The organism is Roseomonas mucosa ATCC BAA-692 (assembly GCF_000622225.1).
In the GTDB taxonomy this organism is placed as follows: domain Bacteria; phylum Pseudomonadota; class Alphaproteobacteria; order Acetobacterales; family Acetobacteraceae; genus Roseomonas; species Roseomonas mucosa.
The window spans coordinates 1-224,553 of record NZ_JHWD01000003.1; the positions used below are offsets into that span (position 1 = coordinate 1).

Sequence of the window (224,553 nt, forward strand, 5' to 3'; positions counted from 1 at the left end):
GCGCCGCCCCGCCAAGGTCCGGGCCTTCTTCCAGGCCCCTTCCGTCCGCTACGCCGCATAGACAACATGATACCTTTTTGAGGGCCGGATTAGTAAATCCGGGGTGCGGCGGCGGTGATGACAAGGCCGACGAAGCATCGGATCGCTTCCCAGTGATAGTGGCCACCCGTGCCGATACGCCGACCAATGCGACGGCTATGGCTTGGGTCAACCTGGACGAGCGCCTCCGCTTCCGATCCCAGCAAATCAGCGGAACCGGGGAACCAGAACACCGGGTCAGTTCATGAGCAACGTGGAAAGCTGGCGAGCATAGCCATCCACTCTTTCCCGCAATCGTGCGCCCTCCACAGTGTCCTGGTTGCTTTCCGCCGCGAGGGACCAGGCGCCCAGTTGAAAGGCCAGGTAGCAGGGGCGCAGGAACTCCATCAGGCGCGGCTCCACGCGGCACCCAGCTCGCTGCTGCACTTTTTGGCGGAGTTCTTCCTGTTCGTGGAAGGACAGGCCCAACTCGCATCCGGCTCCGACGATGTCCCAGGCGATGTCCTGACACCCGATGAGATCATGCGCGGTGGCGTGGTCCACCGCGTCTGTCTTGAGCAACCTCCCTTCCGGCGTCAGAAGCCACTCCCAGGCGTGCAGCCGGTTGTCCGTGTACACGCGGCGGCAACTTACCTCCAGAACGTCCGTCAGCGGCTCCCAGACAGCCAGGCGTTTCGCGAACTGCTCGCCGAGAGTCTGCGCGGTATTGTGCCGCGCCATGCTGAGGAGCTCCGCGGCCGAAGCCCCCGCCTCCGGCCGCGCCGGCATGGATCGGGCGCGAAAGCCCAGATAGCGCCCGAGCCAGGCCAGCAACGCCGCTTTTCCGGGACTGCCTGCCGTGAGGGGACATGCGTCCTCGATCCAGCGCTCCACCAGGAAGCCGTGCAGAAGACCCGCAACCGGCGGCGTAAAGCCAGCTTCGTGCAGAGCTCTGGCCTGGGCGAGCCGCTCCTCGCCATGCTGCCCTAGTCCGGCGAATTTCAACAGCCAGGTGCTGTCGGCCGTGCGAAACAGGAACTTGCGGCGTTCCTGCCATGGATGCACGGCGGGCCAGGTGGCAGTGTCGGCTTGGTCCAGCGCGCGCCAGGCCCCACCCGAGATGTCCTGCATAGGAGCCACGGCCGGGCCTAGAAGGTCCGCCGCCCAGCCCTCCAGCCGTTGCGCGGTCCTGGCTGGGTCGAGCAGGAGCGCGTCGAAACTGGCCGGACGACGCGTGACCTCCGCCCAGATTGCCCGGCTCCGTGGGCTGGCATAGGTTCCCGGCTTCCCCGCATGGCCCGGGAAAAATGTGATCCGGTCCCGCGACACGCCTTGTACCTCAAGGAAGGATGTCACTGCGCCGAAGCTGCTGCCCGACAGCCCAGGCCCTTCGTCCACCACCGCAAAATTCGTGACGGGTTCGGCCACGAGCGCGTCGGCCAGATTTCTCGCCACCGAAACTTCACGGTGGAAAGGATGTCCCACCGGCCGAAGCGTCCAGAGCCTGGAGGTTCCGAGTGCCGCGGCCACCATGGCTCCCAGTACGGTCCCGATGCTGCGGATCCCGATCACCTGCGTGGATGCATCGCGGGGCATCGCCGCCGCGGCCTGCAGATAGGCCTCGGGATAAAGGGCGTAGTAGGCGAAGCCCTCCATCCGGCGCACCTGGATCTCGTCGGGCAGGCCAGCCTGCGCCAGGATCGTGAGTGCCGCACACGCCTCTGGCCCGGTCTCCGTGAAGCCGCCGTTCCACGATCGCTCGACGGCACCAGCCAGCCGCAGCAGCAGTGCCATCGACGCCGCGCTGGAAGGGTCCTCCATATCCAGCCGCCCATTCCGTTTGAAGGCCGCATCGGCAAGCCCCTGTGCCAGTTCCCCGGCCAGGATCAACGCGCCCACAAGGGCACTGTGGCGACCAAGGCCCGGCGGGAGAGCACGGAGCCGCTCGAGAAGCGCCGAGAGGTGCTCCAGTTCCACCTGCGGCTCGACACGGCGCACAGCGTCGCCATAGACCAGCATTCGTCGTCACGCGCCGTGCCGGGAGGGCGGCCTCAGCTGGCGGCTATGCTGTTGAACGGAACGGAATGTGCGGCGGAATGCCCGGTATTCTCGCTGAACCAGGCAATGGTCGATTTCAGCCCCTCCTCCAGCGGCACCTTCGGCGTCCAGCCAAGCAGTTCGCGGGCACGTCCGATATCGGGGCGGCGGCGGCGGGGATCGTCCACCGGCAATGGCTGATGCACCACAGGGGAGCGCGTGCCCGTCAGGGCTACAACCCGCGCCACGAGATCCGAAACCGTCAGCTCCACCGGGTTGCCCAGGTTCACCGCCCCCGGCGGCGGTGCGTCACAGGCCATCAGGCGCAGGAGACCTTCCACCAGATCGGCCACGTAGCAGAAGGAGCGTGTCTGCGTGCCGTCGCCGTAGAGCGTGATTTCCTCGCCCGTCAGAGCCTGGCAGATGACATTGGACACCACGCGCCCGTCATCGGCACGCATACGCGGCCCATAGGTGTTGAAGATCCGTGCCACGCGGACCTCCGCCCGGCGGTGACGGGCGAAATCGAAAGCCAGTGTCTCCGCTGCGCGCTTGCCTTCGTCGTAGCAGGCGCGTGGCCCCGTCGGATTGACGTTGCCCCAGTAGTCCTCTCGTTGCGGATGGACCTCCGGATCGCCATAGATCTCGCTGGTCGAGGCCTGCAGGAACCGTGCCCCGGACGCTTCCGCGAGACGCAGCAAGTTGCGCGTGCCCAGGACATTGGTGAGCATCGTGTGCTCGGGGTCCGCCTGGTAGTGCGGTGGCGAGGCAGCACAGGCCAAATTGAAGACGCGCGTGAACTGGGCACGGCCATGCGTGATGCCGGATGGCAACGGCTCGGAGATATCCGCCTCCACGAAGTCGAAACGGGGGTCACGCTCCAGATGCCGGATATTCTCTCGCCGTCCTGTTCCCAGATTGTCGAGGCAAACAATCCGCGCTCCATCCGCTAAGAGCAGGTCGCAGAGATGCGAACCGAGAAAGCCAGCACCGCCAGCGACGAGGACAAGATCGGACCGGCTTTTCCGCATGATGTGCCCTCTCAGGAGTGGTGAATGGACAAAGCAGGTAACGCGGCAGCACGCCGGGCAATTGCAGTGCGCAGGTGCATTTCTAGCTCCCCCGCACGATGCGCAGCCGTATGTGCGCCGAGGACGCGCCGTCGCAGCGCCATCGCCATATCGCTGCGCCGTGCCTCGGACATCTGCTGCAATGCTTCCAGAACGGCGCCCGGCCCGTCAGCGAGGATGATCTCCTGCCCTGGCACGAACAGGTCGCCGAGGCCGTCCCAGATGTCGGAAATGATCGGGACCCCGCAAGCCCCGGCCTCGAAAAGGCGGACGCTGGGGCTGTGACCGGCCTGCACCATGTCGGCCCGGGTGACGTTCAGGGTGAAGCGGCTCCGGGCATAGAAGGCAGGGTGGTCGGCGGGAGGGACGTGGTCGATCCGCTCAACATTGGCCGGCCAGTCAATGGACGAGGGGTATTGTGGCCCGGCCACGACGAAATGCAGGTCGGGCGCTTGCCGGGCGGGTTCCAGCAACAGGCACTCCAGCACCGGCTGGCGGTCCAGGCTGTAGGTGCCCAGGTAGCTGAGATCCCAGCGCGGCGGCAGGTCCTGCGGCGCATAAGCCGCAGGATCGGCGGAGCAGGCGAGTTGCCTCGCGGCGGGCGAGCCGTAGCGATGCTCCAGCAGGCCCAGGGTAGGACCGCCCGTGAAGCTCAGATACAGGTCGAATCCCGGGATCAGCGCCGGCGAGAGATATTCCTCGTCACCACGCTCCAGCTTCGCCAGCGTCACCGGCGTATCGATGTCGTAGAAAGCCGTGACGCCCCGCGCCACGGACTGCACCATGCGGCCGACCGCCACGCCCTCGGGCACGTAGGAGCCTAGGATGACCGCATCTGCCGTGGCCATCATGTCCTGCCAGCCGCGCAGTTCATCGAGATCCCGATACAGCGCCAGCCGGCAGAACTCCGGCTCCGCGAGGTCACGGTGCGGCGCGTACCAGGGTACGTCCCGTTCCAGGAACAGGACCTCGTGGCCACGCCCAGCGAAAGCCCGCAACAGCGCGCGGTAGGTCGTGGCATGGCCGTTGCCCCAGGACGAGGAAAGGCTCAGACCCAGCACGACGACGCGCATGGGGCTCACGCCAGCACGCCGCGGCATGACGCGACGCCACGTTCCCTCTGGTGCTCCTGCGCTTGCCGCAGCAACCGGTCCACCTCCGCTCCACGGCGCGTGTAGGTGTGCCCTTCCAGGATACGGGCCCGTGCCGCCTCTCCGATCGCACGCGCCCGCTCCGGCGTCAGCGTCTGGAGATGTTGCGCCACCTCGGCACCGTCGCGCGCCACCAGGACCTCATCTCCCTCCTTGAGGAAGAGGTCGAGGCCGGTCCAGGCATCGGTGATCAGGCAGGCCCCTGCCCCCGTGGCCTCGAAGACCCGTGTGGCAGGCGAGTAGCCGGTGGATGCCATGCTGTCGCGCGCTATGTTCAGCACGGCCAGCGGCGAGGTGTTGAAGGCGTTGTGGTCGCGTGTATAAACATGGCCGATATGGCGGACATTGCCCGGCATCAGCTTGCTGTCCCAGCCATTGCCGCCGATCAGGAATCGCCGTTCCGGCAGGCGCGCCGCCGCATCAAGAAAGAACCGCTCCACCCGCGCCTCGCGATCAGGCAAGCGGTTGCCGAGAAACGAGAGATCTGCCGCAAAGCGTGGATCGACCGGCACAGGGTGATGGGTTTCCGGGTCCAGCGCATTGTAGACTGGAATGCAGCGGCGTGCGCCGAGGCTTTCGTAAGCCTCGACCACCGGCGGGCCGCCGCCATAGGTCAGCACGAAGTCGAGGGACGGCAGCACCCGGCGCAGCGCATGTCCGGGTTCGTCACGGATCTCGGCCAACGTCGCCGGCGCATCCACGTCCCAGAAGATGCGGATCGCCTCGGGCCGGGCGGCGGCCATGACACCCTCCAGCAACGCATCGTCGAAGACACCGACACCGCTGGCCTTGACGACCACATCCGCGCGAGCCGCTTCCGCCACCACTGCACGCATGGCCTCGACGGTGGCGGGATAGACGCGCACGGCTGCCCAGTCCGGCGGTTCGATGTCACGATGCTTCTGCCGGTCGAAGGCATCGGGCTCGTAGAAGATGATCTCATAGCCCCGTGTGGCGAGATCGCGTAGCAGGCCCCGATAATAGGTGGCGGCACCATTCCAGTAGGAGGAGAGCAGGCTCGATCCGTAGAAGGCGATCCTCATGCGGCGCTGTTCTCCCCAGTACGGTGGTTCAGGTTCAGGAGCTTTCCTCCCCCCGCCGCACCTCCTGGCCAGAGCACGAGCGTGCTGCAGGAAGCCGGCGCGATCTCGAAACGCATGTGCTGATCCAGCGGCAGACCCAGGAAAGCCGCCAACACGGCCTTGATGACGTCGGCATGGCTGACAAGGGCGATCCGTGCTCCGGGATGGTTATCGCGCAGCCGAACCAACTCCGCGACCGCGCGGGCCTGTACCTGCATCATGCTCTCACCGCCGGGAATGCGCGCGGTGGCACGGGCCTCGTTCCATTCGGTCCAGCGCGGATCGGCTTCGAGGTCTCCGAAGCTCCGGCCGGTCCAGGCGCCGCAGTCGATCTCCATCAGCGCCTCGCTGATCTCCATGCCAATCCCAAGGCGCCGCGCGATGGCTTCTCCTGTCTGCCGGGCGCGCTCAAGCGGGCTGGCATAAAGCATGTCGGCCCCTTCTTGCGCCATCCAGCGGGCCAATGCCTCGGCCTGCGATCGTCCAGCCTCACCCAGCACCACGCCCGGCATGCGGCCGCAGAGCGTGTCGCCAACACGGTCATGTGCGGCATGGCGGATCAGGAAAACCGTGGTGGCACGCGTCATGCCCCGTTGAGACCTGCGATGAAACGCAGCGTCCGCTCGCGCGCCTCGCCATCATGGAACTGCTGTGGCGGTGACTTCATGAAATAGCTGGAAGGCCCCACCAACGCACCGCCCAGACCGCGGTCGAGCGCGAGCTTCGCGCAGCGTACGGCATCAATGACGATACCAGCCGAATTCGGCGAGTCCCAAACTTCCAGCTTCAGCTCGACGTTCAGCGGCATGCCGCCGAAGCCGGTGCCCTCCAATCGGATATGCGCCCATTTCCGGTCCGTCAGCCAGGGCACATGATCGCTTGGCCCGATATGCACATTCTCAGCCGCTAGCGGTACGTCGAGCTCGCTGGTGACGGCGCGCGTTTTCGAGAGCTTCTTGGATTCGAGCCGCTCGCGCTCCAGCATGTTCAGGAAGTCGGCGTTGCCTCCGAAATTGAGCTGGTAGGTACGGTCCAGCTGCACGCCTCTTTCACGGAACAGGTTGGCCAGCACGCGGTGCAGAATCGTGGCACCCACCTGGCTCTTGATGTCATCGCCGATGATGGGCAGGCCACGTGCCTGGAATCGCTTCTGCCATTCCGGGTCCGAGGCGATGAAGACGGGGATACAGTTCACGAAGGCGCAGCCCGCCTCCAGGGCACGTTCCGCATACCACTCCGTGGCACGCTGGGAACCGACGGGCAGGTAGGACACCACCACATCCGTCCCGGTCTCCCGCAGGATCCCCGCGACATCCTCGACCGGTTCCGCGCTCTCCTCGATCTCTCCGACCAGATAGCGGCCAATTCCATCCAGCGTCTCGCCACGCCTCACCTTGACGCCGGTGGGTTCAACCTCGGCGAAGCGGCTCGTGTTGTTGGGCGGCGCGAGGATCGCCTCGGCCACGTCACGCCCCACCTTGGCCGCATTGACGTCAAAAGCCGCCGAAACCACGACATCGCTCACATGATATCCACCGAGTTCGACATTCATCAGGCCCGGAACAGGCGTGTTCGCGGAGGCGTCGCGATAGAAGCTCAGTCCTTGGACGAAAGAGGAGGCGCAGTTCCCAACGCCGACGATGGCGACGCGCAATGTCCGTTTCGTCACGCGGGTAAGACCACGTCAGACGTCTTCCGGTTCATGGGCTTCTCCTGACCGTCCTGCATATCTCGGCCTAGCTGGCGGCAGGAACATAGCTATCGAGTCTATGATGGATCAATCCACGACCTTACCGGAGATTGCCCGGAAGGCAGAAGCGCAACGAAATGTGAAGCTGGTCCGCCCTATGACTGAAAGAACGACGTGCCAGACTGTGGCGACAGTTACTCCACGCCCCACCCAATGGTAGTGGTGCGGGGCAACGCATGATCGGAGATGGCGCTTTGGCAGAAACGGTCCTGATCACCGGCGGTGCAGGCTTTATCGGACGCTACGTCTCGCGGGAACTCCTCGGCAGGGGCTATCATGTCCGCGTCCTGGACAGCTTCATCGAGCAGGTGCATGGCGACCGCGGTGCAGACGGCCTGGATTCGGATGCGGAGATTCTCGTCGGCGACGTGCGTGATCCCGATGCCGTGCGGAATGCCATCAAGGGCGTGGACCGGATCGTGCACCTCGCGGCCGAGGTAGGCGTCGGGCAGAGCATGTACGCGGTGGATCGCTATGTGTCCGTGAACGATCAGGGCACCGCCGTGCTGTTCCAGCAGCTGATCGAGAATCCGGTGCGCCGCGTCGTCGTTGCATCCTCTATGAGCATCTATGGCGAAGGCCTGTACCGCGATGCGGAAGGTGGGCTCGTAGAGGATGCCGTGCGGCAGTCCAGAACCGGGGTGGACGCGCCATGGGACCCGCTCGACGCGCGGGGTCGTCCGCTGGTGCCAGTTCCCACGCCGGAATGGAAGCGTCCGAGCCTCGCCTCGGTCTATGCCATCACCAAGTTCGTGCAGGAGCGCCTTACCCTCACCCTTTCCCCGGCCTATGGGATGGAGGGCGTGGCACTGCGCCTCTGGAATGTCTATGGCGCCGGCCAGGCCCTTTCCAACCCCTATACGGGCGTGCTGGCAATTTTCGCCTCGCGGTTGCAGAACAGGCAGCCCCCGGTGATCTTCGAGGATGGGCAGCAGCGGCGCGACTTCGTGCATGTGGAGGATGTGGCGCGCGCCTTCGTGCTCGCGCTGGAACATCCGCGTGCCCCTGGCGAGGTTTTCAACATCGCCAGCGGCACGGACCGCACGGTGCAGGAGGTTGCGGCTGACTTGGCCGAAGCCATGGGCCGCCGGGAGGTGGCTCCGGAGATCACCGGCAAAACCCGCGCTGGCGATATCCGCCACAACATTCCCGACATCGCCCGGGCGCGGGAAGTGCTGGGCTACGAGGCACAGCACAAGGACTTCACGGCCGATCTGGCGGAACTGGCCGAATGGGTCGCGCGGCAGCAAGCGCAGGATCGCGTCAGCCAGGCACGCAACGAACTGGAGATGCGGGGACTGGTCGCGTGACTGGCCCGGACACTTCCCTGGCCGCGCCCGGCCTCGCCCTGCGTGAGCCTGTGCTGGTGACCGGCGGGGCAGGCTTCATCGGCTCCAACCTCGCTGACAGGCTCGCAACCGAGGGGCATGACATACTGATCTACGATGCCCTCTCGCGTCCCGGAGTGGAACGCAACCTGGAGTGGCTTAAGCGGCGCCACCCGTCGCGCATCTCCGTCGCCATCGCCGACGTGCGGGACGCGGGCAGCCTCTCCGCCGCCGCCGGACAGGCGAGCTCGGTCTTCCACTTCGCCGCGCAGGTCGCCGTCACCACAAGCCTGCAGGACCCATACAGCGACTTCGCCATCAATCTCCAGGGCACCTTCTCTCTGCTGGAGGCACTGCGTCAGCGCCGTGGTGTTCCCCTGCTCTTCGCGAGCACCAACAAGGTCTATGGCGACCTCGGCGATGTCGCTCTGGATCTCAGGGATGACGCCTACACGCCGAGCCTTGCCGCTCTCCGCGAGACCGGGATCGGAGAGGATCGCCCGCTGGACTTCCACACGCCCTATGGCTGCTCCAAGGGTGCGGCAGACCAGTACGTGTTGGACTATGCGCGCTCCTTCGGCGTGCCCGCGGCAGTGCTGCGGATGAGCTGCATCTATGGACAGCGGCAGATGGGGACGGAGGACCAGGGCTGGGTCGCGCATTTCCTGATCCGTGCTCTGCGCGATCAACCGATCAGTATCTATGGCGACGGCTGCCAGGTGCGCGACGTGATGGACGTGTCGGATGCAGTGGCAGCCTACCTTGCCGCCTGGCAGCGGATCGGCGCGGTGAGCGGCCGCGCCTTCAATCTCGGGGGCGGTCCGGCGAATGCGATCAGCCTGCGCCAGCTGCTTGGCCACATCGCCACCCTGACCGGCCGTCCGGTTCAGGTCGCCTATGCGGACTGGCGTGCCGGAGACCAGCGCTACTATGTCTCGGACATGCGCCGCGCGGCGCGCGAGCTTGGCCTGAATGCTCCCCGTCCGTGGCGCGAGGGCATCGCGGCGTTGGCGGAGTGGCTGCAGCGGGCGCAAGACGAGCGTCTGACCGACGTCGCGGAACCCGCCCTCTCATGAGTCACCGCCTTCCATCGCTTTTCCCGATCGCTCCCCTCCGGACCAGCGCGTGAAATCTGCCGGCAAGAGGCATCTGCTGATGACGGCCGATGCGGTGGGCGGCGTCTGGACCTATGCCCTGGATCTCGCCGAGGGCCTCGCCGCGCGGGGCTGGCGGACGACCCTTGCCGTTCTCGGTCCCGCGCCGGGCATGTCACAGAGGCTTCAGGCACGCCAGGTTCCCGGTCTCGACCTCCACCTCACCAGCCTGCCGCTCGACTGGCTCGCTGAAAATCCCGGGGAACTGAAGCGTACCGCGGCTGCTGTGGCGCGCCTGTGTCGCGAAACCGGCGCGGAGGTGGCGCAACTGAACACGCCTAGCCTCGCGGCACTGGCGGCGTTCCCGGTGCCCGTGGTCTCTGTCTGCCACTCCTGCCTCGCCACTTGGTGGGCCACGATGCGCGATAGTCCCCTGCCGCCGGACTTCCTGTGGCGCACGACGTTGCTCCGCCAGGGCTATGCTGCCTCCTCGGCTCTGGTGGCACCGACACGGGCTTTCGCGGCCGCCACAGCCACCGTGCATGATCTGGCGGAACAGCCGACCGCCGTCTGGAACGGCCGGCGGCCCCTCGCCTGGACAGGCTCCACATCGCAGGTCGACTCGGTGCTTACGCTCGGCCGCCTCTGGGACGAGGGCAAGAACGTGGCGGTTCTGGACCGCGCAGCAGGGCGCCTTCGCTGGCCTGTGCAGGCGGCCGGCGCCACCGAGGGGCCGAATGGCGCCCATATCGCCCTGCGGCATATCCATTCGCTGGGCCGGCTGGATGAGACGGAAGTCACGGTGCTGCTGGCTCAGCGGCCGGTCCTCGCTTCCCTGGCCCGCTACGAACCCTTCGGCCTTGCAGTGCTGGAGGCCGCGCAGGCGGGCTGCGCCCTCGTCCTGTCCGACATTCCCACCTTTCGGGAGCTCTGGGATGGAGCCGCTGTCTTCGTGCCGCCCGATGACGAGGCCGCCGTAGCGCTGGCACTGGACCGGATGATGGCTGACCGGGCGGAGCGCGACCGCCTTGGCGATGCCGCCCGGGAACGCGCGCGTCGCTACAGCACGGCCGCGATGTCGAATGCCATGCTGGCCCTTTATGACTCCCTACCGCAACCGATCGGTCCCGTGACGATGGAAGCCACCGTTCCGTGAAATTCGTCTATTTCACCCACTCCCTCGCCTCCTGCTGGAACCATGGCAACGCGCATTTCCTGCGTGGCGTGCTGCGCGACCTGCTTCACCGCGGCCACGGGGTCGTGGCGCTGGAGCCCGCGGGCGCCTGGAGCCGTGAGAACCTTCTGCGCGACCATGGCGAAGCCGGTCTGGACGCCTTCCGCAGCCTCTATCCAGAGTTGCAGCCACGCATCTTCGCGACTCTCGACGAGACCGAATCCGCCTTGCAGGAAGCTGACGTGGTGATCGTGCACGAGTGGAACGATCCGTCCCTCGTCGCCGCGCTCGGGCGGATGCGGCGGCAGGGTGCGCGCTTCACACTGCTTTTCCACGATACGCACCACCGCGCCGTCAGCGATCCGGAAGCGATCCGGCAGTTCGATCTCGACGGCTACGACGCCGTGCTGGCCTTCGGCGCGACGCTGGCCGAAGTCTACCGGCGTTGGGGATGGGGCGACCGAGTCTTTGTGTGGCACGAGGCCGCCGACACGCGGCTCTTCCACCCGCCAGCGCCGGAGCAGGCCCGAGAAGGCCTTGTCTGGATCGGCAACTGGGGGGATGGAGAGCGCGGTGCCGAGCTGGAGGAGTTCCTGCTCCGTCCCGCCCGTGAGGCACACCTGGGGCTGGATATCCACGGCGTGCGTTATCCAGCCGAGGCCCGAGCCATGTTGGAACACCATGGTGCCCGCTTCCGGGGCTGGCTGCCCAATGCCCGCGCGCCCGAGGTCTTCGCCCGGCACCTGGCCACGGTGCATGTCCCGCGCCGCTTCTATGTGGAGATGCTGCCGGGCATTCCCACCATTCGGGTCTTCGAGGCGCTGGCCTGCGGCATCCCGCTGGTCTCCGCCCCCTGGCAGGATTCCGAGGGCCTGTTCCGTCCTGGACAGGACTTCCTGGTGGCGCGCGACGGGACGGAGATGACGCGCCATCTCGCCGCGTTGTGCGACGATCCCGCCCTGCGCGCTACCCTCGCCGCCAGCGGACTGGAGACCATCCAGGCACGACACAGCTGCGCCCACCGTGTGGACGAGCTCCTGGCCACGCTCGCCTCGCTCGGCACCGCCGCGGCACGCCCCCCCGCCATCGAGGAGACCGCATCATGAGCAGCACCAGCCGGCTTGCGCACGACGAGATCCGCCGGCGTGCCGAGGCGCTCGGCGAGTGGTTCCACAACATCGACCTGGATGGAGTGAAGACCGCGCCCAACCATTTCCTCCATGACTATCCTGCCAGCAAGTGGCGCCGCTTCGCCCATGTCGTGCCTGCCGATCTGCGCGGCCGGAGCGTTCTCGACATCGGCTGCAACGGAGGCTTCTACTCGATCGAGATGAAGCGACGCGGCGCCGACCGCGTGCTGGGCATCGATTCCGATGACCGCTACCTGGCCCAGGCCCGCTTCGCGGCGGAGGTGCTGGGACAGGAGATCGAGTTTCGCAACCTTTCTGTCTATGACGTGGCGCGGCTGGGCGAGCGCTTCGACGTCGTGATCTTCATGGGCGTGCTCTACCACCTGCGCCACCCGCTGTTGGCGCTGGACCTGATCCACGAGCACGTGGCGCACGATCTTCTGCTGTTTCAGTCGATGCAGCGCGGCGCCACCGAGGCCATGCCGCTGCAGCCGGACTACGACTTCGCCGAAATCGATGTCTTCGACGATGCTCGCTATCCGAAGCTCCATTTCGTGGAGCAGCGCTATTCCCACGATCCGACCAACTGGTGGGTGCCCAATGCAGCCTGTGCCGAGGCGATGCTGCGCTCTGCCGGCTTCGCCATCATCGGGCACCCGGAGCAGGAGGTCTATCTCTGCCGCCGCGCCGAGGCTCCCGAAGGGGCCGGCGCCATCTACCCCGCGAAGGAGCCGCAGGCGTGATCGAAGCCGCGATGATCTGGAACGAGCCCAACAACAAGTCCCACTGGGATCCAGAGCTCGACCCGGAATGGCGCCTCTTCGCCGAAACCGCGAGCGCCGCCGGCCGGGCGATCCATGTCGAGAACCCGAACCTCACCCGCGTGCTCGGCGGCATCTCACCGATCGATCCCGGCTTTGTGAACAGGATGCGCGATTACGGCGTGCTGGACCATGTGGACGCCGTGGCGGTGCACGGCTTCCCGCTCGACTGGAACCTCTGGCAGATCCATGAATGGCCAGCGAGGATCAACGAGATCCGCGCCGTCACCGACAAGCCGATCTGGGTGAGCGAGGTCGGCATCTCCACCTTCGGGGCCGAGGAGGTGCAGGTCTGGGGCCTGAATCGCACCGCGGAGCTGCTGATCGGCCAGGCACCCCGCATCCATTGGTACAGCCTCTATGACCTACCGCGCGAGTGGGGAGCCACCACGCGCCATCGCGAGGCCGAGGGGTCCTCCTACTACCGGCATTTCTACATGGGCCTGCTGCGCGAGGACGGCTCCCCCAAGCCCGCGGCGGAACACTTCGCGAAGCACGCGCCGGCGATGGGCCTGTGCCAGTGGTTCCACTATCACGACCACCGGCTGGACGATGCCGTGGCCTGGATGAAGCGGCTCGGCGTCACCTATCTCCGCACCGGCCTCTCCTGGGCCGACAGCTTCCGCCCCAATGCGCTCGACTGGTTCGATCGCCAGATGGAAGCGCTGCGCGACTTCAACATCACCGTTACCTTCTGCTTCACGCCGGAGCACCGCGGCATCGCCCCGCATCACACCAGCCCGCCACAGGTGCCGCAGGAATTCGCCGAGTTCTGCGCCAGCATGGTCCGGCGCTACGCTCCGGGCACGGCTGCGGGCACCGGCGTCGCGGCTCCGGCACCCGGCCTTGTCACCTCGGCGCTCTGAGAGGAGAGGAGCTTGGCTGACACGCTGGCGCCGACCATGCGGGCGGCGGTTCTCGTCGCTCCCGGCCAGATCCGGCTGGAGGATGTTCCCCTGCCGCAGCCCGGCCCCGGGCAGGTGCGCCTGCGCCTGGAGGGTTGCGGCGTCTGCGCTTCCAACCTCACGCCCTGGGCGGGGCCCGACTGGATGCGCTTCCCCACTCCTCCAGGCGACCTGGGGCACGAAGCCTGGGGGTGGGTGGATGCGCTGGGCGAGGGCGTCGCCGGCCTAACGGTCGGGGACCGTGTCGCCGCCCTCACCTATCGCGGCTATGCCGAGTACGATCTGGCCGCGTCTGAGGCGGTCGTTCCGCTGCCGGCCTCCCTGGCCGGGAAGCCTTTCCCGGGCGAGCCGCTGGGCTGTGCCATGAACATCTTCCGCCGCAGCGCCATCGAAGCCGGGCAGACGGTGGCGATCGTCGGCATCGGCTTTCTCGGAGCCATCCTCACCCGCTTGGCCACTGAGGCGGGAGCGCGGGTCATCGCTATCTCCCGCCGCACCACCTCGCTCGACCTGGCGCGTGAGATGGGCGCCGCAGAGACCATCCCGATGGAGGACCACCATGCCATCATCGAGCGCGTGAAGACGCTGACGGATGGCCGGTTCTGCGAACGCGTGATCGAGGCGGTCGGCAAGCAGTGGCCGCTCGACCTCGCCGCCGAGCTGGCGCGCGAGCGTGGCCGCCTGATCGTCGCCGGCTATCACCAGGACGGGCCGAGGCAGGTCAACATGTGGCTATGGAACTGGCGCGGCATCGACGTGATCAACGCGCACGAGCGCGACCCGGCCATCTACGTGCAAGGCATCCGTGAGGCCGTGGACGCAGTCGCGGCAGGCCGCATCGATCCGGCCCGCCTGCTGACCCATCGCTACCCGCTGGAACGGTTGGACGAGGCGCTGAACGCCACCCGCGACCGCCCGGACGGCTTCATCAAGGCCGTGGTGGTTCCCCGGTGATGCACCGCCCCCGCCTGGGCTTCCTCGGCACCGGCTGGATCGGCCGCCACCGCATGGAAGCCATCCTCCAGGACAGCCACGCCGAGGCAGTGGCCATCTCCGATCCCTCCCCCAGCATGGCGGCGGAAGCTCAGCGCCTCGCTCCCGGAGCCGCATTGGTGCCGGATCTCGACGCCATGCTGGCGCTGAAGCCGGACGGCGTGGTGATCGCCACGCCGAGCGCCCTGCATGCGGAGCAGTCCATCCGCGCCCTGCGCGCCGGCGCGGCGGTCTTCTGCCAGAAACCCCTGGGCCGCGACGCCGCTGAGGCGCGTGCCGTGGTGGAGGCCGCCCGCGCGGCGGACCGGCTGCTGGGCGTGGACCTGTCCTACCGCTTCACCGAGGGCATGCGGCAGATCCGGACCTTGCTGCAGGCCGGTGCCCTGGGGCGGATCTATGCGGTGGATCTCGTCTTCCACAATGCCTATGGGCCGGACAAGCCATGGTTCTATGACCCGGCGCAGTCGGGCGGCGGCTGCGTCATGGATCTGGGGGTCCATCTGGTGGATCTCGCCCTTTGGGCCCTGGACTTCCCCGAGGTCGAGACGGTCTCTGGCCGGCTCTTCGCGGGCGGCGAGCCATTGCGCTCCGCGCCCGGCCGCCGACCGGACCGGGTAGAGGACTATGCCCTCGCCACCTTGACGCTTGACGGCGGCACGGCGGTCCAGCTCGCCTGCTCCTGGCGCCTCCAGGCTGGTTGCGACGCGGTGATCTCCGCCAGCTTCTATGGCACCGAGGGCGGTGCCGCGCTGCGCAACCTGGGCGGCTCCTTCTACGATTTCACGGCGGAGCGCTTCCGTGGCACCACGCGCGACGTGCTCTCTGTGCCACCCGATTTCTGGGGCGGGCGCGCGGCCATGGACTGGGCTCGTCGCCTGTCGGAAGGCGAGTGTTTCGATCCCGCCGCCGAGCACCTCGTCACGGTCTCAGCCACTCTGGACCGCATCTATGGCGCGGCATGATGCTCCCTCGTCGCACAGGTGCGATTTCCCGGAACCCTGAGACACGCTGAACGGCGTCATCGGTAGCCTGGATCTGCTGAAGACAGGTATCCCCAGGTGCAGGTCAGGGGGGCCAACCGCTATGTCAACGCGGCCCTGGAGGCTGGATCAGGGGAACGGCCTTGGCCTGTCCATGATCCACGGCTTTGTGCGGCAGAGCGGCAGGCTGGCGCGCAGCACGGGACGCCACTGCGCGGGAGCAGCCGGGCCACATCCCGGGGTTTCCGCTGCTCGGCCTTGCCCAACGCTACTGGCAGCCCAGGCTTGCCTTCAGTGTTATTGATAATGATAATCATAATCGTTTAACGGTGGTCGGCCTGAGGAGAGCAGGCGCGCCATTGGTTGCCGCTTTCCAGCCGTCTGCCTGGGCCACGGCATTCCGGGCCATCGCCGAAAAGGAGAAACACATGCTCAACCCCGTCTGCCTGCGCTCAGGAACGGCCACGATGTCCCGGCGCAGGACGTTGGGATTGCTGACGAGCGGGCTTGCCGTGGCCGCCATGCGCCCAGCATGGGCTGCGCCGAAGATGAAACAAGTCGAGGTGGCACCGGCCCTCTATGAGTTGGCCTTCAGCCCCTCTCGGAACGCGTTGTTCGTGCTTTCGGCGGGCGGCTTCGCCGAGGGCGCGCCAGCCAGCCGGCTCCTTCGCCTCGATCCGCAAAGCCTCGCCATCAGGTCAGAACTGACGCTGCCGCTGCGTGGCTTCGGCGTGGCTCTCGATGACATGGCCGGCCGGCTCTATGTCGGCCACGGCCTGGACGCCGCGGTCAGCGTGGTGGATATCGGCGAGAATCACGTTCTCGGGACGCTGCGGCTCGCCACCAAGGTGAAGGGCGAGGATGGCAAGGAGGAGTATCCCTACAAGCTGCGGGAGCTGCTCCTCGATCCCTCCGGGGAGCGGCTGTACCTGCCCGGGCTCGGCATGAAGGACAGCCAGGTCTATGTCGTTAGCACGAAGAACCTGACGGCGGAGAAGCCGATCACCGGCATCGGTCCTGGCGCGACCGGCATCGCCCTGGACCCGGCAAAGGACCGCCTTTTTGTCTCGACCCTGGCGGGCCAGCTCTGCACCATCGACCGGAAGACGCAGGAGCTGCACCACTCGGTGGAGGCCGGCGGTGCGGAGCAGCCGCTGAACCTCGCCTATGACTCCGCCAGCGGCGCCGTGCTGGCGGTGGACCAGGGCATGGAGAACCTGACCCGCTACAAGGAGAAGATGATCCCAGGCTTCGTGTCGAAGAATCCCGGCAACCGCGTCGTGGCGCTGGAGCCGGAGAGTGGAAAGCTGCTCTGGGAAACGCCGGTGGGACAGGGACCGGTGGCGCTGCGCCTCGATGCCGCGCGCAAGCGGCTCTTCGTCACCAACCGGGGCTCCGGCTCGGTGAGCGTGCTCGACACGGATCGCCACAGCGTCGCCGAGACCGTGCCGTTACCGCCGCATCCCAACAGCCTGGCGTTGGACGAGAAGACCGGCACGGCCTTCGTCTCGGTCAAGCTCCCCTTCGAAAAGATCAAGGAGAAAGAGAGCGTGGCGCGGATCACCCTCTGATCCGGAGCTCTGTTCCAACCGGACAGAGGCAGCGCCATACCGTGCTCGGTGACGGTTTCCTGCAGCAGCCCGATCACCTCCTGCTGGGTCACCGGGTCGAGACGCGAGGTCGCCTCGTCGGCAAAGAGCCGAACGGGATCGAGCAACAACGCCCGCAAGCGGAAGAACTCAACCCAAAGTACCAGTGAGAGACCCAGATACAGCGTTACCAGCCCGCCAGGCGCGACGGCGGCGAAGATCATGCGGGCAGCAATGCGGGCGCCGCCTGCACCGTGTCCGAGAGCGCCAGCAGCCCTCTTTCCAGGATGCCGCCGCGCAGGGCGGCGAGCAGGCCTAGAGCATGATCTGACCTGATTGAGTCGGGGAGGGATTCCCGGACAGCTCAAAATCTGATTCACCCTGTTAGCCGGGAGGAGGCCGGTGGGGATGAGCAGAGCGCTGTCTTCCGACCTCAGGTCGCGCGTCATTGCCGCCGTGGAGGCAGGGTCGTCCCGCCGCGCCGCAGCAGCCCGGTTCGGTGTCTCAGTGTCCAGCGCGATCCGCTGGGTGCAGGATTGGCGGGAGAGCGGCCGGGATAAGGCGCAACGTCAGGGTGGCGACCGGCGGTCGCAACGGGCCGAAGCCTACAAGGACATCGTCCTCGCCGCGGTAGACGCCAAGGTCGACATCACACTGGTCGAGTTGGCCGAGATGCTCCGGCGGGATCACGGTTTGGCGGTGGCTCCAAGCACCGTCTGGCGCTTGCTCGACCGCCACGACATGACGGTCAAAAAAAGACCGCCCACGCTGCCGAGCAACTGAGGCCAGATGTGGCCGCCAAGCGCGAGGTCTGGTTCGAGGCACAGCCTGATCTGGATCCGGAGCGGCTGGTCTTCATCGATGAGACCAGCGCCTCCACCAAGATGGCACGGCTCTATGGGCGCTCGAAACGCGGAACCCGCTGCCGGGCGCCAGTGCCGCACGGGCATTGGAAGACAACCACCTTCGCCGGTGCGCTGCGCTTGTCTGGCCTGACCGCGCCGATGGTGCTGGACGGCGCGATGACGGGCAAGTGGTTCACCGCCTATGCACAGCAGGTTCTGGCACCCACCCTACGCCCGGGTGACATCGTCATCCTCGACAACCTGCCCGCCCACAAGGGCGCTGCCGTCCGGGAAGCCATCCAAGCCAAAGGCGCGACACTGCGGTTCCTGCCGCCCTACTCGCCAGACTTCAACCCGATCGAGAACGCCTTCTCCAAGCTCAAGGCGCTCCTGCGGAAGGCCGCCAGCCGCACCATTGACGCACTCTGGAACGCAATCCGCGATGCGCTTCCGCAGTTCTCACCACAGGAATGTGCCAGCTACTTCACCGCCGCTGGATATGAACCAGACTGATCAGATTATGCTCTAGGCTAGCGGACCGGGGCGTTCCGCTGCGTCGGGCGGGGCACGGGGCCGCCCAGGAGCCGGGGCTTTTCCGCCAGCCAGGCTTCGCGGCGCAGGCGGCGGCCCTCCTCCTCGCGCTCGGCCGAATCGCTGCCCGGCAGCGGCCTGGAGCGGCCCATGGTACGGGCATCCTCGGAGAAGAGGTTGCCGAAGCTGCGGTCGAACAGGCTGTCCATCATCGCGGCCGCAGCAGGCGTGCTGAACGCCAGGAGCATCGGCAGGATCAGGAGGACAGGCATCCGGATCGGGGCCTTCATGAAACGGGTCTCGGGCATCCGGCGGGGCACGGAAACCTGTCTCGCATGGAAACGCGCCGGAGGAAGTGAACCTCTAACACCGGGACCGCGGAGCCGCGACCGGGCCAGCGTACAGCTCTGCGTTGTCTTGCGGCCATGGCCTGCCGGAAGACGCGCCGCGTGGCAAGGACCCGCCCGCTCCCGCCAAGCCCTAACCTAGCGGATTCCCTGTTGCAGCAGGGGTGTTGCCTCGGGGCCGCCCGCCTGGGGGCCGGTTCCCGGCGGGCGCTGGAGATGCGCACCCCCCCGGATGTTGTCGGCGGGCGCCCCCTGCTGGCTGAGATCCGGCGCACGATCGGCCTCCAGCATGCCGGCCCGGGTCATCGCATCCGAACGGTTCTGCGGCGCCGCGGTCGGGGGCTGGCGGTTGAGGAGGTCCTTCTGCTGCTCCCGCCGGAATTCCTGGTCCAACTGCTGCTGGGCCTGCCGGGAGGCATCCTGTGCCCAGGCCGCACCGGTCATGGCGGGGCTGGCCAGGCTGGCGGCGAGAACCGCCATGACGACGCGTTTCATGGCCTGATGGTCTTCCTGTTCCGTTTCCTTCGCAACGCATCAGGATGCCCTTTGTTCCCATGACAGTCCGGGAGGCCGTCCTGCATCCGCCGCAGGGCCGCCCGGCGGCGCAAAGGGCGGTGGCGCGGCACGTGGGGGCCGTGTGGCCACTTTGGCTGGCCTGACGGTGCAGGCCGTTTGCCGAGCCTGTGTCCGCCCCGTGTCAGCGGCGCGCGCCGCGGGGTTGCCAAGCCGGTGGTTCGGACGAGCCCACCTGTTCCACGATGCGGCCATAGGCTTCGGGACGGCGATGGGCGGCGAAGTTGAAGATGGTGGTGCGGCCGAGATTGCACATGTCCAGGTCGCAATCCGCCACGATCAGCTCGTCGTCCCAGGAGGTGGCCTGGGCCATGATCTCGCCCTGCGGGTTGCAGATGATGGAATGGCCGAAGAGCTCGTGCCCGTCCTCCACCCCGCCCTTGGCCACGCCGACGCCGAAGCAGGCATTCTGGTAGCAGCCGGACTGGATCGAGAGATGGCTGTGCAGCACGCGCAGGTGGTGCGCCTCGAAGCCGCGCCGGTCCTGGTTGATGCTGGGGGTGTTGTAGCCGAGCATGACCAGCTCGACCTGCTGCAGCCCGAGCACGCGCCAGGCCTCGGGCCAGCGGCGGTCGTTGCAGATCAGCATGCCGATATTCACATCCTGGCCGCCGACTGGGGCGCGGACCACGGGGAAGCCGAGGTCGCCGACCTCGAAGTACCGCTTCTCCAGGTGCTGCACCTGCCGGACCGGGTCGTAGTCCTTGTGCCCGGGCAGGTGGATCTTGCGGTACTTCAGGACGATCTCGCCTGAGGGATGGACGAAGACGGCAGTGTTGAAGCGGCGCCCGTCCGGCGTCTTCTCGGCATAGCCGAGATGGAAGGCGATGCCGTACTTCCGCGCGGCCTCGAAAAGCGGCGCGGTCTCGTTGGAGGGCAGCGCCGTCTCGTACCAGTGGTCGGCATTGGCGATGTCCTCCTCGTACCAGCGCGGAAAGAAGGTGGTCAGCGCCAGTTCGGGGAAGACGACCACCTGGGCGCCGTGCCGGTGCGCGCGCTCCATGAGCCGGACCATGCGGCCAACCGCGATGTCGCGGCCCTCCGCCTTCTGGATGGGGCCGAGCTGGGCGCCGGCCACCGTGATGAGTCGCTGTGACATGGCGCAGGGAGGTACACCCGGCCCCGCCCCGCGCCAATGCTCAGGATGCGGGCGCCGGATCGTCCAGCATCAGCTTCATGCCGCTATGGGTGGCAGAAAGGCCCAGTTGCTCATAGAAGCGGCGGGCCTCGGCACGGCTGGCATGGGTGGTGAGCTGCACCAGGTTGCAGCCCGCCGCCCGGGCCCGACCGATGGCATGTCGCATCAGCGCCGTGCCCAGGCCGCGCCCGCGATGGGCGGAGGCGATGCGCACGCTTTCCACCTGCGCCCGCATCCGTCCGGTATGCGACAGGTGCGGCAGCAGCATGAACTGCAGGCAGCCGACCGGCTCGCCCGCTTCATCCTCCGCCAGGATCACCGACCAGCCGGGCAGGGCGGCAATGGCGGCGAAGGCCCGCTCATAAGCGGCGGGGAGCGCGGCATCGGCACTGGCCGCCGGCACCTCGCGTTGCACGCCGAAGCCGTCATCGGCCATCAGGCTCACGATGGCGGGCAGGTCGGCGGCGGTGGCGTCGCGGAAGCGGAGCATGGCGCGCGTCACCCTATATAGGTGTCACGGTTCTGGCGCGGCACGAATCCGCCGGTGCCGGGCTTCGCCAGCACCTCCTGGCCGTCCCAGATGCAGGCGCCGCGCAGATAGGTGGCGGCGACGCGCGCCTTGACCTCGCGGCCGTCATAGGGCGACCAGCGGGCATCCTCGCGGTCGCGGATCTCGGTGGCGTCGAAGGTGAAGTCGCCCCGCTCCAGAACGCAGAGATCGGCATCCGCGCCGACACGGATGGCGCCCTTCTTCGGGAAGAGGCCGTGGAAGCGGGCCGGGCGCTCGGCGCAGTAGAGCGCCATGAGCTGCGGGGAAAGGCCGCGCCCCACCAGCAGCGTGTACATCACCGGCGCGAAGGACTGCATGCCGGTGAGGCCGGCGCCGACGGCGAAGATGTCGCCCTTGTAGACCTTCTTCTCGCGCGGCCAGGGGGCATGGTCGGTGGAGACGTAGGCGATGCGCCCGGCCAGCAGCTCCTCCCAGATGCGCTCCACCTCCTCCGCCGTGCGGAAGGGCGGGTTGCACTTGCCGAAGCCTTCCAGCCGGACGAGGTCCTCCTCGGTCATGCAGAGATACTGCAGGCAGGCCTCGCCCGTGGCCTTGCCACCGGCGCGCCGGAAATCCTCCGCCATGCGGAAGCCACGGGCGATCGAGGAATGCGCCATGTGGACATGCGCACCCGTTTCCAGCCCGATCTCGAAGATCTCGCCGTCCGCCATGCTCTCGGCCAGAGGCGGGCGGGTGCGGCAGTGCATGATCGGGTCGGTGCGCCCTTCCGCCTTCGCCTGGGCGGTCAGGAACTCGACCATTTCCTGGTCCTCGTTGTGGACGGAGACCATCAGCCCGGTCTTCGCGATCTCCCGGAAAGCCTCGACCATGGTGATGTGGTCGATGCGGGGAAAGCGGTTCTCGTCGTATTCGTAGGTCGAGAGCTTGAAGGAACAGGCGCCCGCCTCGGCCAGGGCGGGGATCGCCGCCAACCCGCCATGCTTGCGGATGGTGGCGTAGAGGGCGACATCCACATGCGCCAGCCGCTCCACCCACTCCACCTTCTCGCGGAAGATGCCCGCATCCGTCACCGCGCGCGGCACGTCATAGGGCATGTCCACGCAGGTGGTGACGCCGCCGGCCGCCGCCGACATGGTCGCGCCCTCGATGCCGGGAAAGCCGACGGCGCTGCCGGTGTGCATATGCCCGTCCACCAGCCCCGGCAGCACGAGATCGCCGCGATGATCGGCCACCGCATGGGCGGCGGGCGGCTCGCCTTCGCCGATTCCCGCGATGCGGCCGGCGCTGACGGCCACCCAGCCATCGGCGAGGATTCGGTCGGGAAGCACCAGCTCTCCCCGGATCAGGGAGTCGTAGGTCCGGCTCATCGGGTCTGCCTCTTGGCTGATCGCGTCATCGTGTCTGCGGATGGACATGACGCTAGACCCGTTGCTGCGGAAGCGCGAGAGCGAGGCGCAGCGGGAAGCGCCGGGCCTGTCCCGCTGCCGCGCCGCGCAGGCGAAAGGCCGGGTCGGGCAGTGCCGCGCATGGCCAATGGATCGCCGGATTCCCTTTCGCACAAAGGCAGGAAGCGAAACCGCGCGCGACCGCCGGGGCATGTCGGAGCGTGGCGCGGACCACCTCCGGGATGCGTGCCCTGGGCCCTGTCGCGGGCGTTGCGTCCCAGGCGCGCCAGGGGCGTGACCTGCACCGGCATGGCGCCGGACGTATCCGCGCCTTGCATCAGGTGATATGCGGCGAAGCGCGCTGGACAGGGTTGCCGCGCGTTTTCGTTGACAAGCATCGGGTGCATCCCGATAGCGTGCGTCACGCGCCATGATTCGCGCGATTCGTCTGAAGCGACGCACGGCTGGGTGTCGGATGCGGCTTCGGCGAAGAGCTTCAGCAGGTGGTGTCGCGGAACGAGGAACGGTTCGAAACCAGGAACCGGAATGGAAGCCGGTGAGGCATCGCGCAACCGGGCAGTTCTCCCCGGTAGGCAGGTTCGGGATGCGACGTCCGGATGCGACCCCAGGTTCCGGGACGATCCGCCGGACAGGGCCGGTGACCTTCGGACCGGCGTTTCAACACATTCCCTTCGCGCGATTTGCAGCCGGAGACGGCATGGCACGTTGCCGTTTCAGGCCAACAGACGACAACCTTCAAAATCCAGCAGGAGACCAGTCATGAGTGAAGATACCGGCGAGAAGGCCCCGCGGGCCCAGGCCATGGCGGTGAGCACCACACGCCGCAGCGCCAGCGCGCGCCGTGGCACGGCCACCACCCGGAAGGCTCCGGCCGCGGCGAAGAAGCCCGCCGCGAAGAAGGCGGCAACCACGCGCACGGCCGGGGCAACGAAGCCGGCTGCGAAGAAGGCGTCGACGAGCCGCGCGGCGACCACGCGCACGGCCGCGGCGAAGAAGCCGGCCGCGAAGAAGGCGACGACGAGCCGCACGGCGACCACGCGCACGGCCGCGGCGAAGAAGCCCGCCGCGCGGAAGACGGCGACTGCCGCCCGCAAGGCGCCGGCCCGCACCGCGACCAAGGCCGCTGCGCCGAAGCGCGCCGCCACCGCCCGCAAGGCAACGACGCGCAGCGCCGCCAAGCCCGCCACGCGCCGCGTCGCCACGGCCCGCAAGCCGGCCACCCGCACGACGGCGGCGAAGCCCGCCACGGCGCGCAGCACGTCCCGCAAGCCCGCCGCCAAGCCGGCCGCCGCCGAGACCAACACGCGCTCCGAGGCCGCGAAGAAGGCCGCCGCGACGCGTGCGCGCCGCAAGGCAGAGGCCGCCGCGGTGGTGACGACGCCGGAGCCGGTGATGGACCTGCCGCCTGTCGTCGCCAATGACGGCGAGCCGCAGGAGGATTAAGGCAAAGCGCCTGACGGGCGGGAGCGGCCTTTCCGGGCGGCCCCGCTCCCGAGGCCGATGAAGCCAGGGGCGCCGCGGCGATGCGGCGCCCCTTCTTCGTCAGGACATGCTGTCGAAGGCGCGCAGGAACATGTCGCGCCCGCCGGAACTGCCGGATTTCAGCGCAAGGTGCAGGCCGGCGGGCTCGGCATAGGTCCAGGGGACGCCAGGCGCGATCTCGCCGCCGATGCGCAGGCTGCGCACACCCAGGCGCCGCACCACGGCGCCCGAGCTTTCCCCGCCCGCCACGACGATCCGGCCGGCGCCGCGTTCCACCAGCCCCGCCGCGATCGCGGCCAATGCCTCCTCCACCATCGCGCCCGCCGCCTCGCGCCCCAGGCGCCGCTGCAGCAACGCCACGCGGCCGGGCATGGCGGAGGCGGCGATCACCACAGGACGGTCCTCCCGCAGCTTGCCATCCACCCAGGCGAGCGCGCCTGCCACCATCGCCGGGCCGTCCTGCGCCAGCGGGTCGAGTTCCAGCACCGGCACGTGGTCGCGCGCGAAGCCGATCTGCCCCAGCGTCGCGCGGGAGCAGGAACCCGCCAGCACCGCGCAATGCCCCCGCATGGGCGGCAAGGCATCGGCATCGCCGCGCGGCGGCAGCAGCCCGGCGCGGCGGAAATTCTCCGGCAGGCCCATGGCGACGCCGGAGCCGCCAACGAGCAGCGGATGCGCCGCCGCGGCCTCGCCGATCGCCACCAGATGCGCGTCGGTCAGCGCGTCGAGGATGGCGTAGCGCCGGCCGGATTCCGCGAGGCGCGTCATGGCCTGGCGGATCGCCCCCGCACCCTGTTCCACCGTGCTGAAGCCCACCAGCCCGACACCGCCATCCGTCTGGCGCGACAGCACGCGCACCAAGTCGGGATCGCGCATCGGGGTGAGGGGATGGTCCTGCATCCCGCTCTCGCTGAGCAGCCGGCTGCCGACGAAGAGATGACCCTGGTACACGGTGCGGCCATTCGCCGGAAAGGCTGGGCAGGCAAGGGCGAAGCCCCCCTGGAGGCGCCGCAGCAGCGCATCCGCCACCGGGCCGATATTGCCCGCATCGGTGCTATCGAAGGTGGAGCAGACCTTGAACAGGATCTGGCGCGCGCCCGCCGCCAGCAGGGCCTCCAGCGCCGCCAGGGACTGCGCCACCGCCTCCGGAGCGGGGATGGCGCGGGATTTCAGTGCCACCACCACGGCATCGGCGTCATGGCCGGCCCCGGCGAGCGGCGCCTCCGGCACACCGATCACCTGGACGGTGCGCATGCCATGGCGCACCAGCATGGAGGCGAGGCCGGTCGCTCCGGTGAAGTCATCCGCAATGCAGCCCAGAAGAACAGGCTTCGGAAGGGGCATGGTGCAGTCTCCTCGGTGCGGGGGGGCGTTGGATCAGCCTGCGGCGGGAACCGCCAGCAGGTCGCGATGCCCGATCACCGCCCGCAGGCGATGCTGCCGCCACTGGCGGCTGCGGGCCTCGGTCCAGGCCTCCATGCGGCGCGGCTGCCGCAGATGGGCGCTCGCCGCATCGGCATGGCCGAGCATCAGCTCCAGCAGCAGCTCGCGATGGCGCCGGGGGCCGAGTTCCCAGGGCGATCCCGCCTGCTCCACGGCAAAGCCGCGCGCGGCGAAGGCGCGTGCCGCCGCCGCCGTGGCCCGGGCGCCCAGCGCCGGCCCGTCGAAGCCCTTGTCGCGCCGCTGGTCGCGCCGGAAGCCCTGCGCCACCACGCCATCATAGGGATTCGGCGGCAGGAAGCGGTCACGCCCGTCCACGGTCATGGCGGCGTAGAAGGGGCATTCGACCACATCAGCCAGATCCTCCAGCCAGTCCTCGGAAACGAGGTCCAGCAGCGCGGAGCAGACCACCGCATCGGCACCGCGCTTCGGCAGCCAGTCCGGCGCATCGGCGAGATCGGCGATCAGTCCCTCCACCCGCCAGGCGCCGCCGGGCGCGTGCACCAGCAGGGTCCGCTTGTTCGGGGCACTCACTGTCAGGCCGATGCCCTCCGCGCGGCGGGCGATGGTGTCGAAGGCCTCCTCCACCAGCGCGGCATCGCCATCCACCAGCGTCCAGGCCTGCGCGCCGCCGACCCGCGGGGCCAGCCAGCGGAACAGGCTGCCGGTGCCGGCGCCGAGATCGACCAGATGCGGCCGCTTCGGCAACAGGGAGACGAGGCGTTCCGCCAGCGCGGGGTCGCGCGCCCAGGCGTCGGCAGGCTCGCGCAGCGCCAGCCAGGTGGCGTCGAAGCTCTCGCTCACGCCGCGCCCTCCACCAGCCCGGCGAAGGCATTGGCGCGGTCTTCCCAGCGCGGCAGCCGCTGCCCGGCGGCCCAGGAGGCGTCGGCCATCTTCCGCCGCAGCGAACGGTCGAAGATCACGCGCCGCATCGCCTTGGAGAGGCTGGCGAAATCGCCCGGCGGCGAAGCGACGCCGGCGCCGGGCGGCATCAGCTCCGCCAGCGCACCGCCCTTGGTGATCGCCAGCGGCAGCCCGCGTGCCATCGCCTCGGCCACCGCCATGCCATAGCCCTCCCAGTGCGAGGCAAGCGCGAAGACGTCGCTGCGGGCATAGAGCGCCTCCAGCGCCGCGCCGGTTACCGGCCCGGCGAAGGTGACGCGTTCCTCCAGCTCCAGCTCCTTCGCCAGCGCGCGCAGCGCGGCGGCGCAGGCGGGGTCGGCATCCGGCCCGGCGATGGTCAGGTGCCAGTCGAGGTCCATGAGCCGCGCCACGGCGCGCAGCAGCACGTCATGCCCCTTGCGTGGCACGAGCACGCCGACGGCGAGGAGCTGGCAGGTCTCGCCGCCCGATCCGGCGGCACGCGGCGCCGGATCGGTGCCCGGCTCCACCACCGCGACGCGCCCGGGTTCCACGCCGAATTCGCGCGGCAGGCTTTCGGCGGTCAGCGGCGAGGTGGCGACGAGGCGCGAGAGGCGCGGATAGAGGATCTCCTCGCGCCGTCGAAGCTCCGCGCGGGTGGTGTCGTCATGGCCCGTCTCGATGCAGGTGGGATGGTGGATCAGCCCGATGGCGCCGCGCGCCGCCAGATCCTCCGCCAGCGGCGCGAAGGCGGGAAGGCCGAGGCTGTCCAGCACGATCCGCTCTTCCGCCGCGCAGGCGGCGAGTGCCTCGCGCGCGGAGGCTTCCGCCGCCGTGTCGGGCATCGGGTGCCGGCCGGCGAGCTCCACCACGCGCACCGCATGGCCACGCTCGCGCAGCCCGGCGGTGATGCGGCGGTCATAGCCGTAGCCGCCGCTCACCGCGTCGAAAGGGGCGGGGACGAGGAAGGCGATGTTCATGCCACCGCGCCTTCATAGGCGGCCCAGGCCAGCGGGCTCTCGCGCAGCAGGATCTTCAGCGACTGTACGGCGCGTCCGCCATCGCCGAGCTTCCCGTCCCGCAGGGCGGCCGAGAGCAGCCCGTGGATATGCGCGCAAAGGAATTCCGTGGTGGTGTTCTGCCCGGCCAGCTCCGGCACCTCGTCGAGGTTGCGGTAATCCAGCCCGTCCAGGATGCGGCGCAGCTCGACCCGCGCGGCGGCGATGTCCACCAGCAGGTTCGCGCCATCCAGCCGCGCGGCGCGGAACTCCGCCTCCACGACGAAGGTGGCGCCATGGACGCGCTGGGCGGGGCCGAATTCCTCGCCGCGAAAGGAATGGGCGATCATGATATGGTCGGCGACGGTCAGGCTGTACACGCGGAAGGAGCCTCCAGGCAAAGGGGCGGCGGTGTGGCCGGGGTTGCGGGCAGAATGAAGGCGGGGCGCCCCGGACGGAAGAGCGGGGCGGTGAAGGCCAGCGAAGCGGGCGAAGGCTTCCGGCGTGCGGCGCGCGACCGGTCCCGCGCCACGGCGCCGGAAGCCTCAGTAGACGACAACCGGGCAGAGCGGCGCATCCTGGCCCGGCGGCGGTTCGAGCAGCCCCGGCAGCGCCTGCGGCAGATCGGCGAAGGGCAGCACCGGACCGCAGAGCGCATCCAGCCTGGGATCGTCCAGCAGCGACAGGGCCAGCGCCAGGCGTTCCGCATGCGTGCGGCGACCGCGCATGGCGGGCGAGACCTGCCCGACCTGGGTGGAAAGGAGGCGCAGGCGGCGTGCGTGGAAGGCCTCGCCGAGCGGCAGGCCGATCTCCGCATCGCCGAACCAGGACGCCTCCAGGATGCGCGCCTCCATCGCCGCGCAGCGGAGCGCGAGGCGGAGCCCCTCAGCGCTGGCGCTGGCATGGATGACCAGTTCCCGTTCCGCCGGCGCCTCCTCCGGTCCGGCGAAGCGCAGGCCGAGCCGTTCCGCCACGGCCCGCCGCGCGGGATCGCGGTCCAGGATCTGGAGGTCGATGCCGGGAATGCGCGACAGCAGGAAGGCGGCGAGCAGGCCGACCACGCCCGCTCCGATGACCAGGGCGCGCTCGCCCGCGACCGGCGCGGCGTCCCAGAGGATATTGAGCGCCGTCTCCATGTTCGCGGCCAGCACGGCGCGGCGATCGGGGATGCGGTCGGGCACGGGAATGCACATCGTGGCTGGCGCCACGAAGCGGTCCTGGTGCGGATGCAGGCAGAAGACACGGCGCCCGAGCAGAGGTTCCGGCCCGGCCTCCACCACGCCCACCGCCGCATAGCCGTACTTCACCGGGAAGGGGAAGGCGCCGCCCATCAGGGGCGCGGCCATGACGCCCCACTGGCTTTCCGGAACGCGGCCGGCAAGCACGAGGCGTTCCGTGCCGCGCGACACGCCGCTGGCGAGGCTGCGCACCAGCGCTTCCCCGTCACCAGGTGGGGGCAGGGTCTCGCGGCGAAGCTCCGCCCGACCGGGCGCGACGCTCCAGAGCGCGGTGGCCTCCGTCACGCCGTGGCTTCCCGCGCTTCCGGCGCCGCGTCCCGGCAGATGCCTGGCCTGGCCCGGTCCAGGGGGATGTCGAAGAGCACGTCGTCGCCCAGCGGATGCACGGTCCAGGCGAAGCGCAGCCCCTCGGCGATGCGCGCGACCTCCGGCAGCACGAAGGCCGGGCGGCCGGAGCCCAGGATGACCGGCGCCACGGTCAGATGCAGCCGGTCCAGCAGCCCCGCGGCCAGGAAGCGGGAAACGGTGATGCCGCCGCCCTCCACGAAGACGCGGCGCAGCCCGCGCGCGAAAAGCGCGTGCAGCAGGGCGGGCAGGAAGTTGTCGCGCGGCAGGCGCAGGATCTCGGCGCTGCCGTGATGCGTGCCGTTGCCGCCCGGCGCGTCCCCGGCGCAGGCCAGCAGGGTGCGTGGTGGCCCGGCGAAGACGCGATGGCCGCTGCCCAGCCGGCGTTCCGTGTCGATCACCACGCGCACCGGGTCGGGGCCGTCCACCTCCCGCGTCGTGAGCCGCGGATCGTCGGCCGCGACCGTGCCGGCACCGACCACCACGGCATCGAAGAGCGCGCGCAGCCGGTGCGTGTGCAGGATGTCGCCCCGGCCGCCGATCCAGTGGCTGGCGCCGCAGGCGGTGGCGATGCGCCCGTCCAGCGTCTGGGCGAGGCGGCCGAGCACGAGGCAGCGGCCGGCCCCGTTTCCGGCGGGACGCAGCAGCGGCATGAAGAGGTGCGCGAGCGGATGGTCCGGCGGTGGCGACCCGCCGCGGGCCGCGCGCATCAGCATCGTCCAGGCGTCGTCATCTCCCATGCCCCTGGCTATGCCGCAGGCCGGAACGGCGCGCCATCCCGGGCACGGCATTCCCCGGGCGGCTCGCGCGATTGTTCGGCGCGGCCACCGCGCATCGGCGGTGCCGGGGAAAGGGGGTCAGGCGCGGGTGCCGATGCTCAGGAAGGGCACCGGGCGCAGCGGCGCGCGGCGGCCGCCGGTGGTGTAGGTGACCGGCTGCGCATGGGGCAGGGCGGCGCCCGCGATGGTCTCGATCACCTTGGCCTGCAAGGCGATGGCGCGTTCCAGCAGGCGGCGGTTCTCGTCTGACAGGTCCTTCAGGCGCAGGGACAGCTGTTCGGTTTCCTCGCGCTGGGTCTCGTCGGCGATCCGCGCCCCCGTCCGGTGCACGGCGACATGCGCGGCGGAGAAGGCCTCGGAGGCCCGGATCTTGGCATCCGCGAGCTTCGCGGCGCGCAGCAGATCGAGCCGCGCCAGGGCCTCGTTCTCCTCGGCCAGGGCCTCGGCGAGGCGTTGGCCGGCGGTGATCAGCGATTGCATCATCATGCGGGGGATTCTCCACCCTCCAAGGTTGAGGAAAGGTTCGCGGCGTCCGTCCCGGTTCCACCGCCCGCGCCGGCACTCGCGCTGGCATTCGCGCTCTGGGCGCGCAGCATCTCCTGCAGCACCGAGGCGGCGAGGCCGATGCCGCCCTGGCGGCTCCAGGCCTCGGCATAGGCATCCACCAGCATCGGCCGCCACTGCCCTTCCGCCGCGCCGCCGCCGAAGCTGCCGCCGCTGACGGTGGCGAAGGCGGGCTGCAGCAGCGCGCCCAGGGCCTGCGCCTCGAACTTCCGCGCGGCCTCGCGCATCGCCTCCGCGCGCGGAGGCTGGCCGGACAGCGTGGCGGGCAGGGTGGGGCCCATCAGCGCACCTCCAGCTCGGCCTGCAAGGCGCCCGCCGCCTTGATGGATTGCAGGATGGTGATCATGTCGCGCGGCCCGACGCCCAGGGAGTTCAGCCCGTTCACCAGCTCCTGCAGCGTGACGGAGCGCGGCAGGATGCCGAGGCGGCGGCCGTTCTGGTCGTCCACCTCGATGCCCGTGCGCGGCACCACCGCCGTCTGGCCGTTGGACAGCGGCGCGGGCTGGCTCACCTGCGGCGTCTCGGTGATGCGGATGGTCAGGTTGCCCTGGGCGATGGCGACGGTGGAGATCCGCACATCGGCGCCCATGACGATGGTGCCGGAGGCCTCCTCGATCACCACCTTGGCCGACTGGTCGGGGACGACGCGGAGCTGCTCGATCTCCCCCAGCAGGCCGGCCACGTCCATGCCGCGCGTCATCATCACCACGGTGCGCGGGTCGGTGGCGGTGGCAAGGCCGGGGAAGCGCGCGTTGATCGCCCCCGCGATGCGGCGCGCCGTGGTCATGTCCGGGTTCCTCAGGCCGAGGCGGACGCGGTCATGCCCGGCCAGCTCGAAGGGGATCTCGCGCTCCACCACCGCGCCGCTGGCGATGCGCCCGGCGGTGGGCACGCCCCGCTGCACCGAGGCGGCCTGCCCCCGGGCTCCGATTGCCCCGGTGGCGAGCGCGCCCTGGGACACGGCATAGACCTCCCCATCCGCGCCCAGCAGCGGCGTGACGAGCAGCGTGCCGCCGGTGAGGTTGGAGGCATCGCCCAGGGCGGAGACCGCGACGTCGATGCGCGAGCCGGGGCGGGCGAAGGCGGGCAGGTTCGCCGTGACCATCACCGCGGCGACGTTCTTGGTGTCGAGCTGCTTCTCGTTGTCGCGGGTGTTGACGCCCAGGCGCTCCAACATGCCGACCAGGGACTGGCGGGTGAAGACGGCGGAGCGGAGCTTGTCGCCCGTGCCGGGCAGGCCGACCACCAGCCCGTAGCCGACGAGCTGGTTGTCCCGCACCCCCTCCACATCGGCGATGTCCTTGATCCGTACCTGGGCCTGGACCGGGGGAGCCAGAAAGGCCAGGGCCAGGGTCAGGACCAGCGCCATCAAGGGCCGGACCAGGAGAGGGAAGGCGCGGGCCGGCCGCGCCTGGGTGAATCCGCATCCGGCCATGTTTGCCGTTCGGAAACCGGTTCGGGGGAGGATAGGGCGCATCACGCCACGGCACAGCGCAACCGCCGTGCCAGGAACGGGGTGGCGGCAGCGCGGCAGAAGCTGCCGCCACCCCGGCCAAAACCGCAGCCCGGCGGCAAAAGGAGCCCGGATGATCCAGCGCGTCACCGAGACACGATCCACCCCCGCTGCCCTCGGCCCGCGCCGTGCCACCGGGCGGGGCGGCGGCTTCCGGCTGGCGGAGGGTGGCGAGGCCCAGGCCGCGGCGGCGGAGGGCGCCCTGCCGGTCCTCGCCGCCGGATTGCTGGCGATCCAGGAGGGCGGGGAACAGGACGGGGAGCGCGACCGGCGGGCGGCCCGGCGGGGCACGGCGATGCTGGAGGAGCTGGCCGGCTTCCAGGCCGACCTGCTGCGGGGCCGGGCGGATCCCGACCGCCTGCGGCGGCTGGCCGGGCTGTCGGAAGGCGAAATGCCGCCGGATCCCCACCTGGCGGAGGCCCTGGCCGCCATTTCCCTGCGCGCGAAGGTAGAGCTGGCCCGCCTGGAGGTTCGCGGGCGTGGTGCCTGAGCCACCCTGTCTCTGAAACATCTCAACTGCCCTCTTGGCTTGGCAGCCATGCGCCTTGTATGAGGCTCACGGTTTCGTGGACCGGGAATGCCGCCGGGGCTCACGAAGACTGAGGGATGTACGTGATGCTGGTGACCCTACCGCCGGATTATCGTCCGACCGAATCCGAGTCTTTCATGAACCCTCAGCAGCTGCAGTATTTCCGGCAGAAGCTGCTGCGCTGGCGCCAGGATCTGTTGCGGGAGGCCGGGGAGACGCTGAGCTCCATGGGCCAGGGGGGCATCATCGAGGCCGACCTGGCCGACCGGGCCAGTGTCGAGACCGACCGGGCCCTGGAACTGCGGACCCGGGATCGTGCCCGCAAGCTGATCAGCAAGATCGACATGGCGCTGGAGCGGATCGAGAACGGCACCTATGGCTATTGCGAGGAGACCGGCGAGCCGATCGGCCTGAAGCGCCTGGAGGCCCGCCCGATCGCCACCCTGTCCATCGAGGCGCAGGAGCGCCACGAGCGCATGGAGCGCGTCCACCGGGACGACTGACCGGCGCGGCAGGGCATCCGGGCGTCGTTTCCACGGCCGGAGTGCTGCCGGAGGGGCCGAGGATGCTTGCAATTCCGGCTCCGGCAGCGCAAATGTGCCACCGCGATAGCGGGGGTCCGGCATCCCCCGGGTTCATCCCCGGGTCCACCCTCCCGGGGGCACCCCGGGACGGACCAGAACCCTTGAGTGAGAACCAGTCTGGCGGGCGAGGCGGCGAGGAGCCGCCCCGGTCCCGCCGCAATGCTTACCCGCGCGGCAGGCGCCGCGAGCTTTTGGAGGCCCACCGTGGCGCGTACCCCGCTCGACAAGATCCGGAACATCGGGATCACGGCGCATATCGACGCCGGCAAGACCACCACGACCGAGCGCATCCTCTACTACACCGGCAAGTCCCACAGGATCGGTGAGGTGCACGACGGCAACACCACGACCGACTACATGGAGCAGGAGCGGGAGCGTGGCATCACGATCACCTCCGCCGCCGTGACGGCCGTGTGGCACGACTACCGCATCAACGTCATCGACACCCCGGGCCATATCGACTTCAACATCGAGGTGAACCGCTCGCTGCGCGTGCTCGACGGCGCGGTGTTCATCATCGAGGGCGTGGCCGGCGTGCAGCCGCAGTCCGAGACCAACTGGCGCCTGGCCGACCGCTACAGCGTCCCGCGCATCATCTTCATCAACAAGCTGGACCGCACGGGCGCCGATTTCTACCGCGCCGCGGACACGCTGACCGAGAAGCTGGGCATCAACTGGGTCGCCCTGCAGCTGCCGATCGGCATCGAGGAGAACCTCAAGGGCGTCGTCGACCTGGTCGAGATGAAGGCCCTGATCTGGGAAGGCGACGAGCTGGGCGCCAAGTACCACGAGGCCCCGATCCCCGACGACCTGAAGGAGAAGGCGGACGAGTACCGCCAGAAGCTGCTCGACACCGTGCTCGGCATGGATGACGCGGCGATGGAGCAGTACTTCGAGACGGGCGACGTGGACGTCGCGACCCTGAAGGCCTGCATCAAGAAGGGCACGATCTCCGGCGAGTTCCGCCCGGTCTTCTGCGGCTCCGCCTTCAAGAACAAGGGCGTGCAGCCGCTGCTGGACGGCGTGGTGGACTACCTGCCGAGCCCGGTGGACATCGAGGGCATCAAGGTCGCCCCCGAGGAGGGACAGGACGAGGACGCCGAGCGCCGCGTGATCCCGGCCGAGGAGAACGCGCCCTTCGCCGGCCTGGCCTTCAAGATCATCAACGACAAGTACGGCAACCTGACCTTCGTCCGCGTCTATCGCGGCGTGCTGCGCTCCGGTGACCAGGTCCTGAACACGACCAAGGGCAACAAGGAGCGCGTCGGCCGCATGTTCCAGATGCATGCCGACAAGCGCGAGGAGATCAAGGAGGTCTTCGCCGGCGACATCGCGGCCTTCGTGGGGCTGAAGGACACCGGCACCGGCGACACCCTGGCCTCCGCCGAGGACCCGGTGGTGCTGGAGCGCATGGCCTTCCCGGTGCCGGTGATCGACATCTCCGTCGAGCCGAAGACCAAGGAGGGCATCGAGAAGATGACCCTTGGCCTGCAGAAGCTCGCCGGCGAGGATCCCTCGCTGCGCCTGAAGACCGACCAGGAGACCGGCCAGACCATCCTGTCCGGGATGGGCGAGCTGCACCTGGAGATCATCATCGACCGCCTCCGCCGCGAATACGGCGTGGACGCCAATATCGGCGCCCCGCAGGTGGCCTATCGCGAGACGATCACCAAGGCGCATACCGAGACCTACACCCACAAGAAGCAGTCGGGTGGCTCGGGCCAGTTCGCCGAGGTGAAGATCCAGTTCGAGCCGCTGGAGCGGAACACGGGCATCGAGTTCGTGAACGCCGTGGTCGGCGGCACGGTGCCGAAGGAGTACATCCCGGCGGTCGACAAGGGCATCAAGGTCCAGGCCGACACCGGCGTGCTCGCCGGCTTCCCGACGGTGGACTTCAAGTTCACCCTGCTGGACGGCAAGTACCACGATGTCGACTCCTCCGCCCTGGCGTTCGAGATCGCCGGCAAGGCCTGCTTCCGCGAAGGCATGAAGAAGGCCGGCCCGGTGATCCTGGAGCCGATCATGGACGTGGAGGTCACCACCCCGCAGGACCATGTCGGTGACGTGGTGGGCGACCTGAACCGCCGCCGTGGCGTGATCCAGTCGCAGGACATGGCCGGCACCTCGGTCATCGTCCGGGCGCATGTCCCGCTGAAGGAGATGTTCGGCTACATCTCCAACCTGCGTGGCATGACCAAGGGGCGCGCCTCCTTCTCGATGCAGTTCCACCACTACGATCCGGTGCCGCGCAACGTGGCCGACGAGATCATGAAGGCCAGCGCCTGATTTCGCAGGCGTGAAGGACCGGCCCCTGCCTTGGCGGGGGCCGGACCGGACCGTGACGAAGAACCCCCGCCAGCGATGGCGGGGGTTTTTTCTTGCGCGGTGCCCTGCTTCGGCAAGAGGTTGCCTGGCGATGAGCCCCTGGCCTGGGGGAGGAGTTTCACCATTCCCTCCACCGGGTCGCCTCAGGACTTTGGCATTTTAGTGCTTTAGGATTTTAAGCCTTTGCTTGCCCGGAGGGATGCCGGGTGCGATCCCGCGAGACAGAGCGCATGGATAGGCGATGCTGTGGAATGCGCGGTGCTGTGTTGATTTTATTCCTATAGCGCGGCGTGGATGGTGAAGCAAGGGGCGTTTGCGGTGGCGGTGTCCGTTCCCGTTCCCGGTCGGGGGGAGAGGATCGCCGCGGCCTGTGGCACGGCATTGCGGGTTCGGCCTTCGGCATTGGCCTCTGCCGGTGGTGCCAACCCATCGGATACGGGGCGCGCAGCGTCCTGGCGGCCATGGAGTGCGGCGCCGGACCCCGGGCAGGCCCAGGGGCCGGTGGGCCGGTGTGTTCCGCCCCTCACATGAGGCCCGGCGTCAGCGCCGCGTGACGCTGAAGCTGATCGGCACCGCGGCGCTGAAGGTGTCGTCGCTGAACTCCTCCGGCACCGGCGGCAGGGAGGCGCGCTGCAAGGTTTCCACGGCGGCCTCGTCGAGGAGCTCGCTGCCGCTGCTGCGGGACACCCGGGCCGAGATCAGCGTCCCGTCCCGGCGCATGGCGAAGGTCACGACCACGACGCCCTGGATGCCGCGCATCTCGGCCTCGCGCGGGTAGCGCTTGGCGCGGTTGATCGCGGCCGAGAGCCGTCCGGTCCAGTTCGGCGGCGGCCCGGCGGCGGCCATGCGCGGGCGCGACGGGGCGGCCGGCGCGGCGGTGGCGGCCGGGGGGGTGTATTCGCGGGCCGGGGGCGCCTCGGTGACGGTGGGGCGCGGCGGAGCCGGCTTCGGCGGGGCGGGGCGGGGCGGCGTCGGGCGGGGGGGCGCCGGACGCGGCGGCGGCGGCGGTGCCGGCGGCGGCGGTTCGGGCAGGGGCTCCAGCGCCGGCTCCGGATCGGGTGGCGGGGCCTCGGCGACCTCCGCCGGCTCCGGCTTCACCGGCTCGGTCACGGGCGGCGGCTCGGCCGTCTGCACCGGCGGGGGCTCGGCGGCCTGCATGGGCGGGGGCGGTTCGGCCTCGGTTGGCGGGGGCGGCTCCACGGCCTTGACGGTCTCGGCGGGCGGCGGGGCCGCGGCGGGCTCCGAGGCCTCGGCCGGGTTGTCCGGCGTTTCCTCGGGGGCCATCACCGCCAGCTCGACCGGCATCTCCACCTCGGCGGCCGAAGGAGGGGGCTCGGGGGTCAGGAACAGCGGCACGGCCACCGCCGCATGCAGCACCAGGGAAGTCCCCCAGCCCAGGACCTGCGCGCGCGTTGCCATGGGATCAGCGCGCCTGGACGGGGGGCGTGCCCGGCTCCGCCTCGGCGATCAGCGAGACGCGGGAGATGCCGGCGGCGGTGATGCGGCCCATGACGCGCAGAACCACGCCATAGGGGGTGTCGCGGTCGCCGCGCACATAGACGGGGGTGTCGGGGTCATCCCCCTGGGCTTCCTTGATGCGGGTGCCGACCTCGGCCTCGGGCACCTCGTCCTGCTTGATGAAGGTGCGGCCCTCGCGGTTCACGGTCAGCACCACGGGCGGCTTGGGCGCGGCGACGCGGGCGGCGGAGGTCTTGGGCAGGTTCACGGGAACGCCCACCACCATCATCGGGGCGGCGACCATGAAGATGATCAGCAGCACCAGCATCACGTCCACCAGGGGCGTGACGTTCATCTCGGCGAGCGGGCGCGCGTCGTCCTCGTCGCCGCCGAGATCGGGTCCGGCAAAGGCCATGGTGGAATGCCCTACTCCGCCGCGGCGCGCAGGCGGGTGTTGGCGCGGCGCGACAGGTTGGCGGCCAGGTCCCCGGCGGCGGCCGCGCCTTCCTGGCGGATGCGGGCGATGGCGACGTTGAAGCGGTTATAGGCCATGACTGCCGGGATGGCGGCGAAGAGGCCGATCGCCGTGGCGAAGAGCGCCTCGGCGATGCCCGGCGCCACCACGGCGAGCGAGGTGTCGTTGCTGGCGGCGATGCCCTGGAAGCTGTTCATGATGCCCCAGACCGTGCCGAACAGGCCGACGAAGGGGGCGACGGAGCCGGTGGTGGCCAGGATCGGCAGGCCCGGCTCGGCGCGGCGCAGCGCCTTGGTCAGCATCCCGCGCATGGAGCGTTCCATGCGGTCGCGGAACTCGGCGCGGCTCTCGTCCTCCTCGCGGCCCTCGCGCCATTCGCGCAGGCCGGCCTGGAGGGTCTCGCCCGCCAGCCCGTCCTGCTGGACCGGGGTGCCGGTCGGCAGGCCGTCATGCACGATGCGGGCGAAGCTGCGGACCTGGCGGCGCAGCCGGCCCAGGGTGATGGTCTTCTCGACCATGATCGCCCAGCAGGCGACCGAGGCCAGGATCAGCAGCAGCATCACCACCTTCACCACGATATCGGCCTGCAGGAACAGGCCCAGCATGGTCAGGTCGTGGGGCGGCGGCACCGGCACGGCGGGGAGGGCGGCGGCGGGAAGGGCGGCATCCGGATTCATGGGTCAGACCCTCCGTCTCGGGGTTTCGGTGAAGGGGGCGGGCTGCGTCACTTGTCGAAGCCCACGCCCGGCACGCGCGACGAGGTCGCGATCCGCGGCAGGCAGGCGCTGCGCCCTTCCGGCTCCGGCCCGCAGGCGAGGAGGTCGTTGAGCAGCACGCCGGTGATGCCGTCGCAGGGCAGGCCGGACAGGTCGAAGATCCGGGCCAGCGTCTTGCTGGCGGGCAGAGGGCCGACATCCAGCGCCAGGCGGCGGGCGATCACGCCGTCCTTGCCGAAGAGGATCAGGTCCAGCCGCAGCGGGTCCAGGGCGGTGTCGCCGGGGTTGCGCATCAGCAGCCAGGCGCGGCAGCCGGGCGGCTGCAGGTCGGGCTTCGGCTCCAGCCGGTTCAGCTCCAGGGTGATGGGCTTCGCGGCATCCTGCTGCGCCGCGGCCGGCAGGGCCAGGGCGGTCGCGGCGGTCAGGGAGAGGGCGGCGGTGAGAAGGCGGGACGCAGCCGCCCTCACGCCGCTTCCGCGCCGCGGCGCAGCAGGAAAGGCGGAGGGGCTTTCCGCGTTGGCGCGGCCGGACCGGAGGAGGCTGTTCCGGGTTCGGGGCTGCGGCATGCGGATCTCCGGTGAAAGGCGACGCACAAGGGCGCGGCGCCGCTGCCCCGGCCCAGGGAAGTCCCGGCTGGGGAAGAAAGATGGCGCCGCAGCAATGTCGGGCTGTCTTTCGCTCCTGGCGCGGCGTTTAGCAAGTGAGAATTGCTTGCAAATGCCGCGCCGCAGTCATGTGCCCCACCGGGGGCGTCATCCCGGGGACCCGGCTCCCGGACCCGGCCCGCGCCGCCGGGCTTCCCTCAGCCCAGCGGCTGCGCGACGAAGCCTTCCCAGCCGCGCGCGCGCAGCTCGCAGGCGGGGCAGGTTCCGCAGCCATAGCCCCAGCGGTGGCGATGCGTGCGGTCGCCCAGGTAGCAGGTGTGGGAGTCCTCCACGATCATCTCCACCAGCGCCTGCCCGCCGAGGTCGTGGGCGAGGCGCCAGGTGGCGGGCTTGTCGCGCCACATCAGCGGCGTGTGGAGGACGAAGCGGCGCTCCATGCCGAGGTTGATGGCGACCTGCAGGGCCTTGAGCGTGTCGTCGCGGCAGTCGGGATAGCCGGAATAGTCGGTCTCGCACATGCCGCCGACGAGGTGGCGCAGCCCGCGGCGATAGGCGAGGGCGGCGGCGAAGGTGACGAAGAGCAGGTTGCGGCCGGGGACGAAGGTGTTGGGCAGCCCGTCCTCGCGCATCCGGATCGCGATCTCCGCCGTCATGGCGGTGTCGGAGACCTGGGACAGTGCCTCCAGCGGCAGGGTGTGGTCGGGGCCGAGCTTCGCCGCCCAGTGCGGGAAGCGTTCCGCGAGGCGGCGGCGGAAGGTGTCGCGGCATTCCAGCTCCACCCGGTGGCGCTGGCCATAGTCGAAGCCCAGCGTCTCCACATGGGCGAAGCGGTCCAGCGCCCAGGCGAGGCAGGTGGCGCTGTCCTGGCCGCCGCTGAACAGGACCAGGGCGCCGTCGCCGGAAAGGTTGTCGGTCATGGGGTGATGTCCTCCAGGCGGGAGACGGCCCAGGCGGCGGCCTCCGCCACCACGGGGTCGGGATCGCCGGCGAGGCGGCGTGCCTCGGGCAGCAGCGCGGGGTCGGCCGAATTGCCGATGGCGTAGAGCACGTTGCGGACGAAGCGGTCGCGGCCGATGCGCTTGATGGGGGAGCCCGAGAAGAGGGCGCGGAAGGTGGCGTCGTCCAGTGCGGCCAGTTCCGCCAGGCGCGGGGCGGCGAGGTCCTCGCGGCCGATCAGGGCCGGCTCGGTGGCGGTATGGGCGAACTTGTTCCAGGGGCAGGCGGCAAGGCAGTCGTCGCAGCCATAGATGCGGTTGCCGAGGCGCGGGCGCAGCGCCTCGGGGACCGGCCCCTTGTGCTCGATGGTGAGGTAGGAGACGCAGCGGCGGGCGTCGAGCCGGTAGGGGCCGAGGAAGGCGCCGGTCGGGCAGGCGTCCAGGCAGCGGCGGCACTGGCCGCAATGATCCGTCTCCGGCCTGTCCGGGGCGAGGTCGAGCGTGGTGTAGACTTCGCCCAGGAAGAGCCAGGAGCCGTGCGCGCGGGACACGAGGTTGCTGTGCTTGCCCTGCCAGCCGATCCCGGCCTGCTGGGCCAGCGGCTTCTCGGCCACCGGGGCGGTGTCCACGAAGACCTTGAGCGCCATGGCGGATTCACCGCCGGCGAAGCGGTCCACCATCCAGCGGGCCAGGGCCTTCAGGCGCTTCTTCACCACGTCGTGGTAGTCGCGGTGGCGGGCATAGACGCTGACCGTGCCGCGGTCGGGGCGGGACAGGCTGGCGAGCGGGTCGTCCTCCGGCCCGTAGTTCATGCCGAGGCTGACCACCGAGACGGCCTCGGGCCAGAGCGCCCGGGGATGGCTGCGCTGTTCCGCCCGCTCGGCCATCCAGCCCATCTCGCCATGCATCCCGGCCTCCAGGAAGGCGGCGAGGCGCTCGCGCACCTCCGGCCCGAGATGTGCCCGGGCGAAGCCCACCGCGTCGAAGCCCAGCCGCAGGGCTTCGTTCCGGATGGCATCGCGGGCGGCGTCGGGGGCCGGCGGGGCAGCGGCGGGCCGGGATGGGGCGAGGGTGACGGGCATGGTTCCGGCCCTATCTGTCGCCCCCGGCACCGCGCTGCAAGGATGGACGCGGCCCGGCGGGGGAGTCATGCCGGGCGGTGGTGGCTGAAAGGGAGTCCGGACTGATGGAACAGGAATTCGCGGGGCGGCGCGTGGTGGTGATGGGCGGCAGCCGGGGCATCGGGCGTTCCACGGCGCTGCTTTTCGCGGCGCGCGGGGCGGCGGTGTCGATCTGCGCGCGCGGCGCCGGGACGCTGGAGGAGACGCGGCGGGAGATCGCGGCGCTCGGCGGCCCGGCCCATGCCGGGGTGGCGGACCTGTCGCGGGAGGCGGACATCGTCCGCTACATCCCCGAGGCGGCGGCGGCGCTGGGGGGGATCGACGTGCTGGTGAACAACGCCTCGGGCTTCGGCATGTCGGATGACGAGGCGGGCTGGGCGGCTTCGCTGAATGTCGATGTGATGGCGGTGGTGCGGGCGAGCCACGCGGCGCTGCCCTTCCTGGAGGCCTCGCCGCGGGAGAGGGGCGGCGGCAGCATCGTCAACATCGCCTCGATCTCGGCGATGCGGGCCTCGGCGCGCTCGGCGCCCTATGGGGCGGTGAAGGCGGCGGTGATCCACTACACCGGCAGCCAGGGGAAGGTGCTGGCGCGCCGGGGCATCCGCGCGAACTGCGTGGCGCCGGGCTCCATCGAATTCCCCGGCGGGATGTGGGAGCAGCGGCGGCTGGCGGGGGAGAGGCTCTATGCCGACACCCTGGCCACGATCCCCTTCGGCCGGCTGGGCCGCCCGGAGGAGGTGGCCGAGGTGGTCGCCTTCCTGGCCTCGTCGCGGGCGAGCTGGGTGACGGGGCAGTGCATCGTGGTGGATGGCGGCCAGCTCGTCGGCCCGTGAGGACGGGGGCCGAGGCCATGGCCGGGACGGGTGCGAAGCCGCCATGACCCGCTCGCGCGCCCTGCTGCTGCTCTGGCTGGCCGCCGCCATGCTCGGCGCGGGCGCGCTGGCCCTGCTGGTGCCCGGCGGCCCGGGGGAGGAGGCGCCCGCCCGGCGCGGCGATGCCGGCCAGCCGCTGGAGGCGCTGCTGGCCGGGGCCGAGCCGGCGGCGGGGGCGCGCCTTTTCCGCCGCTGCGCCGCCTGCCACACCATCGGCGCGGGCGGTGCGGACCTGAACGGGCCGAACCTGCACGGGGTGATGGGGGCGCCCGTGGCGGGCAACCGGCCGCGCTACGGCTACACCCAGGCGCTGCGGCAGGCGGGCGGGGTGTGGACCCCGGCGCGGATGGATGCGTGGCTGCGCGACCCGCAGGGCTTCGCGCCCGGGAACCGGATGGCGTTTCCCGGCCTGAAGGACGCCCGGGAGCGGGCGGAGCTGATCGCCTATCTCGGCGGGCGATAGGGGAAAGACCCCGCCGTCCCGGTCTCCGTCACCCCTCGGCGCGCACGCCTACCGTGGCGGCGGCGGCCACGATGCCCGCCCAGCTGGTCTCGTCGATCGGGATGCCCTCGGCGAGGCGCTGCGCCATGGTCCGGCGCTCCGGCTCCCCGGCGACCAGCACCTCCTCGCCCGGCTGCGGCGGGGAGGCCTTCACATGCGCGATGCAGGCCGCGACCTCGCGCTGGAACGCCGCCACGTCGCCCAGGCGGGCGGGGTCGAAGACGAAGCTGAGCATGTTGTTGACGATGCCGCGCCGGGGGGTGTCGTCGCCGGTGTTGGGGCCGCCGCCGCTGAGGCCGCCGGCCAGAACCTCGCACATCAGCGACAGGCCGAAGCCCTTGTGCCCGCCGAAGGGCAGCAGGGAGCCATGGGCGCCCTTGCCGTCGGCATTGCCGGCGCCGCTGTCCTGCGTGCCGTAGAGGGCATTGGGATCGTCCGTCGGCCGGCCCTCGGCATCCAGCAGCACGGGGGCGGGCAGCGTCTTGCCGGCATTGCGGGCGACGCGGACCTTGCCCATGGCGATGGCGCTGGTGGCGAAGTCCAGCACCAGGGGTGGCTGGCCCTCGCCACAGGGCACGGCGATGCAGAAGGGGTTGGTCTGCAGCCGCCCGTCGCTGCCGTTGTGGGGGGCGACGAAATAGCTGGGGCCGAGCCGCACATTGGCGAAGTGGATCGAGACGAGCCCGGCGGCGGCGGCCATCTCGCCGAAGGCGCCGATGCGGGCGAGGTGGTGGGAGTCGCGGATCGCCGCCACGGCGATGCCGGTGGTGCGCACGCGGCCGATGGCCCAGCGCATCACCTCCCGCCCGATCACCTGGCCGAAGGCGTCGCGCGCATCCACCACGGCGAAGGGGCCGTCGTCGCGCAGGAAGCGGGGCGGGGTGTTGGGAACGAGGAACCCATCCCTGCGGTCCTGGAGGTAGTCCGGGATCAGCCCGACGCCATGGCTGTCATGGCCCTTGAGATTGGCCTCGACCAGATCGGCGGCGACGGTCGCGGCTTCCTCGGGCGTGCTGCCGGCAGCCTGGAAGATGCTGGCGGTGAGGGTTTGCAGGCGATCGCGGGCGATCAGCATGGCGGTTTCTCGCTCCCTTTGGCGGATTCTTGGGCTCTGGTTCCTGCCCAAAAGCCTGGACGCGGCGGCGCGCAGGCACAAGCCGCGCGGGCCGCATGGCGGCCACCGGAGGGGCGGGAAAAGGGCATGCGGTGCGCGGCCACAGGCGGAACAAATCGGTTCCGCGCGGAATCCATTACCCGTTTGGGCATTCCATGTGCGGGCCGAAGGGACTATCTGCCCCCGGTCCAGACGTCTTTTCTTCAAGTCACGGTGATTGTTTCATGACCCCTGCCGAGATCGCCCAGGTCCAGGCCCATCTGCGCAAGCAGTTCAACAACCAGCAGATCGTGGTGGCCGCGCCGAAGCGGCGCGGCGGCAGCGTGGAGCTGCGGATCGGCGACGAGTTCATCGGCACCATCCACCGCGATGCCGAGGATGGCGAGGTTTCCTATGCCATCCAGATGGTGGTGCTGGCCGAGGACCTGAACCAGATCGACTGATACGGCTGGCGGCCGGCCCTATGGCCGGCCCTGGCGCTGGCCCCCGGCCGTGGAGCCGCCCCGTTCAGCCCCGGCCGCGATAGCCCGGCACGTCCTGCGGCGGAATCCAGACGCCTTCCGGCGGGGCGCCGGTCTGCCAGAAGACGTCGATCGGGATGCCGCCGCGCGGATACCAGTAGCCGCCGATGCGCAGCCAGTGCGGCTTCAGCTCCCGCACCAGCCGGTCGCCGATCTCCACCGTGCAGGCCTCGTGGAAGGCGCCATGGTTGCGGAAGGAGGTCAGGTAGAGCTTGAGCGACTTGCTCTCCACCAGCCATCCGTCGGGCACGTAGTCGATCACCAGATGCGCGAAATCCGGCTGTCCCGTGATGGGGCAGAGCGAGGTGAATTCCGGCGCGGTGAAGCGGACGCAGTAGCGCTTGCCCGGATGCGGGTTCGGCACGCGCTCCAGCCGCGCCTCCTCCGGCGAGGCGGGCTGCCGCGCGTGCTGGCCGAGCATGGTCAGCCCCGCCAGCGGATCGGTCCGCGGCAGGTCGGCCGCGCTCTCGTGGCCGGGGGTGGGGCGGCCGGTGGTGCCGGAAGAGGTGTCGTTGTCGCTCATGGGTCTGCACTCGCTGCGGGGCCGGGTTCGCGCGGGGAATCGCCGCCCACGGGGTCGCCTACGGGATCGGCCATGGGATCGGCCATGGGGTCGGCCGGGGCGCGGCCGGCGGAAGGGGCGTTGGGCTGGCCCGTGGGGGCGGCGGCCGATGCGGCGGCGCCCTCGGCCCAGCCGGCCTCGATGCGCGCGGCCTCGTCCTCGAACCGCCCTTCCAGGATGGCGCCGCGTAGGCGTGCCATCAGGGTCTGGTAGTAGCGGATGTTGTGCCAGGTCAGCAGCATCGGGCCGAGCATCTCCTCGGCCTTGAAGAGGTGGTTCAGATAGGCGCGCGTGTGCCGCGTGCAGGCCGGGCAGTCGCATTCCGGGTCGAGGGGGCGCGTGTCCTCGGCGAATTTCGCGTTCCGCAGGTTCATCACGCCGCGCGAGGTATAGGCCCGTGCGGTGCGGCCGGAGCGCGTCGGGATCACGCAGTCGAACATGTCGATGCCGCGCCGGACGGCGCCGATGATGTCGGAGGGCGTGCCGACGCCCATCAGGTAGCGCGGCTTGTCCCGGGGCAGCAGCGGCGTGGTGACGTCGAGGGTGGAGAACATCATCTCCTGTCCCTCGCCGACCGCGAGGCCGCCGACCGCATAGCCCTCGAAGCCGATCCCGGTCAGCGCCCGCACGCTTTCGGCGCGCAGGCCGGCATAGACGCTGCCCTGCACGATGCCGAAGAGGCCGTAGCCGGGGCGGGGCACGAAGGCCTCGCGGCAGCGGGCGGCCCAGAGCATGGACTGGCGCATGGACCGCGCAGCCTCCTCCTCCGTGGCGGGGAAGGGGGTGCACTCGTCCAGGCACATGGTGACGTCGGCATCCAGCAGGTTCTGGATCTCGATGGAACGCTCGGGCGTGAGGCGGTGCTTGGAGCCGTCGATATGCGAATGGAAGGTGACGCCATCGGCATCCATCTTCCGCAGCTTGCTCAGCGACATGACCTGGAAGCCGCCGGAATCCGTCAGGATCGGGCCTGACCAGTCCACCATGCGGTGCAGCCCGCCCAGGCGGCCGACGCGCTCCGCGCCGGGGCGCAGCATCAGGTGATAGGTGTTGCCCAGGATCATGCGGGCGCCGGTGGCGCGCACCGCGTCGGCGGTCATCGCCTTCACCGTGCCGGCGGTGCCCACGGGCATGAAGACCGGCGTCGGCACCTCGCCATGCGCGGTGTGCAGCGTGCCGGCACGGGCGCCGCCATCCATGGTCTGGAGCGTGAAGGAAAGGGTCAAGGAGCGGAATCCTCCCGCCGCAGCAGCGAGGCGTCGCCATAGGAATAGAAGCGATAGCCGGATGCGATGGCGTGGTCATAGGCCGCGCGCACGCGCGCCGTGCCCGCATAGGCGCAGGCCAGCATGAACAGCGTGCTCTTCGGCAGGTGGAAGTTGGTGAGCAGCACCGGCGCCGAGCGGAAGCGGTGGCCGGGCAGCAGGAAGAGTTCGGTGAGGCCGCGGAAGGGGGCGATCGTGCCATCCTCCCGCGCGGCGCTTTCCAGCAGGCGCAGCGCGGTGGTGCCGACCGCGACGACGCGGCGGGCGGCGTTGATGCGCGCGGCGGTTTCCGGTGCGATCTCGCCCCATTCGGCATGCAGCTTGTGCGCGCGCGGGTCGTCGCCGCGCACGGGCAGGAAGGTGCCGGCGCCGACATGCAGCGTCACCGTCGCCCGCCCGATGCCGCGCGCCTCCAGCGCCGCCAGCAGACGCGGGGTGAAGTGCAGCGAGGCGGTGGGCGCGGCGACGGCGCCGGGGCGGTCGGCGAAGACGGTCTGGTAGTCCGCGCGATCCGCCGCCACCGGGCCGCCGGGGCGCTGGATATAGGGCGGCAGCGGCACTTCCCCGGCCCGTTCCAGCGCGGCGAGCAGCGCGGCCTCGTCGGGGCCGAAATCCACCAGCACGGCGCCGCCCTCCTGCCGCTCCACCACGCGGGGGGCGAGTTCCGGGGCGCCGTCGATGGCCAGCACGTCGCCGGGCCGCAGGCGGCGGGCGTTGCGGGCCAGGGCGTGCCAGGTGCCGCCGCCCTCGGAGCGGTTCAGCAGCAGCTCGATCGCGGCCTCGCCTCGCCGGGCATGGAGGCGGGCGGGGATGACGCGGGTGTCGTTGACCACCAGCAGGTCGCCCGGCTCCAGCAAGCCGGGCAGGTCGGAGACCTGGCGGTCGGCGAGGCCATCGGGGCGGACATCCAGCAGCCGCGCGCTGTCGCGTGGCTGGGCAGGGGACTGGGCGATGGAGGCTTCGGGAAGGGTGAAGTCGAAATCGACCGTCCGGAGGGGCGGAAGGGAATGGGACACGCTACGGACTCGCTGGCAGGCGGCGGCCCCTAGACCGGGCGGCCACGCCTGTCCAGTCTCGCCGCCCCGGCGGAGGGGGCGGCTCAGGTTTCCTTGGCGATGATGCCGTTCAGGGTGCGGCAGGCGGCGACCACGGCGACCAGCAGCACGCCGTTGCGGATCAGCCCTTCCGGCGTGAGGTAGTGGCCGCCGAGAGAGAGCGAGTGGGGAAGCTGCGTCACCACGCTTTGCAGCATCGGGTCGAGGTGCAGGTTGGCGGTGAGGTTCACCAGCACCCACCAGGCGATTCCGGCGATCAGGAACAGGGGCGCCAGGATCTCGGCCACCTGCTCGATGAAGGTCAGGGCAAAGGTCGCCACGCCGCAGACCAGGATACGCAGCGTCCGGCCCAGGATGGCCTCCAGCCGGGCCGTCAGCGGGCGGTCCGCACGGTCATCCAGAACGCTCCGGCGCGACACACCCGACATCGCCATCCCTCTCGAAAATCTCGCATCGTCCCATGCCCGGCGGTGGGCGCGGGGGCCAGGCCGGGTGAAACCACGTCAACGGCCGGAACGCCAGACTAGACCCGGGGATGGCAGGAAGGCCACCGGGGACCGATCACACTCGCGACGGTTGCAGGAGCCGGGCAGGGAACATGACCGCGGGGACATGCCGGCGGATGGGGCGGGGATGCCGGGAAAGCGGTGGAACGGGGCGGCAGCCTCCCGCTGCTCCGATCGGCCTCAGCGCCTGGGATGCCGGGAAGAACGGACCCGGACAGGAACGGGCGCAGGCTGACCGCCCACCTGCATGGCGGCAGCGGCAACCGCGGCGGCGATGGCAGCTGCGACAAGGGAAATCGCGATCATCATCCTTCCTTTCCCGCCACGGCCGGAAACCGCGCGGCACGATGTTCGGGAACATGGGCGGGCGCAGCAAGTCCTTTGTTGCCCAACCCGTGTTCCACAGCCTCGGCGAGCGTGTTCCGGGCGGCCTTGGCCGGGGGGAAAGCGAACCTCCCGGCCTCCACCGCCTGGAACCCGAGCCCCATGCACCTTCCGCAGGAACCCGGAGCGGGAGCGTGGGGATCGAGGCGCTTCCGCGCCAGGCCTGTCCCATAGATTTTGCGGGCGCGAACCCCGGACAAGGTGCCTTTGGGGAGATCCACCATTGCGGTGGGCGCAACCCATCGTGAGCAGGCCGGGCCCGCGCCTCCGGCGCGGAACCGCCGTCCCGCCCTCCGTCTTGCCAGCGGTGCCCGCATCCTGTGCATTGCGCGTGCTCAACGCACCGGCGGCCCAGCGGTTCGGCAAGTTCACGCGGATGGGGCGGAATCGGCGGAAATTTTCGCCATGGCGCGGCTTGCTGCACCCGGTACCGCTCGTCCAAGCTCCGCCGCCATGAGCCTGAGCAACATCCAGCCCGACACCGGCCGCTTCCTGGCGGACCTGAACGACCTGCGGAAGATCGGCGCCTTCCGGAGCGGCGTGCACCGCCCGACCTTCAGCGAGCAGGACATGGAATCCCGCCGCTGGCTGATGGCGCGGATGGAGGAGGTGGGGCTGGTTCCCGAGATCGACGGCATCGGCAACGTGCTGGGCCGGCATCCCGGGCCGGGGCCGAAGCTGCTGGCCGGGTCGCATATCGAGAGCCAGAACGAGGCGGGCTGGCTGGACGGGGCGCTGGGCGTGGTCTCGGCGCTGAACCTCGCCCGCGCCGGGCTGCCGGTGGACGTGATCGCCTTCGCCGACGAGGAGGGCCACTACGGCTCCTTCATCGGTTCGCGCTCCTTCACCGGGCTGCTGGAGGAAAGCGAGATCGACCGCCTCGCCAACCGCTACCACGGCAAGCCGCTGCGGCAGGCCTTGCAGGAGGCGGGCCTCGCCGGCAGGCCCCGGCTGCGGATGGAGGAAGGCCGCTACAAGGGCTTCCTGGAGATGCATATCGAGCAGGGCACCACGCTGGAAAGCGCCGGTCAGCAGATCGGCGTGGTCACCGGCATCGTGGCCATCTGGCAGTACCGCATCGTCTTCGAGGGCATGCAGGATCATGCCGGCGGCACCACCATGGCGGAGCGCCGGGATGCCGGGCTGGCGGCGGTGCGCCTGCTCGCCTGGCTGGACGGGGAATTCCCCCGCCATTGCGGCGAGCGCACGGTCTGGACCTGCGGCCGCATCGCGCTGGACCCGGGCGCGGCCTCGATCATCCCCGGCAGGGCGGAGGTGCTGTTCCAGTTCCGCGACATCTCGGTGGAGGTGCTGGAGCGGCTGGACGGGGTGCTGCGCCGGGGTGTGCAGGAAAGCAACCGGCGCGAGCGCTGCACGGCGCGTCTGGAGGTGGTGAGCCAGTCGAAGCCCGCCCCCTGCGATCCGCGGTGGCAGGAGATCCTGTCCGAAGCGGCCGAGGCGCTGACCCCGGGCGGCTGGCGGCGCATGCCCTCCGGCGCCGGGCACGACGCCCAGTACATGGCGCCGCACGTGCCGACGGCGATGCTCTTCGTGCCCTCGATCGGCGGCATCAGCCACCATTGGAGCGAGGATACGAAGCCGGAGGACCTCGCCATGGGCCTGCGCGTCATGGCCGAGGGAGCGCGGCGCTTCCTGGCCGGATGAACGAAGGGCGGCGGGGGCCGCTCTTCCTCCGGCGCTTCCCGCAGGGCCTGGTGGCCGGGCCACCGCCCTCCCTCCGGCGTCCCGCCATGCCCCGGAGGCCGCCCGGAAGGCATCCTGGCCGGCCCGCCGCGTGACAGGGGGAGCGGCATCCGGGGCACAGCCCGGCGCCATGCCCATGCGGCCCGGCCGCTTGTGCCGAGAGGCGGCTTACGCCACCCCCCCTTGGACGTGTAGTCTTGTCCCGAGAGTTTCACCCGGGGAGACAGCGTCCGGATGTCCGCACAGGTTGCCAATCTCCGTCCCGGTGGGGCCGCAGACCTTTTCCGGCTGAGAGCCGCCAATTTCAGCCTGCTGGTCCTGCGCCTGCTGGACGCGCGGGTGGAGGCGGTGGTGCCCGCCATCGCCGACCAGTTCCGCCGTGCCCCGGGCTTTCTCCGCAACGCGCCGATCGCCATCGGGCTGGACGACCTGGAGGACGGCGCCCAGGTGGATTTCGGGACGCTGATCCGGGAGCTGCGCGCCGCGGCGATCCAGCCCATCGGCACCACCGGCGGCTCGCCCGCCCTGCGCTCGGCCGCGCTTTCGGCCGGGCTGCCGCCGCTGCGCAGCGTGGGCGAGGCGAAGGAGGAGATCCCGGCCTTCACCCAGGCCCCGCCCGCGCCCGAGCCGGCGGCCCCGGTGGAGGCGCCTCCCGCCCGGCGCACCATGATCGTGGACGGTTCCGTGCGGGCCGGGCAGCGGGTCTGGGCCCAGGGCTGCGACCTGGTGATCAACGGCACGGTCAATCCCGGCGGCGAGGTGATCGCCGACGGCAACGTCCATGTCTGGGGGGCGCTGAAGGGCCGCGCCGTGGCCGGCGGGGCGGAGGATACCGAGGCGCGGGTCTTCGCCTTGCAATTCGACCCCGAACTGGTGTCCATCGCGGGCTACTACGCGGTGCGCGACGGGCTGGGCGAGGCGCCGATCGGCAAGGCGGTGCAGGCGCGGCTGGTGGGCGAGGGCATGCGCTTCGACAGGCTGGGCTGAGGGATACGCGCCGGTTCCGGGGCATGGCGGGTCGGGATGGGGCTGACTCGCCGGGGCCGGTGATGCTGTAAGACGGGTTTCGACAAGGGGGACTGGGCGCGATGGCGCAGGTGATCGTGGTGACTTCGGGCAAGGGCGGCGTGGGCAAGACCACGTCCTCCGCCGCCATTGCGACCGGACTGGCACAGACGGGCAAGAAGGTGGCGGTGATCGACTTCGATGTCGGCCTGCGGAACCTGGACCTGATCATGGGTGTCGAGCGGCGCGTCGTCTTCGACCTGGTGAACGTCATCTCCGGCGAGGCGCGGCTGAGCCAGGCGCTGATCCGCGACAAGCGGGTGGACACGCTGAGCATCCTTCCCGCCTCCCAGACGCGCGACAAGGAGGCGTTGACCAAGGAGGGCGTGGGCAAGGTCATCGACGACCTCGGCAAGGACTTCGACTACATCCTCTGCGACAGCCCGGCGGGCATCGAGAAGGGCGCGCTGCTGGCGCTCTACTTCGCCGACCAGGCGATCGTGGTGACGAACCCCGAGGTCTCGTCGGTCCGCGACAGCGACCGCATCCTGGGTGTGCTGCAGAGCAAGTCCCGCCGCGCCGAGGAGAACAAGGACCCGGTGCGGGAGCACCTGCTCGTCACCCGCTACGACCCCGCCCGGGTGGAGAAGGGCGAGATGCTGAAGCTCGACGACATCCAGGAGATCCTGCGGATTCCCCTGCTGGGCGTGATCCCGGAGAGCGAGAGCGTGCTCAAGGCCTCCAACACCGGCAACCCGGTGATCCTGGATGCCGAGAGCAATGCCGGCCAGGCCTACAAGGACGCGGTGGCGCGCTTCCTGGGCGAGGAGCGGCCGATGCGCTTCCTGGGCGTGGAGAAGAAGGGCCTGCTGTCGCGCCTGTTCGGCGGGAGGGCCGCATGAGTTGGCTCGCCTTCTTCCGCAACCGCAAGCCGGAGCCCCAGACCGCGGCCGCCGCCAAGGACCGGCTGCAGATCATCCTGAGCCATGAGCGGATCAGCCGGAACGGCGAGGATTTCCTGCCCAAGCTGCAGCAGGAGATCGTGGAGCTGGTGGCCCGGCATGTCGCGATCAATCCGGAGAAGGTGAAGGTCGATCTGGAGCGGGGTTCCGATCTCTCGGCCCTGGCCATCACCGTGGAACTGCCGGGCCCCGAGGCGGTGGCGCCGAAACCCGCCGGCAAGCCGCCCGCGGAACCGGCCGGCAAGCCCGGGGCGAAGGCCGAGGAGGACAAGGGAAAGGCGGACAAGGGGGGCGAGAAGGCATCCGCCAAGGTGCCGGAGAAGGCCCGCGAAAAGCACGTCGGCTGAACCCGTTTCCCACCCGCCGGGATGGCGCGAAGGTTGACCTTCGCGGCCCCGCGCCTTATAGGCCCCGGCCAAATTCGGAAGTGTTTGAGATGAAGATCCGCAACAGCCTCAAGAGCGCCAAGACCCGTGACAAGAACTGCGTGCTGGTGCGCCGCCGTGGCCGCCTGTACGTGCTCAACAAGAAGAACCCCCGGATGAAGGCCCGCCAGGGCTGAGATCCGGGGCGCGGGGAACCCCGGCACGGGCCGGGGGCTTCCCGGACCCTGGCCGGGACAGGACCTGACCGGCTCCGCTCCCCTCCAGACGAAAAAGCCCGCCATGGGGTTCCATGGCGGGCTTTTTCGTGCCGGATCGCCGCCGGGCCTCAGCCCGGGCGGATCGTCGCGATGCGGCGGTCGAGCTGTTCCAGCACCTTGGTGCAGAGCTGCAACTCGTCCTCCGGCAGGCCGGCGAGGAGCTCCTGCTCCATCTCCTGGATACGCGGCCGGACCTGCGCCACGATCGCCTGCCCAGCCGGGGTCAGGCGGAGGCAGCGGGCGCGGCGGTCGTTCTGGTCGGCGTTGCGTTCCACGAAGCCATCCCGTTCCAGCGCATCCAGCAGCCGGACGAGGCTGGGGCGCTCGATCCCCAGCGAGGTGGCCAGGTCCTTCTGGTGCACGCCGTCGCCGAGGTTGGCGAGATGCACAAGAGGCCGCCAGACCGCATCCGTCAGCCCCTCCTGCTGCAGCCGCGTGTCGATCAGGGCCCGCCAGCGCCGCGCCAGCAGCAGCAGGCGGTAGCTGAAATCCCGGTTGGTGGCTGGGGCGTTCGCCGGATCCATGGTGCGAAGGGCTTAGCACGGGAAATCGTTCCGGTCAGGCGCGCCATTCCCCGTCCCTTCGCCGCGCGGCGGAAAACCGGCCCGGAAAGTGGCCCCGGCGGCGGGGCCACGTCCGGCAAGCGGCGCCCCGCCGGCCGCTCCCTCAGGGCTTGGTGATGCTGTTGACCGTGCGGTCCATCGAACGGCCCATCGATTCGGCCGGGCCGCTCGGCGGGTCCAGCGTGTCGCGGATCTTCTGGCCGGTGGTCCGTTCGGCACAGGCGGCGAGGCTCACCGCGGCCAGAAGGATCAGGGCGGCGGGCTTCGTGATCGACAAGGGCGTTCTCCTGCGGGGTTTCGCCGGGGCTTAACCGGGCGAATCCGGGCCGGGTTGCAGATAGGCGTGACGGGCTCGCGCAGGTGGCGGGAATGTCACAACGCTTGCGTCGCGCCGCCGGGGCGCCATCCTCAGGCCATGCGCACCGTCCTCGCCCTGCTGTTGCCGACGCTCCTGCTTCCCTCCGCCAGTTTCCAGGCCCAGGCCCAGGCCCAGGCCGCCCGGCGCCCCGATGCCGCCGCCTCGCAGGCCGAGGCCCAGCGCCTGCTGGATGCGCTGGCCCGCGCCCCGGATGCCGGGGCGGCGGCCGTCATCGAGGCGCAGGTCCGTCGCCTCTGGGCGGCCAGGGCCAGCCCGGCCGCGGCGCTGCTGGTCCAGCGCGGGGCGCGGAACATGGAGGCCCGGGCCTATGCGGAGGCCGTGGAGGACCTGGATGCCGCCATCACCCTCCAGGCGGACGACCCGCGGAGCTGGATCCTGCGCGGCCAGGCCCAGGCGGCGCTGGGGGACCGGCGCGCCGGGGCGCTGGACCTGCGGGAGGCGCTGCGCCTGGAGCCGAGGCAGTTCGATGCGCTGCTGGCCCTGTCCACGCTGCAGCAGGACAGCGGCGACCTGGTGGGTGCCTTGCACAGCCTGGAGGCAGCGATGAAGATCAACCCGCGCATGGCGGGTGGCGAGGCCCGGCTGCGCGACCTGCGGCGGCGGGCGCTGGGCGACAGCACCTGAGGCGCGGGCCGCGATCCCCGGCAAGAAGGGGCGGCGGGGAAGAGGCTGCCGGAGGGCGTGCCGGGAGGCATGGCCCCGAGGGGCGCGGCCCGCGAGGGCGGGAAGGATCGTCCGGGAAAGCGGCGAGGCGAGCAAGGGGAGTGACCTCATGGACGACCGCGTGCGCATGCGCGAGGTCCGCGTGCTGTCCGACGACACCTATGTCCTGCGGCGGAACACCTTCGATTTCCGCCGGCGCGACGGGCGCTGGCAGACCCTGGTGCGGGAAACCTATGACCGTGGCGACGGGGCGGCGATCCTGCTCTGGGAGCCGCGGAAGCGCACGGTGCTGCTGGTGCGGCAGTTCCGCTTTCCCGCCTATGCGGCGGGCCACAAGGACGATCTGGTCGAGGTCCCCGCCGGGATGCTGGACGCGCGGAGCCCCGAGGAGGCGATCCGGCGCGAGGCGGAGGAGGAGGCCGGCATCCGCGTCACCGCGCCGCGTCGGCTTTTCGAGGCCTTCATGAGCCCGGGCAGCGTGACCGAGCGGATCACCTTCTTCATGGCCGAGTACAGCGCCGCCGACCGCATCGGCGCCGGCGGCGGGCTGGAGGAGGAGGGCGAGGACATCAGCCTGCTGGAAGTTCCGCTGGAGGAGGCCATGGCCATGATCCGGCGCGGCGAGATCGTGGACGCCAAGACGATCATGCTGCTGCAATACGCCCGGCTGCATGAGCTGGGCGCAGCCTGAAGGGGGGCACGCGCGTACCGGCGCAACACCCGGATGGCGGGCCGGGGCCGTGCCGTGGGACAGGAAGACATGAGCGACACCCTTCTCCCCCTTCCCGACGTGGCGGACCGGCTCTGGGATTCGCTGCTCCGACGTGAGCCGCGCCAGGACGCGGTCTATGCGGTGGCAACCCAGGGCGTGTGGTGCCGCTTCGGCTGCCCATCCCGCCTGCCGCTGCGCCGCAACACGCGCTTCTTCGCCGATGGCGCGGAGGCGGAGGCGGCGGGCTTTCGCCCCTGCCGGCGCTGCGACCCGCGCGGCGAGCGGGGCCGTCTCCATGCCGAGGCGGTGCGCGCCGCCTGCGAGATGATCGAGGGCTCGGAGGGCATCCCCTCCCTGGCCGCGCTGGCGGAACGGGCGGGCTATGCCCGGCACCACTTCCTGCGCCTGTTCCGCGAGGTGACGGGGGTGACGCCGCGCTCCTATGCCGAGGGCGTGCGGGCCCGGCGCCTGCAACGCGCGCTGGGCGGGGGGGCGCGGGTGGTGGATGCGGTGGCGGAGGCGGGCTTCGGCAGCGAGAGCCGCGTCTACGAGGCGCCGGGCGCCGTGCTGGGCATGACGCCGGGGGCGGCGCGGCGCGGCGGGGCGGGGGAGGCGATCCGGACTGCCTTCGCCGGGAGCGCGCTGGGGCTGCTGCTGGTGGGCGCCACGGAGAAGGGGGTCTGCTTCCTTGGCTTCGGCGAGGACCGGGACGGGCTGGAGGGCGACCTGCGCCACCGCTTCCCCCGCGCCGAGATCCGCCCGGCGCCGGAGGAGCTCGCGGGCATCCTGCGCGAGGTGGTCGGCTTCATCGCGGAGCCGAAGGCGGCCCTGGCCCTGCCGCTGGACCTGCGAGGCACGGCCTTCCAGCGGCGGGTCTGGGAGGCGCTGCAAGGCATCCCGCTGGGCGAGACGCGCAGCTATGGCGCGCTGGCCCGGGCCATGGGGGAGCCGAAGGCTGTCCGGGCCGTGGCGCGGGCCTGCGCCCGCAACCCCGTCTCGCTGGCGGTGCCCTGCCACCGCGTGCTGGGGCAGGACGGCGGCCTCACCGGCTACCGCTGGGGCGTGGAGCGCAAGCGGGCGCTGCTGGCCGGCGAGGCCGCGGGGCGTGTTGCGGGCCCGTCGCGCCCGGCGGAGGAGGGACCGACCGGCGCGGAGGGGCATGGCGCCGCCCCGGCCCTGGCGGGCTGAACGGCGCCGGGTCCACTTTTCCCCGGAGCCTGCTTCTGCCCTGAAGCGACTTCCGCCCTCAGCCTATTTCTTCCCCTGGGCGGGGGCGGCCGGCCTGGCGGGCTGGGCCTGGGCCGGCGGCGCCGCCTGGGTGCCCGGCGGGGGATTGCCGCGGAAGCTCAGCGTCTCCGTGCCCACCTGGTCGGTGCCCACCAGCGTCCACTGGCCGGCCAGCGTGCCGTTGGGCATGATCTTGTAGACCGCCAGCCCGGGCTGGCCGCCCGCCGTGAAGCCCACCGCGAAATTATCCTTGGTGGACATGGCATAGCCCTCGTAGCGGCCGATGCTGGTTTCCCAGAGCACCTGCCAGGAGACCTCCCCGACGCGGTGCATGGCGAGGGTGCCGTTATAGGACGAGCCATCGGGTCCGTTGCCGATGACGTTGTAGAAGCCGTCCTTCTGCGCATGCGCCGCCGTGGGGACGAGCAGGGAAAGGCCCAGCGGAAGGAGGGCGGTGACGAGCCCCGTCAGGAGCCGGCGGCGGAACATCCGGGAATCAGCCTTTCTTGTCTTGCGCCTTGTCGCCGACGGTGGCGACGCGGAGGGCATTGGTGGTGCCGGCCTGTCCGAAGGGGACGCCCGCGGTGACGACGATCTCTTCGCCACGGTTGGCGAAGCCCTCGGTGGCGGCGGCGCGCGTGGCGCGGCCGACCATCTCGGTCATCGAATGCGGCGTGGCGGAGCTGAGCGCATGGGCGCCCCAGACCACGGCGAGGCGGCGGGCGGTGCTCTCCTCCGGCGTGAGGGCCAGGATCGGCGAGGAGGGACGCTCGCGGGCCACGCGCAGCGTGGTGGAGCCGGTGGAGGTGAAGGTGGCGATCGCCTGGGCGCCGATGGTGGCGGCCACCTGCCGGGCGGCGGTGGCGATGGCGCCGGCGGTGGTGGCCAGCGGCTCGGGCCGGGCGGCGTCGGTCAGGCGGCGCCAGCCCTCGTCGCTTTCCACGCGCGACAGGATGCGGTCCATCATGTTGACCGCCTCGAAGGGGTACTGGCCCGCCGCGCTCTCGGCCGAGAGCATCACCGCGTCGGCGCCGTCGAAGACCGCGGTGGCGACGTCCGAGGCCTCGGCCCGGGTGGGGGCGGGGGCGGAGATCATGCTTTCCAGCATCTGCGTCGCCACCACCACCGGCAGGCCCCGGTTGCGCGCGGCGCGCACGATGCGCTTCTGGATCAGCGGTACGTCCTCGGCGGGGCATTCCACGCCCAGGTCGCCGCGCGCCACCATGACGCAGTCGGTCAGCGCCAGGATCGCGTCGAGGTTCTCGACGGCCTGCGGCTTCTCCATCTTCACCATGATCCAGGCGCGGCCATCGGCGATGGCCTTGGCCTCGGCCACGTCCTCGGGCCGCTGCACGAAGCTCAGGCCGATGTACTCGACGCCCAGCGGCAGCACGAAGTCGAGGTCGGCGCGGTCCTTCTCGGTCAGCGCCGGGATCGGCAGCACCACGTCGGGCACGTTCACGCCCTTGCGGTCGGAGAGCGGGCCGCCCACCACCACCTCGGTCTCCAGGTGGTCCTCCCGCTTGCGGATCACGCGCAGGCGCAGCTTGCCATCGTCGAGCAGCAGGGTGGTGCCGATGCCGGCGGCCGCGATGATCTCGGGGTGGGGCAGCTGCACGCGGCGCGAGTCGCCGGGTACCGGCGACAGGTCGAGGCGGAAGCTCTGCCCGGTCTGCAACTGCACCCGGCCGCCGCCGAACTTGCCCACCCGAAGCTTCGGCCCCTGCACGTCGGCCAGGATGCCGATCGGGCGGCCGACCTTCTTCTCCAGCGCCCGGATCGTGGCGATGTTGGCGGCGTGGCCCTCGTGCGAGCCATGGCTGAAGTTCAGCCGGAACACGTCGGCGCCCGCGCGGAACAGGCGCTCGATCATTTCCGGCGTCGAGCTCGCCGGGCCCAGCGTGGCCACGACCTTCGTGCGGCGCCGGCGGCGCAACGGAATCCTCTGCGGCATGAAGCCTCCTGAAAGGGTCCGGCCGGAAGGGACAGGGGCGGCGAAGAGGCCGCCGGCTTCCGGCAAGGCCTCTTCCCACAGGCGTCCCTGGGTGCCAAGCCGGGGTGGATGTGGAGCGGGTTGCGCCCGGCGCGGGGCGGGACCGGAGCAGGGCGGCATGGGTGAAAGGCGAGGCATGGGAGGACAGGCAGGCGGGGCGGCCCGCTGGCGGGCCATGGCGGCGGCGGACCTCGCGGCGGCCGAGCGGATCGCGGCGCGCGTGCATCCGGACTACCCGGAGGACGCGGCGGTCTTCGCCGAGCGCCTGTCGCTTTTTCCCGAAGGCTGCCTGGTGCTGGTATCCCCCTCCGGCGAGCTTGGCGGCTATGTGATCGCGCATCCCTGGCGACTCGGGCAGCCACCGGCCCTGAACAGCCTGCTCGGCGCGCTGCCGGCGGCGGCCGATACGCTCTACATCCATGACATCGCCCTGCTGCCGGAGCGGCGCGGCGGCGGGGCCGCCGGGCGGGCGCTGGAGCGGCTGGAGGCGGTGGCGCGGGGGCGCGGGCTGCCGGGGCTGTCGCTCGTGGCGGTCGGCGGGTCGCCCGCCTTCTGGCTCCGCCAGGGCTTCCGGGAGCGGGCGGACGAGGCGCTGCGCGGGAAGCTGCGGAGCTATGGCGGGGCGGCGGGGTACATGGTGAAGGATCTCGCCACCGCCTGACACCGGCCCGGAGGCCCGGGTCCATACCGGCCGGCTCCACCGCGCGGCGGGGGCGATTCAGGCTGCGCAACGGGCCTGTCCGGTTCCGGGTGGATTTTTCCCCTTGCGGAAAGATGGAGGATTGTCCATCTTTCCACCCGATCCGGGCCCCTCTGGCGTCCTGGCGGATCGGCCGGCCTGCTCTTCGGACAGGGCCGGGCGAGTTCCGCCACCGCGATGTCGGATCATCTTTCGCGCAACCGGGCCCGGCGCGCATCCAGAACATCCGCACGCGGATTCTGCCGTCCGGCCCTTTGAGAGGAGGAGCCACCCGGCATGGAGGCCTCGCCGCTTTTCTGGATCCTGTTCAACGCGGGCGTTCTCGGCCTGCTGCTGCTCGACCTCGGCGTCTTCGCCAGGAAGGACGCCAGCGGCGCCCCCGCGCCCGTTCCCGTGCGCACCGCGCTGATCAAGTCCGCCGCCTATGTCGGCCTGGCGGTGCTGTTCTTCCTCTGGATGCGGATGAGCTACGGCCTCACGCCCGAGGAACGCGCGACCAACAGTTTGGAATTCCTTACCGGCTACCTGATCGAGTGGTCGCTCTCGGTCGACAACATCTTCGTCTTCGTCCTGCTCTTCGCCCGCTTCGGCGTGCCGGCGGCCTACCAGCACCGCGTGCTGTTCTGGGGCATCCTGGGGGCGCTGGTGATGCGCGGCGTGATGATCCTGGTCGGCACGGCGCTGCTGCGCGAGTTCGACTGGCTGATGGTGGTCTTCGGCCTGTTCCTGGTCTGGTCCGGCTGGAAGATGCTGCGCTCGGCCGAGGCGGAGCACGATCCGGCCGACAGCAGCGTGCTGCGCTGGATGCGCGCGCGCCTGCCGGTGACGGAGGGCTTCCGCGGCAATGCCTTCACCGTGCGCGAGGCGGGCCGGCGGATGGTCACGCCGCTGCTGCTTGTGCTGGTGCTGATCGAGCTGACGGACCTGTTCTTCGCGCTGGACAGCATCCCGGCGATCTTTGCCGTCTCGACCGACCCGTTCATCGTCTACACGGCGAACGTCTTCGCCATCCTGGGCCTGCGGGCGATGTACTTCGCCCTGGCGGGGATCATCCACCGCTTCCACTACCTGAAGCACGGGCTCTCGGTCGTGCTGATGATCGTGGGCGCGAAGATGCTGGCCAACTGGTATGCGGGCGGCAAGGCGGTGCCGGTGGAATACGCGCTGCTGCTGACCGGCACGATCATCGCCGGCTCCATCGCCCTGTCGCTGTGGAAGACCCGCAACGACCCGCCCCAGGACGTGGCGCACCAGGGGAGCGCGCCGGAGAAGGCCGAGGCGCTGACCGGCAAGGCCGGCTGACCCTGGAACGGGCTGGCCGTCCATGGCCGGCCCGCCTTGCCCCGCGCCGGGGCGGGGCGGTGTCCGTCTCAGGCGACGAGGACGATGCGCAGGTCATTGACGTTGGTCAGCGTGGGGCCGGTCACCACCAGGTCGCCCAGGGCGGCAAAGAAGCCGGTGGCGTCGTGCAGCGCCTGGGCCTCGCGCGCATCGAGGCCGAGCGAGCGGGCGCGGGCGAGCGTGTCGGGCGTGGCCAGGGCGCCCGCGGCCTCCTCCACCCCGTCGATGCCGTCGGTGTCGCCCATCAGCGCCCAGGTGCCGGGACGGCCCGCGGCGGCGAGGGCGAAGCCCAGCAGCGCCTCGGTGTTGCGGCCGCCGCGCCCGGGGCTGGGGTGGCGGATCGTCACCGTGGTCTCGCCGCCCGACAGGATGACGCAGGGCTTCGGCGCCGGGATGCCGTGGTCGGAAACCGAGCGCGCGATGCCGGCCAGCACCGTGCCCAGCTCGCGCGCCTCGCCTTCCAGCGCATCGCCCAGGATGATCGGATGCAGCCCCTCGGCGGCGGCGGCCCCGGCCACCGCCTGCAGCGCCATCATCGGCGTGGCGATCAGGCGGAACTCGCTGCGGGCCAGGCGCGGGTCGCCCGGCTTGGGCACCGCGTCGGCCGCCGCGGCGAGGTGGCGGGCCACGGCGGCGGGCTGGGCGATGTTGAAGCGCTTCAGGATCGCATAGGCCTCGGCATAGCCCGCGCCCTCCGGCATGGTGGGGCCGGAGGCGATGGTGCCGGGATCGTCGCCCGGTACGTCGGAGATGGCCAGCGTCACCACCCGCGCCGGATGGCAGGCCGCCGCCAGCCGCCCGCCCTTGATGGCGGAGAGGTGCTTCCGCACGATGTTCATGTCGCCGATCGTGGCGCCGGAGGCGAGCAGGGCGCGGTTGACCGCCTGCTTGTCGGCCAGCGTCAGCCCGGGGGCGGGCAGGGAGAGCAGGGCCGAGCCGCCGCCCGAGGCCAGGAAGATCACCAGGTCCTCCGCCGCGAGCCCGTCGGTCAGCGCCAGCATCCGCCGCGCCGCCGCCTCGCCCGCCGCGTCGGGGACGGGGTGGCTGGCCTCGACGATCTCGACATGGCGGGTGGGCACGGCATGACCGTAGCGGGTGACGATGAGGCCCGACAGCGCGACGTCGGGCCAGGCTTCCTCCAGCGCCTGGGCCATCAGCGCCGAGGCCTTGCCGGCGCCCAGCACCAGCACGCGGCCCGAGCGCGGCTTCTCCGGCAGGTGCCGCGCCAGCACCGCCCGCGGGTCCGCCGCCCGCAGCCCGGCCTCGAAGAGCTTCCGGACGGTCCGCCGCGCCCATTGATCGCTGGCTTCGGCGGGCACCGGTTGCGGCCGGTCCTGCGAGGCTTCGGATTCACGCATGCGGGCGGCCCTTCCGGAGGATCAGGTGTTGGCGCTGTGGATAGCGTCGCGGGCCGCCCCGGTCACCTCCTTCGTGGTCGCCTTGCCGTCCGGCTCGAAGGTGAGGGGAGCGCTGGCGGTCACCCCGCTCCACCGCCCGCATCAGCCACGCCGCGGTCTTCTTTCCGCGAAAAACCCACTGGCCGGTGTCACATCCGCGCGGCCCTGCTCGCCGGACGGGGCGCCCTGGGTGCCAGGAAGGCTGCCTGGAAAGGCCGGCCGGCGGAACCGCCCGGGGAGGCTGGCGAAGCGGGGCGGGCGATGCCACTTGTGCCCCCGGACGCATTCCGGAGGACCGCATGCCCGCACCGCAGCCCGAGGCCGCCATCGACACCGGCGCCGCCGCGAACCTCACGCCGGAGCAGCGCGAGGCGCTGGAGGCCGCCGCCTTCCGCAAGCTGGTGGCGCATCTGCGCGCACGGAGCGATGTGCAGAACATCGACCTGATGAATCTCGGCGGCTTCTGCCGCAACTGCATGTCCCGCTGGTATCGCGAGGCCGCCGCCGACCGGGGCATCGGGATGGCCGATCCCGATGCGCGGGAGGCGATCTATGGCATGCCCTATGACGAATGGCGGGCGCGGCACCAGCGCGAGGCGACGGCGGAGCAGAAGGCCGCCTTCGCCGCCGCGAATCCCGGCCACTGAGGCCGGGGGAGCGACGCGACGCGCATGTCCGCCGTTCTTGCGAGCCTTTGGCTGCCCTTCCGGCAACTGGGCGATCCCGGCTTCCGGGGGCCGCTGTGGAAGGGGCTGCTCGGTGCCGTCCTGAGCTTCGGCCTGCTGGTCTGGCTCGCCGACCGGGGGCTGTCCGCCCTGGCCGGCATGGCGGGCGGCGAGGGCTGGATCGCCACGCTGTCCGGGGTGCTGGGCGGGCTGCTGGTGCTCTTCTCGGCCATCTGGCTCTTCGTGCCGATCGTGCTGGCCATCGCCGGGTTCTTCACGGACCAGGTGGCGGAGGCGGTGGAGCGCCGCTTCTATCCCTGGCTGCCGCCGCCCTCCGGCGGTGCCTCCCTGGCGGCGCAGGCGCGCTACAACCTGCGCCTGACGTTGCAGGTGCTGCTGCTGAACCTCGTCCTGCTGCCGCTGGCCTTCGCCCTGCCGGTGGTGGGCGCGGCGCTGCTCTGGGTCGTGGCCGCCATCGCGCTGGGCAACGGGCTGTTCGAGGGTGTGGCGCAACGGCGCATGACCGTGCCCGCCGCGCGGCTGCTGCGCCGCCGCCGCCGGGTGCAGGTCTTCCTTCTGGGCGCCGTCCTCGCCGCCCTGGCCGTGGTGCCGGTGGCGAACCTGCTGGTGCCGATCCTCGGCACGGCCGCCATGACCCACCTGCTCCATCGCGGCCAGGATTCGCTGACGCCGCCGGAACGCGCGGTGCCGGCCCGCGCGGCCTGACGGGCACCGCCCGTATCAGCCCGCCAGCGGTTCCTCGCCGCTGCGCAGGATGGCCTCGACGATGCTCTGGACCTCGTAGGCTTCTTCCAGCGTGGCGAGGTGGTGCGCCTCGCCACGGGTCATGCGCGCCACGCCGTCGAGCTGGCGTTGCAGCGTCAGCGGGCGGGCGCGTTCATGCGGCATGGCGGAAGGGTCGCCCTGCCAGGTGCCGGCCGTGTCGCGGCGCTCCGCCAGGGCCCAGTTCCGCAGGCGCACGGCGCCCGAAGCGCCGGTGGCGATGAAGCTGTTGGCCTCGTCCTCCGCGACCCGCCCGACCGAGCCCGTCAGGCTGAGCGGCAGGCCCCCGGCGGTGAGCCGGGCCTCGATGGCGCGCTCGCTGCGCCCGGCCTCGGGAAAGAGCGCCCGGGCCTGGAGCAGCACCAGCGGCCCGAAGAGGCGCCGCGCCAGGAACAGGAAATGCGACACGACCTCCCGCGTGAAGCCGCCCTGGGCGGGGCCGTCGAGCCAGCCGGCGGCGGCATGCTGCCAGCCGCGCGGCCAGCGGGCGAAGTCGGCGGCGATGGCCAGGCTCTCCACCTGCCCGATGGCGCCCCCGGCCAGCCATTCGCCCAGCCGCTCCACCGTGGGCGAGGAGGCGAAGGGGAAGTTGACGGCGGCGCGGGCGCCCCCAGCCCCCGGCAGGGCATGGGCCTCCCGCAGGAAGCGTCCGGCATCGGCCACATCCACCGCCAGCGGCTTCTCGCAGAACAGCGCCTTGCCGGCCTTCAGCGCGGCGCGGGCATGGGGCAGGTGGGTGGCCGGGGGCGAGGCCACGTAGACGCAGTCCGCCGCCTCGATCACCGCGGCCGCGGAGCGCAGGAAGGGCGTGCCGGGAAGCTCGGCCCCGAGGCGCGCGACCGCCTCCGGCGCCGGGTCCCAGAGGCCCGCGACCTGGACCCTGTCCTGCCCGGCGGCGGCGCGCAGCAGGCGCTCCCCCATGATCCCGGCCCCGATGATGCCCAGCCGCACCGTTCCGGTGCCCGGCTGGAATGTCCCGGCTTCGCTCATCCTCGCCTCATGCCGCATGTCCGGGGCGGAACCTACAGCGGCGGGTGGTGCTGCCAATGGGGCCAGGGACAGATTCGGGCGCCGTTCCAGGGGCGGGGCCATGCGGCGGGGCCATGCGGCGGGGCCATGCGGCGGGCGGCGGGCTGCCAGACAGCCGGGCCGCGGGCGGCGTGTTGGCGGGGACGGCCCCGGCCGCTATACCCGGCGCCTTTCACGGGGGAGAACATATGTCGGACGTGACCGATCAGGACCAGGAGCAGGACACCGATGTCGGCGGCATCGCCGCGGACCGTCTGCGCTCCATCATCGAGCGGGTGGAGCGGCTGGAGGAGGAGCGCAAGGCGCTGGCCGACGACATCAAGGACATCTTCGGCGAGGCGAAGTCCGCGGGCTTCGACGTCAAGGTGATCCGGCAGATCATCCGCCAGCGCAAGCAGGAGCCCGCCGAGGTGGAGGAGCAGGAGACCCTGCTCGACCTCTACCGCCGCGCGCTCGGCATGTAAGGCGCCGCGCGTGGCGCCGGAGGAGGAAGGGCGCGGGAGGCTGATCCCGATCGATGCCCGGCTGGCGCTGCGCGAGGAGGAGATCACGGAAAGCTTCGTCCGCGCTTCCGGCCCGGGCGGGCAGAACGTGAACAAGGTCTCCACCGCCGTCCGCCTCAGCTTCGACCTGCGCAACTCGCCCTCGCTGCCCCCGGCGGTGAAGGCGCGGGCCGCCCGGCTCGCCGGGCACAGGCTGACCTCGGAAGGGGTGGTGGTGATCGCCGCCCAGCGCTTCCGCTCGCTGGAGCGGAACCGCGAGGATGCGCTGGAACGCCTGCTGGAACTGCTGCGCGAGGCGGCGGTGCCGCCGGTGCCGCGCATCGCGACCCGCGTGCCGAAGGGGGAGAAGCGGCGCCGGGTGGAGGGCAAGGTCCGGCGCGGCGAGGTCAAGCGGCTGCGAGGGAAGCCGGCGGGGGACTAGGGCGGGTCAGTACCGGTCCATCGCCTGCTGCGTCAGCAGGCTGGCGGGCCTCGCGCGGCGCCGGCAGGGGATGCGGGACAGTTCGGCGCAGACCTGTTCCACCAGATGCGGCACCGGCATCTCCGTGCGCAGCCGCAGCACCGGGCAGGACAGTTCGGCCAGCCAGCCCTCGTGCAGGGTGCGGGAGCGGATTTCCGGCCCCGCCGTGTCATAGCTCTCGGCCCAGGCCAGGAAGGCGGCGCTGGCCTCGGCCATGTCGCCGCCCGGCCGGATGCGGGCGCCATGGCGGGCTTCCTCCCGCGCCAGCAGGCGTCGCATCCGCTCCGCCGGGTCGAGGCTCAGGAAGACCACCAGGTCGAAGCGCGGCACGAGGCTTCCGCCCCAGGAGACCATGGAGCCGCTCAGCACCCAGCCGGCGGCATCCTCCAGCGCCTGTTGCAGCAGGGCGAGACGCTCCGGCACCGGCCGCTTGGTGGTGAAGGGCGGGTCGGTGCGCCGCCAGTAGTAGAGATCGGCATCCTCGTGCGGACAGCCAAGGCGCGTCGCCAGGGCCGCGCCCAGCGTCGTCGTGCCGCTGCCGGACGCGCCCAGGATGTGGATCCGGTGGCTCAATACAGGACCTCCATCAATACAGGGGCTCCATCAATACAGGGCCTCCACCAGCGGGGCGTGCTGTTGCAGCACGATGCGGCGGCGGACCTTCAGGGTCGGTGTCATCAGCCCGTTCTCGACGGTGAAGGGCTCGACCAGCCGCCAGCGACGGATGCGCTCGATGCTGGACAGCCGCGCGTTCACCCGGTCCACCGCCGGGCCGACCCGCTCCTCGGCGCCTTCCGCCGGCACCAGCAGCGCCACCACGCCCTGGCGGCCCTCGCCGGCGATCACGGCCTGGGCGATCTCCGGCTCCGCCATCAGCAGCCCCTCGATCTTGGCGGGGCTCACCATGTCACCGCCCAGGGTTTTGATGAAGTCCTTCTTGCGATCGCGGATGACGATATGTCCCGCCGAGTCGATCTCGCCGGTATCGCCGGTGTGCAGCCAGCCGCCTTCCAGCGCCGCGGCGGTGGCCTCCGGGGCGTTCCAGTAGCCGTCCATCACCAGCTCGCCCCGCAGCAGCAGCTCGCCATCCTCCGCGATCATCGTCTCGACGCCGGGCAGGGGGGCGCCGACGCTGTCGCGGCGATTGTCCCAGGGCAGGTTGACGCTGACCACCGGCCCGGCCTCGGTCTGGCCATAGCCCTGCAGCACGGTCACGCCGAGGGCCAGGAAGAAGCCCGAAAGCTCCGGGTCCAGCCGGGCGCCGCCGGACACCATCGCCACCAGCCGCCGGCCGAAGCGGGCGCGCAGCTTCGCGCGCACCAGCCGGTCCAGCGCCGCGTCCTCGATCCGCTCCAGCAGGGACAGGGGCGGCCCGTCCATCCGGCGCAGGCCGAGGGCGATGGCCTGGCGGAACAGGCGCTGCTTCCAGCCGGCCTCCTTCTCGACCTGGGTCAGGATGCGGTGGCGCAGCACCTGGAAGAGGCGCGGCACGGCGGTCACCAGGGCGGGCTCGATCTCGGTGAACTCGGCGGCCAGCCGATCGGCGCCACGGCTGTAGACCACCTCCATGCCGAGCGAGGGCAGCAGGAAGTTGCCGACCGTGTGCTCGTAGGCATGGGAGAGGGGCAGGAAGGAGAGGTAGCACTCGCCCTCCAGCTTCAGCCGCCTGACCACCGTGGCGAGTCCGGCCTGGTTCGCCAGCATGGCCCGGTGCGGCAGCATCACGCCGCGCGGCAGGCCGCCGGTGCCGGAGGTATAGACGAGGCAGGCCAGCCGCCCGGGCGGGATCTGCGCCACCTCCGCCACCAGCAGGGCGAGGTCGCCCGGATCGGCGGTCAGCGCCTGCCAGGACAGGGTCCCCGGCGCTTCCTCCATGCAGACGAGCAGGTCCAGCCCCGGGTCGTTGCCGCCCCCCTCGTTCCCCCCACCCTCATTCCGTCCCTGGGCCTGCCGTGCCGCCTCGGCGATCCGGCTGGCCAGCCCGGCGGTGGAGGCGATGGCCACCCGGGCGCCGCTGTTGCGCAGGATATGGGCGTGGTCGGCCACGGTGTTGGTGGTGTAGGTCGGCACCGTGACCGCGCCGATGGCCATGATGGCGGTGTCGGCGATGGGGAATTCCGGCCGGTTCTCGCTGACCAGCAGCACGCGATCGCCCGGCATCACCCCGCGGGCGCGCAGCCCGGCGGCGGCGGCGGCCACCGCATGGGCGAATCCGGCCCAACTCATCCGCTGCCAGTCCCCGCCCGACCCGTCCCGGACCCAGTGGCGCAGCATCGGCCGGTCGCGCCAGCGCGCGGCCAGGCCCAGCAGCATGGCGGGGAGGCTGTCCCAGCGTTCGGTCATTCTGTCGCTTCCCCCTATCGTCATCGCCCGGCTGTCTTGGTGGGAGGCGGGGTGGTCATATATCCAGGCCGTTCCACTCCTCCCGCGAGGCGCACGCATTTCCATGTTTCGACCGACCTGCCTAGCCGACTCCTCCATCCCTGGCCGCGCCACCCTCGACATCTCCGGCCGGGCCGGGGGCGGCGGGGGCGAGGCCCTGCCGGAATGGAACCTGTCGGACCTCTATGCGGGGATCGACGACCCGAAGCTCGACGCCGATCTCGGCCGTGCGGAGGCGGAGGCGAAGGCGCTGGAGGCGGAGGCCGCCGGAAAGCTCGCCGGCCTGTCCGGCGATGCCCTGGCGGCGGCGATCCGGCGCTACGAGGCGGTGGAGGAGATCCTGGGGCGGGTCCTGTCCTTCGCCCAGCTGCTTTTCGCGGGCGATGCCACGAAGCCGGAACACGGCCGCTTCTACCAGACCATGCAGGAGCGGGCGACCGACATCAGCAGCCACCTGCTGTTCCTGACGCTGGAGCTGAACCGGCTGGAGGATTCCGTGCTGGAGGCCAAGCTGGCGGAATCCGCCGGACTGGCCGGATGGCGCCCCTGGCTGCGCGACCTGCGGGTGTTCCGTCCGCACCAGCTTTCCGACGAGCTGGAGAAGCTGCTGCACGAGAAGGAGGTCACCGGCCGCTCCGCCTGGAACCGCCTGTTCGATGAGACCATCGCCGCCATGAAGGTGCGGGTGGGGCAGGAGGACCTCACCGTCTCCTCCGCGCTGAACAAGCTTTCCGACCGGGACCGCGCGGTGCGCGAGGCGGCGGCCAAGGGCGTCTCCGCGGCCTTCGGCGAGCGTGTCCCGCTGTTTTCGCTGATCACCAACACGCTCGCCAAGGACAAGGAGATCATCGACAACTGGCGCCACTACCCGCGCCCCGGATCGTCCCGCAACCGCGCCAACATGGTCGAGGACGAGGTGGTGGACGCGCTGGTCTCCGCCGTGCGCGCGAGCTATCCGCGCCTGTCGCACCGCTACTACGCGATGAAGGCGAAGTGGCTTGGTCTGGAGAAGCTGCAGCACTGGGACCGCAACGCGCCCCTGCCGCAGGAGGAGGACCGCACGATCCCCTGGTCCGAGGCCAAGGAGCGGGTCTTCGCCGCCTACAACGCCTTCTCCCCGGAACTGGCCGCGATCGGCAGGCGCTTCTTCGACAGCCCCTGGATCGACGTGCCACCCCGGCCGGGCAAGGCCTCCGGCGCCTTCGCGCATCCGACCGTGCCCTCGGTGCATCCGTACCTGCTGCTGAACTACCACGGCAAGTCGCGCGACGTGATGACGCTGGCGCATGAGCTGGGCCATGGCGTGCACCAGATCCTGGCCTCGAAGCAGGGCTACCTGCGCTCCGGCACGCCGCTGACCCTCGCCGAGACGGCCAGCGTCTTCGGCGAGATGCTGACCTTCCGCGCCGTGCTGGATGCCGAGACCGACCCCACCCGCCGCCGCATGCTGCTGGCCGGCAAGGTGGAGGACATGCTGAACACGGTGGTGCGGCAGATCGCGTTCTATACCTTCGAATCCCGCCTGCACGAGGCGCGCCGCAAGGGCGAGCTGTCTTCCGAGCAGATCGGCGAGATCTGGATGGGCGTGCAGGGCGAGAGCCTGGGCCCGGCCTTCGAGTTCACGCCGGACTACAACGTGTACTGGGCCTATGTGCCGCATTTCGTGCACACGCCCTTCTACGTCTATGCCTATGCCTTCGGGGACTGCCTGGTGAACGCGCTCTACAGCGTCTACCAGTCGGGCGAGGTGCCGGGCTTCCAGGAGAAGTACCTCGACCTGCTGCGCGCCGGCGGCACGCTGCGGCACAAGGAGCTGCTGGCGCCCTTCGGCCTCGACGCCTCCGATCCCGGCTTCTGGAACAAGGGGCTCGACGTGATCGACGGCTTCATCACCGAGCTGGAGCAGCCGGCCCCCGAGGGGGCGGCGTGAGGAGCGCATGAGCGACACAAGACGCGGCAACAGCCTGTTCGGCGAGATCCGCCGCATGGCGCGCACCTCCGGCGCGGTGGGCGGCATCGCCGCCCGCGTGGCGGGGGAGCGCTATCTCGGGCTGAAGACCGACAAGTCCGCCCATGCGGAGGACCTGCGGGCGGTGCTGGGCGGGCTGAAGGGCCCGATGATGAAGGTGGCGCAGCTTCTCTCCACCATCCCCGACGCGCTGCCCGAGGAATATGCGCGGGAGCTGTCGCAGCTCCAGTCCAACGCCCCGGCGATGGGCTGGCCCTTCGTGCGGCGGCGCATGTCCACCGAGCTGGGGCCGGCCTGGCAGTCGCGCTTCACCGCCTTCGGCCAGACGGCGGCGGCGGCGGCCTCGCTGGGGCAGGTGCATCGCGCCACCCTGCCGGACGGGCGGGAGGTCGCCTGCAAGCTGCAATACCCGGACATGCCGAGCGTGGTGGAGGCCGACCTGCGACAGCTCCGCCTCGCCATGGGCATCTATGCGCGCATGGACAGCTCGATCCAGAGCGACGATGTCTATGCCGAGCTGAGCGAGCGGCTGCGCGAGGAGCTCGACTACGAGCGGGAGGCCGCGCATATGCGGCTCTACCGCCTGATGCTGGCGGGCGAGCCGGAGATCCGCGTGCCCGAGCCGGTGCCGGAGCTGACCACCAAGCGCCTGCTGACCATGACCTGGCTCGAGGGCCGCGCCATCCAGTCGCGCATCGACGAGGACCCGCCGCAGGAGGAGCGCGATGCCTATGCGCGGGTGCTGTTCCGCGCCTGGTACGTGCCCTTCTACCATTACGGCGTGATCCATGGGGACCCGCATCTGGGCAACTACCAGATCCGGTCAGACCTGCACGGGATCAACCTGCTCGACTTCGGCACCATCCGCGTCTTCCCGCCGCACTTCGTCACCGCCGTGGTCCGGCTCTATGAGGCGGTGCGCGACGGCGACGACGAGAAGGCGATCCATGCCTTCGAGGCCTGGGGCTTCCGCAACCTGCCGCGCGAGACCTGGCAGGTGCTGATGAAGTGGGCGCGCTTCCTGCACGAGCCGCTGATCGACGACCGCGTGCGGCCGATTTCCGAGACCCAGGACCCGCAGTTCGGGCGCAAGGTCGCGGAGGAGGTGCATGCCGGGCTGAAGAAGACCGGCGGCGTGCGGCCGCCGCGCGAGTTCGTGCTGATGGACCGCTCCACGGTGGGCCTGGGCAGCGTCTTCCTGCGGCTGAAGGCGAAGCAGAACTGGCACCGGCTCTTCGAGGAGCTGATCGCCGGCTATGACGAGGATGCGCTGGCGGCGCGGCAGGCCGAGGCGCTGCGGCAGGCCGGGGTTCCGGCGGCGGGCTGACCGACAGGCCCCGGTTCCGGCGTCCCGCCGCCCCTTCCGGTGGCGGGACCGCCTGCCCGTAGAAGAATCCTTCGCGGGGCGGGGCGGAAACCTGTCCGAATTCGCGATGCGTGCCCTTGCGGCCCTTCCGGCGCCCGGTGATCGTGACCGGGCAGAAACGGAAACCGGAGGGAAGCCTGCATGCGCCTGGCCGTGCCAAAGGAAAGGCGTGCCACGGAGGCACGAGTGGCGGCGACGCCCGAGACGGTCCGCAAGCTGATCGGGCTTGGCCTGTCCGTGGCGGTGGAGAAGGGGGCCGGGCTGGCGGCGGGCATTCCCGATGCCGCCTATGCCGAGGCGGGGGCGGAGATCGCGCCGGATGCCGCCGCCGTCCTGGCCGGGGCGGGGATCGTGCTCAAGGTCCGCGCGCCGCTGGCGGCGGGCGAGGGGGAGGTGGACGAGATCGCCCTGATCCCCGAGGGCGCCGTGCTGATCGGCACGCTGGAGGCGGCCTCCGCGCCGGAGCGCAACAGGGCCTATGCGGCGCGCCGCATCACCGCCTGCGCCATGGAACTGGCCCCGCGCATCACCCGGGCGCAGAGCATGGACGTGCTCTCCTCCCAGGCGAACCTCGCGGGCTACCGCGCGGTGATCGAGGCGGCGGGGGCCTTCGACCGCGGCTTCCCGATGCTGATGACGGCGGCGGGCACCATCCCGGCGGCGAATGTGCTGGTGCTGGGCGCGGGCGTCGCGGGGCTGCAGGCCATCGCCACGGCGCGGCGGCTGGGCGGGCGCGTCTCGGCCTCCGACGTGCGGCCGGCGGCCAAGGAGGAGATCAAGTCCCTCGGCGCCAGCTTCGTCGGCGTGGAGGACGAGGAGAGCGCCGCCGCCCAGACCGCCGGTGGCTATGCCAAGGCGATGAGCCCGGAATACCTCCGCAAGCAGGCCGAGGTCGTGGCCGCCGCCGCCGCCAGGGCGGATATCGTGATCTGCACCGCGCTGGTGCAGGGCCGCAAGGCGCCGGTGCTGCTGACCGAGGCCATGGTCGCCGCGATGAAGCCGGGCGCGGTGGTGGTGGACATCGCCGCCGATGCCGGGGGCAACTGCGCCGCGACCGTGCCGGGCGAGGCCGTGACCACGGAGAACGGGGTGAAGGTGCTGGGCTGGCGCAACTGGCCCGCCCGCATCCCGGCGGCGGCGAGCAGCCTCTATGCCCGCAACCTGCTGACCTTCCTGACCACCTTCTGGGACAAGGAGGCCGGGATGCCGAAACTGCCGGAGGAGGACGAGATCGTGCGCGGGGTGCTGCTGACCCGGGGCGGCGCGGTTGTCCATCCGCAATTCCAGAACAGCTGAGGGGGGAACAGCGATGAACCCGAACGAGAACGCCCAGGGGGCTGTCCAGGGCCTGGCGGGCCGCGCCGATGCCCTGGCGGCCCAGGCGCTGGACCTCGCGCGCCAGGCCCGGCTGCTGGCGGAACAGCACGCCCCGGTGGCGATGGAGCAGGTCGCCCATGGCGCCGCCGTGGTGGAGCCCTTCCTGCTGCTGCTGACGATCTTCCTGCTGGCCTGCTTCGTCGGCTACCACGTCGTGTGGAACGTGACGCCGGCGCTGCATTCGCCGCTGATGGGCGTCACCAACGCCATCTCCTCGGTGATCGTGGTGGGCGCCATCCTGGCTACCGGCCTGGGCGATTCCATCGCCGCCAAGGTCTTCGGCTTCCTGGCCGTGACGCTGGCCTCGGTGAACATCTTCGGCGGCTTCCTGGTCACGCGCCGGATGCTCGCGATGTTCAAGCGGAAGGGGTGAGGGCATGTCGCATACCCTCTCGACGCTGGCCTATCTCGTCGCCGCGGTCCTGTTCATCCTGGCGCTGCGCGGGCTGAGCCATCCGGAAACCAGCCGGCGCGGCAACCTCTTCGGCATGGTCGGCATGGGCATCGCCGTGGTCGCGACGCTGGCCCAGCCGGGCATGTCGGGCGGTGGCATCGCCATCGTGCTGGCCGGGCTGGTGATCGGCGGCGGCATCGGCGCCTATCTCGCCAACCGCATCCAGATGACGGCGCTGCCGCAGCTCGTCGCGGCCTTCCACTCGCTGGTCGGCCTCGCCGCCGTCTGCGTCGCGGCCGCCGCCTTCTACGCGCCGCAGAGTTTCGGCATCGGCGTGCCGGGCGACATCCATGCCCAGTCGCTGGTGGAGATGTCGCTGGGCCTGGCTATCGGCGCCATCACCTTCTCCGGCTCGGTGATCGCTTTCGCCAAGCTCCAGGGGTTGATGTCGGGCGCGCCGATCCTGTTCCGGGGGCAGCACTGGCTGAACCTCGCGCTCGGCATCCTGCTGCTGGTCCTGGTGATCGGCTTCGTCGCCACGGGCAGCGCGGTGCTGTTCTGGCTGATCGCGCTGCTCTCCTTCGGGCTGGGCTTCCTGCTGATCATCCCGATCGGGGGCGCGGACATGCCGGTCGTGGTGTCGATGCTGAACAGCTATTCCGGCTGGGCGGCGGCGGGCATCGGCTTCACCGTCGGCAACCTGCTGCTGATCGTCACCGGCGCGCTGGTCGGCGCCTCGGGCGCGATCCTGTCCTACATCATGTGCAAGGGCATGAACCGCTCGATCGTCAACGTGCTGCTGGGCGGCTTCGGCTCGGATGCCGGCGCGGCCACGGGCGGCGGTGGCGCGGCGCAGCCGGCGCGGCCGGTGAAGTCCGGCTCGCCGGAGGATGCGGCCTACATCATGAAGAACGCCGGCAAGATCATCATCGTGCCCGGCTACGGCATGGCGGTGGCGCAGGCGCAGCAGGTGGTCCGCGAGATGGCCGACCTGCTGAAGAAGGAGGGCGCCACGGTGGAATACGCCATCCACCCGGTGGCGGGACGGATGCCGGGGCACATGAACGTGCTGCTGGCCGAGGCCAACGTGCCCTATGACGACGTGAAGGAGCTGGAGGAGATCAACCCCGAATTCGCCGAGGCCGACGTGGCCTATGTGATCGGGGCCAACGACGTCACCAACCCGGCGGCGAAGACCGACAAGTCCTCGGCGATCTACGGCATGCCGATCCTGGATGTGGAGCGGGCGAAGACCGTGTTCTTCGTCAAGCGCGGCATGTCCAGCGGCTATGCCGGGGTGGAGAACGAGCTGTTCTTCCGCGACAACACGATGATGCTGTTCGGGGATGCCAAGAAGGTCACCCAGCAGATCGTCCAGGCCCTGCAGAAATAGCGCGGGCCTCCGCGCCCGGGGATGGCCAGGCCGTCCCCGGGGCTCGCGGTGGGTTCATCATCCGCCCACCCTGCGGCCGGGAATGTCCGGAAAGGGCATCCCCAAACTGAAAAACCGCGGCTTGCGGGGAGGAACCCGCACCGCGGTGTTTCAAACGGCTCTCTCCGACCCTTCCCGGAGGAAGGGAGGAGGGCTCAGAAGCCCTCGCGCTCCAGGCGCTTGCGCTCGACCTTGCGGGCGCGGCGGACGGCCTCGGCGGCCTCGCGGGCGCGGCGCTCGGACGGCTTCTCGTAGTGCCGGCGGAGCTTCATCTCACGGAACACGCCCTCGCGCTGAAGCTTCTTCTTCAGGGCCTTCAGGGCCTGGTCAACATTGTTATCCCGAACGACGACCTGCACGCGGCTCGGTCCTCCTGTTCCAAAAAGGGTGGTAGATGACGTGCCGAACCACAGGCGCTGACGCCCGATCCTCGGGAGCGGCGCCGATAGCACGTCCGCCGCCTGCAAGGAAGCCCTTCCAGGCGGCACCGGGCTTCCCAGATGGGATTCCCGTTTCTCTATATCCAGGGACCAGTCGATGGCCATCCTCAAGATCGCGCGAATGGGCCATCCGGTGCTGCTGCGCCGAGCCGAGCCCGTCGCCGACCCGCGCGACCCGGAGATCCGCCGCCTCGTGGAGGACATGGTGGAGACCATGCTCGATGCCGGCGGGGTCGGCCTCGCCGCGCCGCAGGTGCATGTGCCGCTGCGCCTTTTCGTCGTGCGGGAATGGGAGGGCGGGCGCGCCCTGGTGAACCCGGAGCTGGAGGCGCTGGGCGAGGAGGTCGAGAGCGGCTGGGAGGGCTGCCTCTCCATCCCCGGCCTGCGCGGCTGCGTGCCGCGCGCGAAGCGGGTGCGCTGGCGGGCGCAGGACCTCGATGGGCGGGAGATCGGCGGCGAGGCCGAGGGCATGAGCGCCCGTGTCCTGCAACACGAATACGACCACCTGGAGGGCACGCTCTATACCATGCGGATGCCCGACCTGACGCTGCTGGGCTTCGACCAGGAACTCGCCCGTGCCGCCGCGGAGCGCCGCAAGGCGGAAGAGGCAGAGGCCGCCTCGTGATCGCCTGCCTGCCGCCGCCGCCCCGGATCGCCCCGCCCGAGCGCAGCCCGGAGCGGGATACCCTGCTGCGGGCCAGCCTGCCGCATGTGCCGCGCCTCGGCTGGAGCATGGCCGCCCTGCGCGCCGGTGCCGCGACGGCCGGCCAGCCGCCGGAGATCGTGGAATCGCTGTTTCCCTCCGGCGTGCCGGGGGCGATGGAAGCCTGGTGCGACCTCGCGGACCGCGAGATGGCGGAGGCCGCCGACCTGTCCGGGCTGCGCACGCCGCAGCGGGTCCGCACCCTGATCGCCACCCGGCTGCGGCTCGCCCGGCCCGACAAGGAGGCGGTGCGGCTGGCCCTGGCGCGGCAGGCGCTGCCCTGGAACGCCCGTCTCGCCGCCCGGACCCTGGCGCGCACCGTCAGCGCGATCTGGGAGGCCGCGGGGGACCGTTCCGACGACCTGTCCTGGTACACGCGGCGCGCGACCCTGGCGGGGCTCTACGGTAGCGTCCTGGCCTATTGGATGGGCGACCCCTCGGAGGACGATGCCGCGACCCTGGCCTTCCTGGACCGGCAACTGGCGCGCCTCGCCCGCATGCAGAAGCCCGGGAAGGTTGCCTGACGCTTCTGCCATGGCATTTCGGCAACGAACCGCAACCCATTGCTCTCCCTCGGTCCAGCTTCCCGAAAAACTCTCCTGTGCAGGGCGGCTGGCGGCCATTATAGGGCGTGTGGGGGCAGGGGGTGCCCTCGTCATTCTTGATCGGAGAACCCGGCTGCGATGAAGCCGTCCCGCTTTCTGCTCGCCGGCCTGGCAGCGGCCTTCGCCGGCGCCGCCACGCCTGCCCTTGCCCAGTCCTGCATCCAGCCGTCCGAAAAGACGGCCTTCGATGTGCGCGCGCTCCAGAGCCAACTGATGGTTGTGGCGCTGACCTGCAAGCACGAGGACGTCTATAACGAGTTCGTGAAGCGCTATAACCCGCAGCTTCACGGCGCCTACAAGACCATCGACGCCAGCTACCGCCGCGCCGGCGGCCAGAAGGCTCTGGACAGCTACATCACCTCCCTGGCGAACGTGCAGTCGCAGGAAGGCATCCGGATGGGCTCGCGCTTCTGCCAGAACAGCGCGGACCTCATCAAGACCGCGCTGGAAGCGCCGAACGACGTGACGGCCCTGTCGCGGCTGGCGGTCGCCAACAACCTGTCGAACCCGCATGGCCGGCCGGAATGCGCCACCACCACCGCGGCGGTGACCCGCCCGGCGGTGTCGTCGGGCAAGCCGCAGGTCCGCAAGGTCTCGGCAACCACCAAGAAGCACTGACGAGCCTCTTGTCGCCGGGGGCTGCCGAGGGGTCGGCGGCCAGCGGGGCGGGGATCATGAAGAGGGCGCCTCCGGGCGCCCTTTTTCGTGCCTGATGTCCGGGGACGCGCGCAAAGAAGAAGGGCCGGTCCTCGCGGACCGGCCCCCTTCCCGAAGCGATGCCTGGAGCGTCTGCGCGATCAGCGCAGGACGATCTCCACGCGGCGGTTCTGCGGCTCGCGCACGCCGTCGGCGGTCGGCACCAGCGGACGGCTCTCGCCGAAGGCCTCGACCGTGATCTCCGAGCGCTGCACGCCCTGGCGCACCAGCTCGGCGGCCACGGCGTCGGCGCGGCGGCGCGACAGGCCCATGTTGTACTGCGGCGTACCGGAGCGGTCGGCGTGGCCGGCCACCTCGATGCGGGTCGAGCCCGTGCTACGCGCGTTCTGCGCCGCCTCGGTGATGATCTGCCGGGCGCGGTCCGTCAGATTGTAACGGTCCCAGTCGAAGAACACGAGGTAGGTGCGGGCCACGGCCTGCGGAGCCTGCGGCACGACCGGCGGAGCGGCCACGGGCGCCGGCGGGGTCCACAGCGCGTAGCGCAGGCCCAGCATGGCGGAGTGGTTGTTCGCGCCGTCGATCTCGAACTTGCCGCGGGTCGGGACTTGGCCCGAGGCGGTGCGCACGACGCCGTCATACTTGGTCTGCAGCGTGCCGAGGTAGCGGTACTCGGCCGTCAGCGACAGGCCAGGCACGGCCGGGATCGGGAAGGCCAGACCGGCGATGCCCTGGTAGCCGAAGGCACCTGCGGTATCGTCGACGGTGATCGTATCACCCGGACGGCCGACGCTGTTCACCCGCGTGCCGCCGACATTGTCCAGATCCGTCCAGATCCAGCCCACGCCACCGCCGACATAGGGCACGACCGGGATCGGCATGTTCGGGAACCAGGCCGGCAGCTGGAAGTCGTAGTAGCCGTTCACCATCACGCCGTACTGGCGCATACGGCCGGTGCCGCTGAAGAAGTTGCCGCTGGTGCTGCCCACGCCACGGCTGGACCAGCCGCCGACCTTGCTGGTGGGATTGTCGCGGAAGTTGCCCTCGACCTCGGCGCGCAGACCGTTGCCGAAGCCCCAGCCGACGGCGACCTGGCCGCCCCAGCCTTCGCTGAACTTGAACGAGCCCTGGCGGTTGCCCACCGTGGCGTCGAAGAAGCCGTTGGCGCCGCCATCGGAGGTGGCGTTGCGCTTGTCGGCGTGGTTCCAGCCGGCGCCGCCGGACAGGTACAGGCCGGTGACAGGCTGCGCGACCGGGGTGGCCAGCCAGCTCGGCGGCGTCCACCAGGCGGACTGCGCCATCGCGACACCAGGGGCCATGAAGAGGGTCGTCGCGAGCAACGCGTGACGGAGTTTCATTGAGATAGTGTCCTTCATCGGGGGGACGAACGACTCTCAAAATGCACGCCGCAGCCGCGAAGCATATTCACCAGCATGAGAGGCAGGGATGCCGGAAGGGCGTCCTGTGGCATTGTGGCCGAACTGCCACAGAACGGACGCGGAAACCGGCACGAAGCAGGGTTCACGGGAATCAAGTGGATTGCCGCGGATGCATTCTGCGCCATCTTCCGTCCACGAATCCAGGGGCAATCCACGACTCCGGCGGAAATCGGCGAAACGCGAATCGCCCGCACCGGAAAGAGACTTCCGGTCAACTGGCCTTTGGCGTCAGTGCCGTGCCGGTCCGGTCCAGGGCGATCTCGGCACCGAACCAGCTCACGCCCTCGGCGACCAGGTCCATGCTCCAGCCCTGGGCATCCTGCAGTGGCAGCTCGAAGACGATCTGCACCGTCTCGCCGGGCATGATCTCCTGCGCGCTGAGCCGGACGCGGCGGAAGTCGCGCTCCAGCGTGCCGTCCGCCAGGCGCCGCATCACGCCGAGGTTGACGCCGCCCGCACCGGTCCCGCCCGGACGCCAGCGATAGCCGCCGAGATTGCGGATCGCCACGGTGAGCGACAGCTTCTGCTTGGTCGCCGTGCCCGACAGGACCGCGATCTCGGCGATCGGCGCCTTGCGCTTGGCCAGGGGCGGGATCTCGCGGCTGTCCGGCGCCTCGCCCGTGCGGCTGAGGACGATGCAGCAGTCGTGACGGAGCCAGGAATCCAGCTCCGCGACGCCCTGCGCCAGCATGGCCGGGGAGGGGGCCGCGCCCGGCGCGTCACGGTGCGACACGCGCTCCAACTCGGCCGTATAGGCCGTGGCGCCCATCACGGCGGGCTGGCGCGTCGCCAGCCCGAACTCGCAGCGCGCGAAGCCCGCCGCCGCCGCCGCGGCCTGGATTCCGGCGGGGTCCGTCTCCGGCTCGGCGATGCCGGTGGCCCGCATCCGCGCCTGCGCGGCCGGGGAACGGGACTGGCCGGGCGCCGCGGTCATGATCACGGCGCGGCCGCCCTCGGCCAGCACGCGCTGCATCTCCGGCAGCAGCGCGGCGAGATCCCCGAGCCGGTGCAGGCTGTGGAAGGCGATGATCCGGTCCACCGAGGCATCGGGGAGGGGGATGCGGCCCTTCTCCAGCACGCCCGTCTTCAGCCGCGACGCGAGCTGGGGCAGATGGACCGAGGCGAAGGCCTTCGCCTTGCCGATCGCGGTGGCGGAAGGATCGACCGCCTGCACCTCCAGCCCTTGCTGCGCCAGCAGCCGCGACAGCCAGCCATGGCCGCAGCCGAGATCCAGCACGCGGTGGCCGGGCTCGGCCTGGAGGAGGTGGAAGGCCACCGTCAGCTGCGGCAGCACCTCCCGCACCGTCGCCGGGTCGGAGAAGGGCATGTGGAACCGTGGATCGCTGACCGGGATGCCTTCATGCTGGCTGTCCAGCCGCGCCAGCCGCTCCGCCTCGGCGGTCGCGTCCAGAAGACGGTGCGTGTCGATCAGGCCATCCTTGCCAAGGAAGGCTTCCGCGTTCTCGGGCTGCCAAGCCACCATTCCCGGGGTACTCCAGACAATTTCCCGCGATGGTGGTTTGTTCCGAAGGAATTCGCAACCACTGGTTTGCGGCTTGCCGATCACTCCCGGCCTCCCCAATTCCGGCCCCTCGGCAGCCGAGGAAGCATGGCATGATCGAAGTCTGGAGCTGGCCCACACCCAATGGCCACAAGGTCCATATCGCGCTCGAGGAGCTGGGCCTGCCCTATCGCGTGGTGCCGGTGAACATAGGGGCGGGCGAGCAGTTCCGCCCGGAGTTCCTGGCCATCACGCCGAACCATCGCATCCCCGCCATCGTCGATCCGGATGGGCCGGGCGGAAAGCCGCTGCAGCTCTTCGAAAGCGGCGCCATCCTGATCTACCTGGCCGAGAAGGCCGGGCGCCTGATCCCCACCGATCCGGTGGAGCGGCTCAAGGCGCTGCAATGGCTGATGTTCCAGATGGGCGGCGTCGGGCCGATGTTCGGCCAGTACAACCACTTCGCCGCCTATGCCCCTGAACGCATCCCCTATGCCGTCGAACGCTACGGCAACGAGGTCCGGCGGCTGCATGGGGTGCTGGAGAAGCGCCTGGCGGAATCCGAATGGCTGGCCGGGTCCGGGTACTCCATTGCCGACATCGCCACCTTCCCATGGATCCGGAACCCGGACCGGCGTGGCATCGACCTGTCAGACTATCCCTCGGTTCTCCGCTGGCACGACGCCATCGCCGCCCGCCCGGCCGTCCAGCGCGGCGTCGCCGTGCTGGCGGACCGCTCGCGGCAGGGGGCGATCACCGATGCGGAGCGCGAGAACATGTTCGGCAAGACCCAGTTCGCCCCGCGCTGATTCCCGCGCTGCCCGCACGGCCGTGGCCGGTAAGTGCCCTCCGGGCCACGGCTGTGCGGGAATGCTGCCCTGCACAATCATTTCGCTCGCGAGGGTCACGCATGTGCGATATGTGAAGAGCGTCGCTACGGCGCCTCGCCCGGCGGCGTGGAGATGGCCCGAAAGCCCATGGCAAGAGTCGTGCGGAGTTCACGCGGAGGTTGCGTAACCGGCGCGGCGGGGGCATTGGTGCTTCAGCCACGAAGGTCGCTCACGGGACAGGGGGAGTGATATAAAATCGCCACGCTTTGTCCTTTTTCCGGTCTTCGTACCCGGCCAGAAGAGGCCGGTCGCGTCACGCCGCCCGGTTCTCCCGGTGCCGGCCAGGACGCCGTGCCAAAGGCGGAGGATCATCCGGCGTGAGCGCCCGCATCCTGGTGGTGGATGACATCGCGACGAACATCCATCTGCTGGAAGCCCGCCTTCGGGCCGAATACTACGAGGTCGCCTCCGCCAGCTCCGGCCCGGCGGCCATCCGCCTCGCCGAGGAATGGGCGCCCGACGTCATCCTGCTGGACGTGATGATGCCGGGGATGGACGGCTACGAGGTCTGCCGCCGCCTGAAGGCACAGAAGCAGACCGGGCACATCCCGGTGGTCATGATCACCGCCCTGACGGACCAGAGCGAGCGCATCCGCGGCCTGGAGGCCGGCGCCGACGATTTCCTTTCCAAGCCGGTGGACCATGCCACGCTCTTTGCGCGGCTGCGCGCCCTGCTGCGTACCAAGCAGGTGCTGGACGCCTTCCACATCCGCTCCGAGAGCACCGGCGACCTCGGCATGAGCGGCGGGCTGCGCGCGCTGAGCAGCATGATCGGCACGCGCGCCCTCATCGTCACCGAGGACCGCGAGGAATCGCGCTTCCTGGAGGAGGCGCTGGCCGAGGACGGCGTGGTCTGCTTCGTGGCCACCGACCGCGGTGCGGCCTGGAACGCGCTGATGTCGGGCGAGTTCGAGCTGGCCGTGCTGAGCCTTTCCTTCGATGCCGGCGATGGGCTGCGGTTCGCCTCCCGGCTCCGGGCGCAATCCGGCACGCGCGACCTGCCGGTGCTGCTGGTCGCCGATCCGGCGCAGCGGCAGCTCGTGCTCCGGGGTTTCGACCTCGGCGCCAACGACCACGTGCTGCGCCCGGTGGACCGCAACGAGCTGCGGGCCCGGGCGCGCAACCAGATCCGCCGCAAGCTCTACCAGGACCGGCTGCGCGAGGATCTCCAGCGCACGCTGGAGGCGGCGGTCACGGACAGCCTGACCGGCCTGCGGAACAGGCTCTATGCCTCCCGCCACCTGGAGGCGATGCTACGTTCCGGTGGTGCTTCGGTGCTGCTGCTGGACGTGGACCACTTCAAGCGCGTGAACGACACCTTCGGCCATGCCGGCGGCGACGTGGTGCTGCGCGAGGTCGCCCAGCGGCTGCGGAGCAACCTCCGCTCCTCCGACATCGTGGCCCGCTATGGCGGCGAGGAGTTCCTGGTCATCATGGCCAGCCGCTCCCCGGCCGACGTGGCGAATGTGGCGGAACGCCTGCGCCTGGCGGTGGGCGAGGAGCCGGTCTGGCTGCCTTCCGGCCCGGTCCGGGTGACCATCAGCATCGGCGGCGCCAGCGGCGGAGACAGCATCCTGCTGGACGATCTCCTGGCCTCGGCCGACGAGGCGCTCTACCGCGCCAAGGCCGCCGGCCGGAACCGGCTGGAAATCGCGCGCAGCGGAACCGGCGCGGCAGCCTGAGCCGCCTGCCCGGACATCCGGGCATCCCTTCCGGACGCGAAAAGCCCGGCCGGGGACCGGTCGGGCTCTCTGTCATGGCGAATGGATCGGCAACGGCCTTCCAGCCCCGGCCATGGGGGAGCAGGAAGGGTGGCGTCCCGGCATGGTGCCGGGACGCGGCGCGATTACTTGATCTTGGCTTCGCGGAAGACGACGTGCTTGCGCGCCACCGGGTCGTACTTCTTCAGCTCCAGCTTGCCCTGGGCATTCCGGGTGTTCTTCTTCGTCACGTAGAAGTAGCCGGTCTCGGCGGTGCTGAGGAGCTTGATCTGGATCGTGTTGGACTTGGCCATGGTCTGATTCCGTAAACAGGCCTGCGCACTGAGCCCCGGCCGTTGAACGGCGCAACCTAGTCACCGCGCCCGCTGCGTCAAGCTTTCTCTCGCGGAAACAACCCTCACCGGCCGGATGGCACCCATGCCGGAGGCCCACCTGGGCGAGCCGCCGGCATGGTTGCCATCCGGCCGCCCCGTCACTTCGCCGTGGCGGTGCGATAGGCCTCGGGATTCGACAGCAGCGTAACCGCGGCCTGGAGGTCGCCGTCGCGGCCTTCGGCGGGGGGGCAGGCGCTGCGGAGGGCGGCGATCTCGCTCGGCAGCACCGGCACCCGTGCCTGGCGCTGGCGCCGCAGTACCGCGCCCATGGGGGCGTCGCCCTGGGCCAGGCGCTCCAGGCCCCGGGTGGCGCCGTCCGCGCCCAGGCTGGTGCAGAGGGAAGGCAGCACGCCCAGCGACTGCAACGGCCAACCGTCCGGCGCCAGGATGCGGGACCAGGAAAGCGAGAGCTCGCCCTCGTTGGGCAGGGGCACCAGGATCTGGATCAGTCCCTTGCCCATCGTGGCGCTGCCCACCACCGCCGCCCGGCCGTTGTCGGACAGGGCCGCGGTCACGATCTCGGCCGAGGAGGCGGTGCGGCCATCGACCAGGATGGCGATCGGCCGCCCCTGCGTCAGGTCCATTCCCGCTGCGTGCCAGACGCGGCGCGCATCCGGGTGCCGGCCGTCGGTGCGGGCGACGATGCCGGCGGACAGGATGTTGTCCACCACCCGGATCGCCTCACGCAGGAAGCCGCCCCGGTTGCCCCGCAGGTCCAGCACCAGGCTCCGCGGCGCCGGGGCGGCGGGATGGTCGAAGGCCATCAGCAGCGCCTCGCCGAGCTGGTCCGCCGTGTCGGAGGAAAAGGCGGTGATCCGCAGCACCAGCACGTCGCCCTGCCGCGCGGTGCGGACGGTCTGCGGCGGCACGACCTCCCGCCGCAGGACGATGTTGCGGTGGCCGCGGCCGCGCTGGATGCGCAGGCGGGCACGCGAGCCCAGCGGCCCTTCCAGCAGCGCGGCCAGCCGGTCCGGCGTCTGCCGGGCCATGGAGATGCCGTTCAGGCTCAGCAGCACGTCCCCCGGCTGCAGCCCGGCCGCCTCGGCGGGACTGTCGGGCATCACCGCGAGCACCGTGGCGCCGCGCGGCCCGCCCTCGACCTGCAGCCCCAGCCCCGCCGTGCCCATGCGCCGGTCGCGGTCGCTGTCGGCGGTGGTGGGCGAGACATAGCGGCTGTAGGGGTCCAGGTGGTTGAACACCTCGTCGAAACTGGCCTGCAGCAGCGCGTCCGCCCCGACCCGCCGCAGGGTGGGGGAGACCCCCCAGGCCGCGCCATAGAGCCAGGACAGGGCGATGGCAGCCTCGGCCAAGGTGTTCGGCGTGGCGCGCTGCGCCAGACTCCGCCCCAGCAGCGAGACGCGCAGCACGCCGTCGCGCGCCTCCACGTCGAAGCCCGGCTCCAGGGCAGTCAGCCCGCGCAGCGCCCAGAGCGCGAGGTCGGGCGGCGTCACGGGATCGAGATGCCGCTCGGCGATCGCCTCGAAACCCGCCTGGAGCGTGGTCTCGATCAGCGGGGCCGGGTAGGTCTGCGCGCGTGCCGGCCCAGCCCCCAGGAGCAGGGCCGGAACAAGCAGGATCAGCGCTGCCGCGACGAAGCGCCGGAACGGGTCCTGCCAGCGGCAGGGCGCCTCACGCCCGCCTTGCGACCCGCGCGCGGGTCGCCTTGCAGGAGATCGAATGTCAGGCTGCCGGTCAGGGGCATGGCCTCGGCCAGGCGAACCTCGACCGGCTGTCCCAACGAGAAGGCGAGGCCCGTATGACGGCCCACCAAGCGCTGCGCGCCTTCCTCGTGTTCCCATCGGTCATCCGGCAAGACGCGAATCGGAACGATTCCGCTCGCGCCATTGGTGTCCAGCGTGACGAAGAGACCGAAGCGTGTCACCCCGGAAACCCGTGCGGGGAAAGTAGCACCGACATGGTCCGCCATATAGGCGGCGAGATAGCGGTCCACCGCGTCGCGTTCCGCCTGGGCGGCGCGGCGCTCGGTTCGCGTGATGTCTTCGCCGGTTTCGGTAAACCCCTGGGCTTCCTCGCTTGTCAAACCGTCCGGGCCGAGGCGCAGGCCGGCGATCAGGGCGCGATGGACCAGAAGGTCTGCGTAACGGCGGATCGGACTCGTGAAATGTGCATAGCGGCGCAGGGCGAGGCCGAAATGGCCGATGTTGTCCGGCGCGTATTCCGCCTGGGACTGGGCCCGCAGCACCGTTTCATGCACGAGCCGCTCCCCGGGACGGTCCTTCACCTGTTCCAGCAGTTGCGCGAAGTCCCGTGGGCGCAACTCGTTGCCGGGCGGCAGGGACAGGCCGAACGTGTCCAGGAACTGCCGCAGCCCTTCCATCTTCAGGTCGGAGGGGCGGTCATGGACCCGGTACATGCAGGGCTGGTGCAGCCGCTCCAGCTCCTCCGCCGCGCAGACATTGGCGGCGACCATGAATTCCTCGATCAGCCGGTGGCTGTCGAGTCGGGCGCGCGGCCGCACCGCCAGCACCTTGCCCTCGGGGCTCAGCTCCACCTTCCGTTCCGGCAGGTCGAGGTCCAGCGTGCCGCGCTTCTCCCGCGCGCCCAGCAGGGCGCGGTAGGCGCCGTAGAGCTCGTCGAACCGCGCCTCGCCGGCCTCGTGCGCCGACTGCACCGCCTCATAGGTCAGCCGGGCGGTGGAGCGCATGAGGCCGCGCCCGAAGCGGTGCGACTGCTTCCGCCCCTCTGCGTCGAAATGCATCCGCACGAAAAGGCAGCCGCGATCCTCGTCCGGGCGCAGGGAGCACCAGCCGTTGCTGAGCGCCTCCGGCAGCATCGGCACGACCCGGTCGGGGAAATAGACGCTGTTGCCGCGCCGCCGCGCCTCCCGGTCCAGCGCCGAGCCGGGGCGGACGTAATGCGCGACATCGGCGATGGCGACCGTCACCTGCCAGCCCCCACCATCGCCTTCGGCATGGACGGCATCGTCGAAATCCCGCGCGTCCTCGCCATCGATGGTGACCAGCGGCAGGTCGCGCAGGTCCTCGCGCCCCTCCGGCCCGACGCCGCGGGCACGCTCGGCCTGGCGCAGCGCCTCGCCGTCGAAGGCGTCGGGGATGCCATGGGCATGGATGCAGACCAGCGAGACCGAGCGGGGCTCGCCTATCCTGCCCAGCCGCTCCAGCACCCGCACGGGACGCAGGCCCAGCCCGTGGCCGGGGAGGGGTTCCGCCAGGACGAGGTCGCCATCCCCGGCGCCGTTCTCCTCGCCGAGCGGCACGCGCCAGTCGGCCCGGATACGCCGGTCCACCGGGCGGACCAGGCCTTTCTCGAACATGCCCAGCACGCGGGAGGAACCCTGTTCCGCGAGGCGGCGGATCGTGCGGCCCTCGTATTTCTCGCGCCCCGCCGGCTTCAGCCGCGCCAGCACCCGGTCGCCCGGCGCCAGGGCCGGCTGCCCCTTCGGTTCGGGGCGCATGTAGATCAGCGGCGGGCGGCCGTTCTCCCAGTTCACCGGGCGGGCGAGGGGATCGCCATCCGGGTCAGTGCCGAAGACCTCGACGATCGCGGTTTCCGGCAGGTTGGCGGCATGGCGGAAGGAGCGGCGGCCGGAAGGCGCGGCGCTGCCCTCGGCCCGCAGCTCCTTCAGCAGGGCGCGCAGGGCCGGCCGGTGCTCCACGCCCAGGCCGAAATGCCGCACGATCTGGCTCTTGCCCACCGTGCCGCCAGCAGCACGCAGGAAGGCGCGCAGCTCCTCCCGCGTCGGCAGGCTGGCCGGGGCCTCGGGCTCGGCGGCGGCGCGGCGGCGGACGCTGGCCTGGGGGCCGGCGCCACGGCGCAGCTTCACGCGAAGGCTTGGCCGGCCGGGAGTGCCCGCGATGCGGCGTGCCATCGCGACGGCGTCCGCTCAGGCCTTGGCGGTCTTGCGCGCCGCCGGCTTGGCCGTGGGCTTGCCGGCGGCGGCCTTGGCCACCGTCTTGCCGGCCGCCTTGCGCGGCGCGGCCTTCTTCGTGGCGGGGGCCTTGGCGGCGGGCTTCGCCTCCCCGTCGCCGGCGGCGGGTTTCGCGGCCGCCTTCTTCGCTCCGGCCTTGGCCTTGCCTTTGGCTCCGCCCTTGCCTCCCTTGGCGGGAAGCGGCTTGCCCTTCTCGGCCAGCAGCGCCACCGCCTGTTCCAGGGTGAAATCCTCCGCCTGGACGTTGCGGGGCAGGCTGGCCACGATCTGGCCATGCTGGGCATAGGGGCCGAAGCGGCCGCGGCGGATCTCGACCGGCACGCCATCCTTCGGGTGCTCGCCCAGCACCACGGAACGTGGCTTGGCGTCGGCCAGCAGCGCCACGGCCCGGTTCAGGCCGATGGTCAGCACGTCATCGTCCTTGTCGAGCGACTTGGACAGCGTGCCCATGGTCAGATACGGGCCGAAACGCCCGAGATGGGCGGTGATCTCCTCGCCCGTCTCGGGATGCACCCCGACGATGCGCGGCATGGACAGCAGGGCGAGGGCGCGTTCCAGCGTCACCCCTTCCGGCTCCATGCCCCGGGTCAGGCTGGCGCGGCGCGGCTTGGTCGGCTTGCCCTTCTCGTCCACCCCCGGTTCGCCGAGCTGGACATAGATGCCATAGGGTCCGCGCCGCATGGTAACCGGCAGCCCGTCCGGGCTCGTGCCCAGCTCACGCACGCCGTCGGCGAAGCCCGCCGCCTCGTCACCCTCGGCGCCGGGGGCGATCAGCGGGCGGGTGTAGCGACATTCCGGGTAGTTGGAGCAGCCGATGAAGGCGCCCGTCTTGCCCAGCCGCAGCCCGAGCCGCCCGGTATGGCAGTTCGGGCATTCGCGCGGGTCCTTGCCGTCGTCGGCCGGCGGGAAGAAGTGCGGCCCCAGATCCTCGTCCAGCGCGTCGATCACGTCGCTGATCTTGAGGTCCTTGGTCGCGGCCACGGCCTTGGAGAAGGCGTCCCAGAACTCGGCCATGACCTCCCGCCAGTCGGCGCGGCCGCCGCTGATGTCGTCGAGCTTCTCCTCCAGCGCGGCGGTGAAGTTGGTGTCCACGTAGCGCTCGAAGAAGGCCACCAGGAAGGCGGTGACGAGGCGGCCGCGATCCTCCGGCTGGAAGCGGCGCTTCTCCAGCTTCACATAGCTGCGGTCCTGCAGCGTCTGCAGGATGGAGGCATAGGTGGAGGGGCGGCCGATGCCGAGCTCCTCCATCTTCTTCACCAGGGAAGCCTCGGAATAGCGCGGCGGCGGCTGGGTGAAATGCTGCTCAGGCGTGACCTCACCGCGCTTCAGCGCGTCCCGCTCCGCCATCGGCGGCAGCACGCGGCCATCCTCATCGCCGAGGGCGGCGGCGGGGGCGTCGTCCACATCCTCGCGGTACAGCTTCAGGAAGCCGTCGAAGGCGATCACCGAGCCGGTGGCGCGCAGCTTCGTCCGGCCCGTGCCCTCGGCGATCTCCACCGTGGTCTGGTCCAGCTCCGCCGAGGCCATCTGGCTGGCCACGGCGCGCTTCCAGACCAGGTCGTAGAGGCGACGCTGGTCCGGGTTCAGGTAGCGTGCCACCTGCATCGGGGTGCGCTGCACGTCGGTCGGGCGGATCGCCTCGTGCGCCTCCTGGGCGTTCTTGGCGCGGGAGGAATATTCGCGGGCCTGCGGCGGCAGGTAGTTCTGGCCGAATTCCTCGCCGACATGGCCGCGGATGGCCTGGATCGCCTCGGCCGACATCTGCACGCCGTCGGTCCGCATATAGGTGATCAGGCCGACCGTCTCGCCGCCGATCTCCACGCCCTCGTAGAGCTGCTGCGCCAGGCGCATCGTCGCCTGGGCACCGAAGCCCAGCTTGCGCGAGGCCTCCTGCTGCAGGGTCGAGGTGGTGAAGGGCGCCTGCGGATTGCGGCGGACCCGCTTCTTCTCGACCGAGGCGACGCTGAACTCGCCCGCCTCGATGGCGGCGACGGCGCGCTTCGCGGCGGCCTCGTCCGGCAGGTCGAACTGCTCCAGCCGCCTGCCGTCCAGATGCGTCAGCCGCGCGGTGAAATGCGCCTCGATCGGCGTGGCGAAGCGCGTCTCCACCGTCCAGTACTCGCGTGGCCTGAAGACCTCGATCTCCGCCTCGCGCTCGCAGATCAGGCGCAGCGCGACCGACTGCACCCGCCCGGCCGAGCGGCTGCCCGGCAGCTTGCGCCAGAGCACGGGGGACAGCGTGAAGCCCACGAGGTAGTCGAGCGCGCGCCGGGCCAGATAGGCCTCGATCAGCGGCGTATCAAGGTCGCGCGGATGGTCGATGGCGTACTGGACGGCGCGCTTGGTAATCTCGTTGAAGGTGATGCGGTGGACCTCGAGGCCCTTCAGCAGCCGCTTCTTCTCCAGCATCTCCCGCACATGCCAGGAGATGGCCTCGCCCTCGCGGTCCGGGTCGGTGGCGAGGAAGAGCCGCTTGGCCCCCTTCAGCGCCGAGGCGATCTCGCGCAGCTGCCGCTCCCCGCGCTCCTCGGACTCCCAGTCCATGGCGAAGCCTTCCTCGGGCCGCACGGAACCGTCCTTGGCGGGCAGGTCGCGCACATGGCCGAAGGAGGCGATGACCTTGTAGCCGCCACCCAGGTACTTGTTGATGGTCTTGGCCTTGGCGGGGGATTCTACGACGACGACGTCGGTCATTTTTGCTCTGAGGTGTCCTCCCGACCCGCAACGGCGGATCGGACAATGCGGTTTCCTGGCAGCACCTCGATCCGTCCTGACATCTCAAGATCGGCGATCAGGCCCTGAAGATCGGAATGCGAGAGGTGGCAGCGGCGCAGGATTTCGTCAACCGCCACGGGAGAATAGCCAATCAGGTCAAGCAGATAGCCAGTCTCCGAACCCTCCGGCATTGGTTCTGGCGGCGAATCCATCGCGCCGGGGCGCGGCCCGGCGCCTGCCGTCCGGCCCGTTTCGGGCAGGCGCAGCGAGACCGGCCGGGGTGCTTCCGGCAGGTGCGCCAGCACGTCCCCGGCATGTTCGCAGAGGGTCGCGCCCTGCCGCAGCAGGTCGTTGGAGCCCCGGCAGCGTGGGTCGAGCGGGCTGCCCGGCACGGCGAAGACCTCGCGCCCGGCCTCGATGGCATGCTGGACGGTGAGCAGCGTGCCGGACCCCATCGCGGCCTCCACCACGACCACCCCCAGGCTCAGCCCGGCGACGATCCGGTTGCGGCGCGGGAAATGGCGATGGGAGGGCTGCGTCCCCAGCGGATACTCGGCCACCAGCGCCCCGCCCTCCGCCGCGATCCGCTCCTGTAGCCGGGCATTCTCGGGCGGGTAGGCGACATCCAGCCCGCCGGGCAGGACCGCCACGGTGCGCCCCTTCCGCAGCGCGCCCTCATGCGCCGCCGTGTCCACCCCGCGCGCCAGGCCGGAGGTAACGGCGATTCCGCCCCCGGCCAGCGCCGCCGCGATCTCCTCGGCGATGCGGCGCCCAGGGGCCGAGGCGTTCCGCGCGCCGACGATGGCGACGTGCCGCAGCGCCAGGATGGACGGGTCGCCCAGCACCGCCAGCACCGCCGGGGGATCGCCGATCAGGGACAGGATCTCGGGATAGCCGTCTTCCTGCCAGTGCAGGAAACGGCCACCCGCTTCCCGCACCGCGTCGTATTCCCGCCGGACCATGTCGGGGGGCGGCGGCGCGAAGCGCCCGCCATCCCGCCGCGCCGGCCAGCGGGGCAGGGCCTCCAGCGCGGCGAGGCCGCTGCCGAAGCGTTCCAGCAGGGCGCGGAAGCGCACCGTGCCGATGCCGTCGGTGCGGGCCAGCCGCAGACGGGCCAGGGCCTCCGCCTCGTTCAAGCGCCCGGCTTCTCCTTGCCCTGCCCGATCCGGGGCTCCGTGCCGGCCAGCAGCCGGCGGATGTTCTCATGGTGCCGGACATAGACGTAGAGCACGATCAGCGTCACCGCGATGGCGACGGCCGGCACCTCCAGCGCCCAGGCGGCCAGCAGCGCGATGGCCAGGCCGCCCAGGGCCCCGGCGGAGGAGATCCGCGTGACCTTCGCCACCGCCAGCCAGCCCAGCGCCGCCGCCAGGAAGACCCAGATGGACAGCGCCAGGAAGACGCCGAGCGAGGTCGCCACGCCCTTGCCGCCCCGGAAGCCGAGCCAGGGCGGATGGCAGTGCCCCAGCACAGCGCCCACCGCCGCGGCCGGTGCCGCGCCGGGGCCGAGCAGGGCCGCGGCCAGCAGCACCGCCGCCGTGCCCTTCAGTGCGTCGAGCAGCAGGGTGGCGGCGGCCAGCTTTCTGTTGCCGGTGCGCAGCACGTTGGTGGCGCCGATATTGCCGGAGCCGATGCTGCGGATATCCCCCAGCCCGGCGGCCCGGGTCAGGATCAGCCCGAAGGGAATGGAGCCCAGCAGCAGCCCGATCAGCAGGCCCAGCAGATGGAGTGTCCAGGGGCTCATCCGCCGAAGACCCGCCGCCCGGCCTTCCAGGTCCCGATGACCCGGCCTTCCAGCGCCCGCCCGTCGAAGGGCGAGTTCTGCGCCTTGCCGGGCAGCCTGCCGGCCTCGACCTTCCAGGCGCGCTCCAGGTCGAAGAGCACGAGGTCCGCCGGGGCGCCGGCGGCCAGGCGCCCGGACTCCAGCCCCAGCAGCTTCGCCGGACCGGCGGTCAGCAGCGCCATGGCCCGCAGCAACGGCAGGTCCCCGGCATGGACGCGGGCCAGGGTGACGGAGAGCAGCGTCGCCAGCCCGGCGCCGCCGGCCTCGGCCTGGGCAAAGGGCAGGCGCTTGTCGTCGGCGTCGCGCGGCTGGTGGTCGGAGGCGATGGCATCGACCGTGCCATCCGCCAGGGCCGCCACCACCGCCTCGCGGTCGCTCTCGGGGCGCAGCGGCGGCTCCAGCTTGGCATAGGTGCGGTAGTCGCCGATCGCCGTCTCGTTCAGGTCGAAATAGGGCGGCGCCGTGTCGCAGGTGACGCGCAGCCCCTCGGCCTTGGCCTCGCGCACCAGTTCCAGCGCCGCCGCCGTCGAGAGATGGGCGAAGTGGACATGGCCGCCGGTCAGCCGCGCCAGGGCGATGTCGCGGGCGACCTGCATCGCCTCGGCCGCCGCCGGCACGCTGGGCAGGCCGAGCCGCGTCGCCAGCTCGCCCTCGGTCGCCGCCGCGCCGCGCGACAGGCTGGGCACGGCCGGGTGCTGCACGATGAAGCTGCCGAAGGCCCGGGCATAGGAGAGGGCGATCCGCATGGTCCTGGCATCGCCGATGGCATGGTTGCCGTCGGTGAAGGCCACCGCCCCGGCCTCCCGCAACAGGCCGAACTCGGTCATTTCCTTGCCGGCACAGCCGCGCGTGGCGGCGCCATAGGGCAGGATCGAGAGGCTGCCCGTAGCCTCGCCGCGCCGGAGCACGAATTGCAGCAGCGCCGGATCGTCCAGCGCCGGCTCGCTGTCCGGCAGGGCGCAGAGCGTGGTGATGCCGCCCGCCGCCGCGGCCAGGGCGGCGGAGGCGATGGTCTCCCGGTGCTCGGCACCCGGCTCGCCCACGGCGGCGCGCAGGTCGATCAGCCCGGGGGCGAGGCAGGCGCCGCCGCCATCCACCACCGTGGCACCCTCGGGAATGCCTGCCGGGCCGCCCTGCAGCACCTCAGCGATCGTGCCGTCGCGCACCAGCAGGCCGCCGGCGGCGTCGAGGCCGCCAGCCGGGTCGAGCAGCCGGACGTTGGTGAAGATCGTGTCGGTCATCAGCGGTCGTTCCGGCCCGGGCCACGCGAAAGGATGTCAAGCACGGCCATGCGGACGGCCACGCCCATCTCCACCTGCTCGCCGATCACGCTGCGGCCGGGGTCGTCGGCCACGGCGCTGTCGATCTCCACGCCCCGGTTCATCGGGCCGGGATGCATGACGATGGCGTCGGGCTTCGCGACGCGCAGCTTCTCCGCATCCAGCCCGTAGAAGCGGAAGAACTCGCGGGCGGAGGGAACGAGGCCGCCGGCCATGCGCTCCTTCTGCAGGCGCAGCATCATGACCACGTCGGCGTCCTTCAGTCCGGAGCGCATCTCGTGGTGGATCTCCACCCCCAGCCGGCCGGCGGCGGCGGGGATCAGGGTCGGCGGGCCGACGATACGCACCCGGCAGTTCATGGCGCTCAGCAGGTGGATGTTGGAGCGCGCCACCCGGGAATGCAGCACGTCGCCGCAGATGGCGACGGTCAGGTTCTCCAGGCGCCCCTTATGGCGGCGGATGGTCAGCGCATCCAGCAGGGCCTGGGTCGGGTGCTCGTGCGTGCCGTCGCCCGCGTTGATCACCGCCGCGTCCACCTTCTGGCTCAGCAGGGCCGGGGCGCCGGACTGGGCGTGGCGGACCACCAGCAGGTCCGTCTTCATGGCATTCAGCGTGGAGGCGGTGTCGAGCAGCGTCTCGCCCTTGTTCACGCTGCTGTTGGAGACGGACATGTTGATCACGTCCGCGCCCAGCCGCTTGCCCGCCAGCTCGAAGGAGGTGCGGGTGCGGGTCGAGTCCTCGAAGAAGAGGTTGATCAGCGTCCGGCCCTTGAGCACGTCGCGCCGGGTCTGCCCGGAGCGGTTGAGCAGCGCGTAGCTCTCGGCGAGGTCCAGCAGCTCCCCGATATAGAGGGGGTGCAGGCCCTCGATGGCCAGGAGGTGTCGGGAGGGAAAGGCAACCATTCCGGGCAGGCGTCCAATGTCGCGGCGGACCATAGGCGCGGCGTGGATTCGGCGGAAGCCCGCTGCGTTCCGGTCCGTCCGGGGGGGTTACGGGGCGGGCGGCGGGCGGGTGGCGTCCAGCGCCGATTGCAGCGTGTAGGCGGCGGCGGCGGCATCCACCGCCTTCGCCCGCTTGGCGCGGGACAGGTCGGCCTCGCCGATCAGCATCCGGTTCACGGCGGAGGAGGAGAGGCGCTCGTCCCAGAGGGCGGCGGGCAGGCCGGTCGCCTCGGACACTGCCATGGCCCAGTCCTTGGCGGCCTGGGCGGCGGGGCCGAAGGAGCCGTCCAGCCCCAGCGGCAGCCCCACCACCAGCCCCCCCGCACCCTCGCGTGCGGCGATGGCGCGGATCTCGGCGGCATTGGCGGCAAGCTTGCCCCGGGGGATCGCGCGATAGGGGGTGGCCAGCATCAGCAGCACGTCCGACAGGGCGAGGCCGATGGTCCGGCGCCCGGGATCGATCCCGATCAGCCGGGCATCCCGGGGAAGGGCGGCCCGCAACTCGGGCAAGGGCAAAAGGGGCATGAGCCCGGGCTTTCGCCGGGGTGGCCCGCCCCGTCAAGCACGCGCCACGCCACCCAGCCTTGTCGGAACCGGGGCGCGCCCCATGATGGCCGCAAGTTCAGTATCATGGGACACGACGTTCTCACGCGATGCGAGCCGGGTGCCGCTATTCCGTGTTGCCGAGCGCCGCAGGGGGCGGGGAGCGGGTCTCGGCCGCCGAGCTCTCCTCCACCCCACGGCCAGCCCCACGCTCCGGCACCGGCTCCTCCCGCTTCTGCGGGCGGGTGAGGATGATGTTCTGCGCCGGCACCGCGATCTGGATTCCCAGTTCCTGGAAGCGCTTCTTGATGCGGCGGTTGTATTCGCGCTGCACGCCCCAGCGGCCGCTGTCGCGGCACTTCATCTGCCCCAGCACGGTCGCGGTGGCGCCGTCCACCTTGTCCACGCCCCAGAGGGCGAAGTCGTCCAGGATGCTGTCGCGGAAGGCCGGGTCCTCGCGCAGCCCGGCGCCGATCTCCTTCAGCACCTCGCCCACCCGGTCGGTGTCCTCGTCGGCGGAGACAGTAACGGAGACGGCGGCGTTGCCGATGCCCTTGTTGGTGTTGGTCACCGTGGTCACGGAGGAGAAGGGGATGACATGCACCGAGCCGTCCCCCGCCCGCAGCCGGATGGTACGGACGGAGAGCGCCTCCACCGAGCCGGACAGGCCTGAGACGGTCACCCAGTCGCCCACCTGCATGGCGTTCTCCAGCAGCAGGAACATGCCGTTGATCACGTCCTGCACCAGCTTCTGCGAGCCGAAGCCCAGCGCCACGCCGATGATCGAGGCGCCGGCCAGCAGAGGGGCGATGTTGACGCCGAGCTGGCTGAGGGCGGTGAAGCCCACCACGACTAGGATGGCGGTCAGCAGCGCGGTACGCAGCAGCGGCAGCAGGGTGCGCAGCCGGGCGGAGCGGGCATAGTCGCCCCGCGCGGACATGTCGGCGATCTGCCGGTCCACCCAGGAATTGGTCATCTCCCAGATCACCACCGCGACCACGGCGGCGATCAGCACTACCACGGCGGAGTTGGCGATGCGCTCGCCCAGCCGGCCATTGTGGAACCAGGCGAAGGCATCCACCCCCCAGACCTGCAGCACGGCGAGCACCGTCACCACCGCCATGGCGAGCGAGATCAGCCGGCGCAGGGCGGGGTAGTAGCGGTTGGCCCGTTCCTCCAGGAAGGGCAGTCGCAGCTTCTTTTCCGCATCGATGCGGAAGACCCGGTCCAGCAGGCCCAGGATGCCAACGGTGATCAGGCGGGCCACCACCAGCACCAGCACGGTCAGGCCGAAATAGCGGAAGAGCAGGCCGTAGCCGTTGCGGATCTCCACCGCCCAGACGAACCAGATGGCCAGGATCAGGAAGATCGCCAGCACGTGCCAGATGGCGGCCAGCCAGTTCCGCGCCAGGGCGAAGGTGCTGCGCGAGCCGTGCGGGGCGGCGATCGCCTCGGCCACCGGCTTGCGGCACTGCAGGATCACCACGACCATCATCAGGTGCGTGACGAGGATCAGCAGCTTCATCGCGGACGTATAGGCCAAGCTATAGAGGCCCAGCACCCGGGCCATCTCCAGCGCAGCCATGCCATAGACCACGACGCGGCTGATCCGGGCGAGCCAGACCTCGACATAGGCGGCGGTCTCGTCGCCGATGTTGAAAAGGCGCAGGGCCGCCTGATCCGGCGAGACCAGCATGTGGCAGATGGCCATCACGATATGCTGGACCACATAGGCATTGACGGCGGCCAGGATGATCAGCGGCACCGTCCAGCCATCGTTCAGCGGCGTGGCCAGCAGCAGGTTGCCCACGGCGGCGAAGGCGGCAACGGGCAGCAGCTCCAGCAGCAGGCGCAGCAGGGCGAGCGGCAGGCGGCGCAGGAAGCGCAGCTCCGCCCGGCTGGCGAGGCCGGCTGCCTCCGGGCCCATCACCTCGCGCTCGCGCCGCCGCCGGGCCACGCCTTCCTCAGCCCGATGGACGACCATGGCGGTCGGCCGGCGCAGGGCGCGCGTGACCAGGCGCCGCGCCGTCCAAGCCAGGGCGAGGACCAGGACCAGCTTCCAGCCCGCGTCGAGGATGGTGGACTGGGCATAGGGGTTGGTCGCGGTACGGACGATCCAGTCCCAGACCAGCGGAACATTGCCCACGGTCCGCCCGGCGGTGACCAGGTAGTCCGAGGCATTCGCGAACCAGCCGGAAAGCGCCACGATGAGTTGCGCCAGGATGCCGTTCGCCTGCAGCGAGACGCGCTTCTCCGGCGCGGCGGCGGGTTCGGCGGGCGCGGCGGCAGCCGGTGTGGCGGCCCCCTGCGCCGGAGCCGGCGAGGCCGGGGGGGGGCCGCCGGCCGCCGGGGCCGTGGCGCCGCCCTGGTTGGATGCGGCCGGACCGGTCGCCGCGGGATGAGCCGCCGTGGAGGCAGGTGCGACGCGGGCGATGGCCTCCAGAGCGGTGATGACGTCCCGGCGGCGCGCGTCGTTCTGCAGCACCTCCAACGCCCGGCGCGCCTCCTCGGGCGTCAGCCCGGCCGTGGGGGCGGAGGTGGCGGCGTTCTGGTTGGCACTCTGGGCCAGGGCGGGCTGCGCCAGACCGGGCACCACGAGAACGAGCAGCGCGGCCAGCAGCAGCAGGGACAGGTGCAGGCCAGGGGCCGGGATCCTCGCACCATGGCATCCCATCCCGGTGGTCATGGTCCCCCGGCGGTCCCGGCCCGGGGGCGGTCCGTCTCCGACGCGCAGAAGCCTCATCCAGTCACTGTCCTCTTCGCTGTGCCGGGGCACGGCTCCAAGGACAGGCCAAGGGGCCGCGGCCCCATCCGGCCGTGGTCTATCTCGGTGGGCGGTGCTTTAGGCCGAACCCACCAGGGGATCGACCACTGCGCGTCCGGAGTTACGTTTCGTTTCCCGCCCTTCGTTTCCCGCCTTGGCACCCCGGCGGCCCGCCACGGGCAAAAGCCGCCCGGGCGCGCCGGGTTGCAGCGCCACGGGCCGTGGCTCGCCGGAATGCCGGGGTCGGGCGGGGTTTCCGCGGGCTTCCGGGAGTTGCTTCGCCCCGCCCGATGGCGCACGGCCCTTGACTTCGGGCCCGCCGCTCGCTTCCTGGCCCTTGTCTGTACTCTGAACTGGGGTTCCTTCCCGAACATGTCGCTCGATACCGCCACCGTCCGGCGCGTCGCGTCGCTCGCCCGCATCCATCTGGAGGATGAGGAGGTCACGCGCCTGCAAGCCGAGCTGAACGGCATCCTGGCCTGGGTGGAACAGCTCCAGGCCGTGGACACGGCCGGCATCGAGCCCCTGGCGGGCGGTGCCGCCATGCCCGAGCTCGCCGTCCTGCGCATGCGGGACGACGTGGTGACCGACGGCGGCATGCCGGAGAAGGTCCTCGCCAACGCGCCCGACCGCCAGGGCGATTTCTTCACCGTTCCGAAGGTCGTCGAATAAGATGCGCCCGACCGATTTCACGCTCCGTGGCGCGCTGGACGCGCTGAACGAGGGCGAGATCACCTCCGAGGAGCTGACCCGCGCCCATCTGGACGCGATCGAGGCCCTGAACCCCCGGATCAACGCCTATATCACCGTCACGGCGGAAAAGGCGCTGGAGGCCGCGCGCGCCTCCGACGCCCGCCGCAAGGCGGGGCAGGCGGGCAGGCTGGACGGCGTGCCGCTGGCCATCAAGGACCTGTTCTGCACCGAGGGCACCCGCACCACGGCGGCCAGCCGCATCCTGGGCGAGTTCGTGCCGCCCTATGAGAGCACCGTCACCGCCAACCTGCTGCGCGACGGCGCGGTCTTCCTGGGCAAGGTGAACCTGGACGAGTTCGCCATGGGCTCCTCCAACGCCACCTCCGCCTTCGGCGGCGTGGAGAATCCCTGGTCCCGCCGCAACGACCCGGACACGAAGCTGGTCCCCGGCGGGTCCTCGGGCGGTTCCGCCGCCGCCGTCGCGGCACGGCTGGCCCTGGGCGCCACGGCGACCGACACGGGCGGCTCCATCCGCCAGCCCGCGGCCTTCTGCGGCATCGCCGGGATCAAGCCGACCTATGGCCGCTGCTCGCGCTGGGGCGTGGTGGCCTTCGCCTCCTCGCTCGACCAGGCGGGGCCGGTGGCACGGACCGTGGAGGACTGCGCCCTGCTGCTCGGCTCCATGGCCGGGTTCGACCCCAAGGACTCCACCTCGGTGGACCTGCCGGTGCCGGATTTCGCGGCGGCCTGCGCGCGCGGGGTGAAGGGGCTGCGGATCGGCGTACCCAAGGAATACCGCCTGCCGGGCATGCCGGAGGAGATCGGAAGGCTCTGGGAGCAGGGGCTCGACTGGCTGCGCGCCGAGGGCGCGGAGATCGTCGAGATCTCCCTGCCGCACACGAAATACGCGCTGCCGACCTACTATATCGTGGCGCCGGCCGAGGCTTCCTCGAACCTCGCCCGCTACGACGGTGTGCGCTACGGCGCCCGCGTCTCCACGGGCGGCGACCTCAAGGATCTCTACGAGCACACCCGCGCCGCCGGCTTCGGCGCCGAGGTGAAGCGCCGCATCATGATCGGCACCTATGTGCTCTCCGCCGGCTACTACGACGCCTACTACCTGAAGGCGCAGCGGGTGCGGGCGCTGATCAAGCGCGACTTCGACGAGGCCTGGGAGAAGGTGGACGCCATCCTGACGCCCGCCACGCCCTCGGCCGCCTTCGGCGCGGACGAGAAGCAGGACGACCCCGTCGCCATGTACCTGAACGACGTCTTCACCGTGACGGCGAACCTCGCCGGCCTCCCGGGCCTCTCGGTCCCGGCCGGGCTGGACGCGCAGGGCCTGCCGCTGGGCCTGCAGGTGATCGGCAAGCCCTTCGACGAGGAGACCGTCTTCGCGGTCGGCACCGCCCTGGAGCGGGCCGCCGATTTCACCACCCTACCGGGCGTGAGGGCCGGGCAGGCATAGGATGGCAGTCGACTTCCAGTCCAAGACCCTGTCCGAGCTTCGGACGATGGTCGAGAATGGTGAGCGTGCCGGCAAGACCGGGCACCCGACCTTCCTCGCCGCCGTCGCGGAACTGGACCGGAGGGTGGCCGGAGCGGATGGCAGGCTCAGTCTGGAAAGGACGCGGGAAGCCATCCGTGCGGCGGCGCTGGAAGATCGCTGTCTCAGCTATGGTGATGTGGCGCGTGCCAGTGGCATCGCCTGGAGCATGAAGACCCGGTCCCAGATGAGGGATCACCTCGCGGAACTTTGCGCCCGAGCCGACAGGGAGCGGCTGCCGCTGCTTTCTGCCGTCGTGGTCCGCGCAGAGGATGTGCGCGAGGGAGTGCTCTGCGGCGAGGCGTTGCAGGGTTTCATCGCGCTGGCGGTGCGGCTCGGCTTCGATGCTGACGGTACGCCTGAGAAACAGAGCCGCTTTGTGAAGGCGGAACAGCAGAAAGTCTTCGCTTGGGCGAAGAGGGAAAGCCGATGAGCTATACGATCGAGGGCGAGACCGGCCCCTGGGAACTGGTGATCGGGCTGGAGGTCCATGCCCAGGTCAGTTCCGAAGCCAAGCTCTTCTCCGGCGCGGCGACCGAATTCGGCGCCGCGCCGAACAGCCAGGTTTCCTTCGTGGATGCCGGAATGCCGGGCATGCTGCCGGTCATCAACCGGGAATGCGTGGCCCAGGCGGTGCGCACCGGGCTGGGGCTGAAGGCGAAGATCAATCCCTGGTCGCGCTTCGACCGGAAGAACTATTTCTACGCCGACCTGCCGACGGGCTATCAGATCAGCCAGTTCGCTTTCCCCATCGTGGGGGAGGGCAAGCTGACCATCGAGCTGTCCGACGGCACGGCGAAGGAGATCGGCATCACCCGTCTGCATCTGGAGCAGGATGCCGGCAAGTCGCTGCACGACCAGGACCCGTCGCGGACCTTCGTGGACCTGAACCGGGCCGGCGTGGCGCTGATGGAGATCGTCTCCGAGCCGGACCTCCGCTCGCCGGAAGAGGCCGGGGCCTATGTCACCAAGCTGCGGCAGATCCTGCGCTATCTCGGCACCTGCGACGGCAACATGGAGGAAGGCAGCCTCCGCGCCGACGTGAACGTCTCCGTGCGCAAGACGGGGGAGGGGTTCCGCACGCGCTGCGAGGTGAAGAACGTCAACTCCATCCGCTTCGTCATGCAGGCCGTCGAGGCCGAGGCGCGGCGCCAGATCGAGGTCTGGGAATCGGGTGGCACGGTGGAGCAGGAGACGCGGCTCTTCGACACCGGCCGGGGCGTGACGCGCTCCATGCGTTCCAAGGAGGATGCGCATGACTACCGCTACTTCCCCGACCCGGACCTGCCGCCGCTGGTGCTGGAGCCGGCCTGGATCGAGGAGCTGAAATCCGGGCTTTCCGAGCTGCCGGACGACCGCCGCGCCCGCTATGTCGGCGAATACGGCCTCACCGCCTATGACGCCCATGTGCTGACGCTGGAGAAGGAGACGGCCGCCTATTACGAGGAGGTTGCCCGCGGGCGCGATGCCAAGCAGGCGGCCAACTGGGTGATGGGCGATCTCTTCGCGGCGCTGAACCGCACCAGGACGGACATCACCACTTCCCCGGTTTCGGCGAAGAATCTGGGCGCGCTGCTGGACCTGATGGCGGACAACACCCTGTCCGGCAAGCTGGCCAAGGAGGTCTTCGAGGCCATGGTCGAGACGGGCCGCTCGCCCGGCGAGATCGTGGAGGAGCGGGGGCTGAGGCAGGTGACCGATACCGGCGCCATCGAGGCGGTGGTGGATGAGGTCCTGGCGAAGAACGCCGACAAGGTGGCGGAATTCCGTTCCGGCAAGGAGAAGCTCTTCGGCTTCTTCGTCGGCCAGACGATGCGGGCGATGCAGGGCAAGGGTAATCCGGCCCTGGTGAACGAGGTGATCAAGGCCAAGCTCGCCGGCTGAGGCCGGAGGGACGGGGCGGGAAAGGGGCCGGTGGCATATGCCGCCGGCCCCTTTTCCTTTGCCCTGGGGCATGGCGTACGGGGCGCGGCTTCCCCGGGGCGATTCGCTCTATCGCCGCCGTAGCGAGGCGATCAGGTCGTTGTTGTAGCGGCGGGTCATGCCTGGGATCAGGAAGATGTCCACGAACAGCCAGATGCCCACCAGCAGGAAGCCCAGGTGGCCGATGAAGATCAGGCTCAGCGCCCAGCTCAGCGCGGTGATCAGCAGCATCACCACGCCGCTCATGGTCCGACCCAGATAGAAGCGGTGGATGCCCAGCCAGCCCAGGAAGAACCAGAGCACATAGGCGACCAGGGCGGACTTCTTGTTGGCGTCGTATTGCATCATCATCATCGCTTCGCCCGGCGCCGCCCCTTGGGGGAGACCGCTGGGCGATACGTTGAAGAACTGTGACATCCGGCAGATCCTCTTCGGTCTCTTCCCCTTGCATATGGGGATGCGGGCCGCGCCGCCGGAGTAGACCAGCCGCCATGACAAGACGAGGCCCGGCATGAGCATCACGCTGCACACCTGGAACACACCCAACGGACGCAAGATCAGCGTGGCGCTGGAGGAAATGGGGCTGCCCTACTCGGTGAAGACGGTGGACATCACCAAGGGTCAGCAGTTCGAGCCCGATTTCCTGCGGATCAGCCCGAACAACCGCATTCCGGCGATCGTCGATCCGGAAGGGCCGGACGGCAGGCCGATCAGCGTCTTCGAGTCGGGCGCGATCCTGCTCTATCTCGGCGAGAAGACCGGGAAGTTCCTGCCGCGCGACCTGCGGGCCCGCGTGCCGGTGCTGGAATGGCTGATGTGGCAGATGGGCGGACTCGGCCCTATGCCGGGGCAGGTCCACCACTTCCTGGGCCAGCCGGAGGGTCCGGCGCGCGACTATGGCGTGGAGCGCTACGGCAAGGAGACCAGGCGGCTCTATGGCGTGCTGGACAAGCGCCTGGCCGGGCGCGAGTTCGTGGCGACCGAGGGGGAGCCGAGCGTGGCGGACTTCGCCATCCTGGGTTGGGCTTGGCGGCACGAGCGGCATCTGGTGCCCTTCGACGACCTGCCGAACCTGGCCGCCTGGTACGATCGGATGATGGCTCGCCCGGCCACGAAGCGTGGCTTCGAAATCCCGCTTTCCTGAGGTTTGACGGCGCCTTCGGTCGCGGCTAGAAGCACCCCCGCAACGCCGTGAGACTTTCCACTCCTGCGGAGGGGTGGCCGAGTGGCCGAAGGCGGCGGTTTGCTAAACCGTTATAGGATGTCAAGTCCTATCGTGGGTTCGAATCCCATCCCCTCCGCCATTTCCTTTTCCTGAACGATCTGAATACGTGATGGCCGCGAGACGGGGATCGCACTTCCGAACCGCCCCTCTGCACCATCCCGCATCTGCGGGGCCAGGATGCCGCCCGTGGCAGCCCGCTCGAGGTGCAGGCATCCACATCGCCTCGCCAAGCAGGTTTTCACCAGGAAAAGGGAAAAAGGCTGCGGGCCAAAGGAGGGGGGCTCTCGGCGCCATATCGGGGGGGTGGTCGTGATTGGCACCGTGCCCGCAGCAACGGGAAAGTGCCGGAATATCTCGGCTGGTTCCAGCAACCCATAGTTGAAAAATCTCAATTTTGATCGAAATCTTTTTCTTTCATGATATTCTTCACCGAAAACATCCCCACGGTTGTGTGATCGGAAGGGCACGGGGTCCATCGCAATTGTGAATGCGGCGCCTCCCGATTCCCGGGGCCCTTCAACTGGCCCGGATGATCGCCAGATTTCATTCTGACCACGACCGGGGCCCTGACTGCGAAGACAGGACCTGATTCGAGAAGAGGAGGTCGTATGGCCGGACATGTACCCGATGACGAAGCACGCATCCGGGAGCTTGCCTATTTCCTGTGGAAGGACGCCGGCTGCCCGGACGGCATGGCGGGCGCGCACTGGGAACAGGCGAGCCGGCTGCTGTCCGGCCAGGCTTCTGGAGGCGAACCGCTGGAGATGCAGGCTGCCGCCGCAGCCAAGGCTGAGGAGGATGCCAGGGCCGTCGCCGCAAAAGCCCGGCGTCCGAAGGTGATCGGCACGGCCGCTGCCGAGGTGAAGGCAGAGTCCCGTAAGGCCACCGTGAAGGCCGGAAAAGCCGAGAAGCACGCCGGGAAGGACGACAAGGCCCCCAAGAAGCCTAAGGCCAAGGCATGATGCTGGATGCCGGGCCGTTCCGGGACGCTGCCATGTCCCGACCGAAAGGGACATGGCAGCGGTGTGGGCGCAGCCTTGGCATCTCGAAAACCGCGACGACGCCACAGAAAGCTGTTTCACAATTTCTTGGGGTCGGGCATTTTGTCCTCTACAGAGGTGTCGGGAGCGCATCTGGTGGCTGAATTCTGGGCGGACTGGGGCGCGCTCGCTTATCTGGCGGCGGCCTGTTGGGCGTTTTTCGAGGGCGAGACCTTCGTGCTCCTTGCCTCCGCCGCCGGACGCGCCACGGGACTGATCGATCCCTGGATTCTGATGTTCGCGGTCTGGGGCGGTTCCTTCCTCGGCGACCAACTCTGGTTCACGCTGGGCCAGCGCTACGGCGCCAAGGCCGTGCGCAAGATCCCGGGCGCCGAAAGGCGTCTGACCCAGGCGATGAACATCCTGGAACGCTATGGCGCTCTGTTCGTCCTGACCTTCCGCTTCGCCTATGGCATCCGCAATGTCGCGGCCGCCGCCTGCGGCGTGGCGGGCATGCCCCGGCTGCGCTTCATGATGCTGAACTTCGTGGCCGCCGGAATCTGGGCCGCCGCCTTCGTGGGCGCGGGCTGGTTCGCCGTGGCCTGGCTGGGCGAGAAGAACACCTTCTATGCCCTGGGGGCGATCGGCTTCGGGGTCATCCTCTTCCTGGTGGTGAAGCTGATCCGCCAGCGCCGCAACCGCGCCCTGGTCGCGGCGGAATAGGCCCTTCTGCCGGGTGCCATGTCCGGAACCGATGCCGTCGAACGGGGCGCCTTCCTCACGGAAGGCGCCCCGTTCCGCTTTCAGGCGGAGGCGCGGGGCTCGTAGGGCGCCTCCAGGGCGGCGATCTCCTCCGGGGTGAGCGCGATCTCCGTGGCAGCTGCCGCATCGGCGATCTGTGCCGGGTCGGAAACGCCGAAGATCGGCGCGGCCATCACCGGCCTGCTCAGCAGCCAGGCAAGTGCGACCTGCATCGGCTTCACCCCGCGGGCCGCTGCGATGGCCTTCAGCGCATCCAGCACGGCGAAGTCGCTTTCCCGATAGAGCCCGTCGGCCAGCTTGTCGGTCTTCGCGCGCTGGCTCTCCGCCCCTTCGCGGCTGCGGTTGCCGCCGAGGAAGCCGCGCGCCAGGGGCGAGTAGGGGACAAGCCCGACACCCTGTTCCAGGCAGAGGGGGATCATCTCCCGCTCCTCCTCCCGTTGCACGAGATTGTAGAGGTTCTGCATCGCCACCGGCCTCGCCCAGCCGCGGTACTCCGCCATGGCGCACATCTGGGCGAAGCGCCAGGCCGGCATGGTGGAGCCGCCGATGTAGAGGACCTTGCCGGCGCGGACCATGTCGTTCAGCGCCTCCATCATCTCCTCGACCGGAGTGACGGCATCCAGCCGGTGGATCTGCAGCAGGTCCACGTAATCCGTGCCGAGACGCTTCAGCGAGGCGTCGATGGCCTCCCGCAGGTGCTTGCGGCCGATGCCCGAGCCATTGGGGCGGTCGCTCATCGCGTTGCCGATCTTGGTGGAGACCACGACCTCCTCGCGTCTTGCGAAGCGCAGCAGGGTGGCGCCGATGATCCGCTCGCTTTCGCCGAGATTGTAGACATCGGCCGTGTCGAAGAAGTTGATCCCGGCATCGAGCGCGGCGCGGAAGAAGGGCTTCGATCCCTCCTCGTCGAAGGCACCCCAGGCGCGCCGCCCGGCCGCACCCCAGGAATTGCCGCCCAGGCAGACTGCCGAGACGGTAAGGCCGCTGCGGCCGAGCTGTCGGTATTTCATGGCCCGAATCCCCTTCGCTGCTGTCGTGCCGCACCGGTCTGCCGCAAAGCCGGGCGAGGCATAAGCCGCTGCCCCGATGCCGTGCGATGCAGCGGGGCAGGCAGCCGGCCGCGGCTTCCGGCGTTGACCGGTAGCATGCCGGCCCGGCGACGGGACACCGCGCAAAGGAGATACGGAATGAGCGACATCACGGACCCGGTGCCTTTCCCGGCCGAGGCCGATCTGGCGGCGGTGGCGCAATCGGCGGCCGGGCCGGTGGGCCGCTTCCAGATCGTCTGCAGCGGCCTGCCGAAAGGCGGTGTGGCGGCCTTCCTGATCGACACGACCGACGGGCGCTCCTGGAGCTTCGACGGCGAGAGCTGGACGCCGCTGCCCTACAGCATGGAGCGCCCCGAGCCGGCTCCCTGAACCGGCGCCCTGAACGCGGTCTCCTCAGCGGGCGGGTTTCCGGTCGGGGTCATCATCGCGGCCCGGCCAGCGGTGCCCCGCGGATTCGGGCCCCCTGGGGACTGGCTGTGGGCGCCCGGCCGTGGTTGTTCTGCGGGATCGCATCTCCGGAGGCTCGACCATGGCCAATCCCCCGACCGGCTTCGATCACGGCGTCACGCTGGAAGCCACGCAGACGATCCTGCTTGAAACCCTGGCGGAAGGCCGCCGCCTCGGCCTCGCGCCCCTGACTGTGGTGGTGCTGGACCAGGCGGCGCAGCTCAAGGGCATGCTGCGTGAGGACGGCTGCAGCCTGCTCCGCCCCGGCATCGCCCAGGGCAAGGCCAACGCGGCCCTGGCGTTGGGTTTTGGTGGGCGTGAGCTGGCGCGGCGCGCCCAGAACATGCCCGCCTTCATGAACGCGCTGTCCGATCTCACCGGCGGCTCCGCCGTGCCGGTGCCTGGCGGCGTGCTGCTGCGGGATGCCGACGGCAAGGTCCTGGGCGCCGTTGGCGTATCCGGCGACCTGTCGGAGAAGGACGAGGCCGCCGCCGTAGCCGGAATCAAGGCCGCCGGCCTGATGCCCGACACCGGGGACTGAGCGCCTTCAGACGGCGTCCCCGACCGCCTCCCCGGCAGGGCCGGGGAGGCGGTCGAGGGAAGGAGCGGGCAACATCCGCGCCTGCATCTCCCGCGCCGTGGCGAAGAAGCGCGCCGTCAGCGGCGGGACAAAGGGGTTCTCCTGGGTGATCGCCCGGAACAGCGCCTCGGAATCGTCTCGCACTGTCTCCACCGCCCGCATCAGCTGCTCGAAGCTCGGCGTGGTCTGGCTGGGGCGGGGCAGGCCGAGGCTGTCCACGAGCCGGGCGACCAGATGGGTCAGCCCCTGCACCTGCGCCATCTCCCGGTCATGCGCCTCGGCACTCGAACGGATCACGGTGAGGGCGAGGGCGCGTTCCAGGAAGCGCGCCACCAGCCGGTGCCTGCGCCCGCGTCCCGGGCAGACCGTGACCCGCAGCCCGGCGATCCCGTCGCGCCCGCTGTTCGGCCCGAAGAGCGGATGGGTGCCCGCCAGATCGACGAAGTTCGGCAGGATCTCCCGCAGCAGGCGCAGCGGCTCCAGCTTCAGGGAGCAGGTGTCCACCACCAGTGCGCCGGGGCGCAGATGCGGGGCGATGGCGGCGCCCGCCGCCGCGACCTGGGCGACCGGCACGGCGAGCAGCACGAAGGGCTGCGCCGCGGCCTCCGCGATGCTGGCGGCGCGAACCCCGTGGCGGGCGGCGATCTCCGGCAGATCGGGCCGTGGATCGGCGAGATGGATGCGGAAGAAGGGGCGCAGATGCGGCAGGCAGAAGCTGCCGAAGGCGCCCGCGCCGATCAGGCCGAGGCCGGGGCGGGAAGGGTCCCGCGTGATCGCGGGCAGGGAGGGAAGGGGCGTGGTCATGGCATCGGCGCTCCGGCAAGGGCCGCCGGAGAGGATGCAGGAACGAGTATGCCGCCTTCCGGCGGCCTCGTCTCAATCAGGGAATGACTGATCCTTGCCGCGCCATGGGAGGGCGCGGGTAATAGCTTCGCCGAAGGGGCTGGGCCTGGATCATGCCCCGCATCATGGCACGGCACCGCCCCGCGTCAATGCAGGCCGTTTCCCGCGGGCGCCGCCCTTGCGGGACGCCGCGCCGGGGCGGAACCTGCGCGCCCCTGCGAGGAGAGACGCGATGAGTCGGACCGAGACCGTGCTGCAATACTTGGACGCGCAGGAGGCGCAGCTCCGCCAGCGGTATTTCGAGCTCCTCCGCATCCCCAGCGTCAGCGCCCAGCCCGTCCATGCCGCCGACTGCCGCCGCACCGCCGAGTTCCTGGCCGCCGAGCTGGCCGCGATCGGCTTCGACGCGCGGGTGCGCGAGACGGCGGGGCATCCGGTGGTGGTGGCGCATCACCCGGGGCCGCAATCCGGCGACGCGCCGCACCTGCTCTATTACGGCCATTACGACGTGCAGCCGGCCGAGCCCTTCGGGCTCTGGACCAGCCCGCCCTTCGAGCCGACCGTGGTGCCCGGCCCGCATGGCGACCGCGTGGTGGCGCGCGGCGCGGTGGACGACAAGGGACAGGTGATGACCTGGCTCGCCGCGCTGCGCGCCTGGCACGAGGTCGGCGGCGGCATCCCCGCCCGGGTCACGGCGCTGATCGAGGGCGAGGAGGAGGTGGGATCGCCCAGCCTCGATGCCTTCCTGAAGGAGAACGCCGCCGAGCTGAAGGCGGCCGATGTGGTGGTGGTCAGCGACACCAACCAGTGGGATTTCGACACCCCCGCCATCTCCACCCGGCTGCGCGGCATGGCCTATGTGCAGATCGACCTGCGCGCCGCCTCGCGCGACCTGCATTCCGGCATGTATGGCGGCTCCGCCCGCAATCCGATCAACCTGCTGACCCGCATCCTGGGCGAGTTGCAGGACGAGGACGGGCGGGTGCAGATCCCCGGCTTCTATGACGGGGTGGAGCCGGTTTCCAACGCCCAGGCGGCGCAATGGGCAGAGCTCGGCTTCGACGAGGCGCGCTTCCTGGGCGATGTCGGGCTTTCCGTGCCGGCGGGCGAACGTGGCTTCGGCGCGCTGGAGCGGCTCTGGGCGCGTCCGACCTGCGACCTGAACGGCATCTGGGGCGGCTATACCGGCGACGGCTCCAAGACGGTCATCGCGGCCGAGGCACATGCCAAGCTCTCCTGCCGCCTCGTGGGCCGGCAGGACCCGGAGAAGATCGTGGCCGGAATCAGGGAATTCGTGCAGGCGCGGCTGCCGAAGGACTGCACCGCCGAGGTCCAGGTCTTCGCCCTGGCGGCGCCGGTGGTGGTGCCGGTGGAGAATCGCTTCGTCGCCGCGGCCAAGGAGATCCTGACCGACGAGTTCGGCAAGGCTCCGGCGATGATCGGATGCGGCGGCTCCATCCCCGTGGTGGAAAGCTTCAGGCGTATCCTGGGGCTGGACTCGCTGCTGATGGGCTTCGGCCTGGACGACGACCAGGTTCACAGCCCGAACGAGAAGTTCGAGTGGCGCTGCCTGACTCGGGGGGCGCGTGCCCAGGCCCGGCTGCTGGGCGCCCTGGCGGGCTGAGAGCCGTCCGGCCCAAAAGGATCAGGCCCCGGAACCGGGGCCTGATCCTTGCGCCCCGCCCCCTCGGCAGGGCCGGGAGGCGGAGCCGGTCAGCGCCCGGCCAGTTCCGTCTTGAGCGCCTGGATGCGGGTGCGCAGGCTTTCCCGCAGGCTGGGCGAGGCATGTGCCTTCATCCCCGCCAGGGTCTCCTCCAGCTCGCGCAGGAGACGCCGCTTCTCCTCGCGGTTCCGCTGGATCGGCTTGTTGTCGCTGAACTGGCCCTCGAAGGCACGCATCGGGCTCACATCCCCTGAACACTGTGTGAACATAAGCTATTCCACCGGACTGCAAACGGCAAAGGGGGGGGGCCGTGCGGTCGCCTGCCCGCCCCCCTGTCCCGCGCCGTCAGTATTCGTATTCGTAGGACAGTCCCGCGCTCTGGCCGTCCGTGCCGGTGGTGCTCTTGAGCTTCAGGCGCGGGGTCAGCTCGACCTCCACCCCGACGCGCGGCTGGCCCGTCGTGGCTCCCGGATCGACGTTCACATAGACGCCGTCCGCCACATAGCCACCCGCCTTGACGCCGAGTTCGCCGGAAGAGGTGGAGTCCACGCCCAGCCGGTCCAGGCCCAGTCGCTTCGCGATGCGGCCGAAGAAGCCGCCGTCGGAATCGCTGCCCAGCGCCCCGGTCGCGCCCGCCAGGGCCTGGGCGATCTGGGCGATCTGGAAGGGCGAGAGCTGGCTGGTCGGGCGCGCGAAGAGCAGCCGCGCCAGGACCTCGTCCTGCGGCAGTTCGGGGGAGGAGGTGAACTCCACCTTCGGCGCCGTTGGCTTGCCCGAGATCGCCACGTTGATGGTGGTGGACTGGACCGTGGTGGTGGCCAGGAAGTCCAGGTCCGGCATCACGCCGCCGCTGAAGGCGAGGTTGCCGCGCGAGAAGCTCAGGCGGCGGTCGATCAGGGTGAAGGTGCCGCGCACCATGTTGAGCGAGCCGGTGATGTTCGGCGCCGAGGCGGTGCCGCCGACCTTGAGGTTGCCCTCCATCTCCGCGTCCAGTCCACGGCCGCGCACGTAGAAGCGGCCGGGGATCACCACGTTGATGTCGAGCGCGATCGGTGCCGCCTGCGGGTCGGGCTGGCTCGCGGCGGCCGGGGTGGCGGATGCGGCCCGGGCGCGCCTGGGCACCGGGGCACCGCGCCCGACCTCCCGCACATCGCCCAGATCCGCCACGCTGCCGGGCAGGCCGGTGGGGATGCCGAGCGTGGCCTCGGGGATTTCGATGCGCCCGGAGGCGCGCAGGCCGGAGGCGAGCCCGCCATCCAGCAGCAGGTCGGTGTTGAACAGCCCGGTGAAGAGGTCGCTGGTCACCGGCTGCAACCCCTGGCTGGTCAGGGCGATGCGCAACGGCTGGCCCGGCGCGAAGGGCCGGGCCTCGCCCTGGGCGCTCAGCGTGCCCCTGGTGCCGCTGGCGGTCAGGCTCTCCAGCACGATACGGTCGCCCTGCGCCGTGATGCGCGCCGCGATGTTGCGCAGCGCCGCCCCGTATTCGAGGTTGCGGAAGCTGCCGTTGCTCAGCGTCGCGCCGCCGCTGAGCTGCGGGGCGGAGACGGTGCCGGCAGCGCGGGCGTCGATGGTGAGCTGTCCGGTCGCCCGGTTGGCGCCCGCCGCCAGCAGCGGGCCCGCCAGCGTGCCGAGATTGGCATTGCCACGCAGGCTGGCCTGGACCGGCGCGTTCGCCGCCGCGCCCTGCGGCAGCCGGGCCTCCAGCGTTGCCCGCACGGCGCTGCCGGCCACGAGGTTGGCGACCGCCTCGATCGCCTGGCCGCGCATCTTCGCGTTCACCGTCAGGTTGGCGGGCGGCAGGCCTGTGGCATAGGGCGCGTCGGCCCGGAGCCCGGTGGCGCGGATCTCGCCGTCGATGTTCGGCGCGGCGGTGGCGCCGGTCACGCGGACATCGCCGTTCACCGTGCCGGCGAGGCGCGGATCGGGCACGAAGAGATTGGCCATGGCCACCGGCAGGTTGGCGATGGTGGCGCGCAGGTCGGTCTGCTGCGGTCCCCATTGTCCGCCCAGGCGCAGCGTGCCGCCCGGCCGGGCGGCCAGCGCCATGTCGCCGATCCGGATGCCGCCATCCTGCCGCAGCGTCACCGTGGCGGGCGCGGTCAGGCGGATGCCCATCTGCCCCCGCGTCACGTCCAGCGCAGCGAGGTTCACCGTGCGGTCCGCGCTCACCGCATCGATCCTGGCGCGGGTGTTGAGCCGGGCGTCGAGGGCGGCGATCTGGGCCTGGAGGTTCAGCGCGTCGAGCGCGCCCTCGGCCTTCACCGTGCCATCGACCGGCGTTCCGGCGGCGGTCAGCCGGTTCAGCCGCAGGTCGGCCTTCACCGTCTGTACGCCGCGGGCATCCGGGACACCCCGGGCCTCCAGGTTCAGACCGCCGGCAAGCGGTATGCCGGCGATGCCGGAGAGCGGCGTGAGGTCGCGGGCCTCCAGCTTCACCTGCCCGTCGAAGAGCAGCTTCGCGATGTCGAAGTTGCCGCCGCCGTCCAGGCGCAGCGGGCCGAGGACTGCGGCGAGGCGCTCGATGCGCAGGACCTGCTCGTTCAGCGCGGAGGCCGCGTCGAGGCTCAGCGGCTGTCCGTCCAGCCGGCCGCTCAGCTTCGCGGAGCCGGTCGGAGGGGAGAGGTGGGCGAGATCGGCATCGAGCTGGAGGTTCTCCAGCTTGTGGCCCTGGGCGATCAGTTCGGGGCTGTTCACCTTGGCCTGTACGGTGGGGGCGGCGAGGGTGCCGCCCACATGCAGGTCGGCCTGCATCCGCCCGCGCACCGGCTGGCCGGTGGCCTCGGCATTGGCGAGGCGGATCTGCGCCGTCAGGTCCAGCGGGTCCCGGTAGGAGCCGGAGGCCGTGGCGGCGAGGCCTGCCCCGGTCAGCTCCAGTTGCTCGATCCGCCTCAGGTCGCCGCGCAGGGTCACCACGGGCTCCTTGCCGAGCAGCCCCGGCGCCGGTTCCGGCAGGCGCGGGTCGCGCATCACCAGCTTCGCATCCACCATCGGGTCCTGCTGCGTGCCGGTGACGGTGCCGTCGAGTTCCAGCGCCCCCCAGCCGATGCTGGCCGGCAGCAGGTCGCCCAGTGCCTTCGCATCGCCCATGCGCGCCTTCAGCGCGAGGTCGAGCGTGTCGCGGTAGCGGCCCGAGGCCTCCAGGTTCAGCCCGGCGCCCGCCACGGTCAGGCGTTCGATGCGCTCGCCGTCGCCCTTGAGGTCCAGCCGGATGGCGTCGCCCACCAGGGTCGGCGGCGCCTGCGGGATGCGTGGCTGGCGCACCACGCCTTGTGCCTCGATGCCCGGGGCGCTGGTGGAGCCGGTGACATGGGCGTTCAGCGTGATGCCGTCCCAGCCCATCCCTTGGGGCAGCAGGCCGCCCAGTGCCTCGGAACGGCCGAGCTCCGCCTTGACTGTCAGGTCGCTGTTGTCGCCGACATAGCCGCTGCCTTCCACGCGGCCCGGCGCGGCGGAAACGAGGAAGCTGTTCAGCCGCAGGCCGGCGCCCTCGGGCCGCAGGTCCACGGCGAAGTCGCCGCCGGTGACCGGAGCGGGCAGCAGGCCGGGGGCCTGGACATTGCCCCTGGCCACCAGGCCCAGGCCACCGGTCGCCGGCAGGGCCAGCGTGCCGTCCGCCTGGGCCTTCAGCGCATCGCCGATGGCGGCGCGCAGCGTCAGCGCGGCGCCCTCGGCCGGACCGTCCAGGGTGATCCGGGCGCTGCCGGGGGCGGGGGGCAGGCCGAGCAGCCCGGCCACCATGCCGCCCGCGGGCTCGTCATAGGACAGGTTCAGCTTCACCCGCTGCCCGGGGGCCAGGGCGACATCGGCATCCAGCGCGCCGGGCATGTCCAGCCGCCGCGCCTTCACGCCGAGGAAGGCGCCGTCCTCACCCAGCCGCCCGCCCGCCTGCAGGTTCAGCGCCGCGGGCATCCCGGCCACCGCCTGCCCGATCTCCAGCCGCTCGACCTCCAGCGCCTCCAGCGCAAGGCCGACGGGAAGCTGGGGCAGGGAGGGGATCAGGCTGCCGCCCTCGCTGGGCTGCGGCTCCGGCGCCGGGGCGGTGCTTTCCGGCACGCGCTCGAAATCCAGGCGGCTGGCATGGAGGCGGCGGATGCGGACCTCCCGGTGCAGCAGGGCACCGAGATCCATGTCCAGCGAGGCGTTCTCGATGGTCAGGTAGGTGCCCTTGGCATCGGCCATGGCGATCCGGTCGATGCGCGGGCCGAAGGGCAGGCCGCCATGCAGCCCCTCGATGGTCAGGCCGGGCACGTACTGCCCGGCCAGCCGGGCGATCATCGCCTGCCCGGGCGAGGTATTGGCGAAGACCAGCACGCCGCCGACCACGACGACGGGGAGGAGGATCAGGACCAGCAGCAGGATGCCGGCCCACTTCAGCGCGCGCCGCATCAGAAGGCCTGCCCGATGCCGATATAGAGGCCGTAGCCGGAATCGCCCGGCAGCTTCTTCAGCGGGAAGGCCACGTCGGCGCGGATCGGGCCGATGGCGGTGGCGTAGCGCACGCCCAGGCCGGCGCCGAAGGCCAGGTTGCTGAAGCCGGGCGCGCTGTCCTCCTGCACGCTGCCGCCATCGACGAAGGCGGCCATGCCCCAGGCGCCCGCGATGCGCTGCCGCACCTCCAGGCTGGCCTCGACCACCGACAGGCCCCCGGTCGGCGTGTCGTTGCTGCGGCGCGGTCCGATGCGCTGGAAGTCGTAGCCACGCACCGAGCCGCCGCCGCCCGCGTAGAAGCGCATATGCGGCGGCACGTCGAAATAGGAGGAGGTGCCGAGAATGCTGCCGACGGAGATTCGTCCTGCCAGGATCGTGCCCTTGTCGCTGGTGAGGTCGTGGTAGGCACTGGCGGTGCCGCGCATCCGCACAAAGGTCTGCCCGCCGTTGATGGCATAGATCGGCGAAACCAGCCCGTTCAGCCGCAGGCCGCGCGAGGGGTCGAGCAGGCTGTCCGTATCGTCCCAGAAGGCGGTGCCGAGCAGGCCCACGAGCTGGTAGTCGCGCTTGCTCGCACCGTATTCCTTGGTCTTGCCGAACTCGCCGATCACGCCGCCCGCCAGGGTCAGGCGCGGATCGGGCTTGGTCTCGACCGACACGGCCCCGGTGACGGCGTCGCGGTCATAGGCGAGCAGCCGCTCGCGGATCGCCGCCGTGTCGATCACCAGCGTCATGTTGCGCCCGAAGATCCAGGGCGAGCGGAGATTGGCGCCCACCCGGGCGTTGAAGCTGTTGCCGGAGCTGCTCTGCGAGGTCCGGCCGACCGAGCCTTCCAGGCGTAGCCGCTCGGCGCCGCCAAAGAGGTTCCGGTGCTCCCAGTACACCGTCGCGGTCGGGCCGTTGCGGGTCTCGTAGGCGCCGGTGACGCCCAGGGCGCGGCGCGGCCGCTCGGAGACCAGGAAGGTGACCGGCAGGCGCCCGCTGCCGTCCAGCGCCGTGCCTTCCTGCGCCCGCACCATGCCGAAGACGCCGAGATCCACGAGGTCCCGCCGCACCCGGGACAAGGTCTGCGGGCTGTACTCCCTGTCGGTGAGCTGCCCGGCCACGGCGTTGAGCATGCGCGGGCTGACGCGGGTCGCGCCCTCCACCTCCGGCGTGGCGAAGCGCGCCTGCGGCCCGGGCTGGAGGTGATAGACCACCTCCATGAGATGCGTGTCGAAATCGACCGTCACCTCCCGCCGGGGGATGGAGGCGAAGGGATAGCCGGCATCGCGCAACGAGGTGACCAGCCGGTCGCCGGCCGAGATCACGTCCTCGGCCCGCGCGGGATCGCCTTTGGCGAGGCCGGTGATCTCCCCGGCGGCCAGGTCGCGGCCGGGGTCTTCCGGCGCGACCCGGAGCAGCCCGATCCGGAAGCGCTCGCCAGGCTCGGCGCCGACGGCCACCTTCACCGGCTCCTTGCGGCCGGCCAGCCGCGCGGCGAGCTGCGGCGTTTCCGGCGGCTGCCCGTCGATCAGCACCACCGGGCGCCCGCCATAGAAGCCTTCCGCCCGCAGCGCGCGCGTGACCAGCCCCTGTTCCTGCAAGGCGCGGGCGACCAGCCCCTCGGCCGAGGTGGGGGCGACGCCCTGCAGCCGCTTCAGGGCGGAGATGGACGAGATCGCGGAATCGACCTCGGAGCTTCCGGTCGGGCGGAACTCGGTCTCATAGGGGACAGTGGCCTCGTCACCCGCGCCCTGGTCCGCCGCCCCGGTGCCGGCGGCCGGGGCGCCGGGCTGGGCTGAAGGAGGGGAGGCCGCCCCCGCCGGGCCGCCTGCCTGGCTGCCCCCTTGGGCCAGTGAGATCTCCGCGGGCATCGCGACCACGAAGGTGAAAGAGGCAAGCAATGCCGGAAGGCGATGGAGCATCGGCAATGAAAGGGCTATCCCCCGAAACCATGAACCCGGAACTCGTCGAAACCCTGACCGGTTGGCGCCGCCACCTGCACGCCAACCCTGCCCCTACCCTGGATGAGGGACCTACGGCGGCGTATGTGGCCGCACGTCTGCGCGAGCTTGGCGTGACCGAGATCGCCGAGGGCATCGGCGGGCACGGGCTGGTTGCCACCCTGCGGCGCGGCGGCGGCAACCGCTCGGTCGGCCTGCGCGCCGACATGGACGCGCTGCCGATCCAGGAGGCCGCGGCCGACCTGCCCTGGGCCTCGACGCGGCCGGGCGTGATGCATGCCTGCGGCCATGACGGCCATACGGTGGCGCTGCTCGGCGCGGCGGCTCTGCTGCTCCGGGACGAGAGCTGGTCGGGCACGGTCCATCTGGTCTTCCAGCCCGCCGAGGAGGGTGGGGGTGGTGCCCGCTCCATGGTGGCGGACGGTCTCTTCGAGCGTTTCCCCATGGACCGGATCTTCGGCTGGCACAACTGGCCGGGCCTGCCGGTGGGCACCATCGCCGTCCATGACAGCGCGGTCATGGCGGCCGGCCGGCGTTTCAACATCGTCATCCGCGGCCATGCCGGTCATGCCGCCCTGCCGCACCTGACGCGCGACCCGATCCTCGCCGCCGGCCACGCCATCACCGCCGTGCAGTCCATCGTGGCGCGCTCGGTGGACCCGATGAAGACGGCGGTGTGCAGCCTGACCACGATCCATGGCGGCGAGGCCTCGAACCAGATCGCGGCGGAGGTGGTGCTGGACGGCACCATCCGCTTCATCGACGACGAGGTCGGCCGGCTGATGATCGAGCGGCTGGAGGCCATCGCCGCCGGCCTGGAGGCGAGCTTCGGCGTGCGGGCCGAGGTGCGGGTGCTGGCCGGGGTCGATGCCACGATCAACCACCCGGCGGAGCGCGAGCTGGCCGCCGGGGCCGCCGGGGCCGTGGCGCCGCTGCGCCGGGACGTGGGCCCCGCCATGACGGGGGAGGATTTCAGCGCCTTCCTGCAGAAGGTGCCGGGTGCCTTCGTCTGGATCGGCAACGGCCCGGCCGAGGGCGGGCGGGAGCTGCACAACCCGCACTACGATTTCGACGACCGCGTGCTGCCGGTGGCCAGCAGCTACCTCGCCGAGGCGGCGAGGCGGGCGCTTTCCGCCAAGGGCTGAGGCGCCGGGCGGCGGGAAGGGGGACTCAGCCGAGCCTTTCCCGCAGCCAGCGCCCCGCTTCCGCCACCGCCTCGTCGGCGGCGCCGACCCGGCCCTGGGCTCGCAGGAAGCCGTGCACCGTGCCGGGAAAGAGGCGCGACAGCACCTCCACCCCGGCCTCCCGCATCCGCCCGGTCAGGGCCAGGCTGTCGTCGCGCAGCACGTCCAGCTCCGCGACCTGCAGCAGGGCCGGGGGCAGGCCACGGAGATCGGCGAGGAGCGGCGAGGCGAGGGGGCTCATCCGCGTCTCCTCCTCCGGCGCGTAGAGGCGCCAGAAGAGCGTCATCCGCTCCCGCGTCAGGCCGAAGCCCTCGGCGAACTCGCGCTGGCTCTCCGTATCGCAGCGGGCATCGTAGCAGCCATAGGCGAGCAGCAGCCCGCGCAGCGCCAGCCCCGGATCGGTCTCCCGCAGCAGCAGCGCGGCCGCGAGGGCCAGGTTGGCCCCGGCCGAATCGCCGCCCAGCACGATGCGCGCCGGGTCCAGCCCCAGCGAGGCGCCATGGGCCGCCACATGGCGCACCACCCCGGCCACCTGTTCCAGCGCGATGGGGAATGCGGCCTCGGGCGACAGGGCATAGTCCGGCGCCAGCACGGCGCAGCCGGCGGCCTGGGCATAGGCGCGGAACAGGCGGTCATGCGTGTCCACGCTGTTCCAGACCCAGCCGCCGCCATGCAGGTTCACCATTACCGGCAGGGCGGCTCCACGTCCGCCTTCCACATGCGGGCGGTGCAGGCGGCAGGACAGCGGGCCGGAGGACAGGTCGAGCCGCAGGTCGCGGCTTTCCGCCATGGCATGGCCCCCGGCCGCGAGCGGCAGGTTCAGCGCCTCGGTCCGCGCCCGTCCGGCGGCGAGGTGGCGCGCCGTGTCCCGGGTGATGTCCGGGATTGGATCGGACAGCGCGGCGGCCTCCATCGCGCGGGTGAAGCGAAGCATCTCCGGATCCCAGCGCGAGTCCTGCGGCATCGGCACGGCCCTTCCTTCTCATGCCCCCGCCAATGGGCATTGACGGGGAAGCCTGAAAGCAAGATTGCCGCATCGCCTGGAAATCACCACCCTGAGGCGGCGATGACCCCTTTCCACTCCCCCAGCCTCCGGCCCGGTTTCCGGGCCGCCTCCCTTTTCGCGCCCAGGCGCGTGGCCTTCCTGGGCGATCCCGCCCTGCCGGAGACCGCGATCCTGGCCCGCAACCTGGTCGCCGGGCAGTTCAAGGGAGCGTTGCACACGATCGGCTTCCGCTGGGACGGGCTGGAGGAGGCGCCGAACCTCGACGCTCTGGAGGAGGCGCCGGACCTCGCCGTGATCTCCCTGCCGCCGGAGGCCCAGCCCGCCGCCTTCGCCGCCCTGGCCGCCCGGGGCTGCCACGCGGCGGTGGTGCCGGTCGCCGCCCCCGACCTCGCCGCCCTCGCGCGCGGCAGCGGCGTGCGGGCGCTGGGGCAGCGTTCCTTCGGGCTGGCGGTGCCGCCGCTGGGCCTTAACGCCACGCTGTCGCATCTCGTGCCCCGGCCAGGGAAGCTGGCGCTGCTCTGCCAGTCCTCGGCCCTGGCCCGGGCGATCCTGGACTATGCCGAAGCCCAGGGCTTCGGCTTCAGCCTGATCGCGGGCATCGGCGGCAACGCGGATTACGGCTTTGCCGGCGCGCTGGACTGGCTGGCGCGCGACGCGGCCACCAATGCCGTGTTGCTGGACCTGCGGCGGATCAAGAACCGGCGGCAGTTCATCTCCGCCGCCCGTGCCACGGCGCGCACCCGGCCGGTGGTGGCGATCCGGCCCGGCAGCGCCTCGCGCGAGGCGCTGGGCGGAGCGGACGCGGTGATGGAGGCGGCGCTGCGCCGCGCCGGGGTGCTCCGGGTGGCGGATCTGGCGGAGCTCCTCGCCGCCGCCGAAACGCTGTCGCGCGTCCGGGTCTCCTCGCTGCGCAGCGGGGCGGAGGCGGACCGGATCGCCGTGATCTCCAACGGCCTCGCCACCGGCCAGATGGCGACCGATTCGGCGCTCCGGCGCGGCGGGCGGCTGGCGGAGATCCCGGAGGCCGCCTGGCCGATGCTGAACCTCGCCCTGCCGCCGCGCTGGCATGGTGGCAACCCGCTGGTCCTGCCGCATGGCGAGGGGCACCGGCTGGCGGAGGTGGCGGCGATGATCGCCACGCTGCCGGAGGTGGGCTCGGTGGTGGCAATCCACTCGCCGAATCCGGAGGAGGACAGCGACGCCGTGGCCGCCGCCATGGCCGGGCTCAGCGGCATCCGTGGCGCGCCGATCCTGGTGGGCTGGCTGGGTCAGGCCACCGGCAGCCCGCAGCGCTCCTTTCTCGCCCGCTCCGGCATCGCCGTCTTTCCCACGCCGGAACGGGCGGTGCGCGGCGCGCTGCATCTGGCGCAGGACCGGCGCAACCGCGATGTGGCGGCGGAGTTGCCGCCGCGCGACGTGCTCGACTTCGCGCCGGACCGCGCGGCGGTGCGCCGGCTGCTGGATGCGGTGCGGGAGCGGGGCCGGCTGTCGCTGAACGAGGCCGAGGCGCTGGGCGTCTTCGACGCCTATGGCGTGCCGACCATCGCGCGCCGCGTGGTCGCCACCCCGACCGAGGCGGGCAAAGCGGCCATGGAGCTCGGCTTCCCGGTGGTGCTGAAGCTGCTGAGCGCCGAACTGCCGCGCAAGACGGAGATCGGCGGCGTCGCGGTCGGGCTGCGCGACGTGAAGAGCGTGCGGGCCGCGGGCCTCGCCATGCTGACGCGCGCGGCGCAGGAGCGGCCGGACTGCCGCATCGACGGGCTGCTGGTTGAGCGGCAGGCGCAGCCCGGCGCGGAGCTGCGCCTGCGCCTAGGCGACGAGGTGATGTTCGGCCCCTGGATCGGCTTCGGTGCCGGCGGCACCACCGCCGACCTGCAGGCCGATGAGGCGGTGGACCTGCCGCCGCTGAACCGCGTCCTGGCCACGGCGCTGATCGGCCGCACGCGGATCTCGCGCCGCCTGCATGGCTGGCGGGACCAGGAGGCCGTGAAGGTCGAGGCGGTGTCCGACGCGCTGGTGCGGCTTTCGGCCCTGGTGGTGGATTTCCCGGAGATCAAGGAAGCCACCATCAACCCGCTGATCGCCACCGCCACGGGCGTGATCGCCGTGGATGCCGACCTGCGCCTGCGGGCGGAGGGCGAGGCCGCGATGCTGGCCATCCCGCCCTATCCGGCGGAGCTGGCGGAGCCCTGGACGGCGCCGGACGGGCGCCGGCTGATGGTCCGCCCGATCCGCCCCGAGGATGCGGCCGCCCAGGCGGAGGCCTTCCGGAACATGGACCCGGACGATATCCGCTGGCGCTTCTTTGGCGCCATGCGCGAGCTGCCGCGTGCCCAGATCGCCCGCATGACGCAGATCGACTATGACCGGGAGATGGCCTTCGTCGCCATCGAGACGGGTGAGGACGGGGTGGACCGGATCGTCGGCGTTTCCCGCCTGACGCGGGAGGGGCAGGGCAACAGCGCCGAGTTCGCCGTGGTGGTGCTGCCACGCTGGAAGGGCAAGGGGCTGGGCCGCCACCTGATGCGGCGGGTGCTGGACTGGGGCCAGGAAACCGGCATCCGTCGCGTGGTGGGCCAGGTCCTGGCGGACAACACGCCGATGCAGGCTTTCGTGACCCGGCTCGGCTTCCACCTGCACCGGCTGGAGGACGATGTCCTGGAGGCGAGCCTCGATCTCTGAGGACTGCGGGGGCTGGCACGGTGCCGCCCCCGCGGGTTTCAGTCGTTGCGCGAGTGGCTCTGGATCAGCTCCCGCACACGGGCCGCCGCGCTGGCGCCCTTGAGCGCGTCGCGCCACACCGATTCCGCCACGCGCTGGTGGATGGACACGGCCTCGTCCGCCCCGGTGATCATGCCGACGCCGACGGCATTGAAGGGCGAGACGTCGGGGGCGAAGGGGTTGGCGCAGAGATGGGCGCGCTCGCGGTCACGGAAGACCACGAAGGTGCCGGCCGGATCGCCGCCTGGCAGCAGGCCGAGCTGCAGGCCCATCGGCTCGCTCTCCATCAGCTCGGCGATGCGCTCCACCTCGGCGCGTGCCGCCGCGCGGCAGCGGTTCCGGACGCGGTCGGACAGCGGCATGGCGCCGGCCACGCCATCCTCCAGCAGCCGGCGCAGGGCGCCTTCGCCCAGCATGGCGATGATCGAGGGCCGGCGCTGGGCATAGAGGCGCTTGCGCGTGGCGAGCTGGCTGAGCGCCTGTTCCGCCGTGGTACGGGCCTGCATCCGCTCCGGCGAGGCATCGGCGGTCTCCGCCAGGGCCTCGGCCAGCGCCCCCTCCAACGCGTCCGAGGACACCTGTACGCAGAGCGCCCCGCCCACTTGCAGAAGCTGGTCGGCCTGTTCCTCGATCTGGCGCAGGCGCTCGGTAAGGGCGAGGGGCCGGGAGAAATACTCGACACCGATCCCCAGCAGGGACAGTGGCGAGATTTTCAGCAGCTCCGCGAGGCGCCGGATCGTGTCCAGCTTGATGACCTCGCCCTTCTCGTAGCGATAGAGCGCTGCACGGGACACGCCCAGGCGCGCCGCGATCTCCTCGGCCCGGAGACCCGATTCGAGCCTGTAGGCGCGTAATTGCTGCCCGATATCGGCAAACCGCATGCAACCCCTCGTGATTTAAGCGTGTTGGCCCCCGGTCGGTCGAGCCCCATAACCGAACCGAAGCATTTCTCGCAAAATGCGGCGGCGCCCGAAGCGTATCAACAGGAATCTACATTTTTTGATGCGTCGCAACGATCGTCGCTTCGGGCCACGCCATGCAAATCGTCTTTCTGCTTCTTTCCACTATCTTTAATGGACGTGCCACAGGCAGGCGGAACGCGGGGGCTGTACCGGAAGCGTCGATACCCTGAACCCGGCGGTCCGTCAGGTTTCCCAGGCGTGTTTTCCGCTCCGGCGCGTTCGATTCGGCGGACGGCCCGCCTCCGGGTGCCAGGGATGGCCGGAATCTGGCCGGCGATCCGGTCGGAGGCGCGCGAGGCGCCCGGCCCGGCCCGCCCGCATCCTGTCCCCTCGTACCCCTGCGTATTTCCCTTGGCGCCGATCCGGCCTAGAGCGGAAACGCGCGGATGGATCGGTCTGGCCGTGAGCTGGCCCGTATCCGGGGCAGGCGACACGGCGGGACCCCGTCCCGGGACCGGAACCGCGCCCGAATCCTTGGACGCCGAGAACATGGCACGAATCCCGGAGACCCCGGACGAATCCTTCCGGCCGGCGCAGCTGATCGGCGCCCTGGCCCTGCTGGCGCTGCTGGCTGGCTGCCTGCTGGTGGTGCGCCCCTTCCTGTCCGCGCTGCTCTGGGCGGCGATCCTCAGCTACTCCACATGGCCCGCCTACCGGCTGCTGCGGGACAGGCTGGGGCTCTCCGCCAACCTCGCCGCCGTCGTCATGGTCGGCGCCATGTTCCTGGTGCTGGGCCTGCCGCTGCTCTTCGCCGCGCCCACCAGCGGGGCGGATGTGGAGAACCTGCGCCAGATGGTGCGCCGGGCCACGGAAGGCGGCCTGCCGAGCCTCTCCGGCCTGGTCGGCGCCATCCCCGTGCTCGGCCCCTGGCTGCAGGGCCATGTGAACCGGCTGGGCACCGACCTGTCAGGGATTTTCCAGACGCTGCAGCCCTATATCGGCAGCGTCGCGCAGCTCCTGCTTTCCGGCGTGCTGGGCATCCTGTCCGGGCTGGCGGAGCTGCTGATCGCGATCCTGCTGGCCTTCTTCTTCTTCCGGGACGGCGCGAAGCTGGCGGATGCGGTGCAGCGCATGGCGGAGCGGATCGCCGGCGCGCGCGGGCGGCACCTCGTGCTCCTGGCCGGGGATGTGACCCAGGGCGTTGTCTATGGACTGCTGGGCACGGCGGTGGCCCAGGGGGTGATGACCGGCTTCGGCCTCTGGCTGGTGGGCGTGCCGCAGCCGGTGCTGCTCGGCGTCGTGGCGGGCTGCATCTCGATCCTGCCGGTCGGCGCGCCGGTGGTTTGGATCCCGGCGGCGGTCTGGCTCTTTGTCGAGGGGCGCCCCTGGGCCGGTGGCTTCATGCTGCTCTATGGCGCAGGCGGGATTTCCTCGGTGGACAACTTCATCCGCCCCTGGCTCATCGCGCGCGGCGCCGACCTGCCCCTGTTGCTGACCCTGCTCGGGGCACTGGGCGGCGCCTTTGCCTTCGGTCTGCTGGGGCTGTTCCTGGGCCCTGTGCTGCTGGCCGTGGGCTTCACCATCCTGAAGGAATGGCTCGGCCAGCCGCCTGCGGCAGGGATGGACCAGAGCGGATCGCCGAAGGGCGTAAGCCCGGAGGCGTGAATCCGCCCTGAAGACCTCAGCGGAAAGGAACGGCGGCGACCACGTTGTAGGGCGAGCCGTCCACCAGCTTGGTGGACCATGCCAGATAGACGACCACGCCCTGCTCCTCGTCGATGAAGCGGTGAACCCGCGTCTCCTTGAAGAACAGGCTGGTGTTGCTCTCGAAGACCTTCTCGCCACGGTCACCACGCTGGGCCTTGTCGGTCACCTGCACCGGCCCGGTGGCGACACAGTTCAGGCCGAAGCGCGCCGGGTCCTCCGCCAGACCGACCATGCCGGACACGCCGCCCGTACGCGCCTGGCTGATGTAGCAGGCCACGCCGGACACGTCCGGGTCGTTGAAGCGTTCCACCACCACGCGGTGGGAGCGGGTGAGGCCGAGATTGGTGACGGCGGTGTTCACATAGCCGATCTGCTTGGTCTCGTCCGCCGAGGCGGGCAGGGCGAGGCATGTGCCGAGCAGGGCGGCGAGGGCGATGCGGTGGGGGCGGCTCATGGGCGGGGCTCCGGTTCCGGGCAGACCTCCACAGGAATGCCGGGGTGTTGTCCGCGGCACCAGAGGGTGCTGCCCAACGGCCGGGGACGACAGCCGGTTGCGCGGCGCGCCGTGGCGGGGGCCGTTGGCGCGCCGCTCGCGGAACTCAGTGCTTCTCGACGCCCCAGAAGACCGGGACCGTGGTGGGCCGGATTCCGGTCAGGCTGGCGCGCCAGGCGGCATTGGTGCGGAACTGCCCGGCATTGACATAGGGCACCGTCTCGTAGGCACGGGCCTGCACCCGGTCGAGCAGCGCGCGGCGTTTCTCGGGGTCGTTCTCGCTCCACCACTCATGCCGCAGCGCTTCCAGCTCCTTGTCGCAGGGCCAGCCGGACAGCCCGCCGTCGCAGGGGCTGGCGAGATAGAAATTGGACAGCGGATCGCCCGCGTCGAAGGCATTGGCGACGGTGACGAAGAGGTTCCAGCCCTCCTTCCTGTTGCGGCGCTGGCCCAGCGTGCCCCAGTCCATGGAAGGCAGGTCCACGTTCATGCCCGCCTGCTTGAGGGCCTCCGCCATCACCAGCGTCGCCGCGTTGTTCAGCGGCTGCTCCGTGGAGTTCAGGAAGACCACGGGCGAACCGTCATAGCCGCCCTGGCGCAGGTATTCCCGCGCCCGGGGCAGGTCCTGCTCCTTCAGCCCGCGCGCCCCGGCGGCGGTCTCCAGTGGTGTGCCGCACATGAAATAGGCGGGGCAGTAGGGCACCTGCTCGGCGGGGCGGATGCCCATGCCGTCCAGCACGTCCTTCTGGCTCACCGCGAAGAGCAGGGCCTGGCGCGCACGCTCGTTGTCGAAGGGCGGCTGCGCGTGATTGGGACGCAGCCAGACCATGTAGCCGACGGGGTTGATCGGCTTCACGGTGAGCTGCCTGTTGCGTTCCAGTTGCGGGATCAGGTCCGGCGGCGGCTGCTCGATGAAGTCGATCTCGCCGTTGCTCAGCGCATTGGCGGCAACGGCGGCATCGGGCATGGCCAGCCACTCGATGCGGTCCACCTTGGGCTCCTTGCCCCCGGCCAGCCCGTCCGCCGGCTCGGGGCGCGGCCTGTAGGCGGGGTTGCGGACATAGACGGTGCGGTCGCCGACGCGCCATTCCTCCTTGCGGAGGATGAAGGGGCCGGAGCCGGTGGCATCGGTGATCTGGGTGTTCGCCGGGGTCCGGGCGATGCGTTCAGGCATCACGAAAAGGGCCGAGCCGGTCGGGCGGGCCAGCGCCTCCAGCACCAGGGCGAAGGGCCGGCTGAGCTTCAGCTCGAAGCTCTTCTCGTCCACCGCGTCAAGCGAGGCGGTGGCGGCGGCCATGGCCTTGCCCACCACGTCGCGCTGCGCCCAGCGCTTGATCGAGGCCACCGCGTCGGCCGCCCGCACCGGCTGCCCGTCATGGAAGGCGAGACCGTCGCGCAGGGTGAAGCGCCAGGTCAGGCGGTCATCGGAGGCGGTGTAGCGGTCCACCATCTGCGGCTTCGGCACGCCCTGGCTGTCCAGGGCGAAGAGCTGGTCGTAGACGAAGAAGCCGTGGTTCCGCACCACCGCCGCCTGCGAGAAGACCGGGTCGAGGCTGGTGAGGTCGTTGATCAGCACCACGCGCAGGGTCGTGTCGGCCTGGGCGGCGGGGGCGGAGGCGAGCATGGCCGCGCCGGTCAGGCTGGCGGCGGCGAGGCGCAGGGTCAGGGCAAGGGCCCCGCGGCGTGAGGACATGGCGGCATCTCCGCTGGCGGAATGGCGACAAGCCGCCCCGGTCTCCCGGGGCGGCGCGTCGGATCGGCCGCATGTCAGCACGGACCGTGCCAGCGGGCGAGGGCGGCGCCCTCAGTCCCCGAGGGCCACGCCCTCCCGCCGCGGATCGGCGCCGCCGACCATGCCCTCCGGCGTCACGCGGATCGCCTGGGTGCCCGAATTCATCGCGCGGATATCCACGGTATGGCCCATCGCCTGGAGCGCCGGGGCAAGGCCGGCGGCGGCGGTGCCGCCCTCCAGCTCCACCGCGCCGCCCAGCGTGCCGACATGCGGCAGGGCCAGCGCCGCCTGTGGGTCGAGCCGCCAGTCCAGCATGCCCAGCAGGGCCTGGGCGACATAGCCGATGATTCGCGCCCCGCCGGCGGAGCCGACGGCGGCGACCAGCCGGCCCTGGCGGTCGAAGACCAGCGTGGGGGACATGGAGGAGCGCGGGCGCTTGCCGCCCTGCACCTGGTTGGCCACCGGGCGGCCATCCACCTCCGGCCGGAAGGAGAAGTCGGTCAGCTCGTTGTTCAGGATGAAGCCGCGCACCATCAGCCGCGCGCCGAAGGCATCCTCGACCGTCGTGGTCATGGCCAGGGCGTTCCCGGCATCGTCCACCACGATCACCTGGCTGGTGCCGTGCTCCGGCTGGGGCGGCATGGGGGAAAGCGGCACCTCGTTCGGGTCGCGCCAGCTGGGATTGCCGGGGCTGGGCTGGGCCATGGCGAGGCCGGGTGCCACCGCCTGCGCCCGCAGGGTCAGGTAGGCCGGGTCCAGCAGACCGCGCAGCGGCACGGGCAGGAAATCGCTGTCGGCCAGGTACTGGTTGCGGTCGGCGAAGGCGAGGCGCCCGGCCTCGGCGATCAGGTGCGCCGCCTCGGCACCGCGCGGATCGAGGGCGGAAAGGTTGAAGTGCTCCAGCACGCCCAGGATCTGCGCCACCGCCACGCCGCCGGAGGAAGGCGGCGGGAAGCCGCAGACGATGTAGAGGCGGTAGGGCGTGCAGACCGGCTGCCGCCGCTTCGGCGCGTAGCCGGCGAGGTCGTCGGTGGTCATCAGCCCGCCTTCGCCATAGTTGCGCACCGCCGCGGCGATGTCGGAGGCGATGGGGCCGCGCAGCAGCGCCGCCGCGCCGCCATCGGCGATGGCCTGCAGGGTGTCGGCCAGGGCCGGGTTGCGCCGCACCGTGCCTTCCGGCAGCGGCACCGGATCATTGGCGAGAGGCGCGGGCGAGAAGAAGTAGCTCCGGGTCGCGGGGTTCCGCCGCAGTCGCTCGGCATCGTCGGCGATGGCACCGGCCAGCCGGGCGGAAACGCGGAAGCCCTCCCGCGCCGCCTTGATCGCGGGCTCGAAGAGCCTGGCCCAGGGCAGGCGGCCATTCTCCTTGTGCGCGGCCTCCAGCATGGCGATGGCGCCGGGCACGCCGATGCTGCGGCCGGACATGACGGCGTCGTGGAAGGGCAGCGGCTGGCCGTCGCGCAGGAAAAGGCCCGGCTGCGCGGCGGCGGGGGCAGTTTCCCGCCCGTCCCAGGCGGCGATCCTGCCGCTGGCCGCGTCGCGGTACAGCATCAGCGCGCCGCCGCCGATGCCCGAGGACTGCGGCTCGACCAGGGTGAGCATGGCCTGCACGGCGATGGCCGCATCCACCGCGCTGCCGCCCTGGCGCAGCATGGCGAGGCCGGCCTCCGCCGCCAGGGGATGGGCCGCCGCCACGATGTGCCTTCTGGCGACACCGGCCTGCGGATGCAGCGCGCCCGCGCTATCCTGCGCCGCCGCCGGCGGTGAGATGAACAGGGCGAGGCAGAGGACAAGGCGACGCATGAGGCGGACTCCGACGATCGGTGCCCCGGAGCGGGACGGATCCGGCCCAGATGGGGCGGCGGGCAGATTGCGCCAGGATTGCGCCGATCCGAAGGCAGGCCGCAGGCGGGCGGAGAGCCGGGGGCGTGCGGCCGAGTCCCTGGCGGCGGAGGCGCTGCGGGCCGAGGGCTGGGCGGTGCTGGCCCTGCGGGTACGCACGCCGGCCGGGGAGATCGACCTGATCGCCGAGCGGGAGGGGCTGCTCGCCTTTGTCGAGGTGAAGGCGCGGCCCGATCTCGCCGGCGCGGCGCTGGCCCTGGGGCCCCGGCAGCGCGCGCGGCTGCTGGCCGCGGCGGAGGCCTGGCTCGCCCTGCATCCCGGCCATGGCGGCGCGGGCATCCGCTTCGACGTCATCCTGGTGGATGGCGCGGGGCGGATGCGGCGCATCGCCGATGCCTTCCGGCTGGGCGACTGAGGCTCAGTCCACGATGAAGAGCTTCGCGCCCGTTTCCGTGGAGGAGCGGTGCGGCGCGTCGCCGAAATCCGAGACGGTGTAGCCATGCCCGGCGGTGAGGGTGACGCTACGGCCGTCCTTCAGCTCGCTCCTCAGCGTGCCTTCCAGCACGTAGATGATGTGGCCACGGTCGCACCAGTGGTCCGCCACATAGCCGGGCGAATACTCCACCACGCGCATCCGCACGTCGCCGTTGTTCAGCGTGCGCCACAGGGCGGTGCCGGTCTCGCCCTTGTGCTCGGTGGCGGGCAGGGCGTCCCAGTGGACAGGGGTGAAGGGAAGTGCGGGCAGCTTCAAGGCCGGTGGCTCCATGTCGGTCGCGCGGCCCGGTTCTGCGCCCCTGGCCGGCCCGGCGCAACGAGGCGGCCCCGTCGCCTCAGCGCGCGCGGTAGGCCAGCGCCTCCGCCACATGGGGCCGGCCGATCACGGCGGAGCCGGCGAGGTCGGCGACGCTGCGTGCCACCCGCAGCATCCGGATGAAGCCCCGGTTGGACAGGCGCAGCCGTTCCACCGCGCGTTCGGCCAGGACCAGCGCCTCGGCGGACAGGGCGGGCTTGAGGTGGTCCAGGCTGGCCTCCGCATTGGTGCGCGGCCCGTTGCGGCCCCAGCGTTCCGCCTGCATCGTGCGGGCCTGCGCCACCCGGCCGGCCACCACGGCGCTGGTCTCCCCGGCCGGGGCGCGGGCGAGTTCCCCGGCGGGGATCGGCTGCAGGGCGATGCTCATGTCCAGCCGGTCCAGCACCGGGCCGGACAGCTTGCCGCGATAATCCTCGCCGCAGCGGGGCGCCCGGCCGCATTCGCGCCCGCCTTCGCCCAGATAGCCGCAGCGGCAGGGGTTCATCGCCGCCACGAGCTGCACCCGTGCCGGGTAGGAGACATGGGCGCTGGCGCGGCTGATGGAGACGGTGCCGCTTTCCAGCGGCTGGCGCAGCGCCTCCAGCGCCGGGCGCGGGAATTCCGGCAGCTCGTCCAGGAAGAGCACGCCGCGATGGGCGAGGCTGATCTCCCCCGGCCGGCCGCGCGGCCCGCCGCCGGTGAGCGCGGCCTGGGAGGCGGAATGGTGCGGGTCGCGATAGGGCGGTCGCAGGCTGAGGCGGCCGCCTTCCAGCAGCCCGGCCACGGAGCGGATCAGGCTGACCTCCAGCGCCTCCTGCGCCGAAAGATCCGGCAGCAGGCCCGGCAGCCGTGCCGCGAGCATGGATTTCCCGGCCCCCGGCGGCCCGATGAAAAGCAGGTTGTGGAAGCCCGCCGCCGCGATCTCCAGTGCCCGCTTGGCACTTTCCTGCCCCCGCACCTCGGACAGGCAGGGGGTCGAGGCATCGGCAGGCGAAGGGGCGGGCAGGGGCGGCTTCGGCACGGGCAGGAGCTGCCGGCCGGTGAAATGCGCGATCAGGCGGTGCAGGTCCGGCGCGGCGACGATCTCGGCGGAGGAGACCCAGGCCGCCTCCGGCCCCTGGGAGGCCGGGCAGACCAGGCCGAGCCCCGCCTCCGCCGCCGCCAGAGCGGCGGGAAGGATGCCGGGAATCGCGGTGAGGGCGCCATCCAGCGCCAGTTCGCCCAGGGCCGCGAAGCCCTGGAGTTCGTCGGCGGGCACGACCTCCATCGCCGCCAGCAGGGCAAGCGCGATGGGCAGGTCGAAATGCGTGCCCTCCTTGGGCAGGTCGGCCGGGGCGAGGTTCACCAGGACGCGGCGCGGCGGCAGGGCCAGGCCCAGCGCCGATAACACAGCCCGCACCCGCTCCCGGCTCTCGGCCACGGCCTTGTTCGGCATGCCGACGAGGTTGAAGGCCGGCAGGCCAGGCGCGATCTGGACCTGAACCTCCACGGGGATGGCGTCGATGCCATTGAAAGCGAAGGTCACGACGCGGGCCATGGTCATGCAACCCATGCTAGAGTGTGATTATTCTTCCCTCAACCCGACTGCCGCGCCGTCTGCATCTTGCCCATCCTGGCATGGCGCGTGCAAACCTGACGGCATGACCTGGAGCATCCTGGCCCGCGACCCCGAGACCGGCGAGCTCGGCGCGGCGGTGGCCACCAAATTCTTCGCCGTCGGCGCGCTCTGCCTGCGGGTGGAGGGACGCCTCGGCGCCGTCGCCAGCCAGGCGCTGGTGAACCCCATGCTGCGAGAGAAGGCCCTGGACGGGCTGCGGGCGGGCGGCGGTGCCGGAGAGGTGCTGGCGGCCGTGACCGCGGGCGATCCGGGGCGCGAGGCGAGGCAGTTGCACATCCTGGCAGCGGCCGGAGGAACGGAGGGCGGCAGCGCCCGGCATACCGGAAGTGGCTGCGTGGGCTGGGCCGGGCATGTGGCAGGGCCGGATGTCTCGGTGGCCGGCAACATGCTGGCCGGGCCCCGCGTGGTGGAGGCGACGCGGGACGCCTTCCTGGCCACTGCCGGCCAGCCCATGGCGGAACGGTTGCTGCTGGCGCTGGAGGCCGGGCAGGCCGAGGGCGGCGACAAGCGCGGACGGCAGTCCGCGGCGCTGCTCGTGGCCAGCCGCGATCCCTATCCCGACCTGGACATCCGCGTGGACGACCATCCCGACCCGCTGGCGGAGCTGCGGCGCCTCCATGCCGTCTCACGCGGGCATTTCGCGCTTTTCCGCCGCTTCATGGCGGGACACGACGAGAACGGACGCGAACATCCGGGCGTCTTCGACCGGGCGGTGCTGAACGCGGCCATCGAGAAGGCGCAGGGCGCGTGAGCGCGGCCCCGCCGGTCTTCCCGGTCCTGGAGGTCATCGACCTTTCCCTGAGCTTCGCCACCGAGCGCGGGCCGCTGGGCGTGCTGGATGGCGTCTCCTTCACCGTGCCGCCGGGGCGTACCGTGGCGCTCGTGGGGGAGAGCGGTTGCGGCAAATCCGTCACCTCGCTCGCCGTGATGGGCCTGCTGCCCGAGACCGCGCGGCTGAACGGCACGATCCGGCTGGAGGGCCGCGAGATCGCCGAGCTGCCGCCGGAGGAGAAGCGGCGCCTGCGCGGCGGCGCCATGGCGATGATCTTCCAGGAGCCAATGACCAGCCTGAACCCCGCCTTCACCGTGGGCGAGCAGGTGGCCGAGGCGCTGCGCCAGCATCGCGGCATGGGCCGGCGCGAGGCGGCGGCCATGGCGGTGCGCGCGCTGCATGCGGTGCGCATCCCCGATGCGGCGCGGCGCGCGGCGCAGTATCCGCACCAGCTTTCCGGCGGGATGCGGCAGCGGGTGATGATCGCCATGGCGCTCGCCTGCCAGCCGCGCCTGCTGATCGCCGACGAGCCGACCACGGCGCTCGACGTCACGGTGCAGGCGCAGATCCTGGCACTGCTGGACGAGATGCGCGCCGCGACGGGCACGGCGGTGCTGCTGGTGACGCATGACCTGGGCGTGGTCGCCGACCATGCGGACGAGGTGGTGGTGATGTATGCCGGCCGCATCGCCGAGCAGGGACCGGCGGCGAAGGTGCTGAACACGCCGCAGCATCCCTATACGGTCGGCCTCCTCGGCGCCGCGCCGCGGCTGGACGGGCCGCGCGGCGGCAGGCTGGCCACGGTGGAGGGCACGGTGCCCGACCTGATGGCGCCGCCGCCCGGCTGCCGCTTCGCCCCACGCTGTCCCTTCCGCATCGCCGCCTGCGACGTGACGCCGGCGCTGATCGACCTCGGCGGCGGGCACCGTGCCGCCTGCCACCGAACGCCACTGGACCAGTTCCTGGACGCCGCATGACCGAGACCCTGCTCGAACTCGACCGCGTGGTGCGGCATTTCCCCGTGCGCGGCGCGCTGGGGCAGCGGCGCGGCGCGGTGCATGCGGTGGACGGCGTCTCGCTCTCCGTGGCGGCGGGCGAGGTGCTGGCCGTGGTGGGCGAAAGCGGCTGCGGCAAGTCCACGCTGGGGCGGCTGATGCTGGGACTGGAGAAGCCGGATGCCGGCATCGTCCGCTTCGGCGGCGAGGACCTGACGCGGATGGGCGGCCGCCGCCTGCGCGCGCAGCGGCGCTGGATGCAGATGATCTTCCAGGACCCCTATGCCAGCCTCGATCCGCGCATGACGGTCGGGCAGGCGGTGGAGGAACCGCTGCGCATCCATCGCCTCGTGCCGAAGGCGCGGCGCCGCGCGCGGGTGGAGGAGCTGCTGGCCCGCGTCGGGCTGCGGCCGGACCATGCCGACCGCTGGCCGCACGAATTCTCCGGCGGGCAGCGCCAGCGCATCGCCATCGCGCGGGCCCTGGCCAGCGGGCCGAAGCTGATCGTGGGCGACGAGCCGGTAAGCGCGCTGGACGTCTCGGTACAGGCGCAGGTGGTGAACCTGCTGCAGGAGCTGATCCGCGACCTGGGGCTGGGCTTCGTGCTGATCAGCCATGACCTCGCCGTGGTTCGCCATGTCGCGGACCGGGTGGCGGTGATGTATCTCGGCCGCATCGTCGAGGAAGGGCCCGCCGAGGCGATCTTCGACGATCCGCGCCACCCCTATACGCGGGCGCTGCTGGCCTCCGTGCCCGGCGTCGGCGGTGGCGCGCCGCTGCCGGGCGACCTGCCGAGCCCCCTCGCGCCGCCCTCCGGCTGCCGGCTGCACACGCGCTGCCCGCATGCCAAGGAGATCTGCGCGCGGCAGGACCCGGCGCTGGCGGGGGCCACCGAGGCTTCCCTGCGCCGCACCGCCTGCCATTTCCAGAACGGGCTGCCGCCGGTCCTGCCGCTGCGCGAGCGCCGTGCCACGGGCGAGCGGCAGGCCCGGCTGCAACGCTTCTTCGACCGCACCGACGTCACGGGAGACGCCGCATGAACCCTGCCATCACCCGGCGCGGCCTCGCGCCGCTGGCCCTCGGCGCCATGGCCGCCGCCTCGCTGGGCGCGCGCCCGGCGAAGGCGCAGGGGACGAAGCATTTCCGCCTCGGCCTGCGTGAGGACCCGGACATCCTCGACCCGACGCTGGCGCGCTCCCTGATGGGGCGCATCGTCTTCGCCAGCCTCTTCGACAAGCTCTTCGACGTGAACGAGAGGCTGGATATCGTGCCGCAGCTCGCCACGGGCCACAGTTGGGAGGACCCGAGGACGCTGCTGATCCCGCTGCGCGAGGGGGTGAAGTTCCACGACGGCACGGCGATGGATGCGGAGGCGGTGCGCTACTCGCTGATGCGCCACCTGACCATGCAGGGCTCCTTCCGCCGTGGCGAGATCGGCACGATGGAAACCATCGAGGTGGTGGACCCGAAGACCGTCCGCATCCGGCTCAAGGAACCCTCCGCCGCCTTCCTGTCGCAGCTCACCGACCGCGCCGGCATGATCCTGTCGCCCAGGGCCGCCGAGGCGGCGGGCAAGGATTTCGGCGCGAAGCCGGTGGGCACCGGCCCCTTCCGCTTCGTCGAGCGCGTGGCGCAGGACCGCATCGTGGTCGAGCGCAACCCGGACTACTGGGATGCGAAGCGCATCCACCTGGACCGCATCACCTACCAGGTGATCGTGGACAGCACGGTGCGCGTCGCCAACCTGCGCTCCGGGACGCTCGACCTCGTGGAAAGCGTCGTGCCCACGGATGTGAAGGAGATCCAGGGTAGCCGGAACCTGAAGGTCGCGGCGACGGACGGGCTCGGCTACTGGGGCATCACCTACAATATCGGCAATGGCGAGCAGAGCCGGATGCCGATCGGCCAGGATGTCCGCCTGCGCAGGGCCTTCGATCTCGCGCTGGACCGCGAGGCCCTCATCCAGGTGGTCTATGAGGGCATGTTCACCCCTGCCACCCAGGCCGTGACACCCAGCTCGCCCTACCACATCGCCGCGCGCAAGGTGCCGGCGCGCGATGTCGCCCGCGCGAAGCAGCTCCTGAAGGAAGCAGGCGTGCAGGCCCCGCTCAGCGTCGAGATCATGGTCGCCAACAACCCCGAGGCGCGACAGGTGGCCGAGGTGATGCAGTCCATGGTTTCCGAGGCGGGCTTCGACCTGAAGATCAAGGCGGTGGAATTCGCCTCCGGCCTGGCCGCCGCGGTGCGCGGCGAGTTCCAGCTCTATTTCAGCGGCTGGTCGGGTCGCCCCGATCCGGACGGCAACAGCTGGGCCTTCCTGCACAGCCGTGGTCCGCAGAACGACGGCAGGTACAGCAATGCCGAGGCCGACCGGATCCTCGATGCCCAGCGGCAGGAGATGGACGAGGCGAAGCGCAAGGACCTGTACCGCCAGCTCTGGGAGCAGGCGGTGGACAAGGACCAGGCGCGCTCCTACCTCTGGTACATCAAGAACATCGCTGCCCATACCACCCGCGTCGGCGGCTTCCGGCCCCATCCGGACGGTCTGATCCGCGTGCAGGACCTCACCCTCTCGTAAGGACGCGCGATGTTCGGCTGGCTGCTGCGGCGCCTGGGGCAGGTCGTCCCCACGCTGCTGATCCTGAGTCTCTTCGTCTTCGGCCTGCAGCAGCTCATGCCCGGCGACCCCGCCTTGATCATGGCGGGGGAGGAGCGCGGCGACCCCGAGGTGCTGGCGCAGATCCGGGCGGAGCTGATGCTCGACCGGCCGGTCTGGGAACAGTACCTCGCCTGGCTGTTCCGTCTGCTGCACGGCGATCTCGGCTTCTCCTGGCGCATCCGGCAGCCGGTCACGGAGCTGATCCTGCAGAAGCTGCCGGTGACGCTCCAGCTCGGCGCCATGGCCTTCATCATCGCCGTCGCCATCGGCGTGCCGCTCGGCGTGCTTTCCGCCGTGAAGCGCGACCGGCCGCTGGACTGGATCGCCAACGGGCTGGCCCTGGCCGGAATCTCCACGCCGAACTTCTGGCTGGGGATCATGATGATCCTGCTCTTCAGCGTGCAGCTCGGCTGGCTGCCGCCCTCCGGCTACGTGCCGCTGACCGAGGACTGGCGGCAGTCGCTCGCCACCACGATCATGCCGGCCTTCGTGCTGGGCAATTCCATCGCCGGCGTGCTGATGCGCCATACCCGCGCCGCCATGCTGGGCGCGCTGGGGCAGGACTACGTCCGCACCGCCCGCGCCAAGGGCCTGCCGGAACGGGTGGTGGTGGCCAAGCACGCGCTGCGCAACGCGCTGATCCCGGTGGTGACGCTGGGCACGATCGAACTCGGCAAGCTGCTGGCCGGCGCGGTGCTGACGGAGCAGATCTTCACCATCCCCGGCTTCGGCAAGCTGATCGTGGATGCCGTCTTCAACCGCGACTATCCGGTGGTGCAGGGCGTGGTGGTGGTGACGGCGGTGATCTTCGTGCTGCTCTCCCTGCTCTCGGACCTGCTCTACATGCTCGTCAATCCCAGGCTGCGCGCGGCATGAGCGGCGTTTCCGTCCGCCGCCCGCGCGCCGCCGCGAACCCCGCCCCTGCGCGCCGCGACAGCCCGGGGCGGCGCGCGATGCGCCGCTTCCTGCGGCACCGGCTGGCGGTCTTCGGCCTCGCCGTGATCGTGCTCTTCGTGCTGGGGGCGATCCTGGCGCCGCTGATCGCGCCCTATGACCCCACCGCCACCTCCTGGTCTCTGATCCGCAAGCCGCCCTCGCTGGCGCACTGGTTCGGCACGGACGAGAACGGGCGCGACGTGCTGTCCCGCACCCTTTGGGGCGCGCGGACCTCGCTGATGGCCGGCGGCCTTTCCGTGGCGGCGGCGCTGGCGGTGGGCGTGCCGCTGGGGATGCTGGCCGGGCTGGCGGGCGGCTGGGTGGACGCGCTGATCTCCCGCATCACGGACGCCATGCTTTCCGTGCCCTTCCTGATCCTGGCCATCGCGCTCGCGGCCTTCCTGGGCCCGGCGCTGGAGAACGCGATGCTGGCCATCGCCATCTCCGCCGCGCCGATCTTCGTGCGCCTGGCCCGCGGCATGGCGATGGAGGCGAAGGCCACCGAATGGGTGGAGGCGGCGCGCGCCCTGGGCAACCCGCCCTGGCGCACGGCGGTGGTGCATGTGCTGCCGAACATCGTGCCGCCGCTGCTGGTGCAGGCGACGCTGGCCATCGCCGAGGCCATCATCGCCGAGGCCTCGCTGTCCTTCCTCGGCCTGGGGCAGCAGCCACCGGCACCCTCCTGGGGCTCCATGCTGAACGCGGCGCAGCGCTTCCTGAGCCAGGCGCCCTGGATGGCGATCTATCCCGGGCTGGCGATCTTCCTGGTGGTGCTGAGCTTCAACCTGCTGGGCGACGGGCTGCGCGACGCGCTGGACCCGCGGGCGCAGCGGCGCTGAAGACACGGCTTGAAGACGGGGGCAGGGGTCCGCATCTTTCCGCTGCGATGATCCCGAACCGCCCGCCTCTGGCCCCCAAGCCCTTCCAGGTCCCCGCCCGGCGCATCGCCGGGGCGGCGCTGATGCTGGCCAGCCTGGGCTTCGTGTCGGTGCTGACCCTGGTCCAGGCCATCATCCGCATCTTCCATTGATGGCGCCCCGCTGATGCTCCCCGAGACCTATCGCAAGGCCCTGCGCGGCCTCGCCCTTCCGGTCATGGCGCTGCCCATGCTGCCGGCGCTGCTGCTGGCCCTGGCCAGCGGCCAGTCGCGGACCATCCTCGGCCTGCTCGCCGGGCTGGCGGGCACGGGCCTGACGGTGGCCCTGCTGCGCCGCGCGAAGCATGGCGACCGGCGCCGTGCCATGGCCGCGCTGGGGCTGGGCACGGGCTTCGCGGCGGCGCTGGCGGGCGGCACGGGCACCGTGGGGGCCGTTCTGCTTGGGCTGGCGGCGGCCTATGGGCTGCGCCTCGCCTATGAGGGGCTGCGCGAGGAGAAGCCGGAGCCCTATCAGGGCGATGCCGGGCTGGAGCCCTTCGCCCGCCGGCTGGCCGTGCTGGAAGGCACGGACACGCGCCTCGCCGGGGCCGTCCTGGCGCTGCGCGGGCTGCTGAGGGAGATGGCGCTGCGCCCCTCCATGGCGGGGCAGGCGCGCAGCCTGCTGGTGCTGGGTCTGGACGGGCTGGAGCGCATCGCCCAAAGGCTTTCCGCCGGCGCCGTCGCGCCACGCGAACTGACGGCGGCCATGAGCGATGTGGAGCGGGCCGCCTCGCAGGCGGCGGAACGGCTGCGTGCCTCCGAGACCGAGGCGCTGGACGTGCAGGTGACGGTGCTGCGGCAGAGGCTTCGGGAGGAAGGGGTGGCATGAGCGATCCATCGGAGGCGCAGCAGCGCACGGTTCCGGCGCGGGCGGCGGAGCTGGCCCGCCAGATCGATCTGGCCGACCCTTCCTCGATCCTGCGTTTCGGCCAGGAGGCGCAGCGGCAGGCCACGGTGGCGGCGGATGCCATGCTCGGCGCCTCCCGCAACGACGCGACCGGGCAGGCGGGCGATGCGCTGTCCGGGCTGCTGGCGCATCTGCGCGGCTTCGATCCGGGCGGCGGCGAGGAGAAGCCCGGGCTGCTGTCCCGGCTGATGGGGCGGGCGAGCAGCGGCACGGTCGGCATCCTGCAACGCTATGAGAGCGTGCGCGGACAGGTCGAGGCGGCGGGCGACCTGCTGCAGGGCCACCGCACCCGGCTGATGGAGGATGTGGAGCGGCTGGAGCGGCTCTACGGCGCCACGCTGGAATGGTTCCACTCGCTGGCCGAGCATATCGAGGCGGGCGAGCAGGTGCTGGCCCATACGGATACCGAGACGGTGCCGAAGGCGGAATGGGAGGCGGAGGTCGCCAAGGACCCGCTGGCGCCGCAGCGGCTGCGCGACCTGCGGGCAGCGCGGGACGAGCTGGACCGGCGCATCCACGACCTGCGGTTGACGCGGCAGATCGCCATGCAGGCGCTGCCGGGCATCCGGCTGATCCAGGAGAACGACAAGGCGCTGGCCTCCAAGATCCATTCGGTGCTGGCCAACACCGTTCCGCTCTGGCGGGCGCAGCTCGCCCAGGCGCTGGCGATCCAGCGGATGCGGGAGGCCGGCGGCGCGCTCCAGGCGGCGACCGACCTGACCAACAAGCTCCTCATCGCCAATGCCGAGGCGCTGCGACAGGGCAATGCCCAGGTGCGGGGCGAGATCGAGCGTGGCGTGGTGGACATGGATTCGCTGAAGCAGGCGAATGCGGCGCTGATCGGCACGATCGAGGATTCGCTGCGGATCGCCGAGGAAGGACGCAACCGGCGCCTCGCGGCGGCGGGCGAGCTGGAGAAGGCCGAGGCCGAGATCCGCCGTGCACTGATCGCGGCGAAGGTGCCGCCCCGCGGTGGCAGCGCGCCGTCCGCCGACGAGGCGATGCCGCCGGGAAGCCCACGGCACGGGTGACGGAGGCCCGGGCCGGCCAGCCGCAAGGCCGGCGGTCCGGAAAGCCGTTCTCAGCCGTTGCGATGGCCGCCCAGCACGGAGCGCAGCAGCCCGCCCACGATGTCCCCGGCCGAACCGCCCTGGCCACCTTGGCCAGGAGTGCCGGGCTGAGTGTTGCCGGCCGTGGCACCACCACCCAGGCTGCCCAGGATGCTGCCGAGAATACCGCCCAGCCCGCCCTGCAACCCACCCTGGGGCATTTCCGCCTCGTTGGCCGGAACTTTGCCCTTCGGGGTGAGGTAGTTCAGGACCATCGGCAGCGCCATCACCAGAAGGGAGACGAGCTGCTGGTGCGTCATCCCGAAGCGGGAAGCGACATTGTCGATGGTAGAGCTGCCGAAGGCCCGCTCGATGGAGCTGCCGTCGGCGGGCTGGTTCTCGCCCGTCCCGACCCAGGATTCCACCTGGCTGTGCATGCCGCCCTGGCGCAGCCGGTCCACCAGCTGCTGCACGCCGGCGCTGTCCGTGCGTCCTCCCATCAGGGAGGACATGATCTCGTGGATCTGGGAGATGCCGGCGCCGCCAGCCGGGGTGTCGCTAGGCGTCGTTCCACTCATGGCCATCCTCCTGAAACCAACGTGCCGGCAACATCGGGGCCGGCGCGAAGGTTTCCCGAGGATAGTCCCGCGGGCAAAGGAAGGCGAAACCTATAAGGGTCAGGAAAGGAGGCCGGCCGTCGCTCAGCGGCCGGTGTTGCGCACCGTGATGTCCAGCGGGCGGTTCGAGGCCGGGGCCTCGGCCACTTCCTCGAAGCCCTGGGAGCGGGCGTAGTTGATGCGCGGGGAGGCGCCGATCGGGCGGTTGTGGATGAAGCCATAAGTCGGATAGACGCGGCCGAAGCTCTCGTCGCTGCGGCCGATCTGCACCCGGACGGCGGTCCAGTCGTTGCGCGGCGAGACGTCGATCACCGAAACGTTGCGCATCACCGTGCCCTTGCGGATGCCCGGGCCTTCCCAGTTCGCGTGCTCGATCTCGATCTCGCGGCTGTTCACGATCCGCTGCACCACCGCCACATGGCCGAGGCGCATGCCGCCCGAGGCGCGGAAGGCCAGCACCGAGCCGGGCTCGGGGCGTTGGCCGCGCTCGTAGAGACCCGCCGCGTTGCCCCACCACTGATAGCCGTTCCCGGTGACCTGGATGCCCGAGACCATGCGGGCATAGGGAACGCAGGAGATGCTGCCGGTGAACATGGCGTTGCGGACCGTGCCCTCGTCGCGGCCCTCAGGGCCACGGAAGGAACGCGCCTTCAGCGATGCGCTGCGGAAGTTCGGAGTGGCGTTCAGCGTCTTGGCGACATGCGCCGTGGTGCCGTGCCGGGCAGCTTTCGCGCCCTTCTGCTGTGCCGCTTCCGCACCACCCGGAAGGGCAAGGACCAGCGCTCCGCAGAGCGCCGTGACAGTGATCGCCGAAGACCTGAACCGCATGACCCCCCCACGGATTGGCCCGACGGGCCGGTAACCCATTGCTAATCCTGGCCCCACCCAGGAACCGGCATCACCGATGCCGGTGTGGAGGCGGTACCGGAGGGTTGCATTCTCGCCAATCCGTGAGAGCAATGTGTGTGCGGAATTGGTGTGATTTGTCGGGGGCATAGCTCGCAAGCGGTGCCGATAGAGAAAATAGTCCTATGTGACCCATGGCAACACTGCCAAAGTCACACTGTGGCGGTTGAGCCGCCACAGCGTTCCACACGGCTGAATCGCCGCGCCGCCTCAGCGGCAGGCGGTGATCATGATTTCCACGAGGTGGCGCGGATCGGCCATGTTGGCTTCCACGCAGGCGCGGACCGGCGCGCCGCCTTCCGGCAGCCACGACACCCACTCCTTGTTCAGGGCGTCGCGGTCGCGGATGTCCTTCAGCCAGACCTGGGCCTGGAGCAGGCGGGTCTTGTCGGTGCCGTGCGCTTCCAGCAGCTCGTCGATCCGGGCCAGGATCTGCTTGGTCTGGCCGACCACGTCCTGGGAAAGGTCATCGGCGGTGACGCCGGCCAGGAACACGAAATTGTGGTACTCGACGGCGTTGGACAGCACCGGGTTGTTGCCGTGGCGGGTGATCTTGCTCATCGCGGAGCCTCTCCTCGTCTCGTGGTCGGGACGGAGGGTGTCCTAGAGCAGATCGGCGGCCAGGGAAATCGCCGGGGAAAATCGCCAGGGGGGAAGGGCCCGTCGCCGGAGACGCGACAGGCCTGGCGGCCCCCCTCCCGGCCGGGTCAGCGCGTGGCGGGTGCCGCCGCGCCGGACGGGGCCGGATTGGCCTGGCCCTGGGCGGCACCGCTGGCATCCGGCGCGCCGTCGCGGGCGCAGGCGGCGGCCATGCGGTTGCGCTCGAAGGTGGCACCAAGCCGGTCCGTCTGGTTGCGGATGCCGAGATAGCTCTGCACGCCGGAGCTCGCATCCAGCTCGTCGTTGCGCATGGTCTGGCCGCGGTCGCGGAACAGGATGGCCCGCTCGGCATCGCGGCGACAGGCGGCGAGCCTTGCCTCATCCTGGCGCTGGTCGCTGCTGCGCTCGGGCGTGCTGGCACAGGCCCCCAGAACGGGAAGCAGGAGGGCAAGGGCGAGGAATCGGTAATTCATGAACGGGCTCCGGCCGGCAGCCGTGAGAGTCGGCGCCGCAGGCTGGTTTCGTCCAGTCTGGCGGCCGGGTCCAGGGGGAGCTCGGCCGCCGCCCCGAGGAGCGCCGGGTGGAGTTCGGCCTCGCCAGCGCTGATCTCGAACATGCCGCGCAGCCAGGGCAGGCGTCCCATGGCATCCAGCAGCGCCAGCAGCCGCAGCAGCACCGCCATGCCGGACACCGTGCCGAGGCCAAGGGTCAGGTCGATCGCCTCCGCCCAGCAGCGCGCGTCGGGATCGGACAGGTCCAGCCGCACCGGATCCGGCGCCGCGCGATCCTCGGCGGCGAAGAACAGCGCGCGCTCAGGGCCGCGCAGCCCGAGGGCGGCACCCTCCCGCGCACTGTCCCAGGCCGCCAGCAGCACGCGGGGCGGGACGGGCGGTATGGAGGCGGGGGTGAAAGGAAGGGCATGGGCCACCTGGCCATCCGGCCCCAGCGCCCGTCCGACGAATCTGCTCACCCCGCCAAGATGGTCACTGTGATGGGAGGGCGTAAGCCCCCGGCGGCATCTGTCACCTGTACGCCGCTGGAGGGGTGCCGGGAGGGCCAGTGCCGGCCTCGCCCAACCGGATGACGGAGATCCTGCCACCGCTGCCGTCTTGATGTTTTCCGAAGGACGCCCAAAACGGCGGGCATCCTTGCCGTTGGGGCGATGCCGCAGCATCGGCCGGCCAGGGTTCTTGCCACGAAACCCGATGCGCCAGCCGCGGGTTCCGTGGATCAGCGGCCGCCGAAGACAATGGCGTGCGCTCGCCGGAAACGGACGGGCCGTATCGTGGAGGATGGGACAGGGTGGGGATGACTGCGGCGCGGCCGAGGATCTGCGTATGCCTCAGCGGCCAGATGCGGCGCTTCGAGAGCGGGCTCGGCTGGCTGCGTACCCTGCGGGAGCAGGCGGAGGTGAGCGTGGTCGTCGCCACTTGGCGCGAGCGCGGGGCGAAGGTGAGCGGTCCGATGAATGCCAGCCGCCTGGATCTCGTGCTGCCACCGGGCCTGCTGCGCGCCCTGCCGGCGGAATGGAAGTCGCAGCGCTTCTTCGAGGTGTTTCCCGCGCTGCGCCGCCATCTGGCCCAACGGGCGGAAAGCGAGACCGTGACGCGGGAGGCCATCGAGGCGGCGGTCGGCCCGGCGCGCATCCATGTCGAGGATGCCTTCCCCTTCGGGTTCTACGAGAACCGCCAGCGCCACCCGGACGGCGCGCCGCATGGCACCGACCCCTATACGCTGCGGCAGTTCTACAAGGTCTTCCAGGCCGGGGTGATGAAGCGCGATCTGGAGCAGGAGCAGGGCGCGCGCTTCGACGCCGTGCTGCGGCTCCGCCCCGACAAGGCGCTGCACCGGGTGGACCTGCCCCTCCTCCTTTCCGCCGGCCCGCGCGACCTCTTCACCGACCATTTCCGCGAGGGCGCGGCGGGCGACCAGCTCGCCGCCGGGTCCAGCGAGGCGCTGGACATCTATGCCGGGTTCTTCCCGCACGCCTTCCGCAAGGCGACGGAGGGAAGCTGGCGCGAAGTCCATGGCGAGTTGCACGACTGGCTGGTGGGGGCGGGGCTGACGGTGCGGCCCATGACCTCCCAGCTCGGCCTCGCGCCCGACGGGCTGCTGTCGGTGGAGGAAGTGATGGCGGTGCTGAGGGAGGCCGCCGCCGGCCCGGCACCGCTCGGCCCCCAGGCTGCCTATGTACTGCGGACCCTGGAGGCGGACGAGGCGCTCCAGGCCGGGGACATGCGCCGCGCCATGGCCCTGGCGCGGCAGGACCTGCCGGCACCCGAGGGCATCGGCATGAGCGGGCGGCTGCTGCTCATGGGCCGGGCCCTGCAGGCCCTGGGCAACCGGCGTGCCTCCTTTCTGGCGGCGGCGCTGAGCCTGGTCGGCCAGCCGGAGAACGCGCTGATCTGGCAGGGCCCCGGCAGCGCCAACGAGGAGCTGAACCTCCTGCTGGAGAACGCGCCGGGCCTGCTGCGGCCGGGCATCCAGCCCTGGGCCGTGGTGACCGACGTTGCCGCCGAGATCACAGGCCATGGCGGCGACCTCCTGCCGCTGGCGGCGCTGCTGGAGGAGCCGGGCTTCCGCCGGGAGGCCGAGGCGGCGCTGGCGGATGCCATGGGGCGCGCCGCGCGGAACGGCGGCCTCCAGGCACATCTCAGTCGGCTCTTCGAGGAAGGGGGCTGCCCGGTGGAGGCGGAACTGGCCTGTGCCACCGCGGTGGAGCTGCTGCCGCACGACATGGCGCTGCGGCAGCGGCTGGAAAGCCTGCGCGAAGGCTGACGCCTGACCGGGGCGGAGAGGCGCTCCGGCTTCAGCCCTGCTTCAGGAAGGCCAGCACCTCGTCCCGCCGCGGCATCGGTGCCACCGCGCCATAGCCGGTGGTCGCGAGTGCCGCCGCGGCGTTGGCGTAGCGCGCTGCCTCTTCCGGCCCGTCGCCGGCCAGGAGCCGTGCCAGTACATTGCCGGCGAAGGTGTCGCCCGCGCCGGTGGCATCCACGGCCTCGACCACCCGGCCGGGAATGCGGGTCCGGCCCTCGCGCGTCGCGACGATGGAGCCCTCCTTGCCGAGCTTCAGCAGCACCAGCGGGCAAAGCTTCAGGTAGAAATCCGCGATGGCGTCCGGATCGTCCAGCCCCGTCAGATGCGTCGCATCGTCGTAGGAGGGCAGGGCGATGTCGGCCATGGCGATGGCCGCGTGGGTGATCGCGGTGGCGCGGGCCAGTGGCCAGAGGCGCAGGCGCAGGTTGGTGTCCACCGAGACCTGGACCCCGGCCTCCCGCGCGATCGCGGCGGCCCGCAGCGCGGCGTCGCAGGCGCTGGAGGAGATCGCCAGGCTGATGCCGGTCAGGTGCAGGATCCGCGCGGCACGGATCGCATCTTCCGGCAGGTCCTCGGGCCGGTAGCGGGCCGAGGCGGAGCCGCTGCGGTAATAGGTGAACTCGTGCCCCTTCGCGCCATGCGTGACGATGTAGAGCCCGGTCGGCGCGTCGGCGCTGCGGAGCACCGTTGCGGTATCGACGCCTTCCTCCTGCCAGAGCGCCATGAAGCTGTCGCCCGGGCGGTCCTGGCCGATGCCGCCCAGGAAGCCCACCGAGGCCCCGGCCCGTGCCGCGGCGATGGCGGCGTTGGAGGCGTCGCCGCCATGGCCTTCCAGATAGAGCGGGCGGCCGTCGGCGGTCCGGGACTGCTGGTTGAGCTCCCACATCGGCTCGCCCAGGCAAAGGAGTTCGGCGGCCATCCGCGTCAGGCCTGCACGATGCCGAGCGCGGCGCGGGCGGCGTCCTGCACCGCCGCGCGGTCGCCCTTGGCGATCAGGGATTCGTCCACCAGCTTGCCGCCCATGCCGACAAAGGCCGCGCCGGCCGCCAGATAGTCCGGCGCGTTGCGCGAATCGATGCCGCCGGTCGGGCAGAAGGTGACCTGCGGGAAGACCGAACGCAGCGCCTTCACATGGCCGGGCCCGCCCGCGGAAGCGGCGGGGAAGACCTTCACCACATCCGTCCCGGCGGCCAGGGCCGCGCGCACCTCGGTCGGCGTCACGGCGCCCAGCATCAGGCAGGCGCCGGCCTCGCGGCAGGGCGGGGCGAGGCTGGAATCGACCCAGGGCGCCACGAGGAAACGCGCCCCGGCGGCGAGGCAGGCCTCGGCCGTGGCAGCATCCGGCACCGTGCCGGCGCCGACCAGCAGGTCGGGCTCCGCCGCGAGTTCGCGGATCAGGTCCACGGCGCCGGGGACGGTCATGGTGATCTCGAAGACGGTGATGCCCGTCTCCCGCAGCCAGGCGACCGCCGTGGCCGCGTGGGCGGTGTTCTTGGTGCGCACCACGGGCACGATCCGGGCGGCTTCGAGCTGGGCGATCAGGGGATGGCTCATGGCGGGGCACACCTCGTGGAACAATGCTTCCACCTCCGAGATAGGCCCAGGAAGAAAGGGAGTCATCCCCGCGCGAGGGGCTGCACGCCGCCGCCGCGGTATTTCCTGCCGCGAAAGGGCTTCCCTCCGAGGGTGCAGGCCATCCGGTCTGGCCTTTTCTGGCGGCGGGGGCGCTCTCAGAGACGCCCGGCGGTGTGTTCCAGCGTGAGGGCGGCGGCATGGGCGCGCCGGGCTTCCTGGCCGAGCTGCCGCAGCTCCTCGTCGAAGTCCCGCACGCTCTCGCGCAGCAGGGTGGTCTGGGTGCGGAGTTGGGCCACGGAATCCTGGAAGGCCTGGACGGCCCGGCGCTGCTCCTCCTGCGCCTTGACCAGGCTCTGCAGGGCGCTTTCGAGGCGCCGCATCGGGGTGACGGGAAAGGGGATCACCTCGGCATCCGGCATGGGACCTCCAAAGGAGCGGAGCGGACAGGAACCACGCTATAGACGTTTCAAATTATGGAATCAATCTCATAATAGAAGCAGTCCGCCAAAGAAAAGCGAGGCCGAGGCGCCGATCGACAGCAACCAGCGCAGGCGGAGCCAGCTTCGCGGCGCGACGGCGTGGACGCGGGCCGCCCAGGATTCCACGATCACCGTGAGCATCAGGCCGAGGATAAGGAGGAGGGCCGTCCAGTAGGGCGGCAGCAACAGCGCGACCCAGGCCAGCAGCGGTGGCAGGACCCCGAGCGTCAGGCGGGACCAGTCCCAGCCCGCCTCGCTTTCCGGAGCCCGCAGGGTGACGCCCCAATGGATGGCGCCGAGGAAGGAGAGGATGGTGGCGCCGTAGAGAAGCAGCGGCGGCCGCGCCCAGGCTTCGCCGGACAGCGAGAGCATGGCCAGCCCGAAAAAGGGCACGAGACCGGCCAGCCCCAGAATCCGGGCGGCCGGCGGAGCCCGCCAGCCGCCCGAGGCGCGTATCCTTGGCTTATTCAGCCGCTGCGCGGGCGACGGCATGGCCGGCCGTGGAGGTGGCCGCGACGGCGCCCGGCACGCCCTGCGCTCGGGCGGGAGAGGGCAGGGCGGCCACCGCCGCCATGGAGACGGCGGCCAGGTAGGGCACCGACTGCACCAGCAGGATCACGGTCCACAGCAGGGCCTCCCAGGTTCCGCCACGATGCACCAGGGTAACGCCCAGCGCAGCGGCCCAGAGCAGGCCCATGAGGATCAACTCTTCCCGCGCGGTGGCGAAGGCCTGCACCAGGGCCGGGGCGTTCTCCATCTTGGGCGTGCGGGCGAAATGCGCCCGGCGCTTGAAGAAGCCCTGCCAGACCGCCTTGCCGATGGTGTGGGTCAGCGCCAGCCCGCCCAGCGCCGCCGCCAGCCGGTCGCCCGCGCCGCAGGCGACACGCGCGGCATAGAGCGTCCAGATCTGGAAGAGCTTGAAGGCGAAGAGCCCCAGGCTCGGCAGCATGAAGAGCAGGATCGGGAACTCGTTGGACAGGCCCACGCCCTGCAGCACCGCCCGCAGCACCAGCCAGAAGCCCTCGCCCAGGCCGAGATGCTGCAGCACCCAGGCGTGCAGCCCGGCATAGTGCAGCTCGTTGGTCAGGGGCAGCAGGGTCAGGCCCAGCGACCAGAACAGGCCGCCGATCACGAAGGCCAGGCCCAGCGCGTCGCCGAACCAGGGCATCCATCCCATCACGAAGTGGAAGCGCTGGCCCTGGGTCAGCGAGCGGTCGAAGGGGTTCAGCAGGGCGCGCCAGTGGCCCTTGACGATCTGCACCGCGCCAAAGGCCCAGCGGTGCCGCTGCTTGCGGTAGGCGGCGAAGTCGTCCGGCATCACGCCGCGGCCCATGCTGTCGGGGACGTAGACGGCCTCCCAGCCCTGGCGCATCAGCTTCAGGCCGAGCTCGCTGTCCTCGCAGATGCACCATTCCGCCCAGGCCTTGCCGTCCACGGCCGCGCCTTCCAGCGCCGAGCGCCGGATCAGCGTCATGGTGCCGTGCTGGATGATGGCGTTGCGCTCGTTGCGCGTGACCATGCCCGCCTTGAAGAAGCCGGCATACTCCCAGAACATGATCCGCTTGAACCAGCCCTCGTGCCCGTCGCGGTAGTCCTGCGGCGACTGGGTGAAGCCGACCTCCGGGCGGTCGAAGAAGGGCACCATGCGGCGCAGCCAGTCGGGGCGGACGAGGTAGTCGCTGTCCAGCACGCCGATCACCGCGGCATCGGGCGCGGTCTCGCGCAGGGCGAAGTTCAGCGCGCCCGCCTTGAAGCCCGGCCACCGGCCGAGATGGAAGAAGCGGAACTTCGGGCCGAGGCGCGCGCAATGCTCGGCCACCGGCTCCCAGACCGCAGGGTCGGTGGTGTTGTTGTCCACCACCAGCACCTCGAAATTCTCGTAGTCGAGCGCCGCCAGAGCATCGAGGGTCTGGCGCACCATCTGCGGCGGCTCGTTGCAGATCGGCAGGTGCAGGGAAACCTTCGGCATCGTGGCGGTGTCGGCGGCGGGCAAAGCGGGCCAGCGGCGCTTCGCGACACGGCCGAACACCGTTTCCGCCAGCTCGAAACTGTCGGAGAGCAGCAGCGCCAGCAGCAGGAGCTGGCCCAGGATCAGCGCGCCCCAGACCACGGCGGCGGCGGGGGAGAGGTAGGTCTCCGACATCGCCAGCACCACCGCGACCACGCCGGTCACCGCGAGCTGGGCAAGGCCGGCCATCATCAGCTTGCCGGCGGGGCGGATGTCCGGGCGGCGGGCGAGGAAGAAGAAGCTGGCGAGGAAGGCGGCGAGGCTGCCGCCCAGCGCCCAGCCGGCCCAGCCGGGATTCTCCTGCACCGCGCCGGTCAGCGGCCACTTCTCCTGCCGGTCGAGGTCCATCATGCCCCAGTAGCCGGCGGCCCGGCCCTCGAAGCTGGCCTTCCAGGGCTGGTCGAAGGCCTCCATGACGAAGTAGTCGAGGTTCTCGCGGTCGGCGATGCGGAAGAACTTGCGCAGGAACATCGCCTGGTTCACCCGGCTCGCCCGCGCCGCGCCCTGGGCCACGCCGTCGGAGGGCCAGCCGATCTCGCCGATCAGCACCGGCTTGTTCGGGAACATCGCCTTCACCTGCTGATACTTCTCCATGGAGAAGCGCAGCGCGTCATCGACCGGCAGCCCCTCCCAGTAGGGCAGCAGGTGGATGGTGATGAAGTCCACCGCCTGGCCCAGCTCCGGATGGTCCACCCAGACATGCCAGGGCTCGGCGGTGGAGACGGGCTGGCGCACCTGCCGCTTCACCTGGCGGATATAGCCGACGAGCTGCGGCACGGTCAGGTCGCCGCGCAGGATGGCTTCGTTGCCGACCAGCACGCGGTCCACGTTGCGGGCCTCGCGCGCCGTCTGGACGAGGTTGCGGATCTCGGCGGCGTTGCGGTCCAGGCGCTTGTCCAGCCAGGAGCCCATGGTGACCCGCAGGTCGAGCCCGGCCTGCCATGCGAGGTCGGGGATGCGCTCCAGCCCGTTCGAGGCGGCATAGGTGCGGATGCGGTCCGTCATCGGGGCGACGCGCCGCAGGTCGCGCAGGATGTCGGCCGCGCTCGGCTGGTTGTCGCCCTCGGCGCTCTGGCCGCGCTGGTAGGGGGCGAAGGCGAAGCCCTCCACCCGCCCGGTGAAATCCGGCATGGCGACCGGCCGGTTCCAGGCCCACCAGGCGCCCAGATGCGCGACCGCCACCAGCGCCAGTACCGCCAGCGTGGCGGCCTGCCGTGACAGGCCGCGGCCGGGGCGGTCCGTGCGGCTCGGGTGCGGGTTGGCGGTGGAAGCGGGCGGGGTGGCCGGGCGGGGGGGCCAGTCCTGTCCCATCGGGCTCGCGTTCATGCTGTGTCCGGCGTCTTGCGGCCCCCGTCCCGGGCGACGCGCCGCCCGGCCGTTCCGGACGGCGCGGCCGAATCCGGGGCCGCGTCTCACCGACCATGAACGCCCGTTCCTGCGGCGCGGGTCGGCCGCAAATGGGGCATTTTCGCGGCGGAACAAACGGGCGCCGAAACGGCATGGCGCTATCGCTGGCCGTCATCCTCCCCTACAAGATGCGCCATCATGTCCGTCCTGATCGAAATCGGCATCATCATCCTGCTGGTGCTGCTGAATGGCGTCTTCGCGATGGGCGAGCTCGCGGTGGTGTCCTCCCGCCGGGCGCGCCTGCAAGGCCTGCAGAAGAACGGGGTGAAGGGAGCCGCCACCGCCCTGTCCCTGGCCGAGAACCCGGAGCGGATGCTGCCCACGGTGCAGATCGGCATCACGCTGGTCGGTATCCTGGCGGGCGCCTTCGGCGGCGCCCGGCTTGCCTCCACGGCGGAGCCGCTGGTGGCGAAGGTGCCCCTCCTCGCGCCTTATGCGGACGACATCGCCTTTGGCGTGGTGGTGCTGCTCATCACCTATCTTTCGCTGATCCTGGGCGAGCTGGTGCCCAAGACCCTGGCGCTGCGGAACCCGGAGGTGGTGGCGAGCCGCCTCGCCGCACCGCTGCTGCTGATCTCGCGCATCGCCTCGCCTGCCGTCTGGCTGCTCTCCTCCTCCTCCGCCCTGGTGCTGCGGATGCTCGGCGCCACCCAGCCCACCGACACCTCCGTGACGGAAGAGGAGGTGAAGGCCGTGGTGGCGGAGGGGGCCGAGGCCGGGGCGCTGGAGCGTGAGGAGCGGCAGATGATCGAGCGGGTGCTGCGCCTTGCCGACAAGCCGGTCCGTGCCCTGATGACGCCGCGCAACGAGGTCGTCTGGCTGGATCGCAGCGAGACCCCGGAGGAGCTGCGGACCCGCGTGCGCGAGGGCGGCGTGTCCCGCTATGTCGTGGCCGATGGCCGGGTGGACAACGTGGTCGGCGTGGTCGCGGTGAAGGACCTGCTGGACGAGCTGCTGGCCGGCCACCCGCTTTCGCTGGCCGAGGCGATGCGCCAGCCGCTGGTCCTGCCCGACACCCTGCCGGCGCTGGATGCGCTGGAGCGGATGCGCACCGACAAGATCGGCATGGCGCTGGTGATGGACGAGTACGGCTCCTTCGAGGGCATCGTCACGGATTCGGACCTGCTGGAGGCCATTGTCGGCGAACTGGGAGCGGAGCCGGAGCCGGAGCCGGCCGAGGGCGCCGTCGAGCGCCATGACGGCTCCCTGCTGGTGGATGGCATGATGCCGTCGGACGAGCTGAAGGCGCGGCTGGACCTGCCGACCCTGCCGCAGGAGGGCAGCTACCACACCGTGGCCGGCCTGCTGCTGGCGCTGTTGCAGCGCGTGCCCAAGGAGGGCGACCGGATCGCCTGGTCCGGCTGGCAGTTCGAGGTGGTGGATATGGACGGGCGGCGCGTGGACAAGGTGCTGGTCTCGCCCGAGACCGTCGCCGGGTAGCGGCGCCGGCTGGTGCGCCGGTCTGGGGTCGGCACCGGCCGCGGGCGGATGCCGCGCGGCCGGTGGGCGGGGTCAGGCCGAGCGGATATAGCGCACGGCACGCAGCCTGGGCGTGGCGATCAGCCCCAGGTGATAGGCCGACTTCATCAGGCTCTGGCCCTGGCGGTAGTAGCGGGAGAAGAAGATGTGCAGCGCCTTCTTCCGCCGCCGGCTCATGGCGTGCTCCACCACGGATTCGGCGGCGATCTGGTGCATCAGCCGGTCCCGCGCCGCCATCTCGGCGGGGGAAAGGTTCGGCAGGGCTTCCAGCACGTCGTAGATCTTGCTGCTGACATTCGCCCCCGTTTCCCGCAGGCCCTCCGGGGAGAGGCGGTAGAGCGAGGTCTTCCGGTCCACGAAATAGAAGGCCTTGCCGGGGAAGGCCTGCGACAGGCGGATGCCGAAATCCGTGTCGAGCTGCAGCCCCACCAGCTCCATGCTGCGGTAGCCGATCTGGCGCGCCGCCCGGGTGTCGATCAGGAAGCCGTCGCAGGGCACCTGCCGCCACAGCGCGCGCACCAGCAGGTCGTAGTGCAGGCCGCTGTACTCGGAGGTCCGGTTGCCCACCTTGCTGTGGGTCTCGGTGTCCTTTGGCGAGATCATGCCGAAGGGGGTGATGCATTCCTGGATGCCATAGGCGCAGATCACGTCGGGCGAGGAGCGATAGGCCTCGTCCAGCGCCTCGATCGCCCCGGGCAGCAGGGCATCGTCGTCATGCAGCACCAGGAGCCGCTCGCCCCGCGCCTCGGCGAAGAGCTTGTTGATGTTGCCCACCAGGTTCGAGGCGGGCACGTTCCGCCAGTAGCGGATGGTGATCCCTTCCGGCGGCGTCAGGCCGGCGATCAGCTGCTCCGCCTCGTCGGTGGAGGAGTTGTCGCTGACATCGATCTCCAACGGCCGGTAGTTCTGCTGGAAGACGGAGCGCAGGCACTGCAGCAGCAGGGACGGGCGCCGGTAGGTGGGGACCGAAACGGTGATCAGGGGGGCGACCATTGCTCTCCTTTTCGTGTCTTCCTTGGGGAAGAGGCTGGCTCCAGGACCATCCTCCTGACCCGTTTTCATCATGGATCGTGGCTATAGCGGAAGCTAGCCGGGAAACGATACACAAGATTTGTCCATCTTATGAGATAATTTTTAAACTCACGAAAGTTTTTAATACGCCAGCAACGCCGTCGGCCGCCCCGCTGTCCCGGCCCGGAAAGACCCCCGGACCCGGAAAAGCGAAAGGCGGGCCCCCGAACGGACCCGCCTTTCAGGACTGCGTGAAAGGCCTGCTGGGGACAGGCAGGGTCAGGCCTTCGCGCTCTTGGCGATGGGGGCCACGAACTGCGGCTCGGTGTCCCAGGGAAAGAGGATCCAGGTGTCCTGGCTCACCTCGGTGACGAAGGTGTCCACCAGCGGCTTGCCGGCCGGCTTGGCGTAGATCGTGGCGAAATGCGCCTTGGGCAGCAGGCCCCGCACCACCCGGGCGGTGGTGCCCGTGTCCACGAGGTCGTCGAGGATCAGCCAGCCCTCGCCGTCGCCGGCCGCCTCCGGCATCTTCACGACACTCGGCTTGCCGCGCTCCTCCTCGTCATAGGTGACGACGGAGACGCTCTCGATCAGGCGGCAGTCCAGCTCGCGCGCCACGATGGCGGCGGGGATCAGCCCGCCGCGCGTGATGGCGACGATGCCGTTCCAGGGGCCGCCGCTCGGGCCCTTGTCGACCAGGCGCCAGGCCAGTGCCTTGCCGTCGCGATGCAGCTGGTCCCAGGAGACGGTGTAGTAGCGGGGGACGGCCATGGACCGGTTCCTCAGAACATGCGGGCGCCATCCGGCACGGGCGTGTCGGGGCGCAGGAGAACGACATCGCCGTTTTCGTCCGGCACGCCGAGCACGAGAACCTCGCTGGCGAAGCCGCCGATACGGCGGGGCGGGAAGTTGACGACGGCGATGACCTGGCGCCCGGCCAGGCCATGGGGATCGTAGTTCACGGTGATCTGGGCGGAGCTCTGCCTGATCCCGAGCTCCGGGCCGAAATCGACCCAGAGCTTGATCGCGGGCCTGCGGGCTTCCGGAAAGGCTTCCGCCCGGGCGATGGTGCCGGTGCGTATGTCGAGCTTCGTGAAGTCTTCGATCGTCGCCGTTGCGTCCATGCCCCCGTGCCTAGCCGAGCCTGCCCGGCAGCGGAAGAGGCCGCGGCACGCGGCCTGCATGGTTGCCGTCGCGCGGGGGCCGTGCCAGCGTCCGCCGCGACATGCGCGGCCGCATCCCGGCGGCCCGACGCCAGGCTCGTTGCCAGGAGCATTCCCCGCCGTGAACCGTGACTTCCACCGCCCCGGCCGCAGCCCGGCCATCGCCACCCATGGGATGGCGGCCACCTCGATGCCCGCCGCCACGCTGGCGGCGGTCGATATCCTGCGGGCGGGCGGCAATGCGATGGACGCGGCCATCGCCGCGGCGGCGGTGCTGGCGGTGATCGAGCCGCAGAGCACGGGAATCGGCGGCGACTGCTTCTGCCTCTACGCCCCGGCCGGCACCGGCAAGGTGGTGGCGCTGAACGGTTCGGGCCGCGCCCCGGCCGGTGCGACGCCGGAGGCGTTGCGCGCCACCGGGCTGACGGCGATGGTCAACACCTCGGCCCATTCGGTGACGGTGCCGGGCGCGGTCTCGGCCTGGGACCTGCTGTCCCGCACGCATGGGAAGCTGGGGCTGGACGCGGTGCTGCAACCGGCGATCCGGTGGGCGGAGGAAGGCCATCCGGTCACGCCGCGCGTGGCGCATGACTGGGAGCTCGCCGCCGAGAAGCTGCGGAAGCACCCGGCCACGGCCCGGCGCTTCCTGAAGGACGGCCAGCCCTATGGCGTCGGCGACGTGTTCCGCCAGCCGGAGCTGGCGGAGACGCTGCGGGCGATCGCGAAGCAGGGTGCGGCCGGCTTCTACACCGGTGCCGTGGCGGCCGACATGGTCTCCACCCTGCGCGAGGCGGGCGGCACGCATACGGAGGAGGATTTCGCCGCCGGGCAGGCGGTGGCCGAGTTCGTCGAGCCGATCCGCACGGAATGGCGCGGCATGGAGGTCTACCAGTGCCCGCCCAACGGCTCCGGCATGCTGGTGCTGATGCTGCTGAACATCCTGGGCGGCTTCGAGGCCCCGCCGGGCGGCCCGCTTTCCGCCGAACGCATGCACCGCCATATCGAGGCGGCGCGCTTCGCCTATCGCGACCGTGACGCCTTCCTCGCCGATCCCTCCCAGGCCGAGGTGCCGGTCGGGCACCTGACCTCGCGGGCCTATGCCGACGCGATCCGGGCGCAGATCCGCGACGACCGCGCCCTGCCGGAACTGCCCCCGCCGGGCGAGGCGGACTGGGCGAGGCACAAGGACACCGTCTATCTCTGCGTGGTGGACAAGGACGGCAATGCCTGCTCCTTCATCAACTCGCTCTTCGAGGGCTTCGGCTCCGGCATCCTGGCGGAGCGGAGCGGCGTGATGCTGCAGAACCGGGGCTTCGGCTTCCGGCTCCAGGAGGGGCACCCGAACTGCATCGCGCCGCGCAAGCGCCCCATGCACACGATCATTCCCGGCATGGTGATGAAGGACGGCCGCGCGCTCATGCCCTATGGCGTGATGGGCGGCCATTTCCAGCCGATGGGCCAGACGCTCTTCCTCGCCAACCACTTCGAGTTCGGCCTGAACCCGCAGGAGGCGCTGGACCTGCCGCGCCTCTTCCCGCTGGGCGGCAAGGTGCAGGTGGAGCGGGGCATTCCCATGGAGCTGGTGGAGAAGCTGCAGCGCATGGGCCATTCCTGCTGCCCGATCCACAGTCCGCATGGCGGCGGCCAGGCGATCCTGATCGACCACGAGCGCGGCGTGCTGATCGGCGCCTCCGACCCGCGCAAGGATGGCATCGCCCTGGGTTACTGAGGCCGGGCGAGGGGTGATGCGGAACCCGGGGGAGGGCGCGCCCTTTCCCCCGGGCCGTCCGGTTCAGTGCGCCGTGGCGACGGCGTCGCGCCTCCGGGCGGATGCCCCGGCCCGGGTCATCAGCCCGGTGACCGAGAAGATCGCGATTCCGGCATAGCAGGCGGCCGGGACCAGGAAGGCGATGCTCAGCCCGGCATGGTCGGCGAGCAGGCCGGTTGCCAGCGGCACGACCGCGCCGCCCACGATGGCCATGCAGAGCAGGCCGGAGGTCGCGGCCGGCGGGGCGGAGGAGCGCTCCAGCGTCAGGGTGAAGATCGTCGGGAACATCACCGCGTTGAACAGCCCGATCGACAGGGCGCAGACCGCCGCCGGCAGGCCCGTGCTGCCGCTGACCGCGACGCAGAGCAGCCCGGCCACCGCCGCGACGGCGGCCAGCAGCTTGCCCGCCTCGACCCGGCTCAGCACGGCGCTGCCGATGAAGCGGCCGACCATGGCGCCGCCCCAGTAGAGAGAGAGCAGGTGCCCGGCCGTGGCCGCCGGGGCGTTCAGGATCTGCGGCTGTTCCAGCAGGTTGATCATGGCGGCGCCGATCGAGACCTCCGCCCCGACATAGAGGAAGAGCGCCACCGCGCCGAAGATGGCCCAGGCGGAGCGGAAGGCCTGGGCCACCGAGCCGCCCTGGTCCTCATCCGCCCCGCCGCCATGGCGCTCCAGCTGGCGCCGCATGGCCCAGATCAGGGCGGCCAGCAGGGCGATCCCCGCGGCGATGCCCAGGAACTGCGTGTCGATCCGGCGGAGCGACTGGGCGACCTGCTCGGTGGTCGGGCCGGTGGCGCCGTCGCCCAGCGCGAAGACGCCGCCGCTCAGCAGCAGGGCGGAACCGACCAGGGGGCCGGCCACCGTACCCAGGGAGTTGAAGGCCTGGGACAAGGTCAGGCGGCGATGCGAATCCTCCGGCCGGCCGAGATGGGCGCAGAGCGGATTGGCCGAGACCTGTAGGATGGTGATGCCGCAGGCCAGCACGAAGAGGCTGGCCAGCACCAGGCTGTAATGGCCGAGCGAGGTGGCGAGCGGCATGCCCAGGCAGGCCAGGATCATGATGCCCAGGCTGAGCACGATGGAGCGTGGGTAGCCCAGCCGCCCGACCAGCAGCGCGGCCGGCAGGGACACGATGCCATAGGCCAGGAAGAAGGCGAACTGCGTGAGCATCGCCTCGGTGAAGCTGAGCGAGAAGACCGAGCGCACCATCGGCACCAGCGTGTCGATGATCGAGGTCGCGAAACCCCAGGCGAAGAAGAGCGTCGTGACGGAGGCCAGGGCGGGCAGGCTGCTGCCCTGGGCCGGAGGGGCTGTTCTCATGCGCGGTCTTTCCGTTCGCGCCGCCGGAGGGAAAAGGCGTGGCGGAGCATCATGTGCTCGCCTGCCCCGGCGCTCTTTGCAGTGCAACAAAAATCATCGCCAAGTGGCGGAAATTGACACATCCGGCGGGCCGGTCACCGCCGCGGTTCCCGGTTCCGGGAAGACACGACAGGAGGCGAGACATGGCTATGCAGGCGGAACAGACGGACATCACCACCCTGGCGGTCGATGCCATCGTGAACGCGGCCAACAGGGCCCTGGCCGGCGGCGGCGGGGTTGACGGGGCGATCCACCGCGCCGCCGGGCCGGAGCTGGTCCGCGCCTCGCGGGCGCTGGCACCTTGTCCGACCGGGGAGGCGCGGATCACACCCGGCTTCCGCCTGCCGGCGCGGCATGTGATCCATACGGTTGGGCCGGTCTGGCATGGTGGCGGCTCGGGCGAGGCGGAGTTGCTGGCCGCCTGCTACCGGAACTCGATCGCCCTGTTGCGGCAGGCGGGTGGCCGGAGCATCGCCTTCCCGGCGATCTCCACCGGCATCTACGGCTATCCGCCGGGCCCGGCGGCGCGGATCGCCGTGGCCACCGTGCGCCAGGCGCTGGAGGACGGGGATCTGGAGGTGATCTTCGCCTGTTTCGATGCGGCGACGCTGGACCTCTATCGCCGCGAACTGGGTGGCTGAGGCCGCGCGGGCCTCAGGCCGAGAAAGCGTTGAAGGTCTGGATCGTGTAGGTGTCCTTCACCCCCGGCACGGTCTGCACGCGCTCCACCACGAAGAGGCCGATATCCTGGCCGGGTTCGAGATAGAACTTTCCCAGCAGGTCGTACTGGCCGGAGGTCGAGTGCATCTCCGAAAGCTCCGGGATGCCGTCCACCATCTCCCGCGCCACGCGGTAGGACAGTCCCATCTCGCATTTGATCATCACAAAGATCGCGCGCATCGCATCCTCCGTCGCGCGGGAAGATGAACGCCATGGCACGGCGCGGGAAGGGCGGAGGCGAGGAAAAACCGATTGCTCGTGTCCAGGACAGTTGACCCTGGTTTGGGCATGGTGGCCGGAAACCATCCGGTAACGCCTTGTCTATGGGCATTTCCCTGCGGTTGGTCTATGTCCTGCCGGTGACTGCCCCGTCGTTGGGCAGTTTTCCGTTCCGCGAGGAAAGAAGAGCAATGCAGCGTCGGGATCTTCTGAAGGGCACGGGGGTGGCCGTGGCCACGGCCATGCTCGCCACGCCGCATGTCGTGCGCGCCCAGGGCAGCGGCGGGAGCAGGACGCTCCGTTTCGTGCCCCAGGCCGACCTGCCGAACCTCGATGCCGTGGCCGGCACCCAGCTCGTGGTGCGCAACGGCGCGCTGATGGTCTTCGACATGCTCTACGGCCTTGGCGCGGATTTGCAGCCGAAGCCGCAGATGTGCGAGGGGCACGAGGTCGCGGACGGCTTCAGGACCTGGACCTTCCGCCTCCGTCCCGGCCTGAAGTTCCATGACGGGGAGCCGGTGCGCAGCGCCGATGTGGTGGCCAGCGTCAACCGCTGGATGGTCCGTGACACGATGGGCCAGATGATCAAGGCCCGGCTGGACGCGCTGGAGGCGGTGGACGACCGCACCTTCCGCTTCCGTCTGAACAAGCCCTTCCCGAAGCTGCTCTTCGCCCTGGGCAAGAGCAACACGCCGCTGCTGGTGATCATGCCGGAGCGGATCGCGAAGACCGATCCGTTCCAGCAGATCAAGGAATATGTCGGCTCCGGCCCCTTCCGCTTCAAACGTGACGAGTGGATGGCCGGGTCGAAGGCGGTCTTCGAGCGCAGCCCCGACTACCAGCCGCGCGAGGAACCGTCCGACTGGCTGGCGGGCGGCAAGAAGGTGCTGCTGGACCGCGTGGAATGGATCACCATGCCCGACCCCGGCACCGCCGCCGGCGCCTTGCAGAGCGGCGAGATCGACTGGTGGGAGAACCCGATTGCCGACCTCGTGCCGGTGCTCAAGGGCGCGCGGGGGCTGAGCGTCGGGATCGCCGATCCGCTCGGCAACATCGGCGCCATGCGAATCAACCACCTGCAGCCGCCCTTCGACGACGTGCGCGTGCGCCACGCCCTCCAGATGGCGGTGGACCAGGAGGACTACATGCGCGCCATCGTCGGCGACGACGAGGCGCTGTGGAAGCGCCTGCCGAGCTTCTTCACCCCCGGCACGCCGCTCTACACCGAGGCCGGGGCGGAGCGGCTGAAGGGGCCGCGCCAGATCGAGGCGGCGAGGAAGCTGATCGCCGAGGCGGGCCATGCCGGGGCCAAGGTGACGATGCTGGTCGCCTCCGACGTGCCGATCACCAAGGCCCAGGGCGACGTGACGGCGGAGGTGCTGAAGAAGCTGGGCTTCCAGGTGGACTACCAGGCGCTGGACTGGGGCACGGTCGGCTCCCGCCGCACCAGCAAGGCGCCGCCGTCGCAGGGCGGCTGGAACATCTTCTTCTCCTGGCATTCCGGCGTCGATTGCATCAACCCGGCTCCCTACAAGGGCATCGATGCCAGCGGCGACAGCGCCTGGTTCGGCTGGCCGAAGTCGGACAAGGTGCAGGCGGATATCGCGCGCTGGTTCGACGCGCCGGACCTCGCCACGGAGAAGGTGGCGATGGATGCCATCAATGCCGGCTCCATGGACCTCGTGACCTATGTCCCGACCGGCTTCTTCCTGGGCTATTCCGCTTGGCAGAGTGGGTTGAAGGGTGTGGCCAAGGCGCCGTTCCCGCTCTTCTGGGGCGTGAGCAAGGCCTGAACACAGGAAGAGGGCCGGCGGATCACTCCGCCGGCCCTCTTCCGTCCTGGCCGGATCGCTTCAGCCCTTGGCCAGGGTCGCGTTGATCGACTGCAGCCGCAGTTCGTCGTAGCGGCCCTTCTCCACTGGCTGGGCATTCGCCTGTCCCAGGTCGTTCATGTGGATCCGGTAGGTCTCGCGCGCGGTACAGGCGGCGATGGCCGCGATGGCGGTGATGCCCAGGGTGACCGCCCCGATGGTCAGCGGGATATTGGGCGAACCCGGCGGCGCGATGGCGGCGAAGAGCGCCGGCAGCAGCGCGGTGATGGTGGTGCCGATGTTCTGTGAGATCGCCATCGCCGAGACGCGGGTGCGGGTCGGAAAGAGCTCCGGAAAGAAGCTCGGGAAGATGGCGTTGTAGCCCTGGTAGACCAGGCCCCACATCAACAGCGACATGACGATCGCCATCGGCACGTTGTGGATGCTGATGGCATAGAGGTAGCCGAAGGACAGCAGCCCGGCGCCGAGCGAGCCGATGAGGATCGGCGGACGGCGGCCGATCCGGTCGGACAGGTTGCCGACGAAGGGGATCACCAGTACGGCCAGGATGTTCCCGAGCACCGGGATCCAGAGATAGACATCCGCGTGGAAGCCGATCCCGTAGGCGGCCTGCACCGCATAGGCGCCGCCGAAGACCGTGGCCACGACCGGGACCACGTTCATCAGCGCCATGCAGACGACGCGGATCATATCGGGCCAGCTCTCGCGGAAGGCCTCCTTGATCGGCGCGCGCGGCGGGCCGCTCCTGTTCTCCTCCTCGGTGAAGGCAGGGGTTTCCTCGACCTCGCGGCGGATGATGAAGCCGGCCACGATCACGAAGAAGCTGAGCAGGAAGGGGATGCGCCAGCCCCAGCTCTGGAAGGCTTCGGCCGGCATGTAATGGGCGAGCGGCAGGAACACGGCGGCGGCCAGGATCTGCCCCGCCTGCACGCCCTGCAGGGTGAAGCTGCCGTAGAAGCCACGGCGGCCGAAGGGCGCGTGCTCCAGGATCATGGAACTGGCGCCCGAGATCTCGCCCGCCACGGCGAAGCCCTGGACGAGGCGCAGGATCACCAGCAGCACCGGGGCCAGGATGCCGACCTGATGATAGGTGGGCAGGATGCCGACCAGCATGGTCGAGATGCCCATCAGGAACATGCAGAAGATCAGGACGCGCTTGCGGCCGATGGTGTCGCCCATGTGGCCGAGCACGAAGGCACCGATCGGGCGCGCGACATAGCCGACACCATAGGTGGCGAGCGAGGCGACGATGGCCACGGTGGGGTTGCCGGCTGGAAAGAAGATCTGCGGAAAGATCAGCGCCGCGGCGGTGGCATAGATGAAGAAGTCATAATATTCGAGCGCAGAGCCGATCCAGCCGCTGGCCGCGGCCTTCTTGGATTGGTGCCGGGCATGCGGCTCGTGTTCTGTAGGCCCGCTCATTCTTGTTTCCTCTCGGCTGATCCTTCGTTCATGGCCCTGGACGATCCGGCGGATGCGGCGTCGCAGCGGCGCATGGTGACGGAAGCCGTGCTCGCCTATCTTCGCTCCGACGCGGCGCGGGGATAGGGCGCCAGGATCCAGCCGCCCTTGCACCCGGCCGGGACGCGCCAGGGGAGCCGTCAGCGGCCGACCGCGTAGCCCTGCATGCCGCGCGGATTCGCGCCGGCCAGGATCTGCCCGTCCGGCTCGCGGCGGACGGCGCTGAGCCGCCCCTCCGACCAGTCCGGCCCGACCTCCACCCTGTGCCCGCGCGCCGTCAGCGCCGCCGCGACCGAGGCGTCGTAGCGGCCTTCCAGCACCACCTTCCCCGGGCGCGCACCGCGCGGCCAGAAGGAGGAGACCCAGTGCTCCGTGTGGAAGGCCGGCGCGTCGATCGCCTGCTGGATGTTCAGCCCGTGATGCAGCATCCGCAGCAGCATGATCGGCTGCCACTGGTCCTGCTGCTCCCCGCCCGGCGTGCCGAAGCTCATCCACGCCTTGCCGTCGCGCAGCGCCATGGAGGGCGAGAGGGTGGTGCGCGGCCGCTTGCCCGGCCGCAGCCCGTTCGGCAGCGTTTCGTCCAGCCAGAACATCTGCCCGCGCGTGCCGAGGCAGAAGCCCAGCTCCGGGATGGCGGGGGAGGATTGCAGCCATCCGCCCGAAGGCGTGGCCGAGACCATGTTGCCCCAGCGGTCCACCACATCGACATGGCAGGTGTCGCCGCCCGAGGCGCCGAGGCGCGAGACGGTCGGCTCGCCCCCGCCCAGCGCCTCGTGCGCCGCCTCGGCGCGGGCCACGGCGGCGGCGTAGTCGGTGCGCGGCGCGATCCCGTCCGGCGAGCCGGGGCGGAAATCAAGCGACGCCCCGGCCCCGATCAGCGCCCGGCGCGCGGCATTGTAGGGTTCGGAGAGCAGCGTCTCCATCGGCACCGCGGCGAAGTCCGGGTCGCCGTAGAAGGCCTCGCGGTCGGCGAAGGCGAGCTTCATCGCCTCCACCACCAGATGCACGAATTCCTCGCCGGTGGCCTCGGTGGCATCCAGGTCAAAGCCGCGCAGCAGGGCGAGGGTCTGCAGCAGGGTCGGCCCCTGGCTCCAGGCGCCGCATTTCAGGACGCGCACATCGCCGTAGTCCAGGGCGAGGGGCGCCTCCACCGGGGCGCGCCACTTCGCCATGTCCTGCCCGGTCAGCACGCCCCTGTTGCGGCGGCCGGAGGCATCCAGCACCTCGGTCCCGCGCACGAAGCGGTCGATCGCCTCGGCCACGAAGCCCTCGTACCAGGCGCGGCGGGCGGCATCGATCTGCGCCACGCGGTCCGGGCCGGCGGCCTCGGCCTCTCGCACCACGCGCCGGTAGGTCTCGCCCAGCATCGGGTTCGCCCAGAGCCGGCCCGGCTTCGGCCCGCCGTCGCGCAGCCAGAGCGCAGCGCTGGTCGGCCATTCCTGCTCGAAGAGCGGCCGCATGGTCTGCACCGTGGCGCAGATGCGCGGCACGTAGTGGATGCCGCGCATGGCATAGCCGATGGCGAATTCCAGCACCTCGCCGATCCGCCAGGTGCCGTGGTCGCGCAGCATGGTGGCCCAGGCATCGAAGGCGCCCGGCACCATGGCCGGCAGGAGACCCGTACCGGGGATCAGGTCCAGCCCCAGCGAATCCCGCACCAGCGCCACATCCAGTGCCGCCGGGGCCACGCCCTGGCCGCAGATCACGCTCTGCGTGCTGGTGGCGGCATCGTGGACGATGATCGGGCAGTCGCCGAGCGGGCCGTTCAGGTGCGGCTCGGCGATCTGCAGCGTGAAGCCGGCAGCCGCGCCGGCGTCGAAGGCGTTGCCGCCCCGCTCCAGCACGGCCATGCCGACCTGGCTCGCGATCCAGTGCGTGCTGGCGACGGCACCGAAGGTGCCGGCGATCTCGGGGCGTGTGGTGAACATGGCCCCGAGTCATAGACCCGCGCCCCGCGCCGCGTCAGCAGGGATGGGGCACGAAATCGCCTCAGCCGAGCAGCGGCAGCCGCTCCGCGATCAGGAAGGGCGCGCCGGGCGCGCGCTGGGTGAAGATGCAGAGCTCCCGCACCGGGCGCGGGCGGGCCGGAACATCGCCCAGATGGCCTTCCAGCAGCGGACGGACCAGGGCCACCTCCGGCTCCGAGAGGCGCCGGGACAGGGTGACGTGGAACTTCCAGTCCCCGAAGACATCCGGATAGCCCCAGCGTTCCAGATGCGCGCGGCGCCGCGGCTCCAGCCGTTCCGGGCGTCGGCGGGCGATCTCGGCCTCGTTCAGCGGGGCGCGGAAGCGGTCCAGCGCTTCGACGCAGGCATCGCAGAAGCCCTGGAGCGTCGCCGAGGGCTGCGATTCCCGCAGCGCCAGGAAGCCGCCGAAATTCTCCAGCGCCAGCGGCGGCAGGGTGAAGGGGCGCAGGTGCGCCGCCAGCGCCATCGCCCCCTCTCGGAACTCCGCATAGGGGGTGGCGAGGCGGAAGGGTGCCTTCAGCGTGGCGTGCAGGCCGTAGAGCCGCGCATCCGCCGTCGCCTCGGCCAGGTCGAAGCCCGGGACAGGCGGCTGTTCCAGCGTGGCCCCGGTTTCCGGGTCGCGCCCGAGCCAGGAGGCGCCGAGGCGGTGCAGCGGGTCGTCGCGCTCGGGCGCCCAGTAGAGGGCGACACGGGCGGTCTCGGCGGAAGGCGGCGTCACGCGATGCGCTCCCCGGCCAACCAAACCGAGCGCACCATGGGCAGCGCGGTGCCCGCCGGCGCGAGCGAAGCGGGCAGGGGGCGCACCCGCACCATGTCGGCCCGCAGCCCGGGCTCCAGCCTGCCGCGGTCGTCCAGCAGCGCCATGCGGGCGGGGTTGGCGGTGACCAGGGCGATCGCGGCGGGGAGGCTGATGCCTTCCCCCAGGCCGAGCCGCCAGGCGGCCTCCAGCATGGCGGGGGGCACGTAGTCGCTGGCGATGCAGTCCGCCAGCCCTTCGCGCACCAGGTCGATGGCCGCGACATTGCCGGAATGGCTGCCGCCGCGCACGAGGTTGGGAGCGCCCACGATGACGTCCATGCCATGCGCGCGGGCGGCGCGGGCGGCCTCATGGTTCACCGGGAACTCGCTGACCCGGATACCGTCCGCATGGTTCCGGGCGACCTCGGCGGCGCACCAGTCGTCATGCGCGGCCAGCGGAACCCGCCCGCCCAGCGTATCCAGAAGCGCGGCGCGGTTGCGGGCGGCATTCGCCGTGCGCAGCGCGGTCATCGCCTCGATATGCGCCTCGATCTCCGCGTCCTTCATCCCCTCCCGCCGCTTCATGGCGCGGTAGCGGTCCATGTCCACGAACTGGCCCACGCCGGGCACATGGTCCATCAGGCTGGCGAAGCGCAGCAGCGGATGGGAGGCGACCTCGGCCAGCAGCGAGTCCATGTCCGGAGCCGGCAACTCGCAGCGCAAATGCAGGAAGTGGTCGCATTTCAGCACGCCGGCCAGGCCGAGGGAGGCGAGGTCGGCCACCCCGTCCAGAAAGGTCCGGTGCCGCCCGCCGGTCGTGTTGATGTCGCCCACGCAGAGGGCGTCGAAGACCGTCGTCACCCCGGCGGCCGCGGTCTGCGCGTCGTGCGACAGCATGGCGGAGCGCGAGGGCCAGCGCGCCCCGGCGCGCGGCAGGACCTGGCGCTCCAGGTTGTCGGTGTGCAGGTCGATGATGCCGGGGATGAGGTGGTCGCCCTCCAGGTCCAGCGCGCCCGGCGCCTGGCTGCGGCCCGGGGCGATCTCCGCGATCAGCCCGTCGCGGAGGAGGATGGTGCCGTCGAGCAGGCAATCGGGCAGGACGAGGGTGGCATTGGTCAGGATTTGTTCGCGGAGCATGGCCGGATTCTGCATGACAGGCCCGGCCGCGCCAGCGCCGGGATCATGACAACACGAAGAAAACAGCTGCGAAAAGCGACCCGCCCGCGCCGGGTCAGAGCATCTCCGGCCGGAACAGCGGTCGGCGGCTGATGATCCGGCCCGACACCATGAAGACGCCGTCCCCCGTATAGTGCAGCGTTTCCGGATGCCGGGGGGAAGGGGCGACATGCGCCTTCACCACCTCGAAGACGAAGAGGTCGTATTTCCCGACCAGCGCGTCGTCGTGCAGCCGGCATTCGAAGCTGGCGTGGCATTCGCCGATCAGCGGCGCCCGGACTTCGCTGGCCGGCTCGGCGGTCAGGCCGAAGGCGGCGAACTTGTCGGTCCCCGCCCCGGAGCAGTTGCCGATCCCGACAACCTCGTCGGTGAGGCGGGTGGTGGGCAGGTTGACCACGCATTCGCCGCTCTCCCGGATCATCCGGTGGCTGTGGTTGCCGCGCGAGATCATGCAGGCGAGCAGGGAGGGCGAGAACTCCATGATCATGTGCCAGCCCAGGGTCATGATGTTGTCCCGCCCCTGCCAGTGGGAGGAGACGAGCACGATCGGGCCGGGTTCGAGGTAGCGGCGGACCCTGGCAGGCGGGAAAACCTCCTTCCGGACAGGCTTGGGCATGGCGGCTTCCTGGCTGCGTCCCGGACGGACCGGCCCTCCGGGGAGTGCCGGTTCAACAGCCACGCGCCGCATCCGTTGCGGGCGGTCCCTGGCGGTGCCGAGGGAGGAGGGCGCGGGGAAAGGTGGGGAGGTGCCGCGCGCCTGGGATGCCGAGGCAGCGAAAGCCGTGAGGCGTGCCCCGATCCGGGGAAGTTTCCCGCACCGCCGCCGCATCAGGATGTAAGGAGAAAGATGGCTCCCCGAGTTGGACTCGAACCAACGACCTAGCGATTAACAGTCGCGTGCTCTACCAGCTGAGCTATCGGGGATCGCCGTGGTGGGGCTCATCTATCCGAGGGCGGCGGGGCCCGCAAGACAGGGGGGACAGATTTTTTCAAACAACCCGGAAATCGCCGGAATACCTGCCCAACGCTTCGCGCAAACCAGCAGGAATCACGCCCAGTGGGCTGATTTTCCGGTATTCAGGATGGAAGGGGTGTGGAGGCTCCGGGCGGAATCGAACCGCCGTACACGGTTTTGCAGACCGCTCCCTGACCACTCGGGCACGGAGCCACGCCGCCCATCTACGGGGCGGGCACCGTCCTGTCCAGGGGGTGGGGGCGGTAAGCTGATACATTCGCGGCTGTAGGCTTGGCCACATGCACCCGCCGACCTATAAGCGGCGGCACAGACGACCAGCAGGGGGTCCGGAAGCGGCATGGATTACGTCGAGGCGCGCCGTTACATGGTGGATGGGCAGGTCCGCCCCAACAAGGTGACCGACGCGCGGTTGCTGGACGCCATGCTGACACTGCCGCGCGAGCGCTTCGTGCCACAGGGCATGGCGGACCGTGCCATGGTGGATGGCGACCTGCCGCTCGGCGAGGGCCGCTTCCTGATGCAGCCGATGGCCCTGGCGCGGCTGGTCCAGCTTCTGAACCCGCGGGCGGGGGAGCGCGTGCTGGTGGTCGCCGCCGGCACGGGCTACGGCGCCGCGGTCCTGGCCGAGATGGGGGCCGAGGTCGTCGCGCTGGAATCCGATGTGCGCCTGATCGACATCGCGCGCCACGCCCTGGGCGGGCTGCCCGTATTGTGCCTGCGGCTGGAGCGGGGCGATCTCGCCGCCGGCTGGCCCGAGGCCGCGCCCTATGATGCCATCCTCATCGAAGGGGCGGTGCCCCAGGTGCCGGAGGCCATCTCCTCGCAGCTCGCCGAGGGCGGGCGACTCGTGACCGTGCTGCGGCCCGAGGGCCAGGCCGGCCGTGCTGTGCTCGGCCGCCGCACCGGCGGCGCCTTCTCCGCCGTGCCCGCCTTCGACTGCCAGACGGAGCGGCTGCCCGGCTTTTTCGCGCCCGCCGGATTCGTCTTCGCCTGACGGCAGGGGCCGTTTGGCCCGGCGGCGGGCGCCCGGGGGGACCCCCGCCGGGAAGCCCGCCGGAGATCCCCGCCCGGACCGGGCCCGCCAGGCGGGGCCGGTTCACCGCCCGCCAGGGCCCGCCGGCCTTCCCGCCGATCCCCGCCGCCGCCCGTCCGCGACCATCCCTGCGGATGACGGCTCTTCTGGCCATGGGAAGGCAGGGCGGTCTAGGCTCCGGCGAAACCATCCCTCGAGACCTGGGCGCCCGGCCTTCGGGCCCGCGCAAGGAGTTCCGGTGCCGATGTCACGACGCCTCACCCTCGCTCTCGCCACCGCCCTCGCCCTTCCCGCCGCGGCCAAGGCACAGTCGCTGCAGGAAGCCCTGGCGCAGACCTATGCCAACAACCCGACGCTGCAGACGGCCCGCGCTCAGTTGCGCGTGGTGGACGAGAACGTGCCGCAGGCCCTGGCGGGCTGGCGGCCCACCGTGTCCCTGAGCGGCGCCGCCGGCTATGTCGAGGGCACGGCCCGGACCCGGCAGAACGACGTCTCCTACTACAGCCGTGTCACCCGCGACACGATGACCCTGGCGGCGACGGCGACGCAGCCGATCTATCGCGGCGGCCGCACCGTGGCCTCCACCCGCCGGGCGGAGAACCAGGTCCTGGCGCAGCGCGCCCGGCTCCTGGCCACGGAGCAGCAGGTGCTGCAGCAGGCGGTCAACGCCTATGTCAACATGATCCTCTATTCCGAGGAACTGCGCCTGAACATCAACAACGTTCAGGTGCTGCAGCGCCAGCTCGACGCGACCAACGAGCGCTTCCGGGTCGGCGAGATCACCCGCACCGACGTCGCTCAGGCAGAATCGCGGCTTTCCGCGGCGCGCGCCAACCGTGCCACGGCGGAAGGCCAGTTGCAGAGCGCGCGGGCGGTGTTCCAGCAGGTCATCGGCATGGTGCCGAACCGGCTGACCGCGCCGCAGCCGCTGAAGGCGCCGGTGCGCTCCTCGCAGGAGGCGAGCCAGATGGCCGCCGTCAACAACCCGAATGTCGTGGCCTCGCTGTTCGACGAGGCCGCGGGGCGCGACTTCATCGACGTGCAGATGTCGGCGCTGCTGCCCCAGGCGAGCGTGCAGGCCCAGGGCTACCGCGCCGACAATTCCAATGCCGACGGCACGCGCTTCACGGGCGGGCAGTTCACCGCCAACGTCACCGTGCCGCTGTACCAGGGCGGGTCGGAATACGCGACCGTGCGCGCGGCGCGGCAGGATGCCTCGCGGCTGCGGCAGGTGGTGGACGACCAGCGCCGCACGGCCAGCCAGCAGGCCACCTCCGCCTGGGAAACGCTGGTGAGCAACCGTGCCACCGTCGAGGGCAACCGCGCCGCCATCCGCGCCGCCGAGATCGCGCTGGACGGCGTGCAGCGCGAGGCCGTGGTTGGCAGCCGCACCACACTGGACGTGCTGAACCAGGAGCAGGAGCTGCTGAACAACCGCGTGGCGCTGGTGCAGGCGCTGGCGAGCAACGTGACCTCTTCCTACTCTCTTGCGGCGGCGGTGGGGCGGCTGACGGCGAAGGACCTGGCCCTGCCGGTGCAGATCTATGACATGACGGCCTATTACAAGGCGGTGCGCGACCGCTGGATCGGCCTGGGCGACTACACCCCGGTCGCCGCCACGACGGAACGGTGAGCATGTCCGGATCGCAGGGCCCCGCCGGCCAGGACCCCAACATGGAGGACATCCTGGCCTCCATCCGCCGCATCCTGAACGAGGACGAGCCCACCGCCGCTGCCCCCGCCGCGCCGGGAGCGGCGGCCATGCCCGGCACCGCCGCCCTGTCGCCCCACCCGGCGCCCCACATGACACCCCGCCCGGCACCACAGGTTCCGGCGGCGTTCCCGCCCGCCAGGGGGGAGACGGCGGCGCTGCCGGGCTCGACGCCCCTGACCTCGAGCCCGGCGCCGCAGCACGCCGATGATCCGTCGGAGGAGGCGCCGCCCGCGCCCGGCCCCGCACCGGCGCCCGCCGCCGAACCCCTGACCCTGACCGAGGCGATGATGGTCGCACCCGAGGCCCCGTCCGGCCCGCCCCCCGTGGCACCGTCACCCGATGCGGTGCCGTCCAACGGCTCGCTGCTGGCGCCCTCCACGGCCGCCGCCGCCGCCGCGGCGCTGAGCGAGCTGGCCCGCGCCGTGGCGGCCGAGCAGAAGAGCGTCATCTCCCGCAACGGCCCGAGCATCGAGGACGTGGTGCGCGAGGAGGTTCGGCCGCTGGTGAAGAACTGGCTGGATGCCCATCTGCCGGGGATGGTGGAGCGCATGGTGCGTGCCGAGATCGAGCGGGTGCTCGGCCGCCCGGCCTCCTGAGGCCGGGGTGCGGAAGGGTGTTCTGATCCGGACGCAACCCTTCCGCACTTGACGTTCGGGCGTCTCCCGGCACAGGGATGCGCCATGCTCGAAAAGACCCTGACGCCCGCCGATTTCGAGGCGAAGCTCTACGAAGGCTGGGAAAGCTCCGGGGCCTTCTCCGCCCGTCCGGACAGCCCGGCCCAGCCTTTCACGATCATGATCCCGCCGCCCAACGTCACGGGCAGCCTCCATATCGGCCATGCCCTGACCTTCACGGTGCAGGACATGCTGATCCGCTGGCGCCGGATGCAGGGGCGGGACACGCTGTGGCAGCCCGGCACCGACCATGCCGGCATCGCCACCCAGATGGTGGTGGAGCGCCTGCTCGGCACCCAGGGCCTCAAGCGGCGCGAGATCGGGCGCGAGGCCTTCACCCAGCATGTCTGGGAATGGAAGGCGCAGTCCGGCGGTACCATCACCCGGCAGCTCCGCCGGCTCGGCGCCAGCCTGGACTGGCCGCGCGAGCGCTTCACCATGGACGAGGGCCTGTCCGAAGCCGTGCGCGAGGTCTTCGTCACCCTGCACGAGCAGGGGCTGATCTACCGCGACCGGCGGCTGGTGAACTGGGACCCGGTCTTCCAGTCCTCCATCTCCGACCTGGAGGTGGAGAGCCGCGAGGTGAAGGGACATCTCTGGCACCTGCGGTATCCGGTGGAGGGACAGCCCGGCCGCTTCCTGACTGTGGCGACCACGCGGCCCGAGACGATGCTGGGTGACACTGCCGTGGCGGTGCATCCGGAAGACGAACGCTACCGCGACCTCGTCGGCAAGCATGTGATCCTGCCGCTGACGGGGCGGCGGATCCCGGTGGTGGCGGACGAGTATTCCGACCCGGAGAAGGGCACCGGCGCGGTGAAGATCACCCCGGGCCATGACTTCAACGACTTCGCGGTTGGCAAGCGGCATGGCCTCGCTTCTCTCTCGGTGCTGGATGCCGAGGCGCGGGTGACGCTCGACGAGATCGGGGGCGAGCTCGCCGCGGCCGAGGGCATCGCCGACCCGGCTTTCGTGCGCTCGCTGGCGGGGCTGGACCGCTTCAAGGCACGCGAGGCCATCGTCGCCGAGATGGAACGGCTGGAGCTGCTGGAGAAGATCGAGCCGCATACCCATGCCGTGCCGCATGGCGACCGTTCCGGCGTGCCGATCGAGCCGCGCCTGACGATGCAGTGGTACTGCGACGCGGCGACGCTGGCGAAGCCCGCCATCGCCGCGGTCGAGGACGGGCGCATGCAGTTCGTCCCCAGGCAGTGGGAGAACACCTTCTTCGCCTGGATGCGGGAGATCGAGCCCTGGTGCATCTCGCGCCAGCTCTGGTGGGGCCACCGCATCCCCGCCTGGTACGGGCCAGACGGCACCGCCTTCGTGGCGCGCGACGAGGCCGGGGCGCAGGCGCAGGCCCGCGCCCATTACGGGCGGGACGAGGCGCTGACCCGCGACGAGGACGTGCTCGACACCTGGTTCTCCTCGGCGCTCTGGCCCTTCTCCACGCTGGGCTGGCCGAAGCGGACGCCGGAGCTCGCGCGCTACTACCCGACCGACGTGCTGGTGACGGGCTTCGACATCATCTTCTTCTGGGTCGCCCGGATGATGATGATGGGCCTGCACTTCATGGGCGACGTGCCCTTCCGCACCATCTACATGCATGGGCTGGTCCGCGACGAGAAGGGCCAGAAGATGTCGAAGAGCAAGGGGAACGTGATCGATCCCCTGGAGCTGATCGACAGCTTCGGCGCCGACGCCGTGCGCTTCACCATCGCCGCGCTGGCCGGGCCGGGGCGTGACGTGAAGCTCGGGCGTTCGCGCGTGGAGAACGGCCGCTCCTTCATCACCAAGCTGTGGAACGCCGCGCGCTTCTGCGAGATGAACGGCATCCAGGCCGATCCCGGCTTCCTGCCGGAGGCCTGCGCCACGCCCCTGGCGCGCTGGGTGATCGACGCGGCGAACCTCGCGGTGCGGGAGGCGACGGCGGCGCTGCAGGCCTACCGCTTCGACGAATACGCCGCCGCGGTGCGCCGCTTTGCCTGGGACACCTTCTGCGACTGGTTCCTGGAATTCGCCAAGCCCGCGCTCGCCTCGGGCGACACGCCGGAGGCGCGCGAGGCCAGGGGCGCGGCGCAGCACGTGCTGGGCGTGCTGCTGCGTCTGATGCATCCGGTGGCGCCCTTCGTCACCGAGGAGCTGTGGCACAGGATGGGCTATGGCCCGGAGCTGAGCCTGATCCACACCGGCTGGCCGGAGCCGGTGCGCGTGAGCGAGCCCGAGGCGGCGCGCGAGGAGATGGATTGGCTGGTCGGGCTGATCTCCACGGTGCGCGGCGTGCGGGCCGAGATGAACGTACCGCCCAGCCAACGTTTCCCGCTGCTGGTGCAGGGGGCGGGGCCGGAGGTGCTGGCGCGCGGCCAGCGCTGGCTGGACACCATCGGCCGCATGGCACGGATCGAGGCGATCCAGCCGCTGGCCGGGGAGCCGCCGAAGGGCGTGGCGCAGGCGGTGCTGGGGGAGGCGACGATCATGCTGCCTCTGGCCGGCATCATCGACATCGATGCCGAGCGCGCGCGTCTGGCCAAGGAACGCGGCAAGGCCGAAGCGGAGGCGAGGAAGATCGCCGCCAAGCTCGACAACGCCGATTTCGTCGCCCGTGCCAAGCCGGAAGTGGTCGAGGAGAACCGCGAGCGCCTCGCCGCCGCCCAGGCGGAGATCGCCCGGCTGGAGGCCGCGCTGGGCCGCATCGCGGCCTGAGGGGTTGGGGCGCGCGCAAGGGGCTCCCCGGGGCCTCATCGCGCGCCTGTGCCCCGGCTGCTGCCGATTTGGGGTGGAGCGGAACCCCGCCTGCGGCGATCCTGCCTTTGCCATGACCGGAGCCGGGGGAGGCAGCCTCCAGCTGTTCCGGACCGGCGCCGGGGAAACGCAGGCCAAGGAAGCCGAAGAATGAGTGCTTGGGACAAGTCCCGCCTGCCCAGCCGCCATGTGACGGTGGGGCCGGAGCGCGCGCCGCATCGTTCCTACTACTACGCGATGGGCATGACCGAGGAAGAGATCGCCCAGCCGCTGGTGGGGGTCGCCACCTGCTGGAACGAGGCCGCGCCCTGCAACATCGCCCTGCATCGTCAGGCGCAGAGCGTGAAGGCCGGGGTGCGGGAGGCGCAGGGCACGCCGCGCGAGTTCACCACCATCACGGTGACCGACGGCATCGCCATGGGGCACCAGGGGATGAAGTCCTCGCTCGCCTCGCGCGACGCCATCGCCGACACGGTGGAGCTGACGGTGCGCGGGCATTGCTACGACGCACTGGTGGGGCTCGCGGGCTGCGACAAGTCGCTGCCGGGCATGATGATGGCGATGCTGCGGCTGAACGTGCCCAGCGTCTTCATGTATGGCGGCTCGATCCTGCCCGGCACCTACAAGGGCCGCGACGTGACCGTGGTCGATGTCTTCGAGGCGGTCGGCATGCATGCCGCCGGGCGCATGTCGGACGAGGAGCTGCACGCGCTGGAATGCGTCGCCTGCCCCAGCGCCGGGGCCTGCGGCGGGCAGTTCACCGCCAACACCATGGCCACGGTGAGCGAGGCGATCGGGTTGGCGCTGCCCGGCTCGGCCGGGGCGCCGGCGCCCTATGAGGACCGCGACCGCTGGGCGGTGGAATCGGGCCGAGCGGTGATGGAGCTGGTGCGCCGCAACCTTCGCCCGCGCGACATCGTCACGCTGAAATCGCTGGAGAACGCGGCGGTGGTGGTGGGTGCCACCGGCGGCTCGACCAATGCCGGGCTGCACCTGCCGGCCATCGCGCATGAGGCGGGCATCCGCTTCACCATGGACGACGTGGTCGCGATCATGCGCCGCACGCCCTATATCGCCGACCTGAAACCGGGCGGGAAGTACGTGGCGCTGGATGTTCACAAGGTCGGCGGCATCCCGGTGATCATCAAGGCGCTGCTCGATGCGGGACTGATGCATGGCGACTGCCTGACAGTGACGGGGAAGACGCTGGCGGAGAACCATGCGGATGTGGTCTTCCCGACCGACCAGGACGTGATCTACCCGGTGTCGAAGGCGATCACGCCTACCGGTGGCGTGGTCGGGCTGAAGGGCAACCTCGCGCCGGACGGTGCCATCGTGAAGGTGGCCGGGATGAAGAACCGCCGCTTCGAGGGCACGGCGCTCTGCTTCGACTGCGAGGAGGACGCCTTCGCCGCCGTGGACCAGCGCGCCTACAAGTCCGGCGACGTGATCGTCATCCGCTACGAGGGCCCGAAGGGCGGGCCGGGGATGCGGGAGATGCTTTCCACCACCGCCGCGATCTATGGCCAGGGCATGGGGGCGGAGGTGGCGCTGATCACCGACGGCCGCTTCTCCGGCGCCACGCGCGGCTTCTGCATCGGCCATGTCGGGCCGGAGGCAGCGGTGGGCGGGCCGATCGCGCTGCTGCGCAACGGCGACCGCATCGTGATCGACGCCGATGCCGGCACCATCGATGTGCTGCTGCCGGAGGAGGAACTCGCCGCGCGCAAGGCGGCCTGGAAGCCGCGCGGCACGGATTACAACAGTGGCGCGCTGTGGAAATACGCCCAGCTCGTCGGCCCGGCGCATCTGGGGGCGGTGACGCATCCGGGCGGCGCGGCGGAGACGCACTCCTACCCGGACCTCTGAGTCACGCTTTGAAACACCCCGCTGGCGACGGGGCAGGCATGTTCCCGCCGCCGCTTTTCTTTGCACGGCTGCCTGCCCCATTCCAGCGATCCCACATCACCTCTGGCCGATCATGGACGCCGAAGCCCTTCCGCTGGCCCTGACGATGGGCGACCCCGCCGGGATCGGCGGCGAACTGACACTCGCCGCCTGGGAACGCGCCCGGCATGGGGCGGGACCCGTCTTCGTGGTGCTGGACGACCCGGCCCGCCTGGCCGCTCTGGCCGCCCGGCTGGGCCGGATGGTGCCGCTGGCGGAGGTGGCGGACCTCGCCGGGGCCGCCACCCTCTTCCGGGAGCGCCTGCCGGTGCTGCCGGTGCCGCTCGCCGCGCCGGTCACGCCTGGGCGGCCCGACGCGGCGCATGCGCCCGCCATCCTGTCCTCCATCGAGACGGCCGTGCGGCTCGCCCAGGCGGGCAAGGCCGGCGGCCTCGTCACCAACCCGATCAGCAAGGCCTCGCTCTACGGCGCGGGCTTCGGCTTCCCGGGGCATACGGAATATCTCGGTGCACTGACCGGCCTCGCCGAGCCGCCAGTGATGATGCTGGCCTGCCCGGATCTGCGCGTGGTGCCGGTGACCATCCATGTCTCTCTGCGCCGCGCGCTGGCGGAGCTGACCACGGCGGAGATCCTCCGCACCGGCCGCGTGCTGCACCGCAGCCTCCAGGCGGATTTCGGCATTGCCGCGCCGCGCATCGCCGTGGCCGGGCTGAACCCGCATGCCGGGGAAGGGGGCGCCATGGGCGACGAGGAAGGGCGCATCGTCGTCCCGGCCATCGAGGCCCTGCGCGCCGGGGGGATCGACGCCTTCGGCCCGCTGCCGCCGGACACGATGTTCACGCCCCGCGCCCGTGCTGGCTATGACGCCGCGCTTTGCATGTACCACGACCAGGCGCTGATCCCGTTGAAGACGCTCGACATGGATGGCGGCGTGAACGTCACCCTGGGCCTGCCGGTGGTGCGGACCTCGCCGGACCATGGCACCGCCTTCGACATCGCCGGTCGCGGCATCGCCGAACCCGGCAGCCTCCTCGCCGCCCTGCGCATGGCGGCGGAAATGGCCGCCCGCCGCAACACCATTCCCGGAGCCGCCACATGAATCTTCCCATCCGGCTGGGTGTGAATGTTGATCACGTCGCCACGCTGCGGAACGCGCGCGGCGGCACGCATCCCGACCCGCTGGCCGCGGCGGTCCTGGCGCTGGAGAGCGGCGCCGACAGCATCACCGTGCATCTGCGGGAGGACCGGCGCCATATCCGCGACGCCGATGTCCGCCTCATGCGGGAGCGGCTGCAAGCCCCGATCAACCTGGAGATGGCCGCGACGGCGGAGATGACGGAGTTCGCCACCGCGATCCGCCCGCACGCCGCCTGCCTGGTGCCGGAGCGCCGGGCCGAGCTGACCACCGAGGGCGGCCTGGATGCCGCCGGGCTGGAGGCGCAGCTCGCCCCTGTCGTGGCGGCGCTGCGCGGGGCGGGGACGCGGGTCTCGCTCTTCCTCGACCCGGAGCCGCGCCAGATCGAGGCCGCCGGGCGGCTCGGCGCCGGAGCGGTGGAGCTGCACACCGGCACCTATTGCGAGGCAGCACCCGGCGCGGCGCGGGACCGGGAGCGGCTGCGCCTGGCCGAGGCGGCGCGGCAGGTCGCGGCGCTGGGCATCGAGTGCCATGCCGGGCACGGGCTGGACTATGTCACCGCCGCCGAGATAGCCGCCGTTCCGGAGATCGTGGAGCTGAACATCGGCCACTTCCTACTCGGCCAGGCGTTGTTCGATGGCCTGGGCGCCGCCGTGCGACGCATGAAGCAGGTGATGCTGGAGCACCGTCCATGACTGTGAATACCAGAAGGCGGGAGGAGCTGGCGGAGGCCATCCGCCAATCGGGCCATGTCTTCCTGCCCGGCCACGAGGTCACGCGCCTGCTCGACCCGGCGGGGGAGGCCCTGGCGAGCGCGCCCTGGAAGGAATTCGTGGCGAGTTGGAGCGACCTTCGTCCCGACACGCACATGGCCGATGGCGGCCGCTACCGCCTGCGCCGCCATGCCGTCTTCGGCGCGGCGCAGGGCGAGCCCCTGATCCAGGGGGCCCACCAGCCGCATTACCAGACCCTGCACCATAACCCGCTGAATGGCGGGCAGGAGCGATGGTTCGAGCCGGTGGATCCCGGCATCGCGGCCGGGGCGCCGCTGTCGCGCCTGCTGAGCAGGGCACGGGCGGTGTTCGAGATGGCCGAGGCGCCGCCGCCCCGCTGGCATGTGGAGATGCACCAGTTCCGCATCGAGGCGCGTCCCAACGCCGCCGGCAAGCCGACGCCGGAGGGCATGCACCGTGACGGCGTGGACTTCGTGCTGGTCACCCTGATCGGGCGCGAGAACGTGGCGGGCGGCGTGACCGGCATCCGCGTGGACGCCCAGGATGGCACCCTCCCCGGCGAGGCGAGCTTCACCCTGGAGAACCCGCTGGACACGGTTCTGCTGGACGACCGGCGGGTCTGGCACGGGGTGACGCCCGTGGTGCCGATCGACCCGTCGCGGCCGGGACACCGGGACGTGCTGGTGCTGACCTTCGCCCGGCAGGCGCCGCGCCGGGCGTGACCCCGCGCCGCCGGGAGGGATGGAAAGCGGGTGGGCCGTCTCTCCCGCTTTTCATCCGGCGGCACGCTCCGGGCAGGATGGCCATGGTGCATCCTGCCTGCCTTTCGCCCGGAGTCCCTACTCTCTTGCCGTTCCGTCCCGCTTTTTCCGCCGCCCGTGCCGTGATGCGCCTCGCGGCTCCGCTCGCCACCCTGGCGCTGGTCGCCGGTTGTGTGCCGCCGCCTCAGCCGCTGCCCACGATGCCGCCCCATGCCTCGCGGCAGCCCTACCCGCCGATCCCCGCCCTGCGTGTCGAGCCGGAGCCGCCGCGCCTGCCCGGCGCGGAGTATGTCTGGCAGCCCGGACACTGGCAGTGGGATGGCGTCACCTATCGCTGGGAGCCCGGCCGCTACGTGCTCCGCCACATCGTGGGCGGGGGCACCTGGAGGCATGGCGAGTGGGTCTGGACCCGGGGTGGCTGGGCCTGGGAACCCGGTGGCTGGCGCTGACGCGGTGACGGGCAGGCTGCGTCGCCGCCACCTGCTCGGCGGGACCCTGGGTTTGGGTGCGGCGGTCCTGGCGCCCGGCCCTCTATCGGCGCAACCGGCTCCGTTACCGGTCTCCGCGCGGGACAGCATTCCCGGGGATGCGCCGCGCTATACCGACCGGGCGCTCAGTGCGGTGCCGAACGAGGCGGCGATGCCGCGCCGCTTCTGGGCGCCCGGGCTGAACGAGGCCTATGTGCCCCAGGGCCTGACCGTGCTGGGCGAGGAGATCCTGGTCGCGGCCTATCAGAGCCTGACGCACGATCAGGCGGACGGCCCCTCGCGAGTCTTCCGGCTGTCGCGCCGGGACGGCAGCCTGCGGGGCAGCTTCGCGCTGCCGGAGGAATTCGGTCATCCCGGTGGCCTCGCCACGGACGGGCAGGTGCTCTTCGCCGCGAATTCGGGCATGGTCCTGGCGCTCGACGCCGCCAGCCTCGATGCGCCGGATGGGCCGAGGCCGCTTGCGACGCGGCGGGTGGACCGGTCGATGGGGCCGGCCTTCCTCGCCTGCGACGGCCGCTCCCTCTGGTTCGGTCCCTGGCGCAAGAGCGGCAGCCCGCGTCTCCATGCCGTGCCGGTGCAACGTTTCGTGGAAGGGGACGGCCATCCCGTCACCCCGGCCGATGCGGTACGCGATATCCCGCTGCCGCTCCGGGCGCAGGGAGCGGCGGCGGATGCCGAGGGGCGGATCTGGATCGCCTGCAGCGCCGGCGCCGCGCCGGGCGAACTGCACCGGCTGGACCCCGAGGATGGCACCCGGCTGGAAAGCCATGGCGCGCCTGGTGGGATCGAGGATCTGGGCTTCGACCGGGACGGGCTGCTCTGGTCGGTCAGCGAGGCGGGCTCGCAACGCTGGAACGGCTGGCCGACCTTCTTTCCGCTGGTCTTCGCCATGGATGTGACGCGGCTGCGATAGGCCCCCGGCCCTGGAGGGAGCGACGCTCAATCCGCCAGGTCGAACAGCACCGGCGCGTGGTCGGAGGGGCTCTCCGCCGCCCGGGCGGCGACATCCACGGAGGTGCCGGTCAGCCGCTCCGCCAGTTCTGCCGAAAGCAGGGCATGGTCGATGCGCAGCCCCCGGTTCTGCTCGAAGGCCGGGCCATAGTCCCAGTAGGTGTAGATCGCCTCCTCCGGGTGCAGCGCCCGCACCGCGTCGGTCAGGCCCAGATTCACCAGGGCGCGGAAGGCGGCGCGGCTTTCCGGGCGCACCAGCGCATCGGTGGGCGGCAGGGTGCGCGGGGCGAGGTCGGCCTCGGTGGGGCAGACGTTGAAATCGCCCAGGATGGCCAGCGGCGTGAAGCGGTCCAGCCGCTCGGCGGTCAGGGCACGCAGCCGCTCCATCCAGCGCAGCTTGTAGGCATAGCCTTCCTCGCCGCGGGAATTGCCGTTGGGCAGGTAGATGCCGATCAGGTTCATCCCCGCCGCCCGCACCTCGATGAAGCGGGCATGGTCGTCCTCGGCCTCGCCGGGCAGGGTCTCGCCCAGCACCTCGAAGGGGATGCGCGAGAGCACCGCCACGCCGTTGCGCCCGCCGGGCTGGCCCACGGCGTGGCAGCGGTAGCCCAGGGCCTCGAACTCCATGGTCGGGAATTCCTCGGTCCTGCACTTCAGCTCCTGCAGGAAGACGAGGTCGGGCTGCTGCCGTTCCAGCATGTGGCGGAGGTTCGGCGCACGCTTGCGCGCCGAGTTCACGTTGAAGCTGCAAAGTCGCAAGGGAGGGGTGACGCCTTCTCAGCCGACCGCGAAGGAGACGCCGCAGCCACAGCCCGAGACGGCCTGCGGGTTGCGCACGGCGAAATGCGCGCCCATCAGCGCATCGGCCCAGTCCAGCTCCGCGCCCTGGAGGAAATCGAGCGAGACCGGGTCGATGAAGACCGGCGCGCCCGTCCCGTCCTCGGCCCGGACGACCGTGTCCCCGGCCTCGGGCTCGTCGGCGAGCTCGAACTTGTATTGCAGCCCGGAGCAGCCCCCGGCCTCGACCGCGAGGCGCAGCCCGGCCCGGGGGCGGCCCTCGCGGGCGGCGATCTCGGCGATCTGCCGGTGGGCGCGCGGCGTGGCGCGGAAGGGCGGGGAAGGGGCTGTCTGGCTACCGTCCGGCATGGTCATCGGGACTCCATCGGTCCCCTAGATAGGACGTCCCGCCACCGCTTTCCAACCGCCTATGCCAGATGAGGGCCATACGGGCGCGGAGCCGGGCGGGAAGGCGGGGTTGCCGCGCCCGCATGGCCGGTGCTAGGGCCGGTACCCCTTTTCCCTCAGATCCGAGCCCACTCCCCGTGCAGGACCCACATTCCGCGACCCGCTCCGGTTCGCCCGCCGGTCCCGACGGGACGTCCGGCCCTCTTCCTTCCGGCCTGGCCCCCTGGGCGGTGAACCCGGCGGCGTCGCGAGGGCGGTTGGTGGCCGAGCCGGGCAGCGGGGCGCGCTCCCCCTATCAGCGGGACCGGGACCGGATCATCCATTCCACCGCCTTCCGGCGGCTGCAGTACAAGACGCAGGTCTTCATCTACCACGAAGGCGACGAGTTCCGGACGCGGCTGACCCATTCCATCGAGGTCGCCCAGATCGCCCGCTCCATCGCCCGGCAGCTGCGGCTGGACGAGGATCTTGCCGAAGCCCTGGCCCTGGCGCACGATCTGGGCCACCCGCCCTTCGGCCATGCCGGGGAGGAGGCGCTGAACGGGGTGATGCGCCCCTGGGGTGGCTTCGACCACAATGCCCAGAGCCTGAAGGCGGTGACGGCGCTGGAACGCCGCTATGCCGATTTCGATGGGCTGAACCTGACCTGGGAGACGCTGGAAGGGCTGGCCAAGCACAATGGCCCGCTGCGCCGCCCGCCACCCTATATCGCGGAGTACGACGCCCGGCATCCGCTGGAGCTGTCCACCCATGCCAGTGCCGAGGCGCAGGCGGCGGCGATCGCGGACGACATCGCCTACAACAACCACGACCTGGATGACGGGCTGCGGGCCGGGATCTTCACGCTGGAGGAGATCGCGCACCTGCCGCTGATCGCCGAGGCGCTGGAGGATGCGCGGGCGCGTGCGCCGGAGGGCACCTCGCGGAGCCGCCTCGCGGCCGAGATCATCCGCCGGGTGATCAATGCCATGGTCAACGACGTGGTGACCGAGGCGCAGCGCCGCATCGCCATCCTGGAGCCGCGCAGCGCCGACGACATCCGCGCCGCCGCCGCGCCAGTGGTGGTGTTCAGCGCCCGCATGACGGCGCTGAACGAGGAGACCCGGGCCTTCCTGCGCGAGCGCATGTACCGCCATTGGCGGGTAAACCGCACGGCGCAGAAGACCCGGCGCGTGCTGCAGGTGACCTTTTCCCTGCTGCATGGCGGGCCGGACATGCTGCCGCCGGAATGGCGCGCCCAGGCAGACGGGCCGGGCAGCGCGCGCACCGCGGCGGTGGTCTGCGACTATATCGCCGGCATGACCGACCGCTTCGCCCTGGAGGAGCACCGGCGCCTCACCGACCCGAACATGCCCGGATAGGCGTGGCCGGAGGTTTCCCCCCGGGAGGCCATGACGCTAGAGAGACCCTTCTTGCCCCGCGGCAAAGCCCACTAGGAACTTCCATGTCACAGGACGTTTTCCAGACCCTGCGTGCCGAGGTCGTCGCGCAGCTCCGCGCCATCCTGCCGGACCTGCCGGAGGAGGCGCTCGCCCGCGTCCTGGTGGAGCCACCGCGCGACCCCTCCCATGGCGACATGGCGACCAATGCCGCGATGGTGGTGGCCAGGCAGGCGAAGCTGCCGCCGCCGAAGCTGGCCGCCGATCTGGCCGCCCGCCTCGCGGCCTCGCCCCTGGTGGCCGAGGCCGCGCCGGCCGGGCCGGGCTTCGTGAACCTGCGGCTGCGTGAGGCCGTGCCGCGGGCCCAGATCCCCGTCGTGCTGCGGGCCGGGGAGGCCTATGGCGACGGCGGGCTGGGCGGCGGCCGCAAGGTGGACGTGGAATACGTCTCCGCCAACCCGACCGGGCCGATGCATGTGGGCCATTGCCGCGGCGCCGTGGTGGGCGACGCGCTGGCCAACCTGTTGGCCAAGGCCGGCTGGGACATCACCAAGGAATACTACATCAACGATGCCGGGGCACAGGTGCAGGCGCTCGCCTGGGCGGCCTACTGGCGCTACCTCCAGGCCCTCGGCACCACGCTGACCGAGGAGGAGTTCGCGGCGCAGGTGCCCGGCGGGCTGCAATATCGCGGAGAGTACCTGATCCCGGTCGGCGAGGCGCTGAAGGCGCAGTTCGGCGACAGCCTGGCGCCCGGCGTGGCGCCCGCCGATCCCGCGCTCTGGCTCGACGCCGTGCGCGCCTTCACCATCGACGCGATGATGGCCGAGATCCGCGACGACCTCGCGGCGCTGGGTGTGAGCTTCGACGTCTATATCAGCGAGGCGCAACTCGTCCGCGACGGCGTGGCGGACAAGGCGATCGCCGAGCTGGCGGCCAAGGGCTATGTCTACGAGGGCGTGCTGGAGCCGCCCAAGGGCAAGACCCCCGACGACTGGGAGCCGCGCCCGCAGACGCTGTTCCGCTCCACGCAGTTCGGCGACGACGTGGACCGGCCGCTGCGCAAGAGCGACGGGTCGAACACCTATTTCGCCAACGACATCGGCAACCATGCCGACAAGATCGCGCGCGGCTTCGACGAGCTGGTGCAGGTCTGGGGCGCTGACCATGGCGGCTATGTCAAGCGCATGCAGGCGGCGGTGAAGGCGCTGTCGGGCGACCGGCCGGTGCCGCTGGACGTGGTGCTGGCGCAGATCGTCAAGGTGATGAAGAACGGCGAGCCGGTGCGGATGAGCAAGCGCGCCGGCACCTATGTCACCCTGCGCGACCTGATCGACGAGGTCGGCAAGGATGCGGTCCGCTTCACCATGCTGACCCGCAAGGCCGATGCCCAGATGGAGTTCGACCTGGACAAGGTGGTCGAGCAGTCGCGCGACAACCCGGTCTTCTATGTCCAGTACGCCCATGCCCGCTGCCGCTCCGTGCTGCGCCAGGCAGGGGACCCGGCACACGCGGAACTGGCGGAAGCCTCGATGGATTCGCTCTCCGATCCTGCCGAGATGGCGCTGATCCGGCGCATCATGGCCTGGCCCCGCACCGTGGAGGCCGCTGCTGCGGCGCGGGAACCGCACCGGATTGCGTTCTATCTGGGTGACTTGGCGGCGGACTTTCACCTATTGTGGAACCGGGGCCGCGATGACGCGACCCTGCGCTTCATCCGGGAGGAAGACCCGGCCGCCACGCGCGCGAGGCTTGCCCTCGTCGCCGCCACGGCCCTGGTGATCCGCTCGGGCCTGCGCGTCATGGGGGTGACGCCAGTCGAGGAGATGCGGTGAGCGAATTTCATACCGTCCCGTCCTATCGGGTTCAGCGCCAGAGCAGTGGGGGATTGCCCTGGCGCATGTTGGCCATGGCCGGCGGGCTGACCGCTGTGCTGGGGGTCGGCGCGGCGGCCGTGTGGGGCGTGTCGCGCGCCGTGTCCAACGGCGTCCCGGTCATCGAGGCCGATAGCCGGCCATTGCGCATCCGCCCGGACGATCCCGGCGGATTGCGCGTCGCCAATCAGGGCGAGCGCATCTTCGAGACGCAGAACCAGCCGCAGCGGGCGCGTTCGGCCCAGCCGGGCGTACCGGCCCAGGCGCAGGTCGCCCCGGCGCCCGAGCAGCCGGACCTGGACGCCCTGCGGCAGGCGGCCCAGGCCTCGCGCATGGCCCAGCGCAGCCAGGCGCCCGCGGTGGCCCCGGTCGTGCCCGCGGCGCCGGCCCCGGTGGCCGAGGCGCCCGGGGCGCCGGCATCCCAGGCTCCGGTGGAGGCGGCGCCCGCCGCCCCGCCGCCGGCCCCGGTGGCACGGGCGCCCGAAGCCGCTCCGCACCCGGAGGCACGCTCCGAGCCCGCCAGGGCGGCAACAGGCGGCAGCGCCCTGGTGCAACTCGGCGCCCTGGGCAGCGAGGAAGCCGCCCATACCGAGTGGAACCGGCTGAAGGGCCGCCTCGGCGGGCTGCTGGCAGACCGGCGGCCCATGGTGGTGCGCTTCGAGCGTCCGGGCATGCCGACCATGTGGCGGCTGCGCACGGGGGGCTTCAGCGATGCCGCCGCCGCCCGCAGCTTCTGCGAGGCCGCCCGGGCCAAGGGCGCGCCGGCCTGCGCGGCGATCGGCGGATGAGCCGCTCCGCCACGCCCGCCGCCGTGATCCTGGGGATCGCCGGCACCACCCTGGCGCCCGAGGAGGCGGCGCTGTTCCGCCGCCACCGGCCGGCCGGGGCCATCCTTTTCGCGCGCAACGTCGCCGACCCGGCGCAGCTCCGCTCCCTGACCGCCTCGTTGCGCGAGGTGCTGGGGGCGGAGGCGCCGATCCTGGTGGACCAGGAGGGCGGCCGCGTCGCCCGCCTGCGCCCGCCGCACTGGCCTGCCTTCCCGCCGGGGGCGCGATTCGAGGGCCGCCCGGAGGTGGCGCTGGAGAATGCCGCGCTGCTGGGCGCCACCTGCATGGAGATGGGGCTGGACGTGGTCTGCGCCCCGGTGCTCGACCTGCGCCATCCCGGCGCGCATGACGTGATCGGCGACCGCGCCTTCTCCGAGAACCCGGCCGAGGTGGCGCGGATCGGCGCGGCCTGGATCGCCGGGCTGCGCGCCGCCGGCTGCATCCCGGTCATCAAGCACATCCCCGGCCATGGCCGCGCCATGGCGGACAGCCATCTCGACCTGCCGCGCGTTTCCGCCACGCGGGCGGAGCTGGAGGCGGACCTCTTCCCCTTCCAGGCGGTCTGCCGTGCCGATTCCGGGCGCGGCGCCTGGGCGATGACGGCGCATATCCTGTACGAGACCTGGGATGCCGAACGCCCCGCCACCCTGTCGCCGCGCGTGATCGAGGGGGTGATCCGCGACGAGGTCGGCTTCGACGGGCTGCTGCTCTCCGACGACCTCGCCATGAAGGCGCTGTCCGGGAGGCCGGAGGATCTGGCGGTCCAGGCGCTGGCCGCCGGCTGCGACGTGGTGCTGCACTGCCCCGGCATCCTGGCCGAGAATGCCGCGCTGCTGGAGGCCTGCCCGCGCCTGAGCGACCGCGCCGCGGAGCGGATGGAAGAGGCCCGCGCCACCGCGCTCGCCTCCCGCCGCCCGCTCGGTGCCGTCTCGGCCTCGGTCTGAGTCCGGTTCCGCTCCCCGTCATGCCCGAATGGCTTCCGGAACTCCTGGCGGCGGCGATCGCCGCCATCCTGGCGATCACCCTGCACGAGGCGGCGCATGGCTATGCCGCGCTCTGGCTCGGCGACGACACGGCGCAGCGTGCGGGGCGGCTCAGCCTGAACCCGATCCGGCATGTGGACCCGGTGGGTACGGTGCTGGTGCCCGGCTTCCTGGTCATCTCCCAGCTTCTGACCATCGGCACGGTGCAGGTCATGTTCGGCTGGGCCAAGCCGGTGCCGGTGAACCAGTTCCGCCTGCGCAACCCTCGCTTCGGCATGGTGGCCGTCGCGGCGGCCGGTCCCGCGATCAACATGGCCCTGGCCTTCCTGGCCGCGCTGTCCGGCCATGTGGTGGATGCCGTGACGCTGCCGCCGGAACTCTCCGCCTGGGTCTACCGCCTGCTCTCGCTGATGATCCTGTCCAACCTGCTGCTGGGCCTGTTCAACCTGATACCGATCCCACCCATGGATGGCGGCCGCATCCTGGGGGGGCTGCTGCCGCCCCGGCTGGGCGTGCCCTTCCTGCGGCTGGACCGGCTGGGCCTTCTGCTGGTGGTGCTGGTGCTGTTCATCCTGCCGCAGCTTTCCTCGGCCTGGGACCCGATGGGCTGGCTGATGCGCTACGCCGTCGGCCCGGCCTTCAACGTCGTCATGCGCGCGGCGGGCTACGGGCTGTGAGCGTCGTCACGCCACAGCCCCAGGCCCTGCTGCTGCGGCTGGAGGGCTACGAAGGCCCTCTCGACCTGCTGCTGGAACTGGCGCGGGCGCAGAAGGTCGATCTGGCGAGGCTCGATATCCTGGCCCTGGTGGACCAGTACCTCGCGGTGATCGAAGGCGCCCGCCGGGTGCGGCTGGAACTGGCCGCCGACTGGCTGGTGATGGCCGCCTGGCTCGCCTGGCTGAAGTCGCGCCTGCTGCTGCCCGACCCCGAGCCGGACGAGGATGCCGAGGCCGCCACGGTCTCGCTCACCGACCGGCTCCAGGGGCTGGAGATGCTGCGCGCGGGGGCCGCCTGGCTGGATGGGCAGCCCATGCTGGGGCGTGACTTCTTCGGGCGCGGCCAGCCCGAATCCCTGGTGCAGCGGCGGGACGGGGAGCTGGAGGCCGACCTGCCCGGCCTGCTGCATGCCTGGGCCACCGCCATCCGCCGCGCCGAGTCGCGTCGGCCCTATGTCCCGAAGCCCCGCAGGCTCTGGACGGTGGGCGAGGCGCTGAGCCGCCTGGAACGGCTGATCGGCGCCGCCGGACCGGACTGGGGGGAGCTGGAGCGCTTCCTGCCGGAAGGGCTGGCGCCCGACCCTGTGGAACGCCGCGCCGCCATCGCCAGCACGCTGATCGCCGGGCTGGAACTGGCGAAGCATGGCGGGCTGGAGTTGCGGCAGGAGGCGGCCTTCGGCCCGATCCTGCTGCGCGCCGCCCGCATGAGCGAGGAGGACACCGCCGATGCTGCCTGAGGCCGCGCTGCGCATCGCCGAGGCACTGATCTTCGCCGCCGACCGGCCCGTGACGGCCGTCCGGCTGGCCCAGGCCCTGGGTATCGGCGGCGACGAGCGGGATTCGCTCGACCCCGCTGCCATCCTGCAGACGCTGCGCGACCGCTATGCCGGGCGGGGCGTGGAACTGGTGGAGGCGGGCGGCGGCTGGAGCTTCCGCACCGCGCCCGACCTGGCGCCGCTTCTGACCCGGGTGGTGGAGGTGCCGAAGCGCCTGCCCCGTGCCGCCATGGAGGTGCTGGCGGCCATCGCCTGGCGCCAGCCGGTGACACGGGCCGAGATCGAGGAGCTGCGTGGCGCCTCGGTCTCCCAGACCTCACTGGAGGCGCTGCTGGAGGCCGGGCTGGTCGCCCCGCGCGGGCGCAAGGAAAGCCCCGGCCGCCCGGTGCTCTGGGGCACCACGCCGCGCTTCCTGGAGCATTTCAACCTGCGCTCCCTGGCCGAGCTGCCCCGGCAGGAGGACCTCGTCGCCCGCGACGCGCCGGTGGTGCTGATCGAGGCGCGGGAGGAGCAGGCGGAAGCGGTGGATTCCTGAACGCGGCTTCATCCGCCGGGGGCCGGAGAAAGGGGGCAGGGGGGTTTCGCTCGGCCTGCCGCCGGTCCAGATAGGAGGCGGGCGCATTGGCGTGCCCGGGCGTTCCTGCTAACGGGGACAGCGCCTTTTCCGAACCCGGCGGCCTCCGGGACACGACCTCTATAGGGCTTGAGCGAAGCACATGTTCGACCTCGCCTGGTCCGAGATCGCGGTCATCGTCGTGGTGGCGATCGTCGTGATCGGCCCGAAGGACCTTCCGGACACCATCCGCACCGTGGCCAAGGGCATCGGCAAGCTGCGCCGCATGGCGGGCGAGCTGCAGGGCCATCTGGACGAGGTGGTGCGCGAGGCGAAGCTGGAGGATGTGCGCGACCAGATCCGCGATATCCGGAACTTCGACATCAAGGGCGAGATCCAGCGCACCGTGGACAAGGACGGCTCGCTCCGCTCCGCCTTCAACGACGATCCCTTCCGCGCTCAGCCCGTGACCCCCTCCGCCGATGCCGCGCCGGCCGTCCAGGCCGCCCCGGTGGGAGAGGCGACGCCCCAGGGCGCCGGCACGGACGCGACCGCCGTGGCGGCGGACCCCGACCCGGCCCGGGCCGCCGATGCGCCCCCCTCCACCTCCCCGGTGCAGGAGGCCGCGTCGCCCGCCGGTCCCGCCGGGGTGATCCCGACCGAGCCGCTGAACCTGGTCCCGGCCTCCGCCCGCCCGCAGCCTGGGCCAACCGCCGGGCTACCCGGTGAGCTGCCCATTCCTGAGGCGACGACGCCGGTCCGCGACGCAGCGGCACCCGCCGCGACGCCGGCCCGGACCGCGGAAGCCCAGACCCTGCCGGCCAGCGAGCCGGCCAACATCCACAAAGCCTGAAAAAGACCGCCTGTGCCCCGCGATCCGGACGATACGATCAACGACAAGCCGATGCCGTTGATCGAGCATCTGCTCGAACTCCGCACCCGTCTGCTCTGGTCCTTCGGGGCCTTCTTCATCGCCTTCGCGATCTGCTACTACTTCTCCACGCAGATCTACGGCTTTCTGGCGCGGCCCCTGGCCGACATCCTGCAGCAGCAGGGCGCGGGCGAGCGGCGGATGATCTTCACCGCGCTCTACGAGGCCTTCTTCACCTATCTGCGGGTGGCCTTCTTCGGGGCGGTGTTCATCTCCTTCCCGGTCTGGGCCACGCAGCTCTGGCTGTTCATCGCGCCCGGCCTCTACCGCTCCGAGAAGCGGGCGGTGATGCCCTTCCTGATCGCCTCGCCGATCCTTTTCGTGATGGGCGCGGCGCTAGCCTACTACTTCATCTTCCCGCTCGCCTGGCGCTTCTTCATCTCCTTCGAGACGCCGAGCGGTGCCGGGGGCGGCCTGCCGGTGCAGCTCGAGGCCAAGGTGAGCGAGTACCTCTCGCTCGTCATGCACATGATCCTGGCCTTCGGTGCGGCCTTCCAGCTACCGGTGGCACTGACGCTGATGACCCGGGTCGGCATCCTGACGGTGGACCAGCTCAAGAAGGGGCGCCGCTATGCCATCGTCGGCATGTTCATCGCCGCCGCGGTGCTGACGCCGCCGGACGTGATCAGCCAGGTGGGCCTCGCCGTGCCGCTGCTGCTGCTCTACGAGCTGTCGATCATCGCGGCGACCTGGATGAACCGCCCGAAGAAGACCCCGGCCGACAAGACGAAGACCTGACCGATGCACGATATCCGCGCGATCCGCGCCAACCCGGCGGCTTTCGATACCGGCATGGCCCGCCGTGGCCTGCCGCCGGCCGCGGAGCGTCTGCTGGCGCTGGACACCGAACGCCGCACCGCCACCACGGCGGTGGAGGAGGCCCGGGCCGCCCGCAACCGCAAGAGCCGCGAGGTCGGCGTGCTGAAGGCCGCCGGCCGGCACGACGAGGCGCAGGCCCTGATCGACGAGCTGGCCGCCGGCGAGCGCGTGTCCGGCGAGGCCCTGTCCCGGGCCGAGGCGGCGCTGCGCGATGCGCTGGCGGAGCTGCCCGCCCTGCTGGCCGACGACGTGCCCGAGGGCGCGGACGAGAGCAGCAACATCGTGCTGCACCAGCACGGGGCGGCGCCCAACTTCCCCTTCCAGCCCAAGCAGCATTTCGAGCTGGGCGAGGCGATGGGGCTGATGGACTTCGCCGCCGCTGCGAAGCTGTCCGGTGCGCGCTTCACCGTGCTGCGCGGGGCGCTGGCGCGGCTGGAGCGGGCGCTTGGCAACTGGATGGTGAACCTCCATGCCGAGCATGGCTACGAGGAGGTCTCCGTCCCGCTGCTGGTGAACGACGAGGCGGTCTTCGGCACGGCGCAGCTTCCGAAATTCGCCGAGGACCTGTTCCGCACCACCGACGGCCGCTGGCTGATCCCGACCGCCGAGGTGCCGCTCACCAATCTCGCCGCCGGCGAGATCCTGCCCGATGCCGTGCTGCCGCAGCGCTACACGGCGTTGAGCTACTGCTTCCGCTCCGAGGCGGGCTCGGCCGGGCGCGACACGCGCGGCATGCTGCGGCAGCACCAGTTCATGAAGGCCGAGATGGTCTCCATCACCCGGCCCGAGGATTCGGCCGACGAGCACGAGCGGATGACCCGCTGCGCCGAGCGCGTTCTGAGCGAGCTGGGGCTGGTCTGGCGGCGGATCGTGCTTTGCGCCGGCGACACCGGCTTCGCCTCCAGCAAGACCTATGACCTGGAGGTCTGGCTGCCGGGGCAGGGGGCGTGGCGGGAGATCTCCTCCTGCTCCAACATGCTGGACTTCCAGGCCCGGCGGATGAACGCCCGCTACCGTCCGAAGGACGAGCCCGGCGGGAAGAAGGCCCAGCCGGCCTTCGTCCACACCATGAACGGTTCCGGCGTCGCGGTAGGCCGCGCGCTGATTGCGGTGATGGAGACGCACCAGCAGGAGGACGGCTCCGTGCTGGTGCCGGAGGTGCTGCGCCCCTGGATGGGCGGGCTGGAGCGCATCGGCCCCTGACGTCCCGCCCCACACACCCTGCGGCAAAGCCGCCGGGGTGCCTTGCGTCCGGGCCCGCCTGCCCATAGGTTCCGCGCACAAACCTTTCCGGCACGGGGCGTGGCGCAGCCTGGTAGCGCGCCTGTTTTGGGTACAGGAGGTCGTGGGTTCGAGTCCCGCCGCCCCGATACCGGCAAGGTTTCCTGGAATACGCCACAGGCTTCAGAAGGTACGGCGATGAGCAAGGCGCGCATCTACAGTCCCCCGAAAAGCGCGATGCAGTCCGGCCAAGCCCGCACCCAGGGCTGGGTCCTGCGGCACGTGTCCGACCAGCCGAAGCGAATCGATCCGCTGATGGGCTGGACCGGCTCCGCCGATACGGAGCAGCAGGTCGTCCTCCATTTCGATACGCTGGAGGAGGCCGAGGATTATGCCCGGGCGAACGGCATCGACTACGATGTCGAGGCCCGGCGTCAGGTCCCGGCCATGAAGCCCAAGTCCTATGCGGACAATTTCCGCTGGGGTCGCAAGCAGAACTGGACCCACTGATCGCCGCTGGTCGCTTCTCGCCCCGGTGATCCTGGGCTAGAGCAGAATCCGGCCAGGCGGCATCGCGCGGCGCCCTTAGCTCAACTGGACAGAGCAACCGGCTTCTACCCGGTTGGTTGGGGGTTCGAGTCCCTCAGGGCGCGCCAGTCCGCCGGTTGACATGTCACGGTCATTCCCTTGACATGGCGAAAGGACCACCGCCCCACCCCTCGACAGGGCGGGTGGCCCGCCGACAAGCCAGGGCGATGCAGCAAGAGTCCGACCCCGACGCCCCCCGGCAGCCCTCCGCGCTCCTGACCCCGCTCCTGATCGGGTCGGAGATCTATCGCCACTCCACCTATGGCGGGAAACACCCGCTGGCCATCGCCCGCGTCTCCACCGCCCTGGACCTGATCCGCACTCTGGGCTGGCTCGTCCCGGAACGTTATCGCGACAGCCCGATGGCCACGCCGGAGCAACTGGCCCGCTTCCACACGCCGGACTACATCGCCGCCCTGCGAAGAGCCGAGGCCGAGCAGGCAGCGGACGAGGCGGTGCGCGAGCGGCACCACCTGGGCGCCCATGGCAATCCCATCTACCGTGAGGTCTTCCGCCGCCCGGCGACGGGGGCGGGGGGTGCAATCCTGGCCGCCCGGCTGGTGCGCCATGGCGGCATCGCGCATGTGCCGGGCGCCGGCACCCACCACGCCATGCCCGACCGGGCCAGCGGCTTCTGCTACGTCAACGACGTGGCGCTGGGGATCTTCGCCCTGGTGGATGCCGGGCTGGAGCGCGTGCTCTACGTCGATATCGACGCGCATCACGGTGATGGCGTGGAACTCGCCTTCCACGACGATCCGCGCGTCTTCACCCTGTCGGTTCACGAGGCCAACCGCTGGCCCCGTACCGGCAAAGCCGAGGACCGGGCGGGCGGCCATGCCCGCAACATCCCGGTGCCGGAGGGCTTCAACGACAGCGAGATGGATTGGGTGCTCCGCAACGCCATCCTGCCCATCACGCGCCACCTGCGGCCGCAGGCGATCGTGTTGCAATGCGGCTCCGACGCGCTGGAGGAAGACCCGCTGTCCCGGCTGGCGCTGTCCAACAACAGCCATTTCGCGGTGGCGCGGGCGCTGCGGGGCCTGTCGCCGCGCCTCATCGTCACCGGCGGCGGAGGTTATAACCCGTGGTCTGTCGGGCGCTGCTGGGCGGGGGTCTGGGCCACGCTGAACGACCTGCCCATCCCCGCGCGTCTGCCGCCGGCAGCCGAGGCGGTGCTGCGCGGCCTGTCCTGGTTCCGCGCCGCCGGGCGGGAGCCGCCGGAACACTGGTTCACCACCCTGCGGGACCCGCCCCGCGCGGGACCCGTGCGGGCGGAGATCCGCGAGCTCTGCGCCATCACCCTGCGCGACCTTCCCTGACCGGGATGGCCGTGCCGGAGGATCAGTCCGGCAACAGGACCGAGACCGCCGCCTGGGCGGCGATGCCCTCGCCACGGCCGGTGAAGCCCAGGCGCTCGGAGGTGGTGGCCTTCACCGAGACGCGGCCGAGGGGGATGCCCATCAGCTCCGCCAGGCGGGCGCGCATGGCGGGGGCGTGGGGGGTGATCTTGGGGCGCTCGCAGATCAGGGTGACATCGGCATTGGCGATCAGCCCGCCGCGCTCCCGCACCAGCCCGGCCGCGTGGCGCAGGAAGCGGGCGCTGTCCGCATCCTTCCACTGCGCCTCGGAGGGCGGGAAATGCCGGCCGATATCGCCTTCCGCCATGGCGCCGTAGATCGCGTCGCAAAGGGCGTGGATGCCGACATCCGCGTCCGAATGCCCGTCCAGCCCCATCTCGTGCTCGATCCGGACGCCGCACAGGATCATCGGCCGGCCGGCCACCATCCGATGGACGTCATAGCCCGTGCCGACACGCGGCAGCAGGGCGCCGCGGCGGGCAGCCTCCAGCCGCTCCAGGTCGCTGGGATAGGTCACTTTCACATTCTCCTCCGACCCCGGCACCAGGGCCACCGAGTGTCCGGCCGCTTCCAGCAGGGCGGCGTCGTCCGTGGCGCCGACCGGCCCGTTCCGGTGGGCCTCCAGCAGCGTGGCGAAACGGAAGCCCTGCGGCGTCTGCGCCCGGAACAGGTTGTCGCGCGGCACGGTGCCGGCGATGACGCCCTCGCCGCACAGCTTCAGCGTGTCGCTGACCGGCAGGGCGGGGATCGCCCCGTGATGCCGCTCCAGCGCCTCGACCACCGCGCGGACCGTGCCCGGCCGCAGCACCGGGCGAGCGGCGTCATGCACCAGGACCACGTCCGGCGGATTTGCCGCCAGGGCCTCCAGCCCGGCTCGCACGCTGTCCTGCCGCGCGATGCCGCCCTGCACGGGGGGCAGGATGGGCAGGCCGTCAAGCAGGGTGCTCACCCGCCCCTCTTCCCCGGCGGAGCAGACGGGCAGCACGGCCTCCACCAGCCCGTCCGCCAGCAGCGCCTCGGCGGCATGGCGCAGCACCGGCCGGCCGGCCAGGGCAAGGAACTGCTTGGGCTCCGTGGTGCCGAAGCGCTGGCCGCGACCGGCGGCCACCAGAAGCGCGACGACGCGCATTCGCTTACTCCCCGTAGAATAGGGTCCTGCCGGATCGGGCCACGGGCCCGGAACCGGCATCCCAGGGCAGCGGCGCCCCGGCGGCGCAAACTAGCCGCGCGGGATGGCGGCGCCCAGGGGGGCAGGAGGGGCGACCGGCGGAAGGCCGGACATCCGCGCGGGAAGGCTGCCGGGAGCTGCCTTGTCGGGTGACACGTCGGAATGTTTCCCGATATCCCTTGCCCACGGGATTAATCGGTCGTCAGATTGTCATGGAGCGAGAGGCATTCTGCCGCGCGGATCGGCGCTTGACGATCTACCTGCCCAAGGGATAGGCATCCCGCATGGACGGTTCAGAAGATTTCTCGCCGGCCGTTTCCCCTGCGACCGAGGGAAACGGCTTCGGTATGTTGCGCCCGATAGACCTGGGTGGCGTCAGGATCGATTGCCCGGTGCTGCTCGCCCCCATGTCGGGGGTGACGGACCTGCCCTTCCGGCGCCTGTCACGCGAACTCGGCACGCCGATGGTGGTGAGCGAGATGATCGCCAGCCAGGCCATGGTGCGGGAGAACCGGCAGACGCTGAAGATGGCCGAGGTGGACGGCTTCGGCGGCCCGGCCTCGGTGCAGCTCGCCGGCTGCGATCCGCAGGTGATGGCGGAGGCGGCGAGGCTCGCCGTGGGCCATGGTGCCGCCATCGTGGACATCAATTTCGGCTGCCCGGTGAAGAAGGTCGCCCTCGGCCAGTCCGCCGGCTCGGCGCTGATGCGTGACGAGGTCGCGGCGGCGCGGATCCTGGAGGCGACGGCGCGCGCTGTCTCCGTGCCGGTGACGCTGAAGATGCGCATGGGCTGGGACCACAACAGCCTGAACGCGCCGCGCCTGGCGGTGATCGCGCGGGAAAGCGGCATCCGCATGGTCACGGTGCATGGGCGCACCCGTCAGATGTTCTACACCGGCAAGGCCGACTGGGACTTCATCGCCCAGGTGAAGGCGGTAGCCGGCATCCCGGTGATCGCCAATGGCGACATCCTGAACGCCGCCGACGCGGCCGAGGCGCTGCGGCGCTCCGGCGCGGATGGCGTGATGATCGGGCGCGGCGCCTATGGCCGGCCCTGGATCATGGGCGCGGTCGCGGCCCGGCTGCGCGGGCTGCCGGAAGGTGCCCCGGGGGGCAGCATGGTGGCGGAGGAGCCTTCGCTGGCGGAACGCTATGCCATCATGCTGCGGCACTACGAGGCGATGCTGGACCATCACGGCCGCGACCCTGGCATGCGCCTCGCCCGCAAGCATCTCGCCTGGTACTCCTACGGCCTGCCCGGCAGCGCCGAGTTCCGGGGGCGCGTGAACCGCGCCGACACGGTGGAGGCCGCGCTGGAAGAAATCCGGCGCTTCTGGGAGCCGCTGATCGAGAGCGGCGTCACCATCCAACATGGTCGCGCGGAGGCGATTGCCGCATGAGCGGAGCCGTCAGTGCCCTGATACGCCGGGTCACGCCCCGGGCCGGAAAGAGCATGCTGCCGCCGGAAAGCGCCGCCGTCCTGGCGGCGATCCCGATGCCGGTCGTGGTGCTGGACGAGGCGGACCGTTTCCATTTCGCCAACCCGGCGGCGGAGCTCTTCTTCGACCTGTCCTCGGTCTCGCTGGCGCAGCTCTCGCTGCACGACCTGCTGCCGCCGGACAGCCGCCTCTTCTCGCTGCTCCGGCAGGTACGGATCGCGGAGGCGCCGGTCTCCGACCACGACCTGATCCTGGAAAGCCCCCGCCTGCACAGGACGGACGTGACCGCCCATGGCGCGCCGCTGCCGGAACTGCCCGGCGCGGTGGTGCTGACGCTCCAGGACGGCTCCACGGCGCAGAAGCTCGACCGGCAGCTCAACTTCCGCGGCGCGGCGCGCGGCGCCTCGGCCATGGCGGCGATGCTGGCGCATGAGGTGAAGAACCCGCTTTCCGGCATCCGCGGCGCCGCCCAGTTGCTGGAACAGTCGGCGGAGGAAGGCGACCGCGAGCTCTGCACGCTGATCCAGGACGAGGTGGACCGCATCCGCGACCTCGTGGAGCGGATGGACATGTTCAGCGAGCGCCCGGTGGAACGGGGCCCGGTGAACATCCACGAGGCGCTGGGCCATATCCGCCGCGTGGCCGGAACGGGCTTCGCCGCCCATCTGCGCATCGTGGAGGAATACGACCCCTCCCTGCCGCCGGTGCTGGGCAACCGGGACCTGCTGGTGCAGGTGCTGCTGAACCTGGTGAAGAACGCCGCCGAGGCGGTGGACCCGGTGGAGGGCGAGATCGTGCTCTCCACCGCCTATCGCCACGGCGTCCGCATCGCCATTCCCGGCAGCGACGAGCGGGTTCACCTGCCGCTGGAGGTCTGCGTCCGCGACAACGGGCCGGGAATCCCGGAGGAGGTCCGGGCCAATCTCTTCGAGCCCTTCGTGACCACCAAGCGGGGCGGGCAGGGGCTCGGCCTGGCGCTCGTGGCCAAGCTGGTGGCCGATGCCGGCGGGCTGATCGCCTGCGAGAGCCGGCCGGGCCGCACCATCTTCCGCCTCGCCCTGCCGATGCCGCCGGCGGTGCCTGCCGCGCCCGCCACCCTCTCTCCCGCACTGTCTCCCGCGCTGTCTCCCGCTGGGGCCAAGAGCCGGTCCCCGTCTTCCCGCGCCGCCAAGGACCCCGCCGCACCGTGAGTGAGCAGACCATCCTGATCGCCGACGACGACCGGGCGATCCGCACCGTCCTTTCGCAGGCCCTGGGGCGTGCCGGCTACAATGTCCGCGCCACCTCCTCCGCCGCCACGCTCTGGCGCTGGGTGGAGGACGGGGAGGGCGACCTCGTCATCACCGACGTGGTGATGCCCGACGAGAACGGGCTCGACCTGCTGCCACGGATCAAGCGGATACGGCCCGACATGCGCGTGCTGGTGATGTCGGCCCAGTCCACCTTCACCACGGCGGTGAAGGCGGCCCAGCGCGGCGCCTTCGAGTATCTGCCCAAGCCCTTCGACCTGAAGGAGCTGCTCTCGGTGGTGGGGCGCGCGCTCACCACCCCCGTCCCCTCCGTCGCTCCGCCGGAGGAAGGGGAGAGCGAGCGCCTGCCGATCGTGGGCCGCTCCGCCGCGATGCAGGATATCTACCGCACGGTCGCGCGGCTCACGACCACCGACCTGACGGTGATGATCACCGGCGAGTCCGGCACCGGCAAGGAGCTGGTGGCGCGCGCCCTGCACGACTATGGCAAGCGCCGCACCGGCCCCTTCGTGGCGATCAACATGGCCGCCATCCCGCGCGAGCTGATCGAGGCGGAGCTGTTCGGCCATGAGCGCGGCGCCTTCACCGGCGCCCTGGCGCGCGGCGTCGGGCGCTTCGAGCAGGCGGCGGGCGGTACGCTGTTCCTCGACGAGATCGGCGACATGCCGCCCGAGGCCCAGACCCGCCTGCTGCGTGTGCTGCAGGAGGGCGAGTTCACCACCGTCGGTGGCCGCCAGCCGATCAAGGCGAATGTCCGCATCATCGCCGCCACCCATCGCGACCTGCGCCAGGCGATCCGGGCCGGGACCTTCCGCGAGGACCTGTTCTACCGCCTGAACGTGGTGCCCATCCGCCTGCCGCCGCTGCGCGAACGGCTGGAGGACATCCCGCTGCTCGCCCGCCACTTCCTGGAGCGCGCCCGCGCCGCCGGCCTGCCCGGCAAGACGCTGGACGAGGAGGCGATGGAGCGGCTGAAGGACCATTCCTGGCCCGGCAATGCGCGCGAGTTGGAGAACCTGATGCGCCGCCTCGCCGCGCTCTATCCGCAGGAGGTGATCGGCGCCGACGCGGTGGCGGCGGAGCTCACCGAGACGGAAAGCAGCCCGGCCCTGCCCGGCGAGCCGCGCAGCCCGGAGACGCTGGAGCAGGCGGTGGAGCGCCACCTGAACAGCTTCCTCGGCGCGCATCGCGACGGGATGCCGGTGCGCGACCTCTACGAGCGCGTGGTCTCCGAGGTCGAGCGGCCGCTGATCCGGCTGGCCCTGGCGGCGACGCGGGGCAACCAGATCAAGGCGGCGGCGATGCTGGGGCTGAACCGGAACACGCTGCGCAAGAAGATCCGGGAGCTGGAACTGCCCGTGGTCCGGGGCCTGTCCTGACGACATGGCGGTACGAGCCGCAGAAGCGGGTCTGACGCGGCGGCCGGGTTCTGGGGGGCGGCGGGGAACTGCTCTAGACTGCCCCCGATGAGCTCCGCCCCCGCTTCCCGCAGCCTCACCCGGCGCGCGGCCGACCTCCTCCTGGGCCGGGCGATGACCCTTGGCCTGGCGCTCGGGGCACTGCTGCTGGGGATCGGCACCTTCACCCTCCTGTCCAACGGCAGCCCCTTCGGCCCGACCCGGCCCGGGCAGGTCGCGGCCATGGTGCTGGTGAACGCGGCCTTCCTGCTTCTGCTCGGCGCCTCGCTGGCCGGGCGGCTGGTGCGGGTCTGGGCGGAGCGCCGCTCTGGCAGCGCCGGCTCGCGCCTGCATGTGCGGCTGGTGCTGATGTTCGGCGTGGTGGCGGTGGTGCCGGCGCTGCTGGTGGGCACCTTCGCGGCGGTCTTCTTCAACCTGGGCATCCAGGCCTGGTTCAGCGACCGCGTGCGCTCGACCCTGGAGGCCAGCCTCGTCGCATCCCGCGCCTATCTGGACGAGCACCGCAACGCCATCCGGGCGGACGCGCTGGGCATGGCGGCCGACCTCAACCGCGCCTCCATGCTGCTCCAGAGCAACCCGGAGGCCTTCGGGCGGCTGCTCGCCACCCATACCGCCATGCGCGGCCTGACGGATGCCATCGTCTACGAGCCGGTGCTGGGCACCGTGGTCGCCCATGCCGGCCTTTCCACTGCCACGGTCATGCCGCCGCTGGAAAGCTGGGCCTACGAACTGGCCCGCTCGGGCGAGGTCGTTGTGCTGCCCAACGAGTCCGACGAGCCGCGGGTGCAGGCGCTGGTGATGCTGGACATCGCGCCGGGGCTGATCCTGCAGATCGGCCGGCCGGTGGATTCCGGGGTCCTGGAGCACATGCGGGCCACCGAGCGGGCCTTCCAGGCCTATGACCAGCTCGACCGCAACCGGTCCGGGCTGCAGATCACCTTCGCCATGATCTTCGCCATCGCGGCGCTGCTGGTGCTGATGGCGGCGGTGCTGATCGGGCTGGTCCTGGCCAACCAGATCGCCCGGCCGATCGCACGGCTGATCAACGCGGCGGAGCGGGTGAGGGGCGGCGACCTCTCGGTCAAGGTGGAGGAGGGGCCGCAGAACGACGAGGTCGCCTCCCTCTCCCGCGCCTTCAACCGCATGACCAACCAGCTCGCGGCCCAGCGGTCGGAGCTGATGGAGGCCTATCGCCAGATCGACGAGCGCCGGCGCTTCACCGAGACGGTGCTCTCGGGCGTTTCCGCCGGGGTGGTGGGCCTGGATACCGAGGGGCGGGTGAACCTGCCCAACCGTTCCGCCTCCGACCTGCTGGGCAAGGACATGGAGGCCGCCATCGGCCAGCCCCTGGCCGAGGTGGTGCCGGAATTCGCGCCCCTGGTCCGCGCCGCCACCGCCGCGCCGGAGCGGGAGCAGACCGCCGAGATCCGGCTGGGCGCCGCCCCGGAGCGGCGCACCCTGCTGGCCCGCATGGGCGCGGAGGTGCAGGCTGGGCAGGTGGTGGGCTACGTCCTGACCTTCGACGACATCACGGCCCTGCTCTCGGCCCAGCGCAAGGCCGCCTGGGCCGACGTGGCGCGGCGCATCGCGCATGAGATCAAGAACCCGCTGACCCCGATCCAGCTTTCGGCGGAACGGCTGAAGCGGCGCTACCTGAAGGAGATCGCCTCCGATCCCGAGACGTTCCAGGCCTGCACCGACACCATCGTTCGGCAGGTGGGCGACCTGCGGCGCATGGTGGACGAGTTTTCCGCCTTCGCCCGCATGCCGCAGCCGGTGATCCGGCCCGAGGACCTGTCGCGGCTGGCGCGGGAGGCCATGGTGCTGCAGCGGGATGCGCATCCGGCCATCGCCTACGAGACCCATTTCCCGGAGAATGGCCCCATGGTGCCCTGCGACCGGCGCCTGCTGAACCAGGCGCTGATCAACCTGCTGCAGAACGCCGCCGACGCGATCGTGATGCGGCCGGAGGGAGAGGCCGGCGGGCGCATCGCCTTCACCGTCTCGGTGGAGAAGGATGGAGCCGCCTTCATCGTCGAGGACAACGGTGTAGGCTTGCCGACCGGCGAAGACAGGGACCAGCTCACGGAACCGTACGTGACCCACAAGGCGAAAGGCACCGGTCTGGGCCTTGCCATCGTGAAGAAGATCATGGAGGACCATGGTGGCCGGCTGACGCTGAGCGACCGTGGGGACGGTCCGGGGGCGCGGGCGTCGCTCTTCCTGCCTTTCGCGCCCCCGGGAGACAAACCGGGCGAGAAGAGGGAGGGTCATGCCGTGCCAGGTGAGACTGCCAGGGAAACGGAGAGCCTGCGTCATGGCGCATGACATCCTGATCGTGGATGATGAGCCCGACATCCGCTCCCTGATCGAGGGCATCCTGCAGGATGAAGGGTACGAGACGCGTTCGGCGCGCAATTCGGACGAGGCTCTGGCCTCCTTCCGGCAGCGCCGGCCGAACCTCGTGATCCTGGACATCTGGCTGCAGGGTTCGCGCCTCGACGGGTTGGGCATCCTCCAGGCCATCCATGGCGAGGAGCCACAGGTGCCGGTGGTGATGATCTCGGGGCACGGCACCATCGAGACGGCGGTCCAGGCGATCCAGCAGGGCGCCTACGACTTCATCGAGAAGCCTTTCCAATCGGATAGGCTGCTACTCGTGGCCTCGCGCGCCCTGGAGGCCGCGCGGCTGAAGCGGGAGAACAGCGAGCTGCGCCTGCGCAGCGGGCCGGAAACGGAGCTCGCGGGCGTTTCCTCCGCCATCGCCCAGCTTCGCCAGGCCATCGAGCGCCTGGCGCCGACCGGGTCGCGGGCGCTGATCACCGGCCCGGCCGGCTCCGGCAAGGAGGTCGCGGCGCGGATGATCCACGCCCGCTCCAAGCGCGCCGCCGAGCCCTTCGTGGCGCTGAACTGCGCCACGCTGAACCCGGCCCGCTTCGAGGAGGAGCTGTTCGGTGTCGAGGGCGGGACGGACCCGGCCACCCAGCCGCGCCGCGCCGGCGTGCTGGAGCGTGCCCATGGCGGCACGCTCCTGCTCGACGAGGTCGCGGACATGCCGCTGGAGACCCAGGGCAAGATCGTCCGGGCGCTGCAGGAGCAGGGCTTCGAGCGCGTCGGCGGCTCGACCCGGGTGAAGGTGGATGTGCGCGTGCTCGCCACCACCAACCGGGACCTCGCCGCCGAGATCGCTGCCGGGCGCTTCCGGGAGGACCTGTTCTACCGCCTCGCCGTGGTGCCGCTGCGGGTGCCGCCGCTGCGCGAGCGGCGGGAGGACGTGCCGGTGCTGGCGCGCTCCCTGATGGCCCGTTCCGCCGAGGCCGCCGGCATCCCGCCGCGCGAGATCAGCGAGGACGCCATGGCGGCGATGCAGGCCTATGACTGGCCGGGCAATGTCCGCCAGCTACGCAACATCGTGGACTGGCTGCTGATCATGGCGCCGGGCGGAGCGGGCGAGAGTATCCGGCCGGAGATGCTGCCGCCCGAGATCGGCTCCGCCGCCCCGGCCATGCTGAAGCTGGATCGTTCCAGCGAGATCATGACCCTGCCGCTGCGCGAAGCGCGCGAGCTCTTCGAGCGGCAGTATCTGGAGGCGCAGCTGTTGCGCTTCTGCGGCAATATCAGCCGCACAGCGAATTTCGTCGGCATGGAGCGCAGCGCGCTGCACCGGAAGCTGAAGTTCCTGGGCGTGAGCGCCGACGAGCGCGCCAATGCCAGCGTGGGGGCCTGAAACGGGCCCCTGACCGGGCCTTCAGTCTTTTTTGCCCGGGTTGCGGGCCTGATGGGAGACCCCGGAGGGAAAGCCCCCGGGGACAGAGGATGTCGCGTATTGCCTATGTGAACGGCCAGTACGTTCCGCAGCGCCAGGCCAGCGTGAACGTGGAGGACCGGGGCTACCAGTTCGGGGACGGGATCTACGAGGTCGTCCATATCTACAAGGGCCGCTTCATCGACGAGGACCGCCACCTCGCCCGGCTGGAACGCAGCCTGCGCGAGATCCGCATCCCGATGCCGATGTCCCTGGCGGCCCTGCGCTCCGTGCTGCGGGAGCTGGTGCGGCGGAACCGGATCGCCGAGGGGCTGGTCTACATGCAGGTGACGCGGGGCGTGGCGCCGCGCGACCATGCCTTCCCGAAGAAGCCGGTGCCACCCGCGGTGGTGATGACGGTCAAGCGCATCCCGCCCTATCCGGCCAGCATCGAGGGCTGGAACCTGAAGGCCATCACCGCCCCGGACGAGCGCTGGGCGCGACCGGACATCAAGACCGTGAACCTGCTGCCCAACGTGCTGGCGCGGCAGGCGGCGAAGGAGCAGGGGGCCTCGGAGGCCATCCTCTTCGACCCCGGCACGAAGGAGGTCATGGAGGGGGCCGCGACCAGCTTCTGGATCGTGGACGAGGCCGGCGCCATCCGCACCCGGCGCCTGGACCAGCACATCCTGCCCGGCTGCACCCGCGGCGCGCTGATCGGCGAGATGCAGGCGGCCGGCATCCGCTTCGAGGAAGGCAGCTTCACCCTGGACGACCTGGCCCGGGCGCGGGAGGCCTTCATCACCTCCGCCACCTCCTTCGTGAAGCCGGTGGTCGAGGTGGATGGCAGGCCGGTGGGCGACGGCAGGGCCGGGCCGGTGGCGCGGCAGCTCTTCGACCTCTTCGCCCGGCATGTGAAGGGCGGTCTCCCGAACGCCGCGTGAGCGCCCTGGACACGCTGCCGCGCGCCATCGTCTGGGACTGGGACAACACCCTGGCCGATGGCTGGCCGGCCATCATGGCCGGGCTGAACGCCGCCTTCTCGGCCTTCGGCCTGCCGCAATGGACGCTGGAGGAGGTGCGGGCCAATGTCCGCAAGTCGCTCCGGGATTCCTTTCCCGCGATCTTCGGCGCTGAATGGACCCGGGCGCGGGACATCTTCTATGCCGAGGTCCGGGCGCGGCATCTCGTGGTGCTGGAGCCCATGCCCGGTGCCGGCGCCCTGCTGGCCGAGGCCGCGCGGCATGTCCCGCTGGCGGTGGTCTCCAACAAGCAGGGGCCGCTGCTTCGGGCCGAGGCCGCGCAACTGGGCTGGACGGGCCATTTCCGCGCCCTGGTCGGGGCAGGGGACACTGTGGCCGACAAGCCCTCGCCGGAGCCTATCCGCCTTGCCTGTGCCGCCTGCGGCATTTTGCCGGGGCCGGATGTCTGGTATGTGGGGGATAACGCCCTGGACATGGAGGCCGCGCGCCGCGCCGGCTGCCGGGGCGTGCTGCTGGGCCTCGCCGAACATGACGGCGGGCTGGCGGCGATCACGCGGGACGGGGATTACCCGGACGCCGAAATGATGCGTTCCGCCCTGCTGGGGCTTGCATTGGCGGCGCGCTTGGGCTGAACCTCGACCGCTTGGGGTGCGGGGGTGCCGCACCCTGTTTCCAGGAGAGGGCCGGGCAAACCGGCTCCGCTCACAAGAAGAAGGACCGAGCCAATGGCCGCCGAGAAGTCCCAGAACGTTCAGGACGTGTTCCTGAACCATGTCCGCAAGAGCAAGACCCCCGTCACGGTGTTCCTCGTGAACGGCGTCAAGCTCCAGGGCATCATTACCTGGTTTGATAATTTTTCCGTGCTGCTTCGTCGCGACGGGCATACCCAGCTCGTCTACAAGCACGCCATCAGCACGGTCATGCCGGGTGCTCCGATCCAACTCTTCGATGCCGCCTCGTCGGGTCAGCAGGCGCCCGAGCGCCCGCTGCGCGAGACGACCATGACCCTGCAGCGGGAGCCGCAACCTGTCGGCAGTTCTGACTGACACGCGCGGCGGGCCGACGCCCGCCGCCGTCATCCTTCCCTGGGAGAAGCCCGCCCGTACCGGACCGGACTTCCCCGGGGCCAGCCGTGCCGCCGAGGCGCGTCTCGCCGAGGCGGTGGGCCTTGCCGCCTCCATCGGCGTCGCCATCGTCCACAGCGCGGCCCTTCCGCTGCGCACCCGGCGCCCCAGCACGCTGCTGGGAGAGGGGCAGGTGGAATCCGTCGCCCTGGCGGTGAAGGAGCACCATGTCCAGGTCGTGGTGGTGGACGCGGCGCTGACGCCCGTCCAGCAGCGCAACCTGGAGCGCGCATGGGGCTGCAAGGTCATCGACCGGACCGGCTTGATCCTGGAGATCTTCGGCGAGCGCGCCCGTACGCGGGAAGGCTCGCTGCAGGTCGAACTCGCGCATCTGGAATACCAGCGCACCCGGCTCGTGCGGTCCTGGACCCACCTGGAGCGGCAGCGGGGCGGCTTCGGCTTCCTTGGCGGCCCCGGTGAGTCGCAGATCGAGATCGACCGCCGCCTGATCGGCGAACGGATCGTCAAGCTGAAGAAGGAACTGGAGCAGGTGCGCCGCACCCGCGGCCTGCACCGCCGGGCACGCGAGAAGGTGCCGCATCCGGTGGTGGCCCTGGTCGGCTACACCAATGCCGGCAAATCCACCCTGTTCAACGCGCTCACCGGCGCCAGCGTCTATGCGCAGGACCAGCTCTTCGCGACGTTGGACCCAACCATGCGCGCGATCCGTCTGCCCAGCGGGCGGACGGTGATCCTGTCGGACACGGTGGGCTTCATCTCGGAACTGCCGACCCAGCTCGTGGAGGCCTTCCGCGCCACGCTGGAGGAGGTCGCCGCCGCCGACGTCATCCTGCATGTGCGCGACGTGGCGCATCCTGACTCGGCCGCCCAGCGCGCCGACGTGCTGGAGGTGCTGAACGAGATGGCCGAAGGGCCGGACGCGGCACTGGACCCGGAATGGACCAACCGCATGCTGGAGGTGCTGAACAAGGCCGACCTGCTCGGCGGGCTGGACCAGGCGGCCGAGCGTGGGGCAGGGGAGGCGATCGCCGTCTCGGCCCTGACCGGCGAAGGGCTGGACCGGCTGCGCCTTGCGCTGGACGAGCGGCTTTCCGCCGGCATGGTGGTCACGGATGTCGCGGTGGAGCCGGCCGACGGCGCCACCGTCGCCTGGCTCTACCAGAATGGCGAGGTCCTGGCCCGCGAGGATGGCGAGGATGCCATCCATCTGCGGGTCCGGCTCAGCCAGGCCGATCTGGGACGTTTCGAGACACGCCAGGAACCCTGACACCCATGACCATCAACGCCCGGGCGGTGACCGACATCGCCCAGTTGCTGCGCGAGGCCGCGCAGCGCGAGATCATGCCCCGCTTCCGCCGGCTGGCAGAGGGCGCGGTACGGATCAAGACTGGCCCGACCGACCTGGTGACCGATGCGGACGAGGCGGCCGAGCGCCATATCGCCGCCGGACTTCAGGCCATGCTGCCGGGCTGCGTGGTGGTGGGCGAGGAAGCGACCGCCGCCGAGCCGGCGCTGCTGGACCGGCTGGCGGATGCGGAACTGGCCTTCGTGGTCGATCCGGTGGACGGCACCGCGAATTTCGCCGCCGGCGTGCCGCTCTTCGGCACCATGGCGGCGGCCTTCCAGCGCGGCGAGGTGATTGCCGCCTGGATCCATGACCCGGTAAGCGACGACACCGCCGTGGCACTGCGCGGTGAGGGCGCCTGGAACGAGGCGGCGGACGGTACCCGGACCGGCGCCCTTCGGGTGGCCGAGCCGGTGCCGGTCGGCCGCATGGTGGCCGGGGTCTCCTGGACCTATCTGCCGGAGCCGCTACGCTCGCGCGTGGTGACCCGCCTGCCGGGGCTGGGCTCGACCTTCCATTTCCGCTGCGCGGCGCATGAATACCTGCTGCTGGCGAGCGGCCATATCCACGCGACCTTCTACAACCGGCTGATGCCCTGGGACCACGCTCCGGGCTGGCTGCTGCACCGGGAGGCCGGGGGCCATTCCGCCCAGTTCGACGGCAGCCCCTATGACGCGGCACGGGTGCGGGCCGGCGGCCTGATCTGTGCGCCGGACCGTGACTCCTGGCAGGAGCTGCGGGACAGCCTGCTGGGCGGGTAGATCAGCTTCGGCGCTCCGCCGCCTTGGCGGACTGCCAGAGGGCCTCCATCTCTTCCAGCGAGGCGTCGCGCGGCGCGCGGCCCTCGCGGGCCAGGGCGGCCTCGATGGCGCCGAAGCGGCGCTCGAACTTGGCGTTCGCCCGGTGCAGGCACTGTTCCGGATCGAGGTCCAGCTTCCGCGCGAGATTGGCGAGGACGAAGAGCATGTCGCCCATCTCGTCCTCCAACCGGGCACGGTCGGAGCCTGGCAGCTCGGCCCGGAGCTCCGCCGTTTCCTCCGCCAGCTTCTCCAGCACGGATTCCGCATCCGGCCAGTCGAAGCCCACCCGCCCGGCGCGGCGGGTCAGCTTGGCGGCGCGAGTCAGGGCGGGGAGGGCGTCCGGCACCCCGGCCAGCGTTCCGGTCTCGCCGCGCTTCGCCCGTTCGGCGGATTTGCGGACCTCCCAGGCCTCGGTCTGGGCCGCGGCATCGGCGATTTCGGCCGAGCCGAAGACATGCGGGTGCCGCGCCAGCATCTTGTCGCCGATCGAGCGCGCCACGTCGGCGAAGCGGAAATGTCCGGCTTCCTCCGCCATCTGCGCGTGGTAGACGGCCTGGAACAGCAGGTCGCCCAGTTCGTCGCGCAACGCCGGCCAGTCGCGGCGGGCAATGGCATCCGCGACCTCATAGGCCTCCTCGATCGTATAGGGCGCAATGCTGTCGAAATCCTGCTCCTGGTCCCAGGGGCAGCCATCCGGGGCCCGGAGCCGCGCCATGATGTTCAGCAGGCGCCGGATTTCCCGGGCGTCGTCATCCCGGGCGGGGGTGTCCAGAGCTGGGGAGGGTGGATTGGCGGGGTTCATCGGCCTGTCCATCTAGTTTCGATAATATATATTATGTAAAATGCTGCGTAGCCGGGAATGCTTCAGCGGCTTTCCAGCACCAGCCCGTCATGGGCCGCCTCGATGCCTTCCGGCAGATTCGCGCGCATCCAGGCCCAGTCCAGGTCGGGTCCCATATGCGTCAGCACCGTGCGGCGTGGACGCAGCCGCTCAACCCACCGCAGTACCTGTTCCAGATGCGCATGCACCGGATGCGGCCGCCGACCGAAGCAATCGACCACCCAGGTATCGAGCCCGTGGAGCTGCTCCAGGCTTTCCTCCGGCATCACCACCACATCGGTCGAATAGGCGAAATCGCCGATCCTCAGCCCCAGCGTGTCCATCACCTTGTGGTCCTGTCGGAACAGCCGGACCAGAAATCCCGCAGCCTCGATCTCCTGCCCCGCATCGATCTCCACCGGCACCAGCGCCGGGCGGTAGAAGGTCGGCGTCGGCTCGCGGAAGGCATAGTCGAAGCGCCGGGCCGCATCCTCCAGCGTCGCCGCCGTGCCGAAGCATGGCAGGGCCCGGTCCATCAGCCGGTTTAGCTGCCGGACGTCGTCCAGCCCCATGACATGGTCGGCATGGGAGTGAGTCAGCAGGATCGCGTCCACCCAGGCGCAGCCCACGGCCAGGAGCTGAGTCCGCATGTCGGGCCCGGCATCGACCAGCAGGGTCCGCCCATCCGGCGCCTGCACCAGGATGCTGGAACGGCTGCGGCGGTTGCGCGGCTCGCCGGGGTCGCAGGCTCCCCAGTCGCCACGCCCATCCGCGCCGCCGATAATCGGCACGCCCCCGGAACTGCCACAGCCCAGGATGGTAATTTTCAACAAGAACAGCTCCTTAGGCGATCTTCTTGAAAAGCCTTCTGACGTTTCCTGTGGTCAGTGCGGCAAGCTCTTCGAGGCTCATCCCCCTGACTTCGGCCAGTTTCCGGGCCGTGTGCATGACATAGGCCGGCTCGCAGCGCTTGCCGCGGAAAGGAGCCGGCGCGAGATAGGGCGAGTCCGTCTCCACGAGCAGGCGATCCGCTGGAAGATCGCGCGCCACATCCCTGATATCCTGACTTTTCGGGAAGGTCAGGATGCCGGAGAAGGAGACATGGCCCCCAGCCGCCACGACCTCCTCCGCCAGTGCGCGACCGGACGAGAAACAGTGCAGCAGCACGTCGAAAGCCCCGCCCGACTCACGCTCCTCGCGCAGGATGCGGGCCGTGTCCTCGTCCGCCGCGCGCGTATGCACCACGACCGGCAGGTCGAGGCGCCGGGCTACGCGGATATGGCGCCGGAAGCTCTCTGCCTGGATCGATGCGTGTTCGGCCGCGTAGTGGTAGTCCAGTCCGGTCTCGCCGATGCCCACGACGCGCGGATGATCGGCGGCGGCGGCGATCTCGGCCTCCTCCGGCATCGGCACCTCGTGGATGCTCAACGGATGCACGCCGACCGTGCCCCAGACATCGGGGAAGCGCTCGATCAGCCCCCTCACCGCCTCCGCCTGGGCGATCTTGGTGCCGATGGTAATCATGCGTCCCACGCCTGCCTCGCGGGCGCGGCCGACCACCGCCTCGACCTCCTCCTCGCCGAAGTAGTCGAGGTGGCAGTGGCTGTCGGTGATCGTTTCGCTCACGCCTCGACCTCGATCTTGCGAAACAGCGGCGTGGGCGGCGGCAGCACTGTGCCTTCCGGCAGGGCCTTGAGGGTGGACAGCGTCCGCTCCCCCTCGCCCACGCCGAGTTGGTCCAGCAGCGCCCCCATTGTGTCCGGCATGAAGGGCAGCAGTACCGTGGCCAGCATCCGCAGCGTGGTGTGCAGGTTGCGCAGCACCGCACCCATGCGCTCCGGATCGGTCTTCTTCAGCGACCAGGGCTTCTGCGCGTCGATCCAGGCATTGCCCAGGCGCACGACCACCCAGATCCGCTCCAGCGCCTCGTGGAAGGCCTGGCGGTCCAGCGCCTCGCCCACCGAGTCAGGCAGGCTGCCCATGGCCTCCAGCAGTTCGCGGTCATCCTCCGTCGGCGGGCTCAGCGGTGGCAGCCGGCCATCGCAGTTCCGCTGGATCATCGACAGGGTGCGTTGCGCCAGATTGCCAAGATCGTTCGCCAACTCATTGTTCAGGCGGGAAATCAGGGCCTTCCGGCTGAAATCGCCATCATTGCCGAAGGGCACTTCGCGCAGCAGGAAATAGCGCATGGGGTCGAGGGCGAATTCCTCCACCAGCGCCACGGGGTCGATGACATTGCCCAGCGACTTGGAGATCTTGCGGCCCTCATTGGTCCACCAGCCATGGGCGAAGACGCGCTTCGGCGGCGGCAGGTCGGCGGCCATCAGGAAGGCTGGCCAGTAGATGGCGTGGAAGCGCAGGATGTCCTTGCCGACGAAATGCACATCGGCCGGCCACCAGGGTGCCTCGCCGGGATAGCCGGCGGCGGTCAGGTAGTTGGTGAGTGCGTCGAGCCAGACATACATGACGTGCTTCTCGTCGCCCGGCACCGGCACGCCCCAGGTGAAGGAGGTGCGGGAGATCGAGAGGTCCTGCAGCCCGGCCTTCACGAAGCTCAACACCTCGTTGCGGCGGGGGTTCGGCGCGATGAATTCCGGATGGGCCTCGTAGAATTCCAACAGCTTCCCGCCCCATTCGCTCAGGCGGAAGAAGTAGGAAGGCTCCTGCGTCCACTCGACCGGGGCGCCGGAGGCGATGGCATAGCGCTGGCCATCGCGCTCCTCGATCTCGTCGGGGCCGTAGAAGGCCTCGTCGCGGACGGCGTACCAGCCCTCGTAATGGCCCAGGTAGATCTGGCCCTTCTCCACCAGCCGCTGCCACAGCGCGGCGCAGGCCTTCTTGTGCCGCTCCTCCGTGGTGCGGATGAAGTCGTCGTTGGACAGACCGTCCAGCTTCGCCAGGTCACGGAAGGCCTGGGAAACGCGGTCGGTGAAGGCCTGCGGGTCCTCGCCCGCCGCCTGCGCCGCCTTCTCCACTTTCTGCCCATGCTCGTCGGTGCCGGTCAGGAACAGCACGTCATAGCCGGCCATGCGCTTCCAGCGTGCCAGCACGTCGGCGGCGATGCCCGTATAGGCGTGGCCGATATGCGGCTTGTCGTTCACGTAATAGATCGGGGTGGTCAGAAAGAAGCGCTGCGCTTCGCCCATCGGTCGCGTTCCCATCGCTCGCGCTGCATCAGGGGCGGAGGCGACGGTGGGCCGCGGTGGTCAGCGTCGCCCGGGACTGCCGCCCTGCGGCGACGCCTGGGGCTCCGCGAGCGCGCCGAGGCCGACCAGGACCGCCTGCTTGCGATCGAGGTTCAGCAGCTCCGTCTCATCCGCCATTCGTCCCAGGGTGTCCCACAGCCCCGCCCAGTCCGCAAGCGGGCGCTGCCCCAGCCAGGGCGGCGGCGGGGCGCCGCGCCCGGCCTGCCGGACCGCCGTGGCGATCGCGTCGCGCAGCAGGTTGACGAAGGTGGTGAAGCTGCTGCCGTCCCGCTTGGCGGCGAGGCGGTCGGCCAGGACATGCAGGGCGCGCGGCTCCGGCCGGGGCAGGCTGCGGAGGAAGGATTCCACCTCCTCGTGCAGGGCCAGGGCCTCGCCCTCCGCCAGCCGCAGCGCCCGGCCCGGCGAGCCGGCGGCGAGGCCTGCCAGCGTGGCGCGCTCCCCCTCCCCCATTTCCGGCAGCCAGCGGGCCAGCAGGCTTTCCAGCAGCGGCACCTCCAGCGCCGGCAGGTCGAGCCTGCGGCAGCGGGAGCGCACCGTGGGCAACAGCCGGTCCGGCGAATCCGTGACCAGGATCAGCACCGCCCGGGCCGGCGGTTCCTCCAGCGTCTTGAGCAGGGCATTCTGCGCCTCGTTGGCCAGGGCGGCGGCCTCGTCCACGATCACCGCGCGCCAGCCGCCCTCGGCGGGGGTCATGGACAGGAAGCGGGGCACGTCCCGCGCCTCCTCCACCGAGATCTGCCGCTTCACCTTGCCCTCTGCCACCTCGGGCGCGAGCGTCCGCAGATCGGCATGGGCCCCGTTCGCCACACGGGCGAAGACGGGATCGCGCGGATCGACCCGCAGCGGCTGTGCCACCGCATCGGGCTGCCCGGCCAGCAGCCAGCGGGCGTAGCGATAGGCCAGCGTCGCCTTGCCCACGCCCAGCGGCCCGGCCAGCAGCCAGGCATGGTGCGGCCGCCCGCCCCGTGCGGCCTCCAGCAGCGCCAGGGCGGCGCCGTCCTGGCCGAAGAGATCGGGGTTGGCACGCGGCTCCGGCGGCGGGCTCATGCCTCCAGATCCTGGCCCAGCCTTTCCCGGATCGCGGCCAGCGCGGTCAGCAGCACCGCATGAGGCGTGTCCGTCGCGTCCAGCACGGCACAGCGCTCCGGCTCGGCCGCCACGATGTCGCGGAAGCCCTGGCGGACACGCTCGTGAAACGCCTGCTCCCGCGCCTCGAAGCGGTTGGTGTCGCCGCGGCCCAGGGCACGGCGCGTCCCGGTGCCCGGCGGCACGTCCAGCACCAGGGTCAGGTCAGGGGCCAGCCCCTCCAGCGCCAGGGCGGCCAGGGTCCGGCAACGCTCCGGCCCGACCGGTCCGGCCATGCCCTGATAGACCATGGTGCTATCGGCGAAGCGGTCGGAGACGACCCAGATCCCGGCCTCCAGCGCCGGGCGCACCGTATGGGCCACATGCTCGCGCCGGGCGGCGGCCATCAGCATGGCCTCGGCCACCGGGTCCCAGCCGCCACGCTCCAGCACGAGGCGGCGCACCGCCTCCGCCCCCGGCGCGCCGCCGGGCTCGCGCGTGCGCAGGACCGGCAGACCGGCGAGGGCCAGGCGCTGGACCAGGGCGCGGGCGAGCGTGGTCTTGCCCGCCCCCTCCCCGCCTTCCAGCGTGATCAGCCGGCCGGCCAAGGGCGTGCTTCCGCTCAGGAGCCGGAGACCCAGCGCCCGATCACCGCCGGGATGCGGGCCACCAGACCCATCTTCCCGACATCGGCGCCCGCGATCAGCGGCAGGCTCATCTCCGGCACGCCCTGACCGGAGACGTGGATCTTGCCGACCTCCTGCCCCTTGGCCACGGGGGCCTGCAGCGGCGCGCTGTAGCTGACCTTGACCTCCAGGTTCTTGCGCCAGCCGCGCGGCAGGGTGAGGACCAGGTCGCGCCCGCCCACCAGCGGCACGGTCGGCCGGTCGCCCAGATAGACCGGCGCCTCCTCCACCGTCTCGGCAGCGCGGAACAGGGTCACGTTGTCGAATTCGCGGAAGCCCCATTCGAGCAGGCGCTCGCCTTCCTCGCCGCGCGCCCGCATGGTCCCCAGCCCGTTCACCACCAGCAGCAGGCGCCGGTCGCCGCGCTTCACCGTGCCGACGAGGCCGTAGCCGCCATCGTCGGTATGCCCGGTCTTCAGCCCGTCGGCCCCGGCCATGCGGGCCAGCAGCGGGTTGCGGTTCTCCTGGGTGATGTTGTTCCAGCGGAAGGATCGCTCGTTGTAGTACTGCGCCTCCTGCGGGAAATCCTGCAGCAGCTTGCGGGCGATGATGGTGAGGTCGCGGGCCGTCATGTAGTGGTTCGGGTCGGGCCAGCCCGAGGAATTGCGGAAGTTGCTGCCCTTGAGGCCGAACTTCTTGCCGTAGTCGTTCATCAGCTCGGCGAACTGGTCCTCGCTGCCCGAGATGGCCTCGGCGAAGACGACGCAGGCATCGTTGCCCGACTGGACGATAACACCCTGGATCAGGTCCTTCACCGGGACCTGGGAACCGAGATCGACGAACATCTTGGAGCCGCCCATGCGCCAGGCGCGCTCGCTGACCGGCAGCTCCTGATCCATCCGCAGCCGGCCCTGCCGGATCATGTCGAAGACGATGTACATCGTCATCAGCTTGGTCATGGAGGACGGCGTCATCCGCTCGTCGGCGTTCTTCTCCAGCAGCACCGCGCCGGTGTTGACGTCGATCAGGATGGCCTGCCGCGCCTGGGTGTCCACCGGCCCGAGCGGCGTCGAGGCGGGGTCCGAGGGCGGCGGCGGGGCTGCCGGCTTCTTCGCGGCGGCATGGGGGGCGGCCCGGCGCTGCGCCAGCGCATCGCCCGTCCACCCCATGAGACCGGCCCCGGCCCCCATCGCGGCCACGGCCCCCAGCAATTCGCGGCGCTTCGCCATGTCGAGAAATCCCCTTACTGTCCGGCTTCCCCGGGTCTCCCCAGGCGCATCCCCCTGGCGAGTTCCCCCCGGCTGGCCCCCGGGCCGGCCCCCCGGCCAGCTCCCGGAGCCGGAAACCTATCCTGCCACAGTCAGTCGACCAGGATGCGCGCTTCCGATACGCCCGTGCGCAGCACCTGCTCAAGAGCCCGGTCGGCGGAAGCCGTATCCGGGAAGGGGCCCAGCCGCACCCGCCATTCCGGGCGCCGGCCCGGGCCGAAGGGCTCGGCCCGCGCACCGGGCACACGGGCCGCGAGCCGCCGGGCCGCGTCCGCGCCGGTGAAGCTGCCGAGCTGGATCATCAGACGCCCCGGCATGGCGGGTCCCTGACTCACGCGCTCCGGCAGGCGCTCCGGCGGCGGTGTGCGGTCCGGCTCCGGCACGGCGACGGCCCCGGACGCGAGCGTCGCGGCCCGGCCCGGCTGGCTCCCGCGGGCGCCGGGCGGCGGACCGAGGCTCTCGCGCTGCACCGTCCCGGCCGCAGCGGTGGCGATGCTCAGGGCCGGCATCTCACCCGGCGCGCGGGCGAGCGAGGCGGCCAGGGCGCGAGAGGGCTCGGCCTCTACCTCGATCCGCACCTGGGCCGGGCGGCCGCGGGCGATGCCCAGCAGCTCCGCGGCACGCGGGGACAGGCCGATCACCCGCCCCGGGTCCTGCGGCCCGCGGTCGTTGACCCGCACCGAGAGGCTGCGGCCGTTCTCCAGATTGGTCACGCGCAGGATGGCGGGCAGTTGCAGCGTGCGGTGCTGCGCGGTCAGCAGCGCCGGGTCGTAGGTTTCCCCATCCGCGGTGCGCCGCCCGTCCCCCGTCCCCGGCAGCACCGTGGCCAGCCCGGTTTCGGCCAGCCCGTAATCCTCGCGCGGATAGGACCAGAGGCCGCCCATGCTATAGGGCTGGCCGATCGTATAGACGGCGGGGGTCGGCGCCACGGGAGGCGTGCGCGGACCGCAGGAGGCCAGGACGAGGCCCAGGGCCAGGACCGCCGGGACCGCCATGCGGCCGCCCGCATGGCGGAGTCCGGCGCGGGAAGCCCTGGCGCGAGGGGCCGTGCCCCCCGCGGCGGAGGGCTGGATCACGCCACGCGGTCCGACAGCATCCCCACCGCCAGCGCATAGAAGTCGGACGGATTGTAGCGGCGGATGGCGTTGAAATTCCGGTACACTGCGAAGGCCTGCCCGTCGTCGCCCGGCACCACGATCGCGGCGTCCTGGTCGAAGCTCGGCAGGGCCGAGCCATCGGCCTTGCGCACCCCGAGACGCGCCCATTCGCCGAGCGGCTTACGGTTTTCCCGGCCCAGATCGCCCCGGTTCAGCCCGGCCGGCAGAGTCACCTCCCGCCCCCAGAGCACACCGCCCTCCCAGCCGCTCCTGGCCAGGTAGTTGGCGATGGAGCCCAGCGCGTCGGCGCGGTCGTCCCAGATGTCCTTGCGGCCGTCGCCATCGAAATCCACCGCCAAGCGGTTGAAGCTGCTGGGCATGAACTGCGGCTGGCCCATGGCGCCGGCATAGGAACCGCGCATCCGGTCCACGCTGACATGGCCGGCATCCAGGATCTTCAGCGCGGCGATCAGCTCGGCCCGGAAGAACTTCGCCCGGCGCCCTTCCCAGGCCAGGGTGGCCAGGGCCTCCACGGTGTTGAAGTTGCCCGTATAGGCGCCGTAGTTGGTTTCCAGCCCCCAGATCGCCACCACCACGCGGGCGCTGACGTTGAAGCGGCGCTCGATGTCCTGCAGCAGCGCCATGTTCTCGGCCACCATCTGGCGGCCCCGGTCGATGCGCGTCTGGCTCAGCCGCCCGTCGCGGTACTGGGCCCAGGTCATGGTGAATTCGGGCTGCCGGCGGTCCAGCTCAATGACCTTGTCATTGGGCCGAAGGCCGGAAAGCGCCCGGCTCAGGGTCGCGTCCGAGATCCCGCCGCGGCGCGCCTCGGCACGCAGCCCCTGCAGGAAGGAGGCGAAGCTTTCCTCCTGCGCCCGTGCCCCGAACGGCACCAGGGAGGAGGCGGAAGCCCCGGCGGCAGCCAGGGTGGAAAGGAGAGCGCGTCTTGTGGCCGGCATGGGCGCAGAGGTGGCACGCGGCGCCGATTCCGGCAACGGATCGCGCGCCGCCGCCGAGTAACCTTTCCGGGGTGTTGCCCGCTTTCCCTGATGCGCCGTCGCAGCCGCCTGTGGTGGCCCCTCAGAACCGCAGGGAGATGTTGATCGACCCGAAGGACTGCGTGCCGCGCTGGCCGTAGAATTCCTCGGAGCGCAGGATCTGCGTATAGGCGATGCGCATGTCGCGCCACAGCACGGCGAAGCCTGCCTGGAGGTCGCCCACCAGCCAGCGCCGGTCCACGCTGCGGCTGTCGCGCCAGGTGTTGCCGTCCAGCGTGATGTCGCGCCCCACGACGCGCCCGTCCACGCCGCCGAAGACGTACCAGCCGAGTTCCCGGGTCGGCTCGACCCAGCCCGAACCGGCCAGGGCCGGGCGGATGCGGGCCGGCCCCCAGTCGGACTTCAGGCCCTTGCCCAGGCGGAAGGTGCCGCCCACCGCGCCGTAGATGTTGCCGTTGCCCAGGGAGAGGGTGGCGGCCGGGATGATCTCCGTCTCGAATCCCTGCCAGCTGCCCGTGGAAACCCTCCAGCGCCGCTCGGTCAGCAGGTCGATCACCGGCTCGTCCTTGATCTGGTAGTCCCAGCCCTTGGTGGTCTTGACCCCGATCAGCCGGTGCCAGTTGTTCTGAACCTGTTCGCCCAGCGCCCCCGGACCCACGAGCCCGGCCTGGATCTCGAAGATGGTCTGGCGGCTGGGCGTGGCATGGCTGAGGCTGAGCGCGCCGTAGAGATGGCCGGCATAGGGCCGGTCCGAGGGATCCGGGTTCCGGAGCTGCTTGTCCTCCGGCGTGAAGATGTTGTGGCCGAAGGAGAGGCCCCAGCGCAGCGGCCCCGGCCCCAGCAGCCAGCCCATGCCGCGGTCGATCCAGGCCAGCGAATCGGGCATCGTGGTGGCCGGGGAGCGCCAGGTCAGCAACAGCCCGTTGGTATAGTAGCGGTCGGAATTGCCGCCAAAGAGGTCGTTCTCCACCGTCAGGCCCCAGGTGCCTGACCGGACCGGCGTGGCCTCCGCGGGTGGCGTGGCCGATGGCGCGGCCAATGGCCCGGCCACTGGCCCGGCCGCGCCGGCGGCGACCGGCGCCACCGGAGCGAGCATGGCCGCGATGAGCCCGGCATGGATGTGATGGAGGATGGCGCGGGCGCGGGGTGCGGAGTTCATCGCCCCCGGCTTGCCTTGCGGACCGCTCCGGAGCAAGGAAGGGCCTCGCGCGGATGGGTGGCCGAGCGGTCTAAGGCAGCGGTCTTGAAAACCGCCGTGGGTGCAAGCCCACCGTGGGTTCGAATCCCACCCCATCCGCCATCCCCCCCAGCAGCTTTCATGGGGGCCGGGATACGCCAGCCTTCGGGGCTGCGAAAGCCTCGCCACTAAGCCTCGCCACTCCGGCCGTCGCCCCGCATCGCCCTTTGCCCGTCACGATAGGGCGCATGGGCCGGCCCACGAGGAAAGCGGGAGCGGTAACGTCTCGGGACCGCCGCGTCATGGCCGAACGCGCCAGAACACCGGGATGCGCCGTCCAGAACGGTTTCCCCCGCCGGCCAGTGCTTCTATAATCGGCGCCGTGAACGTCCTTTCGCCACCACGCGCACGTCTCAGCATCGAAGTCGTCTTCGACCTCGTCTGTCCCTGGTGCTTCCTCGGCATACGCCGCCTGCGCCGGGCCCTGCGCTCGCGGCCCGACGTGATGGCCGACATGGTCTGGCGCCCCTTCCTGCTCAACCCGGATGCGGGCGTGGGGGGAATACAGCGTTCGGACTACATCGCTCGCCGCTTCGGCGGGGAGGACCGCACCCGGCGCCTGCATACCACGCTGGCGGAACTGGGCAGGGTGGAGGACATTGCCTTCCGGTTCGACCTGCTGCACCGCTCGGTCTCCTCGCTGGACGCACACCGGCTGGTGCGGATGGCGGCGCGGATCGGCCGGGCGGACGAAGCTGTGGACCGGCTCTTCACCGGCTACTTCACCCAGGGTCTCGATATCGGCCGGCAGGACGTGCTCCTGCCCCTCGGCGTGTCACTGGGGCTGGAACAGGCCACGCTGCACCGCTTCCTGTCCGGCAATGCCGAGGTCGAGGACGTGCACGCGGAGAACCTCCGTGCCCATCGCCTGGGCATCAACGGCGTGCCCTGCTTCGTGGTGAGCGGCCGCCATGCCATCGCCGGGGCGCAGGAGCCGGAGGTGCTGGAGCGCCTGCTGGACATCGCCATCACCGAGGGCGAGTTCGCCTGAACGACTCCTTCCGGGCCTGACCTTTCCGGATCCGGCGTTCCCGGGCCGAAGGCTCAGCCTGTCCTGGCACCGCCCGGCTGGTGGCCGCTGACCAGGCGCGCCGCGTCATGCGGCAGCCGCAGCACGTCGACAAGGCTCAGCAGGCCCAGCACCGCGACCACCAGGAAGGCCAGCCGGAAATCCTCCAGGGTCGGGACCCCGACTTCTCCATGGAAGGACTGGCCCAGCCGCAGCACCACGGCGCCCAGGGCGATGCCGAGGCCGAGCGCCATCTGCTGCACGGCGCTGAACAGCGTGTTGGCGCCGCTCATATCGCCGGGCGGCACATCGGCGAAGGCCAGGGTGTTCAGCGCGGTGAACTGCATGGAGCGGGCCAGCCCGCTGACAGCCGGGACGAGCGGGCCGCCACCCTCAGCCGGGCTTGACCTCCTCCAGCACGCGGACCAGCGCGCCCAGGATGCTCCTGGCGGCCTTCACCCGGGCCGGCAGGTCCATCTCCCGCACCAGGGCCAGCTTGTGGTCGGGCCGCAGCTTCACGGCGCCTTTCTGCGAGGCCACCCAGTTCACCAGCCCGCCCGGATTGGCGAAGCGGTTCCTGCGGAAGGCGAGCACCACGCCCTTGGGCCCGGCATCCAGCTTCTCCACCCCGGCCTCACGGCAGAGGCGCTTGATGGAGACGACCTGGAGCAGGTTCTCCACCTCCGGCGGCAGCGGCCCGAAGCGGTCCACCAGCTCCGCCGCCATCGCCTCCATCTCGGCCTCGGAGGCCAGAGTGCCGATCCGGCGATAGAGGCCGAGCCGGACGGGCAGGTCGCGCACATAGGCGTCGGGGATCAGAACCGGCAGGCCGAGATTGATGTTCGGCGTCCAGTCGGTGTCCTCCTCCCCGTCCCGCCGCCGCTTGCCCTTGGCGCGGTTGCGGACGTCCTGCACCGCATCCTCCAGCATCTGCTGGTAGAGCTCGATGCCGACCTCGCGGATCTGGCCCGACTGCTCCTGGCCCAGCAGGTTGCCGGCGCCGCGGATATCCAGGTCGTGGCTGGCCAGGGTGAAGCCGGCGCCCAGGTTGTCCAGGGTCTGCATCACCTCCAGTCGCTTCTGCGAGGCGGCGGAGAGCCGGTGCGCCGGGGGCCAGGTGAGATAGGCATAGCCCCGGTGCTTGCCGCGCCCGACCCGCCCCCGCAGCTGGTAGAGCTGCGCCAGCCCGAACATGTCGGCGCGGTGGATCACCAGCGTGTTCACCGCCGGCATGTCCAGCCCGCTTTCCACGATGTTGGTGGCGAGCAGGATGTCGTACTTGCCGTCGCCGAACTCGGTCATCACCCGCTCCAGCTCGGTGGCGGAAAGCCGGCCATGCGCCTCGATCAGCCGTGCCTCAGGCACGATCTCGCGCAGCCGCTCGGCCATCTTCGGCAGGTCCTCCAGGCGTGGGCAGACACAGAAGATCTGCCCGCCGCGGAAGCGCTCGCGCTGGATCGCCTCGCGGATCACCACGCTGTCGAAGGGGGCGATGAAGGTCCGCACCGCCAGCCGGTCCACCGGCGGCGTGGCGATCACGCTCATCTCCCGCACGCCGGACAACGCCAGCTGCAGCGTGCGCGGGATCGGCGTGGCGGTCAGCGTCAGCATGTGGACGTCGGTCTTGAGCGCCTTCAGCCGCTCCTTGTGGGCGACGCCGAAATGCTGCTCCTCGTCCACGATGACGAGGCCCAGATCGTCGAACTCGACCCCCTTGGCGAGCAGGGCGTGGGTGCCGATCACGATGTTGACCGTGCCGTCCTTCAGCCCCGCCCGGGCCTGCGCCGCCTCCTTCGTCGTGACCAGGCGCGAGAGCTGGGCCACCTTCACCGGCAACCCCTCGAAGCGCCGGGCGAAGGTGCGGAAATGCTGCCGCGCCAGCAGGGTCGTCGGCACCACCACCGCGACCTGCGCGCCGGTCATCGCCACCAGGAAGGCCGCGCGCAGCGCCACCTCGGTCTTGCCGAAGCCGACATCGCCGCAGATCAGCCGGTCCATCGGCCGGCCGGAGGCGAGGTCCTCGACCACGTCGCCGATGGCGCGCTGCTGGTCCTCCGTCTCGGCGAAGGGGAAGCGGGCGCAGAATTCGTCCCAGGCCCCCTCGGGTGGGACGGCGGCCCTGCCCTCCTGCACCTGACGCTCGGCGGCGGTGCGGATCAGTTCCGCGGCCATGTCGCGGATGCGCTGCTTCGCCTTGGCCTTGCGGTTCTGCCAGGAGGCGCCGCCCAGCTTGTCCAGCGCCACCCCGGCGGTCTCGGAGCCGAAGCGGGTCAGGACCTCGATGTTCTCGACCGGCAGGAAGAGCCGGTCATTGCCGTCATAGACCAGCCGCAGGCAGTCATGCGGCGCACCGTTGACCTCGATGGTCACCAGCCCGTCATAGCGGCCGATGCCATGGTCGGCATGGACCACCAGATCGCCCTCGGCGATCTCGGTGGCGTCGGCGATGAACTGGTCGGCCCGCTTGCGGCGGCGCGGCGGGCGGGCAATGCGCTCGCCCAGCAGGTCCTGCTCGCCGGTCAGCGCGATGCCGCCGGCGGTGAAGCCGCGCTCCACCCCCAGGATGGCCAGCGCCACCACCCCCTTGGGCAGGCGCTGCGCCGACGGCCAGTTGCCGGTCGTCTCGGCGACCACACCATTCTCGCGCAGCAGGTTCGCCAGCCGCTCTCGCGAGCCCCGGGTCCAGGCGGCGAGCACGGCGCGGCGACCCTGCGCCGCCATGGCCTCGGCGTGTTCCTTGTAGGCGGCGAAGACATTGCCGCCGGAGGTCCGCACGTCGCTGAACAGCTTGCCCGGCCGGCCGCCGGCATCGGGGCCGTCCTCGGCGGTGAAGGGCGAGAAATGCGCCAGCGTGCCCTTCGAGAGCATGCGGTTCCAGCCGGCGCGGTCCAGGTAGAGCTTGCGCGGCGGCGCCGGGCGATAGGGCTGCTCGCCCTCGCGCGGCGGCAGGCGGCGGGCCTCGTAATGGTCCTGGATCATCTCCAGCCGGGCGTCGAGAACGTCCTCGGCCTGGTGGTCCAGGCTGACCTGGGCGCCGGGCGGCAGATAGTCCGGCAGGGTCTCCATGCTCTCGTGGAACAGGCCCGCCCAGTGCTCCATGCCCGGGTGGCGGCGGCCCGCCGAGACCGAGACGTAGAGCGGGTCCTCGGTCGCGGCCATGCCGAAGAGGTCGAGATACGCCGTCCGGAAATGCGCGATGGAATCCGGGTCGAGGAAGACCTCGCCCACCGGGCGGACCCAGAGCTCGGTCAGTGCCTCGGCGGAACGCTGGCTTTCCGGATCGAAGCGCCGCAGCCCCTCGATCTCGTCGCCGAAGAGGTCGAGCCGCACCGGCCCCGGCTCGCCCGCCGGATAGAGGTCGACGATGCCGCCGCGCACGGCGTATTCGCCCGGCTCCATGACCGTGCCGGTGCGGCCATAGCCATTGGCTTCCAGGAAAGCGGTCAGCCGCTCCGGCTCGACCCGTCCGCCCTTCTTCAACTGCAGCGTGGCACCCTCGAAGACCGCGCGCGGCGGGACCTTCTGCACCAGGGCGTTGACGGTGGTGAGCAGGATGCGCGGCTTGTCCCCGGGCTCCAGCAGCCGTGCCAGGGTCGCCACGCGCTCGGCCAGGATCTCCGGATTGGGCGAGACGCGGTCATAGGGCAGGCAGTCCCAGGCCGGGAAGCGCAGCACCTCGACATCCGGGGCGAAGAAGCCCAGCGCCTCGACCATCCGCATCATCCGCGCGTCGTCGCGACAGGCATGGAGGATGGGCCGGCCGCTCTCCGCCCGCTGACGGGCCAGCAGCAGCGCGTCGAACCCCTCCGGCGCCCCATGGACGGTGGCGCCGACGACCGGACGCTCCACCGTGGCGCTCAAGAGGCGCTGCCCTCCCCCTTGCCGAGGCCGCCGCGCATCTCGGCGGTCATCCCGGCGCCGCTGGCGGTGCATTCCCGGGCCATGCGTTCCAGCATCGGGGTGCGGACCTCCTCCGGGATGGGGCGGCGGCCGCTCAGCCAGTCCTGCATGTCCACGTCCAGGTGCTCCAGCACCGCCTCCAGCTCGTCCAGTTCCGCCTCGCCGAAGCCGGCGATGTTCCGGGCGACGAAATGCCCGACCATCAGGTCGGTCTCCCTGGTGCCCCGGTGCCAGGCACGGAAGAGCAGCCGCTTGCGCCGCGGATCGAGCGCCTGCGGCTCGGCTTCCTGCTGGGACTGCGCGTCGGGGGTATCGGACATCGGGAACATACCGGTTGGGTCGGGCGCCGCGTCCGGCCGGGACGGGGCCTCGTGGAACACAGCGGGAGAACGGCTTGGGCGGCCAAGGGTTCGCCCTTCGTTCGATCACTGCCATATAGAGGCCGACTTCCGCCATGTCAGCCCAGCCCCCGCACGAGCCCCCGCCACCCCTGCTCGCCCCCCTCGACACCCTGCCCGCGGCCCAGGCCAAGGCGCCCCGCCTGGCGGAGGCGGTGGGCGGTTCGCGGCTGATCGACCTGCTCTTCCACCTGCCCGAGCGGTACGTGGACCGGCGGCGCGTGACCTCGCTGGCCGAGGCGAATGACGGCGACGTGGCGACGCTGACCATCCATGTGACCGCCATCTCCGCCCCCGGCAGCCCCTCCCGCCCCTGGGTGCTGCGGGCGCGCTGCGAGGATTCGGTGCTGGAGATCGCCTGGTTCATCCGCGCCCGCTGGGTCGGCCCCTGGCTGCACCGGACCTTTCCCGAGGATTCCGTCCGCACGGTGTCCGGGCGGGTCCGCCGCTACGGCAACCGCTGGCAGATGGAGCCGCCGGATTTCGTCAGCCCGCCCGACGAGATCCCCGCCTTGCAGCCGATCTGGCCGCTGGTGAAGGGCCTCGCCGCGAAGGACGTGGCGAAGGCCATGGGGGCCGCCCTGCCGCTGCTGGCGGAGGTGCGGGACTGGGCCGATCCGGCAATCCTGAAGCGCCGCCGCTGGCCGGATTTCGCCGGGGCGGTCCATGGCCTCCAGGCGCCGGAGCGCATTCCCGGCCCCGAGGCGCTGGACCGGCTAGCCTATGACGAGCTGCTGGCCGGGCAGATCGCCATCGGCCTGGTCCGCCGCGCCGCGCAGACCCGGCCGGGCCGGATGCTGACCGGCGATGGTGGGTTGCGGGAGAAAGCGCTCGCCGCCTTCGGCCATCCGCCCACCGGCGCCCAGCGCCAGGCCATCGCGGAGATCGATGCCGACCTCGCCGCGCCCCGGCGGATGCTGCGGCTGCTCCAGGGCGACGTCGGCTCCGGCAAGACGCTGGTGGCGCTGATGGCCATGCTGCGGGCCGTCGAGGCCGGCGCCCAGGCCGCCATCATGGCGCCCACCGAGATCCTGGCGCGGCAGCATCTCCGCACCTTCTCCCGCCTCGCCGGGGCGGCGGGGGTGCAGGTGGCCCTCCTGGCCGGCAGCGTGAAGGGCAAGGAGCGGTCCCGCGTCCTGCTCGGCCTGGCCAGCGGCTCCATCCCCCTGGTGGTCGGTACCCACGCGCTGTTCCAGGAGAAGGTGGCCTTCCGCGACCTGGGCCTCGTGGTGGTGGACGAGCAGCACCGCTTCGGCGTGGCGCAGCGCCTCGCCCTGGCCGGCAAGGGGGAGGACACGGACATGCTGGTCATGACCGCCACCCCGATCCCCCGCACCCTGCTGCTGACCCAGTGGGGGGAGATGGCGGTCTCCCGCCTCGCCGAGCGTCCGGCCGGGCGCAAGCCGATCGTGACACGCATCATCTCCCGCGAGCGGCGGGAGGAGGTGGTGGCGGCGCTGCGCCGTGCCTTCGCGAAGGGGGACCGGGCCTACTGGGTGGTCCGCGCCGTGGAGGAAGGCGAGCACCACGACAATGTCGCCGCCGAGACCACCTTCGCGGCGCTGCGCGAGATCTTCGGCGAGGAGGTCCGCCTCGCCCATGGCGCCCAGGCGCTGGACGTGCGCGAGGCGGCGCTGCGCGACTTCGCCTCCGGGCAGGCGAAGCTGCTGGTCGCCACCACCGTGATCGAGGTGGGCGTGGACGTGCCCGAGGCCACGATCATGATCATCGAGCAGGCGGAGCGCTTCGGCCTCGCCGCCCTGCACCAGCTCCGTGGCCGGGTCGGGCGCGGCGAGGCCCAGTCCTATTGCCTCCTGCTGCCCTCATCCGACCTCGTGGACGGGGAGAAGCGCCGCCTCGCCGTGCTGCGCGACACGGAGGACGGGTTCGTGATCGCGGACGAGGATCTCAACCACCGCGGCGGCGGCGACGCCCTCGGCACGCGGCAGGCGGGGCAGATGGGACGCCGCATGGTCGATCCGCAGCGCCACGGCAGCCTCGTCCGCATGGCGCACCAGGACGCCACCCTGTTGCTGGAACGCGACCCCAGCCTGGACCGCACCGAGCGCGGGCGGGCCGTGGCGCGCTGGCTGATGCCCTTCTTCGGCCATGACGTGACGCTGGAGCGGCTGGCGGCAGGATAGGGTTCTAGAGCAGGGCGTGGTCGCCCGCCATCTGGTGCGCCAGGAAGGCCCAGCCCTCCCGCCCATGCCCCGGCCCGTGGCAGGCCGGCGTCACGTCCTCCGCCGAGAGGAGATAGGCGCCCGTCTCGTCGCCAAGGCCATGCACGGCGAGGTCGTAGCTGCCGGACCAGCGCGCGGTAAAGGAAATCCGCGCCCCGTCCCCGCAGGCATCCGCGTCGGCGCGCAGGACATTCCCATGCGGGCCGAGCAACTCCATCGCACCGCCGGGCAACCCGTCCTCCCGCGCGCTCCCCTGCAGCGTGAAGACATAGCGATGGCCGCGCTCCAGCCCGATGGCGAAGAGGTCCACATCCCCGGCCAGCTCGATATGGCCGGGCGCGGTTCCTCCCGCCGCCAGTTGGCCCAGCGGCAGACCCGTGTCGCAGGGCGTGTCGCGGTAGTCGTCGGAGGGCAGCAGGATGGCGGTGCCGTAGAGCAGCCCGTTGCCGAGGAAGCGCACCTGCTCCGTGTTCAGGATATGATCGGTGACACCGAGGCTTGTGACGGTGAAATCCGCCGCGTTGCCGGCGAACAGATAGTCGCCGGGCAACCCGTCCAGCAGCAGCGTATCCGTGCCCGGCCCGCCATCCAGCGTGTTCGCCGCCTGGTTGCCTTGCATCGCGTCGTCGCCCGAACCGCAGGCGGCGTTCTCGATCAGCGCCCGCGTGTCGCCATCCGGCAGCAGGGCATTGGCGATGTTGCCGACCGCCTGATGCCCGAAGCCGAGCTGGGCAAGCTGGTCCGCCGAGGTCACCGTCCACGCGCCGGGACGCAGGTCCACGGAAACGCCCCGCGTATAGGCGGAAAGGTCGTAAGTGTCGTGGCCGCCGCCGTCCCAGACGGTCATGAAGACCCGGTTGGCGACGGGCGCCGTCTGGGCGGTGCCGTCGATGGAAAGCTGCCCGCTCGCCGGGTCCCAGCGATAGACCGTGTCGCCGGCACGGGTCGTGAAATCGACGCCGTACATGTGCTGGAGGGCCGCGATGTCGTAGAGCATCGGCGTCTGCGCATAGCCGGCATAGTCGTTGTAGTAGTAGTTGCCGTCGGCGCCCGGATAGCTCCGGTAGGTCATCACCGAGTATTCCATCGAATCGTGCCCAGGCGTCATCGCGCCGAAGACCGCGGTCTCCTGCCCGTGCTTCAGGCCGAGCGCGTGGCCGATCTCATGGATGAACGCGTGGTAGGCATAGGTTCCCGGCACGGGATCGCTGAACGTGCCGTCGTTCCGGTACCAGGTGTCGCCGCCGGTATCCGCCGTGCTGGGATAGTAGCCCCAGGCCGTGGGCGTCGCCGAGGTCATGGCGAAGCGCAGATCCCCATGCTGCGTGGCCGTCTCGGCCAGTTCCGTGAAGTTCAGGTTGGCGATGCCGGCATAGAGGCCGAGGATCTCCCGCGCCATCGCCTGCTGCTGCGCGTTCAGCGGCAGGAAGCCCTGGCCGGGCTCGCCGCTGCCATAGAAGGTGCCGTAGTAGGCGGGATCGGTCGGGAAGCTGTAGGTCAACTGGCCCGTGGCCCATTGCCGGCCGATGAACAGGGCGTCCGTATCCTGGGCCCCCGTGGCCGTGGTCGTGACGATTCCGGGCATTCCGCGGTAACTCCCTCACCTTGCCGATCCGCATCCTGCAGCCCCTGGCCGCGCCTCGTGGCATCGGGGGGAGAAGCGGGGTCCGGGACCTCCGGGGATCATGCAGCGCGCCAGCAGCGATATCGATTCGATACGTAATCAAAACATCGTGGATGCCTGCCCGCCGTGGCCTTCCGGCAACCCTGGCGGCCCTGTTCCTTTCCGCCTATCCACCTCCCGCAGCCGAAAGACAGGACAGGGGTTCCCGCGTGAAGCAGGCCTATGCCACCACCGTCGCCTTCAACGTGACGGACCCGGACTCGCCCACCGGCGAGGAGATCCAGCGTTTCTCCCTCTCCATCGTCGTCGAGACCAATCCGAAGCGGGCCGAGCAGCGCGCGGCACAGAACGTGATGCGCCAGGAACAGGGGGCGCGCATCCGCAACGTCCTGGTCCTGCCATTGGACATCGCCCGCATCCAGGCGGAACTGGCCAAGCCCTGAAACGCCGCGGCCACCCGGTAACATCGTCACAATCCGAGACCGAGGGAGGGCCCTCCCGGCTCTTGCGCTCGCGACGCCGCGCACTAAACCCGGCGGCCACGAGTGGATTGAGGACGGGCCCTTGTCGAGCGATACCACTGCGCTGATCGAGATCGACCGGCTGACCAAGAGTTTCGGCGGCTTCATCGCCGTGAACGACGTCTCCTTCAATGTCGGGCGTGGCGAGGTTGTGGGCTTCCTCGGCCCCAACGGCGCCGGCAAGTCCACCACCATGAAGATGCTGGCCGGCTTCGTGACGCCCTCCGCCGGCACCGCCCGCATCCTGGGCGAGGACGTGGTGGACCGCCCGGTGCAGGCCAAGCGCCACCTGGGCTTCCTGCCCGAGGGCGCCCCCACCTATCCCGAGATGACCGTCACCGGCTTCCTGCGCTTCATCGCCCGGGTGCGCGGCTATTCCGGCGCCGAGGCGGGAGAGCGCGTGGCGCGGGCGATGCGCCTGACGACGCTGGAGGGCGTGCGCCTGCAGCCGATCGAGACGCTGTCCAAGGGCTTCAAGCGCCGCGTCGGCCTGGCCCAGGCGCTGCTGCACGACCCGCCGGTGCTGGTGCTGGACGAGCCGACCGACGGGCTCGACCCGAACCAGAAGCGCGAGGTGCGCGACCTTCTCGCCCGCATGGCGCCGGATAAGGCCATCGTCATCTCTACCCACCTGCTGGAGGAGGTCTCGGCCATCTGCACCCGCGCCGTGGTGATCGCGCGCGGGCGCGTGGTGGCGGACGAGACGCCCGCCCAGCTCGCCGCGCGGGGACCGGACCTGGACACCGTGTTCCGCGACCTGACCCTGCCTCCCCCTTCGGCACAGCCCGCCACCGAGGCCGCCTGATGCGCAACACCCTCGCCGTCGCCCGGCGTGAGCTGACCGGCTACTTCGCCACGCCGGTCGCCTATGTCTTCATCGTCATCTTCCTGGTGCTTTCCGGCACGCTGACCTTCACCCTCGGCGGCTTCTTCGACCGGGGCGTGGCCGACCTCTCGCCGTTCTTCCAGTTCGTCCCCTGGCTCTTCCTCTTCCTTGTCCCGGCGCTGACCATGCGCCTCTGGGCGGAGGAACGGCGGCTGGGTACGATCGAACTGCTGCTCACACTTCCGATCGCGCAGTGGCAGGCGGTTCTGGGCAAGTTCCTGGCGGCCTGGGTCTTCTGTGCCATCGCCCTGGCCCTGACCTTCCCGCTGGTGGTCACGGTCAATATCCTCGGCTCGCCCGACAACGGGGTGATCGCCACGGGCTATCTCGGCTGCCTGCTGGTGGCCGGGGCCTATCTGGCCGTCGGCGCGGCGGTCTCGGCGCTGACCAAGAACCAGGTGATCGCCTTCGTCCTCGCCGTGGCGGTCTGCTTCCTCTTCGCCGTGGCGGGCTCGCCCGTGCTGGGCACCTTCCTCGACCGCAACATCCCCGCGCTTTCCGACATCGCGCGCGGCCTCTCGGTCACGGAGCGGCTGCAGGCCTTCTCGCGCGGCGTCGTGTCGGCGCGCGACCTCGTCTTCTTCGCGACCTTCACCGGCTTCTGGCTCTTCGCGAATGCCGTGGCCGTGGACAACCGCAAGGCCGACTGACCCGTGAGCGACACGACCACCTCCCCTCGCGGCCCTCGCCCCGCCCGCCACCGGCTCTGGATCTCGCTCCTGGCGCTGGCCGCGGCGCTGGGCCTCGCCGTCGGGCTGAACCTGCTTTCCGACCGGCTGCTGCCGCGCGCCCGGCTCGACCTGACGCAGCAGCGCCTCTACACGCTCAGCACCGGCACCCGCAGCGTGCTGGCCGGGCTCAAGGACCCGATCACGCTGCGCCTCTTCTATTCCCGCCGGCTCGGCGCCACGGTGCCGCTCTACGGCGCCTATCACGACCGGGTCTGGGAGATGCTGCAGGAATACATGGCGCTCTCCCATGGCAAGCTGCGGCTGGAGACCTTCGACCCGGAGCCCTTCAGCGAGACCGAGGACCGTGCCGTTGCCTATGGCCTCCAGGGCGTGCCGGTGGACCAGTCAGGGGAGCAGGTCTATTTCGGCCTCTCCGGCTCCAACCTGCTCGACGACGAGCGCAACATCCCCTTCTTCCAGCCGGACCGCGAGCGCTTCCTCGAATACGACCTGACGCGGCTGGTCTATGAGCTGTCCAACCCGCAGCGGCCGGTGGTGGGCGTCATGTCCTCCCTGCCGCTGAACGGCGATCCGCGCGCGATGATGATGCGCGTGGCAGGCGGCGGGCAGCCCTATGCGATCATGAACCAGCTCCGCCAGTTCTTCACCGTCCGCGACGTGCCGACCGACGCGCAGGTGATCGACCCGGCGGTCAAGGTGCTGATCGTGGCGCAGGCGCAGAACCTGAGCGACGCCACGCTCTATGCCATCGACCAGTTCGTCATGCGCGGCGGGCGGCTGCTGGCCATGACCGACCCGCACAGCGAGAGCCAGCTCACCCATCCCGGGCCGACCGGCCAGCCGCCGGCCAGCACCGCCTCGAACCTGGACAGGCTCTACAAGGCCTGGGGCATCGAGGCGCCGGAGGACAAGGTGGTGCTCGACCTGCGCGGCGCCTGGCGGGTGCGGAGCAGCAACCCGAACGACCGGGTGCAGGCGGTGGACTACCTCGCCTGGTTCAACCTCCAGGGCGACAGCCTGGACCGTGGCGACGCCGCGACGGCCGACCTGAACCAGGTGACGGTGGCCTCCGCCGGCGAGGTGCGGAAGGCCCCGGGTGCCAGCATCGACTTCACCCCGCTGCTGACCAGCTCCGGCCAATCCATGCTGGTGGATGCCGCCAGGGTGCGGCAGGCGCCGGACCCGGCCGCCCTGCTGGCGGGCTTCCAGGCGGATGGGCAGCGGCACGTGATCATGGCCCGGGTGCATGGCGTTCTGCACAGCGCCTTCCCCGGCGGGCCGCCCGCGCCGCCCCAGGGCGGGCAGCGCCCGGCGGATTTCCCGGCGCATCTGGCCGTGACGCAGGGGCCGGCCAACCTCGTGGTGGCCAATGATTCCGACATCCTGGAGGACCGCTTCTGGGTCCAGAACCAGGACTTCTTCGGCCAGCAGATGGCGACGCCCTTCAGCGACAACGGCGCGCTGATCGGCAACCTGGCGGAAACGCTGGCGGGCGGCGAGGCCCTGATCTCGCTCCGCTCCCGCGGCGAATCCCTGCGCCCCTTCACGGTGGTGGAAGACATGCAGGCCAGGGCGGAGGCACGCTACCGCCAGACCGAGCAGGAGCTGCAGAACCGGCTCCAGGCCACGGAGCGACGGCTGCGCGAGCTGCGCCAGGGCACGCAGGGTGGCCCGCAGGCGCCGGGGACGGAGCACGGCGCCACCCAGGCGGTGATCACCCCCGCCCAGCGCGCCGAGATCGACAAGGCGCGCGAGGAGATCCTGGCGACGCGGCAGCAGCTCCGCGCCGTACAGCTGGAGCTGCGGCGGGACATCGAGCGGCTGCAGACCTGGCTGAAGATCCTGAACATCGCCGCCGTGCCGGTGCTGCTCACCCTCTTCGCCATCGTGCTGGCGGTGCTGCGGTCGCGGCGCCGCGCCTCGGCCCGGGCCTGAGGAGGGACAGGATGCGACGTCGAACCCTGATCGGCCTGGGCGCCGCGGCGGCGGCCTCGATCGGTGCCGCCGTGGTGCTGACCCCGCGCGAGGCCGCGACGCCCGACCCGGACGATGCGCGGCTTGCCTTTCCCGGCCTGGCGGAGCGCCTCGCCGGGGCCACGAGGATCGAGCTGCGCCGGGCCGGCACCACCATGACCCTGGCCCGGCGCGATCCCGAGACCTGGACCCTGCCGGAAAAGGACGACTACCCGGTGCGCTCCGAGCGCATCCGGGAGCTCCTGGTCGGGCTGACGGAGCTGCGCCTCGTGGAGCGCCGCACTGCCAGCCCGGAGCTCTTCGCCCGGCTGGGCGTGGACGATCCGGAGGACAAGGATTCCACCGCCATCCTGGTGCGGGTGCTGGACGCCGCCGGCGTGCCCATCGCCCAGGTGATCGCCGGGCACCGCCGCGTGCGCACCCAAGGTGGGGTGCCGGAAAGCATCTACCTGCGCTTCCCCGGCCAGAACCAGACCTGGCTGGCCGAGGGCCGCCTGCCGGTGGACACCGATCCTCAGCTCTGGATCGACCGGGACATCGCCAACCTGCCGCGCGACCGGGTGCTGCGGGTGATCGTTTCGCGCGGCGAGGCGCCGCTGGAGCTGCGGCGGGGCGATGCGCCGGACGCGCCGCTGCGCGTGGCGGTGCCCGCCGACACGGAGGGGCTGGACGAGAACGCGGTGAACGACGTGGCCGGGGCCTTCGAGTTCCTGACCTTCAGCGACGTGCTGCCGGAG

Annotated in this window: 211 protein-coding genes, 6 tRNA genes and 1 pseudogene (1 of these 218 only partly in view); 112 read left to right on the forward strand and 106 right to left on the reverse strand. The window is 70.9% G+C overall.

What is annotated here, in order from left to right; genetic code table 11:
- Positions 1-276: 276 nt before the first annotated feature.
- From BT98_RS23275 to BT98_RS0104800, 6 genes are read right to left on the reverse strand one after another with little or no spacing between them, the layout of a single operon-like run.
- Entirely contained in the window at positions 277-2,037 is a 1,761-nt protein-coding gene (locus tag BT98_RS23275; RefSeq protein ID WP_019463385.1) for a protein kinase family protein, read from the reverse strand.
- A gap of 32 nt (positions 2,038-2,069) precedes the next feature.
- On the reverse strand, positions 2,070-3,086 hold the full coding sequence (locus tag BT98_RS23280) for a UDP-glucuronic acid decarboxylase family protein (protein WP_051005056.1): 1,017 nt from the start codon (positions 3,084-3,086) through the stop codon (positions 2,070-2,072).
- Between the two features lie 11 nt (positions 3,087-3,097).
- On the reverse strand, positions 3,098-4,198 hold the full coding sequence (locus BT98_RS0104785; protein WP_037249939.1) for a CgeB family protein: 1,101 nt from the start codon (positions 4,196-4,198) through the stop codon (positions 3,098-3,100).
- Positions 4,199-4,203: 5 nt separating this feature from the next.
- Positions 4,204-5,319: a CgeB family protein gene (locus BT98_RS0104790; protein WP_019461916.1), complete on the reverse strand. Its 1,116-nt coding sequence runs from the start codon at positions 5,317-5,319 to the stop codon at positions 4,204-4,206.
- A complete protein-coding gene (locus tag BT98_RS0104795; protein ID WP_019461917.1) occupies positions 5,316-5,945 on the reverse strand; it encodes a histidine phosphatase family protein in 630 nt (209 codons plus the stop codon). The genes BT98_RS0104790 and BT98_RS0104795 overlap by 4 nt, the downstream gene beginning before the upstream one ends.
- Positions 5,942-7,012, reverse strand: coding sequence for an inositol-3-phosphate synthase (locus tag BT98_RS0104800; RefSeq protein ID WP_019461918.1), 1,071 nt, complete (start codon positions 7,010-7,012; stop codon positions 5,942-5,944). Before BT98_RS0104800 ends, BT98_RS0104795 begins: the two co-directional genes overlap by 4 nt.
- Before the next feature lie 290 nt (positions 7,013-7,302).
- Between BT98_RS0104800 and BT98_RS0104805 the strand changes: the two genes are divergently transcribed.
- From BT98_RS0104805 to BT98_RS0104840, 8 genes are all read left to right on the forward strand, one after another.
- Positions 7,303-8,418 (forward strand): NAD-dependent epimerase/dehydratase family protein, encoded by a 1,116-nt coding sequence (locus tag BT98_RS0104805; protein ID WP_019461919.1) that lies wholly within the window; start codon positions 7,303-7,305, stop codon positions 8,416-8,418.
- Entirely contained in the window at positions 8,415-9,512 is a 1,098-nt protein-coding gene (locus tag BT98_RS0104810; RefSeq protein WP_019461920.1) for an NAD-dependent epimerase/dehydratase family protein, read from the forward strand. The genes BT98_RS0104805 and BT98_RS0104810 overlap by 4 nt, the downstream gene beginning before the upstream one ends.
- A 79-nt stretch (positions 9,513-9,591) precedes the next feature.
- Positions 9,592-10,686: a glycosyltransferase family 4 protein gene (locus tag BT98_RS0104815; RefSeq protein WP_019461921.1), complete on the forward strand. Its 1,095-nt coding sequence runs from the start codon at positions 9,592-9,594 to the stop codon at positions 10,684-10,686.
- Complete coding sequence (locus BT98_RS0104820) at positions 10,683-11,810, forward strand: CgeB family protein (RefSeq protein ID WP_019461922.1); 1,128 nt, start codon at positions 10,683-10,685, stop codon at positions 11,808-11,810. The genes BT98_RS0104815 and BT98_RS0104820 overlap by 4 nt, the downstream gene beginning before the upstream one ends.
- The gene (locus BT98_RS0104825; RefSeq protein WP_019461923.1) at positions 11,807-12,577 is read left to right on the forward strand and encodes a TIGR04290 family methyltransferase; all 771 of its coding nucleotides are present in this window, start codon (positions 11,807-11,809) and stop codon (positions 12,575-12,577) included. Before BT98_RS0104820 ends, BT98_RS0104825 begins: the two co-directional genes overlap by 4 nt.
- A complete protein-coding gene (locus BT98_RS0104830; RefSeq protein ID WP_019461924.1) occupies positions 12,574-13,521 on the forward strand; it encodes a glycoside hydrolase 5 family protein in 948 nt (315 codons plus the stop codon). The genes BT98_RS0104825 and BT98_RS0104830 overlap by 4 nt, the downstream gene beginning before the upstream one ends.
- Before the next feature lie 12 nt (positions 13,522-13,533).
- Positions 13,534-14,514 carry an MDR/zinc-dependent alcohol dehydrogenase-like family protein gene (locus BT98_RS0104835; protein ID WP_019461925.1) on the forward strand — a complete coding sequence of 327 codons (981 nt, stop codon included), beginning with the start codon at positions 13,534-13,536 and terminating at the stop codon, positions 14,512-14,514.
- Positions 14,514-15,515, forward strand: coding sequence for a Gfo/Idh/MocA family protein (locus BT98_RS0104840; protein WP_019461926.1), 1,002 nt, complete (start codon positions 14,514-14,516; stop codon positions 15,513-15,515). The genes BT98_RS0104835 and BT98_RS0104840 overlap by 1 nt, the downstream gene beginning before the upstream one ends.
- Before the next feature lie 331 nt (positions 15,516-15,846).
- Here the strand turns inward: BT98_RS0104840 and BT98_RS27580 are convergent, their stop codons facing one another.
- On the reverse strand, positions 15,847-16,056 hold the full coding sequence (locus BT98_RS27580; protein WP_162175648.1) for a hypothetical protein: 210 nt from the start codon (positions 16,054-16,056) through the stop codon (positions 15,847-15,849).
- Positions 16,057-16,081: 25 nt separating this feature from the next.
- Here BT98_RS27580 and BT98_RS0104845 point away from each other — a divergent pair, with 25 nt between their 5' ends.
- The 3 genes from BT98_RS0104845 to BT98_RS26505 all read left to right on the forward strand — a co-directional run bounded on the left by BT98_RS0104845 (position 16,082) and on the right by BT98_RS26505 (position 18,480).
- Entirely contained in the window at positions 16,082-17,104 is a 1,023-nt protein-coding gene (locus BT98_RS0104845; protein ID WP_085977417.1) for a YncE family protein, read from the forward strand.
- 41 nt (positions 17,105-17,145) lie between these two features.
- Complete coding sequence (locus BT98_RS27135; RefSeq protein ID WP_155985196.1) at positions 17,146-17,292, forward strand: hypothetical protein; 147 nt, start codon at positions 17,146-17,148, stop codon at positions 17,290-17,292.
- A 238-nt stretch (positions 17,293-17,530) separates the two neighbouring features.
- Positions 17,531-18,480, forward strand: a protein-coding gene (locus tag BT98_RS26505; RefSeq protein ID WP_085977441.1) for an IS630 family transposase whose coding sequence is annotated in 2 segments (ribosomal slippage) — positions 17,531-17,870 and positions 17,870-18,480 — 951 coding nt in all. Because the reading frame shifts where the segments join, the coding sequence is not laid out codon by codon here.
- Positions 18,481-18,497: 17 nt separating this feature from the next.
- Here BT98_RS26505 and BT98_RS0104860 read toward each other — a convergent pair.
- The 15 genes from BT98_RS0104860 to BT98_RS0104930 all read right to left on the reverse strand — a co-directional run bounded on the left by BT98_RS0104860 (position 18,498) and on the right by BT98_RS0104930 (position 31,615).
- Positions 18,498-18,770, reverse strand: coding sequence for a hypothetical protein (locus BT98_RS0104860; protein ID WP_155985197.1), 273 nt, complete (start codon positions 18,768-18,770; stop codon positions 18,498-18,500).
- Positions 18,771-18,983: 213 nt separating this feature from the next.
- The gene (locus tag BT98_RS0104865; RefSeq protein WP_019463155.1) at positions 18,984-19,340 is read right to left on the reverse strand and encodes a hypothetical protein; all 357 of its coding nucleotides are present in this window, start codon (positions 19,338-19,340) and stop codon (positions 18,984-18,986) included.
- 202 nt (positions 19,341-19,542) lie between these two features.
- Entirely contained in the window at positions 19,543-20,517 is a 975-nt protein-coding gene (locus BT98_RS0104870) for an N-carbamoyl-D-amino-acid hydrolase (RefSeq protein ID WP_019463156.1), read from the reverse strand.
- A 40-nt stretch (positions 20,518-20,557) separates the two neighbouring features.
- On the reverse strand, positions 20,558-21,046 hold the full coding sequence (locus BT98_RS0104875; RefSeq protein ID WP_037249944.1) for a GNAT family N-acetyltransferase: 489 nt from the start codon (positions 21,044-21,046) through the stop codon (positions 20,558-20,560).
- An 8-nt stretch (positions 21,047-21,054) separates the two neighbouring features.
- On the reverse strand, positions 21,055-22,434 hold the full coding sequence (locus BT98_RS0104880; RefSeq protein ID WP_019463158.1) for a dihydroorotase: 1,380 nt from the start codon (positions 22,432-22,434) through the stop codon (positions 21,055-21,057).
- 752 nt (positions 22,435-23,186) lie between these two features.
- Positions 23,187-23,891 carry a hypothetical protein gene (locus tag BT98_RS25940; RefSeq protein ID WP_051544250.1) on the reverse strand — a complete coding sequence of 235 codons (705 nt, stop codon included), beginning with the start codon at positions 23,889-23,891 and terminating at the stop codon, positions 23,187-23,189.
- Positions 23,892-24,015: 124 nt separating this feature from the next.
- A complete protein-coding gene (gene otnK / locus BT98_RS0104890) occupies positions 24,016-25,299 on the reverse strand; it encodes a 3-oxo-tetronate kinase (RefSeq protein WP_019463160.1) in 1,284 nt (427 codons plus the stop codon).
- Between the two features lie 33 nt (positions 25,300-25,332).
- Positions 25,333-26,199, reverse strand: a complete 867-nt coding sequence (locus BT98_RS0104895; RefSeq protein WP_019463161.1) for a class I SAM-dependent methyltransferase — start codon at positions 26,197-26,199, stop codon at positions 25,333-25,335.
- Positions 26,196-27,236: a glycosyltransferase family 4 protein gene (locus BT98_RS0104900; RefSeq protein ID WP_019463162.1), complete on the reverse strand. Its 1,041-nt coding sequence runs from the start codon at positions 27,234-27,236 to the stop codon at positions 26,196-26,198. The genes BT98_RS0104895 and BT98_RS0104900 overlap by 4 nt, the downstream gene beginning before the upstream one ends.
- Positions 27,233-27,634, reverse strand: a complete 402-nt coding sequence (locus BT98_RS0104905; protein ID WP_019463163.1) for a 6-pyruvoyl trahydropterin synthase family protein — start codon at positions 27,632-27,634, stop codon at positions 27,233-27,235. Before BT98_RS0104905 ends, BT98_RS0104900 begins: the two co-directional genes overlap by 4 nt.
- A gap of 165 nt (positions 27,635-27,799) precedes the next feature.
- Entirely contained in the window at positions 27,800-28,777 is a 978-nt protein-coding gene (locus BT98_RS0104910; protein ID WP_019463164.1) for a zinc-dependent alcohol dehydrogenase, read from the reverse strand.
- On the reverse strand, positions 28,774-29,577 hold the full coding sequence (locus tag BT98_RS23290) for a RibD family protein (RefSeq protein WP_115359236.1): 804 nt from the start codon (positions 29,575-29,577) through the stop codon (positions 28,774-28,776). Before BT98_RS23290 ends, BT98_RS0104910 begins: the two co-directional genes overlap by 4 nt.
- A 117-nt stretch (positions 29,578-29,694) precedes the next feature.
- Entirely contained in the window at positions 29,695-30,102 is a 408-nt protein-coding gene (locus tag BT98_RS0104920) for a hypothetical protein (protein ID WP_019463166.1), read from the reverse strand.
- Positions 30,099-30,461, reverse strand: a complete 363-nt coding sequence (locus BT98_RS25945; RefSeq protein ID WP_019463167.1) for a rod-binding protein — start codon at positions 30,459-30,461, stop codon at positions 30,099-30,101. The genes BT98_RS0104920 and BT98_RS25945 overlap by 4 nt, the downstream gene beginning before the upstream one ends.
- Positions 30,461-31,615: a flagellar basal body P-ring protein FlgI gene (locus tag BT98_RS0104930; protein WP_019463168.1), complete on the reverse strand. Its 1,155-nt coding sequence runs from the start codon at positions 31,613-31,615 to the stop codon at positions 30,461-30,463. Before BT98_RS0104930 ends, BT98_RS25945 begins: the two co-directional genes overlap by 1 nt.
- A 151-nt stretch (positions 31,616-31,766) precedes the next feature.
- Between BT98_RS0104930 and BT98_RS27585 the strand changes: the two genes are divergently transcribed.
- The 3 genes from BT98_RS27585 to fusA all read left to right on the forward strand — a co-directional run bounded on the left by BT98_RS27585 (position 31,767) and on the right by fusA (position 35,092).
- Complete coding sequence (locus BT98_RS27585) at positions 31,767-32,183, forward strand: flagellar assembly protein FliX (RefSeq protein ID WP_019463169.1); 417 nt, start codon at positions 31,767-31,769, stop codon at positions 32,181-32,183.
- Positions 32,184-32,308: 125 nt separating this feature from the next.
- Entirely contained in the window at positions 32,309-32,725 is a 417-nt protein-coding gene (dksA, locus tag BT98_RS0104940; protein WP_037249952.1) for an RNA polymerase-binding protein DksA, read from the forward strand.
- A gap of 240 nt (positions 32,726-32,965) precedes the next feature.
- Positions 32,966-35,092: an elongation factor G gene (fusA, locus tag BT98_RS0104945; protein WP_019463171.1), complete on the forward strand. Its 2,127-nt coding sequence runs from the start codon at positions 32,966-32,968 to the stop codon at positions 35,090-35,092.
- A gap of 579 nt (positions 35,093-35,671) precedes the next feature.
- Here fusA and BT98_RS28380 read toward each other — a convergent pair.
- The 6 genes from BT98_RS28380 to queG all read right to left on the reverse strand — a co-directional run bounded on the left by BT98_RS28380 (position 35,672) and on the right by queG (position 40,402).
- Positions 35,672-36,550, reverse strand: a complete 879-nt coding sequence (locus tag BT98_RS28380) for an energy transducer TonB (protein ID WP_051544252.1) — start codon at positions 36,548-36,550, stop codon at positions 35,672-35,674.
- Positions 36,551-36,554: 4 nt separating this feature from the next.
- Entirely contained in the window at positions 36,555-37,004 is a 450-nt protein-coding gene (locus BT98_RS0104955; protein WP_019459600.1) for an ExbD/TolR family protein, read from the reverse strand.
- Positions 37,005-37,015: 11 nt separating this feature from the next.
- Positions 37,016-37,741 (reverse strand): MotA/TolQ/ExbB proton channel family protein, encoded by a 726-nt coding sequence (locus BT98_RS0104960; protein ID WP_019459599.1) that lies wholly within the window; start codon positions 37,739-37,741, stop codon positions 37,016-37,018.
- Positions 37,742-37,788: 47 nt separating this feature from the next.
- Positions 37,789-38,247 carry a hypothetical protein gene (locus BT98_RS0104965; RefSeq protein WP_026032941.1) on the reverse strand — a complete coding sequence of 153 codons (459 nt, stop codon included), beginning with the start codon at positions 38,245-38,247 and terminating at the stop codon, positions 37,789-37,791.
- 335 nt (positions 38,248-38,582) lie between these two features.
- Positions 38,583-39,302, reverse strand: a complete 720-nt coding sequence (gene queC, locus BT98_RS0104970; protein ID WP_019459597.1) for a 7-cyano-7-deazaguanine synthase QueC — start codon at positions 39,300-39,302, stop codon at positions 38,583-38,585.
- The gene (queG, locus tag BT98_RS0104975; protein WP_019459596.1) at positions 39,299-40,402 is read right to left on the reverse strand and encodes a tRNA epoxyqueuosine(34) reductase QueG; all 1,104 of its coding nucleotides are present in this window, start codon (positions 40,400-40,402) and stop codon (positions 39,299-39,301) included. The genes queC and queG overlap by 4 nt, the downstream gene beginning before the upstream one ends.
- 104 nt (positions 40,403-40,506) lie before the next feature.
- Between queG and BT98_RS0104980 the strand changes: the two genes are divergently transcribed.
- Together BT98_RS0104980 and BT98_RS0104985 are read left to right on the forward strand one after the other, a co-directional pair.
- Complete coding sequence (locus BT98_RS0104980) at positions 40,507-41,274, forward strand: SDR family NAD(P)-dependent oxidoreductase (protein ID WP_019459595.1); 768 nt, start codon at positions 40,507-40,509, stop codon at positions 41,272-41,274.
- 43 nt (positions 41,275-41,317) lie between these two features.
- Complete coding sequence (locus tag BT98_RS0104985; protein ID WP_019459594.1) at positions 41,318-41,776, forward strand: c-type cytochrome; 459 nt, start codon at positions 41,318-41,320, stop codon at positions 41,774-41,776.
- Between the two features lie 28 nt (positions 41,777-41,804).
- Here the strand turns inward: BT98_RS0104985 and BT98_RS0104990 are convergent, their stop codons facing one another.
- Positions 41,805-42,890: a malate/lactate/ureidoglycolate dehydrogenase gene (locus BT98_RS0104990; protein ID WP_019459593.1), complete on the reverse strand. Its 1,086-nt coding sequence runs from the start codon at positions 42,888-42,890 to the stop codon at positions 41,805-41,807.
- Between the two features lie 263 nt (positions 42,891-43,153).
- On the opposite strand from BT98_RS0104990, the gene BT98_RS0104995 reads away from it, so the two are divergent.
- Entirely contained in the window at positions 43,154-43,372 is a 219-nt protein-coding gene (locus BT98_RS0104995) for a DUF3126 family protein (RefSeq protein ID WP_019459592.1), read from the forward strand.
- Between the two features lie 64 nt (positions 43,373-43,436).
- On the opposite strand, the gene queF is transcribed toward BT98_RS0104995, so the two are convergent.
- The 4 genes and pseudogenes from queF to BT98_RS25950 form a co-directional block, all read right to left on the reverse strand.
- Positions 43,437-43,871: a preQ(1) synthase gene (queF, locus tag BT98_RS0105000; protein WP_051004723.1), complete on the reverse strand. Its 435-nt coding sequence runs from the start codon at positions 43,869-43,871 to the stop codon at positions 43,437-43,439.
- 160 nt (positions 43,872-44,031) lie between these two features.
- Positions 44,032-45,211 (reverse strand): annotated as a pseudogene (gene tgt, locus BT98_RS0105005) (tRNA guanosine(34) transglycosylase Tgt).
- Between the two features lie 23 nt (positions 45,212-45,234).
- Positions 45,235-46,293, reverse strand: coding sequence for a tRNA preQ1(34) S-adenosylmethionine ribosyltransferase-isomerase QueA (queA, locus tag BT98_RS0105010; protein ID WP_019459589.1), 1,059 nt, complete (start codon positions 46,291-46,293; stop codon positions 45,235-45,237).
- Between the two features lie 83 nt (positions 46,294-46,376).
- Positions 46,377-46,751, reverse strand: coding sequence for a hypothetical protein (locus tag BT98_RS25950; RefSeq protein ID WP_126281871.1), 375 nt, complete (start codon positions 46,749-46,751; stop codon positions 46,377-46,379).
- Positions 46,752-47,675: 924 nt separating this feature from the next.
- Between BT98_RS25950 and BT98_RS0105020 the strand changes: the two genes are divergently transcribed.
- The 5 genes from BT98_RS0105020 (at position 47,676) to ykgO (ending at position 51,455) form a co-directional block, all read left to right on the forward strand.
- Positions 47,676-48,887, forward strand: coding sequence for a Zn-dependent hydrolase (locus tag BT98_RS0105020; protein ID WP_019459587.1), 1,212 nt, complete (start codon positions 47,676-47,678; stop codon positions 48,885-48,887).
- A 273-nt stretch (positions 48,888-49,160) separates the two neighbouring features.
- The gene (gene minC, locus BT98_RS23310; RefSeq protein ID WP_019459586.1) at positions 49,161-49,913 is read left to right on the forward strand and encodes a septum site-determining protein MinC; all 753 of its coding nucleotides are present in this window, start codon (positions 49,161-49,163) and stop codon (positions 49,911-49,913) included.
- A 101-nt stretch (positions 49,914-50,014) separates the two neighbouring features.
- A complete protein-coding gene (gene minD, locus BT98_RS0105030; RefSeq protein WP_019459585.1) occupies positions 50,015-50,833 on the forward strand; it encodes a septum site-determining protein MinD in 819 nt (272 codons plus the stop codon).
- The gene (gene minE, locus BT98_RS23315; RefSeq protein WP_019459584.1) at positions 50,830-51,240 is read left to right on the forward strand and encodes a cell division topological specificity factor MinE; all 411 of its coding nucleotides are present in this window, start codon (positions 50,830-50,832) and stop codon (positions 51,238-51,240) included. The genes minD and minE overlap by 4 nt, the downstream gene beginning before the upstream one ends.
- Before the next feature lie 89 nt (positions 51,241-51,329).
- The gene (gene ykgO / locus BT98_RS0105040) at positions 51,330-51,455 is read left to right on the forward strand and encodes a type B 50S ribosomal protein L36 (protein ID WP_019459583.1); all 126 of its coding nucleotides are present in this window, start codon (positions 51,330-51,332) and stop codon (positions 51,453-51,455) included.
- A gap of 149 nt (positions 51,456-51,604) precedes the next feature.
- On the opposite strand, the gene BT98_RS0105045 is transcribed toward ykgO, so the two are convergent.
- Complete coding sequence (locus BT98_RS0105045) at positions 51,605-52,060, reverse strand: MarR family winged helix-turn-helix transcriptional regulator (RefSeq protein WP_019459582.1); 456 nt, start codon at positions 52,058-52,060, stop codon at positions 51,605-51,607.
- A gap of 142 nt (positions 52,061-52,202) precedes the next feature.
- Positions 52,203-52,376 (reverse strand): hypothetical protein, encoded by a 174-nt coding sequence (locus tag BT98_RS27140; protein WP_019459581.1) that lies wholly within the window; start codon positions 52,374-52,376, stop codon positions 52,203-52,205.
- A gap of 138 nt (positions 52,377-52,514) precedes the next feature.
- Here BT98_RS27140 and BT98_RS25955 point away from each other — a divergent pair, with 138 nt between their 5' ends.
- From BT98_RS25955 to ada, 3 genes are all read left to right on the forward strand, one after another.
- A complete protein-coding gene (locus tag BT98_RS25955; protein ID WP_019459580.1) occupies positions 52,515-53,102 on the forward strand; it encodes a tetratricopeptide repeat protein in 588 nt (195 codons plus the stop codon).
- A gap of 148 nt (positions 53,103-53,250) precedes the next feature.
- The gene (locus BT98_RS0105060) at positions 53,251-53,832 is read left to right on the forward strand and encodes an NUDIX domain-containing protein (RefSeq protein WP_019459579.1); all 582 of its coding nucleotides are present in this window, start codon (positions 53,251-53,253) and stop codon (positions 53,830-53,832) included.
- 69 nt (positions 53,833-53,901) lie between these two features.
- Positions 53,902-55,041, forward strand: a complete 1,140-nt coding sequence (ada, locus tag BT98_RS23325) for a bifunctional DNA-binding transcriptional regulator/O6-methylguanine-DNA methyltransferase Ada (protein WP_019459578.1) — start codon at positions 53,902-53,904, stop codon at positions 55,039-55,041.
- A 63-nt stretch (positions 55,042-55,104) separates the two neighbouring features.
- On the opposite strand, the gene BT98_RS0105070 is transcribed toward ada, so the two are convergent.
- Together BT98_RS0105070 and pyk are read right to left on the reverse strand one after the other, a co-directional pair.
- A complete protein-coding gene (locus BT98_RS0105070) occupies positions 55,105-55,569 on the reverse strand; it encodes a hypothetical protein (protein WP_019459577.1) in 465 nt (154 codons plus the stop codon).
- Between the two features lie 7 nt (positions 55,570-55,576).
- Entirely contained in the window at positions 55,577-57,034 is a 1,458-nt protein-coding gene (pyk, locus tag BT98_RS0105075) for a pyruvate kinase (protein ID WP_026032938.1), read from the reverse strand.
- 157 nt (positions 57,035-57,191) lie between these two features.
- Between pyk and BT98_RS0105080 the strand changes: the two genes are divergently transcribed.
- Both BT98_RS0105080 and BT98_RS0105085 read left to right on the forward strand, forming a co-directional pair.
- Positions 57,192-57,734, forward strand: a complete 543-nt coding sequence (locus BT98_RS0105080; RefSeq protein ID WP_237719318.1) for a GNAT family N-acetyltransferase — start codon at positions 57,192-57,194, stop codon at positions 57,732-57,734.
- Between the two features lie 315 nt (positions 57,735-58,049).
- Entirely contained in the window at positions 58,050-59,075 is a 1,026-nt protein-coding gene (locus BT98_RS0105085; protein WP_019459574.1) for a TerC family protein, read from the forward strand.
- 68 nt (positions 59,076-59,143) lie between these two features.
- On the opposite strand, the gene BT98_RS0105090 is transcribed toward BT98_RS0105085, so the two are convergent.
- Positions 59,144-60,472 (reverse strand): glycerate kinase type-2 family protein, encoded by a 1,329-nt coding sequence (locus BT98_RS0105090; RefSeq protein WP_019459573.1) that lies wholly within the window; start codon positions 60,470-60,472, stop codon positions 59,144-59,146.
- 338 nt (positions 60,473-60,810) lie between these two features.
- Between BT98_RS0105090 and BT98_RS0105100 the strand changes: the two genes are divergently transcribed.
- Positions 60,811-61,158: a DUF1244 domain-containing protein gene (locus BT98_RS0105100; protein ID WP_019459571.1), complete on the forward strand. Its 348-nt coding sequence runs from the start codon at positions 60,811-60,813 to the stop codon at positions 61,156-61,158.
- A 24-nt stretch (positions 61,159-61,182) separates the two neighbouring features.
- Positions 61,183-61,902, forward strand: coding sequence for an EI24 domain-containing protein (locus tag BT98_RS0105105; RefSeq protein WP_019459570.1), 720 nt, complete (start codon positions 61,183-61,185; stop codon positions 61,900-61,902).
- 15 nt (positions 61,903-61,917) lie between these two features.
- On the opposite strand, the gene BT98_RS0105110 is transcribed toward BT98_RS0105105, so the two are convergent.
- Positions 61,918-62,949: a Gfo/Idh/MocA family protein gene (locus tag BT98_RS0105110; protein WP_019459569.1), complete on the reverse strand. Its 1,032-nt coding sequence runs from the start codon at positions 62,947-62,949 to the stop codon at positions 61,918-61,920.
- Positions 62,950-63,176: 227 nt separating this feature from the next.
- Here BT98_RS0105110 and BT98_RS0105115 point away from each other — a divergent pair, with 227 nt between their 5' ends.
- The gene (locus tag BT98_RS0105115; RefSeq protein ID WP_019459568.1) at positions 63,177-63,452 is read left to right on the forward strand and encodes a DUF2312 domain-containing protein; all 276 of its coding nucleotides are present in this window, start codon (positions 63,177-63,179) and stop codon (positions 63,450-63,452) included.
- A 10-nt stretch (positions 63,453-63,462) separates the two neighbouring features.
- The gene (arfB, locus tag BT98_RS0105120; protein ID WP_019459567.1) at positions 63,463-63,912 is read left to right on the forward strand and encodes an alternative ribosome rescue aminoacyl-tRNA hydrolase ArfB; all 450 of its coding nucleotides are present in this window, start codon (positions 63,463-63,465) and stop codon (positions 63,910-63,912) included.
- Between the two features lie 6 nt (positions 63,913-63,918).
- Here the strand turns inward: arfB and BT98_RS0105125 are convergent, their stop codons facing one another.
- Both BT98_RS0105125 and BT98_RS25960 read right to left on the reverse strand, forming a co-directional pair.
- Entirely contained in the window at positions 63,919-64,524 is a 606-nt protein-coding gene (locus BT98_RS0105125) for an AAA family ATPase (protein WP_019459566.1), read from the reverse strand.
- Between the two features lie 30 nt (positions 64,525-64,554).
- Positions 64,555-66,294 (reverse strand): AMP-dependent synthetase/ligase, encoded by a 1,740-nt coding sequence (locus tag BT98_RS25960; RefSeq protein WP_019459565.1) that lies wholly within the window; start codon positions 66,292-66,294, stop codon positions 64,555-64,557.
- Between the two features lie 103 nt (positions 66,295-66,397).
- Here BT98_RS25960 and BT98_RS0105135 point away from each other — a divergent pair, with 103 nt between their 5' ends.
- From BT98_RS0105135 to BT98_RS0105155, 5 genes are all read left to right on the forward strand, one after another.
- Complete coding sequence (locus BT98_RS0105135; protein WP_019459564.1) at positions 66,398-68,263, forward strand: M3 family oligoendopeptidase; 1,866 nt, start codon at positions 66,398-66,400, stop codon at positions 68,261-68,263.
- Positions 68,264-68,270: 7 nt separating this feature from the next.
- The gene (locus tag BT98_RS0105140; protein WP_019459563.1) at positions 68,271-69,629 is read left to right on the forward strand and encodes an ABC1 kinase family protein; all 1,359 of its coding nucleotides are present in this window, start codon (positions 68,271-68,273) and stop codon (positions 69,627-69,629) included.
- A 180-nt stretch (positions 69,630-69,809) separates the two neighbouring features.
- Positions 69,810-70,964: a Re/Si-specific NAD(P)(+) transhydrogenase subunit alpha gene (locus tag BT98_RS0105145; protein ID WP_019459562.1), complete on the forward strand. Its 1,155-nt coding sequence runs from the start codon at positions 69,810-69,812 to the stop codon at positions 70,962-70,964.
- Positions 70,965-70,977: 13 nt separating this feature from the next.
- Positions 70,978-71,418, forward strand: coding sequence for an NAD(P) transhydrogenase subunit alpha (locus BT98_RS0105150; protein WP_019459561.1), 441 nt, complete (start codon positions 70,978-70,980; stop codon positions 71,416-71,418).
- A 4-nt stretch (positions 71,419-71,422) separates the two neighbouring features.
- Positions 71,423-72,832: an NAD(P)(+) transhydrogenase (Re/Si-specific) subunit beta gene (locus tag BT98_RS0105155; RefSeq protein WP_019459560.1), complete on the forward strand. Its 1,410-nt coding sequence runs from the start codon at positions 71,423-71,425 to the stop codon at positions 72,830-72,832.
- Positions 72,833-73,026: 194 nt separating this feature from the next.
- Here the strand turns inward: BT98_RS0105155 and rpsU are convergent, their stop codons facing one another.
- Positions 73,027-73,230 carry a 30S ribosomal protein S21 gene (rpsU, locus tag BT98_RS0105160; protein WP_019459559.1) on the reverse strand — a complete coding sequence of 68 codons (204 nt, stop codon included), beginning with the start codon at positions 73,228-73,230 and terminating at the stop codon, positions 73,027-73,029.
- Between the two features lie 178 nt (positions 73,231-73,408).
- Between rpsU and def the strand changes: the two genes are divergently transcribed.
- The 3 genes from def to BT98_RS25965 all read left to right on the forward strand — a co-directional run bounded on the left by def (position 73,409) and on the right by BT98_RS25965 (position 75,237).
- A complete protein-coding gene (gene def / locus BT98_RS0105165) occupies positions 73,409-73,936 on the forward strand; it encodes a peptide deformylase (RefSeq protein ID WP_019459558.1) in 528 nt (175 codons plus the stop codon).
- Positions 73,933-74,538, forward strand: coding sequence for a COQ9 family protein (locus BT98_RS0105170; protein ID WP_019459557.1), 606 nt, complete (start codon positions 73,933-73,935; stop codon positions 74,536-74,538). The genes def and BT98_RS0105170 overlap by 4 nt, the downstream gene beginning before the upstream one ends.
- Positions 74,539-74,697: 159 nt before the next feature.
- On the forward strand, positions 74,698-75,237 hold the full coding sequence (locus BT98_RS25965) for a hypothetical protein (RefSeq protein ID WP_019459556.1): 540 nt from the start codon (positions 74,698-74,700) through the stop codon (positions 75,235-75,237).
- Between the two features lie 179 nt (positions 75,238-75,416).
- Here BT98_RS25965 and BT98_RS0105180 read toward each other — a convergent pair whose 3' ends face one another.
- Both BT98_RS0105180 and BT98_RS25970 read right to left on the reverse strand, forming a co-directional pair.
- The gene (locus BT98_RS0105180) at positions 75,417-76,631 is read right to left on the reverse strand and encodes an OmpA family protein (protein WP_037249914.1); all 1,215 of its coding nucleotides are present in this window, start codon (positions 76,629-76,631) and stop codon (positions 75,417-75,419) included.
- A gap of 292 nt (positions 76,632-76,923) precedes the next feature.
- Positions 76,924-78,195 carry a class I SAM-dependent methyltransferase gene (locus BT98_RS25970; protein ID WP_019459952.1) on the reverse strand — a complete coding sequence of 424 codons (1,272 nt, stop codon included), beginning with the start codon at positions 78,193-78,195 and terminating at the stop codon, positions 76,924-76,926.
- Between the two features lie 131 nt (positions 78,196-78,326).
- On the opposite strand from BT98_RS25970, the gene BT98_RS0105190 reads away from it, so the two are divergent.
- Positions 78,327-79,022 carry a glutathione S-transferase family protein gene (locus BT98_RS0105190; protein WP_019459951.1) on the forward strand — a complete coding sequence of 232 codons (696 nt, stop codon included), beginning with the start codon at positions 78,327-78,329 and terminating at the stop codon, positions 79,020-79,022.
- Positions 79,023-79,420: 398 nt separating this feature from the next.
- Positions 79,421-80,785, forward strand: a complete 1,365-nt coding sequence (locus tag BT98_RS23345) for a PleD family two-component system response regulator (RefSeq protein ID WP_019459950.1) — start codon at positions 79,421-79,423, stop codon at positions 80,783-80,785.
- A 164-nt stretch (positions 80,786-80,949) separates the two neighbouring features.
- On the opposite strand, the gene rpmG is transcribed toward BT98_RS23345, so the two are convergent.
- The 10 genes from rpmG to BT98_RS23355 all read right to left on the reverse strand — a co-directional run bounded on the left by rpmG (position 80,950) and on the right by BT98_RS23355 (position 95,056).
- Positions 80,950-81,117 carry a 50S ribosomal protein L33 gene (gene rpmG, locus BT98_RS0105200; protein ID WP_019459949.1) on the reverse strand — a complete coding sequence of 56 codons (168 nt, stop codon included), beginning with the start codon at positions 81,115-81,117 and terminating at the stop codon, positions 80,950-80,952.
- A 179-nt stretch (positions 81,118-81,296) separates the two neighbouring features.
- Positions 81,297-82,649, reverse strand: a complete 1,353-nt coding sequence (locus BT98_RS28385) for a S41 family peptidase (protein ID WP_019459948.1) — start codon at positions 82,647-82,649, stop codon at positions 81,297-81,299.
- Positions 82,650-82,774: 125 nt separating this feature from the next.
- Positions 82,775-85,048: a ribonuclease R gene (rnr, locus tag BT98_RS0105210; protein ID WP_019459947.1), complete on the reverse strand. Its 2,274-nt coding sequence runs from the start codon at positions 85,046-85,048 to the stop codon at positions 82,775-82,777.
- Positions 85,049-85,063: 15 nt separating this feature from the next.
- Entirely contained in the window at positions 85,064-87,802 is a 2,739-nt protein-coding gene (topA, locus tag BT98_RS0105215; protein WP_019459946.1) for a type I DNA topoisomerase, read from the reverse strand.
- The gene (gene dprA / locus BT98_RS0105220; RefSeq protein WP_019459945.1) at positions 87,799-88,959 is read right to left on the reverse strand and encodes a DNA-processing protein DprA; all 1,161 of its coding nucleotides are present in this window, start codon (positions 88,957-88,959) and stop codon (positions 87,799-87,801) included. Before dprA ends, topA begins: the two co-directional genes overlap by 4 nt.
- On the reverse strand, positions 88,956-89,567 hold the full coding sequence (gene plsY, locus BT98_RS0105225) for a glycerol-3-phosphate 1-O-acyltransferase PlsY (RefSeq protein WP_019459944.1): 612 nt from the start codon (positions 89,565-89,567) through the stop codon (positions 88,956-88,958). Before plsY ends, dprA begins: the two co-directional genes overlap by 4 nt.
- Positions 89,564-90,847: a dihydroorotase gene (locus BT98_RS0105230; RefSeq protein WP_019459943.1), complete on the reverse strand. Its 1,284-nt coding sequence runs from the start codon at positions 90,845-90,847 to the stop codon at positions 89,564-89,566. The genes plsY and BT98_RS0105230 overlap by 4 nt, the downstream gene beginning before the upstream one ends.
- Positions 90,847-91,788, reverse strand: coding sequence for an aspartate carbamoyltransferase catalytic subunit (locus BT98_RS0105235; RefSeq protein WP_026032993.1), 942 nt, complete (start codon positions 91,786-91,788; stop codon positions 90,847-90,849). Before BT98_RS0105235 ends, BT98_RS0105230 begins: the two co-directional genes overlap by 1 nt.
- An 87-nt stretch (positions 91,789-91,875) precedes the next feature.
- Positions 91,876-92,352 (reverse strand): Holliday junction resolvase RuvX, encoded by a 477-nt coding sequence (gene ruvX, locus BT98_RS0105240; RefSeq protein ID WP_026032992.1) that lies wholly within the window; start codon positions 92,350-92,352, stop codon positions 91,876-91,878.
- A 145-nt stretch (positions 92,353-92,497) separates the two neighbouring features.
- Complete coding sequence (locus BT98_RS23355; protein ID WP_051544254.1) at positions 92,498-95,056, reverse strand: mechanosensitive ion channel domain-containing protein; 2,559 nt, start codon at positions 95,054-95,056, stop codon at positions 92,498-92,500.
- 450 nt (positions 95,057-95,506) lie between these two features.
- On the opposite strand from BT98_RS23355, the gene gatC reads away from it, so the two are divergent.
- Genes gatC through gatB form a run of 4 tightly spaced genes read left to right on the forward strand, consistent with a single transcriptional unit; the run spans position 95,507 to position 99,257 of the window.
- Positions 95,507-95,806, forward strand: coding sequence for an Asp-tRNA(Asn)/Glu-tRNA(Gln) amidotransferase subunit GatC (gene gatC / locus BT98_RS0105250; protein WP_019459939.1), 300 nt, complete (start codon positions 95,507-95,509; stop codon positions 95,804-95,806).
- Between the two features lies 1 nt (position 95,807).
- Positions 95,808-97,295, forward strand: a complete 1,488-nt coding sequence (gatA, locus tag BT98_RS0105255) for an Asp-tRNA(Asn)/Glu-tRNA(Gln) amidotransferase subunit GatA (RefSeq protein ID WP_019459938.1) — start codon at positions 95,808-95,810, stop codon at positions 97,293-97,295.
- 1 nt (position 97,296) lies between these two features.
- Positions 97,297-97,806 (forward strand): hypothetical protein, encoded by a 510-nt coding sequence (locus BT98_RS0105260; RefSeq protein WP_019459937.1) that lies wholly within the window; start codon positions 97,297-97,299, stop codon positions 97,804-97,806.
- Positions 97,803-99,257, forward strand: a complete 1,455-nt coding sequence (gene gatB / locus BT98_RS0105265; protein ID WP_019459936.1) for an Asp-tRNA(Asn)/Glu-tRNA(Gln) amidotransferase subunit GatB — start codon at positions 97,803-97,805, stop codon at positions 99,255-99,257. Before BT98_RS0105260 ends, gatB begins: the two co-directional genes overlap by 4 nt.
- A gap of 108 nt (positions 99,258-99,365) precedes the next feature.
- Here the strand turns inward: gatB and BT98_RS0105270 are convergent, their stop codons facing one another.
- Positions 99,366-99,713, reverse strand: a complete 348-nt coding sequence (locus BT98_RS0105270; RefSeq protein ID WP_019459935.1) for a TM2 domain-containing protein — start codon at positions 99,711-99,713, stop codon at positions 99,366-99,368.
- A gap of 94 nt (positions 99,714-99,807) precedes the next feature.
- On the opposite strand from BT98_RS0105270, the gene BT98_RS0105275 reads away from it, so the two are divergent.
- From BT98_RS0105275 to BT98_RS0105290, 4 genes are all read left to right on the forward strand, one after another.
- A complete protein-coding gene (locus BT98_RS0105275; RefSeq protein WP_019459934.1) occupies positions 99,808-100,440 on the forward strand; it encodes a glutathione S-transferase family protein in 633 nt (210 codons plus the stop codon).
- A gap of 67 nt (positions 100,441-100,507) precedes the next feature.
- Positions 100,508-100,600, forward strand: a tRNA-Ser gene (locus tag BT98_RS0105280).
- A gap of 529 nt (positions 100,601-101,129) precedes the next feature.
- Positions 101,130-101,483: a DUF2934 domain-containing protein gene (locus tag BT98_RS23360; protein WP_019459933.1), complete on the forward strand. Its 354-nt coding sequence runs from the start codon at positions 101,130-101,132 to the stop codon at positions 101,481-101,483.
- A gap of 174 nt (positions 101,484-101,657) precedes the next feature.
- Positions 101,658-102,224, forward strand: a complete 567-nt coding sequence (locus BT98_RS0105290; RefSeq protein ID WP_019459932.1) for a DedA family protein — start codon at positions 101,658-101,660, stop codon at positions 102,222-102,224.
- Positions 102,225-102,304: 80 nt separating this feature from the next.
- Here BT98_RS0105290 and BT98_RS0105300 read toward each other — a convergent pair whose 3' ends face one another.
- Positions 102,305-103,273, reverse strand: a complete 969-nt coding sequence (locus BT98_RS0105300; protein ID WP_019459931.1) for an aldo/keto reductase — start codon at positions 103,271-103,273, stop codon at positions 102,305-102,307.
- Positions 103,274-103,450: 177 nt separating this feature from the next.
- Here BT98_RS0105300 and BT98_RS0105305 point away from each other — a divergent pair, with 177 nt between their 5' ends.
- Both BT98_RS0105305 and BT98_RS0105310 read left to right on the forward strand, forming a co-directional pair.
- Entirely contained in the window at positions 103,451-103,681 is a 231-nt protein-coding gene (locus tag BT98_RS0105305; protein ID WP_019459930.1) for a hypothetical protein, read from the forward strand.
- Positions 103,682-103,841: 160 nt separating this feature from the next.
- A complete protein-coding gene (locus tag BT98_RS0105310; protein ID WP_019459929.1) occupies positions 103,842-104,300 on the forward strand; it encodes a GlcG/HbpS family heme-binding protein in 459 nt (152 codons plus the stop codon).
- Between the two features lie 6 nt (positions 104,301-104,306).
- Here the strand turns inward: BT98_RS0105310 and BT98_RS0105315 are convergent, their stop codons facing one another.
- The gene (locus BT98_RS0105315) at positions 104,307-105,143 is read right to left on the reverse strand and encodes a prephenate dehydrogenase/arogenate dehydrogenase family protein (RefSeq protein WP_019459928.1); all 837 of its coding nucleotides are present in this window, start codon (positions 105,141-105,143) and stop codon (positions 104,307-104,309) included.
- A gap of 271 nt (positions 105,144-105,414) precedes the next feature.
- Between BT98_RS0105315 and BT98_RS0105320 the strand changes: the two genes are divergently transcribed.
- Entirely contained in the window at positions 105,415-106,806 is a 1,392-nt protein-coding gene (locus tag BT98_RS0105320; protein ID WP_019459927.1) for a dipeptidase, read from the forward strand.
- Positions 106,807-106,895: 89 nt separating this feature from the next.
- Here the strand turns inward: BT98_RS0105320 and BT98_RS0105325 are convergent, their stop codons facing one another.
- The 3 genes from BT98_RS0105325 to BT98_RS0105335 form a co-directional block, all read right to left on the reverse strand.
- The gene (locus BT98_RS0105325; RefSeq protein ID WP_019459926.1) at positions 106,896-107,081 is read right to left on the reverse strand and encodes a hypothetical protein; all 186 of its coding nucleotides are present in this window, start codon (positions 107,079-107,081) and stop codon (positions 106,896-106,898) included.
- Between the two features lie 109 nt (positions 107,082-107,190).
- A complete protein-coding gene (locus BT98_RS0105330; RefSeq protein WP_019459925.1) occupies positions 107,191-111,231 on the reverse strand; it encodes a translocation/assembly module TamB domain-containing protein in 4,041 nt (1,346 codons plus the stop codon).
- Positions 111,231-113,180, reverse strand: a complete 1,950-nt coding sequence (locus BT98_RS0105335) for an autotransporter assembly complex protein TamA (protein WP_019459924.1) — start codon at positions 113,178-113,180, stop codon at positions 111,231-111,233. Before BT98_RS0105335 ends, BT98_RS0105330 begins: the two co-directional genes overlap by 1 nt.
- A gap of 5 nt (positions 113,181-113,185) precedes the next feature.
- Between BT98_RS0105335 and BT98_RS0105340 the strand changes: the two genes are divergently transcribed.
- Positions 113,186-114,364 carry an amidohydrolase gene (locus BT98_RS0105340; RefSeq protein ID WP_237719325.1) on the forward strand — a complete coding sequence of 393 codons (1,179 nt, stop codon included), beginning with the start codon at positions 113,186-113,188 and terminating at the stop codon, positions 114,362-114,364.
- A gap of 25 nt (positions 114,365-114,389) precedes the next feature.
- On the opposite strand, the gene BT98_RS0105345 is transcribed toward BT98_RS0105340, so the two are convergent.
- The gene (locus tag BT98_RS0105345) at positions 114,390-115,367 is read right to left on the reverse strand and encodes an alpha/beta hydrolase (protein ID WP_019459922.1); all 978 of its coding nucleotides are present in this window, start codon (positions 115,365-115,367) and stop codon (positions 114,390-114,392) included.
- A 102-nt stretch (positions 115,368-115,469) separates the two neighbouring features.
- Between BT98_RS0105345 and BT98_RS0105350 the strand changes: the two genes are divergently transcribed.
- Complete coding sequence (locus tag BT98_RS0105350) at positions 115,470-118,091, forward strand: bifunctional acetate--CoA ligase family protein/GNAT family N-acetyltransferase (RefSeq protein ID WP_019459921.1); 2,622 nt, start codon at positions 115,470-115,472, stop codon at positions 118,089-118,091.
- Between the two features lie 38 nt (positions 118,092-118,129).
- On the opposite strand, the gene BT98_RS0105355 is transcribed toward BT98_RS0105350, so the two are convergent.
- Positions 118,130-119,011 carry a helix-turn-helix domain-containing protein gene (locus tag BT98_RS0105355; RefSeq protein ID WP_019459920.1) on the reverse strand — a complete coding sequence of 294 codons (882 nt, stop codon included), beginning with the start codon at positions 119,009-119,011 and terminating at the stop codon, positions 118,130-118,132.
- A 570-nt stretch (positions 119,012-119,581) separates the two neighbouring features.
- On the opposite strand from BT98_RS0105355, the gene BT98_RS0105360 reads away from it, so the two are divergent.
- Positions 119,582-120,697, forward strand: a complete 1,116-nt coding sequence (locus tag BT98_RS0105360; protein WP_051004738.1) for an AI-2E family transporter — start codon at positions 119,582-119,584, stop codon at positions 120,695-120,697.
- Between the two features lie 16 nt (positions 120,698-120,713).
- Here BT98_RS0105360 and BT98_RS0105365 read toward each other — a convergent pair whose 3' ends face one another.
- The 3 genes from BT98_RS0105365 to ggt (BT98_RS0105375) form a co-directional block, all read right to left on the reverse strand.
- Positions 120,714-121,193: a CreA family protein gene (locus BT98_RS0105365; protein WP_019459918.1), complete on the reverse strand. Its 480-nt coding sequence runs from the start codon at positions 121,191-121,193 to the stop codon at positions 120,714-120,716.
- Between the two features lie 145 nt (positions 121,194-121,338).
- Positions 121,339-122,925: an ABC transporter substrate-binding protein gene (locus tag BT98_RS0105370; protein WP_019459917.1), complete on the reverse strand. Its 1,587-nt coding sequence runs from the start codon at positions 122,923-122,925 to the stop codon at positions 121,339-121,341.
- Positions 122,926-123,036: 111 nt separating this feature from the next.
- Positions 123,037-124,767, reverse strand: a complete 1,731-nt coding sequence (ggt, locus tag BT98_RS0105375; protein ID WP_019459916.1) for a gamma-glutamyltransferase — start codon at positions 124,765-124,767, stop codon at positions 123,037-123,039.
- Positions 124,768-124,834: 67 nt separating this feature from the next.
- Between ggt (BT98_RS0105375) and BT98_RS0105380 the strand changes: the two genes are divergently transcribed.
- Complete coding sequence (locus BT98_RS0105380; RefSeq protein WP_019459915.1) at positions 124,835-125,221, forward strand: YraN family protein; 387 nt, start codon at positions 124,835-124,837, stop codon at positions 125,219-125,221.
- 3 nt (positions 125,222-125,224) lie between these two features.
- Here the strand turns inward: BT98_RS0105380 and BT98_RS0105385 are convergent, their stop codons facing one another.
- Positions 125,225-125,557 carry a DHCW motif cupin fold protein gene (locus BT98_RS0105385; protein WP_019459914.1) on the reverse strand — a complete coding sequence of 111 codons (333 nt, stop codon included), beginning with the start codon at positions 125,555-125,557 and terminating at the stop codon, positions 125,225-125,227.
- Positions 125,558-125,636: 79 nt separating this feature from the next.
- Positions 125,637-127,139 (reverse strand): YifB family Mg chelatase-like AAA ATPase, encoded by a 1,503-nt coding sequence (locus BT98_RS0105390; RefSeq protein ID WP_019459913.1) that lies wholly within the window; start codon positions 127,137-127,139, stop codon positions 125,637-125,639.
- 97 nt (positions 127,140-127,236) lie between these two features.
- On the opposite strand from BT98_RS0105390, the gene BT98_RS0105395 reads away from it, so the two are divergent.
- Genes BT98_RS0105395 through BT98_RS0105435 form a run of 9 tightly spaced genes read left to right on the forward strand, consistent with a single transcriptional unit; the run spans position 127,237 to position 135,430 of the window.
- Entirely contained in the window at positions 127,237-127,965 is a 729-nt protein-coding gene (locus BT98_RS0105395) for a DUF1028 domain-containing protein (RefSeq protein ID WP_019459912.1), read from the forward strand.
- Complete coding sequence (locus tag BT98_RS0105400; protein WP_019459911.1) at positions 127,962-128,963, forward strand: ABC transporter ATP-binding protein; 1,002 nt, start codon at positions 127,962-127,964, stop codon at positions 128,961-128,963. The genes BT98_RS0105395 and BT98_RS0105400 overlap by 4 nt, the downstream gene beginning before the upstream one ends.
- Complete coding sequence (locus BT98_RS23365) at positions 128,960-130,021, forward strand: ABC transporter ATP-binding protein (protein WP_019459910.1); 1,062 nt, start codon at positions 128,960-128,962, stop codon at positions 130,019-130,021. The genes BT98_RS0105400 and BT98_RS23365 overlap by 4 nt, the downstream gene beginning before the upstream one ends.
- Positions 130,018-131,559: an ABC transporter substrate-binding protein gene (locus BT98_RS0105410; RefSeq protein ID WP_019459909.1), complete on the forward strand. Its 1,542-nt coding sequence runs from the start codon at positions 130,018-130,020 to the stop codon at positions 131,557-131,559. The genes BT98_RS23365 and BT98_RS0105410 overlap by 4 nt, the downstream gene beginning before the upstream one ends.
- 9 nt (positions 131,560-131,568) lie before the next feature.
- Positions 131,569-132,516, forward strand: coding sequence for an ABC transporter permease (locus BT98_RS0105415; protein ID WP_019459908.1), 948 nt, complete (start codon positions 131,569-131,571; stop codon positions 132,514-132,516).
- A complete protein-coding gene (locus BT98_RS0105420; protein ID WP_019459907.1) occupies positions 132,513-133,415 on the forward strand; it encodes an ABC transporter permease in 903 nt (300 codons plus the stop codon). The genes BT98_RS0105415 and BT98_RS0105420 overlap by 4 nt, the downstream gene beginning before the upstream one ends.
- 47 nt (positions 133,416-133,462) lie before the next feature.
- Positions 133,463-133,606 carry a hypothetical protein gene (locus BT98_RS27145; RefSeq protein WP_019459906.1) on the forward strand — a complete coding sequence of 48 codons (144 nt, stop codon included), beginning with the start codon at positions 133,463-133,465 and terminating at the stop codon, positions 133,604-133,606.
- 13 nt (positions 133,607-133,619) lie between these two features.
- Entirely contained in the window at positions 133,620-134,321 is a 702-nt protein-coding gene (locus tag BT98_RS0105430; RefSeq protein WP_019459905.1) for a hypothetical protein, read from the forward strand.
- Positions 134,318-135,430 carry a toxic anion resistance protein gene (locus BT98_RS0105435; RefSeq protein ID WP_019459904.1) on the forward strand — a complete coding sequence of 371 codons (1,113 nt, stop codon included), beginning with the start codon at positions 134,318-134,320 and terminating at the stop codon, positions 135,428-135,430. The genes BT98_RS0105430 and BT98_RS0105435 overlap by 4 nt, the downstream gene beginning before the upstream one ends.
- Positions 135,431-135,480: 50 nt before the next feature.
- Here BT98_RS0105435 and BT98_RS25975 read toward each other — a convergent pair whose 3' ends face one another.
- The 5 genes from BT98_RS25975 to BT98_RS23375 all read right to left on the reverse strand — a co-directional run bounded on the left by BT98_RS25975 (position 135,481) and on the right by BT98_RS23375 (position 138,541).
- Complete coding sequence (locus BT98_RS25975) at positions 135,481-136,026, reverse strand: YidB family protein (RefSeq protein WP_019459903.1); 546 nt, start codon at positions 136,024-136,026, stop codon at positions 135,481-135,483.
- Between the two features lie 123 nt (positions 136,027-136,149).
- The gene (locus tag BT98_RS0105445; protein ID WP_099782126.1) at positions 136,150-136,893 is read right to left on the reverse strand and encodes a CHAP domain-containing protein; all 744 of its coding nucleotides are present in this window, start codon (positions 136,891-136,893) and stop codon (positions 136,150-136,152) included.
- Between the two features lie 288 nt (positions 136,894-137,181).
- Complete coding sequence (locus BT98_RS0105450; protein ID WP_019459901.1) at positions 137,182-137,532, reverse strand: RidA family protein; 351 nt, start codon at positions 137,530-137,532, stop codon at positions 137,182-137,184.
- Between the two features lie 146 nt (positions 137,533-137,678).
- Complete coding sequence (locus tag BT98_RS0105455; protein WP_019459900.1) at positions 137,679-138,044, reverse strand: hypothetical protein; 366 nt, start codon at positions 138,042-138,044, stop codon at positions 137,679-137,681.
- Positions 138,041-138,541 carry a hypothetical protein gene (locus BT98_RS23375; protein ID WP_085977391.1) on the reverse strand — a complete coding sequence of 167 codons (501 nt, stop codon included), beginning with the start codon at positions 138,539-138,541 and terminating at the stop codon, positions 138,041-138,043. Before BT98_RS23375 ends, BT98_RS0105455 begins: the two co-directional genes overlap by 4 nt.
- A gap of 338 nt (positions 138,542-138,879) precedes the next feature.
- On the opposite strand from BT98_RS23375, the gene BT98_RS0105465 reads away from it, so the two are divergent.
- Entirely contained in the window at positions 138,880-140,349 is a 1,470-nt protein-coding gene (locus BT98_RS0105465) for a hypothetical protein (RefSeq protein WP_139323252.1), read from the forward strand.
- Between the two features lie 31 nt (positions 140,350-140,380).
- On the opposite strand, the gene BT98_RS0105470 is transcribed toward BT98_RS0105465, so the two are convergent.
- From BT98_RS0105470 to BT98_RS0105490, 5 genes are all read right to left on the reverse strand, one after another.
- A complete protein-coding gene (locus tag BT98_RS0105470; protein WP_019459897.1) occupies positions 140,381-141,307 on the reverse strand; it encodes a sugar kinase in 927 nt (308 codons plus the stop codon).
- Between the two features lie 5 nt (positions 141,308-141,312).
- Positions 141,313-141,942 carry a bifunctional 4-hydroxy-2-oxoglutarate aldolase/2-dehydro-3-deoxy-phosphogluconate aldolase gene (locus BT98_RS0105475; RefSeq protein WP_019459896.1) on the reverse strand — a complete coding sequence of 210 codons (630 nt, stop codon included), beginning with the start codon at positions 141,940-141,942 and terminating at the stop codon, positions 141,313-141,315.
- Between the two features lie 176 nt (positions 141,943-142,118).
- The gene (locus BT98_RS0105480) at positions 142,119-142,382 is read right to left on the reverse strand and encodes a hypothetical protein (RefSeq protein ID WP_019459895.1); all 264 of its coding nucleotides are present in this window, start codon (positions 142,380-142,382) and stop codon (positions 142,119-142,121) included.
- A 66-nt stretch (positions 142,383-142,448) separates the two neighbouring features.
- Positions 142,449-142,934, reverse strand: a complete 486-nt coding sequence (locus tag BT98_RS0105485) for a DUF3429 domain-containing protein (protein ID WP_079253328.1) — start codon at positions 142,932-142,934, stop codon at positions 142,449-142,451.
- Entirely contained in the window at positions 142,906-145,761 is a 2,856-nt protein-coding gene (locus BT98_RS0105490; protein ID WP_019459893.1) for a glycosyltransferase, read from the reverse strand. Before BT98_RS0105490 ends, BT98_RS0105485 begins: the two co-directional genes overlap by 29 nt.
- A gap of 234 nt (positions 145,762-145,995) precedes the next feature.
- On the opposite strand from BT98_RS0105490, the gene BT98_RS0105495 reads away from it, so the two are divergent.
- Positions 145,996-147,297 carry a hemolysin family protein gene (locus BT98_RS0105495; protein ID WP_019459892.1) on the forward strand — a complete coding sequence of 434 codons (1,302 nt, stop codon included), beginning with the start codon at positions 145,996-145,998 and terminating at the stop codon, positions 147,295-147,297.
- Positions 147,298-147,369: 72 nt separating this feature from the next.
- Here BT98_RS0105495 and BT98_RS0105500 read toward each other — a convergent pair whose 3' ends face one another.
- The 3 genes from BT98_RS0105500 to BT98_RS0105510 all read right to left on the reverse strand — a co-directional run bounded on the left by BT98_RS0105500 (position 147,370) and on the right by BT98_RS0105510 (position 149,471).
- Positions 147,370-148,329, reverse strand: coding sequence for a glycosyltransferase family 2 protein (locus tag BT98_RS0105500; RefSeq protein ID WP_019459891.1), 960 nt, complete (start codon positions 148,327-148,329; stop codon positions 147,370-147,372).
- A gap of 297 nt (positions 148,330-148,626) precedes the next feature.
- Entirely contained in the window at positions 148,627-149,118 is a 492-nt protein-coding gene (gene gpt / locus BT98_RS0105505) for a xanthine phosphoribosyltransferase (protein WP_019459890.1), read from the reverse strand.
- Between the two features lie 11 nt (positions 149,119-149,129).
- The gene (locus BT98_RS0105510) at positions 149,130-149,471 is read right to left on the reverse strand and encodes a tRNA-binding protein (RefSeq protein WP_019459889.1); all 342 of its coding nucleotides are present in this window, start codon (positions 149,469-149,471) and stop codon (positions 149,130-149,132) included.
- 214 nt (positions 149,472-149,685) lie between these two features.
- On the opposite strand from BT98_RS0105510, the gene ggt (BT98_RS0105515) reads away from it, so the two are divergent.
- A complete protein-coding gene (gene ggt, locus BT98_RS0105515; RefSeq protein ID WP_051004737.1) occupies positions 149,686-151,239 on the forward strand; it encodes a gamma-glutamyltransferase in 1,554 nt (517 codons plus the stop codon).
- 63 nt (positions 151,240-151,302) lie between these two features.
- On the opposite strand, the gene BT98_RS0105520 is transcribed toward ggt (BT98_RS0105515), so the two are convergent.
- Positions 151,303-152,598 carry a sugar MFS transporter gene (locus BT98_RS0105520; protein ID WP_019459887.1) on the reverse strand — a complete coding sequence of 432 codons (1,296 nt, stop codon included), beginning with the start codon at positions 152,596-152,598 and terminating at the stop codon, positions 151,303-151,305.
- A gap of 182 nt (positions 152,599-152,780) precedes the next feature.
- Here BT98_RS0105520 and BT98_RS0105525 point away from each other — a divergent pair, with 182 nt between their 5' ends.
- A complete protein-coding gene (locus BT98_RS0105525) occupies positions 152,781-153,278 on the forward strand; it encodes an O-acetyl-ADP-ribose deacetylase (protein ID WP_314209542.1) in 498 nt (165 codons plus the stop codon).
- Between the two features lie 13 nt (positions 153,279-153,291).
- Here BT98_RS0105525 and BT98_RS0105530 read toward each other — a convergent pair whose 3' ends face one another.
- Positions 153,292-153,537: an Lrp/AsnC ligand binding domain-containing protein gene (locus BT98_RS0105530; RefSeq protein ID WP_019459885.1), complete on the reverse strand. Its 246-nt coding sequence runs from the start codon at positions 153,535-153,537 to the stop codon at positions 153,292-153,294.
- 230 nt (positions 153,538-153,767) lie between these two features.
- On the opposite strand from BT98_RS0105530, the gene BT98_RS0105535 reads away from it, so the two are divergent.
- Positions 153,768-155,369 carry an ABC transporter substrate-binding protein gene (locus tag BT98_RS0105535; protein WP_019459884.1) on the forward strand — a complete coding sequence of 534 codons (1,602 nt, stop codon included), beginning with the start codon at positions 153,768-153,770 and terminating at the stop codon, positions 155,367-155,369.
- A 60-nt stretch (positions 155,370-155,429) separates the two neighbouring features.
- Here the strand turns inward: BT98_RS0105535 and BT98_RS0105540 are convergent, their stop codons facing one another.
- From BT98_RS0105540 to BT98_RS0105575, 7 genes are all read right to left on the reverse strand, one after another.
- Positions 155,430-156,830, reverse strand: coding sequence for an MFS transporter (locus BT98_RS0105540; RefSeq protein WP_019459883.1), 1,401 nt, complete (start codon positions 156,828-156,830; stop codon positions 155,430-155,432).
- A 179-nt stretch (positions 156,831-157,009) separates the two neighbouring features.
- Positions 157,010-158,797 (reverse strand): gamma-glutamyltransferase family protein, encoded by a 1,788-nt coding sequence (locus BT98_RS0105550; protein ID WP_019459881.1) that lies wholly within the window; start codon positions 158,795-158,797, stop codon positions 157,010-157,012.
- A gap of 61 nt (positions 158,798-158,858) precedes the next feature.
- Positions 158,859-159,554 carry a DUF1045 domain-containing protein gene (locus BT98_RS0105555; protein WP_019459880.1) on the reverse strand — a complete coding sequence of 232 codons (696 nt, stop codon included), beginning with the start codon at positions 159,552-159,554 and terminating at the stop codon, positions 158,859-158,861.
- Positions 159,551-160,711 (reverse strand): alpha-D-ribose 1-methylphosphonate 5-triphosphate diphosphatase, encoded by a 1,161-nt coding sequence (locus tag BT98_RS0105560; protein ID WP_026032988.1) that lies wholly within the window; start codon positions 160,709-160,711, stop codon positions 159,551-159,553. The genes BT98_RS0105555 and BT98_RS0105560 overlap by 4 nt, the downstream gene beginning before the upstream one ends.
- A 94-nt stretch (positions 160,712-160,805) precedes the next feature.
- Complete coding sequence (locus tag BT98_RS0105565; protein WP_019459878.1) at positions 160,806-161,366, reverse strand: flavin reductase family protein; 561 nt, start codon at positions 161,364-161,366, stop codon at positions 160,806-160,808.
- Positions 161,367-161,598: 232 nt separating this feature from the next.
- Positions 161,599-161,674 (reverse strand) — tRNA-Asn (locus tag BT98_RS0105570).
- 170 nt (positions 161,675-161,844) lie between these two features.
- A tRNA-Cys gene (locus BT98_RS0105575) sits at positions 161,845-161,918 on the reverse strand.
- Between the two features lie 145 nt (positions 161,919-162,063).
- On the opposite strand from BT98_RS0105575, the gene BT98_RS0105580 reads away from it, so the two are divergent.
- From BT98_RS0105580 to BT98_RS0105630, 10 genes are all read left to right on the forward strand, one after another.
- Positions 162,064-162,720 (forward strand): protein-L-isoaspartate O-methyltransferase family protein, encoded by a 657-nt coding sequence (locus BT98_RS0105580; RefSeq protein ID WP_019459877.1) that lies wholly within the window; start codon positions 162,064-162,066, stop codon positions 162,718-162,720.
- A 283-nt stretch (positions 162,721-163,003) separates the two neighbouring features.
- Positions 163,004-164,392, forward strand: a complete 1,389-nt coding sequence (locus tag BT98_RS0105585; protein WP_019459876.1) for a TolC family outer membrane protein — start codon at positions 163,004-163,006, stop codon at positions 164,390-164,392.
- Between the two features lie 2 nt (positions 164,393-164,394).
- On the forward strand, positions 164,395-165,069 hold the full coding sequence (locus tag BT98_RS0105590; RefSeq protein WP_019459875.1) for a DUF2497 domain-containing protein: 675 nt from the start codon (positions 164,395-164,397) through the stop codon (positions 165,067-165,069).
- Positions 165,070-165,153: 84 nt separating this feature from the next.
- Positions 165,154-167,850 (forward strand): valine--tRNA ligase, encoded by a 2,697-nt coding sequence (locus tag BT98_RS0105595; protein WP_019459874.1) that lies wholly within the window; start codon positions 165,154-165,156, stop codon positions 167,848-167,850.
- Positions 167,851-168,039: 189 nt separating this feature from the next.
- Positions 168,040-169,758 carry a dihydroxy-acid dehydratase gene (gene ilvD, locus BT98_RS0105605; protein WP_019459873.1) on the forward strand — a complete coding sequence of 573 codons (1,719 nt, stop codon included), beginning with the start codon at positions 168,040-168,042 and terminating at the stop codon, positions 169,756-169,758.
- Positions 169,759-169,870: 112 nt separating this feature from the next.
- The gene (pdxA, locus tag BT98_RS0105610) at positions 169,871-170,896 is read left to right on the forward strand and encodes a 4-hydroxythreonine-4-phosphate dehydrogenase PdxA (protein WP_019459872.1); all 1,026 of its coding nucleotides are present in this window, start codon (positions 169,871-169,873) and stop codon (positions 170,894-170,896) included.
- A complete protein-coding gene (locus BT98_RS0105615) occupies positions 170,893-171,627 on the forward strand; it encodes a pyridoxine 5'-phosphate synthase (RefSeq protein WP_019459871.1) in 735 nt (244 codons plus the stop codon). The genes pdxA and BT98_RS0105615 overlap by 4 nt, the downstream gene beginning before the upstream one ends.
- On the forward strand, positions 171,624-172,388 hold the full coding sequence (locus BT98_RS0105620; protein WP_019459870.1) for a 2OG-Fe dioxygenase family protein: 765 nt from the start codon (positions 171,624-171,626) through the stop codon (positions 172,386-172,388). The genes BT98_RS0105615 and BT98_RS0105620 overlap by 4 nt, the downstream gene beginning before the upstream one ends.
- A gap of 125 nt (positions 172,389-172,513) precedes the next feature.
- Complete coding sequence (locus BT98_RS23380; RefSeq protein ID WP_019459869.1) at positions 172,514-172,876, forward strand: YXWGXW repeat-containing protein; 363 nt, start codon at positions 172,514-172,516, stop codon at positions 172,874-172,876.
- Positions 172,863-173,828 carry an NHL repeat-containing protein gene (locus tag BT98_RS0105630; RefSeq protein WP_139341689.1) on the forward strand — a complete coding sequence of 322 codons (966 nt, stop codon included), beginning with the start codon at positions 172,863-172,865 and terminating at the stop codon, positions 173,826-173,828. Before BT98_RS23380 ends, BT98_RS0105630 begins: the two co-directional genes overlap by 14 nt.
- Positions 173,829-173,854: 26 nt before the next feature.
- On the opposite strand, the gene xth is transcribed toward BT98_RS0105630, so the two are convergent.
- Together xth and BT98_RS0105640 are read right to left on the reverse strand one after the other, a co-directional pair.
- Positions 173,855-174,625: an exodeoxyribonuclease III gene (gene xth, locus BT98_RS0105635; protein WP_019459867.1), complete on the reverse strand. Its 771-nt coding sequence runs from the start codon at positions 174,623-174,625 to the stop codon at positions 173,855-173,857.
- An 18-nt stretch (positions 174,626-174,643) separates the two neighbouring features.
- Positions 174,644-175,018 carry a HesB/IscA family protein gene (locus tag BT98_RS0105640; RefSeq protein WP_019459866.1) on the reverse strand — a complete coding sequence of 125 codons (375 nt, stop codon included), beginning with the start codon at positions 175,016-175,018 and terminating at the stop codon, positions 174,644-174,646.
- A 248-nt stretch (positions 175,019-175,266) separates the two neighbouring features.
- On the opposite strand from BT98_RS0105640, the gene BT98_RS0105645 reads away from it, so the two are divergent.
- The 14 genes from BT98_RS0105645 (at position 175,267) to BT98_RS0105710 (ending at position 187,040) form a co-directional block, all read left to right on the forward strand.
- Entirely contained in the window at positions 175,267-176,412 is a 1,146-nt protein-coding gene (locus BT98_RS0105645) for a deoxyguanosinetriphosphate triphosphohydrolase (protein WP_037249989.1), read from the forward strand.
- Between the two features lie 83 nt (positions 176,413-176,495).
- On the forward strand, positions 176,496-178,265 hold the full coding sequence (gene argS, locus BT98_RS0105650) for an arginine--tRNA ligase (RefSeq protein ID WP_019459864.1): 1,770 nt from the start codon (positions 176,496-176,498) through the stop codon (positions 178,263-178,265).
- Between the two features lie 65 nt (positions 178,266-178,330).
- Positions 178,331-179,092: an SPOR domain-containing protein gene (locus tag BT98_RS23385; protein WP_019459863.1), complete on the forward strand. Its 762-nt coding sequence runs from the start codon at positions 178,331-178,333 to the stop codon at positions 179,090-179,092.
- Positions 179,089-180,075, forward strand: a complete 987-nt coding sequence (gene nagZ, locus BT98_RS0105660; RefSeq protein WP_019459862.1) for a beta-N-acetylhexosaminidase — start codon at positions 179,089-179,091, stop codon at positions 180,073-180,075. Before BT98_RS23385 ends, nagZ begins: the two co-directional genes overlap by 4 nt.
- Before the next feature lie 20 nt (positions 180,076-180,095).
- A complete protein-coding gene (locus tag BT98_RS0105665; RefSeq protein ID WP_019459861.1) occupies positions 180,096-180,791 on the forward strand; it encodes a site-2 protease family protein in 696 nt (231 codons plus the stop codon).
- Positions 180,788-181,567, forward strand: coding sequence for a segregation and condensation protein A (locus BT98_RS0105670; protein ID WP_019459860.1), 780 nt, complete (start codon positions 180,788-180,790; stop codon positions 181,565-181,567). The genes BT98_RS0105665 and BT98_RS0105670 overlap by 4 nt, the downstream gene beginning before the upstream one ends.
- Positions 181,557-182,141: an SMC-Scp complex subunit ScpB gene (scpB, locus tag BT98_RS23390; RefSeq protein WP_019459859.1), complete on the forward strand. Its 585-nt coding sequence runs from the start codon at positions 181,557-181,559 to the stop codon at positions 182,139-182,141. Before BT98_RS0105670 ends, scpB begins: the two co-directional genes overlap by 11 nt.
- A 181-nt stretch (positions 182,142-182,322) precedes the next feature.
- Positions 182,323-183,012: a Sec-independent protein translocase protein TatB gene (gene tatB / locus BT98_RS27755; protein ID WP_019459858.1), complete on the forward strand. Its 690-nt coding sequence runs from the start codon at positions 182,323-182,325 to the stop codon at positions 183,010-183,012.
- 51 nt (positions 183,013-183,063) lie between these two features.
- Positions 183,064-183,828 carry a twin-arginine translocase subunit TatC gene (tatC, locus tag BT98_RS0105685; RefSeq protein WP_051004736.1) on the forward strand — a complete coding sequence of 255 codons (765 nt, stop codon included), beginning with the start codon at positions 183,064-183,066 and terminating at the stop codon, positions 183,826-183,828.
- A 3-nt stretch (positions 183,829-183,831) separates the two neighbouring features.
- Complete coding sequence (serS, locus tag BT98_RS0105690) at positions 183,832-185,112, forward strand: serine--tRNA ligase (protein WP_019459856.1); 1,281 nt, start codon at positions 183,832-183,834, stop codon at positions 185,110-185,112.
- A gap of 93 nt (positions 185,113-185,205) precedes the next feature.
- Positions 185,206-185,279 (forward strand) — tRNA-Pro (locus BT98_RS0105695).
- Between the two features lie 49 nt (positions 185,280-185,328).
- Complete coding sequence (locus tag BT98_RS0105700) at positions 185,329-185,640, forward strand: ETC complex I subunit (protein WP_019459855.1); 312 nt, start codon at positions 185,329-185,331, stop codon at positions 185,638-185,640.
- Between the two features lie 69 nt (positions 185,641-185,709).
- A tRNA-Arg gene (locus tag BT98_RS0105705) sits at positions 185,710-185,786 on the forward strand.
- A gap of 99 nt (positions 185,787-185,885) precedes the next feature.
- Positions 185,886-187,040: an acetoin utilization protein AcuC gene (locus BT98_RS0105710; RefSeq protein ID WP_019459854.1), complete on the forward strand. Its 1,155-nt coding sequence runs from the start codon at positions 185,886-185,888 to the stop codon at positions 187,038-187,040.
- A gap of 22 nt (positions 187,041-187,062) precedes the next feature.
- Here the strand turns inward: BT98_RS0105710 and BT98_RS0105715 are convergent, their stop codons facing one another.
- On the reverse strand, positions 187,063-188,208 hold the full coding sequence (locus BT98_RS0105715) for a bifunctional 2-C-methyl-D-erythritol 4-phosphate cytidylyltransferase/2-C-methyl-D-erythritol 2,4-cyclodiphosphate synthase (RefSeq protein WP_019459853.1): 1,146 nt from the start codon (positions 188,206-188,208) through the stop codon (positions 187,063-187,065).
- Positions 188,209-188,594: 386 nt separating this feature from the next.
- Between BT98_RS0105715 and dusB the strand changes: the two genes are divergently transcribed.
- The 10 genes from dusB to BT98_RS0105765 all read left to right on the forward strand — a co-directional run bounded on the left by dusB (position 188,595) and on the right by BT98_RS0105765 (position 200,273).
- On the forward strand, positions 188,595-189,647 hold the full coding sequence (dusB, locus tag BT98_RS23400; protein ID WP_051004733.1) for a tRNA dihydrouridine synthase DusB: 1,053 nt from the start codon (positions 188,595-188,597) through the stop codon (positions 189,645-189,647).
- A 53-nt stretch (positions 189,648-189,700) separates the two neighbouring features.
- Positions 189,701-190,876: a two-component system sensor histidine kinase NtrB gene (locus BT98_RS23405; protein WP_019459851.1), complete on the forward strand. Its 1,176-nt coding sequence runs from the start codon at positions 189,701-189,703 to the stop codon at positions 190,874-190,876.
- Positions 190,873-192,315 carry a nitrogen regulation protein NR(I) gene (gene ntrC / locus BT98_RS0105730; protein WP_019459850.1) on the forward strand — a complete coding sequence of 481 codons (1,443 nt, stop codon included), beginning with the start codon at positions 190,873-190,875 and terminating at the stop codon, positions 192,313-192,315. Before BT98_RS23405 ends, ntrC begins: the two co-directional genes overlap by 4 nt.
- Positions 192,316-192,402: 87 nt before the next feature.
- A complete protein-coding gene (locus BT98_RS23410; RefSeq protein WP_019459849.1) occupies positions 192,403-194,682 on the forward strand; it encodes a sensor histidine kinase NtrY-like in 2,280 nt (759 codons plus the stop codon).
- A complete protein-coding gene (gene ntrX, locus BT98_RS0105740; protein WP_019459848.1) occupies positions 194,672-196,081 on the forward strand; it encodes a nitrogen assimilation response regulator NtrX in 1,410 nt (469 codons plus the stop codon). Before BT98_RS23410 ends, ntrX begins: the two co-directional genes overlap by 11 nt.
- Positions 196,082-196,170: 89 nt before the next feature.
- Positions 196,171-197,043 carry a D-amino-acid transaminase gene (locus BT98_RS0105745; RefSeq protein WP_019459847.1) on the forward strand — a complete coding sequence of 291 codons (873 nt, stop codon included), beginning with the start codon at positions 196,171-196,173 and terminating at the stop codon, positions 197,041-197,043.
- On the forward strand, positions 197,040-197,714 hold the full coding sequence (locus tag BT98_RS0105750; RefSeq protein ID WP_019459846.1) for an HAD family hydrolase: 675 nt from the start codon (positions 197,040-197,042) through the stop codon (positions 197,712-197,714). Before BT98_RS0105745 ends, BT98_RS0105750 begins: the two co-directional genes overlap by 4 nt.
- A gap of 93 nt (positions 197,715-197,807) precedes the next feature.
- The gene (gene hfq / locus BT98_RS0105755; RefSeq protein WP_019459845.1) at positions 197,808-198,128 is read left to right on the forward strand and encodes an RNA chaperone Hfq; all 321 of its coding nucleotides are present in this window, start codon (positions 197,808-197,810) and stop codon (positions 198,126-198,128) included.
- Positions 198,121-199,434 carry a GTPase HflX gene (gene hflX, locus BT98_RS0105760; protein ID WP_026032984.1) on the forward strand — a complete coding sequence of 438 codons (1,314 nt, stop codon included), beginning with the start codon at positions 198,121-198,123 and terminating at the stop codon, positions 199,432-199,434. Before hfq ends, hflX begins: the two co-directional genes overlap by 8 nt.
- Before the next feature lie 5 nt (positions 199,435-199,439).
- Positions 199,440-200,273 carry an inositol monophosphatase family protein gene (locus BT98_RS0105765; protein WP_019459843.1) on the forward strand — a complete coding sequence of 278 codons (834 nt, stop codon included), beginning with the start codon at positions 199,440-199,442 and terminating at the stop codon, positions 200,271-200,273.
- A 1-nt stretch (position 200,274) separates the two neighbouring features.
- Here the strand turns inward: BT98_RS0105765 and mazG are convergent, their stop codons facing one another.
- The 10 genes from mazG to BT98_RS0105815 form a co-directional block, all read right to left on the reverse strand.
- Positions 200,275-201,114: a nucleoside triphosphate pyrophosphohydrolase gene (gene mazG, locus BT98_RS0105770; RefSeq protein ID WP_019459842.1), complete on the reverse strand. Its 840-nt coding sequence runs from the start codon at positions 201,112-201,114 to the stop codon at positions 200,275-200,277.
- Positions 201,115-201,176: 62 nt separating this feature from the next.
- On the reverse strand, positions 201,177-201,962 hold the full coding sequence (locus tag BT98_RS0105775) for an MBL fold metallo-hydrolase (RefSeq protein ID WP_026032982.1): 786 nt from the start codon (positions 201,960-201,962) through the stop codon (positions 201,177-201,179).
- 13 nt (positions 201,963-201,975) lie between these two features.
- Positions 201,976-202,758 carry a TatD family hydrolase gene (locus BT98_RS0105780; RefSeq protein WP_019459840.1) on the reverse strand — a complete coding sequence of 261 codons (783 nt, stop codon included), beginning with the start codon at positions 202,756-202,758 and terminating at the stop codon, positions 201,976-201,978.
- Complete coding sequence (gene metG, locus BT98_RS0105785) at positions 202,755-204,278, reverse strand: methionine--tRNA ligase (protein WP_019459839.1); 1,524 nt, start codon at positions 204,276-204,278, stop codon at positions 202,755-202,757. Before metG ends, BT98_RS0105780 begins: the two co-directional genes overlap by 4 nt.
- 60 nt (positions 204,279-204,338) lie before the next feature.
- Positions 204,339-205,385 carry a DNA polymerase III subunit delta' gene (locus BT98_RS0105790; RefSeq protein ID WP_019459838.1) on the reverse strand — a complete coding sequence of 349 codons (1,047 nt, stop codon included), beginning with the start codon at positions 205,383-205,385 and terminating at the stop codon, positions 204,339-204,341.
- The gene (tmk, locus tag BT98_RS0105795) at positions 205,382-206,011 is read right to left on the reverse strand and encodes a dTMP kinase (RefSeq protein WP_019459837.1); all 630 of its coding nucleotides are present in this window, start codon (positions 206,009-206,011) and stop codon (positions 205,382-205,384) included. Before tmk ends, BT98_RS0105790 begins: the two co-directional genes overlap by 4 nt.
- A 14-nt stretch (positions 206,012-206,025) precedes the next feature.
- Positions 206,026-207,258 carry a D-alanyl-D-alanine carboxypeptidase family protein gene (locus tag BT98_RS23415; protein WP_019459836.1) on the reverse strand — a complete coding sequence of 411 codons (1,233 nt, stop codon included), beginning with the start codon at positions 207,256-207,258 and terminating at the stop codon, positions 206,026-206,028.
- 131 nt (positions 207,259-207,389) lie between these two features.
- Positions 207,390-208,292, reverse strand: coding sequence for a septal ring lytic transglycosylase RlpA family protein (locus tag BT98_RS0105805; RefSeq protein ID WP_019459835.1), 903 nt, complete (start codon positions 208,290-208,292; stop codon positions 207,390-207,392).
- A 77-nt stretch (positions 208,293-208,369) separates the two neighbouring features.
- Complete coding sequence (locus BT98_RS0105810) at positions 208,370-209,353, reverse strand: lytic murein transglycosylase (protein ID WP_019459834.1); 984 nt, start codon at positions 209,351-209,353, stop codon at positions 208,370-208,372.
- Positions 209,354-209,474: 121 nt separating this feature from the next.
- The gene (locus tag BT98_RS0105815; protein ID WP_019459833.1) at positions 209,475-210,551 is read right to left on the reverse strand and encodes a lipid A deacylase LpxR family protein; all 1,077 of its coding nucleotides are present in this window, start codon (positions 210,549-210,551) and stop codon (positions 209,475-209,477) included.
- Positions 210,552-210,602: 51 nt separating this feature from the next.
- Here BT98_RS0105815 and BT98_RS0105820 point away from each other — a divergent pair.
- Together BT98_RS0105820 and BT98_RS0105825 are read left to right on the forward strand one after the other, a co-directional pair.
- Positions 210,603-210,692 (forward strand) — tRNA-Ser (locus BT98_RS0105820).
- A 259-nt stretch (positions 210,693-210,951) separates the two neighbouring features.
- Entirely contained in the window at positions 210,952-211,620 is a 669-nt protein-coding gene (locus BT98_RS0105825; protein ID WP_019459832.1) for a DsbA family oxidoreductase, read from the forward strand.
- A 53-nt stretch (positions 211,621-211,673) separates the two neighbouring features.
- On the opposite strand, the gene BT98_RS0105830 is transcribed toward BT98_RS0105825, so the two are convergent.
- From BT98_RS0105830 to BT98_RS0105840, 3 genes are read right to left on the reverse strand one after another with little or no spacing between them, the layout of a single operon-like run.
- Positions 211,674-211,985, reverse strand: coding sequence for an MFS transporter (locus tag BT98_RS0105830; protein WP_019459831.1), 312 nt, complete (start codon positions 211,983-211,985; stop codon positions 211,674-211,676).
- A 46-nt stretch (positions 211,986-212,031) separates the two neighbouring features.
- The gene (mfd, locus tag BT98_RS0105835) at positions 212,032-215,499 is read right to left on the reverse strand and encodes a transcription-repair coupling factor (protein ID WP_027297164.1); all 3,468 of its coding nucleotides are present in this window, start codon (positions 215,497-215,499) and stop codon (positions 212,032-212,034) included.
- Positions 215,496-215,858 carry a succinate dehydrogenase assembly factor 2 gene (locus BT98_RS0105840; protein WP_037250002.1) on the reverse strand — a complete coding sequence of 121 codons (363 nt, stop codon included), beginning with the start codon at positions 215,856-215,858 and terminating at the stop codon, positions 215,496-215,498. Before BT98_RS0105840 ends, mfd begins: the two co-directional genes overlap by 4 nt.
- A gap of 134 nt (positions 215,859-215,992) precedes the next feature.
- Between BT98_RS0105840 and recG the strand changes: the two genes are divergently transcribed.
- A complete protein-coding gene (gene recG, locus BT98_RS0105845) occupies positions 215,993-218,080 on the forward strand; it encodes an ATP-dependent DNA helicase RecG (protein ID WP_019459828.1) in 2,088 nt (695 codons plus the stop codon).
- A gap of 4 nt (positions 218,081-218,084) precedes the next feature.
- Here recG and BT98_RS25985 read toward each other — a convergent pair whose 3' ends face one another.
- Positions 218,085-219,704 (reverse strand): M10 family metallopeptidase, encoded by a 1,620-nt coding sequence (locus tag BT98_RS25985; RefSeq protein WP_019459827.1) that lies wholly within the window; start codon positions 219,702-219,704, stop codon positions 218,085-218,087.
- A gap of 248 nt (positions 219,705-219,952) precedes the next feature.
- On the opposite strand from BT98_RS25985, the gene BT98_RS0105855 reads away from it, so the two are divergent.
- The 5 genes from BT98_RS0105855 to BT98_RS0105875 form a co-directional block, all read left to right on the forward strand.
- Positions 219,953-220,186 carry a hypothetical protein gene (locus tag BT98_RS0105855; RefSeq protein WP_019459826.1) on the forward strand — a complete coding sequence of 78 codons (234 nt, stop codon included), beginning with the start codon at positions 219,953-219,955 and terminating at the stop codon, positions 220,184-220,186.
- Between the two features lie 121 nt (positions 220,187-220,307).
- Positions 220,308-221,069, forward strand: coding sequence for an ABC transporter ATP-binding protein (locus tag BT98_RS0105860; RefSeq protein WP_019459825.1), 762 nt, complete (start codon positions 220,308-220,310; stop codon positions 221,067-221,069).
- Positions 221,069-221,800, forward strand: coding sequence for an ABC transporter permease (locus BT98_RS0105865; RefSeq protein WP_019459824.1), 732 nt, complete (start codon positions 221,069-221,071; stop codon positions 221,798-221,800). The genes BT98_RS0105860 and BT98_RS0105865 overlap by 1 nt, the downstream gene beginning before the upstream one ends.
- A gap of 3 nt (positions 221,801-221,803) precedes the next feature.
- Positions 221,804-223,777 carry a GldG family protein gene (locus BT98_RS0105870; RefSeq protein WP_019459823.1) on the forward strand — a complete coding sequence of 658 codons (1,974 nt, stop codon included), beginning with the start codon at positions 221,804-221,806 and terminating at the stop codon, positions 223,775-223,777.
- 11 nt (positions 223,778-223,788) lie between these two features.
- On the forward strand, positions 223,789-224,553 hold the 5' portion of the coding sequence (locus tag BT98_RS0105875) for a DUF4340 domain-containing protein (RefSeq protein WP_019459822.1). The gene runs 303 nt beyond the window's last position; 765 of the gene's 1,068 nt are visible here — the first part of the coding sequence; its start codon is at positions 223,789-223,791; its stop codon lies beyond the right edge, outside the window.

Bases quoted from the DNA above. Each gene is read 5' to 3' on its own strand.
- BT98_RS0105810 (WP_019459834.1), bottom strand. From the start codon at position 209,353: ATGCCGGCCACAAGACGCGCTCTCCTTTCCACCCTGGCTGCCGCCGGG.
- BT98_RS27580 (WP_162175648.1), bottom strand. From the start codon at position 16,056: ATGGCGGCCACGGCAAGCCCGCTCGTCAGCAATCCCAACGTCCTGCGC.
- BT98_RS28380 (WP_051544252.1), bottom strand. From the start codon at position 36,550: ATGGCAACGCGCGCGCAGGTCCTGGGCTGGGGGACTTCCCTGGTGCTG.
- BT98_RS23360 (WP_019459933.1), top strand. From the start codon at position 101,130: ATGGCCGGACATGTACCCGATGACGAAGCACGCATCCGGGAGCTTGCC.
- BT98_RS0105790 (WP_019459838.1), bottom strand. From the start codon at position 205,385: ATGAGCCCGCCGCCGGAGCCGCGTGCCAACCCCGATCTCTTCGGCCAG.
- pyk (WP_026032938.1), bottom strand. From the start codon at position 57,034: ATGCCGCAGAGGATTCCGTTGCGCCGCCGGCGCCGCACGAAGGTCGTG.
- gatC (WP_019459939.1), top strand. From the start codon at position 95,507: ATGTCGCTCGATACCGCCACCGTCCGGCGCGTCGCGTCGCTCGCCCGC.
- ggt (WP_019459916.1), bottom strand. From the start codon at position 124,767: ATGCGTCGCCTTGTCCTCTGCCTCGCCCTGTTCATCTCACCGCCGGCG.
- argS (WP_019459864.1), top strand. From the start codon at position 176,496: ATGTCACAGGACGTTTTCCAGACCCTGCGTGCCGAGGTCGTCGCGCAG.
- BT98_RS0105490 (WP_019459893.1), bottom strand. From the start codon at position 145,761: ATGGGACAGGACTGGCCCCCCCGCCCGGCCACCCCGCCCGCTTCCACC.
- BT98_RS27585 (WP_019463169.1), top strand. From the start codon at position 31,767: ATGATCCAGCGCGTCACCGAGACACGATCCACCCCCGCTGCCCTCGGC.
- BT98_RS0105100 (WP_019459571.1), top strand. From the start codon at position 60,811: ATGCCCGCACCGCAGCCCGAGGCCGCCATCGACACCGGCGCCGCCGCG.
- BT98_RS0105335 (WP_019459924.1), bottom strand. From the start codon at position 113,180: ATGCTCCATCGCCTTCCGGCATTGCTTGCCTCTTTCACCTTCGTGGTC.
- BT98_RS0105270 (WP_019459935.1), bottom strand. From the start codon at position 99,713: ATGTCACAGTTCTTCAACGTATCGCCCAGCGGTCTCCCCCAAGGGGCG.
- BT98_RS0105315 (WP_019459928.1), bottom strand. From the start codon at position 105,143: ATGACCACGCCCCTTCCCTCCCTGCCCGCGATCACGCGGGACCCTTCC.
- recG (WP_019459828.1), top strand. From the start codon at position 215,993: ATGTCAGCCCAGCCCCCGCACGAGCCCCCGCCACCCCTGCTCGCCCCC.
- dksA (WP_037249952.1), top strand. From the start codon at position 32,309: ATGCTGGTGACCCTACCGCCGGATTATCGTCCGACCGAATCCGAGTCT.
- BT98_RS0105465 (WP_139323252.1), top strand. From the start codon at position 138,880: ATGACTGCGGCGCGGCCGAGGATCTGCGTATGCCTCAGCGGCCAGATG.
- BT98_RS0105275 (WP_019459934.1), top strand. From the start codon at position 99,808: ATGAGCATCACGCTGCACACCTGGAACACACCCAACGGACGCAAGATC.
- BT98_RS0105140 (WP_019459563.1), top strand. From the start codon at position 68,271: ATGAGCGACACAAGACGCGGCAACAGCCTGTTCGGCGAGATCCGCCGC.
- metG (WP_019459839.1), bottom strand. From the start codon at position 204,278: ATGGGCGAAGCGCAGCGCTTCTTTCTGACCACCCCGATCTATTACGTG.
- dusB (WP_051004733.1), top strand. From the start codon at position 188,595: ATGTTGCGCCCGATAGACCTGGGTGGCGTCAGGATCGATTGCCCGGTG.
- BT98_RS0104865 (WP_019463155.1), bottom strand. From the start codon at position 19,340: ATGAAACGCGTCGTCATGGCGGTTCTCGCCGCCAGCCTGGCCAGCCCC.
- BT98_RS0105520 (WP_019459887.1), bottom strand. From the start codon at position 152,598: ATGAGAACAGCCCCTCCGGCCCAGGGCAGCAGCCTGCCCGCCCTGGCC.
- BT98_RS25975 (WP_019459903.1), bottom strand. From the start codon at position 136,026: ATGAGTGGAACGACGCCTAGCGACACCCCGGCTGGCGGCGCCGGCATC.
- BT98_RS0105700 (WP_019459855.1), top strand. From the start codon at position 185,329: ATGAGCAAGGCGCGCATCTACAGTCCCCCGAAAAGCGCGATGCAGTCC.
- BT98_RS0104825 (WP_019461923.1), top strand. From the start codon at position 11,807: ATGAGCAGCACCAGCCGGCTTGCGCACGACGAGATCCGCCGGCGTGCC.
- ruvX (WP_026032992.1), bottom strand. From the start codon at position 92,352: ATGCCCCTTTTGCCCTTGCCCGAGTTGCGGGCCGCCCTTCCCCGGGAT.
- BT98_RS0105305 (WP_019459930.1), top strand. From the start codon at position 103,451: ATGAGCGACATCACGGACCCGGTGCCTTTCCCGGCCGAGGCCGATCTG.
- BT98_RS0105080 (WP_237719318.1), top strand. From the start codon at position 57,192: ATGGGTGAAAGGCGAGGCATGGGAGGACAGGCAGGCGGGGCGGCCCGC.
- BT98_RS0105020 (WP_019459587.1), top strand. From the start codon at position 47,676: ATGAGCCTGAGCAACATCCAGCCCGACACCGGCCGCTTCCTGGCGGAC.
- BT98_RS0105560 (WP_026032988.1), bottom strand. From the start codon at position 160,711: ATGCTCCGCGAACAAATCCTGACCAATGCCACCCTCGTCCTGCCCGAT.
- BT98_RS0104845 (WP_085977417.1), top strand. From the start codon at position 16,082: ATGAAACAAGTCGAGGTGGCACCGGCCCTCTATGAGTTGGCCTTCAGC.
- BT98_RS0105150 (WP_019459561.1), top strand. From the start codon at position 70,978: ATGAACCCGAACGAGAACGCCCAGGGGGCTGTCCAGGGCCTGGCGGGC.
- BT98_RS0105390 (WP_019459913.1), bottom strand. From the start codon at position 127,139: ATGACCATGGCCCGCGTCGTGACCTTCGCTTTCAATGGCATCGACGCC.
- BT98_RS0105710 (WP_019459854.1), top strand. From the start codon at position 185,886: ATGCAGCAAGAGTCCGACCCCGACGCCCCCCGGCAGCCCTCCGCGCTC.
- BT98_RS25965 (WP_019459556.1), top strand. From the start codon at position 74,698: ATGAAGCCGTCCCGCTTTCTGCTCGCCGGCCTGGCAGCGGCCTTCGCC.
- BT98_RS0105360 (WP_051004738.1), top strand. From the start codon at position 119,582: ATGGCACGAATCCCGGAGACCCCGGACGAATCCTTCCGGCCGGCGCAG.
- BT98_RS0105830 (WP_019459831.1), bottom strand. From the start codon at position 211,985: ATGCAGTTCACCGCGCTGAACACCCTGGCCTTCGCCGATGTGCCGCCC.
- BT98_RS25945 (WP_019463167.1), bottom strand. From the start codon at position 30,461: ATGGGCCCCACCCTGCCCGCCACGCTGTCCGGCCAGCCTCCGCGCGCG.
- BT98_RS0104795 (WP_019461917.1), bottom strand. From the start codon at position 5,945: ATGACGCGTGCCACCACGGTTTTCCTGATCCGCCATGCCGCACATGAC.
- BT98_RS0105260 (WP_019459937.1), top strand. From the start codon at position 97,297: ATGGCAGTCGACTTCCAGTCCAAGACCCTGTCCGAGCTTCGGACGATG.
- tatB (WP_019459858.1), top strand. From the start codon at position 182,323: ATGTTCGACCTCGCCTGGTCCGAGATCGCGGTCATCGTCGTGGTGGCG.
- scpB (WP_019459859.1), top strand. From the start codon at position 181,557: ATGCTGCCTGAGGCCGCGCTGCGCATCGCCGAGGCACTGATCTTCGCC.
- BT98_RS0105430 (WP_019459905.1), top strand. From the start codon at position 133,620: ATGCTCCCCGAGACCTATCGCAAGGCCCTGCGCGGCCTCGCCCTTCCG.
- BT98_RS0105455 (WP_019459900.1), bottom strand. From the start codon at position 138,044: ATGAATTACCGATTCCTCGCCCTTGCCCTCCTGCTTCCCGTTCTGGGG.
- BT98_RS0105510 (WP_019459889.1), bottom strand. From the start codon at position 149,471: ATGGACGCAACGGCGACGATCGAAGACTTCACGAAGCTCGACATACGC.
- plsY (WP_019459944.1), bottom strand. From the start codon at position 89,567: ATGAGCCCCTGGACACTCCATCTGCTGGGCCTGCTGATCGGGCTGCTG.
- BT98_RS0105320 (WP_019459927.1), top strand. From the start codon at position 105,415: ATGAGTCGGACCGAGACCGTGCTGCAATACTTGGACGCGCAGGAGGCG.
- BT98_RS0104880 (WP_019463158.1), bottom strand. From the start codon at position 22,434: ATGAGCCGGACCTACGACTCCCTGATCCGGGGAGAGCTGGTGCTTCCC.
- BT98_RS0105435 (WP_019459904.1), top strand. From the start codon at position 134,318: ATGAGCGATCCATCGGAGGCGCAGCAGCGCACGGTTCCGGCGCGGGCG.
- BT98_RS0105715 (WP_019459853.1), bottom strand. From the start codon at position 188,208: ATGCGCGTCGTCGCGCTTCTGGTGGCCGCCGGTCGCGGCCAGCGCTTC.
- otnK (WP_019463160.1), bottom strand. From the start codon at position 25,299: ATGCCCCTTCCGAAGCCTGTTCTTCTGGGCTGCATTGCGGATGACTTC.
- fusA (WP_019463171.1), top strand. From the start codon at position 32,966: ATGCTTACCCGCGCGGCAGGCGCCGCGAGCTTTTGGAGGCCCACCGTG.
- BT98_RS0105640 (WP_019459866.1), bottom strand. From the start codon at position 175,018: ATGACCATGCCGGACGGTAGCCAGACAGCCCCTTCCCCGCCCTTCCGC.
- BT98_RS0105180 (WP_037249914.1), bottom strand. From the start codon at position 76,631: ATGAAACTCCGTCACGCGTTGCTCGCGACGACCCTCTTCATGGCCCCT.
- BT98_RS25985 (WP_019459827.1), bottom strand. From the start codon at position 219,704: ATGCCCGGAATCGTCACGACCACGGCCACGGGGGCCCAGGATACGGAC.
- BT98_RS0105345 (WP_019459922.1), bottom strand. From the start codon at position 115,367: ATGCCGCAGGACTCGCGCTGGGATCCGGAGATGCTTCGCTTCACCCGC.
- BT98_RS0105550 (WP_019459881.1), bottom strand. From the start codon at position 158,797: ATGTTCACCACACGCCCCGAGATCGCCGGCACCTTCGGTGCCGTCGCC.
- BT98_RS0105085 (WP_019459574.1), top strand. From the start codon at position 58,050: ATGGAGGCCTCGCCGCTTTTCTGGATCCTGTTCAACGCGGGCGTTCTC.
- ada (WP_019459578.1), top strand. From the start codon at position 53,902: ATGAGCGACACCCTTCTCCCCCTTCCCGACGTGGCGGACCGGCTCTGG.
- BT98_RS0105535 (WP_019459884.1), top strand. From the start codon at position 153,768: ATGCAGCGTCGGGATCTTCTGAAGGGCACGGGGGTGGCCGTGGCCACG.
- mazG (WP_019459842.1), bottom strand. From the start codon at position 201,114: ATGAACCCCGCCAATCCACCCTCCCCAGCTCTGGACACCCCCGCCCGG.
- BT98_RS23410 (WP_019459849.1), top strand. From the start codon at position 192,403: ATGAGCTCCGCCCCCGCTTCCCGCAGCCTCACCCGGCGCGCGGCCGAC.
- BT98_RS0104960 (WP_019459599.1), bottom strand. From the start codon at position 37,741: ATGAATCCGGATGCCGCCCTTCCCGCCGCCGCCCTCCCCGCCGTGCCG.
- BT98_RS0105665 (WP_019459861.1), top strand. From the start codon at position 180,096: ATGCCCGAATGGCTTCCGGAACTCCTGGCGGCGGCGATCGCCGCCATC.
- BT98_RS0105445 (WP_099782126.1), bottom strand. From the start codon at position 136,893: ATGCGGTTCAGGTCTTCGGCGATCACTGTCACGGCGCTCTGCGGAGCG.
- BT98_RS0104840 (WP_019461926.1), top strand. From the start codon at position 14,514: ATGCACCGCCCCCGCCTGGGCTTCCTCGGCACCGGCTGGATCGGCCGC.
- BT98_RS0105420 (WP_019459907.1), top strand. From the start codon at position 132,513: ATGAGCGGCGTTTCCGTCCGCCGCCCGCGCGCCGCCGCGAACCCCGCC.
- rpmG (WP_019459949.1), bottom strand. From the start codon at position 81,117: ATGGCCAAGTCCAACACGATCCAGATCAAGCTCCTCAGCACCGCCGAG.
- BT98_RS0105745 (WP_019459847.1), top strand. From the start codon at position 196,171: ATGTCGCGTATTGCCTATGTGAACGGCCAGTACGTTCCGCAGCGCCAG.
- BT98_RS23275 (WP_019463385.1), bottom strand. From the start codon at position 2,037: ATGCTGGTCTATGGCGACGCTGTGCGCCGTGTCGAGCCGCAGGTGGAA.
- queG (WP_019459596.1), bottom strand. From the start codon at position 40,402: ATGCCCGTCACCCTCGCCCCATCCCGGCCCGCCGCTGCCCCGCCGGCC.
- BT98_RS0105590 (WP_019459875.1), top strand. From the start codon at position 164,395: ATGTCCGGATCGCAGGGCCCCGCCGGCCAGGACCCCAACATGGAGGAC.
- BT98_RS0105310 (WP_019459929.1), top strand. From the start codon at position 103,842: ATGGCCAATCCCCCGACCGGCTTCGATCACGGCGTCACGCTGGAAGCC.
- BT98_RS0105110 (WP_019459569.1), bottom strand. From the start codon at position 62,949: ATGAGCGAAGCCGGGACATTCCAGCCGGGCACCGGAACGGTGCGGCTG.
- rnr (WP_019459947.1), bottom strand. From the start codon at position 85,048: ATGGCACGCCGCATCGCGGGCACTCCCGGCCGGCCAAGCCTTCGCGTG.
- BT98_RS0105045 (WP_019459582.1), bottom strand. From the start codon at position 52,060: ATGGATCCGGCGAACGCCCCAGCCACCAACCGGGATTTCAGCTACCGC.
- BT98_RS0104790 (WP_019461916.1), bottom strand. From the start codon at position 5,319: ATGAGGATCGCCTTCTACGGATCGAGCCTGCTCTCCTCCTACTGGAAT.
- BT98_RS0105815 (WP_019459833.1), bottom strand. From the start codon at position 210,551: ATGAACTCCGCACCCCGCGCCCGCGCCATCCTCCATCACATCCATGCC.
- BT98_RS0105070 (WP_019459577.1), bottom strand. From the start codon at position 55,569: ATGTTCCGCCGCCGGCTCCTGACGGGGCTCGTCACCGCCCTCCTTCCG.
- BT98_RS0105325 (WP_019459926.1), bottom strand. From the start codon at position 107,081: ATGCGTGCCTTCGAGGGCCAGTTCAGCGACAACAAGCCGATCCAGCGG.
- BT98_RS0105230 (WP_019459943.1), bottom strand. From the start codon at position 90,847: ATGACCGACACGATCTTCACCAACGTCCGGCTGCTCGACCCGGCTGGC.
- BT98_RS23405 (WP_019459851.1), top strand. From the start codon at position 189,701: ATGCTGCCGCCGGAAAGCGCCGCCGTCCTGGCGGCGATCCCGATGCCG.
- BT98_RS0104980 (WP_019459595.1), top strand. From the start codon at position 40,507: ATGGAACAGGAATTCGCGGGGCGGCGCGTGGTGGTGATGGGCGGCAGC.
- minC (WP_019459586.1), top strand. From the start codon at position 49,161: ATGTCCGCACAGGTTGCCAATCTCCGTCCCGGTGGGGCCGCAGACCTT.
- BT98_RS0104785 (WP_037249939.1), bottom strand. From the start codon at position 4,198: ATGCGCGTCGTCGTGCTGGGTCTGAGCCTTTCCTCGTCCTGGGGCAAC.
- BT98_RS23290 (WP_115359236.1), bottom strand. From the start codon at position 29,577: ATGGGAGATGACGACGCCTGGACGATGCTGATGCGCGCGGCCCGCGGC.
- BT98_RS0105450 (WP_019459901.1), bottom strand. From the start codon at position 137,532: ATGAGCAAGATCACCCGCCACGGCAACAACCCGGTGCTGTCCAACGCC.
- BT98_RS0105485 (WP_079253328.1), bottom strand. From the start codon at position 142,934: ATGCCGTCGCCCGCGCAGCGGCTGAATAAGCCAAGGATACGCGCCTCG.
- minE (WP_019459584.1), top strand. From the start codon at position 50,830: ATGAGTTGGCTCGCCTTCTTCCGCAACCGCAAGCCGGAGCCCCAGACC.
- BT98_RS0105805 (WP_019459835.1), bottom strand. From the start codon at position 208,292: ATGGCGGTCCCGGCGGTCCTGGCCCTGGGCCTCGTCCTGGCCTCCTGC.
- BT98_RS0105370 (WP_019459917.1), bottom strand. From the start codon at position 122,925: ATGTCCTCACGCCGCGGGGCCCTTGCCCTGACCCTGCGCCTCGCCGCC.
- BT98_RS0105480 (WP_019459895.1), bottom strand. From the start codon at position 142,382: ATGCCGGATGCCGAGGTGATCCCCTTTCCCGTCACCCCGATGCGGCGC.
- BT98_RS0105395 (WP_019459912.1), top strand. From the start codon at position 127,237: ATGACCTGGAGCATCCTGGCCCGCGACCCCGAGACCGGCGAGCTCGGC.
- hfq (WP_019459845.1), top strand. From the start codon at position 197,808: ATGGCCGCCGAGAAGTCCCAGAACGTTCAGGACGTGTTCCTGAACCAT.
- BT98_RS25960 (WP_019459565.1), bottom strand. From the start codon at position 66,294: ATGACCGAACGCTGGGACAGCCTCCCCGCCATGCTGCTGGGCCTGGCC.
- BT98_RS0105155 (WP_019459560.1), top strand. From the start codon at position 71,423: ATGTCGCATACCCTCTCGACGCTGGCCTATCTCGTCGCCGCGGTCCTG.
- BT98_RS23385 (WP_019459863.1), top strand. From the start codon at position 178,331: ATGTTGGCCATGGCCGGCGGGCTGACCGCTGTGCTGGGGGTCGGCGCG.
- minD (WP_019459585.1), top strand. From the start codon at position 50,015: ATGGCGCAGGTGATCGTGGTGACTTCGGGCAAGGGCGGCGTGGGCAAG.
- BT98_RS0105190 (WP_019459951.1), top strand. From the start codon at position 78,327: ATGATCGAAGTCTGGAGCTGGCCCACACCCAATGGCCACAAGGTCCAT.
- BT98_RS0104990 (WP_019459593.1), bottom strand. From the start codon at position 42,890: ATGCTGATCGCCCGCGATCGCCTGCAAACCCTCACCGCCAGCATCTTC.
- BT98_RS25970 (WP_019459952.1), bottom strand. From the start codon at position 78,195: ATGGTGGCTTGGCAGCCCGAGAACGCGGAAGCCTTCCTTGGCAAGGAT.
- BT98_RS0105470 (WP_019459897.1), bottom strand. From the start codon at position 141,307: ATGGCCGCCGAACTCCTTTGCCTGGGCGAGCCGATGTGGGAGCTCAAC.
- ggt (WP_051004737.1), top strand. From the start codon at position 149,686: ATGGCGGCCACCTCGATGCCCGCCGCCACGCTGGCGGCGGTCGATATC.
- BT98_RS0105145 (WP_019459562.1), top strand. From the start codon at position 69,810: ATGCGCCTGGCCGTGCCAAAGGAAAGGCGTGCCACGGAGGCACGAGTG.
- BT98_RS27145 (WP_019459906.1), top strand. From the start codon at position 133,463: ATGATCCCGAACCGCCCGCCTCTGGCCCCCAAGCCCTTCCAGGTCCCC.
- BT98_RS0105475 (WP_019459896.1), bottom strand. From the start codon at position 141,942: ATGAGCCATCCCCTGATCGCCCAGCTCGAAGCCGCCCGGATCGTGCCC.
- BT98_RS0105340 (WP_237719325.1), top strand. From the start codon at position 113,186: ATGAAAGGGCTATCCCCCGAAACCATGAACCCGGAACTCGTCGAAACC.
- BT98_RS0105410 (WP_019459909.1), top strand. From the start codon at position 130,018: ATGAACCCTGCCATCACCCGGCGCGGCCTCGCGCCGCTGGCCCTCGGC.
- ykgO (WP_019459583.1), top strand. From the start codon at position 51,330: ATGAAGATCCGCAACAGCCTCAAGAGCGCCAAGACCCGTGACAAGAAC.
- BT98_RS0104985 (WP_019459594.1), top strand. From the start codon at position 41,318: ATGACCCGCTCGCGCGCCCTGCTGCTGCTCTGGCTGGCCGCCGCCATG.
- BT98_RS0105365 (WP_019459918.1), bottom strand. From the start codon at position 121,193: ATGAGCCGCCCCCACCGCATCGCCCTCGCCGCCCTGCTCGGCACATGC.
- BT98_RS0105235 (WP_026032993.1), bottom strand. From the start codon at position 91,788: ATGGTTGCCTTTCCCTCCCGACACCTCCTGGCCATCGAGGGCCTGCAC.
- BT98_RS23355 (WP_051544254.1), bottom strand. From the start codon at position 95,056: ATGACCACCGGGATGGGATGCCATGGTGCGAGGATCCCGGCCCCTGGC.
- BT98_RS0105765 (WP_019459843.1), top strand. From the start codon at position 199,440: ATGACCATCAACGCCCGGGCGGTGACCGACATCGCCCAGTTGCTGCGC.
- BT98_RS0105865 (WP_019459824.1), top strand. From the start codon at position 221,069: ATGCGCAACACCCTCGCCGTCGCCCGGCGTGAGCTGACCGGCTACTTC.
- BT98_RS0105585 (WP_019459876.1), top strand. From the start codon at position 163,004: ATGTCACGACGCCTCACCCTCGCTCTCGCCACCGCCCTCGCCCTTCCC.
- BT98_RS23365 (WP_019459910.1), top strand. From the start codon at position 128,960: ATGACCGAGACCCTGCTCGAACTCGACCGCGTGGTGCGGCATTTCCCC.
- tatC (WP_051004736.1), top strand. From the start codon at position 183,064: ATGCCGTTGATCGAGCATCTGCTCGAACTCCGCACCCGTCTGCTCTGG.
- gpt (WP_019459890.1), bottom strand. From the start codon at position 149,118: ATGGCCGTCCCCCGCTACTACACCGTCTCCTGGGACCAGCTGCATCGC.
- BT98_RS0105495 (WP_019459892.1), top strand. From the start codon at position 145,996: ATGTCCGTCCTGATCGAAATCGGCATCATCATCCTGCTGGTGCTGCTG.
- BT98_RS0105060 (WP_019459579.1), top strand. From the start codon at position 53,251: ATGGACGACCGCGTGCGCATGCGCGAGGTCCGCGTGCTGTCCGACGAC.
- ilvD (WP_019459873.1), top strand. From the start codon at position 168,040: ATGAGTGCTTGGGACAAGTCCCGCCTGCCCAGCCGCCATGTGACGGTG.
- topA (WP_019459946.1), bottom strand. From the start codon at position 87,802: ATGACCGACGTCGTCGTCGTAGAATCCCCCGCCAAGGCCAAGACCATC.
- BT98_RS25955 (WP_019459580.1), top strand. From the start codon at position 52,515: ATGCGCACCGTCCTCGCCCTGCTGTTGCCGACGCTCCTGCTTCCCTCC.
- BT98_RS0104870 (WP_019463156.1), bottom strand. From the start codon at position 20,517: ATGTCACAGCGACTCATCACGGTGGCCGGCGCCCAGCTCGGCCCCATC.
- BT98_RS0105115 (WP_019459568.1), top strand. From the start codon at position 63,177: ATGTCGGACGTGACCGATCAGGACCAGGAGCAGGACACCGATGTCGGC.
- BT98_RS0105105 (WP_019459570.1), top strand. From the start codon at position 61,183: ATGTCCGCCGTTCTTGCGAGCCTTTGGCTGCCCTTCCGGCAACTGGGC.
- ntrX (WP_019459848.1), top strand. From the start codon at position 194,672: ATGGCGCATGACATCCTGATCGTGGATGATGAGCCCGACATCCGCTCC.
- BT98_RS0105615 (WP_019459871.1), top strand. From the start codon at position 170,893: ATGAATCTTCCCATCCGGCTGGGTGTGAATGTTGATCACGTCGCCACG.
- BT98_RS0104900 (WP_019463162.1), bottom strand. From the start codon at position 27,236: ATGAACATCGCCTTCCTCGTCCCCGCCCCTTTCGACGCGGTGAGCGGC.
- serS (WP_019459856.1), top strand. From the start codon at position 183,832: ATGCACGATATCCGCGCGATCCGCGCCAACCCGGCGGCTTTCGATACC.
- BT98_RS0105540 (WP_019459883.1), bottom strand. From the start codon at position 156,830: ATGAGCGGGCCTACAGAACACGAGCCGCATGCCCGGCACCAATCCAAG.
- BT98_RS0105840 (WP_037250002.1), bottom strand. From the start codon at position 215,858: ATGTCCGATACCCCCGACGCGCAGTCCCAGCAGGAAGCCGAGCCGCAG.
- queC (WP_019459597.1), bottom strand. From the start codon at position 39,302: ATGACCGACAACCTTTCCGGCGACGGCGCCCTGGTCCTGTTCAGCGGC.
- BT98_RS23280 (WP_051005056.1), bottom strand. From the start codon at position 3,086: ATGCGGAAAAGCCGGTCCGATCTTGTCCTCGTCGCTGGCGGTGCTGGC.
- BT98_RS0105090 (WP_019459573.1), bottom strand. From the start codon at position 60,472: ATGCGTGAATCCGAAGCCTCGCAGGACCGGCCGCAACCGGTGCCCGCC.
- BT98_RS0105500 (WP_019459891.1), bottom strand. From the start codon at position 148,329: ATGGTCGCCCCCCTGATCACCGTTTCGGTCCCCACCTACCGGCGCCCG.
- BT98_RS0104995 (WP_019459592.1), top strand. From the start codon at position 43,154: ATGACCCCTGCCGAGATCGCCCAGGTCCAGGCCCATCTGCGCAAGCAG.
- BT98_RS0105620 (WP_019459870.1), top strand. From the start codon at position 171,624: ATGACTGTGAATACCAGAAGGCGGGAGGAGCTGGCGGAGGCCATCCGC.
- BT98_RS0105330 (WP_019459925.1), bottom strand. From the start codon at position 111,231: ATGCGGCGCGCGCTGAAGTGGGCCGGCATCCTGCTGCTGGTCCTGATC.
- BT98_RS23415 (WP_019459836.1), bottom strand. From the start codon at position 207,258: ATGGCGAAGCGCCGCGAATTGCTGGGGGCCGTGGCCGCGATGGGGGCC.
- BT98_RS0105415 (WP_019459908.1), top strand. From the start codon at position 131,569: ATGTTCGGCTGGCTGCTGCGGCGCCTGGGGCAGGTCGTCCCCACGCTG.
- BT98_RS0105350 (WP_019459921.1), top strand. From the start codon at position 115,470: ATGACCCCTTTCCACTCCCCCAGCCTCCGGCCCGGTTTCCGGGCCGCC.
- BT98_RS0105565 (WP_019459878.1), bottom strand. From the start codon at position 161,366: ATGCCCAAGCCTGTCCGGAAGGAGGTTTTCCCGCCTGCCAGGGTCCGC.
- gatA (WP_019459938.1), top strand. From the start codon at position 95,808: ATGCGCCCGACCGATTTCACGCTCCGTGGCGCGCTGGACGCGCTGAAC.
- BT98_RS0105355 (WP_019459920.1), bottom strand. From the start codon at position 119,011: ATGCGGTTTGCCGATATCGGGCAGCAATTACGCGCCTACAGGCTCGAA.
- BT98_RS0105135 (WP_019459564.1), top strand. From the start codon at position 66,398: ATGTTTCGACCGACCTGCCTAGCCGACTCCTCCATCCCTGGCCGCGCC.
- BT98_RS0105530 (WP_019459885.1), bottom strand. From the start codon at position 153,537: ATGCGCGCGATCTTTGTGATGATCAAATGCGAGATGGGACTGTCCTAC.
- pdxA (WP_019459872.1), top strand. From the start codon at position 169,871: ATGGACGCCGAAGCCCTTCCGCTGGCCCTGACGATGGGCGACCCCGCC.
- BT98_RS0104815 (WP_019461921.1), top strand. From the start codon at position 9,592: ATGACGGCCGATGCGGTGGGCGGCGTCTGGACCTATGCCCTGGATCTC.
- BT98_RS0104875 (WP_037249944.1), bottom strand. From the start codon at position 21,046: ATGCTCCGCTTCCGCGACGCCACCGCCGCCGACCTGCCCGCCATCGTG.
- queF (WP_051004723.1), bottom strand. From the start codon at position 43,871: ATGCTCGGCCAGCACGCGCGGCAGCCCGCCTCGCCGGAGGAGGCGCGG.
- BT98_RS0105300 (WP_019459931.1), bottom strand. From the start codon at position 103,273: ATGAAATACCGACAGCTCGGCCGCAGCGGCCTTACCGTCTCGGCAGTC.
- nagZ (WP_019459862.1), top strand. From the start codon at position 179,089: ATGAGCCGCTCCGCCACGCCCGCCGCCGTGATCCTGGGGATCGCCGGC.
- BT98_RS0104955 (WP_019459600.1), bottom strand. From the start codon at position 37,004: ATGGCCTTTGCCGGACCCGATCTCGGCGGCGACGAGGACGACGCGCGC.
- def (WP_019459558.1), top strand. From the start codon at position 73,409: ATGGCCATCCTCAAGATCGCGCGAATGGGCCATCCGGTGCTGCTGCGC.
- BT98_RS0105580 (WP_019459877.1), top strand. From the start codon at position 162,064: ATGGATTACGTCGAGGCGCGCCGTTACATGGTGGATGGGCAGGTCCGC.
- BT98_RS0104920 (WP_019463166.1), bottom strand. From the start codon at position 30,102: ATGATGATGCAATCGCTGATCACCGCCGGCCAACGCCTCGCCGAGGCC.
- BT98_RS0104860 (WP_155985197.1), bottom strand. From the start codon at position 18,770: ATGCCTGTCCTCCTGATCCTGCCGATGCTCCTGGCGTTCAGCACGCCT.
- BT98_RS0105595 (WP_019459874.1), top strand. From the start codon at position 165,154: ATGCTCGAAAAGACCCTGACGCCCGCCGATTTCGAGGCGAAGCTCTAC.
- BT98_RS0105525 (WP_314209542.1), top strand. From the start codon at position 152,781: ATGGCTATGCAGGCGGAACAGACGGACATCACCACCCTGGCGGTCGAT.
- gatB (WP_019459936.1), top strand. From the start codon at position 97,803: ATGAGCTATACGATCGAGGGCGAGACCGGCCCCTGGGAACTGGTGATC.
- BT98_RS0104930 (WP_019463168.1), bottom strand. From the start codon at position 31,615: ATGGCCGGATGCGGATTCACCCAGGCGCGGCCGGCCCGCGCCTTCCCT.